Source organism: Pseudomonas sp. Emmai, from assembly GCF_055179735.1.
Map to the genome: position 1 here is coordinate 2727974 of NZ_CM143685.1, position 228683 is coordinate 2956656.

211 protein-coding genes, 2 tRNA genes and 10 pseudogenes (2 of these 223 running past the window's edge) are annotated in these 228683 nt (G+C 59.8%); 121 read left to right on the forward strand and 102 right to left on the reverse strand.

What is annotated here, in order from left to right; genetic code table 11:
• From ACY4LX_RS12460 to ACY4LX_RS12480, 5 genes are all read left to right on the forward strand, one after another.
• Positions 1 to 215, forward strand: the 3' portion of a protein-coding gene (locus ACY4LX_RS12460) for an RraA family protein (protein ID WP_463260070.1). The gene continues 421 nt to the left of window position 1, outside the view; only the last 215 of its 636 coding nucleotides appear in the window; its start codon lies beyond the left edge, outside the window; its stop codon occupies positions 213 to 215.
• Positions 216 to 564: 349 nt separating this feature from the next.
• On the forward strand, positions 565 to 3396 hold the full coding sequence (locus ACY4LX_RS12465; RefSeq protein ID WP_463260071.1) for a xanthine dehydrogenase family protein molybdopterin-binding subunit: 2832 nt from the start codon (positions 565 to 567) through the stop codon (positions 3394 to 3396).
• Positions 3389 to 3928, forward strand: a complete 540-nt coding sequence (locus ACY4LX_RS12470; RefSeq protein ID WP_123403637.1) for a (2Fe-2S)-binding protein — start codon at positions 3389 to 3391, stop codon at positions 3926 to 3928. The genes ACY4LX_RS12465 and ACY4LX_RS12470 overlap by 8 nt, the downstream gene beginning before the upstream one ends.
• A gap of 3 nt (positions 3929 to 3931) precedes the next feature.
• Positions 3932 to 5167: a c-type cytochrome gene (locus ACY4LX_RS12475; protein WP_463260072.1), complete on the forward strand. Its 1236-nt coding sequence runs from the start codon at positions 3932 to 3934 to the stop codon at positions 5165 to 5167.
• A 1-nt stretch (position 5168) separates the two neighbouring features.
• Positions 5169 to 6128 (forward strand): XdhC family protein, encoded by a 960-nt coding sequence (locus ACY4LX_RS12480; protein ID WP_463260073.1) that lies wholly within the window; start codon positions 5169 to 5171, stop codon positions 6126 to 6128.
• Positions 6129 to 6372: 244 nt separating this feature from the next.
• Here the strand turns inward: ACY4LX_RS12480 and ACY4LX_RS12485 are convergent, their stop codons facing one another.
• Positions 6373 to 7656, reverse strand: a complete 1284-nt coding sequence (locus ACY4LX_RS12485) for an NAD(P)/FAD-dependent oxidoreductase (protein WP_463260074.1) — start codon at positions 7654 to 7656, stop codon at positions 6373 to 6375.
• 183 nt (positions 7657 to 7839) lie between these two features.
• Between ACY4LX_RS12485 and ACY4LX_RS12490 the strand changes: the two genes are divergently transcribed.
• Both ACY4LX_RS12490 and ACY4LX_RS12495 read left to right on the forward strand, forming a co-directional pair.
• Positions 7840 to 7916 (forward strand) — tRNA-Val (locus ACY4LX_RS12490).
• A 182-nt stretch (positions 7917 to 8098) separates the two neighbouring features.
• On the forward strand, positions 8099 to 8953 hold the full coding sequence (locus ACY4LX_RS12495) for a DUF3592 domain-containing protein (RefSeq protein ID WP_463260075.1): 855 nt from the start codon (positions 8099 to 8101) through the stop codon (positions 8951 to 8953).
• A gap of 422 nt (positions 8954 to 9375) precedes the next feature.
• Here ACY4LX_RS12495 and aac(6') read toward each other — a convergent pair whose 3' ends face one another.
• Positions 9376 to 9834 carry an aminoglycoside 6'-N-acetyltransferase gene (gene aac(6'), locus ACY4LX_RS12500; RefSeq protein ID WP_463260076.1) on the reverse strand — a complete coding sequence of 153 codons (459 nt, stop codon included), beginning with the start codon at positions 9832 to 9834 and terminating at the stop codon, positions 9376 to 9378.
• A gap of 143 nt (positions 9835 to 9977) precedes the next feature.
• On the opposite strand from aac(6'), the gene ACY4LX_RS12505 reads away from it, so the two are divergent.
• Together ACY4LX_RS12505 and ACY4LX_RS12510 are read left to right on the forward strand one after the other, a co-directional pair.
• Positions 9978 to 10211: a hypothetical protein gene (locus tag ACY4LX_RS12505; protein ID WP_463260077.1), complete on the forward strand. Its 234-nt coding sequence runs from the start codon at positions 9978 to 9980 to the stop codon at positions 10209 to 10211.
• A 126-nt stretch (positions 10212 to 10337) separates the two neighbouring features.
• The gene (locus ACY4LX_RS12510; RefSeq protein WP_463260078.1) at positions 10338 to 10574 is read left to right on the forward strand and encodes a YceK/YidQ family lipoprotein; all 237 of its coding nucleotides are present in this window, start codon (positions 10338 to 10340) and stop codon (positions 10572 to 10574) included.
• Between the two features lie 619 nt (positions 10575 to 11193).
• Here ACY4LX_RS12510 and ACY4LX_RS12515 read toward each other — a convergent pair.
• A complete protein-coding gene (locus ACY4LX_RS12515; RefSeq protein ID WP_208295455.1) occupies positions 11194 to 11799 on the reverse strand; it encodes a lysozyme family protein in 606 nt (201 codons plus the stop codon).
• Positions 11800 to 11839: 40 nt separating this feature from the next.
• Positions 11840 to 12337: a PAAR domain-containing protein gene (locus tag ACY4LX_RS12520; RefSeq protein ID WP_463260079.1), complete on the reverse strand. Its 498-nt coding sequence runs from the start codon at positions 12335 to 12337 to the stop codon at positions 11840 to 11842.
• A gap of 715 nt (positions 12338 to 13052) precedes the next feature.
• Between ACY4LX_RS12520 and ACY4LX_RS12525 the strand changes: the two genes are divergently transcribed.
• Positions 13053 to 13421 (forward strand): DUF6124 family protein, encoded by a 369-nt coding sequence (locus ACY4LX_RS12525; RefSeq protein WP_463260080.1) that lies wholly within the window; start codon positions 13053 to 13055, stop codon positions 13419 to 13421.
• A gap of 54 nt (positions 13422 to 13475) precedes the next feature.
• Here the strand turns inward: ACY4LX_RS12525 and ACY4LX_RS12530 are convergent, their stop codons facing one another.
• The 4 genes from ACY4LX_RS12530 to ACY4LX_RS12545 all read right to left on the reverse strand — a co-directional run bounded on the left by ACY4LX_RS12530 (position 13476) and on the right by ACY4LX_RS12545 (position 16197).
• Positions 13476 to 14879 (reverse strand): heavy metal sensor histidine kinase, encoded by a 1404-nt coding sequence (locus ACY4LX_RS12530; RefSeq protein ID WP_463260081.1) that lies wholly within the window; start codon positions 14877 to 14879, stop codon positions 13476 to 13478.
• The gene (locus tag ACY4LX_RS12535; RefSeq protein WP_149658866.1) at positions 14876 to 15547 is read right to left on the reverse strand and encodes a heavy metal response regulator transcription factor; all 672 of its coding nucleotides are present in this window, start codon (positions 15545 to 15547) and stop codon (positions 14876 to 14878) included. The genes ACY4LX_RS12530 and ACY4LX_RS12535 overlap by 4 nt, the downstream gene beginning before the upstream one ends.
• A gap of 100 nt (positions 15548 to 15647) precedes the next feature.
• Positions 15648 to 15905 carry a DUF2790 domain-containing protein gene (locus tag ACY4LX_RS12540; RefSeq protein ID WP_149658865.1) on the reverse strand — a complete coding sequence of 86 codons (258 nt, stop codon included), beginning with the start codon at positions 15903 to 15905 and terminating at the stop codon, positions 15648 to 15650.
• A 133-nt stretch (positions 15906 to 16038) separates the two neighbouring features.
• On the reverse strand, positions 16039 to 16197 hold the full coding sequence (locus ACY4LX_RS12545; protein ID WP_463260082.1) for a hypothetical protein: 159 nt from the start codon (positions 16195 to 16197) through the stop codon (positions 16039 to 16041).
• A gap of 795 nt (positions 16198 to 16992) precedes the next feature.
• Here ACY4LX_RS12545 and ACY4LX_RS12550 point away from each other — a divergent pair.
• The 12 genes from ACY4LX_RS12550 (at position 16993) to ACY4LX_RS12605 (ending at position 25082) form a co-directional block, all read left to right on the forward strand.
• A complete protein-coding gene (locus tag ACY4LX_RS12550) occupies positions 16993 to 17976 on the forward strand; it encodes a sigma 54-interacting transcriptional regulator (RefSeq protein WP_149658864.1) in 984 nt (327 codons plus the stop codon).
• A 28-nt stretch (positions 17977 to 18004) separates the two neighbouring features.
• A complete protein-coding gene (locus tag ACY4LX_RS12555; RefSeq protein WP_133836963.1) occupies positions 18005 to 18334 on the forward strand; it encodes a type III secretion system major pilin HrpA in 330 nt (109 codons plus the stop codon).
• A 99-nt stretch (positions 18335 to 18433) separates the two neighbouring features.
• A complete protein-coding gene (locus tag ACY4LX_RS12560; RefSeq protein WP_256672280.1) occupies positions 18434 to 19348 on the forward strand; it encodes a harpin HrpZ family protein in 915 nt (304 codons plus the stop codon).
• Between the two features lie 56 nt (positions 19349 to 19404).
• On the forward strand, positions 19405 to 19764 hold the full coding sequence (sctI, locus tag ACY4LX_RS12565) for a type III secretion system inner rod subunit SctI (protein ID WP_463260083.1): 360 nt from the start codon (positions 19405 to 19407) through the stop codon (positions 19762 to 19764).
• A gap of 7 nt (positions 19765 to 19771) precedes the next feature.
• Complete coding sequence (gene sctJ / locus ACY4LX_RS12570; protein WP_463260084.1) at positions 19772 to 20575, forward strand: type III secretion system inner membrane ring lipoprotein SctJ; 804 nt, start codon at positions 19772 to 19774, stop codon at positions 20573 to 20575.
• On the forward strand, positions 20572 to 21102 hold the full coding sequence (locus ACY4LX_RS12575; RefSeq protein WP_463260085.1) for a type III secretion protein: 531 nt from the start codon (positions 20572 to 20574) through the stop codon (positions 21100 to 21102). The genes sctJ and ACY4LX_RS12575 overlap by 4 nt, the downstream gene beginning before the upstream one ends.
• 22 nt (positions 21103 to 21124) lie before the next feature.
• The gene (gene sctL / locus ACY4LX_RS12580; RefSeq protein WP_463260086.1) at positions 21125 to 21700 is read left to right on the forward strand and encodes a type III secretion system stator protein SctL; all 576 of its coding nucleotides are present in this window, start codon (positions 21125 to 21127) and stop codon (positions 21698 to 21700) included.
• 97 nt (positions 21701 to 21797) lie between these two features.
• Positions 21798 to 22022, forward strand: coding sequence for a type III secretion protein (locus tag ACY4LX_RS12585; RefSeq protein ID WP_133836968.1), 225 nt, complete (start codon positions 21798 to 21800; stop codon positions 22020 to 22022).
• The gene (locus ACY4LX_RS12590; protein ID WP_463260087.1) at positions 22009 to 22440 is read left to right on the forward strand and encodes a type III secretion protein; all 432 of its coding nucleotides are present in this window, start codon (positions 22009 to 22011) and stop codon (positions 22438 to 22440) included. The genes ACY4LX_RS12585 and ACY4LX_RS12590 overlap by 14 nt, the downstream gene beginning before the upstream one ends.
• 1 nt (position 22441) lies before the next feature.
• Positions 22442 to 24511 carry a type III secretion system outer membrane ring subunit SctC gene (gene sctC / locus ACY4LX_RS12595; protein ID WP_149658857.1) on the forward strand — a complete coding sequence of 690 codons (2070 nt, stop codon included), beginning with the start codon at positions 22442 to 22444 and terminating at the stop codon, positions 24509 to 24511.
• Entirely contained in the window at positions 24508 to 24717 is a 210-nt protein-coding gene (hrpT, locus tag ACY4LX_RS12600) for an HrpT family type III secretion system protein (RefSeq protein WP_149658856.1), read from the forward strand. The genes sctC and hrpT overlap by 4 nt, the downstream gene beginning before the upstream one ends.
• Before the next feature lie 5 nt (positions 24718 to 24722).
• Positions 24723 to 25082: a type III secretion protein HrpV gene (locus ACY4LX_RS12605; protein ID WP_149658855.1), complete on the forward strand. Its 360-nt coding sequence runs from the start codon at positions 24723 to 24725 to the stop codon at positions 25080 to 25082.
• On the opposite strand, the gene ACY4LX_RS12610 is transcribed toward ACY4LX_RS12605, so the two are convergent.
• The 14 genes from ACY4LX_RS12610 to sctW form a co-directional block, all read right to left on the reverse strand.
• Positions 25076 to 26563 carry a hypothetical protein gene (locus ACY4LX_RS12610; protein ID WP_463260088.1) on the reverse strand — a complete coding sequence of 496 codons (1488 nt, stop codon included), beginning with the start codon at positions 26561 to 26563 and terminating at the stop codon, positions 25076 to 25078. The two genes, ACY4LX_RS12605 and ACY4LX_RS12610, sit on opposite strands and share 7 nt — an antisense overlap.
• On the reverse strand, positions 26554 to 27480 hold the full coding sequence (locus ACY4LX_RS12615; protein WP_463260089.1) for a CesT family type III secretion system chaperone: 927 nt from the start codon (positions 27478 to 27480) through the stop codon (positions 26554 to 26556). Before ACY4LX_RS12615 ends, ACY4LX_RS12610 begins: the two co-directional genes overlap by 10 nt.
• A gap of 75 nt (positions 27481 to 27555) precedes the next feature.
• Entirely contained in the window at positions 27556 to 28632 is a 1077-nt protein-coding gene (gene sctU, locus ACY4LX_RS12620) for a type III secretion system export apparatus subunit SctU (protein ID WP_463260090.1), read from the reverse strand.
• Entirely contained in the window at positions 28629 to 29423 is a 795-nt protein-coding gene (sctT, locus tag ACY4LX_RS12625) for a type III secretion system export apparatus subunit SctT (RefSeq protein WP_149658851.1), read from the reverse strand. Before sctT ends, sctU begins: the two co-directional genes overlap by 4 nt.
• Positions 29423 to 29689: a type III secretion system export apparatus subunit SctS gene (gene sctS, locus ACY4LX_RS12630; RefSeq protein ID WP_123365535.1), complete on the reverse strand. Its 267-nt coding sequence runs from the start codon at positions 29687 to 29689 to the stop codon at positions 29423 to 29425. The genes sctT and sctS overlap by 1 nt, the downstream gene beginning before the upstream one ends.
• A gap of 8 nt (positions 29690 to 29697) precedes the next feature.
• A complete protein-coding gene (gene sctR, locus ACY4LX_RS12635) occupies positions 29698 to 30351 on the reverse strand; it encodes a type III secretion system export apparatus subunit SctR (RefSeq protein ID WP_133836977.1) in 654 nt (217 codons plus the stop codon).
• Positions 30348 to 30713, reverse strand: coding sequence for a FliM/FliN family flagellar motor switch protein (locus tag ACY4LX_RS12640; RefSeq protein ID WP_463260091.1), 366 nt, complete (start codon positions 30711 to 30713; stop codon positions 30348 to 30350). The genes sctR and ACY4LX_RS12640 overlap by 4 nt, the downstream gene beginning before the upstream one ends.
• Positions 30703 to 31419 carry a type III secretion system protein gene (locus ACY4LX_RS12645; protein WP_463260092.1) on the reverse strand — a complete coding sequence of 239 codons (717 nt, stop codon included), beginning with the start codon at positions 31417 to 31419 and terminating at the stop codon, positions 30703 to 30705. The genes ACY4LX_RS12640 and ACY4LX_RS12645 overlap by 11 nt, the downstream gene beginning before the upstream one ends.
• Positions 31416 to 31967 carry a type III secretion system HrpP C-terminal domain-containing protein gene (locus ACY4LX_RS12650; RefSeq protein WP_463260093.1) on the reverse strand — a complete coding sequence of 184 codons (552 nt, stop codon included), beginning with the start codon at positions 31965 to 31967 and terminating at the stop codon, positions 31416 to 31418. Before ACY4LX_RS12650 ends, ACY4LX_RS12645 begins: the two co-directional genes overlap by 4 nt.
• A gap of 4 nt (positions 31968 to 31971) precedes the next feature.
• The gene (locus ACY4LX_RS12655; RefSeq protein ID WP_149658848.1) at positions 31972 to 32415 is read right to left on the reverse strand and encodes a type III secretion protein; all 444 of its coding nucleotides are present in this window, start codon (positions 32413 to 32415) and stop codon (positions 31972 to 31974) included.
• A 2-nt stretch (positions 32416 to 32417) separates the two neighbouring features.
• Positions 32418 to 33767 (reverse strand): FliI/YscN family ATPase, encoded by a 1350-nt coding sequence (locus ACY4LX_RS12660; protein WP_463260094.1) that lies wholly within the window; start codon positions 33765 to 33767, stop codon positions 32418 to 32420.
• Positions 33764 to 34711 (reverse strand): FHA domain-containing protein, encoded by a 948-nt coding sequence (locus ACY4LX_RS12665; protein WP_463260588.1) that lies wholly within the window; start codon positions 34709 to 34711, stop codon positions 33764 to 33766. The genes ACY4LX_RS12660 and ACY4LX_RS12665 overlap by 4 nt, the downstream gene beginning before the upstream one ends.
• A gap of 18 nt (positions 34712 to 34729) precedes the next feature.
• Positions 34730 to 36829: a type III secretion system export apparatus subunit SctV gene (sctV, locus tag ACY4LX_RS12670; protein WP_149658846.1), complete on the reverse strand. Its 2100-nt coding sequence runs from the start codon at positions 36827 to 36829 to the stop codon at positions 34730 to 34732.
• Entirely contained in the window at positions 36829 to 37929 is a 1101-nt protein-coding gene (sctW, locus tag ACY4LX_RS12675; protein ID WP_463260095.1) for a type III secretion system gatekeeper subunit SctW, read from the reverse strand. Before sctW ends, sctV begins: the two co-directional genes overlap by 1 nt.
• A 244-nt stretch (positions 37930 to 38173) precedes the next feature.
• On the opposite strand from sctW, the gene ACY4LX_RS12680 reads away from it, so the two are divergent.
• The 3 genes from ACY4LX_RS12680 (at position 38174) to ACY4LX_RS12690 (ending at position 42545) form a co-directional block, all read left to right on the forward strand.
• Entirely contained in the window at positions 38174 to 38710 is a 537-nt protein-coding gene (locus ACY4LX_RS12680; protein ID WP_149658845.1) for an RNA polymerase sigma factor, read from the forward strand.
• 91 nt (positions 38711 to 38801) lie between these two features.
• Positions 38802 to 41027, forward strand: a complete 2226-nt coding sequence (locus tag ACY4LX_RS12685) for a type III effector HrpK domain-containing protein (RefSeq protein ID WP_463260096.1) — start codon at positions 38802 to 38804, stop codon at positions 41025 to 41027.
• A gap of 51 nt (positions 41028 to 41078) precedes the next feature.
• Positions 41079 to 42545 carry a hypothetical protein gene (locus ACY4LX_RS12690; RefSeq protein ID WP_463260097.1) on the forward strand — a complete coding sequence of 489 codons (1467 nt, stop codon included), beginning with the start codon at positions 41079 to 41081 and terminating at the stop codon, positions 42543 to 42545.
• Positions 42546 to 42577: 32 nt separating this feature from the next.
• On the opposite strand, the gene ACY4LX_RS12695 is transcribed toward ACY4LX_RS12690, so the two are convergent.
• Complete coding sequence (locus ACY4LX_RS12695) at positions 42578 to 43288, reverse strand: alpha/beta fold hydrolase (protein WP_463260098.1); 711 nt, start codon at positions 43286 to 43288, stop codon at positions 42578 to 42580.
• A gap of 157 nt (positions 43289 to 43445) precedes the next feature.
• Between ACY4LX_RS12695 and ACY4LX_RS12700 the strand changes: the two genes are divergently transcribed.
• The gene (locus ACY4LX_RS12700; protein WP_149658841.1) at positions 43446 to 43901 is read left to right on the forward strand and encodes a DUF2214 family protein; all 456 of its coding nucleotides are present in this window, start codon (positions 43446 to 43448) and stop codon (positions 43899 to 43901) included.
• Positions 43902 to 44086: 185 nt separating this feature from the next.
• On the opposite strand, the gene csrA is transcribed toward ACY4LX_RS12700, so the two are convergent.
• The gene (csrA, locus tag ACY4LX_RS12705) at positions 44087 to 44281 is read right to left on the reverse strand and encodes a carbon storage regulator CsrA (protein ID WP_007938114.1); all 195 of its coding nucleotides are present in this window, start codon (positions 44279 to 44281) and stop codon (positions 44087 to 44089) included.
• Between the two features lie 249 nt (positions 44282 to 44530).
• On the opposite strand from csrA, the gene ACY4LX_RS12710 reads away from it, so the two are divergent.
• Together ACY4LX_RS12710 and ACY4LX_RS12715 are read left to right on the forward strand one after the other, a co-directional pair.
• Positions 44531 to 44908: an SPOR domain-containing protein gene (locus ACY4LX_RS12710; RefSeq protein ID WP_133836989.1), complete on the forward strand. Its 378-nt coding sequence runs from the start codon at positions 44531 to 44533 to the stop codon at positions 44906 to 44908.
• Between the two features lie 104 nt (positions 44909 to 45012).
• On the forward strand, positions 45013 to 45915 hold the full coding sequence (locus ACY4LX_RS12715; protein ID WP_149658839.1) for a siderophore-interacting protein: 903 nt from the start codon (positions 45013 to 45015) through the stop codon (positions 45913 to 45915).
• Positions 45916 to 45971: 56 nt separating this feature from the next.
• Here ACY4LX_RS12715 and ACY4LX_RS12720 read toward each other — a convergent pair whose 3' ends face one another.
• From ACY4LX_RS12720 to ACY4LX_RS12730, 3 genes are all read right to left on the reverse strand, one after another.
• A complete protein-coding gene (locus ACY4LX_RS12720; protein ID WP_149658838.1) occupies positions 45972 to 46661 on the reverse strand; it encodes an endonuclease in 690 nt (229 codons plus the stop codon).
• Positions 46662 to 46665: 4 nt separating this feature from the next.
• Positions 46666 to 46956, reverse strand: coding sequence for a DUF1654 domain-containing protein (locus ACY4LX_RS12725; protein WP_149658837.1), 291 nt, complete (start codon positions 46954 to 46956; stop codon positions 46666 to 46668).
• Between the two features lie 156 nt (positions 46957 to 47112).
• Positions 47113 to 48201 (reverse strand): asparaginase, encoded by a 1089-nt coding sequence (locus ACY4LX_RS12730; protein WP_149658836.1) that lies wholly within the window; start codon positions 48199 to 48201, stop codon positions 47113 to 47115.
• Between the two features lie 348 nt (positions 48202 to 48549).
• Between ACY4LX_RS12730 and ACY4LX_RS12735 the strand changes: the two genes are divergently transcribed.
• The 8 genes from ACY4LX_RS12735 (at position 48550) to ACY4LX_RS12770 (ending at position 56197) form a co-directional block, all read left to right on the forward strand.
• A complete protein-coding gene (locus tag ACY4LX_RS12735; protein WP_133836994.1) occupies positions 48550 to 49014 on the forward strand; it encodes a hypothetical protein in 465 nt (154 codons plus the stop codon).
• Positions 49015 to 49208: 194 nt separating this feature from the next.
• Positions 49209 to 50162 (forward strand): substrate-binding domain-containing protein, encoded by a 954-nt coding sequence (locus ACY4LX_RS12740; RefSeq protein ID WP_463260099.1) that lies wholly within the window; start codon positions 49209 to 49211, stop codon positions 50160 to 50162.
• Positions 50163 to 50218: 56 nt separating this feature from the next.
• Positions 50219 to 51772 (forward strand): sugar ABC transporter ATP-binding protein, encoded by a 1554-nt coding sequence (locus ACY4LX_RS12745; RefSeq protein ID WP_149658834.1) that lies wholly within the window; start codon positions 50219 to 50221, stop codon positions 51770 to 51772.
• Positions 51769 to 52746, forward strand: coding sequence for an ABC transporter permease (locus ACY4LX_RS12750; RefSeq protein WP_123599265.1), 978 nt, complete (start codon positions 51769 to 51771; stop codon positions 52744 to 52746). Before ACY4LX_RS12745 ends, ACY4LX_RS12750 begins: the two co-directional genes overlap by 4 nt.
• A 3-nt stretch (positions 52747 to 52749) precedes the next feature.
• On the forward strand, positions 52750 to 53769 hold the full coding sequence (locus ACY4LX_RS12755; RefSeq protein WP_463260100.1) for a LacI family DNA-binding transcriptional regulator: 1020 nt from the start codon (positions 52750 to 52752) through the stop codon (positions 53767 to 53769).
• A 36-nt stretch (positions 53770 to 53805) separates the two neighbouring features.
• On the forward strand, positions 53806 to 54723 hold the full coding sequence (gene rbsK / locus ACY4LX_RS12760; RefSeq protein ID WP_463260101.1) for a ribokinase: 918 nt from the start codon (positions 53806 to 53808) through the stop codon (positions 54721 to 54723).
• Positions 54720 to 55124: a D-ribose pyranase gene (gene rbsD, locus ACY4LX_RS12765; RefSeq protein ID WP_463260102.1), complete on the forward strand. Its 405-nt coding sequence runs from the start codon at positions 54720 to 54722 to the stop codon at positions 55122 to 55124. The genes rbsK (ACY4LX_RS12760) and rbsD overlap by 4 nt, the downstream gene beginning before the upstream one ends.
• A 44-nt stretch (positions 55125 to 55168) precedes the next feature.
• Entirely contained in the window at positions 55169 to 56197 is a 1029-nt protein-coding gene (locus ACY4LX_RS12770; protein ID WP_149658830.1) for a nucleoside hydrolase, read from the forward strand.
• A gap of 32 nt (positions 56198 to 56229) precedes the next feature.
• Here the strand turns inward: ACY4LX_RS12770 and ACY4LX_RS12775 are convergent, their stop codons facing one another.
• Entirely contained in the window at positions 56230 to 56442 is a 213-nt protein-coding gene (locus ACY4LX_RS12775; RefSeq protein ID WP_149658829.1) for a hypothetical protein, read from the reverse strand.
• Between the two features lie 131 nt (positions 56443 to 56573).
• Here ACY4LX_RS12775 and ACY4LX_RS12780 point away from each other — a divergent pair, with 131 nt between their 5' ends.
• Both ACY4LX_RS12780 and ACY4LX_RS12785 read left to right on the forward strand, forming a co-directional pair.
• The gene (locus tag ACY4LX_RS12780; protein ID WP_133837002.1) at positions 56574 to 56879 is read left to right on the forward strand and encodes a hypothetical protein; all 306 of its coding nucleotides are present in this window, start codon (positions 56574 to 56576) and stop codon (positions 56877 to 56879) included.
• Between the two features lie 166 nt (positions 56880 to 57045).
• Positions 57046 to 57363, forward strand: a complete 318-nt coding sequence (locus tag ACY4LX_RS12785) for an I78 family peptidase inhibitor (protein WP_348133888.1) — start codon at positions 57046 to 57048, stop codon at positions 57361 to 57363.
• A gap of 73 nt (positions 57364 to 57436) precedes the next feature.
• On the opposite strand, the gene ACY4LX_RS12790 is transcribed toward ACY4LX_RS12785, so the two are convergent.
• Together ACY4LX_RS12790 and ACY4LX_RS12795 are read right to left on the reverse strand one after the other, a co-directional pair.
• Positions 57437 to 57649, reverse strand: a complete 213-nt coding sequence (locus ACY4LX_RS12790) for a cold-shock protein (protein ID WP_003179963.1) — start codon at positions 57647 to 57649, stop codon at positions 57437 to 57439.
• 292 nt (positions 57650 to 57941) lie between these two features.
• On the reverse strand, positions 57942 to 58244 hold the full coding sequence (locus ACY4LX_RS12795; protein ID WP_463260103.1) for a hypothetical protein: 303 nt from the start codon (positions 58242 to 58244) through the stop codon (positions 57942 to 57944).
• Between the two features lie 375 nt (positions 58245 to 58619).
• On the opposite strand from ACY4LX_RS12795, the gene thrS reads away from it, so the two are divergent.
• The 10 genes and pseudogenes from thrS to ACY4LX_RS12845 form a co-directional block, all read left to right on the forward strand.
• Entirely contained in the window at positions 58620 to 60542 is a 1923-nt protein-coding gene (thrS, locus tag ACY4LX_RS12800) for a threonine--tRNA ligase (protein WP_010455934.1), read from the forward strand.
• A complete protein-coding gene (gene infC, locus ACY4LX_RS12805) occupies positions 60542 to 61093 on the forward strand; it encodes a translation initiation factor IF-3 (RefSeq protein WP_169857083.1) in 552 nt (183 codons plus the stop codon). Before thrS ends, infC begins: the two co-directional genes overlap by 1 nt.
• A 60-nt stretch (positions 61094 to 61153) precedes the next feature.
• On the forward strand, positions 61154 to 61348 hold the full coding sequence (rpmI, locus tag ACY4LX_RS12810) for a 50S ribosomal protein L35 (protein WP_008145659.1): 195 nt from the start codon (positions 61154 to 61156) through the stop codon (positions 61346 to 61348).
• Between the two features lie 27 nt (positions 61349 to 61375).
• Complete coding sequence (gene rplT, locus ACY4LX_RS12815) at positions 61376 to 61732, forward strand: 50S ribosomal protein L20 (protein ID WP_007905879.1); 357 nt, start codon at positions 61376 to 61378, stop codon at positions 61730 to 61732.
• 109 nt (positions 61733 to 61841) lie between these two features.
• On the forward strand, positions 61842 to 62858 hold the full coding sequence (gene pheS, locus ACY4LX_RS12820; RefSeq protein WP_123403705.1) for a phenylalanine--tRNA ligase subunit alpha: 1017 nt from the start codon (positions 61842 to 61844) through the stop codon (positions 62856 to 62858).
• A 26-nt stretch (positions 62859 to 62884) separates the two neighbouring features.
• The gene (pheT, locus tag ACY4LX_RS12825) at positions 62885 to 65266 is read left to right on the forward strand and encodes a phenylalanine--tRNA ligase subunit beta (RefSeq protein ID WP_463260104.1); all 2382 of its coding nucleotides are present in this window, start codon (positions 62885 to 62887) and stop codon (positions 65264 to 65266) included.
• A 3-nt stretch (positions 65267 to 65269) separates the two neighbouring features.
• The gene (ihfA, locus tag ACY4LX_RS12830; RefSeq protein WP_002553164.1) at positions 65270 to 65572 is read left to right on the forward strand and encodes an integration host factor subunit alpha; all 303 of its coding nucleotides are present in this window, start codon (positions 65270 to 65272) and stop codon (positions 65570 to 65572) included.
• A complete protein-coding gene (locus tag ACY4LX_RS12835; protein ID WP_093218077.1) occupies positions 65553 to 65909 on the forward strand; it encodes a MerR family transcriptional regulator in 357 nt (118 codons plus the stop codon). The genes ihfA and ACY4LX_RS12835 overlap by 20 nt, the downstream gene beginning before the upstream one ends.
• A gap of 89 nt (positions 65910 to 65998) precedes the next feature.
• A tRNA-Pro gene (locus ACY4LX_RS12840) sits at positions 65999 to 66075 on the forward strand.
• A gap of 141 nt (positions 66076 to 66216) precedes the next feature.
• A pseudogene (locus tag ACY4LX_RS12845) lies at positions 66217 to 66713 on the forward strand (IS21 family transposase); the annotation flags it as partial.
• A gap of 155 nt (positions 66714 to 66868) precedes the next feature.
• Here ACY4LX_RS12845 and tssA read toward each other — a convergent pair.
• From tssA to ACY4LX_RS12960, 23 genes and pseudogenes are all read right to left on the reverse strand, one after another.
• The gene (gene tssA / locus ACY4LX_RS12850) at positions 66869 to 67966 is read right to left on the reverse strand and encodes a type VI secretion system protein TssA (protein WP_463260105.1); all 1098 of its coding nucleotides are present in this window, start codon (positions 67964 to 67966) and stop codon (positions 66869 to 66871) included.
• A 94-nt stretch (positions 67967 to 68060) separates the two neighbouring features.
• Entirely contained in the window at positions 68061 to 68579 is a 519-nt protein-coding gene (locus tag ACY4LX_RS12855; protein ID WP_059404755.1) for an Hcp family type VI secretion system effector, read from the reverse strand.
• A 165-nt stretch (positions 68580 to 68744) separates the two neighbouring features.
• Positions 68745 to 71240: a type VI secretion system membrane subunit TssM gene (gene tssM, locus ACY4LX_RS12860; RefSeq protein WP_463260106.1), complete on the reverse strand. Its 2496-nt coding sequence runs from the start codon at positions 71238 to 71240 to the stop codon at positions 68745 to 68747.
• Positions 71237 to 72163 (reverse strand): type VI secretion system-associated protein TagF, encoded by a 927-nt coding sequence (gene tagF / locus ACY4LX_RS12865; protein WP_463260107.1) that lies wholly within the window; start codon positions 72161 to 72163, stop codon positions 71237 to 71239. Before tagF ends, tssM begins: the two co-directional genes overlap by 4 nt.
• Before the next feature lie 31 nt (positions 72164 to 72194).
• Positions 72195 to 76079 (reverse strand): type VI secretion protein IcmF/TssM N-terminal domain-containing protein, encoded by a 3885-nt coding sequence (locus tag ACY4LX_RS12870; RefSeq protein WP_463260108.1) that lies wholly within the window; start codon positions 76077 to 76079, stop codon positions 72195 to 72197.
• A gap of 30 nt (positions 76080 to 76109) precedes the next feature.
• A complete protein-coding gene (gene icmH, locus ACY4LX_RS12875; RefSeq protein ID WP_149658799.1) occupies positions 76110 to 76823 on the reverse strand; it encodes a type IVB secretion system protein IcmH/DotU in 714 nt (237 codons plus the stop codon).
• The gene (gene tssK, locus ACY4LX_RS12880; RefSeq protein WP_149658798.1) at positions 76820 to 78163 is read right to left on the reverse strand and encodes a type VI secretion system baseplate subunit TssK; all 1344 of its coding nucleotides are present in this window, start codon (positions 78161 to 78163) and stop codon (positions 76820 to 76822) included. The genes icmH and tssK overlap by 4 nt, the downstream gene beginning before the upstream one ends.
• Positions 78156 to 78914 (reverse strand): type VI secretion system lipoprotein TssJ, encoded by a 759-nt coding sequence (tssJ, locus tag ACY4LX_RS12885; protein WP_463260109.1) that lies wholly within the window; start codon positions 78912 to 78914, stop codon positions 78156 to 78158. The genes tssK and tssJ overlap by 8 nt, the downstream gene beginning before the upstream one ends.
• Before the next feature lie 23 nt (positions 78915 to 78937).
• On the reverse strand, positions 78938 to 81541 hold the full coding sequence (gene tssH / locus ACY4LX_RS12890; protein WP_149658796.1) for a type VI secretion system ATPase TssH: 2604 nt from the start codon (positions 81539 to 81541) through the stop codon (positions 78938 to 78940).
• On the reverse strand, positions 81538 to 82608 hold the full coding sequence (tssG, locus tag ACY4LX_RS12895) for a type VI secretion system baseplate subunit TssG (protein WP_149658795.1): 1071 nt from the start codon (positions 82606 to 82608) through the stop codon (positions 81538 to 81540). The genes tssH and tssG overlap by 4 nt, the downstream gene beginning before the upstream one ends.
• Positions 82572 to 84404: a type VI secretion system baseplate subunit TssF gene (gene tssF, locus ACY4LX_RS12900; RefSeq protein WP_149658794.1), complete on the reverse strand. Its 1833-nt coding sequence runs from the start codon at positions 84402 to 84404 to the stop codon at positions 82572 to 82574. Before tssF ends, tssG begins: the two co-directional genes overlap by 37 nt.
• Positions 84404 to 84886: a type VI secretion system baseplate subunit TssE gene (tssE, locus tag ACY4LX_RS12905; protein ID WP_149658793.1), complete on the reverse strand. Its 483-nt coding sequence runs from the start codon at positions 84884 to 84886 to the stop codon at positions 84404 to 84406. The genes tssF and tssE overlap by 1 nt, the downstream gene beginning before the upstream one ends.
• Positions 84887 to 84911: 25 nt before the next feature.
• On the reverse strand, positions 84912 to 86414 hold the full coding sequence (gene tssC, locus ACY4LX_RS12910; RefSeq protein WP_059404744.1) for a type VI secretion system contractile sheath large subunit: 1503 nt from the start codon (positions 86412 to 86414) through the stop codon (positions 84912 to 84914).
• Positions 86415 to 86424: 10 nt separating this feature from the next.
• On the reverse strand, positions 86425 to 86958 hold the full coding sequence (gene tssB, locus ACY4LX_RS12915) for a type VI secretion system contractile sheath small subunit (RefSeq protein WP_149658792.1): 534 nt from the start codon (positions 86956 to 86958) through the stop codon (positions 86425 to 86427).
• A 68-nt stretch (positions 86959 to 87026) separates the two neighbouring features.
• Complete coding sequence (locus ACY4LX_RS12920) at positions 87027 to 87776, reverse strand: hypothetical protein (protein WP_463260110.1); 750 nt, start codon at positions 87774 to 87776, stop codon at positions 87027 to 87029.
• A gap of 893 nt (positions 87777 to 88669) precedes the next feature.
• A complete protein-coding gene (locus tag ACY4LX_RS12925) occupies positions 88670 to 89032 on the reverse strand; it encodes a hypothetical protein (protein WP_256672267.1) in 363 nt (120 codons plus the stop codon).
• Positions 89022 to 90135: pseudogene (gene tri1, locus ACY4LX_RS12930) on the reverse strand (ADP-ribosylarginine hydrolase Tri1). Before tri1 ends, ACY4LX_RS12925 begins: the two are co-directional and overlap by 11 nt.
• Positions 90136 to 90207: 72 nt before the next feature.
• Positions 90208 to 90504 (reverse strand): hypothetical protein, encoded by a 297-nt coding sequence (locus tag ACY4LX_RS12935; protein WP_463260111.1) that lies wholly within the window; start codon positions 90502 to 90504, stop codon positions 90208 to 90210.
• Positions 90505 to 90541: 37 nt separating this feature from the next.
• A complete protein-coding gene (locus ACY4LX_RS12940; protein WP_463260112.1) occupies positions 90542 to 90856 on the reverse strand; it encodes a hypothetical protein in 315 nt (104 codons plus the stop codon).
• Between the two features lie 70 nt (positions 90857 to 90926).
• The gene (locus ACY4LX_RS12945; protein WP_149658787.1) at positions 90927 to 91223 is read right to left on the reverse strand and encodes an immunity protein Tsi6 family protein; all 297 of its coding nucleotides are present in this window, start codon (positions 91221 to 91223) and stop codon (positions 90927 to 90929) included.
• A 37-nt stretch (positions 91224 to 91260) separates the two neighbouring features.
• Positions 91261 to 91445 (reverse strand): annotated as a pseudogene (locus ACY4LX_RS12950) (DUF6861 domain-containing protein); the annotation flags it as partial.
• A gap of 5 nt (positions 91446 to 91450) precedes the next feature.
• Positions 91451 to 91714, reverse strand: coding sequence for a hypothetical protein (locus ACY4LX_RS12955; RefSeq protein ID WP_149658786.1), 264 nt, complete (start codon positions 91712 to 91714; stop codon positions 91451 to 91453).
• A gap of 8 nt (positions 91715 to 91722) precedes the next feature.
• Positions 91723 to 93132: a DUF6861 domain-containing protein gene (locus tag ACY4LX_RS12960; protein WP_463260113.1), complete on the reverse strand. Its 1410-nt coding sequence runs from the start codon at positions 93130 to 93132 to the stop codon at positions 91723 to 91725.
• A gap of 702 nt (positions 93133 to 93834) precedes the next feature.
• On the opposite strand from ACY4LX_RS12960, the gene ACY4LX_RS12965 reads away from it, so the two are divergent.
• The 15 genes and pseudogenes from ACY4LX_RS12965 to ACY4LX_RS13035 form a co-directional block, all read left to right on the forward strand.
• A complete protein-coding gene (locus ACY4LX_RS12965) occupies positions 93835 to 95688 on the forward strand; it encodes a type VI secretion system Vgr family protein (RefSeq protein ID WP_463260114.1) in 1854 nt (617 codons plus the stop codon).
• A 12-nt stretch (positions 95689 to 95700) separates the two neighbouring features.
• On the forward strand, positions 95701 to 96282 hold the full coding sequence (locus ACY4LX_RS12970) for a hypothetical protein (RefSeq protein WP_463260115.1): 582 nt from the start codon (positions 95701 to 95703) through the stop codon (positions 96280 to 96282).
• Between the two features lie 37 nt (positions 96283 to 96319).
• On the forward strand, positions 96320 to 96787 hold the full coding sequence (locus ACY4LX_RS12975) for a DcrB-related protein (protein WP_463260116.1): 468 nt from the start codon (positions 96320 to 96322) through the stop codon (positions 96785 to 96787).
• Positions 96788 to 96792: 5 nt separating this feature from the next.
• Positions 96793 to 101049, forward strand: coding sequence for an RHS repeat-associated core domain-containing protein (locus ACY4LX_RS12980; RefSeq protein WP_463260117.1), 4257 nt, complete (start codon positions 96793 to 96795; stop codon positions 101047 to 101049).
• A gap of 10 nt (positions 101050 to 101059) precedes the next feature.
• Positions 101060 to 101644, forward strand: coding sequence for an imm11 family protein (locus ACY4LX_RS12985; RefSeq protein WP_463260118.1), 585 nt, complete (start codon positions 101060 to 101062; stop codon positions 101642 to 101644).
• A 177-nt stretch (positions 101645 to 101821) separates the two neighbouring features.
• Positions 101822 to 102266: pseudogene (locus tag ACY4LX_RS12990) on the forward strand (RHS repeat domain-containing protein); the annotation flags it as partial.
• Positions 102267 to 102419: 153 nt separating this feature from the next.
• Positions 102420 to 102644, forward strand: a pseudogene (locus ACY4LX_RS12995) (hypothetical protein); the annotation flags it as partial.
• 11 nt (positions 102645 to 102655) lie between these two features.
• Positions 102656 to 103249, forward strand: a complete 594-nt coding sequence (locus ACY4LX_RS13000; RefSeq protein WP_463260119.1) for an SMI1/KNR4 family protein — start codon at positions 102656 to 102658, stop codon at positions 103247 to 103249.
• A gap of 185 nt (positions 103250 to 103434) precedes the next feature.
• Positions 103435 to 103635: pseudogene (locus tag ACY4LX_RS13005) on the forward strand (hypothetical protein); the annotation flags it as partial.
• A gap of 24 nt (positions 103636 to 103659) precedes the next feature.
• Positions 103660 to 103923: pseudogene (locus ACY4LX_RS13010) on the forward strand (DcrB-related protein); the annotation flags it as partial.
• Positions 103920 to 105071 carry a PAAR domain-containing protein gene (locus ACY4LX_RS13015; RefSeq protein ID WP_463260120.1) on the forward strand — a complete coding sequence of 384 codons (1152 nt, stop codon included), beginning with the start codon at positions 103920 to 103922 and terminating at the stop codon, positions 105069 to 105071. The pseudogene ACY4LX_RS13010 and the gene ACY4LX_RS13015, both read left to right, overlap by 4 nt.
• A gap of 1 nt (position 105072) precedes the next feature.
• Complete coding sequence (locus ACY4LX_RS13020) at positions 105073 to 105492, forward strand: hypothetical protein (RefSeq protein ID WP_463260121.1); 420 nt, start codon at positions 105073 to 105075, stop codon at positions 105490 to 105492.
• 208 nt (positions 105493 to 105700) lie between these two features.
• Positions 105701 to 108288: pseudogene (locus ACY4LX_RS13025) on the forward strand (RHS repeat-associated core domain-containing protein); the annotation flags it as partial.
• Positions 108273 to 108812 carry a hypothetical protein gene (locus tag ACY4LX_RS13030; RefSeq protein WP_463260122.1) on the forward strand — a complete coding sequence of 180 codons (540 nt, stop codon included), beginning with the start codon at positions 108273 to 108275 and terminating at the stop codon, positions 108810 to 108812. The pseudogene ACY4LX_RS13025 and the gene ACY4LX_RS13030, both read left to right, overlap by 16 nt.
• Positions 108813 to 108841: 29 nt before the next feature.
• A pseudogene (locus ACY4LX_RS13035) lies at positions 108842 to 110391 on the forward strand (RHS domain-containing protein); the annotation flags it as partial.
• Here ACY4LX_RS13035 and ACY4LX_RS13040 read toward each other — a convergent pair.
• Positions 110363 to 111581 (reverse strand): annotated as a pseudogene (locus ACY4LX_RS13040) (IS3 family transposase). The pseudogenes ACY4LX_RS13035 and ACY4LX_RS13040 overlap by 29 nt on opposite strands.
• Positions 111582 to 111662: 81 nt before the next feature.
• Positions 111663 to 111929 carry a hypothetical protein gene (locus tag ACY4LX_RS13045; protein ID WP_149658773.1) on the reverse strand — a complete coding sequence of 89 codons (267 nt, stop codon included), beginning with the start codon at positions 111927 to 111929 and terminating at the stop codon, positions 111663 to 111665.
• 522 nt (positions 111930 to 112451) lie between these two features.
• Here ACY4LX_RS13045 and ACY4LX_RS13050 point away from each other — a divergent pair.
• Positions 112452 to 112682 (forward strand): hypothetical protein, encoded by a 231-nt coding sequence (locus ACY4LX_RS13050; protein WP_045060682.1) that lies wholly within the window; start codon positions 112452 to 112454, stop codon positions 112680 to 112682.
• A 539-nt stretch (positions 112683 to 113221) separates the two neighbouring features.
• Here ACY4LX_RS13050 and ACY4LX_RS13055 read toward each other — a convergent pair.
• The 4 genes from ACY4LX_RS13055 to ACY4LX_RS13070 form a co-directional block, all read right to left on the reverse strand.
• Positions 113222 to 114235, reverse strand: a complete 1014-nt coding sequence (locus ACY4LX_RS13055) for an isocitrate dehydrogenase (RefSeq protein WP_149658771.1) — start codon at positions 114233 to 114235, stop codon at positions 113222 to 113224.
• A 343-nt stretch (positions 114236 to 114578) separates the two neighbouring features.
• A complete protein-coding gene (locus tag ACY4LX_RS13060; protein ID WP_463260123.1) occupies positions 114579 to 115340 on the reverse strand; it encodes a YoaK family protein in 762 nt (253 codons plus the stop codon).
• A gap of 169 nt (positions 115341 to 115509) precedes the next feature.
• Positions 115510 to 116754 carry a malic enzyme-like NAD(P)-binding protein gene (locus tag ACY4LX_RS13065; RefSeq protein WP_463260124.1) on the reverse strand — a complete coding sequence of 415 codons (1245 nt, stop codon included), beginning with the start codon at positions 116752 to 116754 and terminating at the stop codon, positions 115510 to 115512.
• Between the two features lie 399 nt (positions 116755 to 117153).
• Positions 117154 to 117384 (reverse strand): hypothetical protein, encoded by a 231-nt coding sequence (locus ACY4LX_RS13070; protein WP_463260125.1) that lies wholly within the window; start codon positions 117382 to 117384, stop codon positions 117154 to 117156.
• Positions 117385 to 117524: 140 nt separating this feature from the next.
• Between ACY4LX_RS13070 and ACY4LX_RS13075 the strand changes: the two genes are divergently transcribed.
• Positions 117525 to 119180, forward strand: coding sequence for a SulP family inorganic anion transporter (locus ACY4LX_RS13075; protein WP_149658768.1), 1656 nt, complete (start codon positions 117525 to 117527; stop codon positions 119178 to 119180).
• A gap of 68 nt (positions 119181 to 119248) precedes the next feature.
• Here the strand turns inward: ACY4LX_RS13075 and ACY4LX_RS13080 are convergent, their stop codons facing one another.
• The gene (locus ACY4LX_RS13080) at positions 119249 to 119434 is read right to left on the reverse strand and encodes a ribbon-helix-helix protein, CopG family (RefSeq protein WP_045060687.1); all 186 of its coding nucleotides are present in this window, start codon (positions 119432 to 119434) and stop codon (positions 119249 to 119251) included.
• A gap of 633 nt (positions 119435 to 120067) precedes the next feature.
• On the opposite strand from ACY4LX_RS13080, the gene ACY4LX_RS13085 reads away from it, so the two are divergent.
• A complete protein-coding gene (locus tag ACY4LX_RS13085) occupies positions 120068 to 120700 on the forward strand; it encodes a trimeric intracellular cation channel family protein (RefSeq protein WP_149658767.1) in 633 nt (210 codons plus the stop codon).
• Between the two features lie 502 nt (positions 120701 to 121202).
• On the forward strand, positions 121203 to 121604 hold the full coding sequence (locus ACY4LX_RS13090; protein ID WP_463260126.1) for a YfeK family protein: 402 nt from the start codon (positions 121203 to 121205) through the stop codon (positions 121602 to 121604).
• A gap of 97 nt (positions 121605 to 121701) precedes the next feature.
• Here ACY4LX_RS13090 and ACY4LX_RS13095 read toward each other — a convergent pair whose 3' ends face one another.
• The 3 genes from ACY4LX_RS13095 to ACY4LX_RS13105 all read right to left on the reverse strand — a co-directional run bounded on the left by ACY4LX_RS13095 (position 121702) and on the right by ACY4LX_RS13105 (position 123602).
• Positions 121702 to 122280, reverse strand: coding sequence for a hypothetical protein (locus ACY4LX_RS13095; RefSeq protein WP_463260127.1), 579 nt, complete (start codon positions 122278 to 122280; stop codon positions 121702 to 121704).
• A 3-nt stretch (positions 122281 to 122283) separates the two neighbouring features.
• Positions 122284 to 122463: a hypothetical protein gene (locus ACY4LX_RS13100; protein ID WP_463260128.1), complete on the reverse strand. Its 180-nt coding sequence runs from the start codon at positions 122461 to 122463 to the stop codon at positions 122284 to 122286.
• Between the two features lie 236 nt (positions 122464 to 122699).
• A complete protein-coding gene (locus ACY4LX_RS13105; RefSeq protein WP_463260129.1) occupies positions 122700 to 123602 on the reverse strand; it encodes a LysR family transcriptional regulator in 903 nt (300 codons plus the stop codon).
• Positions 123603 to 123706: 104 nt separating this feature from the next.
• Here ACY4LX_RS13105 and ACY4LX_RS13110 point away from each other — a divergent pair, with 104 nt between their 5' ends.
• Together ACY4LX_RS13110 and ACY4LX_RS13115 are read left to right on the forward strand one after the other, a co-directional pair.
• The gene (locus ACY4LX_RS13110) at positions 123707 to 125053 is read left to right on the forward strand and encodes an MFS transporter (protein WP_463260130.1); all 1347 of its coding nucleotides are present in this window, start codon (positions 123707 to 123709) and stop codon (positions 125051 to 125053) included.
• A 32-nt stretch (positions 125054 to 125085) separates the two neighbouring features.
• Entirely contained in the window at positions 125086 to 126360 is a 1275-nt protein-coding gene (locus ACY4LX_RS13115) for a glucarate dehydratase family protein (RefSeq protein ID WP_149658761.1), read from the forward strand.
• A 210-nt stretch (positions 126361 to 126570) separates the two neighbouring features.
• On the opposite strand, the gene folD is transcribed toward ACY4LX_RS13115, so the two are convergent.
• Both folD and rtcR read right to left on the reverse strand, forming a co-directional pair.
• On the reverse strand, positions 126571 to 127515 hold the full coding sequence (gene folD, locus ACY4LX_RS13120; RefSeq protein ID WP_463260131.1) for a bifunctional methylenetetrahydrofolate dehydrogenase/methenyltetrahydrofolate cyclohydrolase FolD: 945 nt from the start codon (positions 127513 to 127515) through the stop codon (positions 126571 to 126573).
• A 146-nt stretch (positions 127516 to 127661) separates the two neighbouring features.
• Positions 127662 to 129284, reverse strand: a complete 1623-nt coding sequence (gene rtcR / locus ACY4LX_RS13125) for an RNA repair transcriptional activator RtcR (protein ID WP_463260132.1) — start codon at positions 129282 to 129284, stop codon at positions 127662 to 127664.
• A gap of 203 nt (positions 129285 to 129487) precedes the next feature.
• On the opposite strand from rtcR, the gene ACY4LX_RS13130 reads away from it, so the two are divergent.
• The 4 genes from ACY4LX_RS13130 to rtcA all read left to right on the forward strand — a co-directional run bounded on the left by ACY4LX_RS13130 (position 129488) and on the right by rtcA (position 134476).
• The gene (locus tag ACY4LX_RS13130; protein WP_463260133.1) at positions 129488 to 131035 is read left to right on the forward strand and encodes an RNA-binding protein; all 1548 of its coding nucleotides are present in this window, start codon (positions 129488 to 129490) and stop codon (positions 131033 to 131035) included.
• Positions 131036 to 131415: 380 nt separating this feature from the next.
• Positions 131416 to 132642, forward strand: a complete 1227-nt coding sequence (locus ACY4LX_RS13135; protein WP_463260134.1) for an RtcB family protein — start codon at positions 131416 to 131418, stop codon at positions 132640 to 132642.
• A 5-nt stretch (positions 132643 to 132647) separates the two neighbouring features.
• Positions 132648 to 133436: a nucleotidyltransferase domain-containing protein gene (locus ACY4LX_RS13140; protein ID WP_463260135.1), complete on the forward strand. Its 789-nt coding sequence runs from the start codon at positions 132648 to 132650 to the stop codon at positions 133434 to 133436.
• 8 nt (positions 133437 to 133444) lie between these two features.
• Positions 133445 to 134476 (forward strand): RNA 3'-terminal phosphate cyclase, encoded by a 1032-nt coding sequence (gene rtcA, locus ACY4LX_RS13145; RefSeq protein WP_149658755.1) that lies wholly within the window; start codon positions 133445 to 133447, stop codon positions 134474 to 134476.
• 16 nt (positions 134477 to 134492) lie between these two features.
• Here rtcA and ACY4LX_RS13150 read toward each other — a convergent pair whose 3' ends face one another.
• The 5 genes from ACY4LX_RS13150 to ACY4LX_RS13170 form a co-directional block, all read right to left on the reverse strand.
• Entirely contained in the window at positions 134493 to 135254 is a 762-nt protein-coding gene (locus ACY4LX_RS13150; RefSeq protein WP_149658754.1) for a bestrophin-like domain, read from the reverse strand.
• Between the two features lie 119 nt (positions 135255 to 135373).
• The gene (locus tag ACY4LX_RS13155; protein ID WP_463260136.1) at positions 135374 to 135787 is read right to left on the reverse strand and encodes a VOC family protein; all 414 of its coding nucleotides are present in this window, start codon (positions 135785 to 135787) and stop codon (positions 135374 to 135376) included.
• Between the two features lie 151 nt (positions 135788 to 135938).
• Complete coding sequence (locus tag ACY4LX_RS13160) at positions 135939 to 136535, reverse strand: hypothetical protein (protein WP_463260137.1); 597 nt, start codon at positions 136533 to 136535, stop codon at positions 135939 to 135941.
• A gap of 65 nt (positions 136536 to 136600) precedes the next feature.
• Positions 136601 to 137197, reverse strand: coding sequence for a TetR/AcrR family transcriptional regulator (locus tag ACY4LX_RS13165; RefSeq protein WP_463260138.1), 597 nt, complete (start codon positions 137195 to 137197; stop codon positions 136601 to 136603).
• Positions 137184 to 138035, reverse strand: a complete 852-nt coding sequence (locus ACY4LX_RS13170; RefSeq protein ID WP_463260139.1) for a 3-hydroxybutyryl-CoA dehydrogenase — start codon at positions 138033 to 138035, stop codon at positions 137184 to 137186. The genes ACY4LX_RS13165 and ACY4LX_RS13170 overlap by 14 nt, the downstream gene beginning before the upstream one ends.
• A gap of 166 nt (positions 138036 to 138201) precedes the next feature.
• On the opposite strand from ACY4LX_RS13170, the gene ACY4LX_RS13175 reads away from it, so the two are divergent.
• Positions 138202 to 139242 (forward strand): AraC family transcriptional regulator, encoded by a 1041-nt coding sequence (locus ACY4LX_RS13175; protein ID WP_463260140.1) that lies wholly within the window; start codon positions 138202 to 138204, stop codon positions 139240 to 139242.
• 105 nt (positions 139243 to 139347) lie between these two features.
• On the opposite strand, the gene ACY4LX_RS13180 is transcribed toward ACY4LX_RS13175, so the two are convergent.
• Both ACY4LX_RS13180 and ACY4LX_RS13185 read right to left on the reverse strand, forming a co-directional pair.
• Positions 139348 to 140253 (reverse strand): hypothetical protein, encoded by a 906-nt coding sequence (locus ACY4LX_RS13180; RefSeq protein ID WP_463260141.1) that lies wholly within the window; start codon positions 140251 to 140253, stop codon positions 139348 to 139350.
• Positions 140246 to 140824, reverse strand: a complete 579-nt coding sequence (locus ACY4LX_RS13185) for a DUF6932 family protein (protein ID WP_463260142.1) — start codon at positions 140822 to 140824, stop codon at positions 140246 to 140248. The genes ACY4LX_RS13180 and ACY4LX_RS13185 overlap by 8 nt, the downstream gene beginning before the upstream one ends.
• Before the next feature lie 159 nt (positions 140825 to 140983).
• Here ACY4LX_RS13185 and ACY4LX_RS13190 point away from each other — a divergent pair, with 159 nt between their 5' ends.
• Positions 140984 to 142795: an ABC transporter ATP-binding protein gene (locus tag ACY4LX_RS13190; RefSeq protein ID WP_463260143.1), complete on the forward strand. Its 1812-nt coding sequence runs from the start codon at positions 140984 to 140986 to the stop codon at positions 142793 to 142795.
• Here ACY4LX_RS13190 and ACY4LX_RS13195 read toward each other — a convergent pair.
• Positions 142792 to 143748: an alpha/beta hydrolase gene (locus ACY4LX_RS13195; RefSeq protein ID WP_463260144.1), complete on the reverse strand. Its 957-nt coding sequence runs from the start codon at positions 143746 to 143748 to the stop codon at positions 142792 to 142794. The genes ACY4LX_RS13190 and ACY4LX_RS13195 overlap by 4 nt on opposite strands.
• Positions 143749 to 144091: 343 nt before the next feature.
• Between ACY4LX_RS13195 and rbsK (ACY4LX_RS13200) the strand changes: the two genes are divergently transcribed.
• The 3 genes from rbsK (ACY4LX_RS13200) to ACY4LX_RS13210 are packed head-to-tail and all read left to right on the forward strand — an operon-like array spanning position 144092 to position 147429.
• Complete coding sequence (gene rbsK / locus ACY4LX_RS13200; protein ID WP_463260145.1) at positions 144092 to 145021, forward strand: ribokinase; 930 nt, start codon at positions 144092 to 144094, stop codon at positions 145019 to 145021.
• Between the two features lie 21 nt (positions 145022 to 145042).
• Positions 145043 to 146374, forward strand: a complete 1332-nt coding sequence (gene fucP / locus ACY4LX_RS13205; protein WP_463260146.1) for an L-fucose:H+ symporter permease — start codon at positions 145043 to 145045, stop codon at positions 146372 to 146374.
• Positions 146371 to 147429 (forward strand): aldose 1-epimerase family protein, encoded by a 1059-nt coding sequence (locus ACY4LX_RS13210; RefSeq protein WP_463260147.1) that lies wholly within the window; start codon positions 146371 to 146373, stop codon positions 147427 to 147429. Before fucP ends, ACY4LX_RS13210 begins: the two co-directional genes overlap by 4 nt.
• On the opposite strand, the gene deoR is transcribed toward ACY4LX_RS13210, so the two are convergent.
• On the reverse strand, positions 147422 to 148186 hold the full coding sequence (gene deoR, locus ACY4LX_RS13215) for a DNA-binding transcriptional repressor DeoR (RefSeq protein ID WP_149658743.1): 765 nt from the start codon (positions 148184 to 148186) through the stop codon (positions 147422 to 147424). The two genes, ACY4LX_RS13210 and deoR, sit on opposite strands and share 8 nt — an antisense overlap.
• A 128-nt stretch (positions 148187 to 148314) precedes the next feature.
• Between deoR and deoC the strand changes: the two genes are divergently transcribed.
• Positions 148315 to 148998: a deoxyribose-phosphate aldolase gene (gene deoC, locus ACY4LX_RS13220; RefSeq protein ID WP_463260148.1), complete on the forward strand. Its 684-nt coding sequence runs from the start codon at positions 148315 to 148317 to the stop codon at positions 148996 to 148998.
• Here deoC and ACY4LX_RS13225 read toward each other — a convergent pair.
• Together ACY4LX_RS13225 and ACY4LX_RS13230 are read right to left on the reverse strand one after the other, a co-directional pair.
• A complete protein-coding gene (locus ACY4LX_RS13225) occupies positions 148992 to 149993 on the reverse strand; it encodes an NAD(P)H-quinone oxidoreductase (protein WP_463260149.1) in 1002 nt (333 codons plus the stop codon). The two genes, deoC and ACY4LX_RS13225, sit on opposite strands and share 7 nt — an antisense overlap.
• Before the next feature lie 59 nt (positions 149994 to 150052).
• Positions 150053 to 151297, reverse strand: coding sequence for a YbfB/YjiJ family MFS transporter (locus ACY4LX_RS13230; protein ID WP_463260150.1), 1245 nt, complete (start codon positions 151295 to 151297; stop codon positions 150053 to 150055).
• A 113-nt stretch (positions 151298 to 151410) separates the two neighbouring features.
• Here ACY4LX_RS13230 and ACY4LX_RS13235 point away from each other — a divergent pair, with 113 nt between their 5' ends.
• Positions 151411 to 152286 carry a LysR family transcriptional regulator gene (locus tag ACY4LX_RS13235; RefSeq protein ID WP_149658739.1) on the forward strand — a complete coding sequence of 292 codons (876 nt, stop codon included), beginning with the start codon at positions 151411 to 151413 and terminating at the stop codon, positions 152284 to 152286.
• Positions 152287 to 152365: 79 nt separating this feature from the next.
• On the opposite strand, the gene ACY4LX_RS13240 is transcribed toward ACY4LX_RS13235, so the two are convergent.
• The gene (locus ACY4LX_RS13240) at positions 152366 to 153088 is read right to left on the reverse strand and encodes a pirin family protein (protein ID WP_463260589.1); all 723 of its coding nucleotides are present in this window, start codon (positions 153086 to 153088) and stop codon (positions 152366 to 152368) included.
• A gap of 343 nt (positions 153089 to 153431) precedes the next feature.
• Here ACY4LX_RS13240 and ACY4LX_RS13245 point away from each other — a divergent pair, with 343 nt between their 5' ends.
• Both ACY4LX_RS13245 and ACY4LX_RS13250 read left to right on the forward strand, forming a co-directional pair.
• Positions 153432 to 154382, forward strand: a complete 951-nt coding sequence (locus tag ACY4LX_RS13245) for a GlxA family transcriptional regulator (RefSeq protein ID WP_463260151.1) — start codon at positions 153432 to 153434, stop codon at positions 154380 to 154382.
• Between the two features lie 186 nt (positions 154383 to 154568).
• Positions 154569 to 156038, forward strand: a complete 1470-nt coding sequence (locus tag ACY4LX_RS13250) for an ATP-binding protein (protein ID WP_463260152.1) — start codon at positions 154569 to 154571, stop codon at positions 156036 to 156038.
• Here the strand turns inward: ACY4LX_RS13250 and ACY4LX_RS13255 are convergent.
• Entirely contained in the window at positions 156003 to 158792 is a 2790-nt protein-coding gene (locus ACY4LX_RS13255; protein WP_463260153.1) for an ATP-binding protein, read from the reverse strand. The two genes, ACY4LX_RS13250 and ACY4LX_RS13255, sit on opposite strands and share 36 nt — an antisense overlap.
• Before the next feature lie 320 nt (positions 158793 to 159112).
• Between ACY4LX_RS13255 and ACY4LX_RS13260 the strand changes: the two genes are divergently transcribed.
• Positions 159113 to 159688 (forward strand): flavodoxin family protein, encoded by a 576-nt coding sequence (locus ACY4LX_RS13260; protein WP_463260154.1) that lies wholly within the window; start codon positions 159113 to 159115, stop codon positions 159686 to 159688.
• 29 nt (positions 159689 to 159717) lie between these two features.
• Entirely contained in the window at positions 159718 to 160542 is an 825-nt protein-coding gene (locus ACY4LX_RS13265) for an alpha/beta fold hydrolase (protein WP_463260155.1), read from the forward strand.
• 74 nt (positions 160543 to 160616) lie between these two features.
• On the opposite strand, the gene ACY4LX_RS13270 is transcribed toward ACY4LX_RS13265, so the two are convergent.
• Positions 160617 to 161036: a helix-turn-helix domain-containing protein gene (locus ACY4LX_RS13270; RefSeq protein WP_463260156.1), complete on the reverse strand. Its 420-nt coding sequence runs from the start codon at positions 161034 to 161036 to the stop codon at positions 160617 to 160619.
• Positions 161037 to 161313: 277 nt separating this feature from the next.
• Here ACY4LX_RS13270 and ACY4LX_RS13275 point away from each other — a divergent pair, with 277 nt between their 5' ends.
• From ACY4LX_RS13275 to ycaC, 6 genes are all read left to right on the forward strand, one after another.
• Positions 161314 to 162297 (forward strand): MBL fold metallo-hydrolase, encoded by a 984-nt coding sequence (locus ACY4LX_RS13275; RefSeq protein ID WP_463260157.1) that lies wholly within the window; start codon positions 161314 to 161316, stop codon positions 162295 to 162297.
• 243 nt (positions 162298 to 162540) lie between these two features.
• Positions 162541 to 163464, forward strand: a complete 924-nt coding sequence (locus ACY4LX_RS13280; RefSeq protein ID WP_123406592.1) for a LysR family transcriptional regulator — start codon at positions 162541 to 162543, stop codon at positions 163462 to 163464.
• A gap of 1595 nt (positions 163465 to 165059) precedes the next feature.
• Positions 165060 to 165476 carry a DoxX family protein gene (locus ACY4LX_RS13285; protein ID WP_463260158.1) on the forward strand — a complete coding sequence of 139 codons (417 nt, stop codon included), beginning with the start codon at positions 165060 to 165062 and terminating at the stop codon, positions 165474 to 165476.
• Entirely contained in the window at positions 165469 to 166077 is a 609-nt protein-coding gene (locus ACY4LX_RS13290) for an antibiotic biosynthesis monooxygenase (protein WP_463260159.1), read from the forward strand. The genes ACY4LX_RS13285 and ACY4LX_RS13290 overlap by 8 nt, the downstream gene beginning before the upstream one ends.
• Positions 166077 to 167915 carry an amidohydrolase gene (locus tag ACY4LX_RS13295; RefSeq protein WP_463260160.1) on the forward strand — a complete coding sequence of 613 codons (1839 nt, stop codon included), beginning with the start codon at positions 166077 to 166079 and terminating at the stop codon, positions 167913 to 167915. The genes ACY4LX_RS13290 and ACY4LX_RS13295 overlap by 1 nt, the downstream gene beginning before the upstream one ends.
• 70 nt (positions 167916 to 167985) lie before the next feature.
• Entirely contained in the window at positions 167986 to 168612 is a 627-nt protein-coding gene (gene ycaC / locus ACY4LX_RS13300; RefSeq protein WP_123406586.1) for an isochorismate family cysteine hydrolase YcaC, read from the forward strand.
• Between the two features lie 195 nt (positions 168613 to 168807).
• On the opposite strand, the gene ACY4LX_RS13305 is transcribed toward ycaC, so the two are convergent.
• Together ACY4LX_RS13305 and ACY4LX_RS13310 are read right to left on the reverse strand one after the other, a co-directional pair.
• Complete coding sequence (locus tag ACY4LX_RS13305) at positions 168808 to 170235, reverse strand: mechanosensitive ion channel domain-containing protein (RefSeq protein WP_463260161.1); 1428 nt, start codon at positions 170233 to 170235, stop codon at positions 168808 to 168810.
• Positions 170236 to 170461: 226 nt separating this feature from the next.
• Positions 170462 to 171481, reverse strand: a complete 1020-nt coding sequence (locus ACY4LX_RS13310) for an alpha/beta hydrolase (RefSeq protein WP_463260162.1) — start codon at positions 171479 to 171481, stop codon at positions 170462 to 170464.
• 147 nt (positions 171482 to 171628) lie between these two features.
• Here ACY4LX_RS13310 and ACY4LX_RS13315 point away from each other — a divergent pair, with 147 nt between their 5' ends.
• Positions 171629 to 172525 (forward strand): LysR family transcriptional regulator, encoded by an 897-nt coding sequence (locus ACY4LX_RS13315; RefSeq protein ID WP_123406581.1) that lies wholly within the window; start codon positions 171629 to 171631, stop codon positions 172523 to 172525.
• Positions 172526 to 172734: 209 nt separating this feature from the next.
• Here ACY4LX_RS13315 and ACY4LX_RS13320 read toward each other — a convergent pair whose 3' ends face one another.
• From ACY4LX_RS13320 to gspG, 6 genes are all read right to left on the reverse strand, one after another.
• Positions 172735 to 173001, reverse strand: a complete 267-nt coding sequence (locus ACY4LX_RS13320; RefSeq protein WP_149661451.1) for a short-chain dehydrogenase — start codon at positions 172999 to 173001, stop codon at positions 172735 to 172737.
• Positions 172998 to 173282 (reverse strand): DUF3077 domain-containing protein, encoded by a 285-nt coding sequence (locus ACY4LX_RS13325; RefSeq protein WP_463260163.1) that lies wholly within the window; start codon positions 173280 to 173282, stop codon positions 172998 to 173000. The genes ACY4LX_RS13320 and ACY4LX_RS13325 overlap by 4 nt, the downstream gene beginning before the upstream one ends.
• Positions 173279 to 173656, reverse strand: coding sequence for a hypothetical protein (locus tag ACY4LX_RS13330; protein ID WP_463260164.1), 378 nt, complete (start codon positions 173654 to 173656; stop codon positions 173279 to 173281). The genes ACY4LX_RS13325 and ACY4LX_RS13330 overlap by 4 nt, the downstream gene beginning before the upstream one ends.
• A 521-nt stretch (positions 173657 to 174177) precedes the next feature.
• Entirely contained in the window at positions 174178 to 174882 is a 705-nt protein-coding gene (locus tag ACY4LX_RS13335) for a hypothetical protein (protein ID WP_463260165.1), read from the reverse strand.
• Positions 174883 to 174987: 105 nt separating this feature from the next.
• Complete coding sequence (locus ACY4LX_RS13340; RefSeq protein ID WP_463260166.1) at positions 174988 to 176175, reverse strand: type II secretion system F family protein; 1188 nt, start codon at positions 176173 to 176175, stop codon at positions 174988 to 174990.
• Between the two features lie 14 nt (positions 176176 to 176189).
• On the reverse strand, positions 176190 to 176624 hold the full coding sequence (gspG, locus tag ACY4LX_RS13345) for a type II secretion system major pseudopilin GspG (protein ID WP_149658718.1): 435 nt from the start codon (positions 176622 to 176624) through the stop codon (positions 176190 to 176192).
• Positions 176625 to 176821: 197 nt separating this feature from the next.
• On the opposite strand from gspG, the gene ACY4LX_RS13350 reads away from it, so the two are divergent.
• The 20 genes from ACY4LX_RS13350 (at position 176822) to ACY4LX_RS13445 (ending at position 199892) form a co-directional block, all read left to right on the forward strand.
• Positions 176822 to 177430 (forward strand): lytic transglycosylase domain-containing protein, encoded by a 609-nt coding sequence (locus ACY4LX_RS13350; protein WP_149658717.1) that lies wholly within the window; start codon positions 176822 to 176824, stop codon positions 177428 to 177430.
• A 205-nt stretch (positions 177431 to 177635) separates the two neighbouring features.
• Entirely contained in the window at positions 177636 to 183437 is a 5802-nt protein-coding gene (gene mnxG / locus ACY4LX_RS13355; RefSeq protein WP_463260167.1) for a manganese-oxidizing multicopper oxidase MnxG, read from the forward strand.
• A 623-nt stretch (positions 183438 to 184060) separates the two neighbouring features.
• A complete protein-coding gene (locus ACY4LX_RS13360) occupies positions 184061 to 186025 on the forward strand; it encodes a YncE family protein (protein ID WP_463260168.1) in 1965 nt (654 codons plus the stop codon).
• Position 186026: 1 nt separating this feature from the next.
• Positions 186027 to 186680 (forward strand): SCO family protein, encoded by a 654-nt coding sequence (locus ACY4LX_RS13365; RefSeq protein ID WP_427629040.1) that lies wholly within the window; start codon positions 186027 to 186029, stop codon positions 186678 to 186680.
• Positions 186677 to 187297, forward strand: a complete 621-nt coding sequence (locus ACY4LX_RS13370) for an SCO family protein (protein ID WP_463260169.1) — start codon at positions 186677 to 186679, stop codon at positions 187295 to 187297. The genes ACY4LX_RS13365 and ACY4LX_RS13370 overlap by 4 nt, the downstream gene beginning before the upstream one ends.
• A 9-nt stretch (positions 187298 to 187306) precedes the next feature.
• A complete protein-coding gene (locus tag ACY4LX_RS13375; protein WP_463260170.1) occupies positions 187307 to 188848 on the forward strand; it encodes a cytochrome c/ABC transporter substrate-binding protein in 1542 nt (513 codons plus the stop codon).
• 15 nt (positions 188849 to 188863) lie between these two features.
• Positions 188864 to 189811 carry a peptidylprolyl isomerase gene (locus ACY4LX_RS13380; RefSeq protein WP_463260171.1) on the forward strand — a complete coding sequence of 316 codons (948 nt, stop codon included), beginning with the start codon at positions 188864 to 188866 and terminating at the stop codon, positions 189809 to 189811.
• Between the two features lie 221 nt (positions 189812 to 190032).
• On the forward strand, positions 190033 to 190563 hold the full coding sequence (locus ACY4LX_RS13385) for a response regulator (RefSeq protein ID WP_149658710.1): 531 nt from the start codon (positions 190033 to 190035) through the stop codon (positions 190561 to 190563).
• Positions 190564 to 190647: 84 nt separating this feature from the next.
• Complete coding sequence (locus tag ACY4LX_RS13390) at positions 190648 to 192354, forward strand: GspE/PulE family protein (RefSeq protein WP_149658709.1); 1707 nt, start codon at positions 190648 to 190650, stop codon at positions 192352 to 192354.
• Entirely contained in the window at positions 192335 to 193138 is an 804-nt protein-coding gene (locus ACY4LX_RS13395) for a hypothetical protein (RefSeq protein WP_463260172.1), read from the forward strand. Before ACY4LX_RS13390 ends, ACY4LX_RS13395 begins: the two co-directional genes overlap by 20 nt.
• Before the next feature lies 1 nt (position 193139).
• Positions 193140 to 193685: a PilN domain-containing protein gene (locus ACY4LX_RS13400; RefSeq protein WP_463260173.1), complete on the forward strand. Its 546-nt coding sequence runs from the start codon at positions 193140 to 193142 to the stop codon at positions 193683 to 193685.
• Positions 193672 to 194220, forward strand: a complete 549-nt coding sequence (locus tag ACY4LX_RS13405; protein WP_149658706.1) for a type IV pilus inner membrane component PilO — start codon at positions 193672 to 193674, stop codon at positions 194218 to 194220. The genes ACY4LX_RS13400 and ACY4LX_RS13405 overlap by 14 nt, the downstream gene beginning before the upstream one ends.
• Positions 194220 to 194726, forward strand: a complete 507-nt coding sequence (locus tag ACY4LX_RS13410; RefSeq protein ID WP_463260174.1) for a hypothetical protein — start codon at positions 194220 to 194222, stop codon at positions 194724 to 194726. Before ACY4LX_RS13405 ends, ACY4LX_RS13410 begins: the two co-directional genes overlap by 1 nt.
• Positions 194723 to 196555 (forward strand): secretin N-terminal domain-containing protein, encoded by a 1833-nt coding sequence (locus tag ACY4LX_RS13415; RefSeq protein WP_149658704.1) that lies wholly within the window; start codon positions 194723 to 194725, stop codon positions 196553 to 196555. Before ACY4LX_RS13410 ends, ACY4LX_RS13415 begins: the two co-directional genes overlap by 4 nt.
• A gap of 2 nt (positions 196556 to 196557) precedes the next feature.
• Entirely contained in the window at positions 196558 to 197031 is a 474-nt protein-coding gene (locus ACY4LX_RS13420) for a type II secretion system protein (RefSeq protein WP_463260175.1), read from the forward strand.
• 4 nt (positions 197032 to 197035) lie between these two features.
• Positions 197036 to 197410, forward strand: coding sequence for a type II secretion system protein (locus tag ACY4LX_RS13425; protein WP_123406545.1), 375 nt, complete (start codon positions 197036 to 197038; stop codon positions 197408 to 197410).
• A 334-nt stretch (positions 197411 to 197744) separates the two neighbouring features.
• The gene (locus ACY4LX_RS13430; protein WP_463260590.1) at positions 197745 to 198200 is read left to right on the forward strand and encodes a type II secretion system protein; all 456 of its coding nucleotides are present in this window, start codon (positions 197745 to 197747) and stop codon (positions 198198 to 198200) included.
• The gene (gene csgE, locus ACY4LX_RS13435) at positions 198197 to 198586 is read left to right on the forward strand and encodes a curli production assembly/transport protein CsgE (protein ID WP_149658701.1); all 390 of its coding nucleotides are present in this window, start codon (positions 198197 to 198199) and stop codon (positions 198584 to 198586) included. Before ACY4LX_RS13430 ends, csgE begins: the two co-directional genes overlap by 4 nt.
• The gene (locus tag ACY4LX_RS13440; protein WP_463260176.1) at positions 198583 to 199002 is read left to right on the forward strand and encodes a curli assembly protein CsgF; all 420 of its coding nucleotides are present in this window, start codon (positions 198583 to 198585) and stop codon (positions 199000 to 199002) included. Before csgE ends, ACY4LX_RS13440 begins: the two co-directional genes overlap by 4 nt.
• Before the next feature lie 29 nt (positions 199003 to 199031).
• A complete protein-coding gene (locus ACY4LX_RS13445; RefSeq protein ID WP_123513776.1) occupies positions 199032 to 199892 on the forward strand; it encodes a CsgG/HfaB family protein in 861 nt (286 codons plus the stop codon).
• 344 nt (positions 199893 to 200236) lie between these two features.
• Here the strand turns inward: ACY4LX_RS13445 and ACY4LX_RS13450 are convergent, their stop codons facing one another.
• The 5 genes from ACY4LX_RS13450 to ACY4LX_RS13470 form a co-directional block, all read right to left on the reverse strand.
• Positions 200237 to 200449 carry a hypothetical protein gene (locus ACY4LX_RS13450; RefSeq protein WP_149658699.1) on the reverse strand — a complete coding sequence of 71 codons (213 nt, stop codon included), beginning with the start codon at positions 200447 to 200449 and terminating at the stop codon, positions 200237 to 200239.
• Between the two features lie 463 nt (positions 200450 to 200912).
• A complete protein-coding gene (locus tag ACY4LX_RS13455) occupies positions 200913 to 202361 on the reverse strand; it encodes a curlin (protein ID WP_463260177.1) in 1449 nt (482 codons plus the stop codon).
• Between the two features lie 28 nt (positions 202362 to 202389).
• Complete coding sequence (locus ACY4LX_RS13460; protein ID WP_149658697.1) at positions 202390 to 202851, reverse strand: curlin; 462 nt, start codon at positions 202849 to 202851, stop codon at positions 202390 to 202392.
• A gap of 60 nt (positions 202852 to 202911) precedes the next feature.
• The gene (locus ACY4LX_RS13465; RefSeq protein WP_463260178.1) at positions 202912 to 205158 is read right to left on the reverse strand and encodes an Ig-like domain-containing protein; all 2247 of its coding nucleotides are present in this window, start codon (positions 205156 to 205158) and stop codon (positions 202912 to 202914) included.
• A gap of 35 nt (positions 205159 to 205193) precedes the next feature.
• Positions 205194 to 206540 carry a hypothetical protein gene (locus ACY4LX_RS13470; RefSeq protein WP_463260179.1) on the reverse strand — a complete coding sequence of 449 codons (1347 nt, stop codon included), beginning with the start codon at positions 206538 to 206540 and terminating at the stop codon, positions 205194 to 205196.
• 268 nt (positions 206541 to 206808) lie between these two features.
• Here ACY4LX_RS13470 and ACY4LX_RS13475 point away from each other — a divergent pair.
• A protein-coding gene (locus ACY4LX_RS13475) for an IS3 family transposase (protein WP_463257837.1) occupies positions 206809 to 207992 on the forward strand; the annotation gives its coding sequence in 2 pieces (ribosomal slippage) (positions 206809 to 207073 and positions 207073 to 207992; 1185 coding nt in all).
• Between the two features lie 125 nt (positions 207993 to 208117).
• Here ACY4LX_RS13475 and ACY4LX_RS13480 read toward each other — a convergent pair.
• Both ACY4LX_RS13480 and ACY4LX_RS13485 read right to left on the reverse strand, forming a co-directional pair.
• Positions 208118 to 208954 carry an IS3 family transposase gene (locus ACY4LX_RS13480; RefSeq protein ID WP_463257045.1) on the reverse strand — a complete coding sequence of 279 codons (837 nt, stop codon included), beginning with the start codon at positions 208952 to 208954 and terminating at the stop codon, positions 208118 to 208120.
• Entirely contained in the window at positions 208951 to 209256 is a 306-nt protein-coding gene (locus ACY4LX_RS13485; protein WP_463257046.1) for a transposase, read from the reverse strand. The genes ACY4LX_RS13480 and ACY4LX_RS13485 overlap by 4 nt, the downstream gene beginning before the upstream one ends.
• Positions 209257 to 209519: 263 nt before the next feature.
• On the opposite strand from ACY4LX_RS13485, the gene ACY4LX_RS13490 reads away from it, so the two are divergent.
• Positions 209520 to 209735, forward strand: a complete 216-nt coding sequence (locus ACY4LX_RS13490; protein WP_463260180.1) for a hypothetical protein — start codon at positions 209520 to 209522, stop codon at positions 209733 to 209735.
• 443 nt (positions 209736 to 210178) lie between these two features.
• Here ACY4LX_RS13490 and ACY4LX_RS13495 read toward each other — a convergent pair whose 3' ends face one another.
• Positions 210179 to 210397 carry a hypothetical protein gene (locus tag ACY4LX_RS13495; RefSeq protein ID WP_463260181.1) on the reverse strand — a complete coding sequence of 73 codons (219 nt, stop codon included), beginning with the start codon at positions 210395 to 210397 and terminating at the stop codon, positions 210179 to 210181.
• A gap of 2 nt (positions 210398 to 210399) precedes the next feature.
• Between ACY4LX_RS13495 and ACY4LX_RS13500 the strand changes: the two genes are divergently transcribed.
• The 7 genes from ACY4LX_RS13500 to ACY4LX_RS13530 all read left to right on the forward strand — a co-directional run bounded on the left by ACY4LX_RS13500 (position 210400) and on the right by ACY4LX_RS13530 (position 220188).
• On the forward strand, positions 210400 to 210768 hold the full coding sequence (locus ACY4LX_RS13500) for a DUF6124 family protein (RefSeq protein ID WP_463260182.1): 369 nt from the start codon (positions 210400 to 210402) through the stop codon (positions 210766 to 210768).
• 288 nt (positions 210769 to 211056) lie between these two features.
• A complete protein-coding gene (locus ACY4LX_RS13505) occupies positions 211057 to 212505 on the forward strand; it encodes a sensor histidine kinase (protein WP_463260183.1) in 1449 nt (482 codons plus the stop codon).
• 185 nt (positions 212506 to 212690) lie between these two features.
• Complete coding sequence (locus ACY4LX_RS13510) at positions 212691 to 215498, forward strand: multicopper oxidase domain-containing protein (RefSeq protein WP_463260184.1); 2808 nt, start codon at positions 212691 to 212693, stop codon at positions 215496 to 215498.
• A complete protein-coding gene (locus ACY4LX_RS13515) occupies positions 215495 to 216535 on the forward strand; it encodes an SCO family protein (RefSeq protein WP_463260185.1) in 1041 nt (346 codons plus the stop codon). The genes ACY4LX_RS13510 and ACY4LX_RS13515 overlap by 4 nt, the downstream gene beginning before the upstream one ends.
• A 102-nt stretch (positions 216536 to 216637) precedes the next feature.
• Positions 216638 to 218131, forward strand: coding sequence for a sensor histidine kinase (locus ACY4LX_RS13520; protein ID WP_463260186.1), 1494 nt, complete (start codon positions 216638 to 216640; stop codon positions 218129 to 218131).
• Entirely contained in the window at positions 218100 to 219524 is a 1425-nt protein-coding gene (locus ACY4LX_RS13525; protein WP_463260187.1) for a sigma-54-dependent transcriptional regulator, read from the forward strand. The genes ACY4LX_RS13520 and ACY4LX_RS13525 overlap by 32 nt, the downstream gene beginning before the upstream one ends.
• 121 nt (positions 219525 to 219645) lie before the next feature.
• Positions 219646 to 220188, forward strand: coding sequence for a hypothetical protein (locus ACY4LX_RS13530; RefSeq protein ID WP_463260188.1), 543 nt, complete (start codon positions 219646 to 219648; stop codon positions 220186 to 220188).
• 3 nt (positions 220189 to 220191) lie between these two features.
• Here the strand turns inward: ACY4LX_RS13530 and ACY4LX_RS13535 are convergent, their stop codons facing one another.
• Entirely contained in the window at positions 220192 to 220569 is a 378-nt protein-coding gene (locus ACY4LX_RS13535; protein WP_463260189.1) for a hypothetical protein, read from the reverse strand.
• Between the two features lie 177 nt (positions 220570 to 220746).
• Between ACY4LX_RS13535 and ACY4LX_RS13540 the strand changes: the two genes are divergently transcribed.
• On the forward strand, positions 220747 to 221553 hold the full coding sequence (locus ACY4LX_RS13540) for a class I SAM-dependent methyltransferase (RefSeq protein WP_463260190.1): 807 nt from the start codon (positions 220747 to 220749) through the stop codon (positions 221551 to 221553).
• A 190-nt stretch (positions 221554 to 221743) separates the two neighbouring features.
• Here the strand turns inward: ACY4LX_RS13540 and ACY4LX_RS13545 are convergent, their stop codons facing one another.
• The 6 genes from ACY4LX_RS13545 to ACY4LX_RS13570 all read right to left on the reverse strand — a co-directional run.
• A complete protein-coding gene (locus ACY4LX_RS13545) occupies positions 221744 to 222913 on the reverse strand; it encodes an IS4 family transposase (protein ID WP_463257643.1) in 1170 nt (389 codons plus the stop codon).
• Between the two features lie 465 nt (positions 222914 to 223378).
• On the reverse strand, positions 223379 to 224077 hold the full coding sequence (locus ACY4LX_RS13550; protein WP_463260191.1) for an N-acetyltransferase: 699 nt from the start codon (positions 224075 to 224077) through the stop codon (positions 223379 to 223381).
• A gap of 115 nt (positions 224078 to 224192) precedes the next feature.
• Complete coding sequence (locus ACY4LX_RS13555) at positions 224193 to 224984, reverse strand: ChbG/HpnK family deacetylase (RefSeq protein WP_463260192.1); 792 nt, start codon at positions 224982 to 224984, stop codon at positions 224193 to 224195.
• Complete coding sequence (locus ACY4LX_RS13560; protein WP_463260193.1) at positions 224956 to 226161, reverse strand: GNAT family N-acetyltransferase; 1206 nt, start codon at positions 226159 to 226161, stop codon at positions 224956 to 224958. The genes ACY4LX_RS13555 and ACY4LX_RS13560 overlap by 29 nt, the downstream gene beginning before the upstream one ends.
• 4 nt (positions 226162 to 226165) lie before the next feature.
• The gene (locus ACY4LX_RS13565) at positions 226166 to 226855 is read right to left on the reverse strand and encodes an N-acetyltransferase (RefSeq protein ID WP_463260194.1); all 690 of its coding nucleotides are present in this window, start codon (positions 226853 to 226855) and stop codon (positions 226166 to 226168) included.
• An 86-nt stretch (positions 226856 to 226941) separates the two neighbouring features.
• On the reverse strand, positions 226942 to 228683 hold the 3' portion of the coding sequence (locus ACY4LX_RS13570) for a hypothetical protein (protein ID WP_463260195.1). 178 nt of this gene lie beyond the right edge of the window; the window shows 1742 of its 1920 coding nt (coding positions 179–1920); its start codon lies beyond the right edge, outside the window; its stop codon occupies positions 226942 to 226944.

Here is a 228683-nt window from a genome sequence, read left to right on the forward strand (position 1 = left end):
GTGCCCAAGGGGAGGTGAATCAGCCGATTCAGATTGGCGAAATTCAAGTTCATCCGGGCGATCTGGCCATCGGTGACGATGACGGCGTCTTCATCCTCGATGCCGGCCGAGCCGCCGAGCTACTGCCCGAATTATTAGCCAAAGAAGAAACCGACCAACGCCGCCGCGCAGAATTCCTCCAGAGACTCAAAGCACGAGGTACTCAAAACCTGTAGGAGCGAGGCTTGCCCGCGAAGGCGTCCTCACTGGCGCTAAAAGCTTCGCGGGCAAGCCTCGCTCCTACAGGGTTCTGCGTTTTCATCGATGGTGATCTGCGTTTTTCATCGATAGAGCGCAGCATTTCCCCGATCTATTGCCGCGCAACGCCGCAATACTTTGATTCCTTGGTCAGTTTTTTTGTAACAGGTTGTTTGCCGCAAGCGCAGAAACCTTTAAAGTTAACCTTTCGGTCAGCTTTGCACTGTCTATTCAGCCTTTTGCTTCGTCCAAAAGCGCTCCTGCAAGACGCGAGATCCCCAGAACATAACCAGAAGGGCGGACCCATAACCGCCCAGAGGATGATCCATGTCCAACCGTGAAATATCCCGGCGCTCGTTCCTTCAGGGCGGGCTGGTGGCGGGTGTGAGCGTGACGCTTACACCGCTCAGTTCCCAGGCGCTGGCGGCCTTGATGGAAAACAGCGTGACCGTGCCGTCCGAGCAATGGCTCGGCAACAACGGCAAGGCGCGCCAACGTAACGATGCCTTGTCCAAGGTTTGCGGCAGCAAGGTCTTTGCCCGCGACATCCGCGCCAAGGACATGCCGGGCTGGCCCCAGCAGCAGGGCCACGCCATGTTGCTGAAAATCACCAAGGCCGACCGCATCTACGCCGGCTATGACCTGGCGTGGCTCGGCGCCGATTTGCAGCCCGACCGCATCGTCACCGCCGCCGACCTGGACAAGGACGGCATCGTCTTCCCGGAAGAGCACGCCCCCGATCCGCTGCTGCCGGAAGGCAAAGTGCCGATGTTCATCGGTCACCCGGTGGCGATTCTGATCTGGAACGATTTCGAGCGGTTCCGCCAGGCCAAGGCGAAGCTCAAATTCAATGACAAAGCCATCCGCTACGGTGCCCAAGTGCCGTTCTACGAAGGCGATCCCTACGGCAGCTTCCGCTATGTGCGTGTCGGCGGCGCGACCTCGGCGGACGAAGACGAATTCGCCAGCCTCAAGGATTCGATCCTGTTCCCGATGCTGAAAAACCGTCGCCCGGTGTGGAATTCCCAGCCGGACCTGCACGGCAACCTGACCGAGCGCGGATTGTTTTACGCCGACCGCATGAAGCAGCAAATCGACAGCCCGCCGGACAACTGGCTGGTGTTCGACGAACGCTACAAAACCCCGTCGATCGAGCCGGCCGCGATGGAGCCGGACAACGGCAACGGCTGGTACGACCCGGCGACCAAGACCCTGCACTTTGTGGTCGCCACCCAGTGTCCGCTGGAAGCTGCCACGGAAACCGCGAAGATGATCGCGCCGTCGCGTTTCGGCCTGGCCAACCTGAACATGCACCCGGGTTACACCGTCGGCTACGGTTCCAAAGACCACAACATCTTCGTCTACTACGCCGCCCTGGCCGCGTTGTACGGCGCCGGTGTGCCGGTGCGTCTGGCCAACGACCGCTACGAGCAGTTCCAGAGCGGCATCAAGCGTCACCCGTTCGACATCCGCTACCAACTGGCCGTGGACAAGACCGATCACAGCTTCAAGATTTTCCGCGCCGAGATGAGCGTCGACGGCGGCGGACGGATCAACTACAGCCCTTCGGTGGCGGCGGTTGGCGCCACGGCGGCGCAGTCGATCTACTACATGCCGCAGAACGATTTGCAGGTCACGGCTTACCATTCCCGCGCCGTTGAAGCGGGTTCGATGCGCGGCTACGGCACCCTGCAAAGCATGGCCTCCACCGAGATGATGGTCGATGAAATCGCCGGTCGCCTCGGCATCGACGCCATCGACCTGCGCAAGAAAAACGCCATGCTCTCAGGCATGAAAAACACCCAGGGCGCGGTCCCGGCCGGTGCCTTGCGTCTGCACGAAATCCTCGACAAAGCCGCGGTCCACGAAGTCTGGAAAAACCGCGACCTGATCAAGCTGCAGCGTGAAGCCGCCGACCCGGATCACTGGTATGGCGTGGGTTTCGCCATCTGCCAGAAAGACTTCGGCACCGGTTCCGAAGCGCCGATGGCCAGCATCGAATTCACCGCCGAAGGCCACGTGACCCTGCGCCATATCGGCATCGAAATTGGCACCGGCATGTCCACCTCCCAAGCCTTGGTGGTGGCGGATTTCATTGGCATCCCGGCCACGGAAGTGAAGACCGGCGAAACCGAATGGAAAGAGTTGCAGCTGATCACCGGCGGCAACCCGTACATCATGAGCCAGGCCGAGCAGGACGGTTTCCTGCGCAACCCGCGCTGGGTCGGCAAACTCGCCTCGGCCTCGTCGGCGACCAACTCCGCTTACTACTTCAGCCACGCCACCCGCGAAGCGTCCCGCGTGCTGTTCAACCACGGCTTGTGGCCGGCGGCGTTGCAGATCTGGGGCCAGGGCCCTTACGGCGGCCAGGCCAACCCGTACGTGGTGCGCCGCGAAGACGCGCATTGGGTCGACGGCAAACTCACCGCCAACGGCATGCAGCCGCTGAGCTTTGAACAGTTGGCGAAACACGCCCACGAAAAAGGCCTGGTGACCGGCGCGACCGTGCACGGTTTCAACCGCTGGAGCTGGGCCGAGGCCGAGTTCAGCATCGACGGCGTGCGCGAACGCCTACCGCTGGATGGCTTGGCCGTGAAGTACGGCGACGGCGCGCCAAACGCGAAGAAAGCACAGATGACCAGCAACGGTTTCCACCTGCTGGATCGCCAGAACGTGCATTACCCGGACACCCAGTTGAACAACGCCGCCGTGACTTACTACAGCCCGGTCGCAACGCTGGTGGAATTGAAAGTGAACAAGGGCTCGGCCGAAGTGCAAGTGCTCAACCATCACTCGTGGGTCGAGTGCGGTCGGGTGCTGGTGGAAGAACTGGTCAGGGGCCAGCTCGAAGGCGGCATTGCCATGGGCATCGGCCATGCGCTGCTCGAAGAGATGCCGCTGTACGAAGGCGGGCCGGGGGAGGGTGACTGGAACTTCAACCGTTACCGCTTGCCAATGGCGCGCCACGTCGCGGTGTGGAACCAGACCGCCGAGATCCTGCCGCCGCTGTCGCCGAGCGATCCATCGAAGGGCATTGCCGAAGTGGTGATGATCCCGGTGGTCGGCGCCATCGGTAATGCCGTGGCCCACGCCATCGGCAAACGGGTCCGCGACCTGCCCATCACTTCCGCACGCATCAAGGAGGCCCTCAATGGCTAACCGTCCGTTTCAACTGACCCTCAACGGTCAATCCGTCGGCCCGGTGGACATCCCTGATGACCTGCCGATGATCGATTACCTGCACGAATACAAAAACCTCACCGGCTCGCGCCTCGGCTGCGGCCAGGGCATCTGCCATGCCTGTGTGGTGATCGTCGATAACCCGGACGGCACCAGCGAAGAAGTGCGCACCTGCATCACCGGCGCGCACTATTTCGAAGGCAAGAAAGTGCGGACCATCGAAGGCCACGCCACCCGCGATGAGCAGGGCAAGGTCACCGAACTGAACCCGATCCAGCAGCGTTTCGTCGATGAGTTTGCCTTCCAGTGCAGCTACTGCGCGCCGGGTTTCGTCAACGCGGCGACGGTGTTGGTGGAAAAACTGCAGCGTCAGCCGATCGTCAAAAGTCAGCTGGAAAAAGTCATCGAGGACAGCCTCGGCCACCACATCTGCCGCTGCACCGGCTACGTGCGCTATTACAGCGCCACGCGCAACGTGCTGACCGATCTCGGCCTGGTCAAGGAGGGTTAAGCCATGAACCGTTTACTTTCCCGCCTGGCATTGGCGGTTGGCTTGGCTGCGCCGGTGTTGCTGGCCCACGCGGATGATCAGGTGAAGCGCGGCGAATACCTCGCCCGCGCCGCCGATTGCATGGCCTGCCACACCGCACCGGGCGGCGCGCCGTTTGCCGGTGGGCTGCCGATCGTTTCGCCGTTTGGCACGATCTACGGCACCAACATCACCCCGAGCAAAGAGCACGGCATCGGTTTGTACAACGATGACGAATTCTTCGCCGCGCTCACCGAAGGCAAGCGCCGGGATGGCGCGAACCTGTACCCGGCGATGCCCTACACCTCATATCACTTGATGCCGCGCGCAGATTCCGACGCGATCCACGCCTACCTGAAAACCGTCGAGCCCATCGAACGCGCCGCCCCGGTCACCAGCCTGAGCTTCCCGTTCAACGTGCGCCTGGGCCTGATGGGCTGGAACATGCTCTACGGCAAGGACGTGAAACTGGCGCCCACCGACGGCAAAAGCGAGGCGTTCAAGCGCGGTGAGTACATGGTCGAAGTGCTCGGCCACTGCGGCGAATGCCACACCCCTCGCGGCTTGCCCGGCGCGATGCAGCAGGACAAACGCCTGACCGGCGGCCTGCTCAACGGCTACCTGGCGCCAAGCCTGTTGGCCACGGACCTGGCCGCTCGTGGCTGGAATCAGCAGGACCTGAGCACCTTCCTCAAGCACGGCATGAGCGCCCAGGGCACGATGTTCAACGAGATGTTCCCGGTGTTCCACAACAGCACCCAAGGCCTCAACGACCCGGACCTCGCGGCCATGGCCACGTACCTGCTGGGCGATCCTGCCCCGGCGGCGAAGGTGCTGACTGAAGTGCCGCTGGAACAGATGAGCCCCAGCGCCCAACGCGGTCGCCAGGACTACCTGAACGTCTGCGCCGGTTGCCACGCACCGAACGGCGAGGGCAAGCCGCACATCGCCGTGGCCATGCGCGGCAACACCACGCTGCGCCTGGAAGATCCGCGCAACCTGCTGCGGGTGATCGAGGACGGCATCGGCGAGCAGAAATTCGCCGGGTTCGAACGCATGCAACCGATGCCGGGGTTTGCCGACAAACTCAGCCATGAGCAACTGACCGATCTGCTGAATTACCTGCGTCAGGGTTGGGGCGGTCAGTCTGCTGAATTGGCGGTGAGCGATGTGCAGAAGCTGCAAGCGGACGCACCACCGACCGAGCACAAGGCGCACTGACATGCAGCATCTCGATCTGCAAGTGGTGCGCCGGGCGCTGGAGTGGTCTTGCGCCGGTCAGCGGGTTTGGCTGTGCACGGTGTTGGCCACTTACGGCTCGGCGCCGCGCGCGCCGGGGTCGTTGTTGGCGGTGAACGTTGAGGGGCAGTGGATCGGTTCGCTGTCCGGCGGGTGTGTTGAGGAGGATTTCCTTGAGCGCGTTGCCGAGGGTTTGTTCGATCAGTCCGTCAGCGTGGTGCGTTACGGGGCAGGCGACGGGGTGAGTCTGCCCTGTGGCGGCGTGCTCGATGTGATGGTGGAGAAGCTGGAACCGGATTGCGCGGTTCAGGCGCATCTGCGCGAGCTGGAGTCGGCGCTGTTGGGGCAGCGTCGGTTGATCCGCGAGGTCGATCTGGCCAGCGGTGCGCGCAGTGTGTTTGCGGACAGCGAGCAGGGGGTGCGTATCGAACGCGAAATCGACCGAGTGCGCGTGCGGATCGGTGCGGCGCAGCGGTTGTTGCTGGCCGGGTATTCCAGCGTCGCCCAGGCGTGTGCGGAGTTTGCCGTGGGCCTGGGGTTCGAGGTGATTCTTTGCGATCCCCGGGATGAAGTGCTGAACGGCGTGGTGCTGGACGGCGTCGAAATTCGTCGCCAATTGCCATCGGTGTTTATCGCCGATGGTGGCTGCCACAGCGACACGGCGGTGGTGGCGCTGACCCACGATCCACGCATCGATGACCTGGCGATGATGGAAGCGGTGCGTACGGATGCGTTTTACATCGGTGTGATGGGGTCGATGCAGACGTCGCAAAAGCGCTTCGAGCGGTTGCGCCGGATTGGTGGGTTGGGCGATGCCGAGTTGGCGCGGATTCATGCGCCGATTGGCTTGAACCTCGGCAGCAAGACCCCGGCGGAAATCGCCCTGGCAGTCTTGGCCGACATCCTGCGAATCCGCAGCGGTATTCCACGGAATCAGCTGTGACCCCTTGTAGGAGCAAAGCTTGCTCGCGATGAGGCCATCACAATCAACATCTTTGTTGGCTAATGGTCCGCCATCGCGAGCAAGCTTTGCTCCTACAGAGTCGTAGCGCCATCCCGCAGGATCGCCTCTAATCCCTGTAGGAGCGAGGCTTGCCCGCGAAGAGGCCGTCACATTCAATATCCATGTTGGCTGATGGTCCGCCTTCGCGAGCAAGCCTCGCTCCGACACGGAACCGTGGTGTTGGTCAGTACCCGAACTTGTCCCGCAACCCGTAATACCAAGCCCCCAACGCCGCAAACGGCGTGCGCAGCAATTGCCCACCCGGAAACGGGTAATGCGGCAAATCCGCAAACGCATCAAACCGCTCAGCCTGACCCCGCAACGCCTCAGCCAACACTTTGCCCGCCAAATGCGTGTACGTCACACCATGGCCGCTGCAACCCTGGGAGTAATAAATGTTGTCCCCCAGCCGCCCAACCTGCGGAAGACGCGACAACGTCAGCAGGAAATTTCCGGTCCAGGCGTAATCAATCTTCACATCCTTCAACTGCGGAAACGCCTTGAGCATCTTCGGCCGAATAATCGCCTCGATATTCGCCGGATCCCGGGCGCCATACACCACGCCACCGCCGAAGACCAAACGCTTGTCCCCGGTCAGACGGTAGTAATCGAGCAAGTAATTGCAGTCCTCGACGCAATAATCCTGCGGCAACAGACTCTTGGCCAACGCATCGCCCAACGGTTCGGTGGTAATCACCTGAGTCCCGCACGGCATCGACTTCGCCGCCAACTCCGGCACCAGATTACCGAGGTAAGCATTGCCCGCCACGATAATGAACTTGGCCCGGACCTTACCCTGCGGCGTATGCACCACCGGATTCGCCCCGCGCTCAATGCGCACCGCCGGCGACTGCTCATAAATAGTGCCGCCCAGCGACTCCACGGCCGCCGCTTCACCCAGCGCCAGGTTCAACGGATGAATATGCCCGCCGCTCATATCAAGCATGCCGCCGACATACTGATCACACGCCACCACATCACGGATGCGCGTCTGATCCAGCAACTCAAGCTGCGTATGCCCGAAGCGCTCCCACAGCCGCTTCTGCGATTCCAGATGCCCCATCTGCTTGGCGGTGATGGCCGCGAACACACCACCGTCCTTCAAATCGCACTGGATATTATATTTGGCGACCCGCTCACGAATAATCCGCCCGCCCTCAAACGCCATCTGCCCCAGCAACTGCGCCTGCTTGGGCCCGACACTGCGCTCGATCACATCAATGTCACGGCTATAACTGTTAACGATCTGCCCACCGTTGCGCCCCGACGCCCCAAACCCGACCTTGGCCGCCTCAAGCACCGTGACCTTAAAACCGTTCTCCAGCAAAAACAGGGCAGAGGACAAACCGGTGTAACCGGCGCCAATCACACAGACATCAGTCTCTACGTCATCCTGCAACGCCGGGCGCGGCGGCACCGCATTGGCCGATGCAGCGTAATAGGACTCGGGGTAGGGGGTGTTCGCCATCCTGCAGCCTCTGTTTAATATATTTTACGAGTCCGCCGATCCTACCCGAGTTAAAAAACCGCCGCCAGCCACCGGAAAATCTCCGTCGCAACCGCGAAATTAAATATTTTGCATATTCATAGGGTTAGCTCGAAAAAAGGTGTTGACACCCCTTCGGAATTCCGTAGAATGCCGCCTCACAGCAGGCACGTAGCTCAGTTGGTTAGAGCACCACCTTGACATGGTGGGGGTCGTTGGTTCGAGTCCAATCGCGCCTACCAAACAAAATCCGCTCTGCTGGGCGGTCTAGAAGGGCTCACCGAAAGGTGGGCCCTTTTTTGTTGTCTGCGATTTGCCAAGCATTCGCACAGACCCATCAGTTCCTTCGAAAGGCATGCATTGAAGCGCGCCGTCTCCATAACGTTTATGGAGCCAACCACCCGCCAGCGTAAGGACACACACCATGGCAGCTACCTCTCACCCGCGACGTCAATATTCTCTGTCGAGGCGTTTGCTCGCGGTTTTGGGTCTACTGCTGATCCTCGGGGGCATCGCTCAGCCTCTCCATCGCTCCATTGAAATAAAGAGCATGCAACAAGCCACCGGCACCTTGGTGTCGTTCGTTGAAGTGGGAAAAAACAAGTGCCCGCGGGTCAGTTTCGAAGCGGTCGGGCAGGGCCAGGTGGTAGTCGAGGGTAAGAGCTGCACCAAAAGCTCTCAAAATGAGATCGGTGATTCAATCACGGTGTTCTATGACGCACGCCATCCCGATCAGGCCCTGCTTGATGTAATACCTGATCGTTGGTCCCATGCCGTGGAGCTCTTTGGGGCCGGTCTGTTGTGCTGGATTTTCGCCGGTTGCATGTCGACTCCCGTCGGCGTCAGGTCGCCGTTTGTCGAATACATCACGGGCGCTTGGGCCATACCTGTCGCATTTGCTCTGACGGCGTCTTTGCTGCTGACGGTTGGCTTTCTGATGCAGCAACACCGCCAGGGCGAAAAGGATCGAATGACGGGAATAGCCGTGGGAACCATCACAGCAACCGGACACGGGGGATCGAAGTCGAGCCGTTGCGCGATGGTGGCGTTCCACACACCCGATCAAGTTCTCTTTGAATTCAGTGCTTCAGTCTGTAGCGGTTCGAACTCCTCGGGCGATGAAGTGGCTGTCCGATACGATCCACGCAATCCGCGCCATGCGATGCTCGATAGCTTTTTGGAGAACTGGTTCCTTCCCTTGCTGTTCTGGGGATTGGGCTTTCCGTTTGCACTGGGTGTCATCATGCTCTGGCCGTCGGCTGGCGAGAGGCGGCGGTGACGGGTTCTTCTCCATAAGGGTGACGGATCTATTTTTCGTAGGTCCATCCTTCAATAACTCCGTCACCTTTTTGCGGTTGGTGTGATTCGTTGAGATGGGAAATCTGGACAGGCGGAGTGTGAGCACATGTTCGCGATAGCCTACTCTTGAGGGGTAGTTCCTTACTCCGGAGATCATCATGCCCAAAAGTGGAGGTGGTAAAAGTTCAAGTAACTCCAGTGGACCGAGCAAAGGATCCAGCGGCTCTCGCGGACCTTCGAGTCATCCTGGGCCAGGTGGTAATTGGCCAAGTACAACGCCCAACCCCTCAGGCGGCGACCGGGGCAATGCGATACCAGGTAAGAAAGGGTGATGTACGGTGGAGAGCTGCTGCCGGATATAAATATGCAAAAAGATGACGGATCTATTTTTTCATAGGTTTCCTAAATAAATCCGTCACCTTTTTTTAGTCGCTTCAAAAAGTAAACCACCCGTTCAGTCTCTGCAAAGCCCAAAGCCTTATGCATGGCGTGGCTTCCCTGGTTATCCAGCAGTGCATCCGAAGCCAGTTCAGTGCAGCCCATTTCTTCGGCCCACTGTTGGACGCCCATCACGAGTCGTCGCGCGATGCCTTGGCCTCGACTGGCAGGCTGGACGTACAAACCTTCGAGAAAGGCCACGGGCGAGGAGTGGGTGCCGTTGACGTAGTCCGTTCGGATCGACGCTTCGGCAAACCCTAGCGCGTCGCCTTCCTCATTAACAAAGATCAGTACCAGATAGCGCTCTGGTGCGTTCAGCATGGTTTGTTTGTCATGGTCATTGTCCGCGGCGGAATCAGGCCACAGGGCAATACGCAGGGGCAACCAATCCTGATGGTCGAGCAACGTGCAGCGTTTGATCATTGAGGGAGCGCTCGAAAGAATAATTGCCGAGGATCATAGGTCATCCGCGGCCAAGATGCGTGGCGTCGTGCGGAGCCTCAGGGAGGGGTGCAGTTTTCTTTTCTGGAGTAAGCTTCCCACCTTTCAGCAAAAGGAGTTGGGTGATGTTTGCACGAATCATTGTGGGCGTTTTGATTGGTCTGGCGGCAGGTCTGTTTCTGCATGGGAAGTTTTCTCTGGAAGAAAAGACGCTGAAAATCATCCAGATTTTTGTTGGCATCGTGGCGATTGGTTTTATCGCTTCATCGTTCATGTTTGGCGCGATGTATGGGGTGTTGGCGGTTGCTGAGATTGCGGGCGGTTATTTCGCCTATACCAAGCTGTTCCAGAAGCCATAAGCCGATCCCGCGCTCCGAGCTGTGCAGTGCGTGGGGCATTCAGTCGCTGATGAACTCGGCATCGGTGACGAACGGCTTGCGATAGCGTCTGCGCAGTTGAGCACATGGAAGTAATAAGGACATTACGTGTTTTGGAAAGTGATCTTACTGGCCATGCTCACCGGTTTAAGTGGCTGCGCGGCGGTCGCTACGCGGATGGATTACAACCATCGTTGTCCCTACCTGGGTGTTCGTTTTGACTGGTGGTTGGTCGGCGAATCCCACGGAAAACTCATTCCCTTTTTGCTGCTCGACGCGCCATTTTCGTTGGTGGTCGATACGGTATTTTTCCCTTTTGAATATCAATACACCTGCAATCTCTGAGGCGTCTATGCCACAGACATGGAACAGTAATAAGGACATTACGTGCTACGGAAGCTTATTTTGATGTTGGCTGTTTCGCAGTTGAGCGGTTGCGCCTGGGGGTACGTCCGTTGCGTTTGCAAAAACGCTAACGCCACAAAGAATGATGGAAGCAATATTTTTTAGTTTCATTTCGTGGTTCCACCAAATTTCTCGCTCATGATCGTCGGTCGCTATTCCATGCCGCCCCTGCTTGGTCTTGGAGGCGCGTCAGGACACTCATTGGCCCATCGCGTAACTATCATGTTATTGAACTGCTCCCCAATGGTGTCGACGCGCAAGCAGGCGCCGCTCTTTGAGTAGAACAAGATGCAGCGCGAGCTATCAAAAGAACAGACATCTACCTCAAAGAACTTGCGTGCAGCGAGCTCCCGCTCCGTGCCGCTATATTCATAGCCATTGGCATGCATCCGTGTAGGCTTCCACCCTTGTTTGACGAGCTTGGTCCTAGCCTCGACCAATGGCTCGTCGACGGCTATGCCGGCCGGCCCGCGTATGTCGTTCACGGCTTGCGAGCCATCCGCAAAAACGGCGCTGGTTCCAACGCAATAAAGTGCTACGAGTGCGAGTATCGAAGCTTTCATTTGACAGTCCCTCCAGCCGATTTGTAACTCGCCAAAAACGTTGAATACTTGACATACGGTTGCGGTGGATAGTGATTAGCCTTACCGGGACCTTCGGGAAGTGCCGCCCATCTCGTTGCCACCTTCGGCATTGCACCCGGGATGTCGCCGGCCTTGATCTCATCGATTACACCGAGGGTGCGCAGAATGTCTACCGCCATAAGGTCTTGCGTATGTGGCGAAAAGTCTGTGAGCCCCATCTTTTCGGCATACTCGCGCCAAGTAGCAATGTTAATTTGATACCTGCCCGATGCGGTAATTGAGTCGCCGTAACCTGCACCCGGATGGGTGGACTCATCAGTGAAAGTCCATATTCCAGTTTGAAAACCCTTCGCCCAGCCATAACCATATTTCGCGTGATAGTTACCGCCTTCGGATTCGGCAATAGCATCCAAAAACGCCTTCACGTTCTTGTTCTTCAAATGCTCTTCATTTTCTTCGCGTCTTTTCTTTTGTTTGGATGGCAGCGCCGCAGTTTTTGGCGAGGTGTCTTTAACCGGTGTCACCGTTTTTGTGTGACGGGCCGACATCTTTTTGCCGTTTACGCTTACTAGGTCATTCATGGTGTTCGTCCAAATGGATATTCATGTTTTCGGACATGCCTTAGTCCTCAAAAAACAATGTGACGCTTTCCGGTAAGTGCGAATTCACCGCATGGGTATAGCCCATCGCATCGCTGACGCCATGTTCGACGCTGCCGTCGGCGCGCTGGATGGCGTAGACGTGATCGGGCATGGGTTCGCCGGAGTCTTCGTCGACCAGTTGAAACTTGTCGCTGAAGTAGACAGGCATTGGCATCAGTCCACTAAAGGGGGCCGCGACGACGGTGTCGCCAATGATGACCGTGCCGGATCCGCCGATGACCACATTTCCGTGGGCGCCGGTGCTGTCCAGAGTGGCCGCGTTCAACCCGTTGATGAAAACTGTTGCGCTGACGGCGCCGGTGATAGGACTGCCGCAGGCGGATTTGTCGGTCATTCGGGCCGCGGCGAGGCCGTCGAAGTTCACGTTGGGGGACCCGCTGGCGATGGGGTTGGTGCCGTGTCCCGGCAGCGGACAACTGGTGGGGTCCGTGACTCGGGCAGCAGGTTTGCCACTCATGGGAAAGTCCTTTTCAAGGTTTCAAATGTGGGTCTAGCGGGCGTGTCACTGGGGCCAATGACGCGAATCGGTCTATTAAATTTAATGAGGTCATCAGGCCGCTTGGATGGGGCTCGGTATCGAGCGTTCTTTCGCAAGGGGGAAGGCCCGTCCATGGGGAGAAACGCATTAAATTTACAGTCCTTGTAAGTTTGCGTGCGCATAGTCCTACTAAGCAGAAGTTTTGGTCAAGAAATGTTACATGTTGACGATTGATTGGTGGCCAGACTTTGGCCTCTTGCGGGTTGTAGGGTTACCGCCACGTCTACAGTGATTAGTAGCCAAAAAAACGTCAGACATTTTCCGGATTGTTGAGGTGTGTTTAGCCGTTGAAAACGGATTGTTTAATGACACTCTGTGTTACGCCCTAAAGGCTACAAAACCTTGCGCCTTTACCTACGCGTGCGCCAGAATCCGCCGGCTTGTGTGCTTTGCCCCCGGCCTCTATCGTTTACCTGCCACTGCTCATCAGTGGTCGGGTTTAGTAGCTCGGTTTCCTAGCAGGTGCATAAGCACCTATCAATCAGGCGTTCAATGCCTGTACTTGATGGTGGCTGTGCGCAGGGCGCTCTCGGGCGCGCCGGATTGCTAGGTCCCCGGTCTACTAACCTGCAAACAGCCGCCACCCTTCTGTTTAGTAGCTAAAGAGTTGCGGCCTCATTTGAGGACCTGGTTTATGTTCAAGGTAACGCCGAATCCCCCGCACACCAATCCAGTACCCTACGACGCCTCTTTCGATCTTGATCCCAAGAAAATGAAACTGGCGGCCGACCGCGCACTCAACTTCTACCTCAACCCCGGGGCGATGAAAGAGCCGATACCGCCCCGCAAGCGCAGCACCATCTTCACCATCGACGCAGCGGTGGATGACGAAACGTTGCTCATCGAGGCCAGCGAATCGTTCGCACAAGCCCGCGAGATGGTCAACGATCTCGCCGACCTGGCGGACAACCCGCGACGTCATACGATGCTGGTGCTGGCCCGTGTGATTCTGATGGGTGAGTTGGCGGTCAACCGCGTACTGGATAACCACAAGCCTGGATAGTCATCAGGCCCGGTAACGAGGGGATTCCCCCTCGTTACTTCAAGAACCTAAACATCATCCCTCCAACACCCGCCCCGGAAAAAACAACTCAAAACACGTCACCCCACCCTCACTGGTGACGCCATACCGCCCGTTATGCAACTGCATGATCGTCGCCACAATCGACAACCCCAACCCATTCGATTGCGCCGACCGTTCCCGCGACTCATCCACCCGATAAAACCGATCAAACAGTTTCGGCAGATGCTCGGCCGCAATGGTCGTGCCGTGGTTGCTCACCCGCAGGCTGATCCCATCAGCAGAAGGCGTCGCACTCACCACCAATTCCGAATCCGGCGCGCCATATTTGATGGCGTTCGAACACAGGTTGGCCAGCGCCCGGCGCAGCAACATCGGCTCGGCCCAGATCACGCCGCTGCCGTGGGCGTTGATACTGATCCCGGCGTCCGCCGCCAATCCTTCAAAGTAATCCGCCATCCGCTCCATCTCATCCGCCGCGTCCAGTTCCTGGCGTTGGCGCAAGGCGCTGGCCGGGTCGGTGCGGGCCAGGAACAGCATGTTGTCGAGCATGCGCGCCAGGCGTTCGAGTTCTTCGACGTTGGAGGCGAGCAGTTGTTGGTAGGCTTCGACGCTGCGGTTTTGCTGGAGGGCGACCTGGGTTTCGCCGAGCAGGTTGTTGATCGGGGTGCGCAGTTCGTGGGCCATGTCGGTGGAGACCTGGCCGAGCTGGATAAAGCCTTTGGCGAGGCGGTCGAGCACGCCGTTGAAGGCGTCGATCATCGGCAACACTTCCAGCGGCGCGCCGTGGCTGTCGAGGCGTTCGGTGAGGTTGCCGACGCCGATGCCATGGGCGTGTCTGGCCAGGCGGCGCAGGGGCAGCAGCCCGCGATACAGCAGCAAATAGCCGCAGAGCGCGAGCAACAGGGCCGCGACGCCGGCCAGGAAGTACACGCGCAACCGGTAGTTGGCCAGCACGCTGGTGCGCTCGGTCATCAGTCGACCGGCCACGACTTGCAGGCTGCCCAAATCGCCCGAGCCGATGGTCGCCGCCAGCGCCGCGAAGGGCACGCCGTCCACGCCGGAAAAATGCTGCACGTCGGCCAGCACCAGCGGATGGTCCATGGTCACGGGCGACAGGTTCGGCAAGTCGAGGTTGCCGGGATTGACCACCAGCAACGGTTTTTGTCCGGCCGCACCGATCACCAGCACTGACTCGCGGTTGCCGAGCATGTTCTGGAACAACGCGGGTTTGCTCTTGATCAGGTCCAGGGTGTTGCTGTCATTCAGAAACGTGCGCAGTTGATCCACCCGAGTGATCAGCGCCGCATCGTCGCGCCGGATCAACTCGCGCTCCAGTTCGCGATACAAACACACGCCTAACGTGATGACCGAGGCAAACGCCAGCAAGGCAAACAGCAGGGCCAGGCGCAGGGTCAGGGAATGCGCTCGGCGGTTCATGGCTGCGTATCAAAGCGGTAGCCGATGCCGCGCACGCTGTGGATCAGCTTGAGCTGGAACGGGTCGTCGACTTTCAAGCGCAGCCGGCGCACGGCGACGTCCACCACATTGGTGTCGCTGTCGAAATTCATGTCCCACACCCGCGAGGCAATCAGCGAGCGCGACAGCACTTGGCCCTGATGCGTGGCGAACAGGTGCAGCAAGGCGAATTCTTTATTGGTCAGGGTGATCCGCACGCCGTCGCGGGTGATTCGGCGCTTGAGCACGTCGATGTGCAGGTCGGCGACTTGCAGTTGTTCTTCTTCCCGGGATGGGCCACGACGGGTCAGGGTGCGCAGGCGCGCCACCAGTTCGGCGAAGGAGAACGGTTTGATCAGGTAGTCGTCGGCACCCAGTTCCAGTCCCTTGATGCGGTCGGCGATGTCGTCGCGGGCGCTGAGGAACAGCACCGGCGTATCGGCTTCCTTGCGCAAGCGCCGCAGCACTTCCCAGCCGTCCATTTTCGGCATCATCACGTCCAGCACGATGACGTCGAACGAGGTTTCCAGGGCCAGGTGCAGGCCATCCACGCCATTGCGCGCCAGGCTGACCGAGTAACCGAGTTCCTGTAGACCGTTGAGCAGGTAGTTGCCGGCCTTGGGCTCGTCTTCAACGACAAGGATATTCATGGTCGATTTCCATCAAGAGTCAGTGCGCCGTGGAGGGCGTGAGCCAGTGTAGCCCGATCATCTGCACGTGACGCGGGCCACACATCGTCGGCGCGCACACTCAATTGTCATTGGTGCAACCGGACCCTTCCACCTGGTAATCCAGCACATGCTCCTGGCCTTTGTGGTCCAGGTAGTCCAGCCGTGCAGGAATAATGCCGCACTGTTGTGAGATGTCGGTGGTGGACAGGACTTTAGCGACGTCCATATGCACGAAGAAACCGGTCTTGTCATGAATCACCGCGGCCTGTGGCTGGGTGTCGGCAAACGCCGAACCGGTGGCGAGGAGGGCGGCGAAACCGAGGATTAACATTTTCATGATGAGACTCTCTCTGAATCCGGGTGAAGGTGGCTGCCGTCAGTTGGCTGGGCAGTGAGCTCAGGTTAACGAGGCGATCCGGACAGCCGACCAACAGTTGAATGACAAAGTTGTAATGCAAATCGGCCCGGGATTACGGCTGGCGGCCGGAGGCTTCGAGGATCAAGTCGGCGATTTCTTTCGAGTGGGACATCCGCGACAAATGGCTCGAGGGCAACTCGATGGTGGTCGCACCCGAAATCTTCGCCGGCACTCGGGGTGCGGGCGGCGCTGAGTGGTCAATCGAGGCCATTCGGTTCCATCGAAAATTTGCGTAAGACTCAAAAAGTTTTCCCTGTGCCTCGCGATCACTCGGCAACGTAAGCAGGCCGGGGGCTGGTCAGCGTGCGTTGCGTCACACAATCGCGCAGTGGCAATTCGATACTTTGATTGAATCAACATTCACCGGGAACTTTCCGGGAAATGCTTGTCTCTCTTCCGAGGGATTTAAATCGGCCTCGAGCCGGAAATTCCTCAAGGAAGAAAACAACTCGTACAGAGGAGCAAGACTTTGAGAATACAGTTGACATGTATAACTTCGAATGTATGCTCATGTTCACTTCCGAAAATTAGACCGGCGGTTTTGTTCATTGGCAAACAGCGCTGATGATCCGTCAGATCATTGAAATCAAGTTTAAGTAAGCTCGTTTGGTATTGCTGCGTCGGTGATATTTGGCTGTGCTTCATTAGGGTGCTTTAACACCACAATAGTGCAGCTGTAACCGGTTTCACCCGCATTACTCTACGCGTCAGTACTGTATTAACGGTTGTTGGATAATCGCGCCTTATTCAATGGTGTCGTCAACTTCTGACGACGGCCCTGCAGTAACTTGCTGAATTGTTTGCACTCTTCCAATAATTAGAATAATTGCTTTATTTATTTGCTCGGCAAGTTGTGCCGGGGATGAAGTGTCGCCCGTGGAAGCAATTGGCTGCGTGGTCGATAGCAGGGGTCATAAACCCTTAAAGTCACCAAGCGGTACAAAGGCAACGATCAGAGCCTATGGACGGGGGCATAACTTGAGGGAAACCGATCTGGAGATCGTAGATGAGTGTGTACGATTACTTTGATTGTGAGCTTGACTGCGATAACGACCTCCCCGACATAAAAATCATTGCGCAAAGCACCTCGCCGCTGGGCATCGATCTGCTGCTGTCGGGGGAAACCGGCACTGGCAAGGACACCCTGGCGCAACGCATTCACGTGTTGTCGGAGCGCAAGGGCGGGTTTGTGGCGATGAATTGCGCGGCGATTCCGGAGTCGCTGGCCGAAAGCGAGTTGTTCGGGGTGGTCAGCGGCGCGTTCACCGGGGCCAGTCGTTCGCGGATGGGCTACATCGAAGCGGCGCAAGGCGGCACGCTGTACCTCGACGAGATCGACAGCATGCCGCTCAATCTCCAGGCCAAACTGCTGCGGGTGCTGGAGGTCCGGGCCATCGAGCGACTCGGCTCGACCACGGTCATTCCCCTGGAGTTATGCGTGATCGCCTCGGCCCAACGGCCGCTGGACGAAATGGTCGAGCAAGGCCTGTTTCGCCGCGACCTGTATTTTCGCCTCAACGTGCTGACCATCCAGTTGCCGGCATTGCGCGAACGTCGCGACCAGATCATTCCGCTGTTTTCCCAATTTTCCAACGCCGCCGCCCGCGACCTGGGGCGAGGTCACAAGGCGCTGGGCGCGGCGCTGACCCAAGTGCTGCTCAGCCACTCCTGGCCCGGCAACATTCGTGAATTGAAGTCGGCGGCCAAGCGTTTCGTGCTGGGTTTTCCATTGCTCGGCGGCGGTCCCGGTGAAGACCCGGAGAGCCAGACCCTCAAGGCCCAGATGCGGGTCATCGAACGCATCCTGATCCAGGAGGCGCTCAAGCGCCACGGTCAGTCCGTCGACGCGGTGAGCATGGAATTGGGCGTGCCCCGGCGCACGCTTTATCACCGCATCAAGTCGCTGGATATCTTCCTCAAACACGATGCCCTGGAAAAAAAAGTGGAACCCAAATCCGTCACGGCTCCACTCATGGATATCTCGCACTGATGCGGGTGTTCATTGTGGAGTTAAGACTATGGCTGGTATGGGTGGAGTAGGTGGCGTTGCGAATACTGCAGTAAATGGTTTCAACTCAGTTAAAGAGACCGCGAACTCGGTTAAAGGCAACGCACAAAACCAATCGGCAGCCGCCGACATGTCCGGCGGCGGTAAAGCAGCCGACGCACAAATGAAAATGATGCAGATGCAGGACGAGCAATCGGCCCGCAATATCACCATGCAAGGCCAGGCGGCCATGCAAACCGAACAGCGCAACACACTTCAGGCCATCAGTTCCGCGCAGACGGACGCGTCCAACAAGCAAATTTCCAACGTCGCACAAAGTGCGAAAGGCATCAGCTATTAATCATCCCTATGCCCTCTGTTTGCGCAGAGGGCTTTTGATCGTTAGCGAGAATCTTCCATGTTAAATCCTCTAGCAGCAGGTGCCAGTTCGCTTCTGAAAATGGGCGGCGCTCTTCCGGCGACCCTAACTTCCGTGGCCTCCGAATCACTTAATTCCATGAAAGGGGTGGTCGACAAGTTAAGCAGTTCGCTGATGTCTGGCGGCCACCTCAATACCGATTCGCCCTTGGGCAAGATGGTTGAACAACAACTTAAAAAAGAGAACCCGTTCATGGCCTTGGCCGGGGGGAAGGGCGGTGAAGAGAACGCCGTCAAGAAAGCGTTGGGCGATCTGATCAAGGACAAACTGGGCAGCAATTTCGGCGCCTCGGCGGATGCCGGCATTGGTGGCAAGGGCCAGGGCCAGGGTGGGCAGGATTTGATGTCCAAGACCCTGCAAGGTCTGGGCAAGTCATCGCTGGACAATGCGCTGACCGACAAGGGTGAAGGCTCGACTTTTTCCCAGGCCGACAAGCCGATTCTGCAACAGGTCGCCAATTTCATGGACCAGAACAAGGCCGAGTTCGGTGCGCCGGATTCCGGGTCCTGGAGCAAGGAACTCGACGAGGGCGGCGGCAAGGACAACTTCCTCGACAAGGGTGAAACCTCGAAATTCCGCGCGGCGCTGGAGCAGATTTCCCAGCAGATGGGTGCCGGTGGCGCCCAGGGCTCGCAAGCGTCCCAGGGCAATGGCGGCTTGGGCAGCCCGCAACAGGAACCGTCGGCCAACGATGCGTCCTCGGGCGGCCAATCCAACGATCTGTCGCAACTGTTGGGCAGCAGCAACCCGATGGACATCTTCAAGCAAGGCCTGGAAATGGGCCTGGGGATGGCCGGTGGCAAAGGCGCGGAGGGCGGCGCTGATAGCCTCGCGCAGAACGGCTTGAGCCCGCAGTTGCAACAACACAGCCTGAAAAGTTCGGCCGCTGAAGCGGCGCAAAACATCCTCGACGTGATGAGCGCGGGCGTTTCCTGATCCCAGGATTGCCGTGATCCATCGCACCCCTCGACACCGTCTGCCGGAGAACGCCCATGAGTCTTTCCCCCATCAATGCACCCAAGGGCGTCCCGGTCGAGCATGACCCAGGCCTGGTTTCCGGACCTGCGCAGGCGGATGTCGACTTATTCAATGGCGCCATGCGCAACGAGGCCGCCCCGGCGGGGCATATGGCCGACGGTGTGATGGGCGCGTTGTCCGAGCGCCTCCAGTCCCAGGAACAGCTGTCGCAGCAGGCGTTGCGCTCGATGAAAACCGCCGCCGGCTCGGCCGATCCGATGGACATGGTCAAGATGAGCCGCTCGCTGTCCCAGTACTCGCTGCAAATGGCGATCACCACCAAAGTGGTGAGCAAGAGCGCCCAGGCGCTCGATAAATTGACCAACATGCAGTAGGCCCCGCGTGAAATTCTTTGCCCCGATTGTGTTGCTGTGCCTGCTGTTGCTCAGCGGTTGCAGCGATGACACGGAACTGTTCGGCGGCCTCTCGGAGCCGGACTCCAACGACGTCATCGCCAAGCTTGCCGACCAGCACATCGACGCCCGCAAGCAGATGCAGAAAACCGGCGTGACCATCATCGTCGCCGCCCGCGACATCAATCGCGCCGTGCGCGTGCTTGAAGCCGCCGGCCTGCCTCGACGGTCGCGCACCAGCCTCGGTGAAATCTTCAAGAAGGAAGGGGTGATTTCCACACCGCTGGAGGAACGGGCGCGCTACATCTACGCCTTGTCCCAGGAGCTGGAATCGACCCTGTCGCAGATCGACGGCGTGATTGTCGCGCGGGTCCACGTGGTGTTGCCGGAACGCATTGCGCCGGGCGAACCGGTGCAACCGGCGTCGGCGGCGGTGTTTATCAAGCACACGGCGGCGCTGGATCCGGACAGCGTGCGTGGGCGCATCCAGCAAATGGTCGCGAGCAGCATTCCGGGGATGTCCCAGGAAGCGGCCAACTCGAAAAAATTCGCGATTGTCTTCGTGCCCTCCGTGGAGTTTCAGGACAAGGAAAACCTGGTGCGTTTCGGCCCGTTCCTGATCGACAGCCCGGACGTCGGTTTCTGGCACGTCATGGCCATGGCGATCCCGATCAGCTTGTTGTTACTACTGGCCGCGCTGACCCTGGCGTTGCGTCGTGACTGGCGCGTGGCCTTGTTCGCCCGGGTGTGGCCCGGCCGGCGCAGCGATTCGACGTTACCGGCAAACCTATGACCGCGAGCGACTGGGTGAACTGGTGGTGTTGCACCTGGCGTTGGGCGCATCCGGGCTGGCACGCGCAGATGCTCGCGGGGCAGGGCCTGGAACCCGAGGCGTGCGCCGCCGTGACGCGCAGTCGGCAGGCGGATTTACTCGCCAGCCTCGGCGTGCGCCCCAGCCAACCGCCCGAACCGGACGTCGATGTGCTGTCGTGGCTGGCGCTGAGCCCGGAGCAACGTCAACAAGCGCTGGCCCTCGCCCGATCGATCTGTTGCGCGCCGCTGCCCGCCGAAATCACCGTAGCCGCGCGCCACGATGCCTGGTGTCGCAGCCTGGCCAAGGCCCTGCGCCCGGGGCTTTGGGCCGACCCGCAACAAACCGACATGCGCCCGCTGCTCGGCGCCTGGCTGGGCCCGGCGATCTGGCCGCGCTTGCGCCTGGGATGGGCCCCGGGGGAGGTCGGGGAACTCGCCACGGACCTGCCGCCGAACAAACTCGATACCTTGTGGCGCGCCGTGTTGTGGCGCGTCTCGACGCCATGAACCTCCACCGAGTACCGCGCTGATGCTGGTTCGACGACGCTTGTCCCTGGGCACCGAGGCCTTGCTGCGCGAACCGATCCTGCGTCGCGAAGACCTCGCGGATGCGCAACGGGCCAGTGACTTGCTGCTCGGCGCACAGGCCGAGGCCGAGGCGTTGATCGCCGAGGCTCAAGGCCAGTGCCAGCGTTCTCTCGATCAGGCGACGGGGCAGTTCTGGGAACAGGCCAATGCCTTTCTGCAAACCGTGGAAGACCAACGCCAGGCCTTGCAACGTTCGGCGGTGGAATCGGCCGAGGCCCTGCTCACGCTGACGCTGACCCGGTTGTTCGATGACGCCAGTGTCATCGAGCGCGGACACGCGCTGCTCAAGCATCTGGCGACCAGCCAGAGCGAGGCCTGCACCGCGACCCTCAGTTGTCCCCCTGCGTTATTCGCCGACGTACAGACCTGGCTCGCGGGAGGTCGTTTCGCCGCGCTGTGGCAGTTGCGCGAAGACGCCTCGATGCCGCCCCAGACCCTGCGCCTGAGCAGCGACGTCGGGGAATTCGACCTCGATTGGGCCGGGTTGGTCCGCTGCCTGTTGGGGCTGGGCGACTGACCCGGCGCCAGCCTCATTTCTCCCTCTGCTGCAAAAAGTGGAACCGGCTGACGGTTTTGCTCCACTCACTGGCGACCCTTTCCGTGGAGCACTCTTCATGATCAGTTTCAAAGCCTTGCAGCATCGCCTCGACCATTCGTTCAGCAACAGCCAGACCAACACAGACGAAGCGGCCCTCGACGCCGCGGACAGTGGCTCACCCGAAGACATGATGGCGTTCAGCGACGCGTCGCAGAAAATGGCCACCGCGACCTCGGTGTTGAGCGAAGGCCTGCGCGCCCAGCATGGTTTGACGAAAGCGATCATCGATGGAATTCAATGACTTCGTTGCGGTGATCAGCCAGTGGTGCGAGCAAGGTTCTGGCGCACCGCTGGACTGTTGGATCGACGAGGCCAACGCCCGACTCGCCCGCTGCGAAGACGGCGTGCGTTGCAGCATCGACGTGCTGGACCCGTACGACGCCGCCGACCCCGATCGCCTGACCGCGCTGCTGATCCAGAGCAGCGCCGGTGTGGCTTGCCACTGCGAAGGCGCGCTGGCGATGGACCCCGACAGTCACTGCCTGGTGCTGGTCTGTTGGCAGGCGCCGCCCTGTGCCGCCCCGGTGTTGCTGCAACGCCTGGAACACCTGGCCAATCAGCGCGCCGCGATGCTCAGCCTGTTACAGCATTCTTTGGGCAGCCTGGCGAACGCCGCGCTGCCCCGTTCGACCCTCAACACCTGGCAACCCGGAGCGTGAAATGAAGGCCTTTAAGTGGTTGCCTTGGCTATTGATCTGGATGAGTGCCTCGGCCTTCGCCGCCGTGCCGCCGGCCTGGAAACACACGGCGTACGCCTATGATGCGAGTCAGGCAGACCTGGCGACGGCGCTGGCCGACTTCGCCAAGGAGTTTGGCCTGGGCTTTGAAATGGAGCCGGTGGACGGCATCGTCGACGGCCGCATCAAGGCGCCAAACCCCCAGGCGTTTCTGGAACGATTGAGCCAGGAACATCACTTCCAGTGGTTCGTCTACAACGAGACGCTCTACATCAGCCCGACCAGTGAGCAGACCTCGGCGCGCATTGAAGTGTCGCCGGATGCCGTGGATGACCTCAAGAGCGCCCTGACCGACGTCGGTCTGCTGGATTCGCGATTCGGCTGGGGCGCCTTGCCCGACGAAGGCGTGGTGCTGGTGCGCGGGCCGGCGAAGTACGTCAATTTTGTCCGCGACTACAGCAAGAAAGTCGACACCCCGGACGAGAAGCAAGACATCGTCGTGCTGCCGTTGAAGTACGCCAACGCCGCCGACCGCACCATTCGCTATCGCGACCAGCAACTGACGGTGGCCGGGGTGGCGAGCATTCTGCAGGACTTGCTCGAAACCCGCTCCCGGGGGGACTCGATCAACGGCGTCAACCTGCTTCAGGGCGCCGGGCTGGGCGCCGGTGGCAGTCCCTACGGCGGCGGTTCGACGCTGCTCGGCGGGCTCGACACCGACAACCTGCAAAAAGGCCTGGACCAGGTGCTGGCCAACACCGGTTCGAAGAAAGGCAAAGGCGCCGGGGGCAGCAAGTCGCGGATCCGCGTCAGCGCCGATGTGCGCAACAACGCGGTGCTGATCTATGACTTGCCCAAGCGCAAGGCGTTGTATCAGAAGCTGGTCAAACAGCTCGATCAACCGCGCAACCTGATCGAGATCGATGCGGTAATTCTCGACATCAACCGCGAAGACCTGGCTGAACTGTCCAGCAGCTGGAACATCTGGGCCGGCGGCACCAACGTCAGTGCCTCGCTGCTCGATTCCGGTTCCAGTTCGACCCTGTCGGTGGAGAACTCCGGTCGATTTGCCCTGGCCATTCATGCGCTGGAAGGCAAGGGCTCGGCGACGGTGGTGGGCAACCCGTCGATCCTGACCCTGGAAAACCAACCGGCGGTGATCGACTTCAGTCGCACCGAATACCTGACCGCCACCGGCGAACGGGTCGCTGATATCCAGCCGATCACCGCCGGCACCAGTTTGCAGGTGATTCCGCGCTCGCTGACCCACGAAGGCAAATCCCAGGTGCAACTGATCCTCGACATCGAAGACGGGCAGATCGACGCCTCGGAACTCAACCCCTCGCAACCGAGCGTGCGCAAAGGCAATGTCAGCACCCAAGCGGTGATCGCCGAGCATGGTTCGCTGGTGGTCGGCGGTTTCCATGTGCTGGAGTCCGACGACAAGGTGCGCAAGATTCCTTACCTCAGCGCCATTCCGCTGATCGGCAAATTGCTGTTCACCTCCAGCAGCCACCGCACCAGCAAACGTGAGCGGCTGTTTATCCTCACACCACGCCTGATTGGCGATCAGGTCGACCCGTCGCGCTACGTTGAAAACGGCAACCCGGACGACGTGGATGCGGCGTCCAAACGCATCAATAGTCGACGTGACGGCGCGCAACCGACACGCATCGATGTGCAGAAAGCCTTCACCCAATTGCTCGATGGCATCGCCCCGGCCGGGTTCACCAGCAGCGATCAATTGCCGTTCATTCCCAACACTTTGTGCGACTCGAATTCGGGCGTGGCCATCGATGGCGAACGCGCCCAGTGGTACACGCAAAAACAATGGGGCGTGGCGGTGGTGGTGGCGCGCAACACCAGCGACAAACCCCAGCGCATCGACGAAAGCACCTGCGGCGGGCGCTGGGTATTGGGCGTCAGTGCTTGGCCCAAGGCCTGGTTGCAACCGGGGGAGGAAAGCGAGGTGTTCATTGCCGTGCGCCAACCCAAATCACTCACGGCCAACGCCCAGGCGCGCGCCTCGCTACTCAAGGGAACGACACCATGAACCAGGTTTTATGTGGGGCGTTGCTGGTGTTGTGCGCGCTGTTGGCCGGCTGCGCGGGCTCGGGTTCCGGGTGTATGGCCGAGGCGTGCGACCGGCCCGACTCCAACGATCGTGAACTGGTGATCTGGTGGCCGGCGGACATGCGCCAGGGCCTCGAAGCGCGTGAGCGCACGCTCGACTTCACCGTCGTGCCATTAAGGGATTGAAGGCTATGATCCGAGTTTCAGAGAAGTCGGCGTTCTACGCCCAAGTCGCCGCCGAAAGGGCCGCAGTCTGGCCGGTCGCGGCGGGCATTTCGTTCGTCAGTCGCCGCGAACACCAGGACTGGGGCATCGCCTTGCACATCGAAAGCCGTTCGTTGAAACCCCAGCAACTGCGCACCGCGCTGGAGCGGCGCTTCACCCAGTCGCACCTGTTTCCCGACTACTTTCTGTTCCTCGATTCCCAGCGCGACTTCGTGGTGTGGCACGCCACGCCGATGGGGCCGGGCAGCCACGTGTCCCTGGACGATATCCGCCAGCATCAATTACTGCTGGCGGGGCTCGATCACTTGGGCGATGGCCCTCACTGAGCGTCCTGCGCGTTCTCTATGCGCGCGCGCACGGCATTGGCCCGGCGATTGATCACGGCACTGCCCTGAGGTTCGAGGCCCGGTTGGGCGACGACGGCCGGTGTCTGCGCCGGCGGGTTGTCGATAGCCTTGCGCACGCTGCCGTGGGCCTGGAACGTCTGGTTCATGGTGCGATAAGCCAGGCCCATGGCTGCGGCGGTGCCGGCGTTGCCGAGGAAACTGCCGAGGGCCGTCGAGGTATTGCCGCGGGTGACTTCGCCCATGGCCATGTTGATCGCGCTGGCCAGGCTGGTCCAGGCCACGCGCGCCGGGGACTGATCGAGTATCCGCCCGTAATCCTTGAGCGGCAGGCTCGCTTCGAATTGTTGCGTGGTGCCGGCCTGGCGCGTGTCGAAATGCTTTTGCAGGTGGTTGTCCATGATCGCGATCACGGTGTTGAACGCCGCGCGGGTGCCGGCCAGGGTCTGGATCGATTGGGCCAGCGCTTCACCCCGCAGCGGCAACTGATCGGCGCCGTTCAATGCCGGGCTCGACAGGGTTTGCCCCGGCGGCAAGGTCTGCGGGCTGACCGAATCCTGGACGAAGCCCATGGTCAGGGTCATCGCGCCATAGGCCCAGCCGAGCAGGGCCATGTTGTCCTGATTGACCCCGTGGGTCTTGGTGTCGTCGTGCTTGCCGGTCATGCTCAGGCTGGCCTGCATGGCTTCGCGCGACACGGCGTAGATCACGTTGCGCAGCTGGGTCGAGAGAATCCGTGCGCTCAAGGCGCCGTCACCGCGCGCGGCACCGAGTGCGCCGAGGCCCAGGTAGATCGCTTCGGCGGCCACCTGATTGCGGGTGACGTTGCGCGAATCGCGCTGCATCTGCGTGCGCAGGGCGCCTTGTTTGTCGGGTGTCAGGCCATTCCATCTCGTTTCGCTCAGGGCGAAGTGGCCGCGCACGGCGACGTTCGATTCGGCGCCCAGACGCTCCAGGCGCGGTTGGCGCACGTAGACCTGAGTGGCAATCGAGGCCAGGGAAATCGCCGCTTGCAGCACCAGGGCACCGCCAGGGCTTTTTTCCGCCAGGCCATCGGCCAACGCACTGTAGGCGTGCATGAACGCGACTTCGCGCACGTAAGTCGGCAAGCCGCACGTGGCCATCTGTTGCAGGGTCTGGCCGGCCGCCGCCAGCGTGGTGCGACCGGACGGCAAATTCGCCGCGCTGTCACTCCAGGCCTGGATCGCGCCGCTCTTGAGTTGATCGCGCGCCGCGCCCCCGGCGCTGCTGACGCTGGCATAGGCCGGCGACAGGTAACTGCGGTGGAACGTCTGGCCCAGGCTCATCGCCGCTTGTGCCGCCCGGGCGGTGAAGCCGGGCGGGGGCGGCGGTGTCTGCCCGCGCTCAAGATCCGCCGGGGTACGGTCGCGGCCCAGGGGTTGCAGTTCGAGGCGCGTGGGCGGGGCCGGGGCGATGCCGGGTGCTGCGGGTCTCATGTCCATGCCGGATTCCTCTTGGGTAGCGCGGCGGGCGAAGGCGCGACGAAACTGTCGGCCAGTCGGGCAACATCCAGCAGCCAGTCGGCGAAGGCCTCGCCGTCCAGCCCTTGGCAATCCCAGCGGGCTTGCAGGCAACTGCCCTGGGGCGCGAGGGCCACGGCGCAACCGCTTAGCAGCAATAATTGCAGGTTGGCGCGTAAGGCTAGTTCACGTTGAGCGGCATTGCGCAGTGGGGCGTCGATGAGCGTGCTGACCAGCAGGTGGCGCTGGTCGCCATCGGCGATCACTTCGAACGACCGGGCGCCGAGCTGGATCACCCCGACGGTCTGAATCTGGGCCTCGGGCGGGGCGGCGATGCCCAGTTGCTGCATTACCTGAATCAGCAGGGGCCGATGCCAATGCTGGTCCATCGCCGCTTTGGCCGCTGGGGCCGTGGTCGGGTTCGACGCGGGGGCCGGACCTGGCGTTGTTTCGGCGCGGGCCGGCCCTGAAGTCAGCGCGGTGGCCCCCGCGACCAGGCTTTCCGCCACGGCGATCATCTGGTCGAGTTCGACGGCCAGGCCCGCGTGATCCGCGTACGCCTGATACCCCAGGCGCTTGACCAGCAAGCCATGCCCGCGTTCGTCCAGCGCGGCGGTGCAAGCGCTCATGGCGCTGATCGCGCAGTTGGCCCGCAGCAGCAATTCGTTCCACTGCAACGGGGTCAGGGTTTCGGGGCGCGGCAGTTGTGCCAACACGATCCACTGCGCGAAAGGTTCGGTTTGCCAAAGGATCAGTTGCAGCGTCAGTCCCGGCAGTTGCAACTCGCCGCTGCGGGCGAAATCCCGGGACAGTGGCGGCGCCACGCCAAGGTGTTTGGCGGCGTTCAATAACCAGGGTGTGGCGGCATCGGGAATGGGCGTAAGCGGCGACGAATTCATGAGCTGCACTGCCGAAAGTTTTGAAGGCCATTGAAGCCTTTTAACGTTGCAGTTTCGTGAACGCGCCGCTCTGTATCAGTGGTCTTCGAGCTGAATGATTTCGTCGGTGATCTCGTCGAGCTGGCGGATCACCTGGTAGATGTGCGCCACGTCCAGCAGGGTCGGGCGGGGGATATGGCGGCCGGTCCGGACCTTGTACAAGGTGCGCGCCAGCCACACGCTCTGCACGATCGGAATCTTCGCCCGTTTCGCCCGTTCGATCAGCGCCAGGGCGTCTTCGTCTTCGCCCTTGCAGTGGATCAGCGGCAACGGCGTCTGGCCCGGCCGGTAGTACAACGCCACCGCGAAGTGCGTCGGGTTGACCAGCAGCAGGTCGGCGTCTTCCAGCGGTTTGGCCGGCGTGGTCGGTTCTTCGTTGAGCAGTTCGTGGGCCAGTTGCCGACGATGACCCTTGACGTGGGGATCGCCCTCGGACTCCTTGTATTCCTTCTTGATGTCCTCGTGGCTCATGCGCATTTTCTTGGCGTGGAAGTACTTTTGCAGCGCGTAGTCGACCAGGGCCAGGACCAGCAGCAGACCGAGGGTGGTGCGCAGGATGCTGCGAAACAGCGTCAGCAGTGCATGCCAGTAAGTGGTCAGGTCTGAGTCCGCCAGCAGGATCAATTTGCCCAGCACCGGTTTGATCGACACGTACAGCGTCGCGCCGATGGCGATGGCCTTGAGGATGCTCAGCAGCAGGGTCGTCAGGTTCTGCCCGGAAAACATCTGCTTGAGGTGGCCGATGGGGTTGAGTTTGCCCAGGTCGATTTTCAACGCCTTGGGCGCGAACAGGAAACCGATCTGCAGCCAACTGCCGGCCATGCGCATCAGCATGGCCATACCGACACTCAGCAGAATGAAGGTGATCAACACCCAGGTGGCCTCGCCGATCAGCTCGGTCAGGGTGCTGAGGAACGGTTCGTTCATGCGCTTCAACGACAGGGTCAGCAGGTATTCCAGCTTCTCCACGCTTTGATCGGCCATGCCCAGGCAGACCTCGCTGACCACCATCAGCACCAGCAATTTGCTCAGGTCCTGGCTTTGCCCGACCTGGCCTTTCTCCCGGGCATCGCGCAGTTTTTTGGGCGTGGCCTTTTCGGTTTTTTCGCTCATGGCACCAGCACCAGATGCCCGAGCAGAAACTTGATATCCAGCAGCTTTTGCAATTGGCCGTTGCCCAGTTCCAGCAGGGTTGGCATGTACACCAGCAGGAACGCCAGCCCGGCCATGCTTTTAGCCGGCATCGCCAGCACCGAGACATTCAGCTGCTGGGCGTACAAGCCGACGATGGCGAACGCGGCCTCGATCAACAGCAGCAAGCCAATGAACGGCGCGGCGTAGAGCAGCGCGTGTTGCAGGGTCAGGTTCAATTGGCCGAGGAAAATATCCAGGCCCTGGGCATTCATCCCCGGCAACCATACGGTGGGCGGCCACACTTCATAGCTGTCCCAAATCACCTGGGTAATCAGCGACAGACCGCCGGACAGAATCACCAGCATGATCAACGTTTCCTGGAACAATTCGCCCAACGGCGTGGCGTCCGGCCCAAGCGAGGGGTTCATCTGCCCACCGCTCAGGGCGCCGCGCTGGCTGTCGAGCAGCGCGCCGACCGTGGCGAACATCCAGAATGGCGCGTACAGCAGTAATCCCAGCAACACCCCCAGGACCGACTCCTTGAGCAGCAGGCCGACGATGGTGTACCAGTTGTCGTTTTCCAGGGCCAGGACCCGGCCGATGCTCGGCGCCGGCACCAGGGAAATTGCGCAGGTCACGCCATAGCGCAGTGGCCCTTTGATGTGCTTGAAACAGAACGCCGGGACCAGGATCAGGCACGGCAGAATTCGTGCGATGGCCAGGCCCATGCCGAGCATCAGCTCGAACAGGTGTTCGGCGTTGAACGGCATCAATGGGCGCCGCCGGAGCGGGCAATCAGGTCGAACGAGAGGTTGATGAACTGGATCAGCTCCACGCCAATCCAGCGCCCGGTCGCGGCGAGTGTCAGGCCCACGGCGGCCAGTTTGATCCCGAAGGGCAGGGTCTGGTCCTGGATCTGCATCAGCGCCTGCAACAGCGACGTCAGTACGCCGACCAGCACCGCGACGCCGAGGGTCGGTGCGGTGAGGATCACCACCAGGAACATGCCTTGCTTGAACAGTGCCAATGCTTCCACGGTGGGCCTCACATATAGGAATAAAACAGACTGTCGAGCAGCCGCGACCAACCCTGCACCAATACGAACAGCAACAGCTTGAGCGGCAGCGAAATGGTCATGGGCGAGACCATTTGCATACCCAGCGCCAGCAGCAGGTTGGAGACGATCAGGTCGATGACGATGAACGGGATGTAGATCAGAAAGCCGATCTGGAACCCGGCCTGCAACTCCGAGAGCACGAACGCCGGGATCGCCAGCAGCAGGTCGTTGCTGCTGGCTTTTTCCGCCATTTCGGCCGGCCACATGCGGTGGGTGTTTTCCAGCAAATGCGCCTGCACATCCGGGTCGGTGTTGCGGCTCATGAAGCGCTGGATCGGCTCCATCACCGTGTTGGCGCTGACCTGGAGTTTTGCCGTGGTGCCCATTTCCAGCGGGTTGTCCTGCACCCGCTGCTGGATTTCGTGCGCCACCGGGGCCATGACGAACAGCGTCGCGGCCAGGGCGATGCCGTACATCGCCATGTTCGGCGGCACTTGTTGCACACCGATGGCGTTGCGGGTGATCAGCAGCACCATGGAGATTTTCAGGAACGCCGTGCAGACGATCAAAAACAGCGGGACCAATGACAACGCGCCCAGCAGCAGCGCGAGCATGATCGGGTTCATCCCCTCCATGATCATCGGTCGAATACCACGCGAGTAATTTGCAGGCCGAGGCGACCGTCGATGTCCACCAGTTCGCCGTGGGCGACCACGCGCTCGCCATGGCACAGGGTGGCTTCGCCGGGCGCCACGCCGGCCACGTCCAGCACCGAACCCGGCGCCAGGCGTTGCAGGGCTTCCAGGCTCAGGTTGACGCCGCCACTGCGCACTGTCAGCTCGAGGCTGAGCCCGGCCAGGGGCGAGGAGGTCAGGACCGGGTCCGGGGCCATCGATTCGTCCAGCGCTGGTTCGTCGACGGGCTCGGCCACGTCGATCTCGGCTTCGGCGACGTCACCGTCAATCAGCGGCAACGCGTCTTCGTACAGCGGGTCATTGTCCATCGTGGAGGTCCTTTTCGCGGATCAGCCGCAGTTGCAAATTGCTGTCGAGCGCCTGGGCATCGACCACCCAATCACGGGCGCCGAGGCGCAGGTGGCCGTGTCCTTCGCTGTCGAAACCCGGCGCGTTGGGTAGCACCACATCGCCCACCCGCAGCGAGCTCAATTGCTGAATCGTCAGGCTGAGGCGGCCGAGCACCACCGGGTAGTGCAGCGGCCAATCCACCGGCAGCGGGTGTTCGATGGCCTGCCACGGGGCGGCGTCTAACAGCCGCAGCAGGGTGTCGGCGCCGCAGCTCAACACGCCGTGGACGGTTTCGCCGGCCCGTTGCACGGTGAGGCGGCAATCGAAGCGTTCGGGCAGCGGTTCATCCACGCCGTCGAGGGGTTCAAGCGGCGCGAACAGTCCGGCCAAAGTCGGGCTCAGTTGTTGATTCACGTATTGCCAATACCAGGGCTGCATCGGCCCGGCGCACACCACCGGCGCGGTGCCGAACAGGCTCAGCAGCGCATCGGCATTGCCCAGGCGCAACAGGCCACGGGCGCTGCCGAACGGCACGCTGGCCGCGTTATCGAAGGACGGCAGCGGGCTCAGGGTCAGACGCCCGTCATCCTCCGCGCTGGAAAAATCCAGCCAGCAACCACGGCCCAACAAGCGACTCGCCGCAGCGACGTTCGACGTCACCTGGCGCAGGGTCAGCGACTTCATGCGGCCCCCATCGACAGGTCGACGTCCTGCCCCAGCGCGTCGGCAAACGCGTCTTCGCAGGCTTGATGGCGGGCGCTCAAACGCGTCAGCACGTCGCTGCGCTCAAAGCCCAGTTCGATCGCCCAACGGCTGTCACGCTTGTTCGCCCGCACCTGAACTTTGCCCAGGTTGGGCATCAGTAACGTGGCGCTGAACGGGCGGCTGCCGTAGGCCGGCAGTTGCAGCGCCAGTTCATCGATCAACTGCGTCGGCACTCCGTCGGCCGGGGCGAACATGTTGAAATGGCTACCGCCACCGGCGCCGGACTGATCGCCCTTGCCGCTGCCCGACGGCAGCAACAGTTGCTCGAAGAACAACCCGTCGGCATCCAGGTGACGGGTGCTGTCGCGGCCCGGAATCAGTCGACTGTCCACCAAACGGCTGCGCTCCGGTTCATTGCGCCGAGGCTGCGAATTGGCCGCCGCTGGAGTGTCGGTACGGGGCTGGATCGCCGCCGGTGCCGGTTTCTGTGGCGGACGCGGTGCCGGGTGCTGGATCGGTGCGTTCAACGGCTCATTCCTCATTCAGGGCCTCGCTCATGCAAGCGAGTTTTTCCACGGCGCGCTGGCGGGCCTTGGCTTCCAGTCGCGCTTGTTCGATGCGCAGGTGTTGCTGCTCGATGCCATAGCGCAATTGGTTGGCGTTCTGGCGGATGTAGGCGAGGCGATCGAGCATGCGGCGTTCCTTGTCATGCCAGCGGTCGACGGCATCCAGCGCCATGGTTTTTTCCAGGTGCGCGGCGGACAACTGCTGACGCCGGACCTTCTGGTTGTCCCGTTCCTGCACCCACGATTGTTCGGTGAGCCGCAGCTGTTCGTGCATCGCCTGCAACTCGTCCTGCAACAGACGCTGGGCGCGCTCGGCACGGGCCTGGCGGTGTTGGCGCAAGGGCGTCAGCACACCGATCACGTGCTCCAGGGCGGCGCGGTCCGGGTCCACTTCGAGTTCGTCGTCCATGCTCAACCCGGCAACTGCGAGGTGATGTGCATGAGCAGTTCCAAGGTGGTTTCCAGCGGCACCGGTTCACGCAGGTCCTGGCGCAGAAAGTCGTTGATGGCGTCGTTGAGTTGCACCGCGCAATCGGTCACCGGGTCGGACCCGGGCTGGTATTCCCCCAGGCGCAGCAGCATCTCCACTTGCCGATAGGACGCCATCAACCGGCGCAGGCGATTGTTGGCTTGCTGGTGTTCGCGGCCGGTGACGTTGCTGAGAATCCGGCTGATGCTGGCCGGCACATCGATGGCCGGGTAATGCCCGCGCTCGGCGAGTTTGCGCGAGAGCACGATATGGCCGTCGAGCAACGAGCGCACTTCGTCGGCCACCGGATCGTTCATCGAATCCTGTTCGATCAGCACCGTGTAGATCGCCGTGATCGAGCCGTTTTCGCTCATGCCGGCGCGCTCCACCAGTTGCGGCAGCAAGGTGTACACCGATGGTGGCAAACCCCCACGGCCCAACGGTTCGCCGGCGGCGAGGCCGATTTCGCGCTGGGCCCTGGCAAACCGCGTCAAGGAGTCGATCAGCAGCAAAACCTTCATCCCGCGTTTGCGGAAGGCCTCGGCGATGGCGGTGGCGGTGAACGCCGCGCGGGCGCGTTCCATGCTGGAGCGGTCGGACGTGGCGCAGATCAGCACTGATCGCTGGCGCAGGGTGTCGTCCAGTTCATGGTCGAGGAATTCGCGCAGCTCGCGCCCGCGCTCACCGATCAAACCGAACACGATCACATCGCAATCCATGTTGCGCGCCATCTCCGCCAGCAACGTGGTCTTGCCGCAACCGGCCCCGGCGAACAGCCCCACCCGTTGCCCTTCGCCGAGCAGGATGGCGCTGTCGATGGCACGTATGCCGGTGGGCAGCGCCGTGCTGATCCGCGGTTTTTGCATCGGCGGCAAGGCGTCGGCGATCACCGGGGTGGTGGTGCGCCGGTCATACGGCCCGGCAAACGCGCCGTCGCCATCCCCCAGCAGTGGCCGGCCGAAACCGTCGAGCACGCGGCCGAGCAAACGGTCATCGACGCCAATGCGGTGGGCCATGCCCAGCGGCCGGATGCGCGCGCCGACCTGGATCCCGTCCGGCGTGCCGAGGGCGCTGAGCAAGGTGCATTGCGGGGTGAAACCGACAATCTCGGCGAGCATGCTGTTGCCATCGGCCTTGCCCACTTCGCACAAATCACCAATCTTCGCGGCGGGCACCTGGCATTCGAGCAGGATGCCGTTGACCGCCGACACCCGGCCACTGATGCGCACCGCCGAACAGTTCGACAGCCGCGTGGTTTGCTCGCGGGTCCATTGCGCCAGGGCGGTGCTCACCAGCGCACCTCGACGTGCCGCTCGCCATCGAATTCGATGCGTTGCTCGTCGATCCGGCTCAGGCGCAGGCCGTTCAGCACATCGCCGATGTACAGGCGCTGGCCCTCGCTGGTGACCAGGTGGGCGTTGGTGCCGCTGATGATCTGCACGATCACGAACGGCAGGCCGACACCCGCCGTGGCGACCTCGTCGAGCAACGGCACCGGCAGTTCGTAGCGTTCGTTGAAGCGTTGCAGCATGCGTTGATAAACCAGCAGCGCATCGTCTTTGAGGCCACCCTTGAGGGCCAGGCCTTCACCGCTGTCTTCGACGCTGACGTCGGTCAACAGGCGGTCGCTGAGCAGTGCGTTGAGCTGGCGCCGGACCACGTCGCGGCTGGCCAATTTCACTTTCGACGGTGACGCCACTGCGGTGGTTTTTGTCGGGGCGGGCGCGGCAATGGCGGCGACGGGCGCGGCGATGGCCTCGCTCGGTGGGCTGGTGCTGCGGCTCAAGCCCCAGGCGCTGCCCATGATGCCCACCAGCACGCCGACGATCACCGCGCCGATGCGGTCGAAGCGTGTCGAGCGTCCCGAAACGTTCACCAGTGGCGGCGATTGTTCGGCGCTGTCCTGAGGGGTTTCGCTCGGTGCGACCACGGGCACCAGCGGCCAATCCTGCTCGGCCGCCGACAGGCTCAACCAGACATTGCCCAGGGCGAAGGTCTGGTTCGGAGCCAGTTCGGTCACTGTGCGCGCATGGCCTTCTTCGTCGTTGATCAGGCTGTCTTCGGCCTTCAACTGCCAGCCGTCCTCGGTGCGTGTCAGCCGACAATGCAGGGCGGCGACGCCCGGGTCGTACAGCGCCAGATCATGCTCGGCATCGGCACCGATCAGCCACTGTTCGCCAATCAACGGCAACGCGGCGCCCTGGTGCAGGCCACTCAATACCCGCAGCTCAAACATCACGACAGTCTCCAGGCATCAGGCCGCATAGTCGTCCTCCAAAGCTTGCTGGTCATCGTCGAGATCGAAACGGCCCATCACTTTCACTTCGGCGACGTTGCTGATCTCGGCGAAGGACAGCACCGGCACGTGGTGGAATTCATCCTGCAACAAGGTGCGCAACGGGCTGCGCAAGTCCTGGGCGACCAGCAGCACGGCGCGTTCGGCGGTGCGCAGGGGGAAGGCGATGCGCAATTGCTGCACCAGTTGCAGGCTCGAGCCGTTGCTCAAGGCAAAGAAGGTTTCGGTCTGGGTCTGGCGCAGGCTGTCGCGCAGGATGCCTTCGCTTTCCGGGGTCAGCAGCCACACCAGCAAACCGTTGGCGCCGCAGTACTGGTTGTAGATCAACGATTTGAGGGCGATGCGCACGTAGTCGGTGAGGGCGGTGATGTCGCGTTCGTGCTGACCGTGTTCGATCAGGGTTTCGGCAATCACCCGGATCGCCCGCAACGGCACGCATTCGGACGCCAGGCGTTGCAGCACCGAGGAGAAGCGCGCCAGCGGCAGCACCCGTTGCATTTCCTGGGCGAGTTCCGGTTGCTCGGATTCGAGCCAGCCGAGGATCGCCTTGGTTTCCTGCAACCCGATGAACTGCGGCCCGCAGGCCTGCAAGGCGCGCTCCATACGCTCGACAATCAGGGTGCCGGCGCTGATGGTTTCCACCGGGTTGTCCTGCAACTGCGCGGCGTCGGCTGGCAACCATAGCCATTGGCTTTCCTGGCGGTCGAGACTGCCGGCCACCGCTTGCTCGTACTGCCCGGCGTCCAGGGTATCGACGTCGATGGCGACGTGGGTCTGATTGAACGTGGCCTTGAGCATCGGCACTTCATAGACCGAAAAACGGAATTCGTCCGGCGCCAGGTGCTCGGCGGTTTCGATGATGAACGAGGGCAGGGTCAGGCCGTAATGCACCACCAGGCGATTGCGCCGCTGGCGGATTTCGCTGACCAGCGCTTCAATCTGCGCCCGGTTCTGCTGGGGGTGGAATTGCAACAAGAACTGCCGGCTCGGGGTAAAGGTGCGCAGGTCTTCGTTGCCGTTGTCCTCCGGCGCCACGGCGACCGGTTGGTCCTGGCTCGACTTGGGCTTGGCCCGTTGCATTTGCAACACACCGCCCAGGCTGCAAATGATCGCGATGACGATAAACACCGCCGTCGGCATCCCCGGCATCGCGGCGAAACCGAGCATCGCCACCGAGGCAATGATCCAGGCCTTGGGCTGGCTGGTGATCTGCTCGGCGATCTCGCGGCCGATGTTGGCTTCCACTCCTGGGTTGTCGTTGGACACCCGGGTGATGATCATCCCCGAGGTCACGGAAATCAGCAGCGCCGGAATCTGCGCGATCAAACCGTCGCCAATGGTCAGCACGGTGTACAGCTGCACCGCGTCGCCTGCGGTCATGCCGTGCTGGATCACGCCGATGGCGATCCCGCCGATCATGTTGATCGCGACGATGATCAGGCTGGCGATGGCATCGCCGTTGACGAATTTCATCGCCCCGTCCATGGCCCCGAACAACTGGCTTTCCTTGCCCAGTTCCGAGCGCCGGCGCCGGGCTTCGTGAACGCTGATCAGGTTGGCGCGCAAGTCGCTGTCGATGGACATCTGCTTGCCGGGCATGGCGTCGAGGGTGAACCGCGCGCCGACTTCCGCCACCCGTTCCGAGCCCTTGGTGATCACCAGGAAGTTGACCACGGTGAGGATCATGAAAATCACCATGCCCACCGCCAGGTTGCCGCCGACCACGAACTGCCCGAACGCCTCGACGATGTGCCCGGCGTCCTGGTCCAGCAGGATCAGGCGCGTGGTGGAAATCGACAGCGCCAGGCGAAACATCGTGGTGATCAGCAACACCGAGGGGAAGGTCGAGAATGCCAGCGGGCGCGGCAAGTGCATGGCCAGCATGATCAGCAGGCAGGAAATGCAGATGTTGATGGCGATCAGGATGTCCACCAGCCAGGTGGGCAGCGGGGTAATCATCATGAATACGATGGCGAGCACGACAAACGCGCCCACGATCTCCGAGCGCCGCATGGCCGCCAGGGCGATCTGATTGAGCGCGTTGATAATCCATTGCATCAGGCAGTGTTCCCCTGGGTCGGGTTTTGCTCTTGACGGGTGAGCTCCGCCATCAGCGTCAGCAAGTTGCCCAGGGCGGTCTGGCGGGCCTTGAGGTCGCGCCATAACAGAATGGGCAACTGCTGCAGCATCGGGCGCAGACCGTTGAGAAAGGCCAGTTGGTGCTTGAGGTGTTTGCCGCCGACAAATTGCGTCAGTTGCAGGGTTTCGTGCAGGTTCATGCCTTTGCCCGAGAGCGTCAGCAGGTGCTTGAGGAACGTCGGCGCATTCAATTGCAGCGCGGGGTTCTTGCCGCGCATGCGGCCCAGCAAGTGTTCGCTGGTTTGCAACAGGGTCGCGACATGCCGGGCCGTGTTCAGGCCGTGCATAAGATTGCGCAACTGCTGCTGGGTGCTCGACGGGCTGAGGGCCGCCAGGTCATCGGCGATGGCGCCGCGCAGGTCGCGCAGGGTCGGGGCGAATTGGCGTTCGCCTTCGTCCTGGCCGAGCAAGGTGTCGATCAGCCCGGAGATGCTTTGCTGGCCGACCACCCCTGAATAGTACAAATCGCGCAGGGTTTGCCGGCGTCGCGGGTTGAGGCTGGACTTGGCAAACGCCCGGGCGGTGTTGATCCCGGCCTGGGCCTTATTGCCGTGTTCGCGCCGCAGCAATTTGAGTTGCTGATTGAGGCTGACATGTTCACCGCTGGCCCCTTCGTTATAGGCCTGGCGCGAGGCCGCCTGGAGCATCACATGGGCCTTGGCCGCGTCGTCGCCACTCAATGCCAAAACTTGCGCAAGGCTCGGGGTCTGGTTTTTGAGCTGCTTGCGCAGTTCCCGCGCGGCGCTGTCGAGGCCCTTGTCCTGGCTGCCCATCAACAACTGATACAGCTCGCCCAGCTTCACGGCCTTGGATTGCAGTGCGTTGGTACTGGCCATCAGGTCGCGTTGGCTCAGCGTGCGGCTTTGCTGAATCAGCGCCGAGGCGAATCGCGTGACCTGCTGCGTGGCGGTGCCTTGATTGGTCGGCGGCGTGCTCTGGGCAAGCAGCGCCGCCGACCGGACAGGCGTCGCCGGGGTCGGTTGCTGGACATGTGGAATGTTCGGAGCCGCGATCTTCATGGCGCATGTCTGTCAGGGATATGCGCAGTGAGTGGCCGGTCCTGGCCATCCGGTTCCATTGCGATGGCAAACAGGGCCGGTGTGCCAGTTGCGGTATTGGATCCAATCGGCTTGTGCAAGAACTTGCACAGACATCATCCGCAACAGTTTTTAAAATCGTTAAAAATCATGTGGTTATGAAGATGTATCAATTGGCATACATATCGCTATAGCTCTGGGACATATCCTGAAATGGTTTATAGCGATGCTTTCCAGCAATTCGATGACCTGTCCAGCACCTGTTTCCGGCCTCCGCCAGCTCAGTACCGAGCAGGTGCACAAGCTAAGAATCTTCATCAAGAAACGGGTGATGAACCTCGACGATGTGGAGGACATCCTCCAGGGCACGTTCCTCGAAGCGCTGCGCAACGAGCATAAATTTCGTTACGACTCCCAGCCGCAAACCTGGTTGTGCGGCATCGCCTTGAACCTGATCCGCAGCCACTTTCGCAAACTGTACAAACAGCCGTTCCAGGAAAGCTGGGAGGACCGCGAGGAGCAGGAAGTCAGCGATGGCAGCGACATCGGCGCCCAGGTGCATGATCACCGGCAACTGGCGCGGGTGGTCCGCGCGATTGGCACCTTGCCGATGACCATGCAACAAGTGCTGCGGGTCAGCCTGGAAATGGACGGCAACTATCAAGACACCGCGTCGAGCCTGGGCGTGCCCATCGGCACCGTGCGCTCGCGGCTGTCCCGGGCGCGGGAGCAACTCAAGCGCAGTGTGCCCTGTGTTTTTTGAGCGTCGGGGGATTTCATTGCGCGCAGATTGGAACCGTTTGCGCCGGTCATGCCACACATCGGCACTGTCCGACTGAAAATGGCGACCCCTCATGCGCATTTCCAACACACCGTTACCTGGCACTGGCTCTCCCTCGTTGGGCGGCGACAGGCCGTTGCGGCCCATGGCGGAGAATGCCAGGCCCAGTGCCTTTTCCGCGCCGGGTGGCGGTGTGCAGTTCGGTCAACAGGCCGGGTCCCAGACCCTGGCCAGCCCGGCCCAAGACGCCCAATCGCCGAACCTGTTGGGGCTGGTGATGAAGCGTTTGCTCGGCGGCGATGAACGCACCACGCCCGCACGGCCGCTCACTGATGTCACGCCCGCGACCCGCACGGCCAGCGCCACGGCAACGAGCGATGCCACAGCTTCCGACCCGGCGGCGACGACCAGTCCCGAAGCGCAGTTGCTCGACGACTCGAAATACTCCTCGCCCAAGGAACTCGAGCGCTGGGCACCACTGGTGGCGGACCTGCCGCCGGAGCAACGGGAACAGGCGGCCAAGGAACTCAATCGACCCATCGCCGCGGCCCTGATGGCCACGGAAAAAGGCCCGGACGCGGCCAAGGCGATGAAGTTCATCAATGACAATCCGGCGCTGAAAACCGCCGTGGATACCGGCAAGCACGGTGGCAAGGCCGACGGCAAAATCACCGACGGCGACCTCAAGGCGTTTGCCAAGAAGATGCAAGGCGCGGCGGATAACGCCGACAAAGGCCTGGCGAATTATCAGAAAGACCACCCCAATGCGGATCCCCAGTCGTTGCAGATGGTGCGCTCGGCCTCATTGCTGCAAGCCAACGGCCCGCTGGCCAACGCCGCCAGCCCCAAGCATGCGGCGGGCGCGGAGGGCGAGACCAAAGTCGATCAGTACATGGACGCCGAGGGTTTGAAAGCCTTGCAGGACAACAACCCCGGGCTCGCCGGGCCGCTCAAGCAAGCGTCGAAAACCTGGTCGCAACCGGGCCTGCTGAACATGCTCGATCAGGGCGGCCTCAAAGGTCGGGACCTGGCCACCCATGGCCCGGACCAGAAATTCGACGCGGCGAACATCAGCAACTGGATCAAGAACCAGGCCCCGACCAATGGCGGCGAGTTCGCCGGAATGCTCAGCGACGCGGCGACCCTGAACGCCGTCGCGGGCACGGACATCAGCAAACTGGGGAAAGAGGTGTTCGAGCAACCGGAGAACTACACCGGCGCCCAGAAAGCCGCGGTGATGGTCAAGTTGCAACAGACCCAGCAGAGCGTGGTGGCCGGTTCTGATCTGCGCAAGACCGGCAAGACTGAAGAGGCCCTGGCGCAAAAGATCGGCCAGTTGCAGGACGATCCCGACGTGCAGGCCTACATGAACCAGGCCATTCCCAGTCAGGAACGCGCGCTGGTGGCCAGCGACCCGTCCCTGGAAAAAGCGGTGAAAAGCCAATTGCAAAACGTGGTCAGTGGCCAGGCCCTGCGCAACGACATGAACAGTGCCGACAAGCGCGCAAAGAAAGACGCCAATCCCGATTACAGCACCGCCCTTGGCGGGCTATCGGCGCAACTGCAAATGCAGCAGGACCTGCTCGGCCCCGAGGCCAACCTGCCGACGGCCGCGCAAGTGGTCGGCAACCAGCCGGACGTCCAGGGCAAGTTGCAACAGTCCTACGTCAACAACTTCAGTGAAGGCGGCTCGCTCAAGCAATTGCTGGGGCAGAAAAAGGCCGACGCCGGCCAGTCCCTGCAAACCAGTGATGCACAGAAAGCCGCGTATGACGCGGTGCTGCCGCAGAGCTTCGTCCAGGGGCAGCAGGCCAGTTATGTCGACGCCACCGTCGGCCAGTTGCAGCAATCGAAAAAAGGTCGCGAGCTGCTGGAAAACGCCGGTGACGGCGCAGGGCGGTCCGGTTCGGTGTCCGATGCCGTGGCCCCGAAAAACAAGGCCCAACAAGTCAAGGACGCCTACGACAACACCAAACAAGGCCTCTCGTCGGCCAAGGATGGCGTCGATGCGGTGCGCAAGCTGGCCGGCCGTGAAGCGTCGGCCGGACTCGGCCGCATGGCTGGCTCCATCGGTGGACGGATCGCCGGGGCCGTGGCGGGCGAGGCGGCGGGGCTGGCGGCGGCGTCGGCCATCGGCGCGGCGGCCGGGCCCGTCGGTTGGGTGATCGACGCGGCCATGAGTATTGGTTTCGGCATCGCTGCGATCATCGAGGCGGTGAAGAAACACACCGCGCAAAAGCATTTCGACCACAACGTCGATCCCACCCTGGAGCAGTTTGGTATTCCCAAGGCGCACTGATCGACTTCTTTTCTGATGCCCGATTATTGAAAACACACACGAGGATTGACCATGGACTCGATATCTCCCAGCCGCACGCAGCCTTTGCTTCAACACGAAATGCAGCCGCTCGGCGCCTCCACTTCCGCCAGCGCTGCCACGGCGATAACCAACGGCGAGCCACAGGCCCTGACAGACCTGAAAGCAAAAATGACCGAGTTGTTCAGGGGGGACCGCACCGAAGAAAACGGTGCTCAGATGGATGCGTTGGTGCAGGGGCGGGCCAACAAGCTGCATGAAATGGGGATTGACTCGAACGCGGTCGATCTGTTGCTGGACAAGGCCGAACGCATGGACCGGGTGACGGTTCCGACCCAGGGCGCCGTGGGCGGCTTGCCGTTCGGCGTGGTGACCGTGGTGCTCGACAAAGTGCCCGGGGTGACGGCCGATGCTGTCGGGAATCCGGGCTATACCGGTTTCATTGCCGGGGCCATGTCGGGGGCGGCCGATGTGGTGGGCGCGGGGCTGCTGACCAAGGCGACCGAAGATTCGATGTGGCTCAAGGCGCCGGCCGACAAGCTTGAGGACATCATGGCCGCCTCGCAGAAGACCAAGACCGAGGCCAATCCGCTCAAGCAGGCCGGGCAAAGCGCCACGGCACTGCAGACCTTTACCGTGCGTAACGTCGCGCGCCTGGCTGTCGCGGCATCGCTCAATGCCACGGTCGGGCCCAAGGCTGCTGCGGCGGCAGATACGGCCATTGGTTCGTTGGGCGGCATGGCTGCCGGCTCTGGCTATGCCATGCTCATGCATAAACATCAAAAAGCCGCAGGTCTGGTCGGTGGGGCGCAGTTGTTCGGGCGTAAAGACTGGGAAAAGCAAATCATTGAACTGAGAGATTGCAGTCCCTCCCGGCAATACATCAACGGCGCCAAACGCGCCGCCAAATTTCCCCTGGACGTTGCGACCGATACCTTGAGTTCTGTGCGCAAGGTTTTTGAAGGCGGCAACCTCCTGACTAATGGCGGTGCGTTGGCAGGCGGTTTCGCGTTGACGAGCATGGCGCGAAACGCGGCCAAGACCGCGGCGCTCAGTCACGGGTTGCCGGCGGGGGCCGTTGCCGCAGCGGACCATGCGGTCAACGTCGCGGGTTCGGCATTGACCTTCGCCGCCTACGGTGCCGCGGGTGTGCTGGCCGGAAAAGCGACGGACAAAGGCGTCAAGGTGATTCAGGAAGACATTCCACCCAAGGCGCAGAAACTGGCGGACGGTGCCCAGAAAGGCATTGAGACCGGGGCGAAGGCCACCGGCAAGTTTGCCGGCGACACCTATGACTCGGCCAAGGCAGGCTTGGCCGAGGCCGGCACAGCGATTGGTGATGCCTACACCTCTGGCACGACGGCCATCGGGGAAGCCTACGACTCCGGCACGACAGCGCTTGGCAATGTGGCGCGTTCCGGGGCCGACAGGGTGGGCGAGCTGGCCGAGCGTTCGGGGTTGCGCCGACGCCAGGATCCTCCCAATGGTAACCCGGCCTGACGCAACGCCCGGATGTGCAAGCACCGGGGACTTCAACCGGTTTGCCGCGCTTGCAGAAACCCGATGACGAGGCTCGCCGCTTCATCGGGTGCTGCCTGAAGCAGGCAGTGCGGCGCGTTGACGTCGAGCACTTGCACGTGCGGCTTCTGTTCCACGATCCGCCGCGCGGCAGCCTCGGGCACCACGCGGTCCCGGGTGGCACGTAGATACACCGTGGGCACCTCGATGTGGGCAAGCTGCGCCGACACATCGACGCCGAGCACCGACCGCAGTCGTGCGCGCATTACCGAGGGGCTGACCTGATTGATCGCTCGGCTCAGGGCCATGCGCAAGGCAGGGGTGGAGAATCGACCGAGCAGCAGTGGGCTGAACCACCCGGCAGGCACGGCGCCAATCGGCAGGAGGTTGACCAGCCAGCTCAAACGATTGAACAGCGGTCGCGGGTTTCGGGCAAACGTGCAGCAGAGCACCAGCCCGACTTGCTGCGGCAGGCGTAAAGCCGTGAGGGCGAGGGCGATCGGTCCCGAGAAGGACTCACCGAGCAGCACGAACGGGCGGTCGGTGGGCAGCGACTTCCTGGCAAGGGCTTGCAGTTCCTCGTAACTCAGCGGGATGTCGCTGGGGTAGGTCACGACAATGACGTCGCAGGCGTGCCCGAGGGCTGACACGAACGGTTCGAACAGTTCACCTGTGCCATCCATTCCCGGCAGCAGGACAAGCGTCGGCAGGTTTGATCGGTCCATGTGTTCCTTCCTTGGCGAGTCGCCATTCTGGCCCATTTGACTCAGCGCATGCTGGTCAGAATGGGCCTCTTTTTCTGTGGGACGCTGGCAGGCAGATCTCCAGGTTTTGGGCTACTACTGACAAGCCCTTTTCCATTTCCCTGTCAGGAGCTTCCTTATGTTGTTTCACTGGTTTCTTGCGGCGATCCACCTCTTGGCATTTGCCATGGGCCTCTGGGGCGTGCTGACCCGAGGCACGGCTTTAAGCCGCCTGGCCGCAGGCACGGCGCCGGTCCGCAACGTGCTGGTGGCCGATAACGTGTGGGGGATTTCGGCGGGGATATTGCTGGTCACCGGTTTGATGCGGGCGTTTGGCGGGTATGAAAAAGGCACCGACTATTACCTGCATCAGCCGCTGTTTCACCTCAAGATGACGCTGTTCGTGATCATCCTGCTGCTCGAGCTGGCGCCGATGATCACCTTGATCAAGTGGCGGATCGCCTTGGGGCGGGGCACGGCAATTGATTTGGGGCGGGCGAAACTGTTCGCCCGCATCAGCCATGTCGAAGCGTTGTTGTTGATGCTGATGGTGATTGCGGCCACCGGCATGGCTCGGGCGGTGACCTTCGGGTAGCAGTGCCGGATTCGTCGGGGTTAAAGCGAAAAGTCTGACAGCCATGGCGTAGCCGAAGCCGTTAGTATCGGCCTCACGAAATGCGGGAAGAATTGAGGGACGAGCGTTCAACAAAATACCGAGCATGAATCTTTAGCCAGCCATTGCGCTGAAGCGAACGGGCTGGCTGCTGACTGCAACAGGATTCAGGGTGTTTGCGGCTTGTCTGGAGCGGTCAGGCCAGCCTGAATGCGTTGATAGATCTCTTCGCGATGCACGGCAACGTCTTTCGGAGCGTTGATGCCGATCCTGACTTGCTGGCCGCTAACGCCCAGAATGGTGATAGTGATGTCATCACCGATGTTTATGCTTTCACCGACTTTGCGGGTGAGTATCAGCATGGTCTTCTCCTTGATTGCTTTGTAGGGCACCTGATTCAGACAGTGCAGAGGTCGGTGTAGTTATAGATTAGTGCGAAGTCTCACGGTTTGGGTGCCTCTTTCTGACGCGCAGATGCTGCATTAATTCCCAAGGCGTAACTATACAGAGGCCGCAACCATGATTCTCGTTGTTTTATGCCCATTTTGCGGCACTCGGGAAGTATTCATGAATGCTAAAATCCGCGCTTTTGGCATTCAGAGGGAAGCGTTGTGCGCAAAATGGCCTTGGTAATCGCAGTATTGGCGTTGGCAGGATGTGGTGAAGGCAAGGATGCGAGCGCTCAAAAGACGCCATCCGCGACTGTTTCCGCACCGGTAACGGCACCGGCCGTTGCAGCGGGTCCGCAATGGGATCTCGAAGTGCGCGGTGAAACAACCCAGGCGGTCAGCGACCTGAGCGGCTGGCTGATCGAGCACAGCTTCGTGTCCAATGTGGTCCGGGAAAACGGCAAGGACCGGATCCTGCTCGGTCCGTTCGCTACCAAAGCCGAGGCCGAGGCCCGCCAGGCCGACTTGAACGCGGCCCTGACCCGGGCGAAAAAGATGAACATCGAATCGCTGATCATCGAGCGTCCGGCGGCGCAATAACCGCGCATTTGTTCAGGCGCCGTTCAGCGGGGAATCCTAAAGGGTGTCCACGGTGACTCGTATCTATACGTAGTCATTGTCGATTCCCAGAAGGAGCTCCCCCTATGGCCTCCACCCATCCTTACAAAATGTTCGACGCGGTCTTGCGGCGCAAACAGACCCTGAGCCCGCACATGATGCGCGTCACCTTGGCCGGGCCGATGGTCACCGAAATGGCCACCTGGGCACCGGATCAACGGGTGAAGCTGTTCTTTCCGGCAGAAGACGGATCGCCCGCCAGTCTGGCGCATGACGATGGTTGGTACGCCCGCTACCGCTTAATGCCGGTGGCCCAGCGTCCGGCGATGCGCACCTACACCATCCGTCATTTACGTGCCGAGCAGGGCGAAGTCGATATCGATTTCGTGTTGCACGGTGAAACCGGCCCGGCGTCCCGTTGGGCCATCCGTGCGCTGCCGGGCGCCTCGATCCAGATCACCGCGCCGGATCGGCATTTTTCGGCGCAGGATGCGGGCGGTTTCGAATGGAAGCCGCCTCAGGCACTCAAGCAAGTGTTGCTGATCGCTGATGGAACTGCGTTGCCGGCAGCACTCGGGATACTCGATGAGCTGGCGGCCATGGCCGAGCCGCCGGTGACCCAGGCTTTCTTTGAAGTCGACAGCCGGGAAGATGCCTTGCCGGTGCCGGACTGGCCCGGGCTGTCTGTTGAATGGCTGATTCGGGGGCACGCGGGCGCGGGGTCGCTGATGGTCGAGGCCGTCCAGCGGGCAAACCTGCCGACATTGACCTCCAAAGCATCCGAAACAGTGGAATTGGCGCCAGTCGATGTCGACGGGGACATCCTCTGGGAAACCTCCGACTCGGCCAGTGAGGGTTTCTACGGCTGGATCGCCGGGGAGACGGTCGCGGTGATGAGCCTGCGCAAGTACTTGATCAAGGAACGCGGCATTCCCCGTGAGTCGCTCAACCTGATGGGCTACTGGCGCTACAACAAAGTCGGCGGTTAGAACGAACAAAGGCCTCGGGTTTTAAAACCCGAGGCCTTTGCGTTTCCAGCATGTATTCAACTGCAGGCTTTCATGTCCACCGGGCCGACAAACTCGTTGCCGCGTCCCATCACGCACGCCACGCTTTGATTGCGCTGACGCTCCCAGGTTTGCACCGGGTAGGTCTTGTTCCAGGCTTCATACAATTGGCGATCCTGTTTGGACAAGCGCAAACCGTACTGCTTGCTCATGTAGAAATACGTCCGGGCGATCATCCCGCGAATCGAAGGGCGGGGCATGACCTTCTTCGCCTTGAAGTCGACCTGGGTCAGGCACGAACCGTATTGACCCGATTGCACCGGCAGCCAGCCAAAACTGAAGTTGCTGCGGTCGCCATTCACCTCACCGATGCTCGGCACCAGGTTGTGCAAATCGGCCTCGGCCTTTTGATAAACCGGATCGTAACGCGTGCAGTTCTTGCGTCCGCCCGACTGCCAGCACTGACGCTGATGGCCGATCTGCCACGCCGGAACAATGTGTTCCCACTCAATGCGAGCGGCCCGCTTGGCACTTTTGCGCGGCACATAACCGCAGGCGGCGAGGTCCACCTTGTTGCCGGTGTATTTGCAGCCGCAATAAAACTCGGTGGATTGCGGTGCGTAAAGTTTCCAGGCGACCTTCTTGGCTTCGTTGAAGGTACGGGGCGCGGCAGCCTGGGCGCCCGTGGCGATGAACAGAAGCAGCAAAGCTAAACAACGGACACTCATTGACTCAATCTTCCTTCGGCACAACCCAGAAAATCTGCACGCCGCCATCGTCGCGATAGGCGAGGGTGACGTTATCGTTTTCGTCGATTTCCTCGAGCAGGCGTTCCCATTCGTCCACCGGTTCGTCGGGCAGGCGAAAGATCAAGGCCGCTTTGGCCTTCTGGGCACTTTGGGAATTGATGATTTTTTGAACGCGCAGACCCATGCGTTCAAAGGAGTCAGGAGAGGCAGAGGGAGAGGCCACGGAATTATCCTTATTAAGCTGTACGTGCATACAGTATTTAACTGTAGGCATTTTCGCAACTGCTTAAATTTCAAGAAAATCCTCTGACAGTGGTTTTTTCCGTTTGATGTAGGACGCTGGAGATTATTTTGTTGGACGCTAGCCACTCACCCATTTGGGCGAGTGGCGCAAGCGGTGCCCGACCGGAACCGGTCGGGCGAGGGTGGATCAGTATTCCCAGAACATCCGTTGCAGCTCTTTGCTGTCGTTGGTCTTGGTCAGCGCGACCATGGCCAGGATCCGTGCTTTCTGTGGGTTCAAGTCATGCGCCACCACCCAGTCGTACTTGTCGTCAGGCTGTTCAGCGTTACGCAGCACGAAGCCGCCGGCGTTGACGTGGGACGAACGGATGATTTGCACGCCATCCTTGCGCAGGGCTTGCAAGGTGGGAACGACGCGCGAAGACACCGAACCGTTGCCGGTGCCGGCATGGATGATCGCTTTGGCGCCCGATTGGGCCAGGGCTTTGTAGGCGGTATCGCTGACGTTGCCGTAGGAATAGGCGATTTCTACGTCAGGCAGGCTCTTGATGTTCTTGATGTCGAATTCCGAGTCCATGGTGTGGCGCTTGGCCGGCAGGCGGAACCAGTAGGATTTGCCTTCGACCACCATGCCCAGCGGGCCCCAGGCACTTTTGAAGGCCTCGGTCTTGATGTTGATCATTTTGCTGACATCGCGTCCGGACTGGATTTCATCGTTCATGGTCACCAGTACGCCTTTGCCGCGTGCTTCTTTGCTGCTGGCCACGGCCACGGCGTTGTACAGGTTCAGCATGCCGTCGGCCGACATCGCGGTGCCTGGACGCATGGAGCCGACCACGATGATCGGCTTGTCGGTTTTTTCCACCAGGTTCAGGAAGTAGGCGGTTTCTTCCAGGGTGTCGGTGCCATGGGTGATGACGATGCCATCGACGTCTTTGCTGTCGGCCAGTTCCGCCACGCGGCGGCCCAGTTGCAGCAGGTTGTCGTTGGTGATGCTTTCGGAGGCGATCTGCATGACTTGTTCGCCACGCACGTTAGCCAGTTGGCTGAGTTCCGGTACGCCGGCGATCAGTTGCTCGATACCGACCTTGGCCGCCTGGTAGGTGGCGCTGTTGGCCGCGCTGGCACCAGCGCCGGCAATGGTACCACCGGTGGCCAGGACGACGACGTTAGCCAGTTTCTGTTGGGTTTCGGCTTCTTTTGCCTGAAGGGCGGTGGGCAGGAGCAGCAGGAGGGCCAAAGCGCCCGGAATAAAGGTGTTGAAAGCAGATTTCATTATTTTCTCTCTAGTAGTGAGACGGTGCTGATGCAGGTTCATCTAGATACGCCCCCGGCGGATCTGAACGCCTGGGGTGCACGAGAAGGAGCAGGATCTGTACCAGCGCTACTGTGAATGAGAGAAAACTTTAAGTTGATGATTTATATCAGTATTTACGCGGACGGCAGTGAAGTCCAACAAGCTGCTGTCCGGGTTTCCGAATACGTTGAGTATTTACGTTCGGTTCTCCGAAAGGGCCTACATTCTTTGCTGATTTGATTACCTTGCCGAATGTCGAATCCGTGCTAAAGAAAATGCCGCGCTGGTCGATGGTTCTCTAAAGGGATCTTTCTTTCAGGAGTGGACATGTCGTTATCAGTTGGTCTTCCCAACCCCGCAGGCGTCACCATTGGTGGCAAATCCGCTGCGACGATCCGTGCGCTGAACGAGGCCGCGCAGGCCGAGGCAGACAAAGCGCTCGGCACTAAAAAAGAAGAAGACAGCAAGGTCGTCAAGACCGGCCCGGTGGGGTTGGATAAAAGCTCCGGCACCGAGGCGGCGGCCGAAGAAAAAAGCAACCAGAGTCTGGCGGTGAAAATGCTGCTCAAGCGCATGCAAGAGCTGCAACAGCAACTGCGCGAGCAACAGCAGCAATTGGCTGCGGCCCAGGCGGCGTCCTATCCGACACCGGAAGCCAAGGCCACCGTGCTCATGTCGATTCAAGGGCAGATTGCCGACACCAACGGCGCCTTGCTGGAAGTGGCCGCCAGTCTGGTCAAGGAACTGGCCAAGGGTGCCAGCACCGGATCGGTGGTCAATACCACCGCTTAAGCTATAGTTCGTTTTTGCCGGCCAGGGCACAAAATGGTCGTTTCTGATCGTTGACAAATCCTGGCAGGGTTCGCATAGTTCGGTCTACGCAAACGTTTGCGCGGCAGTCATGATGGCTCGATCCACTCTGACTGCCCTGTCGCCTGCGCCAGCGCAAGCGTTGCTCACAATAATCATAAGATCGGAGTGAACCCATGAAGCTGCCATTCGCTGGACGTCTTCTCGCTGTCGCTATGCTGGCTGCCGCATCCGCCGCGTTGCCCCTCTCTTCGGCTTTCGCCGACACTGAAAAACCTAAAGTCGCGCTGGTCATGAAATCCCTGGCCAACGAATTCTTCCTGACCATGGAAGACGGCGCCAAGGCCTATCAGAAAGACCATACCGCTGATTTCGACCTGATCTCCAACGGGATCAAGGACGAAACCGATACCGCCGGCCAAACGCGCATCGTCGAGCAAATGATCCTGGCCAAGGTCAATGCGCTGGTCATCGCGCCGGCTGACTCCAAGGCCATGGTGCCGGTGATCAAGAAAGCCGTCGACGCCGGTATCACCGTGATCAACATCGACAACCAACTTGACCCGGACGTGGTCAAGAGCAAGAACATCACCGTTCCCTTCGTAGGCCCGGATAACCGCAAAGGCGCGCGTCTGGTGGGCGAATACCTGGCCAAGCAACTGAAGGCCGGTGACGAAGTCGGCATCATCGAAGGCGTGTCCACCACTACCAACGCTCAGGCTCGTACCGCAGGCTTCAAGGATGCGATGGAAGCGGCCAATATCAAGGTTGTTTCGTTGCAGTCCGGCCAGTGGGAAATGGACGGTGGCAACAAAGTCGCCGCCGCAATGCTCAGCGAATACCCGGAATTGAAAGCCCTGCTGGCCGGTAACGACAACATGGCCCTCGGTGCCGTTTCCGCCGTTCGCGCAGCGGGCAAGGCGGGCAAAGTGCAAGTGGTCGGCTACGACAACATCAATGCCATCAAGCCGATGCTCAAGGATGGCCGCGTCCTGGCTACCGCTGACCAGTTTGCCGCCAAGCAAGCCGTGTTCGGTATCGAGACTGCGCTGAAAATCATCAAGGGCGAGAAAGTCGACAGCGGCACCAACGGCGTGATCGAAACTCCGGTAGAGCTGGTCACCAAGTAGTCCTTCTGGCGACACAACGGCGCTCGCCCGTCCGGGCGAGCGCATGGAGAGTTTTTATGTCAGTTTCCGCCCCGAACGCTGTCCTCTCGGTCAGCGGTATCGGTAAGACCTATGCCCAGCCAGTCCTGACCGGCATCGACCTGACGCTGATGCGCGGCGAAGTGCTGGCGCTGACCGGTGAGAACGGCGCCGGTAAAAGCACCCTGTCGAAGATCATTGGCGGGCTGGTCACGCCGACCACCGGCCAGATGCAATTCCAGGGTCAGGAATACCGCCCCGGCAGCCGCACCCAGGCCGAAGACCTGGGCATCCGCATGGTCATGCAAGAACTCAATCTGTTGCCGACCCTGTCGGTGGCGGAAAACCTGTTTCTCGATAACCTGCCGAGCAACGGTGGCTGGATCAGCCGCAAGCAATTGCGTAAAGCCGCGATCGAAGCGATGGCCCAGGTCGGCCTCGACGCGATTGACCCGGACACCCTGGTCGGCGAACTGGGCATCGGGCACCAGCAAATGGTCGAGATCGCCCGCAACCTGATCGGCGACTGCCATGTGCTGATCCTCGACGAACCGACCGCGATGCTGACGGCCCGTGAGGTCGAGATGCTGTTCGAACAGATCACGCGCCTGCAAGCCCGTGGCGTGTCGATCATCTACATTTCCCACCGCCTCGAAGAGCTGGCGCGCGTCGCCCAGCGCATTGCGGTGCTGCGTGACGGCAACCTGGTCTGCGTCGAACCGATGGCCAACTACAACAGCGAGCAACTGGTCACGCTGATGGTCGGTCGCGAACTGGGCGAACACATGGACATGGGCGTGCGCAAGATCGGCGCGCCAGCCTTGACGGTCAAGGGGCTGACCCGTTCCGACAAGGTGCGTGACGTGTCTTTCGAAGTCCGTGCCGGCGAGATCTACGGCATTTCCGGGTTGATCGGGGCAGGGCGTACCGAGTTGCTGCGCCTGATCTTCGGCGCCGACACGGCGGACAGCGGCACGGTTGCGCTGGGGTCGCCGGCCAAGGTCGTGAGCATTCGTTCCCCGGCTGACGCGGTCGCTCATGGCATCGCGCTGATCACGGAAGACCGCAAAGGCGAAGGCCTGCTGCTGACCCAATCGATCAGCGCCAACATCGCCCTGGGCAACATGCCGGTGATTTCCAGTGCGGGCGTCGTCAACAACGGTGATGAAATGGCGCTGGCCCAGCGGCAGATCGACGCCATGCGCATCCGCAGTTCCAGCCCGACGCAACTGGTGTCCGAGCTGTCCGGCGGCAACCAGCAGAAAGTCGTGATCGGCCGTTGGCTGGAGCGCGATTGTTCGGTGATGTTGTTCGACGAGCCGACCCGCGGTATCGACGTCGGCGCCAAGTTCGACATCTATGCCTTGCTCGGCGAATTGACGCGCCAGGGCAAAGCGCTGGTGGTGGTGTCCAGTGACCTGCGGGAACTGATGCTGATTTGCGACCGGATCGGCGTGTTGTCGGCGGGGCGTCTGATCGACACGTTCGAGCGCGACAGCTGGACCCAGGATGATTTGCTTGCCGCCGCTTTTGCCGGCTACCAAAAACGTGATGCGTTGCTCAACGAAGCAGCGCCTAGGGATCTTCCATGAAAACTGCAACGTCTGCCGGTAAACGTAGTGGCAATTTTTACGGCCTCGGCACCTACCTGGGCCTGGCCGGTGCCTTGCTGGCGATGGTCGCGCTGTTCTCGGTGCTGAGCAGCCATTTTCTGTCGTACGACACCTTCAGTACCCTGGCCAATCAGATCCCGGACTTGATGGTCCTGGCGGTCGGCATGACCTTCGTACTGATCATCGGTGGCATCGACCTGTCGGTCGGTTCGGTGCTGGCACTTGCTGCGTCGGCGGTCAGCGTGGCGATTCTCGGCTGGGGCTGGAGCGTGTTGCCGGCGGCTTTGCTCGGCATGGCGGTGGCGGCATTGGCCGGGACCATTACCGGTTCGATCACCGTGGCCTGGCGGATCCCCTCGTTCATCGTGTCTCTCGGCGTGCTGGAAATGGCCCGCGGCCTGGCGTACCAGATGACCGGCTCGCGCACGGCTTACATCGGTGATGCTTTCGCCTGGCTGTCCAACCCGATTGCCTTCGGTATTTCGCCATCGTTCATCATTGCCTTTGTGATCATCATCGTCGCCCAGGCCGTGTTGACCCGGACCGTGTTCGGTCGTTACCTGATCGGCATCGGCACTAACGAAGAAGCGGTGCGCCTGGCCGGGATCAATCCAAAGCCTTACAAGATTCTGGTATTCAGCCTGATGGGCCTGCTGGCCGGTATCGCCGCGCTGTTCCAGATTTCCCGTCTGGAAGCCGCAGACCCGAATGCCGGTTCCGGCCTGGAGCTGCAAGTGATCGCCGCCGTGGTGATCGGCGGCACCAGCCTGATGGGCGGCCGTGGCTCGGTGATCAGCACGTTCTTCGGCGTATTGATCATTTCCGTACTGGCAGCCGGCCTGGCGCAGATCGGCGCGACCGAGCCGACCAAACGCATCATCACCGGTGCGGTTATCGTGGTGGCGGTGGTCCTGGATACTTATCGCAGTCAGCGCGCAAGCCGGCGGACCTGATTCATGGCAACGATCAAGGATGTGGCGGCACTTGCCGGGATTTCCTACACCACGGTGTCCCATGTGGTGAACAAGACGCGGCCAGTCAGCGAAGAAGTGCGGGTGAAAGTTGAGGCGGCGATCAAGAGCCTCGACTACGTGCCTAGCGCCGTCGCGCGGTCGTTGAAAGCCAAAACCACGGCGACCATCGGTTTGCTGGTGCCCAACAGCCTTAACCCGTACTTCGCCGAACTGGCCCGGGGCATCGAGGATTACTGCGAGCGTAATGGCTACTGCGTGATCCTCTGCAACTCCGACGACAACCCGGACAAGCAGCGCAGCTATTTAAGGGTGCTGCTGGAAAAACGCATCGACGGCTTGATCGTGGCCTCGGCCGGTGGCGATGCCGGGCTCGCTGAAGGCCTGGCCGGCGTGCGCACGCCAATGGTGATTGTCGACCGTGGGCTGGAAGGGGTGAACGCCGACCTGGTGCGCATCGACCACGAATACGGCGCCTACCTGGCCACCCGGCACCTGCTGGAACTGGGCCACCGGGACATCGCCACCATCGGCGGGCCGGCGGATACCAGCGTGGCGCAGATGCGTCTGGCCGGTTACTGCCGGGCGTTGAAAGAGGCGGGCGTCGAAGTACCTCGCGAGCGCATGCTGGAAAGCGACTTCACCAGTACCGGCGGCTACAGTGCGGCGGCGATCCTGCTGGAAAAGAATCCGCCCAGTGCAATTTTTGCCGGTAACGACATGATCGGTATCGGTGTGCTGCGAGCGGCCGCCGAGCGCAATATTCGAGTGCCCAGCGAGTTGTCGGTGATCGGCTTCGATGACATTCAAATGAGTCGTTATGTTTACCCGGCGCTGACCACTGTCGGCCAGTCGATCCTGCAACTGGGTGAGATGGCCGCCGAAGTGTTGTTGCGCCGGATTGCCACGCCGGACCTGGCCACCGATCAACGGATCGTGACCCCGAGCATTGTCTTGCGGGAATCGACTGCGCCGCTGGCCGGTGTGTTCTCCGAATTCCGCTGAAAGCACCGCAGAAACCGAATTAATGAGTAGTGACGTATGCCAGCAAAAGTAGTGGTAATAGGCAGCCTGAACATGGACCTGGTGACCCGGGCGCCACGGCTGCCCCGTGGCGGTGAAACGCTGATCGGCCAGTCGTTCTCTACCGTCTCCGGCGGCAAGGGCGCGAACCAGGCCGTGGCCGCCGCGCGACTGGGTGCCCAAGTGGCAATGGTCGGCTGTGTCGGGACTGATGCCTATGGCCAGGAACTGCGCGGGGCGCTGTTGGCCGAGCAGATCGATTGTCAGGCCGTCAGCCTCGTCGACGGCGCCAGCGGCGTGGCCCTGATCGTGGTCGATGACAACAGCCAGAACGCGATCGTGATTGTCGCCGGCGCCAACGGCGCGCTGACGCCTGAAGTGATCGATCGTTTCGACGCGGTATTGCAAGCGGCGGACGTGATCATCTGTCAGCTGGAAGTGCCGGATGCCACGGTCGGGCATGCGCTCAAGCGCGGTCGTGAACTGGGCAAGACCGTGATTCTCAACCCGGCGCCGGCCAGTCGTCCGCTGCCGGCGGATTGGTATGCGTCCATCGACTACCTGATCCCCAACGAAAGCGAAGCGTCGGCCCTGAGCGGGTTGCCGGTGGATTCCCTCGAAACCGCCGAAACCGCCGCCACCCGGCTGATCGGCATGGGCGCAGGCAAGGTGATCATCACCCTCGGCGCCCAAGGCTCGTTGTTTGCCGACGGCACAGGCTTCACGCATTTCCCTGCGCCAAAGGTGCAAGCGGTGGATACGACGGCGGCGGGTGACACCTTTGTCGGCGGTTTCGCCGCGGCGCTGGCGTCGGGCAAAACCGAGGCCGAGGCGATCCGTTTCGGCCAGGTCGCGGCGGCGCTGTCCGTGACCCGTGCCGGTGCCCAGCCCTCTATTCCAACCTTGTCCGACGTACAGGCCTTCAAGACACCATGAAAAAGACACCTTTGCTAAATGTCGCGCTGTCGCGGCTGATCGCCTCCCTGGGCCATGGCGACATGGTGGTGATTGGCGATGCCGGCCTGCCGGTACCGCCGGGCGTCGAACTGATCGACCTGGCCCTGACCCACGGGATTCCGGATTTCGTCAGCACCTTGAAAGTGGTGCTCAGCGAAATGCAGGTCGAGAGCCATGTGCTCGCCCAGGAGATCCTCGACAAGCAACCGGTGGCCCTGGCGACTCTGGATCAACTGAATACCGAAGGCGCATTGGGCATGCGCGAACTGCTCAGTCATGACCAATTCAAAGTCCTCAGCCGACAGGCGCGGGCGATTGTTCGTACCGGCGAATGCTCGCCGTACTGCAACATCGTGCTGGTGTCCGGGGTGACGTTCTAACCCGCTGTATCCTTTTCTGCTGTCCCACGCACAAGGAGTGCGCTATGCACCGCTATGCTCAGAAACTGCATCATCTGCTCCGGAGTCTGCTGCTTTTGTCCCTGATTACCGCAACAAGCGCCCAGGCGGCGGAAAAAATCGACTTGATCATCGACACCGACCCGGGTGCCGACGACGTGGTCGCCTTGCTGTTTGCCCTGGCGTCGCCGGAAGAACTGAACATTCGCGCGCTGACCACCGTGGCCGGCAACGTGCGTCTGGACAAGACCTCGCGTAACGCGCGACTGGCTCGCGAGTGGGCAGGGCGCGAAGAAGTGCCGGTCTACGCGGGTGCGCCGAAACCGCTGATGCGCACGCCGATCTACGCCGAGAACATCCATGGCAAGGAAGGCCTGTCGGGTGTCACCGTGCACGAACCGAAGAAAGGCCTGGCCGAGGGCAATGCGGTCAACTACCTGATCGATACCCTGAAAGCCGCCAAGCCCCACAGCATCACCATCGCCATGCTTGGTCCACAGACCAACCTGGCCCTGGCGCTGATCCAGGAACCTGAAATTGTTCAGGGCATCAAGGAAGTGGTGATCATGGGCGGTGCGCACTTCAATGGCGGCAACATCACCCCGGTGGCCGAGTTCAACCTGTTCGCCGACCCTCAGGCTGCGGAAGTGGTGCTCAAGAGTGGCGTGAAGCTGACCTACCTGCCGCTGGACGTGACCCACAAGATCCTCACCAGCGACGCGCGCCTGAAGCAGATCGCTGCGCTCAACAACAATGCCGGCAAGATCGTGGGCGATATTCTCAATGAATATGTCAAAGGCGATATGGAGCACTACGGCATCCCGGGTGGCCCGGTGCATGACGCCACCGTCATTGCCTACTTGCTGAAGCCGGAGCTGTTCACCGGTCGCTCGGTCAACGTAGCGATCGACAGCCGCGAAGGCATCACCTTTGGCCAGACCGTCGTGGACTGGTATGACGGCCTGAAAGCACCGAAGAATGCCTTCTGGGTCGAGAATGGCGATGCTCAGGGCTTCTTCGACCTGCTGACCCAGCGTCTGGCTCGTCTGAAGTAAGCGTTACACCCGCAGGTGCCAGCCTGCGGGTTTTATTCCCTGCCTGACTCCACAACGCCGAGGTAGTCCGCCGGGTATTTTTCGAATACCTGGGTGATGAACAACTGGGCGGCTTGTGTCCCCAATTCCTTGACCAAAAGATCGATCCCAATGATTGCCAGCTCCTCCGGGCTGCCGGGGCTGTAAGAGCTGTGGCCCTGTGCCCACTTGGCTTTGATGTCGGCGTCGATACTTACGGTGGTCATGATGGCGCTCGTGAAGTCGGAAAAGTCTGAGCGTCGAGTTAACCATTTTGCGCGGCATTTGGCACTCCGACTTAGGCATGAGGGGAGGGCTATGCGACACTTGGTCTTTGATGGATTTCAAGGACCGCGCTGTGCAGATCGATTTGAACACCCCTGACGGCTTGACCCTTGAAGCCGTGCGCCAACTGCTGGCCTCTGCCAGTGATGATGAACACACCCAGCTGCGGGTAACGAAGGGTGGTATCGCCTACATTTCGTCAGGCGTCGTCGGCGGCACCGACATCGGTGGGCTGCTGTTTCGTCTGGAGACGTGGGCCAAGGGTTCGGGGTATGTGGGGAATGTCGCGGCCAGTGACGAGGTCTGGGTCATGCAGATCTTCAACGCGTTGAAAGAGAACTGGCCGCATCCGCTTTACGACTACATCGATGTTTATTGAGCATTGTTCATATTCAGTCACGATTCAGTGGTGAACGACACGGCGATGCTCAGGCAAACTCGGCGATTGTCCAGGTCGAGGGCAGGGCGATAGCGCTGCCTGTGAAACCAAACGCCGGAATGGCGGTCGCACGAACTCAGCTTAACTATTGAATAAAGGAGGCTTCATGCCTTGGAAGCTCGCGTCATTGGGTACTTTGCTGGCCGTTGCCATGCTGGCCGGTTGCAGCACTCCCTCCACCGAGTCGGCAAAGGACCCTGTGGTGACCGACACCGGCCATAGCCGTTGTGATTCAGAAGCGGCGCAATTCATCATCGGTAAAAAGGCCTCGCCGGAACTGCTGGAACAGGCGCGTACTCGCGCAGGTGCGCAGAATGCCCGGATCCTCAAGCCCGACGATATGGTGACCATGGAATACCGTTCCGATCGCCTGAACCTGAATACCGATGACAACCTGGTGATCACGCGCGTCAACTGCGGCTGATCGCTGTACCGCTTTTGTTTCGCCCATAAAAAACCCCGTCACATGGACGGGGTTTTTTTAGTGCGCCAGAAACTTACTCTGGGCGAACTTGTGCAGCTTGCATACCCTTTTGGCCTTTCTCAGCCACGAAGGAAACGGTCTGGCCTTCTTTCAGGCTTTTGAAACCGTCGCTTTCGATAGCTTTGAAGTGTACGAACAGGTCGTCACCGCCACCTTGAGGAGTGATGAAGCCGAAGCCTTTTTCATCGTTGAACCATTTAACGGTGCCGGTTTGGCGATTAGACATGGTGTATCTCCAAGAAACATATATTTTCAGTAGTACTGTGCTGCTCAGGCCAACTGGGCACACGGGACTATCATAGTCGAAATGTACGGTTTGGGAGCCCCCCGGAGGGATTGTTTGCCCTCAAACCGTGCCTTGTTTGCTGCTTGATCAGGCTGAAAGCCCCGTTTTAAAAGGCTTTCAGCCAAAAGTAAAGACGATAAAAAAAGCTGTAAAACCTGCATAAATTGTACGAAAAGGCGCTTTTTGGAGGCTTTTCAATGGCTGATAGGCCCTTCAAAGCGTTCTTTTCGTCTTATTTTTTTACCTTGTTATCGGCTTTGCAGGACGAAATCTGGGTAAGGGCCTTTTGCTTCAGGGCATCACTGGCCGTGTTGTCCATCAGGGCCTGGATGTCGCCCGCCGGGTACGATTTGATCGCATCGGCACCACAAGCACAGTGAGCCTTAGCCGCGGCCGCACCAATCTGAGGAGTGGCGGCCTGAGTGCACTGATCCATGTATTTCTCGCGTTCACCCTTCGGCCAATCGGCATGGGCGGCCAGCGGCAACAACAGGACGATGGGGGCGACTACAGCGAACAAACGATTCAGACGCATGCTGGGATGCTCCTTGTGGGTCAATGTCTTGATATCAGAGGGGTGACACGGCGTTCAAGTTCAGCACTCTGGCATAAAAGCGCCTGATTTGCCGCAGCAGAAAACCGCGCTACCGCGACGACCGTTCATCTGTGCTAGCATGCCTCGCTCGGGCTTTTGCGGGCTGCGGATGACGTTCAGTCCCGGCAGCGGCAAAGGCACGAATAACCCCTGATTTGAATCCCAGTCACTCTGGTTCGGTTTTCCGGTTGGCCGCAAGGCTCCTGCCGCTGTAAGGCAGGCGTTCGTCATTGAATGGCCTGGATCGGATCTTGTACTGGCTCATCCCAACCCACGTGACCTTTGGTAGGGGTCACCACTAGGAGAGGAGGCGCCATGCCAACTATTACTCTTCCCGACGGCAGTCAACGTTCATTCGACCACCCGGTTTCCGTAGCCGAGGTCGCCGCATCCATTGGTGCTGGTCTGGCCAAAGCCACCGTGGCCGGCAAGGTCAATGGCAAGCTGGTCGACGCCAGCGACATCATCGACAGCGATTCCACGCTGCAAATCATTACGCCAAAGGATGAAGAGGGGCTGGAGATCATTCGCCACTCTTGCGCCCACCTGGTTGGCCATGCGGTCAAGCAGTTGTACCCGACGGCCAAGATGGTCATCGGCCCGGTCATCGACGAAGGCTTCTATTACGACATCGCCTTCGAGCGTCCTTTTACGCCGGACGACCTGGCCGCGATCGAACAGCGCATGCAGCAGCTGATCGAAAAAGATTACGACGTGATCAAGAAAGTCACTCCGCGCGCCGAAGTGATCGAAGTGTTCAAGGCCCGTGGCGAAGACTACAAGTTGCGCCTGGTCGAGGACATGCCGAACGAGCAGGCCATGGGCCTGTACTATCACGAAGAATACGTCGACATGTGCCGCGGTCCGCACGTGCCGAACACGCGCTTCCTGAAATCATTCAAGCTGACCAAGTTGTCCGGCGCCTACTGGCGTGGCGATGCCAAGAACGAGCAATTGCAGCGCGTCTACGGCACAGCTTGGGCGGACAAGAAGCAGCTGGCAGCTTACATCCAGCGCATCGAAGAAGCTGAAAAGCGCGATCACCGCAAGATCGGCAAACGCCTGGGCCTGTTCCACACCCAGGAAGAGTCGCCGGGCATGGTGTTCTGGCACCCGAACGGCTGGACCCTGTACCAGGTGCTTGAGCAGTACATGCGCAAGGTGCAGCGCGATAACGGCTACCTGGAGATCAAGACTCCGCAGGTCGTTGACCGCAGCCTGTGGGAGAAATCCGGGCACTGGGCCAACTACGCCGACAACATGTTCACCACCCAGTCGGAAAACCGCGACTACGCCATCAAGCCGATGAACTGCCCGTGCCACGTGCAGGTGTTCAATCAGGGCCTGAAAAGCTACCGCGAGCTGCCGATGCGCCTGGCCGAATTCGGTGCTTGCCACCGTAACGAGCCATCGGGTGCATTGCACGGCATCATGCGTGTACGTGCGTTCACCCAGGATGACGCCCACATCTTCTGCACCGAAGAGCAGATGCAGGCCGAATCCGCTGCGTTCATCAAGCTGACCATGGACGTTTATGCTGACTTCGGCTTTAAAGACGTCGAGATGAAGCTGTCCACTCGTCCGGAAAAACGCGTCGGCTCCGACGAACTGTGGGATCGCGCCGAAGCTGCATTGGCTGCAGCCCTTGATAGCGCTGGCTTGCCGTACGATTTGCAGCCGGGCGAAGGTGCTTTTTATGGTCCGAAGATCGAATTCTCGCTGAAAGATTGCCTTGGCCGAGTCTGGCAGTGTGGTACCCTTCAGCTCGATTTTAATCTGCCTGTCCGTTTGGGAGCCGAATACGTCTCCGAAGACAACAGTCGCAAGCACCCGGTTATGTTGCACCGGGCGATCCTCGGATCCTTCGAGCGTTTTGTCGGAATCCTGATCGAGCACTACGAGGGCGCGTTCCCTGCGTGGCTGGCTCCGACCCAGGCAGTGATCATGAACATCACTGATAAACAGGCTGATTTCGCCGCCGAGGTTGAAAAAACTCTCAACGAAAGCGGATTTCGTGCCAAGTCTGACTTGAGAAATGAAAAGATCGGCTTTAAAATCCGCGAGCATACTTTGCTCAAGGTTCCTTATCTCTTGGTTATCGGAGATCGGGAAGTCGAGATGCAGACTGTCGCTGTGCGTACTCGTGAAGGTGCTGACCTGGGCTCGATGCCCGTCGCCCAATTCGCTGAGTTCCTCGCTCAAGCGGTTTCCCGGCGTGGTCGCCCAGATTCGGAGTAATTACTATTAAGCGTGAAATGAGACAAGATAAACGAGCTGCACCGAAAGCCCCGATCAACGAGAATATCTCGGCACGCGAGGTTCGGTTAATTGGGGCTGAGGGTGAGCAGCTTGGGATTGTGTCAATTGAAGACGCGCTTCTTAAGGCTGAAGAGGCCAAACTGGATTTGGTGGAAATTTCCGCCGATGCAGTGCCCCCTGTTTGCAAACTGATGGACTACGGCAAATCGATCTTCGAAAAGAAGAAGCAGATTGCCGCTGCCAAGAAAAACCAGAAGCAGATCCAGGTTAAAGAAATCAAGTTTCGTCCAGGGACGGAGGAAGGGGATTACCAGGTAAAACTGCGCAACCTGGTACGTTTCCTGAGTGATGGGGACAGGGCCAAGGTATCCTTGCGATTCCGCGGCCGTGAGATGGCCCACCAGGAGCTGGGGATGGAACTCCTCAAGCGAGTTGAAGGTGACTTGCTCGAGTACGGTTCGGTCGAACAGCATCCTAAGATGGAAGGACGCCAGCTGATCATGGTCATCGCCCCGAAAAAGAAGAAGTAATCAATAGGGCACGGCAGGCCTTCTGATTATGTTTATCAACTGAATGCGGAGTATCCGAACATGCCAAAAATGAAAACTAAAAGTGGTGCTGCTAAGCGGTTTCTGAAAACTGCTAACGGTATCAAGCACAAGCACGCTTTCAAGAGCCACATCCTGACTAAAATGTCGACCAAGCGTAAGCGTCAACTGCGCGGTAGCAGCTTGCTGGCACCGTGTGACGTGGCAAAAGTCGAGCGCATGCTGCGCCTTCGTTAATTTAGTCAAGAATAGAGGAAGTAACTCATGGCTCGTGTAAAGCGTGGCGTCATTGCCCGTAAACGTCACAAAAAAATTCTGAAACTTGCTAAAGGCTACTACGGCGCTCGCTCGCGCGTATTCCGTGTTGCCAAGCAAGCGGTAATCAAGGCAGGCCAATACGCCTACCGTGACCGTCGTCAGAAAAAACGTCAGTTCCGCGCTCTGTGGATCGCTCGTATCAACGCTGGTGCACGTATCAACGGTCTGTCCTACAGCCGTTTCATCGCCGGCCTGAAAAAAGCGTCCATCGAGATCGACCGTAAGGTTCTGGCTGATCTGGCAGTGAACGAAAAAGCGGCGTTTGCTGCGATTGTCGAGAAAGCTAAAGCCACCTTGGCTTAAGTACCCCCGACAGTCACCCGGCCTCACCTCTGTGGGGTCAGGTGTTAAACGTCATAAATAGGGGAAGAGCCTTCAAGCTCTTCCCCTATTTTGTATCTGGAGTCTGTACATGGAAAACCTGGACGCGCTGGTCGCTCAAGCTCTAGAGGCTGTGCAAAGCGCTGAAGATATCAATGCCCTGGAGCAAATCCGGGTTCACTACCTTGGCAAAAAGGGCGAATTGACTCAGGTGATGAAGACCCTGGGGAATTTGCCGGCAGAAGAGCGTCCGCAAGTCGGCGCCCTGATCAACGTTGCCAAGGAGCGTGTCACAGAGGTTCTCAATGCGCGAAAGGCACTGTTTGACGAGGCTGATCTAGCCGCCAAATTGTCCGCCGAGTCGATTGATGTGACCCTGCCTGGCCGTGGCCAGACCTCCGGTGGTCTGCACCCGGTTACTCGCACTCTGGAACGTATCGAGCAGTTCTTCACCCACATCGGCTACGGCATCGCCGAAGGCCCTGAGGTCGAAGACGACTACCACAACTTCGAAGCGCTCAACATCCCAGGCCATCACCCGGCCCGGTCGATGCATGACACCTTCTATTTCAATGCCAACATGTTGCTGCGCACCCATACCTCGCCGGTACAGGTCCGCACCATGGAATCGAAACAACCGCCGATCCGCATCGTCTGCCCAGGCCGTGTGTATCGCAGCGATTCGGATATCACCCACTCGCCGATGTTCCACCAGGTCGAAGGCCTGCTGGTTGACCGCGACATCAATTTCGCCGACCTGAAAGGCACCATCGAGGAATTCCTGCGGGTGTTCTTCGAGAAAGAACTGGCCGTGCGTTTCCGTCCTTCGTACTTCCCGTTCACCGAGCCATCCGCTGAAGTCGACATGGAATGCGTGATGTGCAGCGGTAAAGGCTGCCGCGTCTGCAAACAGACGGGCTGGCTGGAAGTCATGGGCTGCGGCATGGTTCATCCGAACGTGCTGCGCATGTCCGGGATCGACCCGGAAGAGTTCTCGGGCTTTGCCTTCGGCATGGGCGTTGAGCGTCTGGCCATGCTGCGTTACGGCGTGAACGACTTGCGTCTGTTCTTCGACAACGACTTGCGGTTCCTCGCGCAATTTCGCTAGTCGTAACGAATTCTTAGGAGAGCAGGATGAAATTCAGTGAACAATGGCTGCGTGGCTGGGTAAGCCCGCAGGTAAGTCGCGACGAGCTGGTTTCTCGTCTGTCGATGGCCGGTCTTGAGGTCGATAGCGTTACGCCGGCCGCCGGTGAATTCACCGGTGTGGTGGTGGGCGAGGTGCTGAGCACCGAGCAGCACCCAGACGCCGACAAGTTGCGAGTTTGCCAGGTCAGCAATGGCTCGGAGACTTTTCAGGTCGTTTGCGGAGCGCCTAACGTGCGCCCGGGCCTGAAGATCCCGTTCGCCATGATCGGTGCCGAACTGCCTGGCGATTTCAAAATCAAGAAAGCCAAGCTGCGTGGCGTTGAATCCAACGGCATGCTGTGCTCGCAAGCCGAGCTGCAAGTCGGTGAAGGCAACGATGGCTTGATGGAATTGCCGGCCGATGCGCCGGTCGGTCAGGACATTCGTGAATACCTGGGCCTGGACGACGCCAGCATCGAGGTCGACCTGACCCCGAACCGTGGCGATTGCCTGTCCCTGGCCGGTCTGGCTCGTGAAGTCGGCGCGCTGTATAACGCTGAAGTCACCCGTCCAGTGGTGCCTGTAGTGCCAGCCGTACACGATGAAGTGCGTTCGATTGAAGTGCTGGCGCCAGCCGCTTGTCCGCGTTACCTGGGTCGTGTGATCCGTAACGTCGACCTGTCCAAGCCGACACCGCTGTGGATGGTCGAGCGCTTGCGTCGTGGCGACGTGCGCAGCATCGACGCTGCCGTCGACATCACTAACTACGTGATGCTGGAACTGGGTCAACCGCTGCACGCGTTCGACCTCGCCGAAATCAATGGCGGCATCCGCGTGCGCATGGCCGAAGAAGGCGAGAAGCTGGTGCTGCTCGACGGTCAGGAAGTCAGCCTGCGTAGCGATACGCTGGTGATCGCCGACCACACCCGCGCGTTGGCCATTGCCGGCGTCATGGGTGGCGAGCACAGCGGCGTCAACACCGCGACCACTCGCGACGTGTTCCTCGAAAGCGCGTTCTTCGATCAGATTGCTGTCGCTGGTAAGGCCCGTTCTTACGGCCTGCACACCGACGCCTCGCATCGCTACGAGCGTGGCGTGGATTGGCAGTTAGCCCGTGAAGCCATGGAGCGCGCCACTGGCCTGCTGCTGGAAATCACTGGCGGCGAAGCCGGCCCGATCACCGAAACCGTGAGCGAGCAGCACCTGCCGAAAATCGCGCCGGTGACCCTGCGCGCGCAACGCATCACCCAGATGCTGGGCATGGAAATGGATCCGGTCGAAGTCGAGCGTCTGCTCAATGGCTTGGGCCTGGCCGTTTCTGCTGATGGGGCAGGGCAGTGGCGCGTAGAAGTGCCAAGCCATCGCTTCGATATCAGCCTGGAAGTCGATCTGATCGAAGAGCTGGCCCGTTTGTACGGTTACAACCGTCTGCCGGTTCGTTACCCGCAAGCCCGCCTGGCACCGCAAGCCAAGGCTGAAGCCCGTAGCGACCTGCCTGAACTGCGCCGCCTGCTGGTGGCTCGTGGTTATCAGGAAGCGATCACCTACAGCTTCATCGATCCGAAACAGTTCGAACTGTTTAATCCGGGTGTTGAACCGCTGTTGCTGGCCAACCCGATCTCCAACGACATGGCGGCCATGCGTTCGTCCCTGTGGCCGGGTCTGGTCAAGGCGCTTCAGCACAACCTGAACCGTCAACAGGATCGCGTCCGCCTGTTCGAAAGCGGCCTGCGTTTCGTGGGTCAGCTGGAAGGCTTGAAGCAAGAGTCGATGCTGGCCGGTGTGGTTTGCGGTAGTCGTCTGCCGGAAGGCTGGGCGCAAGGTCGCGATGTCGTGGACTTCTTCGACGTCAAGGCTGATGTGGAAGCGGTGTTGGGCTTCGCTGGTGCGCTGGATTCGTTCACGTTCGTGCCAGGCAAGCACCCGGCGCTGCATCCGGGTCAGACCGCACGCATCGAGCGTGAAGGTCGTCTGGTGGGTTACGTCGGTGCGATCCACCCTGAATTGTCGAAAACCCTCGGTCTCGACCGTCCGGTCTTCGTCTTCGAGCTGGTTCTGGCCGAAGTGGCGTTGGGTAAAATGCCTAAATTCCAGGAGTTGTCGCGCTTTCCTGAAGTGCGTCGTGACCTTGCACTGATCGCCGAAAAAGACGTCGCCGCCAGCGCCGTACTGGACGTAATTCGTGAAAATGCAGGGGAATGGCTGACGGACCTCAGGCTATTTGACGTGTATCAGGGTAAAGGCATTGATCCTGATAGAAAAAGCCTTGCAGTTGGCTTGACCTGGCAGCATCCATCGCGCACTCTTAATGACGATGAGGTGAATAACACGACGCAAAATATCCTCACCTCGCTCGAACAAAGGTTGAACGCCACGTTAAGGAAGTGACGTATGGGGGCTCTGACGAAAGCTGAGATGGCGGAACGTCTGTATGAGGAGTTGGGCCTGAATAAACGGGAGGCCAAGGAATTGGTCGAACTGTTCTTTGAAGAAATCAGGCACGCTCTAGAAGACAACGAACAAGTCAAATTGTCCGGTTTCGGCAATTTCGACCTTCGGGACAAACGCCAGCGGCCTGGCCGCAATCCGAAAACGGGTGAAGAAATCCCGATCACGGCTCGCCGTGTGGTCACCTTTCGTCCAGGGCAGAAGTTGAAGGCCCGAGTTGAGGCTTATGCTGGAACCAAGTCATAACGACGAGCTACCCGTCATCCCAGGCAAACGCTACTTCACCATTGGTGAAGTCAGCGAGCTGTGTGCGGTAAAACCACACGTGCTGCGCTACTGGGAGCAGGAGTTTCCTCAACTCAACCCCGTCAAACGCCGCGGAAACCGCCGGTATTATCAGCGACAAGACGTGCTGATGATCCGGCAGATCCGCGCGCTCCTTTACGATCAGGGTTTCACCATCGGCGGCGCGCGCCTGCGTTTGTCCGGCGATGAAGCCAAAGACGACACCACTCAGTACAAGCAGATGATTCGGCAGATGATTGCTGAATTGGAAGACGTGCTGATTGTCCTCAAGAAATAATTTCCTGCGTTTGAATACTTCCAGTTTTCAAATGCTTGCGATATATTCTTGAGCGTTCCTCGAGATGAGGAACAGGTTCCACGCCTAGTCGGGGCGTAGCGCAGTCCGGTAGCGCACTAGCATGGGGTGCTAGGGGTCGAGTGTTCGAATCACTCCGTCCCGACCATATAATTCAAGGGGTTGCGAGATTTTATCTCGCGGCCCCTTTTTGTTTTTTATCGTTTTTACCCCTACAAAACTCCTGGCTCTCGGTGGAATCCTGCTCACTTTCCGAGCAGGAGAACACAGGGTGATCAGCATGGAAATGTTGGGGGAAATCCGGCGGATGTACATCCGCGACAAGCTCTCGCTGCACCAGATAGCCGAGCGTACCGGGCTGTCGAGAAACACCATCCGAAACTGGGTCAGAGCCCCGGAAGCCACTCAGCCGGCGTACCAGCGGTGCGCGGCCTTCAACAAACTCAGCCCTTTCCACGACACGCTTGAACAGGCGCTGAAAGCCGATGCGTTCCAGGCAAAGCACAATCGCAGAAGCACCACAGCACTTTGTGAGCAGATCAAGGCCGAGGGTTATGACGGCGGCTATAGCTAGCTCACGGCGTTTGTACGCTCGTGGCGAGGTGAGCAAGGCAAGTCTTACGGGCTTTTGTGCCGCTGACGTTGGCGCTCGGTGAAGCTTTTCAATTTGACTGGAGCGAAGGAGGGCTGCTGATCGGAGGCCTGTTTCGACGCATCCAGGTCTCCCACATGAAGCTTTGCGCCAGTCGCGCATTCTGGTTGGTTGCGTACCCTAGCCAAGGTCACGTGCCTTGTGAGCGAGTCGGCCAGTGGGTCAGCAGCCGTCTTTACCATCCCGGATCGTGGTCTTCGCTGGTAGCGGTAGAACTGGTGCTTGAGTCGGGAAGCTTGAGCGCCTTCCATTGTGTTGACGAAAGGCCTCAGGGCTTGAAGGCGGTATGTCAGGACTTCGCTTCCTTGGTCCCCAGCACATCGCGGATGCTGTCCACCACATTGCTGTCTTTGATCACATCGTTCAGCCAACCCTCGAGCGGCATGTTGCCCCATTTGATCGCTCGTTCGATCAGATAAGGGACGGGGCTTTGGGGCTCGGTCTGTTTGAAGAACTGGGCGATGCCCGCCAGCAGGGTGAACGCTTCATCGCGGGTCTGCGGGGTGGTTCGAAGCGGTGTGCTTGAAAGTCTTTGTTCAGGTTGGGTCATTGCGGAACCTGCGGGTTGTTCGCCAGTGCTTTCAGGGATGGCCGGAGCCGGCGCGACAGGGGCCGGGGTCAGTTCGATGCCCCGGTCCTTGAGCAGTTTTTCCGCCAGTTGTCCTGCGCGGAACAGAATGTCATTGAGCCCAGCAAAGCTCGGTGCTTCAGGGCCAAAGTGCCTGTCTGCGGTGCTCTGAAGCTGCTGGCAGGCTTTCAGGCAGGCGGCTATCTCGCCGGCCTTGAGGCGCAGATGATCCGAGTCGGTCAGCACCACCGAACGCTGGAAGACTTCCGCGTTGATCTTGCCTTCGTCGAGGGCGGCCCGCATCGCCTGAGGGTTTTGCAGCGCCAGGTTTTCGATGTGCCTGGATTCGTCATAGCGAAGCAGACCGTAATATTGCCCCTGGGTGATCGGCAATGAGCCGACGATGTCCGCCAGCGAGGTTTTCATCCACGCCAGGCGTGCGGCGCGTTCATCGACGCCGTCCTCCAAGGAGGGAAAGAGATCCGCCCAGAAGGTTTGCAGAATGCGCTCGGCCAGCGTCAGGCCGAACGTAATACCAACAAAATGGTACTTGTGCGCCAGGCCTTCACTGAGCCAGGCGACCAGCATCAAGTCTTTGCTCTGTCGAGCCAGGCCTTGTGCCGCCAAGGCAATGGTCAGATCCCAATCGGAAGCCTTGAGATCGGTTTGCCAGTCACCTTGGGTGAGGTAATCGGGGTCTGCTCGACGAGCTTCCTTCACCTGATCGAACAAGGTGGAAAAGCTCAAGTCTTCACCGCTCCCCTCATTGATGGGCGCTGTCAGTTCGGCCAGCGAAAGGTCGTTGAGAAATTCAGACATAGGCAACTCTGATCAAAATAAAAGAACACCGCGCCTGTTTGGCAGGCACGGTGCTGAATGCGGACTGCGTGCGCGGTCCGCTATCGCTACGGGCTTAAGCGAAAACTTTGTTCGCCGTGCGATCCCAACCACCGGTGACGTTACCGCCACCCTGGCCATCGGCACGGCTTTGTTGGGTGTAGGTAGTCTTGATGCGCGCGAAGTTGAAGCTGATTTCTTCAATCGGCAGATCGCTGACCGCTTTGTCTTCACCGCCCTGACTGCCGCCAGCGACAGCCTTGACGGAGGAGACTACGACTTCTTCCAGGTTGATGGTCAGGTAAGTAACCTTGTCACCGCCCGCGCGGTTGACGTTCAGCTGGATCTTGGCGATGTGAGTGCCTTTGCAGCAGGCTTCGAACAGCTTGGCAGAAGCCTTGTCAACGGCTTTGCGGATGCTGAAATCGCTCAACGACACACGCTCCGACGAAGCACCGCCCGAAGAGCTTGCTGTTGCGGAAGTCGCCTGAGTTGCACCGTACTCGTAGCCCAGCACTTCGATCCAGTCCTTGTGCTTGTCGTCGAGCACTTCACCTGGAATGCCTTCGATCTGAATGTATGCGTCAAATGCCATTTCTAATTTCTCCTTACCTTCATTTAAAGGGCTGTAACAACCTGCGGACAGATCACGAACCCTTCGTTTTTAACCCCTTTGAACGATCAAGAGAGGTGTCTTACCGGCCTGGGCCGAACTTCAAGCGGGCCCAGGCAGCGGTTTCCTTTCAGAAGCGCGGCCGTCTCAGTTGAGCGCCCGTACTTCGATTTCCACGCGCCGGTTAGGTTCCAGGCACTGAATAAGTTGGGCTCTTGGTTGCTGCATGTTGCATTTGACCAAGGGCTTGGTGCTGCCTTCGCCGACGGCTTCTACCAGTTCACCCGGCACGCCTTTGCCCACCAGGTAGGTCTTGATGGTTTGTGCGCGCTGCCGGGAAACCTGCAGGTTGCCCTGTGGCTCGCCCAGTTGATCGGCGTGCCCGGAGATGATGATTTTGCCGATGTCAGGCGTGCTCAACAGCTTGCCGGCGATGGCGCTCAACTGGCCCTGACCTTCGGTTTTCAGGCTCTGGAAGTCGGCACGGCCAAAGGCGAACAAGGTGTCCGATTCCAGGGTGATGGTCTCGATCGAGCGCAACGATTGCGTGAGCAAACTGTTGATGTAGTTACGCGAACTGGAGGTCAGGAACGCGTTATCGAGGATCCGAGGCACGTCTTCCTCGTGGATCTGGTCGCTGTAGAAATTGATCTGCCGGCTGGCAAACTCGTAATCCTGATTCGAGGCCGAACCGTCATTCGAAGCACCGATGGTTTTACCGGTCTGGCGGGCAATCGCCGGGTACCAGTAATCTGGCATTTTCGCTTTCAGGAGCGCCGGATCAGCCTTTTCGCGTTGGGCACGCGAGAGCATGACGTAGGTGTCCAGCGTGGTCTTGCCGAACGCCGCGATGGACTGTGCCCGGTTGTCGTCAGGCAGCGCCTTGGGTTCGACACTGTCCACGCCGGTCACGGGCAGCAGTTCCTTGCTGTTGCGCTGATACACCTTGAGGGTGGTCAACAGGTACAGCGAGCGGGTCAGGTTGTCGGCGGTCGGCTTGAGCATCACGCTTTCCAGCCGACTGAAATACTGACTGCGCACCAGCGGCTCGACTTTGTAGCCCTGGTAAAGCCCCAGGCGCATTCGCATCGGCACACCTTCATCGTGGTGCTGCGCGTAGTAATGGGCGGTCCAGAAGCGCATGCGATCCAGCGTTTGCCAGTCGGTGTATTGCCCCGTCGCCGAAGCATCGGCTTTGGCTGCCTGGGCCAGTTCCGTGGACATAGTCTGCACGGTGTTTTTGTTGTTCACATAGGACCAGCCCAGCAAGCTGCACAGCAGCACAGCGACCAGCCCGGCACCACCAATCCACGCCGCCTTGCGCCGGCGTTCGCGATGGTTGGTGGTGTACAGCGCCACCAGATGCTGGTCGGGAATGATGACTTTGCGGAACAGGCTGTTGATGAATAGCGGACGCGGTTGCGCATCGCCGCCGGCGATCTCTTGATCACTGTCCAGTGAGAAACGCTCGGTGACCTGGCGCGTGTGCCCACCCATTTCCGGCTGGTCGGCGTCGAGTGCACTGGTGAAATAGAAGCCGCGCAGCAGTTCAGCCTTTTGGTACGGGTTGGCGCGCAACAGCGCATCGACGAACAACTGCAGTCTCGGCTTCAGCGCCGCCAGTTCCAGTGGAAAGCGATACACCGCTGAATCCTGGCGGGTGATCTGAATGTCCTGCATGACCAGTTGTTGACTCGCCACCTGCTGCCAATAGCTGACCAACTCGTCCATCGCCACGCCGAATTGACGGCCCCAGTCGGCCTGTTCGTACCCTTTATGGGAAAACGTCTTGCCCATGACTTCGCCGCGGGCAACGTCATCCAGTTGGCGATAGAACGGGGTAAAACCCGGCACCAAGTCACACTTGGTGAACACCAGGTAGACCGGCAGGCGCACTTCCAGCAGCGCATGGGTTTCCTGGATGCGTTCGCGCAGGCGCTTGGCAATACGCTCCTGGTCTTCGAGCGACGTTTGCAGAATGTCGTGAATGCTGACGGTAACGATCAAGCCGTTGAGCGGCCGACGCTGGCGGTGCTGACGCAACAGTTGCAAAAAGGCCCGCCATTTGCCGGCCTCTTCCTGGTTGTTCATGTAGCGACCGGCGGTATCCAGCAGGACGGCTTCGGAACTGAAAAACCAGTCGCAGTTGCGGGTGCCGCCCAGGCCGGCGACACGCGCACCTTCACGCTCCGCATACGGGAAGTTGAGGCCCGATTGATAGAGCATCGTACTTTTGCCGGCTGCCGGCTGGCCGATCACCAGGTACCAGGGCAGGGCATACAGCGCATCCTTGGGATTGCTGCCCCGCGGCTTGTTGCTGTGCAGCCGCTCGATGCTCTGCAACAGGCGCTCGCGCAACAGGCTGACTTCTTCGCGGTCCGCCGGGCTGGCGTTGAGCACCGCTTGATCGGCGTCGTCGCGCAGCAGCCCTTCAAGGTTGTGGTGACGCGACACGCCCCGATAAAGCAGCAGCACGTAACCAGCCGAGAGCAGCAGGAACACGCCGATGCCGGTCAGCAGGCTGTTCAGCGAGCTGAAGTCAAACGCACGACCAATGCTCCACACCACGAAAATGGTGAGGAAAAAACAAACCCCCAGAATGTAGGGTTGGAAGCGCAAGAAGTAATACTTGATCTTGTTCATACGGACTTCAAATCCAGCGCGTCGACAAAACGGTCGATAACGTCATCAAGAGGGCGGTCGATTTCCGGAAAGGCGTGTTTTGGGTGGTGCTCATCAAATGCATCGAATGACGCCAGCACGTCATGGCTCTGCAAGCGGTTTGCGCTACTGGTCAGCACACGATAGGCATCGCTGTTGTTTCGTGACGGGAAGCAGATCAGCCGGGGGCGCATAAAGTCGTCTGCCAACAGACTGACCTGCGGCACGCCATTGCCTGCGGTCATTCGCGCCAACCAGGTGATCCACAAATCGGCGGTCGGATTTTTCAAACCTCTTTCCGCCGGCAAGGGCAGGGAAATCCCCATCGGCGTTGGCTGATGCAGATGGCTTTTGAACGCCAGCAGCCGGGTCAGTACGGCATTGGTGACGAATTCCGGGTAAGCGCCTTCCAGCGCGGTGGCGATGTCGCGCAGGTTGAAGTTCACCAGGAACTTGTCATGCACGCGCCGGAACAACTCGAAATCCTGACCTTGCAACGGGCGCAAGGCCTTGATGCGGTCGAACAGCACGGACGTACTTTCGCCCTGGGTGGCCATGTGCAGCAACGGCCTGATCTGCCCGCTGAACAGTTCGCTCAGGGTGAAAGGATTGACCAACGTCCCGGAGTCGCTGGCTTTGACCGTTTGAAAAATGAAAAACGGATAACGCCGCTGGCTGGAATCCCTCGAGCTGATCAAGCCGCCGACCAACCAGTTGCCACTGCGTGCGCGGTAGCTGAAAAAGCACACCGGTAACGCGTCGAACAACGCTCGCCAGTCCTCAAGAGGCTGCAGGGCGGCCAATGCGCCTTGCAGCCAGGCATCGAACTCGCAGACGTCGTCGGCTGCACCGTGCAGGCTGACGAAGTCCGGGCTCGCGGGCACTTTTCCGAAACAGCCAATCATTGGCCGTGTCCCTGATTCAAGGCGAGCGTGCTCACTGGACCCGTCCGCCGCTGGCGTTGAGTGCACTCAGTGCCTTGACGTTCGCCAGGTCGGTCAGCTTGACGCCACCGTAGTTGCGCACGGCGAGGCTGACCTGGCCACTGGCGGTGTTCCAGCTGAAACGTTGCTGGATACCATCCAGATCGCTGACGCGGGCGCTGTCATTCATGCGCAACAGGCCCCAGCGACCGGGGTAATCGAACACAGTGATGCGTTCGCCGCTCAGCGTGATCACGTCCATGCGCGCACCCGGTGCGGTGGTGGTGCCCGGCCAGGAGAAGCGGCTCCAGCTGGTCTTACCGTTGCGATAGTGCTGCACCTGCCCGTCCAGGGTGAAGATGATGTCGGTGAACCAGGCCGCTGGCTCCAGCATGATCTCAAAACCGTTTTCCCGGTCCGACAGGCTGGCAATGACCTGGCCCAGTGAGCTGGCCTTGTCGATGCTGTTGACCATGTTCGGATTGACCAACGGCGTTGCTTTGCTGGCGCTGCTCATGCCGAGGCCTTCGCCCCCGGACAGATTGCCGATTTCGTTGCGCTTGAAGTTCGGCAGCAAGCCGGATTCCGGGTCGACGAAACGCTGCAGGTCCTTGACCGAGGCTTCATTGCGACTTCCTGCCGCGATCGGGTAACGGTGCGCCATGACTTGTTCCCAAGGCTTGGCGATCTGTTGTGCCCAGGCCTTGGCGATCTGCTCGCCGGCCGGATCGCGCAGGGTTTCCCAGGCGAACTGAATCGGCAAACTGAACAGGCCTTGTAGCGAAGTCGACAGGCCGCCCTGACTGGTGTCGACGGTGGTCTCCACGTAGTTGCGCACGCTGGTGACTTCGCTCGGCTGACCTTCCAGCGTTTCGCTGATCAGTTGCTTGCTGCTTTTGCCGACGTCTTGGGAGCGCTGGATGTTGTTCATCCGCACTTTGAGTTTGCGCAACGCCGCCAGGTAGCGATCCATGATCGTGCTGTCGGCGCCCTCGGCGTTTTGCACGGCGAAGACCCGCGACACCGGCTCGAAGCGCTTGGCCAGGCTGCCGTCGTCTACCGCAGGCAACGGCGAAATCAGTGCATTGGGCGAGGTGTCCTGCCCATCGAAAATCCCCGTGACTTTGCCCCAGAAACCGTCATCGTGCTTGATCCCCGGTTGCTGCGTTTCACGCAGTGCAGGCACATCCCATTGGGTGTTGTCGTTGACCGCTGCCAGCAGGTTTTTCACCGGCGAGTTCTGCACGTCGCTTAGCAGCGACAGTTGTTGGGTCGCGTTGGCCATGTCAGTGAAATGGCGAACACCGACGCTGTCGATCAGGGTGTACCAGGCTTGGGTGTAGTCGCGTTTGTAACGCGTCATGAACTCACGGATGAAGTTGGCTTTCTGCACAAGGCTGTCGCCGCCTTCGCCATCGAGCACCCAGTCCGATTCGTTTTGCAGGTTGCCCGACAGCAGTTTGATCAGCTCAGGCTTCACAAACTGCTCCCAACCTTGACGGGTGAAAATCGCCGGCACCGCTTCGCTGCCGTACAACAGCTTTCGCCCTGGCAGCGGCACCAGATCGCTCAGGCCTACGGCCGGGAACTGGCGGCTGGACTCCAGTTGCAGGCGCAGATATTCACGGTCCACCAGCGAGCTGGAAATCATGAACGACTTCAAGCTATTGCGGGTTTCGCTGATCAATTGCTCGTTACGTGGCAGGGACGGCGCCTGGCCATTTTTCAGCAGTTGCACGTAGACCGGCGAGTTGTCCTGAATAACTGCTGTGCTGACCGGGTTGTCGGTATTGGCGGTGTTGGCCCAGGCAACCGGCAACGCCGCGCCGACGAACTCTGGCTCAGGATGGGTTTCAGGTTGCGTCAGCATCAAGTAGAGCTTCAGCGCGTTATAGGACTCGATGATGGAGGCGACCTGGCGCTCATCCAGTCGACCGAGCATTTCCTCGGACAACGAGAGCCCACCGGTGGTCGCCGACAGTTCTGCGGCGTCGCTCGCCGTGGCCGGATTACGCAGTGCGGTCAACGCATCCCCGCGCACCTTGTTCGCGGAACCCTTGGCCGCAGCGCTCAAACGACTGGTGACATCCCCGGCGCTGCGCGGAACGCTGCTCAAGCGGGTTGGCAGTTTCAGTCCTTGCGCGCGCGCCTTGGCTGACGGACTGCCGGCCTTGGCGGGCGCCGCCGCGAAGCTGTTCTGCGGGTCCATGGTTTTTGCGAACTCATTGAAGGCGCGCATCTGCAATTGAAGTTGCAGGGTGATCGGTTCGAGCGCCTGAGTACGCAACTGCTGCAAATAAGCAGTCTGTGCGACGCGGTAGATGTCGTCACCCCGATAGAGGCCAGCGCTGAGTTGCAGCGGTACACCTTTGGCACGGTACTTCTCGATGGCGGCGAGTTGATCGCGGAGCAGTTCCAGGCCTTGGCCCGAGGCCAGCAACTCGGCGCGCTCCGGTGATTGCTGCAGCTCGTTGAGTTGCTCGCGCAATGCGGCCAGCCACTGACGGTTGTTCTGGAAGGACAGGGTTTGCCAGCCAATGAACACCAGTGCGGCGAGCACGGCCACGCCCAACAAGGCCGGGCTGAAGGATTTATTGTGTCCGGAACGCGACTGGTAAAGCGTCAGGTCGCGGTCCGGGAAAATCACACGGCGGAACGTATCGGTAATGAAATAGCTGCGGTCACTGATTTTTTTGCCGCTGCTTGGCGTGTGCTTTTCGTGCTCGACTTCCGGCAGCAGCGAAAACGACTCGGCGAGATCATCTTCATACACTTGGCTCAGTTGCTGATCGGTCTGCAGGGCACTGGTGAAATACAGGCCACGCAGCAACAGTTGCGTACCCGAATGACCGGTCTGGGCGAAGTGCTGGAGAAACTGTTCGAGCACCACCGACAGTTCGGAAAAATAGTTCGGGAAGTTCAGCAGCGCGCTGTTGGCATCGGCGCCCAACGCAATCATCTGCGCGTCGACGTGACGGCGAATATGACTGTGCAGGTTGGCCAGCTTGGCATCCAGCACCGGGCGCAAACCCTGGTTGCGGATTTCCGACAAACCGAAGGTCATGCCCAGCGGTTGCTGACGTTCGTTCAGGTCCAGGCCTTCAAAAGCCTGGCTGAAACCCGGCAGTTGATCGGTCTTGCTCAACATCAGGTAGATCGGCGGGTTGGCGTCCAGGCAGTCGGTGTATTCCTCGATGCGTGACACCAGTTGCGCGGCGAGCTCGTTGCGCTCGGTGGCGCTGGCGGCCAGCAGTTCAGGCAGGCTCACCACCAGCACCAGGCCGTTGACGGCGGCTTTGTTGCGTTGTTTTTTCAGCATCCGCAGGAACGCGGCGAATTCGCTGGCCGACTGGTCGTCCCGCAGGTAGCGACCGGCCGTGTCGATCATCACCGCCTCAGGGCTGAAGTACCAGTCGCAATGTTGCGTACCGCTTTGTGTGTCATTGGCGCTGTTGGCGATGCTCGCGGACAGGCCGGAACGTGTCAGCAAAGAGGTTTTACCGGCACCGGACATGCCGATGACCAGGTACCACGGCAAGTCATACAGCGCCGACGAGCCGCCGCCACCGGCCGAGCGGTCGGTGCGCAGCATCGCGATGGCGTGCTTGAGCCGTTCGCGCAGCACTTGCTGGTCGCGGAATTCACCGGTGGATTTAAGCGATCGATCGACCTCGATCTGCACCAGGTTCTCAAGGTTGTGCTCAGCGCGGATCCGCTTGTACTGACGCAGCACAATGATCAGCAAATAGAAGGCGCTGATGATCGCCATCGCCTCCAGCGTGTAACCACGCAACCAGCTCACGTGCGGTGCCGCGAACCAGCCAACCGCCAGGCTCGCCAGCCACAGCACGGGGATGACAAACCAAAAGCTTTTCAACAAACGCAATAATGTCTTCATGTCTTCCTGACTCGATTACCTGAGGTGTGCTCAGGCACTGAACAGCTGGCTGATTTGTTCGGACAATGCGGCTACGTCCTTGGCCAACAGCCAGTCCAGCGTCAGGTAAACACCCACGCAGACCAGCGCAATGAGCGCCAGATAGAGCCAAACGGGAACTTCATGGCGCAGCATCTGCGAGACCTGGTCGGGCAATGCCCAATCCGGCGAGAGCGCCTTGGGCGTCTTGCGGTATCGCGCGATGTCCTGGCCCAGGGTGTTGGCCAGATAACGCAATTGGTCTTTTTGGCCGAGGCTGAATTTGCCTTCGAAACCCAGCGCCAGACACAGGTGATAGACCTCAAGCACATCCAGGTTTTGCTTGACGTCACTGCGCAACGAATCGATTTTCTCGAAAAAGCCTTCGCCCGCCAGGTGCACGCCGAAGTAGCGGAACTGCAACGGCTGCAGTTCGAAGTGACGACGCAGGTCGTTTTCCCCGGAGCGCAACACGCTTTCGTCGAGGAATGCACACAGGGCGTATTGCGTGTCCTTCACCTGTTCAACGCTGTAGTTGGCGTTACGGGCTTCGCGTTCCAGTGTCGAGAAGAAGGCATCGATGCTCGCCTCAAAAGCGATGACCGAGGTCACTTGACGGCCTTTTCGCACGATCAGCGCCATGCTGATGAAGTCTTGCACCAGGTCTTTCAACACCGGTTTTTCAGTTGCGGCCGCCACGGCGCCTTGCATTACGGCTTCGTTCATTTGAGTACCGCCATCAGTTCAAGCTTGAGATTGGTAAAGGCACTGGGTGCGTAAAAAGAGATGGCCTGGGCACTCATCATGCGTTCATACACCCGGCCATGGGGCTCGATGGAGAAGTAGTGATTGTCCAGTCTCACTGGAATCGCGTTGGGTAAGCGGGTCGAGTGATTGAGCGTGACGCCGGGCATGGCGCTGTTGACCACGACTTCAATGTCTTCCGGCGAGCCGACCTTGAACGCGCGCGGCACCAGTTCCAGCAGGCTGGAACCGGGCATGTCGGCGTGCACCGAAATATAGAAATCCGCCTCGGCCAGGCGTGGATCGAGCAGCTGTCCCTGCCAGTACGAAGGCTTGGTCTGGGTCAGGTTGATCATCACGCACTGGTTAGGCACGACGTTGTCGAGCAGTACACGAATCATTTCATCGAGCTTGACCAGCGAGGCCGCCGGGTCGTGATGGTCATACTCGGGGATGTCGTTGAGTTGCGTGTCCAGCGAAAACGTCAGCAAGCCGCCCGCGAGTTCCGCCAGAAACAGATACAAGCGCTCGGGGTGCAGGCGCGGGTGGGCGAGCAAGTGCGCCAGGCCCGGGTGCGCACGGTTCACCGTGTTCAACAGCCAGAACAAGGTCACGTCGCTGGAGCCGAACTCGGCAATCTGGTCCGCGCGTTCGCGACGACGACCCGACAGCGCCTTGCTTTTGGATTGCAGCGCGCCGAGCAATCGTTTGCCCAGACCGGTCAGGGTTTCGTGAGTGCCGACATGCAAGGTCGGGTGCACGAAGTGTGCATCGAGGTTGAAGCCGCCGATGTTGTTGCGCGACAGCCGGGCGATCGGGCAGTGGCTGTAGCCATCCAGGTTATCGCCGTCGATCAGCATCACCACGTTCAGGCGCAGGCTGGTGATTTCGTTCTCGAGGTCGCCTTCGTTGAGGTCCGGCAAGGTGTCGAACTGCTTGCGAAACCGCCGTGCGCTTTTTTGTTCCTGGCCGTCTTCGACGTAATTCATGCCGAACGGCTCAGGCAGTTTCAGCGCGGCGTAGACCTTCAGGTCGTTGCCCTTGAGCAAGTCCTTCAAGTCACGCGCTGCCGGCAGCGGGTCATGCTGCGGCGCGTCGTACAGGCTGCCGTCGGGAAACACCAGTTTCAACCGTTTCAGCTGCAAAGAGCCGGTTGCGAGCGCCTCTTCATCGACCTGCAGCATTTGCACACCCCAATGGAAAGGCGTGTTGCGCAGTGTCGACTCTGCCAACTGATGCTGGTGGAACTCATCCTGATATTGGAAGTGTTGTGGCAAAAGGAACATGCCTTCCGACCACATCACCCGGCTTTGCTTACTCATGAACGCCTTCCAATAGAGAGGTTAATTTTGACTCGGTGGCTTTTTGCGCGGAGCTGGTCGCCGTGTCTTCAGCCTGTTGCACGGCCGCGTCCTGCACACGCTGGGTGAGGGTTGGCTTCGCTGACGGGTCGGGCAGGGCAGAGGCTTGGGCGAGCTGCTCCTGAGTCTTGGGTTTGTTCAAGACATCGACACCGTTCACGGCGGAAACGGTGTTGTTGTTCACCAACACCCGCAGGCCATCGGCGGAAAACCAGATGCCATCCTTGCGCAGCGAGTTGGCGTCAAACGCAACCTTCCAGCGGCTGTTTTCATCCGAGCGGAAAAACGCGGCAACGCCGACGTAGCCTGCGGCCTTGTTCAACGGCCACTTGTCGACCTGGCCCATGCCCGGCAGCAAGGTGATTTCACGGTTTTCGAGCAGCGTATTGCCGAGGGCTTTTTGCGGGTCGTCCCACAGCGTGTCAGCGTCGATCGACGAAAAGCGCTCCAGCGATGTCAGCTGATACACGCGAATCACTACGGACAGCGGTTTGCCGGACTCGTCGGGATTGAGCTGATTACCGCCATCCGACGTCAGGATGACCTTCTCGTTATCGTCGAACAGCATGTCGCCGGCCCATGTATCGTCGACCCGCTTGCTGACACGGTCGGTGACGCCACAGGCCGTCAACGCCATCATCAATGCCACTGCGGTCAGGCATTTTGCCAATGCCGGCTGCGCAGGGCGCTTCCTTGAATGTCTGTTATCCATGATGGCTACCTTTAAATACTCATTCAGCACAGGCTGTAGGCGAAATCGCCGTCGCTGCCCAACGCGATGTTCAAACTCTGGATCGGCTTGTCCTGCGCCATCCGCTCCAGGACCCGTTGCGCCAGTTCCGGCATCAGGGTTTTCGACAGGATGTTGTCGATGTTGCGGGCGCCGCTGTCGACTTCGGTGCAGCGCGAGGCAATGGCTTTGACCAGTGCTTCGTCGTAGTTCAGGACGGCTTGATGGTTGCGCTCGAAACGCTTGCGGATGCGTTCGAGTTTGAGCGCGACAATGCGCTCCAGAATGGCGTCCTTGACCGGGTAGTACGGGACGATGGTCAGGCGGCCGAGGAACGCCGGTTTGAACACCTGGTTCAACTCCTCGCGCAGGCCTTCGACGATGTCTTCCGGCGTCGGTTGCTGCTCGGCATTCAGGCACCACTGCATGATGCGATCGGTGCCGGTGTTGGAGGTGAGGATGATCACGGTGTTGCGGAAGTTGATCTCCCGGCCTTCACCGTCATCCAGCACACCTTTATCGAACACCTGGAAAAACAGTTCGAGCACGTCCGGATGGGCTTTTTCCACTTCATCCAGCAGCACCACGCTGTAAGGCTTGCGCCGCACGGCTTCGGTCAGCACGCCGCCTTCGCCATAACCGACGTAACCCGGTGGCGAACCCTTAAGGCTCGATACCGTGTGGGCTTCCTGGTACTCGGACATGTTGATGGTGATCAGGTTACGTTCGCCACCGTACAGGGTGTCGGCCAGGGCCAGCGCGGTTTCGGTCTTGCCGACACCGCTCGGGCCGAGCAGCAGGAACACCCCGATCGGCTTGTTCGGGTCTTCCATGCGTGCGCGGGATACCTTGATGCGCTTGCCGATTTCCTGCAGGGCGTGATCTTGTCCCAGTACCCGTTCGCCCAGCAGCGCGGGCAGGCGCTGGACGGTGTCGATTTCATCACGGAGCATTTTGCCCAACGGGATGCCGGTCCAACCGGAGATCACTTCGCCTATGGTCCCGCCGTCGACCAACGCATGCACCAGCGGTTGTTCACCCTGGACGCTGGTCAGCTCGGCGCGTACCGCTGCAATCTCGCGGGCATCGGGTGTCTGGTTGTCCGGATGGCTGAGCGCGCCGAGTTTTTCCACCAGTTCCAGTTCGCGTTGCCACTGTTGCTCCAATGCATCGCGGGTTTGCTGTTGCGCCAGTAACTCGGTGTCGAGAATTGCCAGGCGCCGGGCATGGTCGCTGCCTTTGGCGGCTTCTTGCTGCAGCACCGAGATTTCAGCCTGAAGGTTGTCGATGGTTCTTTTGCAGTCTTCCAGCGGCCCCGGCTGCGACGATTGGCCGAGGGCGACCCGCGCGCAGGCGGTGTCCAATACGCTGACGGCCTTGTCCGGCAACTGGCGCCCGGTGATGTAGCGATTGGACAAACGCACGGCTTGCACCAGCGCTTCGTCCATCACCGTAACCTTGTGGTGATCCTGCATTTTGGCCAGCAGGCCGCGAAGCATGTGGATCGCCTTGTCTTCGTCCGGCTCCTCGACCTTCACCACCTGGAAGCGACGTGCCAGGGCGGCATCTTTCTCGAAGTACTTCTTGTACTCGGCCCACGTGGTCGCCGCGATGGTGCGCAATTCGCCTCGGGCCAAGGCTGGCTTGAGCAGGTTGGCTGCGTCGTTTTGCCCGGCCTGGCCACCGGAGCCGATCAGGGTGTGGGCTTCGTCGATGAACAGGATGATCGGGTGCAGGCTACGCTTGGTTTCTTCGATGACCGACTTGAGGCGGCTTTCGAACTCGCCTTTCACCCCGGCACCGGCCTGGAGCAAGCCCAGGTCCAGGGTGTGGATGGCCACGTCTTTAAGCACCGACGGCACATCTCCGTGGATGATGCGCAGCGCCAGGCCTTCAACCACGGCGGTTTTACCGACGCCGGCTTCACCGGTCAGGATCGGGTTGTTCTGGCGCCGACGGGTGAGGATGTCGACCATTTGCCGAACCTCGAACTCACGTCCCAGCACTGGATCAATCCGGCCTTCGCGCGCACTTTGCGTCAGGTTGATGGTGTATTGATCGAGAGCCGGGGTCTTGCCGTTGCCTTTAACCGTACTGCGCGCAGCGACGTCCGCACCCGCCAACGGCTTGGCTTGCTGCGATTCGGCGCTGCCTTCGACCAGCGCGCCGAGGTTGACCCGCAGGTCGTCGGCATTGATTTTTTCCAGCTCGGGGGCGGACGCGATCACTACCCGGCGCAGCTCGTTGTCATCCAGCAATGCTTGCAACAGATAACCGGTGCGAATCTGCCCTTGCCCGAACTCGATAGAGGCCAGCACCCAGGCTTGCTCGATCATTCGCGTAATGTGCGGCGACAGTGCAGGCGTGCGAGTGTTGCCTTTTTTGAAGGTCCCCAGCGCGGTCACCAACTGAGCCTGCAGGCGATCCGGCACCACATCGTAGTGACGCAGAATGGCCGGCAGGTCGTTGTCGTTGCTGTCGAGCAACTGCAATAACAGGTGCTCGATCTCGACGTCGTAATGCTGTTCCGACAAGCACAAGGCCGCGGCACTTTCGGTGGCGGTGCGGCTGGTGTCGTTCAGTTTGGCAAACAGGGACTTCAGGTTCACAGGGAGACCCCATCAAAAGGAATGTGGAAGAGGGCACAACGGGAAGGTTCCACGTCGACACCAGGACGTTTGAGCCAGCCTTGCCAGCCCAGTGCAACGTTGCCCTGGCGACCGAGGCGGGCCACGGGGACTGCTTCGGGTTTGAGCCGGGGCGACAACTGGAAGTCCAGTTCGGCGCCGACGTAGAACCGCACCAGCTCCACCAGTTTCTGGTAGTCGACGGTGCCTGGCTGGAAGCGCTGATAGTCGACCAGGTCCAGCGGACCCAGCTCGATGCGCACGCACGATTGGTAATCCCAGACCCGGTTACCGGCGACTGCGCTTTGCCCGAGCGCGGCGTTTTTGCGGCCCAATTGCGTGCATTGGCTGGCGTCGAGTTTCAGCCAGCGTCCGGCAAATGGCTTGACCTTGAATGGCAGCGAAAAATAGAAGGACAGCATCACTTCAAGGTTCAGCGAGTTGCGCGGCTTCTGGGCAAACAGGCCGGAGAAATAGCTGAACAATTCGCGCCGCAGCGGTGAGCCTTGCTTGTCGAATTTCTGCTTCTGCGCCTCAGGCCCGAAGCCCACCAGGTTGAGCAGGTAGCGATCGAAATCCGAGGTGCCGTTGCGTTCGTATTCGATGTAGAACTTGTATTTCTGCCAGGCCTCGTAGAACAGCGTGGTCATTCGATGCGAGAACATATCGAGGAAGGCGTGGGCCGCATCATCGCGGTGCTGGATATGCCGCTCGATCAACAACTCGGTGTAGGGACGCGGCAACACGCCGGACGGCCCGACCAGTCCCATGAACGTGACTTGCACTTCAGACAGGGGCAAACCTGCCGCGGACACCTTGCCTTCACGCTCAAACTGCAAGTCGCTGACTTCACTCGCAGGGAAGTTCAAAGACAGCTGCGAGCGAAAACGCAAAGGGTCTTCGTGCGGTCGAGTGTCCAGGTCCATGCGCCCGGTTCTGCTGTAATGCAGACGGAGCAAACGCACCAATTGGAAAAACTCGAATCGGTGCGGCTCAGCCCGTGCCTGATCGATCAGACCAGGGGTTGATCGCCGGTTCGCGGTGGCCATTGGACGACTCTCTTTTCGCGCTGCAAGGTGCGAAGGGTTAATTGGGTAAAACTGTTCATGGTGCAGTACTGGCCAAAGAAGTGGTCGAGCACCATGCCGAACAAAAACACACCGCTGCCGGTGTATTGGCTTTCATCGAAATTGAGGGTGATACCGACGCCTCGGACAAAGTTCGGACGTGGATGGCCGATGCGTGCCACCACCGGCTCGCTGCTGACCGAGACAATGCCGTTGATCTGTTTGCGCAGCGCCGACACATTGCGGTAGTTGTAGAGCGACAGCAGCTCCAGCAGCACTTCGCGCCCCTGGGACACCAGCGACATGTGGTTGAGCGAGAGGTGCGAAATCAGCCGCCAGATCACCCCGTTACCCAGCGGCACGCGCGCGGTTGCGGTGGGTTTGCGCAAGCAGCGGATGTCCTGGATCACCGAGTTGCCGGGGATGTTGAAGTCTCCGCGCTCACCGCCGAACGGCAGCATCAACGGCAGGTCACGATTGCTGCAGGTCAGGCGCAAGCTCAAGGTGTCGTTGCTGGAGTTGATCAACTCCAGTTCGCGATCCACCACCCGGATAAACACATCCGACCCATCACGCTGGCGCGACTGCACCGGCCGACGTCGTGCGATCCAGAAGCTCTGGCCGGGACCTTGATCGCCACGCGGTTCGAAGAACGGATGACAGGTGCTGACCTGATCGACACCGCCGACTTTGCGCACCCGACGCACACGATCGATCGACACCACTTCCGCCGAGCCTTGCAGGCGCACATCCGGCGTTACGGCATACTCGTGCTGGGCGTGGGTCAACTTGATCGGCTCTGCCTGTTGGCGGAACAGATTGATGATCGGCGTGCAGTTGAGCTTGAAGTTATTGCGCCCGATGTTCTGCGTCAGGCGCGCCAGGCGATCGCTCAGGTCGTAGTCCGAAAAGTAGAAGTTGATCTCGATTTTCTCGAGGTTCTGGCCCGCTAACAGCCGCGCAAAACCCGACAGGTCGAAGAACATGAACTTGTCCGGGAAGGTGAAGTACTCGTGCAGCAAGCGATAACCCAGGAACGAGCGCTCCGAATAATCCACCAGGCCTTCATCGCGACCATAACCGACGGCTTTCAGCGCGTTCGCTGGCAGCGAGATCTCGCGGGTTCGCCCCTCATCCTCGAACGACAACGTAGCCTTGGCCAGGTTGTTGAACAGCAGCTCATAGAGCTGCAGCATCAGGGTGCTTTCGCCATCGAGGAAAAAACGCAAGCTGTCCAGTTCCATCTTGCCGAACAACACATCAGAGGTCGCCGTCAGGCCGATGCGCAGGCGTGCGACCAAGTCAGCGCGATGACCGTTGAACGCTGAGCGTTCCATTTCAATGAACGACGCTTGATGCACTGCCACCGGCCACAGTTCAACCGGGTAGCAAGTGCGGAATTTGCACACCACGCCATCAATCGGGTTGGCGCTGAGTTCGGTGTGGCGGGCGACGCGGAAGGCTTCGGTGACCTTTTCCTGCTTGCCCATGTTGAACTCGACGATCGACATCGATGGGGTAGGGCGCAGGTAATGCGGGTACAACACTTCGAGAAACGACTCGACGATTTCGGGCAGCTCATCGTCGAGTTTTTTGTGCACGCGGGCCGACAGGAACGAGAACGCTTCGATCAAGCGCTCGGTATGCGGGTCTTCGCAGTTATCGCCCTCGATGAGCAACCGCGAAGCAATCTTCGGGTACTGGCTCGCGAACTCCTGCCCTAAAAAGCGCAGGTGCGACAGTTCCTTTTCGTAATAGGGCAGCAGATCGTCGAGCATCAGTTGAGGTTCTGCACTTTGTATTCCTGGGTGTTGACCTGCAGCACCGCGTCGAAGGAAACCTGACGGGTGATGTCCTGCAGGCGCAGTACTGCGTCCACGCGGAAGGTCAGCATGCGTTGGCCGGTTTGTTGGGCGAGCAGTTGGACTTTTACGCTGCGAAACCGTCGATCGCCGACGGTGATCGCTTTCTCCAGTTGTCGTTGAATCAACAGGCGGTCTTGTGGATCAAGCACGCTGCGACTGGTGAAATCCGGCATGCCGTAGTCGAGGATGGTTCCGCCCAGATTGACGAAACCCTCCAGCTCGTTGGCGACCAGGGACTGGCGCGTGTTGACCAGCACCTCCAGGTCGCGAACGATGCTGGCCTTGTAATCGGCCAGCGAACACAAGCGTTGCGATGAAGCTTCCATGGATTGATGCGGATGATCGTCCAGCAATCGATCCAGCAACGATGGCAACAGCTTGTGTTGACTACTCATATAGCCTCCCTGGCAATGGTGTGGATCAGCCGCGAGTCGATTGCGGCAATTCGGCGACCAGGCGCAACGAAGCGGTCAGCTCGTCCAGTTGGTAATGTGGACGCAGGTACGTCACGGCCTTGTACACACCTGGTTTGCCGGGAACCTCGAACACTTCAGCCCGCGCTTCGCGCAACGGGAATTTGGCCTTGGCTTCCTGGCTGGCGGTGTCATCCAGCAGCACATAGCTCGACAGCCATTTGTTGAGGAACATCTCGACGTCCTTGCGGGACGCGAAGCTGCCGATCTTGTCGCGCATGATCGCCTTCATGTAGTGCGCGATGCGCGACGTGGCGAAGATGTATTGCAGCTGCGCGGAAAGCCGGGCGTTGGCGTTGGCGATGTCGGTGTTGTAGTGCTTCTGTTTCTGCGCCGACTGAGTACCGAAGAACGCGGCGTAGTCGGTGCCTTTGCAGTGCACCAGCGGAATGAAGCCAAGGTCCGACAGTTCTTTTTCACGACGGTCGGTGATGGCGATTTCGGTCGGGCACTTGAGGGCGATTTCGCCGTCATCGGTTTTGAACGTGTGCGTCGGCAGGCCTTCCACCAGACCGCCACCCTCGACACCGCGAATCGCCACGCACCAGCCGTAACGCGAGAACGCGTCGGTGACCCGAGTGCCCAGCGCGTAGGCGGCGTTCATCCACAGGTACTTGTTGTGGTCGCGGCCATCGACGCTTTCCACGAAGTTGAATTCTTCAACTGGCGTGGTATCCGGGCCATAAGGCAGGCGACCCAGCACGTGCGGCAACGTCAGACCGACATAACGCGAGTCTTCGGAGGCGCGGAACGACTTCCACTTGGCGTATTCGACGGTGTCGAAAATCTTCGCCAGGTCCCGTGGGCCGGACATGTCGGTAAACGAATCCCAGCCGAACAGCTCTGGCGAAGCCGCCGAGATAAACGGTGCATGGGCCGCGGCGGCGACATGGGAAATCTCTTCGAGCAGGTACATGTCTTCGGGGCTGCGATTGAACTCGTAATCACCCAGCAACATGCCGAACGGTGCACCACCGAAGGTGCCGTACTCTTCTTCGTAGATCTTTTTGAACAGCGCGCTCTGGTCGAATTCGGAGGCGGACTTGAGGTCGCGCACCAGGTCTTTCTTCGACGCATTGAGCAGGTGAATCTTCAGCGTGGTGCTGGTTTCGGTCTGGTCCACCTGATACTTCAGGCCACGCCACGACGCTTCCAGTTGCTGGAATTCGCGAGCATGCATGATTTCGTTCATCTGCTCGGAGAGCATCGCGTCGATTTCGGCGATGCGCGCATCGAGCACGGCAATCAGGTCCTTGCTCGGCGTCATTTCGCCTTCGAGCACCTGGCTGACCAGTTCGCCGATCAAATCACGTGTGCGGGTGCGCTCAGTCTCGGAGCGCGCCACACGGCTTTGCGAAATGATGCTGTCGAGCAGCGAGGATTGCGGGGCGAAGTTTTCCACTTCAACCAGATCGCCGTCCTGTTGAGTCACGGTTTGCTTATCGTTCATCTTCAGGCTCCTACTCTTTGCCATCGGTGGCTGGAACAGCGGCTTCACGGCCGAATTCCTTGCCCAGCGTTTTCAACTTTTCGGTGTTCTGCAACACGTCCATGAGCAGCTCTTCGAGCTTGTCGTTGCCGCCCATCTTGTTGCGCAGATCAGCCAGCTTGTTGCGCACTTCCAGCAGCTTGCGCAGCGGCTCGACCTGCTTCACCACGTTCTGCGGCTCGAAGTCTTCGAGGGCGTTGAAGTTGAGCTCGACGCCCAACTGCGTGCCGTTCCTGACCAGCGTGTTGTCGACCCGATAACTCAGGCGCGGCTTGATGCCCTTGAGCACGCCGTTGAAGTTGTCGCGGTCGATGAAAATGAACTTGCGCTCTTTGAGCTTCGGCAGCGGCTCCAGCGGGTTGCCGGAGAAATCGCCCAGCACACCGACGACAAAGGGCAGCTCTTTCTTTTCCTGAGCGTCACCGATATCCACGTCATAGGTGATATGGACCCGAGGCGCGCGAACGCGGTCGAGTTTGTGCTGGGTACTTTCCTTCTTCGCCATCGTGATCTCCTGTGCGAACCAATTCGCTGCAAGTCGTTTGCGTTCCGGCCAGCGGGTGGCCGGGCGCGTTACATTCCTTCGATCGTCAGCAGAAGGCGCTGACGGATTTCATCGTTCATTTCAATAATGTTTTCGTGCCCCACCAACTCTTCGAAGCTGGTATTGCCGGCGATCTGCGTGCTGCTGCGGATAACCGATTCGTCCGGCAATTGGGAGCGCACCGGTGAGCCGATGACGCAGAAGGGCAGGTCACCAAAGTCTTTGAGGCGCTCGAAACTGAGGGGGAAGCGCAGGCCGCCAAACAAACGGCCCAGGCCAGGTGACTGGCTCAGGCAGTAGAACAACACCAGGTAGTGCACGACGAAGCGGTACAACTCGGCGCTGCTGCGATTGGGGTCTTTGATGACGGTGCGAAAGCGCGCCAGGTCGAACGAGTTGAAGCCCACGACCCAGCGCACAGGGCTGGTGATGCGGATGGTCTGGCCGCTTTGCGAGAGCACCTTGTCGTACTCCAGCGGAAACAGTTCCGGCGTCGTGCCGATCAGGTTGAGAGGCACTTCCAGTTCATTGACCAACTGAAAGGGCGTCGCCGACCCGATGCGGTCGTAGAGTTCCTTGAACTCCTTGAAGTGGTGCTGGGTTTCGCGGCCGCTGCTGCGCTGCGCGCCTTGCAGGTATTCACCGAAAAACGTCTGCGGACGGATCAGCAATGCGAGGGTCGACAGATAATCCGAAGCCTGCGCCTTGAGCGCATCGGAAATGGCCCGGGTCTGGCTTCGCAATTTGATCAGTGCTTCAACGTCAAACGTCTGAGTCATCGGTGTATCTTCCTTGAACTCTTTACGACCGCTTCCCGATTCTTCAGGGAAAACGTGAAGAGCTACGAATTTCTCAATTGAGCACCTGTTCACAAAGTGCGATGGCCGACGTTTCTACATCGGAAATGCACATTGGCAGGAATTTGTAGGAACACGGTGCTGGCATATGGATGTCGAGTGGCCAGCAACGTCGTATATGGCAACATCTCGAATAGAAAAGTTCATACAGAAAAGGATTTTTTCTCGTTTTTGATACATGCCGCAATGATGTCCGCTTGCCATTAGTTGACGGATCTGTCTGACAGAAGACTCTGAAACCTAGCAAGTTCAATGGTTTGAGAAGGATTATGGATCCAATTTCCAAGTGAAATTAATTTGAAAAAAGGTGAACCGGTTCACCAAATTCAGGTTCGGTCAGTGACAGCTAAAACGTGAACGGAGAAAAAGGGAGGATTTATTGCGCCTGGAAGTGATGGCAATACAGAGTATTTGGAATAAGGAAAAGTTTATTTCGTTGCTCTGTTTGTCGGACGGCATTGCGGGGTTGCATAGGGTTGGCATCGCTGTATAGCGCGTTCAGTGCCATTACGTCCCAGGGAGCTTTAGCGACGGGCTGTGCAAATGCGCAAGGGACGCGCCCATGCCAGAACTGGCCTTGCGCTCGTTCTATGCGCCTGATGTGAAGCTCGAAAAGAAAAAACGCTGGGTCCAGTTCAGCTGATGCAGTTTTGTCGTGACGACAAGAAACTCAAGGAGAAGGAGTTGGCGGAACTGATTGGTACGTACCTGAACGCAGGAACGGCGCGGCATTTGTTGCAGCAGCGCTATGAGCAGGCGTAACGGAGGGGGCGCTGGCAGCCGCTGAGGTTGTCAGCCATTGAGTGAGCGGTGTCCTATTTTTCAAAAGCAGCAACGCTGACGGCGCCATTGTGCAAGTCGACCAAGTAGCTGAGGCCATTCCAGTTACCGGCAATCACCGCCGCATCTTTGTCGCAGTAGAGGTTCATGTAGGGCTTGTCGACTTCCGTGCCATGGGGGCTTTCTTCGATTTGCCAGAGCAGTTCACCGTGCATCGACAGTGCGAAGACGTTTCTATTGAAAATCACATCGGGCGCGGGCTCGACCAGAATCAACAGCCTGTTGTTGTGTTGAAAGGCCTCTTTGACGGGGTAAGGCAGGTAAATGGGTTGACCTGCTATCCATAGGGTTCCGTTTTCAACACGATGCCACGTTTCGGTCATTTCTTTAATTCCCATAAATCACTTCGTCCATGTCGTCATGGGGTGGGGCGCTTTCGAATAACTGTTGCGCCAGGTGTTGTATATGTTCTGACCAAGCAATCGTTTTGACCCATTCTTCGGGCATTCCCGTCACCCCGTACAGCGCCCCGGCTATCTGGCCGGCCGTAGCTGCCACGCTGTCGGCATCATCCGCCAGCTTGGCAGCCAGCAGGATCGCATCCTTGAAGTTGTCCGTGTTCCAGACTGCCCACAGAGCTGCTTCCAGCGTATCGATGACGTAACCAGAGGAACGTATTTGATCGCGGCTTTTTTGTTTGTATTCGCCAGCGTTGATGATCAAGGGGCGGGGATACAAAGCACGAACCATTGGCGACAAGGTTTCTTCTTTGTCCCCCCCCATTGAGGGCCAGGTGCAGTTGAGCGCCAAGCAGTTCGCAGCAATTTTCCGCCTCTACAGCCCGGTGAGTGCAACGGCTTTGCGCCGAGCTTTCTCGCCAAGTGCCGGACAAAGAGTGGCGGCGGAAGATGGCGGTGGGTGCCAGTCTGATGATTGTTCCATTGCCAGCTGTGGAAGGGTGATCGTTGCCGTACCAGTCAACACCATGGACCAGTAGTCCTTCCAGTGCGGTGCGAGTGGCATTGCCAATGTCAAAACATTTTCCGTTATGGCTGTTTTCGCCATTTTTATACCAGCGACAAAGCCGTTGTGTGTAATCGAGGAAATCGAAATTATTGTTTGCTACGTAAGTGTCTGCGAGGGCCAGCGCCATGCTCGTATCGTCAGTCCACTCTCCCGGTTTTAGCTTGAAGGGACCACCTCCGACCATGTCATTAACATGCTCTCGATCACGAGGCAGAAACTCCAGCGTTGTACCCACTGCGTCGCCGATCGCCAACCCAAGCAGGCAACCCTTTGCTCGGTCCAGCGCCTGTTCTTCAGTGAGGGTGCAAGGTCTGGAAGACAGCCAGCCAGGCTTCTCGTTTGCCAACTTGGGGGCGTCCGGCTGCAACATGAAATCCATGCGTTGACGCAGTTGAGGGGATGGAGGTGGAAGGAGATGGTCGTAACGCTCAGTGTATTTGGAGAGCACTTCGTTTGAGCTTCTTAAATCGATCATGGGCTCTCTTCCGTTTGGTGTGCTCTCGAAGATACTTTCATTCTGGGCAACTTGGGCGTGGTCATGAGGAATTTAGCTTCGATCAAACGTATCCCATAACACCTTTCGAATTGCGTCCAGCCGTGCGTTATCTACGACTCGTTGCTCAACGGTATCCCTATCAATATAGACGTCAGAGAATCCTGATTTGGTTCCTGCCATTGTTCTATACATGGATGTTGCTTCGCGCCACTCGTTACTGTCCGACAAAGGATCTTCAGAAAGAATTCGCATTATTGCATTTATACCAGCATCAAAATTTCTACAGCGTTCTTTGTGAAAAATTTCTTTGAGCTCAATCAGCAGTGTTATGCAATGTGAGTTTGTCATGGTTTTTCTTTTCGCCCAAAGAGTACTCGACTTCGCTTCATGTTTTACTGATTTTTTCTTTGATGAGTTTATAGGCGCCCCAATCTCGGCCACCTATTAATTCAATATAGAAGTTGGTGTAAGCGCTTTTGAGGTCGCTATAGTCCCTGAGATTGGTTTCATCGAACAGTCGGTGGCCAGGGATTTCTCTGGGTTCAATATTCTCCGATAAGGCGCCTCGTTCAGCTGCTGATAGTAGTGAATCTAGTTGACTGTATAGCATTGCCACTGTTTGATCTTTGTCTTTAAAGGATTCGAGCTTTTCACGTAATAGGCGTGCGGCTATTTTCAGTTCATTAATATTAGTTTTCATTTTATCTGCTTGCTGAACCAATCGCCCAACTGTGCCTTGAGCCAGCACAGGGTTGGCGATTCGCCTCCAGTCATTTCGGTAATACTATTTTTAGCCCATTTGCCGATTGCTCAGCTATGTAGTAGACATCCATCAGCGCCCTTGCCAGTTCGGCATCGGTGTCTTCGAACTCTTTTGCACCGATAAATCCCAGTGTCAGATCGTGCAGTCTGGACTTGTCCTGTTCGGTTCCATCAAATACCGACCTAACGTACATAAGCTGGTTTATCAGCGACGTATATACAGGAAGCTGTGGGCAGCCATCACGTCGATCGATGGTGATCGCAAGGGCTTTGTCGACGTATTCGAGTGGGGTCGAAGGTTTCATCATTCACCTGAACTGATTAGCTTAAAGCCTTCCTTTTACCCTGGCCCTTCAGGCCAGAAAGTTTGATTCCTTCCTCCGAGTGCCAGGCTGTGGCCATGTCTTCCTGAAATGTAGACAGGCAGGCGAGTAGCCCTTGGTAATTGGCAATGGCGGACAAGCCCAGGTCCATGAGAATCAGATTTCCGACTTGCAGCCGATACCGGCCCCGGGGACAACTCCGGGTTGTCTTAGATAGCCGAGCCTCTGTTAGTTCCAGGCTTCTCAATTAGCAACTCGTCCAGTTCTCTACGACGGCATTTCATAACGAATTCCACTGCGGCATCAATGTCTTTTTGAAAAAGTTCGAAGCTTGCGCGATCTATTTCGTAATATTCCTCATAGTCAACCATGCCGTTGCTAACTGGAAATGAAACGTAGAACCTCCCGGAGGTTTCCTCGATTCCTATCGAAAAAAGTTCCTCGCGATTTACATAAATGTCTTGAAATTTCATCGTGTTCTCTACTTTAAAGGAGTTGTCTTAAATAGCTCCGAGGAGATCTTCCCGGCGTCAATTACTGCTTCAAGGTTACCATCTGGCAATTTTCCGCCCGGAAGCCAAAACTGGTTGGCGCCCGCTTCATTGCCAGATGGGATGCGCAGCCCTAGTTTGTCAGGAGAAGGAATATCAATACGCACAAGTGTCTCTCTCTCCAAAAAGCCTTCTGGAAGACCGAGTGCCTTTTCCATGGCTCCTTTGTCGCCAGCGGCCTTAGCCAAAATTTCGTCTACTTCATGGTTGGCCATGATGAATGAAGTACCATCTTTTTGAGCTATTCCATATTTTTCAAAGTTAGATTTTGGCATCAGACGTGAAGCGCCTTTCTGAAATTGTGCAAGGTGCTGAGCGATATAATCGGGATTTAGATATGTCGTCGGATCCGGCCTCGAGCCTTTTGGTATTGCGAGAATATCACCCGCAGTGAAGCCAGGTTTGAACATAGGAGGATTAATGTCTACCGGCCGCCTGTCAGAACGTTCGCGCGCCGGAGGGGGCTCCTGTCTCGTCAACCGCACCGGCTCATTCACCCTTAACGCCGGCTCCGCCAGCAACTTCTGCTCATTCCTGGCGAGCCACCCAGCCAATTGCTTGTTCGATATCTCGGCCTGAAGCTTCGCGCTGCGCGTCGCGATGCTTTCCATGCTGCCCACGACACCGGCTTTCACCTGGCCGCGTGTCAGGTAGGTGACGATGGCAGTGAGCAGCAGCAATACCAATTGCTCTTTCCCGCGAGCCAGTTGTCGCGCCGCTCGTTCGATACGTTCCTGCACCAATGCGGCAGAACCACCAGTAGGGTCCAGGCCAGCAGGTTTGACGCCTTCTTCCGAATGCCAGGCTGTGGCGATGCCTTCTTGCAATGTTGATAGGCAGGCGGGTAGGCCTTGGTAAAAATATTCGGCGATGGCAGACAAACCCAGGCCCATAAGAATCAGGTTACCGACTTGTAAACCAATTCCCCCGCCCACTATGGCTCCAGGGCCAGCCCCGACGCCAAATGCGAAGGCACCCGCTGCGCCCCCGGCGATGGTGCCGACCGCAACGCTACCGCCCAGAATCATTGAGACTTCTTTGACCAGCTGCAGCAGCACAGGGAGGATCTGCTCGATTTCGATCGAGGCCCACTTGCGCTTGAGGTCCATCTGGATGATCGGGTAGGAGAGCGTCATGGCACGACCCACCGCATCGATCCGGTGCCCGCCCATGTAGCCATAGACTTGACTCGGACCGTTACTGACGCGCCGGGTAAAGCCGTTCCAGTTGTCGTGAGCGCTCTGCAAGCCCTCATTGACGCCCTGGTTCAGCTCGCTGAATTTCTGATCGAGATTTCGTTCGACGTCGGCCCAGCTGGGCACATTCGCTAAAAGATCCATTTACACATCACTGCCCTTGGGTGGAAGAAGCTTCCCTGTCGCTACGTTTTAAGTGTCGGATATTCGACTCTTATGCGTGAGCCGCAATACTGGCCATTAGCCGCAGTCTAGACCGCACTACGGGTAATAAAATTCAATGTGGATCCCATTTTTATTATTCACGTTACACCCGGCAATGATGTCAATGAGGCACTAGTCGCTTTTTAATAGCACCTAATTCTCGTTCCTCGTTGATATATCGGCGTTTCTACGGTGCTGAATGGGCTCATAAATATTTTTCAAACTTTCCTGATGGACGAGTTCGCGTCTGGAGATCGCTGTGCAAGGCCGGTTCCGGGTTGACACGGTGCAGGGCGAAGGTGTTTCCTTTGCTGCTTTCGAAGCGCCGTTATGCTGCTCAGACTGTGACCGTTCTCTCAATTTTGCGTGGTTAGTGGCACTTTCGCACTGCGCCACGGTCGCAGTACCAGACTTTGAATCCCGTTTTCAGAAATCTTCTACGGTCTCAAAAGTATGACGGGTAAAAGCTTGTAGGCAGTTTCATACAAAGTTTCGGGTATTTAGGTCTGCCATCTCACAAGGCGGCGGGTTGTTTCCCTGATCCATGATGTTGCAATCGGGTTTTGACCCTCTTGTCAGATTCGTTATGCGCAGTGGCTGGCGAGGACGGTAGCGTTCTCCACTGCTTTCAAGGAGATACACATGTTGATGGACCTTGCCGCGATGCTTTCGCCGCAGAATCGGCGCCTGTTCAAATTCACGAACCTTGCCAATCCCGACCAGCAATTATTGCTTGAGTCCTTCAAGGGAACTGAAGGTCTGTCACGTGCCTATAACTTCGAATTGCTGCTGGTGTGCCAGGATTCGGAGGTTGAGCTCAAGTCGATGATGGGCCAGCACGTGGTGCTGGAGATCGAGCTGGCCGAGGCGGGCCCACGGTATCTGTCGGGTTACCTGACACGCTTCGCCAGTATCGGCAGTGACGGCGGCATGGCCCGCTACACCGCGACGCTGAACCCCTGGTTCTCGATGCTGAAAAACCGTTTCGACACCCGCATCTTCCAGGGCTGCACCGTCGAAGACGTAGTGACTCAGGTGTTCGCCTTATGCACCGCGTTTTCCCGGCATGAATTCCGCCTGAGCAAGCCGCTCAAAAAGTACACCTACATCACCCAATACCGCGAAACCGATTTCAACTTCGTCCAGCGCCTGCTGGAAGAAGAGGGGATGTTCTACTACTTCGAGCACACTGCCGAAGGCCACGTCATGATCATCTGCGACGACTCCACCACGCTGGTGCCGTTGCCTGAGCAGCCACAGATTCGCTATCACACCGCTTCGGTCACCGAGACTGCCGACTCCATTACCCAATGGAGCGGCAATCGCCAATTGCAGTCCGGAAAGATCGCGGTCCAGACCTTCGATTACCGCCAGCCAACCAATCGCCTGCCGGTCACCATGAAGAGCCTGAACAAGCAGGGCGATGTCGAAGATTTCGAGATCTACGATTTCCCCGGCCAGTACACCCACGGCACGTACGACGAAGGTGAGGCGCTGGTCCGGTTGCGCGTTGAAGCGCTGGAGCTGAAAGGCAAAAGCTTTCAAGGCGCGAGTAACTGCCGCGCGATGAAACCCGGCTACACCTTCGAACTGCTGCAGCATTACGACCACGATCAAGGCTCGGCCGACGATCGCCAGTTTCTGCTGATGAGCGTCGAAAGCGAAGGCCACAACAACTACCTCAACGGGTACCCGGCGAGTTACTACAACACCTTCTCCTGCGTGCGCAAAAAGATCGTGTTCCGCCCCCAACTGACCACACCGCGCCCGACCATTTCCGGTCCGCAAACCGCCATCGTTGTCGGCCCGCCGGGCGAGGAAATCTTCACCGACGAACTCGGCCGCGTGAAAGTGCAATTCCACTGGGACCGCAAAGGCGAGCACAACGACAAGAGTTCGTGCTGGGTCCGCGTAGCCCAATCCGGAGCCAGCGGCGGCTTCGGCAGCATCCTCATTCCCCGGGTCGGCGATGAAGTCGTCGTGGTCTTTCTGGACGGCAACCCTGATCGTCCGTTGATCATGGGCAGCCTCTATAACAGCCAGAACACACCGCCGTGGTCACTGCCGGCGAACAAGACGCAGAGTGGGTTTTTGACGCGGTCGATGAAGGGCGATGGCGGTACGGCGAACTTTTTCCGCTTTGAAGACAAGGCGGGGGCCGAGCAGGTCATCGTGCATGCCGAGCGCAACATGGACACCGAGATCGAGGTCGACGAGATCCACAGCGTCGGCAGCAATCGCACGATCACGGTCGGCGGCACGCACACCGAAACGATCAAGAAAGACACGGTGATGAATGTTCAGGAAGGCTCGTTGACGATTCAGGTCGACAACCAGTTCATTCAGGTCAATGCCAAGCAGCACATCATTCTTCAGGTGGGGGACAGCAGCATCACCCTCACGCCGGATGGCATCGAGATCAAAGGCAAGACGATTGTCACGACCAGCACTGGCACCACCCAAATCACGGGCTCCGAGGTTCGGGTCAATGACTAGAGAATCGTGTCTATGACCAGAACCAGCATTTACGATCGCATTTCCGCCAAGCGTATTGCCCTGGAGGAAGCCGCGCGCCTTGAGCAGCAAAATGCGCCGGTCGTTGAGCGAGAGCCCGAGCCGGAACCCATGCCTGTCGTTGCCCTGAAAAGCACGCCCAGCAGCTTCAATTTCGGCGGTTTCAATCTGGAATTCCCAGCGGGTTTCAACTTCCGCGATATCCAGACGACCATCGAACACGAAGGCGAGCCGATCATCCTGACGATCAAGCGTCGTGATGTGGCGCAAGGTCAGAACCTGGAAAAGCTGTTCGACGCCTCCGTGCAGATGTTTCGCACGATTTATCCGGAGTTACGCGTCATCCGACAGCGCGAGTACAGCGTGGCGGGCAGTGCCGCGAAGTCTCTGGATTTCCATTTCAAGATCGGTCACGCCGAACGCCACGGACGCCTCGTAGGCGCCATTGTTCCTGTCGCCGGCAGTGACGAAGTGCAGTGGCTGAATATTTCTTGCGTGATTGATCCGACCAAGCCTGTCCTCAGTCTTTGGCTTGTTGATTTTGACAGCATGCTCGAAGGCCTCGCAGCGCGCTGAACGCATACTTTTTTCGATTTTCAGGAATTTACATCACATGGATTACGAGTTGCAGGAAGGCAGCATCGCGTTGCCGCAAGGTTTTCAGGACCGCACGGTGAATATGTTTGTACTGGGGGCGAGCGTTCCTGCGCCGTTGAGCATCACCATCTCCCGGGACATGCTGCTGCCCGCCGAGGTGCTCAAAGCCTACGTTGATCGTCAGGTGAAAATGCTTGCCTCCAAGCTGCGCGGCTACACCCTGCTAGGCAAAAAGGCGGTTGCGCTGTCGACCTCTGCGCCGATCGACGGCATCCAGATCGATGCGTATTACATGACCGATGGTCGACCGTTCTATCAGCGCCAAGCGGCATTTCTGATTGAGCCCGGCCGCGCAATTATTTTCTCCACCACAGCCCAGGCCGATTTCAGTAGCGAGCAAAACCAGAACTGGATGGACCTGCTGGCCAGCTTCCAGCCTCGCCTGCCCGGCGCAACCAAGACCGACTCCAGCGAACAGGAGTAACGGCCATGTTTGAAGCCGCAAGGTTTGGCGATGAAATCGCTCACACCAGTGCCCTGGGCGGGTTTCTGATCGGTGCCGCGCTCGGTATTGCGCTGATCGCCACGGTTGCTATCGCGACGTTCACCTGTGGGTTTGGTGTGGCTTTGTTGGCGGGTCTTGCGGCAGGCGTCGGAGGTAGCTTGCTGACTGCCGCAGGGGAGGCGATCGGCAGTATGTTTTCATCGCCCTCCGGGACCATCGTCACCGCATCGGACAACGTATTCATCAATAGCCGCAAGGCCGCGCATGTCGAAAAAAGCATTGGCGCCTGCGACAAGCATCCCGGTCCGGTGCAAGTCGCGGAGGGCTCGACCAACGTCTTCATCAATGGCACAGCGGCGGCTCGCAAGGGCGACAAGATCACCTGCGGTGCAAAGATTTCCAGCGGCTCGGGCGATGTTTACATTGGCGGTGGCACACACCGCTATCTGCCGGTAGACGACGAAATTCCCGGCTGGCTACGAACCACAGTCGATATCCTCATGGCAGTCGCCGGTGCGGCGGGCGGTATCGCTCAATTGATCAAGGCAGGGACGCAGGCCGGCATGAAAGCCATCATGCCCTGCGTGTTGAAATTCACCGCCGGCTTCGTCGCCGGTGAGGTGGCCAGCCGTTACGTGATCGGGCCGGCCATCGAGCGTGCGGTCGGTGGTCTGATGGGCAACCCTGTTGACGCCACCACTGGGCGCAAGGTCATTCCTGACGAAACCGACTTCAGCCTCCCGGGCCTGATGCCCATCGAATGGTCACGCTTCTATGCCAGCGACCTGACCGTCGACAGCGTGCTCGGCCGGGGCTGGGTATTGCCCTGGGAACAAAGCCTGCGTCGCAGTGGCAACTTCGTTTACCTGACCGACAACCAGGGGCGCAGTGTGCCGTTTGTGGACGTGCCGCCGGGGGGCCGCATCTACAATCCTCACGAGCAGGTCTATCTGGTTTGCACCGAAGGCGGTCACTACCTGCTGCAAACCCTCGACAACATCTTCTTCTACTTCGGCGAAGTACCGGACGACAACGCCCCCGTACCGCTGCAACGCATCGAAAACGCCCTCGGCCATTTCCTGCATTTCACCCATACGGTCGAAGGCACGCTCACCGACATCAGCGCCACCGGCGGCGTACGTGTTCACCTGCACTACGACAACCCGCTGGGTCGCCTGACCGACGTCAAACGCATCGTCGACAACCAGGCCGTCGAAACCCTGGTGCAATATCGCTATGACGACAATGGCCAGCTCATCGAGGTGATCAATCGCAACAGCGATTCGGTCCGACGCTTCAGCTACGCCGACGGCGTCATGGCCAGCCACAGCAACGCTCTGGGTCTGACGTGTAATTACCGCTGGGAAACCATCGGTGAGCAGCCCCGTGTGGTGGAACACTGGACCAGCGACGGCGAGCATTACCATTTCCGCTACGACGTGACGGCCCGCACCACATGGGTTGCCGATGTGCTCGGGCGCGAAGCTGAAATTCACTACAACGGCGATCATCGCGTCATCGCCAGTCGCGATTTCGGTGGCGAGCACTACGTCATCGACATCGACGACAGCGGCAACATGACCGGTCTGACGCTGCCCGATGGCAATACCATCAAGCTCAAGTACGACGACTACGCGCGATTGGTCGAAGAAACCGATCCGCTCGGGCGCAAGATCAAGTACCAGTATCACCACCTGACCACGCTGGTCACGCAGGTCGATTATCCCGACGGCAGCACCTGGAAAGCCCGCTACGACGCCAAGGGCAACCTCATCGCTGAAGTCGACGCGCTGGGCAACAAAACCGAATACCTCAACAGCGACGACGGTCTGCCGCACACCATCATCGACGCCACGCACAAGTCAAAATACCTGTGGTGGAACACCCTGGCCCAGGTCGAACGTTTCCAGGATTGCTCGGGTAAAAACACCCACTACCGTTTCGACGAACGCCATCACCTGATCGCCGTCACCGATGCCCTGAACCAGACCACCACCCTGGAACGCAAACCCGATGGCGAAGTGCTGCGCATCCAGCACCCGGACGGCAGCGCCGAATCCTTCACCTACAACGCCCTCGGCCAAGTGCTGACGCACACCGACGGCAAAGGCCAGACCACGCGCCTGCTGCGCACCGCTCGAGGCCTGCCGAGCAGCCGCCAGGACGCCAAAGGCCAACGCATCCGTTACGAGTACGACCAGGCCATTCGCCTGACCGCGCTAGTCAACGAAAACAACGCGGCGTACCAGTTCGCCTACGACGCGTCCGATCGTCTGGTCGAAGAAAAACGCATCGATAACCTGACCCGCCAGTTCAGCTACAACCTCGGCGGGCATCTGACACGAGTCAACGAAATCGGCTACGGCGAACGCGCCGAACGACCACAACGACAGACCGAATTCGAACGCGATTCCATCGGCCGCCTACTGGCCAAACTCAACGCCGATGCCCGCCAGGACTACACCTACGACGACGCAGACCGCTTGCTCAGCATCGAGCGCCTGCCTACCGCCAACGGCAAGAAACTCGGCGTCAGCGAAGAAACACTCGAATTCTCCTACGACTTGCTGGGCCGTCTGATCAAAGAGACCACGCCGCAAGGCGCTCTGTCCTACGACTACGATCCGCTGAGCAACCTGACCACGCTGACCCTGCCCACTGGCCAACACCTGAACCACCTGTATTACGGCAGCGGCCACCTGCACCAACTCAACCTCGACGGCCAACTGATCAGCGACATGGAGCGCGATGACCTGCACCGCGAGGTGTTGCGTACCCAGGGCAAACTCACCAGTTGTTTCGGCTACGACGCGATGGGCCGTAAAGCCTGGCAATTCGCTTCAACCCTGTCGGCGGAGAAACTGTCGCAACTGCACAACCCGGGTATCCAACCCGAGCTGCTGGTGGAACACGCCTACAACCCGATTCACCGCCGTCACCAATACGATCCTGCCGGCGAACTCATCCGCACCCTCGACAAACTGCGCGGCGAGATCAAGTACGAGTACGAAGCCAACGGCCAGTTGCACAGCCGTGATACCGGCAAGTTGGTGGACAGCGAGGAGTTCCGCTACGACGCGGCGGCGAACCGATTGAACTTCAACACCAGTCAGTTTGATCACGTCAAAGACAACCGGATCAAGCAGTGGCGGGATCAGGAGTACACCTACGATGCGTGGGGTAACCTGGTTGAAAAGCGTAGCGGCATGAACCGGCTGCAGACGTTCAGTTATGACGGTGAAAATCGGTTGGTTAAAGCTGAGACCTTGGTGGGCGGCAAGCTGGAAAGTACCGGGGCTTATCGCTACGACAGTCTCGGACGACGTGTGGCCAAGGTGTCGGAGGTCAACGGGGTCACCGAGCAGAAGCATTTTCTGTGGCAAGGCTTGCGCATGTTGCGCGAGGAAACGCCGGGGCAGAGTAGCCTCTACGTTTACGAGCCGGGTAGCTATGCGCCGTTGGCCCGCGTTGATCAAAGCGAAGGGGAAGAGCAGAAGCTTTACTACTTCCACACCGACCAGATCGGTACGCCGTTGGAGATGACCGACGTTGATGGCGAAATCGTCTGGCAGGCGACGTACAAGGCGTGGGGCTCGGTAGAAAAGCTGGAAGTGAACGACGTCGAACAGAATCTGCGGTTTCAGGGGCAGTATTTCGACGACGAGACGGGGCTGCACTACAATACGTTTCGGTATTACGATCCGGAGGTTGGACGATTTATTACGCAGGATCCGATTGGGTTGTTGGGTGGGTACAACCTTTACGCTTACGTGTCTAATTCAACTGGTTGGATTGACCCATATGGCTTGTCGCCTAGCCAGCAACTTGCAAGTGCTATGGCTAGAGCGGGGAACACGGTTCCTAGTGGATACGCAGCGCACCATTTGATTCCTACTAATGTGATCAATAAATCCAATTTGATTCAAGAAGCGATTAAGAGGGGGATATATAATCCGAATGGCGCTAGTAACGGATCGGCACTGCCAACTACCTCAGCGGAATCTCTTTCGAGTGGTAAACCTCTTCACAGTGGTGGGCATTTAGGATCTTACTATGACGCGGCGCGTAACCGGATTTTAATGGCTGAACAAAAAATCGGTAGTCTGGCACAAGCATCTGATAGCCAAATTCTTAAGAAAATTGGTGCCGTAGAACGCAGTATGAAAATGAGCTTAGGCGCTGATAATTTGCGCTTACAAAATACGGACCCGAGACCTAAAGGTACTCGCTCGACTTGTTAGGGGATGTGACATGCAATACTATATTCTTCGACATGAGGAATTATCTGGTGGATTTATTGACGGTGACGTGCAGTTCTTTCCCGCGCTTCCAGATTACTATCAGGTAGGTAAAAAAATATTTGTGCCTGAGACTAAGGTTAGCCTTGTTTTGGATAAACGTGTAAAAAAAATCAAATCCGATTTTTTTATTACAACTTGTGGCGCATTTTTTGTTTCAGAGCAAATGAAAAGCGTGATAGCGGAGAGTAAATTTGACTCGGAGTTTTTCCCCGTGGATGCTAAGTATTTCAGCGGAAAAACTACGGAGAAAAGATATTTTTTAATTCATGCTAATAGCAAGGTGGCATGCTTTGATTATCTCAATTCTGAATACTCCGGAAAGTCTATGGTTTTAGGGAGGCTTGCCAATGGCGAGCTCTCAGATGATTATAAGGTTAGGGGTATAAAAAAACTTTGCGTGGAAGAACAGCAAGTTGCGGAGTTGGATTTTTTCTTTGTTGATAAAGTTATATGGATTGATCCTTTGGTTTCTGAGGCGCTTTTGAGTGTTGCGAAGATAAAAGGTCTTCGATTAAATATCCAAAAAATTTGCTAAAAGACTTTTGAGTTACAGTGTTTTCTGATCTTTTAAGTTATTTCACAATTGATTATATCAAGTGCCTGCCAAGTAGTTTGCTGACTTCCGATGGTGTGAGCCAGAGTGCCAACGGCCGGCTCATCTATTTCGCCTGCGATGCTATGGATTGTCTGATCGGAAACCCTCCCATAAGAATTCCTGTGGCAAGGCCTGCGCATGCTGCGTGAAGAGGCGCCTGGGCAGAGCATTCTGTATGTCTATGAGCTGGCGGTTACGCGCCGCTGGCCGTGTTGATCAAAGCGAAAGGGAAGAGCTGAAGCTTTACTGCTTCCACACCGAGCAGATCGGCACGCCGCTGGAAATGACTGACGCTGACGGAAGCATTGTCTGGCAAGCGACGTACAAGGCGTGGGTTCCATCGAAACGCTGGCGGTGAACGAGGTTGAGCAGAATCTGAGGTTTCAGGGGCAGTACTTCGACGACAAAACGGGGCTGCGCTACAATACTTTTTCGGCATTACGATCCGGAGCTGGGGCGGTTTATTACGCAGGATCCGATTGGACTGGTGGGTGGGGATAACCTATACCAATATGCTCCAAACTCTATCGGCTGGACTGACCCTTGGGGCTGGAGTTGCAACCGTCCGGGCGGCGATAAGGCTGGTGATGTTGATACTCACGGTAACTTGTCACCCGGCGTTAACAGAGCGTCGGGTCAAAAAAATATTTCGGAAGATAAACTCGTGCAGTCGCAGCACTTTATCCAAGATGAGTGGGCAAAAAGAAACGTTACTGGATACAAGAGAAATAATGCACCTGCTGTTCTTCTGATAAATTCCTCGGGTAAGTCTCATGCTGTTGTCTCATCCCTTCAGCGAACTACGCGTAGGCTTTCTGGATTTGATGGGACTATCAAGGAGGAGTTTGGAACAGCATGCAAAGAACTACTTGATGCAGGTGTTAATTCTGATGCAGCTAAAAAGTCGCAAGCAAGTCATACAAATATTTTGATTTGCTAGGGGGCGTTTGAATGACTATAAAATATACAGAAACAAAACACGCCGCATCAGCGAAATCCTTAGCTTACATTATACAAGCGCTCGGAGTAGATAGAGACGCCTGGATTGTAAAATTTTGGTCACGCTACGACGGTGCATTGCTTAATGATCAAGTTTTGTTGTACCCAACAAATGACATATTTGAACGCAATCAAACGTATGAAATAGGCGTCAATTTTCCAGAGCAGGTTTTGATAGGCGATGACTCTGGAGGCAGACTTATTTTAATTGATAAAGCTATTTCAGATGTTTTCTATCTGATCGATTCTGGTGATCCACTCTTAGAGGATGCCGTGATATTTCATTCGATTGACGAGCTGATTGATAATATTTCTGACGAGGAAACTGATCTGTCGGCTACGTTTAATATAGTGGTTAGTGCGAGCGGCAAACCAACTCCACAAGAAATGCTGGCTATCAAAAAAGGGCTGGGATTAAGTTTTTCAATAACAGATCTGAAGGAGAAGCTTGAGAAGAGAAATGAGATAATTCTATCGGATGTTAAGATTGTTAAATATGAAGCGATAGTGATGGCGTACAACCATCTAATTCGGTTTGACTCATAGTGAGTGCGAATTGATGATTTTATAAGGTGATTGCAGTATGAGGAGTGTGAATTTGTAGCCTAAAGTATTGTGTACTGGACTGTTTTTTCCATAAGTGCGTGCTACGCCATTTTGTTCTTTAATAATTCGAGTTCGGGAGTGGCGGTGAGTATTTTTCTGCCACTCTCAACATCCTTGCCGATTAGCCCCACGGCCGCACCTGGAATGCCCGCTACGACGCCAAGGGCAACCTCATCGCCGAAGTCGATGCGTTGGGCAACAAAACCGAATACCTCAACAGCGATGACGGCCTGCCGCACACCCTCATCGACGCCACCCAAAAGTCCAAATACCTGTGGTGGAACACCCAGGCGCAGGTCGAACGCTTCCAGGATTGCTCGGGCAAAAGGATCGAACCGGTCACACTTGTAAAGGTCGCGGGCGTAGATGCGCGGCGTGTCGAATTTCGCTGGAGGCAACAGGGGCAACCAGCTCATCAGCTGCAATTGATTTTTCTGCATCAAGATGAGCATCAACAGCCATTGCTCATGCAAATAACGGGGACCAGCAACAACCCGAAAGGCATGACTTCCGAAGAGCGCCGTCAGTTTGAAGCATTGGTTGAGACGCTTGAGTTGCGCTCCCCACCTGAAGTCGACATGGAGGAGATCGTCGACGAGGTTCTGCCTTCATGAGCGAAGCCGCGGCGCGCCTGGACGACCCGATTGAGCATTCGAGCGCGTTAGGTGGGCTGTTAGCCGGGCTTGCGATTGGCGCTGGTGCAGTGTTGGTAGGTATTGCCATTGTCGGCACAGGCGGCTTGGGTGCAGTCGCACTGTGTGCGATGGTCGGCGCCGGGGCCGCGACCGGTGCGGGAATAGGGCAATTGTTCGGTAGCCTCTCATTTGCCAGGCATGGTGCAGGACAAATCAAGACGGGCTCTGGAAATGTCTTTATCAATAGTAAAGCCGCCGCTAGAGCTCACGTAGATACCACCGTGTGTGACCAGCATGGCCCCGCTCCTCAAATTCTGGCGCAGGGTAGCGACTCTGTTTATATCAATGGCCAGCCTGCTGCGCGTGTTGGAGATAGAACCGTATGTGACGGCAAGATCAGCGCTGGTTCTGGGAACGTTTTTATTGGCGGCGGGACTGAGACTACGGATGCAATTGATCCAGAAGTTCCTGAGTGGTTAGAACGAGCAGTTCTTATCGTCGGTTTGGCCAGTGCTTTTGTGTTGGCAAGCCCGGTAATCGTAATCGCAGGCCTTGTCGGTGGGATCGCGGGTGGGTTGGCGGGGAACTGGGCTGGTGGTGAACTTTTTGGTCAAGGTTCAAATGGCCAGAAGCTCATGGCGTTTGGTGGCGCGTTGCTTGGGGGTGGGCTGGGGGCGAAAGGCGGGAAGTGGTTTGATGCGCGGTATGAGGTTAAGGTTCAGGGGTTGGGGTCGAATCTTGCGAATGTATCGATCAGTAAACGAAACGATCTCGCTAAAGCCGGTGAAGATCTGTACGTGGGAACATATAATCAAGTAAGAGGAGGAAATATAAAAGGCGGATTGAACGCGACCCATACTCCTCACCATGTCATTCAGAATGCTGTAAGCCCAACTACGCATGGAAAGGGAATTACAATCAACCTTCGAAAAGATTTGCACGAGCTGACTTGGACATATAAAAAACCTTTAGTGAAAGGGCTCACGGAAAGGCAGTATTTGGCACGAGATGCAGCTGACGTTAGAGGCATCCTAAAAAACGCTGGCTATAGCAGGCAAGTAGTTAATAGGCAGGTTGGCGAATTAATAAAGCAAAACAAAGAACTTTGGAAGACTTTAGGGCAATAATATGAACACTAACGAAGCTATAAATTTTTTGTCTAAGCATCAGCCAATGCCAGCAGACTCTGCGTTGACTCAAGAAATAATCGATCAATATGACAATGTTAGAAAGTATTTCATTCAATACCCTGATATTAAAGCGATCCCGTTTTTCTTAAGGTCGTTCGGTGATGGTAATGGCTGGGGGGTTTATCAAGTTGTCGAAGATTTTTTTTATAGATGTCCGCACGATGAGGTTGTATTGGCTATCAAAACAGTTTTGGAAGATGAAACTATTCCAGATAGTGTTCGCTACTGGACCACTCAAACTGCTGCAGCGTTTTCGGATAATATTTTACGCAGAGGGATTTCATTGTCGCTGGCTTCAGCGAATGAAGACATTAAGGAGGCAGCTTTATTGGCCCTTGAAGTGTTAGATGGAAGTTGATTTTTTTTGGTTCGGATTGTTAAAGACAAAACCTTCCATGTTTTCACCCCTGAATGACATCGGACCAAGCCCGTTTTCACTGGTGGTGGGGCGCTCCCGAGTCGAGCCGGAGCCGATCTCGAAAGCATGGCTTAACAAATACTGGGTGAGCTGAAAAAGCCCTTGTCGCATATCGAGTGGATCGAACCGGTCACACCGGCCGATGTGGCTCACATTGCCCGATGGCAATACCGTCAAGCTCAAGTACGACGAGTACGCTCGGCTGGTCGAAGAAACTGATCCGCTCGGGCGCAAGATCAAATACCAGCACCACCACCTGACCACCCTGGTCACGCAGGTGATTACCCTGACGGCAGCACCTGGAAAGCCCGCTACGACGCCAAGGGCAACCTCATCGCCGAAGTCGATGCGTTGGGCAATAAGACCGAATACCTCAACAGCGATGACGGCCTGCCGCACACCATCATCGACGCCACACACAAGTCCAAATACCTGTGGTGGAACACCCTGGCCTAGGTCGAACTCTTCCAGGATTGCTCGGGCAAAAACACCCGGTACCGCTTCGACGAACGTCATCACCTCGTCGCCGTCACCGATGCCCTGAACCAGACCACCACCCTGGAACGCAAACCCGACGGCGAAGTGCTGCGCATCCAGCACCCCGACGGCAGCGCCGAGTCCTTCACCTACAACGCCCTCGGCCAGGTGCTGACGCACACCGACGGCAAAGGCCAGGCCACGCGCCTGCTGCGCACCGCTCGTGGCCTGCCGAGCAGCCGCCAGGACGCCAAAGGCCAGCGCATCCGCTACGAATACGACCAGGCCATCCGCCTGACCGCGCTGGTCAACGAAAACAACGCGGCTTACCAGTTTGCCTATGACGCGTCCGACCGGTTGGTTGAAGAAAAACGCATCGACAACTTGACCCGACGTTTCGCCTACAACGTGGGTGGGCATCTGACTCAGGTTGAGGAAACCGGCTACGGCGAACGGGCCGAACGCCCACAGCGCACCACGGAATTTGAGCGCGACCCCATCGGCCGACTGGTGGCCAAGCTCAACGCCGATGCCCGTCATGCTTACACCTACGACGACGCAGACCGCTTGCTCACCATCGAGCGCCTGCCCACCGCCCACGGCAAAAAACTCGGCGTCAGTGAAGAGACACTCGATTTCTCCTACGACCTGCTGGGACGCCTGATCAAAGAGACCACGCCGCAAGGCGCTCTGTCCTACGACTACGATCCGCTGAGCAACCTGACCACACTGACCCTGCCCACCGGCCAGCACCTGAACCACCTGTATTACGGCAGCGGCCACCTGCACCAACTCAACCTCGATGGCCAACTGATCAGCGACATGGAACGCGATGACCTGCACCGCGAGGTGTTACGCACCCAGGGCACGCTCACCAGTTGTTTTGGCTATGACGCGATGGGCCGCAAAGCCTGGCAATTCGCCTCAACCCTGCCGGCGGAAAAACTCTCACAACTGCACAACCCCGGCATCCAGCCCGAACTGCTGGTGGAGCACGCCTACAACCCGATCCACCGCCGCCACCAGTACGACCCGGCCGGCGAACTGACCCGCACCCTCGACAAGTTGCGCGGCGAGATCAAGTACGACTACGAGGCCAACGGCCAATTGCATAGCCGTGACACCGGCAAGTTGGTGGACAGTGAAGAGTTCAGGTACAACGCGGCGGCGAACCGGCTGAACTTCAACACCAGTCAGTTTGATCATGTGAAGGACAACCGGATCAAGCAATGGCGGGATCAGGAATATACCTACGATGCGTGGGGCAACCTGATTGAAAAGCGTAGTGGGATGAGCCGGCTGCAGACGTTCAGTTATGACTGTGAGAATCGGCTGGTTAAGGCTGAGACCTTGGTGGGCGGGAAGCTGGAAAGTACCGGGGCTTATCGCTACGACAGTCTCGGACGACGTGTGGCCAAGGTGTCGGAGGTCAACGGGGTCACCGAGCAGAAGCATTTTCTGTGGCAAGGCTTGCGCATGTTGCGCGAGGAAACGCCGGGGCAGAGTAGCCTCTACGTTTACGAGCCAGGAAGTTATGCGCCGTTGGCGCGAGTGGACCAGGAGGAGGGTGGGGAGCAGACGCTTTATTACTTCCATACCGACCAGATTGGTACGCCGTTGGAGATGACTGACCGGGAAGGGCAGATTGTCTGGCAGGCGACGTATAAGGCGTGGGGGTCCATCGAAACGCTGGTGGTGAATGAGGTCGAGCAGAACCTGAGGTTCCAAGGGCAGTATTTTGATGATGAGACGGGGCTGCACTACAACACGTTTCGGTATTACGATCCGGAGGTGGGTCGGTTTTTAACGCAGGATCCGATAGGGTTGTTAGGTGGCAGCAATCTCTATGGATATGTCTCGAACCCGATCGGTCGGGTTGACCCTTGGGGACTATCAGAACTATTAGCATTAGTAAACGAAGCACACGGACTGTTGGATAAAACTGCTCAAAAGTTTAAAACTACGGCGATCGGAATAGCCAAAGATGGGGGATTGTTTGTGGCATCTAGTGATAAAACTGTGCCTAAGATACAGAGGGAGTGGGCTCAGTCCAAGGGGATCGGCGTAGTAAACGGTGTCGGCCATGCTGAGGAAACGATCATCAAGGCCGGGAAAGGTGCTACTAATATTGATGCTTCAAGAGGTGTGTGCTTGGATTGTGAGGCTTTAATGAAAGAACATAACGTTAAGACTGACACTCATGCTACTGGTAAAAAAAGTAGAAAACGCATCGGGGGATCCACGTGCAATATGATTTGATATTTGAATCTGCGGTTGTGGCTAATAAAATAGCTTCGTTAAATGGTAAAGATAAGGTTCTTTTGGGGGCCGCTTATCTGTATCGGCAACAAAGACTTATAGAGGATTTTGATAAAGTCTACGGTGAGCACCTGTCGTCACTATTTGAGGCTGGTATTGGGGCCTGCTTGGAAGGTAGGGTCAAAGCATTAGCGCACTTGAAAGAAGTGGAAGATAATATTCCTGATACCGAAGAGTTTGGTGAGCAAGAAGGTGCCTATGCCCAAAATTTGTTGATAGCTTTGCTTTATTTGCTAAAATTTTCTGCTAGTGAACAGTTTGAGGATTTTGAGAAATCTGCTTCCTTGGCGATAGATAACATAGATCTTGTTAATTATGAAAAAGACGAATCATATGACGAAGAGGCAGTCACGCAAGAAGAGGTCGCTGTTTTAATTAATATGATTGATGAGCTTGCCAAGAGAGTTGAGGGCGCAAGAGATACTAGTGTTGTCGCAATCATTTGTAATGGGTATATGTTGTAGGCAAGTAAATTTTAAAGTTTTTAAGCAACGATCCGGCCTTCCGCCTGACCGCGCTGGTCAACGAAAACAACGCGGCCTACCAGTTTGCCTATGACGCGTCCGACCGCTTGGTTGAAGAAAAACGCATCGACAACCTGACCCGACGGTTCAGCTACAACCTGGGTGGGCATCTGACTCAGGTTGAGGAAACCGGCTACGGCGAACGGGCCGAACGCTCACAGCGCACCACGGAATTTGAGCGCGACCCCATCGGCCGACTGTTGCCAAACTCAACGCCGATGCCCGTCAGGATTACACCTACGACGACGCGGGCCGTTTGCTGGCCATCGAGCGCCTGCCCACCGCTAACGGCAAGAAGCTCGGCATTTCTGAAGAAAAACTCGAATTTGCCTACGACCTGCTGGGTCGCCTGATCAAAGAGACCACACCCCAAGGCGCTCTGTCCTACGACTACGATCCGCTGAGCAACCTGACCACGCTGACCCTGCCCACCGGCCAACACCTGAACCACCTGTATTACGGCAGCGGCCACCTGCATCAACTCAATCTCGACGGCCAGCTCATCAGCGACCTGGAGCGCGATGACCTGCACCGCGAAGTCCTGCGCACCCAGGGCCAGCTCACCAGCTGCTTCGGCTACGACGCCATGGGCCGCAAGGCCTGGCAATTCGCCTCGACCTTGCCGGCGGAAAAACTCTCGCAACTGCACAACCCCGGCATCCAGCCCGAACTGCTGGTGGAGCACGCCTACAACCCGATCCACCGCCGTCATCAATACGACCCCGCCGGTGAACTGACCCGCACCCTCGACAAACTGTGCGGCGAGATCAAGTACGAGTACGAAGCCAACGGCCAGTTGCACAGCCGTGACACCGGCAAGTTGGTGGACAGTGAAGAGTTCCGCTACGACGCGGCGGCGAACCGGCTGAACTTCAACACCAGTCAGTTTGATCACGTGAAGGACAACCGGATCAAGCAGTGGCGGGATCAGGAATATACCTACGATGCGTGGGGCAATCTGATTGAAAAACGCAGTGGGATGAGCAGGCTGCAGACGTTCAGTTATGACTGTGAGAATCGGCTGGTTAAGGCTGAGACGTTGGTGGGCGGGAAGCTGGGAAGCAGCGGCGCCTATCGCTATGACAGCCTGGGACGGCGTGTGGCCAAGGTGTCAGCGGTCAACGGGGTTACCGAACAGAAGCATTTTCTGTGGCAAGGCTTGCGGATGTTGCGCGAGGAAACGCCGGGGCAGAGTAGCCTCTACATTTACGAGCCGGGGAGTTATGCGCCGTTAGCGCGGGTGGATCAGGAAGAGGGTGGGGAGCAGACGCTTTATTACTTCCATACCGACCAGATTGGTACGCCGCTGGAGATGACGGACCGGGAAGGGCAGATCGTCTGGCAAGCGACGTACAAGGCGTGGGGCTCGGTAGAAAAGCTTGAAGTGAACGAGGTCGAACAGAATTTGCGGTTTCAGGGGCAGTATTTCGACGATGAGACGGGGCTGCACTACTGGACTTGCCCCTACAAAACCGGACACCAACTCCCCGTTAAATTGATGCTGCCGCTAAGCGCCTGAACTCCCTCGGAGAGCGATAGTTCAAGGCGCTGTGTGGATGCTGCTCGTTGTAGTGCTCGAAGGCAATTGCCAAGTTACGCAGCGCCGTTTCTCGATCCGGCTTGGGCATGTGCGCCACGTAATCACGCTTGATCGTCTTCACGAAACTCTCGGCCATGCCATTACTCTGTGGGCTACGCACCGGGGTGGTCACCGGCTGCAAGCCGATCTGTCGAGCAAACAGGCGCGTCTGTTCGGCGGTGTAGGCCGAACCGTTATCGCTGAGCCACTGCACCGGCGTTGCAGGCCGTTGATCACCGAAGCACTTCTCCACACTTTCCAGCATCAAGTCGCGGATGTCATCGCCGCTGTACCCGGTCGGGCTCGCGACCCAGCCGATCGCTTCGCGATCACAGCAGTCTAGGGCGAAGGTCACGCTCAGTTTGGCGCCGTCCTCGCAACGGAACTCAAAGCCGTCCGAGCACCAACGCGTATCGCTGGTTTCCACGGCAATACGGCCTTCGTGCCGACGCGGCACGCCGGGCTGTTTGATCCGGCGTTCAAGCAGCAAATTGTGATCACGCATGACCCGGTAAACCCGCTTCACGTTGATCGCGGGCAGCGACCGCTTTTCACGTGCACGACGCAGCAATCCCCAGACCCGACGGTAGCCATAGCTGGGCAGCTCGCTGACCTGTTGCTGGATTTCGACCACCAGCGCAGTATCGTCCACAGGCCTGCTTCGCCGTACTTTGGGCGATACCGATTGCTTGATTTGAACCGTTAATTGCGAGCGCGCCACACCGAGACATTCGCTGACCAGCTTCACTGGTCGTCCCCCGGCAACAAGGGTGAGTGCGCAATCCATTTTCGCGATCGGGCGATCTCCACGGCCTCTTTGAGAATTTCTGCTTCCATCGTTTTCTTGCCCAGCATCCGTTGCAGTTCACGGATCTGCTTGAGCGCATCGCTCAGCTCGGAGGCCGGCACCACGGCTTCGCCTGCACTGACCGCCGACAGGCGCCGTCCTGATACAGCTTGCGCCACAGGAATAACTGGTTGGCATTGATGTCGTTGCGTCGAGCGACCACCGACACACTTTGTCCTGGCTCAAGGCTCTCGCGAACCATGGCCAGCTTTTGCTCTGGGCTCCAGCGGCGCCGCCGCTCCTGGCCCAAAAGCTCCCCACTCTTATCGTTGCTGTTAGTCATAAACATAACCGTTTGCCTATCCCTTATCGTAAGGGGGAAACGGTGTCCTGTCTTTCATGGGGCTCGTTCACAGGAAACCCTCTATTCAGTTTTTAGTGTTGATACAAAGGTAGCCAGCAAAGGATCTTTTTCAGCATTTTGCTTGTGCCTGCCGATGAAAATCCACTCGTCCTCTGTCCAAAGAATTCGTGTTGTTTTAGGTGCTTTGCAGTCAAAAACAACCTGATAGATTTTTGTTTCTCGCTGCTGGACGACGACGCATTGCTCAAGGCAAACCAACAATCGCTGCCCAGGCTCGAGTGTCGGCACATTGAGCGGTACACACATCTTAATTTCTGTTTTTCGCATGATGACTTTCGTCCTTAAAATTCAGAAACCGTACGCGGTAAATCAAAAGCAAAGGCGATCCGTTGCGGCGTGGGATTCATCTCATGTCTTTGAACATGACGTCCTATGTGCACTTCGAGGTGCAATCATCACGGTGAAGTAAGTCACTTTGAACCCGTACAGGCAATTACTTCCAGGGTGTGGAGCTGATAGCTCATTGCTGATCGTGAGTGCTTTTTGGGTTCGGTTTTGTTCTCGATCTGGCCGTCAGAGCGTTATCACTTGACGCTTCCCCGCAAGGTTGTGGGCTTTCAAAGACAAAGCATTGAGTGGGAGCGCTCAGACCGGGGCACCTCGTAGAGTACGGTGGTTCTGTTCACGGCTAGCCTTCGAGGGGGTATATGTGCATACTATTATCATTCAGTGATAATAGAAAGGCAATCTGCTCGATCTTGTCTCAGGCAGGACCGACGTTTTTTGCTCAACTGCAGGGAGGCAAAATCACGCATGAGAACAGAAAGATGTGAGCGCTTGGAGAGCTGCATGAAACGTGAGGACGTAAAAATCAAACACGCTGAAGGCATTCAGTTTGACACCCATTTAATTGCCAATCCGGCCAACACCCAGGAGTGGATCGCCTTCTTTAAAAAGGAAGCAGGAAGAAGCTTTTTCCTGGTCAATGACAATGAAGAAATTGAACCCTTCCGACACCTTGATGATTTGATTCATGAGCTGCGTGAAATCGGTATCAAGGTGGCTGAAATTCATTTTTGAATTCTTTTTTCTTGGAGTGTCGTCATGTCTGTCAGGGTCGAACATCTGTCTAGTCAGAGTGAAGATCTATGGTCCGTGTGTGTAGGTGCCCGGCGAATTCAGTTCCGCAATGAGCAGGGAGCGAAGGACTATGCGGCAAAGCTGAAAGAGCGTATAGAAGCTCCACATATATACCCGTATGCAGTGCCGGCAACCGGCAACAGAAACTGCAGTAAGTAATTAAATATGTTGCCCTTGTTTTATTATAAAAATTGAAACATAACAAAAATAACAAGATTCCCTGCTTGAGGGTGATGCAAGACTCGATGAGTTATAAGTCCCAATCAGAGGAGCACCAGGAAATTTTTTAATCGGGTGGCCTGTCTTCCTGTTGCGAAGGGGCACCAGTGATTCCTGGGCGATTTTGCCTGTAGTCGGTGCTGATGAGTAACCATCTACCCACCTTAGGCATTTTGATTTCTCTTAAATCAAGGAGGGGTGGTAGGCATGGCGCAGGATATAAAAACGCCAGCTCTGAATGAGCTGGCGATTACATCTATCTAGTCACGCAAGTAGGCCACCAAGGCGTCAGCGAAGGACTCAGTCGTTCCGGTTCCCCCCATATCCGGTGTCACCTGATCGCAGGCGGTTTTCAAAACAACGCGGATAGCGGTACGAATGCGTGTCCCCTTGTCCACCATGCCCAGATAATCAAGCATGTCCGCAGCAGCCAACAATAATGCACAAGGGTTCGCGATGTTCTTGCCCGCGATGTCCGGTGCCGAACCGTGGACCGCTTCGAAGATGGCCGCATCGGCGCCGATGTTAGACCCGGGCGCCAAGCCCAATCCACCCACCAGGCCTGCGCACAAGTCTGAAAGGATGTCACCAAACAGGTTGGTGGTGACAATGACATCGAATTGATGGGGGTTCATTACCAACTGCATGCAGGCGTTATCGACGATCATTTCGTGGAATTCGATTTCCGGATAATCCGCAGCGACCTCGCGCGCAACCTCAAGAAACAAACCGGAGCAAGACTTTATTATGTTGGCCTTGTGCACCGCGGTCACTTTCTTGCGGCCTTTGCTACGAGCCAGCTCGAACGCGTATCGCACGATGCGTTCGGAGGCGGTGCGTGTTACGCGGATGCTCGCCAAAGCGACTTCGCCGTCTTCTGAAATACTCTGTCCTTCGGGTAAGTAAGCCCCCTCGGTATTTTCGCGCACTGTGATGATGTCGATATCTTCGAAGCGTGAACGGGTTCCCGGGAAACTGATCGCTGGTCGGACATTGGCGTAGAGGTCGAAATGGCGGCGAAGGTGAACGTTGATCGATGAGAATCCACGGCCAATCGGTGTCGTCAGAGGGCCCTTAAGTGCGATGCCATGTTTGGCGATCGTATCGATAGAGACGGGTGGCATCAGCTGTCCATGTTGCTGCAACGCCTCCAGGCCGGCCTCAACGAAGTCGTAGCGAAGATTGCAGTCAAGGGCGTCGAGTACGCGTAGCGTCGCTTGCATGATCTCGGGGCCGATGCCGTCGCCCTTGATGATTGCGATTGTTCTGCTCATGGTCTCTTCCTTAACAGAGCTTTGTCAGCCTGCTGTATTGATTGGGTCATTGAGACTGGTGTCACGAGTCTGCTGATAGGCATTGACTGTCTGACGGCTTTCGCCGCGCCAGTGTGCTGTGTTTCATCCTCCGCGCCGTGACTGCGCAGGTCATCGCGGATCAAATGACGGGTGTCCTGAGACGGATGTCAGCTCTCGCGCCGCACAGAACTACTCGAGGACGCTGCTGTTACGGGGCGAGCAACCGGATCAAGCGTGCTGTCACTGCTCCACCGAATATGTGCATAACATTAACATACAATGGTAATGTTTGCGGTAGGCACGCTCAGCAAAAGTCATTGGCTCACTTTCGCATGGCGCGGCGCACAAAAAGCCTGGCGTCATCAAAGGCAGGCACGATCGCCAGTGTCACCAGAACCATCGCGAGCGGTACCGTTGAGATGTAACCAATGTGCTTGAACCCAAATGCCCCCATCACGCCGCCAAAGAAAAAATTCAGCGCCAGCAGTATCAGTATTTTGAGCCGGGTCCGATTGGCGAGAACTTTTGGGTGTGTCGATGTGCTGGTGGCATTCCAGTAAAAGAGTTTTCCCAGCTCAATTCCGATGTCCGTGATGATGCCGGTGATGTGTGTCGTTCGGATTTCGGCTTTTGAAATTTTGGTGATCACCGCGTTTTGTAGCCCCATGATGAAGCACAGGAGCATCACGGTGACTGACACGAACAAGCCATCCACGGTGGATAGTTGGGCGCCCAGAAAGCCAAAGCAGATAAGCAGAAAGGCCTCGACCAAAAGTGGCACTGCAAACTCACTGTGCATCCGTCTGCGTCGGGAGTAATTGACCATGACCGCAGAGCACGCAGCCCCAATCAGAAAAGACAACAATGCGCCGGCGCCACTAAGTACCAGGTCGTAGGCTCCCAGCACACTGTTGTCTGCCATCGAAGAGACGATGCCCGTCATGTGTGAGGTGTACTGATGCACAGCCAGGAAACCGCCAGCATTGATTGCTCCCGCGACGAAAGCCAGGGCAAACCCAAGATGTCGGTTTGCGGCGGTGGTGCGCCTTCGCCCGGTGAGGCTCCTGACATATTTGATCGGCATTTATTCACCCTTGTTTCAAGGGTATGAAGAGCAAAGAAGCCAGCCGATTATGCATATCAGATATCACCAGGTACCCGCGGTTTAGACGGGGCTGCTCGTTGAGTGTTGAAGCCGATGGCTGCCGTTTCTTCTGATCTGTGAACAGAGGATCGCCTGCTGGCGCAGCAGCTTAAAGCGGGTAGTGCGCCGGGTAATGCAGCTTCGCAGCGCCGGTGTCGATAGCGGCCTTGGCCACTGCACCGGCTATTGCTCCGAGCAGGCGAGCATCGAGCGCTTTTGGGAGGATGTAATCGCGGCCAAACTCAAGTTTATCGACGTTGAATGCGTGCAGTACTTGCACCGGTGTCGGCTCTTTGGCCAATTGGCGCAGTGCTTCCACCGCCGCAATTTTCATCGCTTCGTTGATCCGGGTTGCGCGAACATCCAGCGTCCCGCGGAAAATGAACGGAAAGCCCAGAACGTTATTGACCTGGTTAGGGTAATCAGAGCGACCGGTCGCCATGATCAGGTCATCACGTGTGGCCATGGCCAGCTCGTAGCTGATTTCAGGGTCCGGGTTCGAGCAGGCAAACACGATCGGGTTAGGTGCCATCGCTGCCAATGCTTCTGCGGGGAGCAGATTGGCTCCAGACAGGCCGACAAACACGTCAGCACCGGTCATGGCTTCCATCAGCGTACGAGGGCCACCGTCGTTAACGAACTGTGCTTTGTATTGATTGAGGCCTCCCCGAGCGGAGTGGATAACACCGACACGATCGACCATGTATAGGTTGCTTTTTTGAGCGCCGAGACTAAGCAGCAGGCGCATGCAAGCAGTGGCAGCTGCACCGGCGCCGAGGCAGACAATTCTCGCATTACCCAGGGTTTTGCCCTGAATCTCAAGTGCATTGAGCATGCCGGCGGCAGTGACGATGGCCGTACCGTGTTGGTCGTCATGAAAGACTGGGATGCTGCACTGTTCGATCAGTGCTTCTTCGATTTCAAAACACTCAGGCGCTTTGATGTCTTCCAGGTTGATGCCACCAAAGGTGTCGGCAATACGCACGACGGTCTCGATAAAGGCCTGGGAGCTCTCGGCATTGACTTCGATATCGATCGAATCGATTCCGGCGAACCGCTTGAACAGCAATGCTTTGCCTTCCATAACCGGTTTGCTGGCCAAGGGGCCTAGATTGCCGAGCCCCAGAATGGCCGTGCCGTTGGTGATCACGGCCACCAGATTGCCTTTACCGGTAAAGCGGTAAGCATTCTCTGGATTCTTCGCAATTTCGCGTACGGGCTCCGCTACGCCTGGGCTGTAGGCCAGTGCGAGCTGGGCGGCTGTGTCGGCAGGCTTGGTCAGCGCGATGCAGATTTTTCCTGGGGTTGGGAATTCGTGGTAATCCAGTGCAGCCTTCTTGAAGTCGGTAGTCATGCGATCACCTTATTAGATGTTGATTACAATCACATGCTAACACTATTATAATGATAGGCAACGAGGTCCTGACCCACAGACCAGGATCAAATTGCCAGTTGCGCGCTGCTGATGAAGGGGTTTATCAGCCAGCGGACCTACTCTATTGGCCCTAAGACTTCAGGGTGCGCCTGTATCTGTTGGCCTGTAGAGATCCTCCTATGCTTGAACCCGTCTTAGGCCACCTTGTGTGGCCATTTTTTTGCGCGCTCGAATGTCCTGCGCGTCAGACACTCAAGTCATGGGGTGAACGAGTGGCGCGGATGAGCGCGGTGTAGCGGATCAAAATAGCGGGGAGCGAAAGGGGAGGAGGCCATGATCAACCTTTACTGACATGATCGAACGCCTTGGGTGGAACAATCAGAAATGTACTTCGGCGGACTTGATACCCAGATCTCGAAGCTCGCGGATCAGTTCATCAAGGTGTCCAAATGACTCAATTTCCTCATTGTCATTGACCAGAAAATAGCTTCTCCCGGCTTCCTTTTTAAAAAGAATGATCCACTCGTGTGTATTGGCCGGGTTGGCGATCACATGCGTGTCGAAGTGCATGCCTTCACCGTGTTTGGTTTTGACGTCTTCGCGTTTCATTCGGGGGCTCCGGGCATATGTTTCTGCGCTCTCGACACTGTAACTACAGGGTCGGTGGTGTCGTACGAGGCTAGGCCAATTGCTTTACTATTATCACTACGTGTGAATAGTATGCACATGCCACCAGCGCGAGGCTAGTCATGATTGCCATACGAGAAGCTTGGAAAGCGGGCTTGTTAGGGCGCAAGCACTGGCTTCGAAATATCGTCTCGGGGGTCATCGTCGGCGTCGTGGCGTTACCCTTGGCCATGGCGTTTGCCATCGCCTCGGGTGTCAAGCCGGAGCAAGGAATCTACACGGCAATTGTGGGTGGCTTATTGGTTTCGCTTTTCGGCGGGAGTCGACTACAGATCGCCGGCCCGACCGGGGCGTTCATCGTCATTTTGGCCAGCGTAACGGCCAAGTACGGCGTTGATGGCTTGCAGATCGCGACAATGATGGCGGGCGCAATATTATTACTGCTCGGCATCACCAAGCTTGGCGCACTCATCAAGTTCATTCCCGATCCCGTGATCGTTGGGTTCACCGCCGGTATTGGTGTGATCATTTGGGTCGGGCAGTGGAAAGACTTTTTGGGCTTGCCGAACATCAGTGGCGAGCATTTTCATGAGCGGCTTTGGCACCTCATTCAGGCGCTGCCTGGCCTCCATGTGCCCACGACCCTGTTAGCCATCTTGAGCCTGCTGCTGGTGATTCTCGCGCCTAAAATTCCAGGCGTCAGGCGTGTTCCTGGTCCTCTGATTGCCATGGTCGTTGTGACGGCGTTGCATTCCTGTTTTAAATTCGATGGCGTGGCAACGATAGGGAGTGCATTCGGGGGGATTCCTCAAGGACTGCCCAAAATTGGCCTTCCTGAAATAACGCTGCCGCAGATCATTGAATTGATTGGTCCTGCGTTCGCGATCGCGATGCTGGGGGCGATCGAGTCGCTGTTGTCTGCTGTTGTCGCCGACGGGATGGCCGGCACAAAACATGACTCCAATCAGGAGTTAATCGGACAAGGCATTGCCAACCTGGTCACACCTCTGTTTGGTGGTTTTGCTGCGACAGGCGCGATCGCTCGAACTGCGACCAACATCCGCAACGGCGGCAACAGCCCCATTGCGGGTTTTACGCACGCCGTCACGTTGATTTTATTGATCTTCTTCCTGGCACCTCTGGCTTCGGATATCCCGCTGTGTGCGTTGGCTGCGATCTTATTCGTGGTCGCTTACAACATGAGCGAACTGAAGCACTTCAAACGCATGGTCAAACGCGCCCCAAAAGCGGACGTTGCGATCCTTTTAATCACTTTCAGCCTGACCGTTTTCAGCGATCTAGCGATTGCAGTGAATATCGGGGTCATTCTCGCCATGCTGCAGTTTATGCGTCGGATGGCTGCATCTGTAGAGGTGCAGTTAATGGTCGAAAAAGAGCTGGAGGCAGAGTTGCGCTTGAATGGGCATGTACATCTTCCACCTGGTGTTTTGGTTTACACCATTGAGGGGCCTCTCTTCTTTGGCGCAGTAGAAACCTTTGAGCGCGTTTTGGCTCAGACGCACACCGATCCCCGGAAGTTGATAATTCGTCTGAAGCGGGTGCCGTTCATGGATATCACGGGCTTACAAACGCTACTCGAAGTTATTGAGCAGTTGCGTAAACGCAGCATTGTCGTGAAGTTGTGTGAAGCCAACGAAAAAGTCCTTGGCAAGCTCGACAAGGCAGGGGTTCTTCAAGCACTCGGCTCACAGCATTATCATGCTGACTTCAGTGGTGCACTGGGCAGCTACGCCGAGATCGACAAGCCACAGGGCTAGAGACAGGTGCAAGAGAGTAGAAGGAGCGATGAGCAGGCATTCGTCGTGCCCGCTCATGCGCAGATGAATCACTTGCCATTGGCCGCAGTTTTGCTTTTTGTGGCGTAGGACACGCCATGCGTCTCCAGATAGTCCCGAATAAGCTGACGAACGACCTGAGAGGGCGTCAGATCCTGAGACGCGCACAGCTCTTCAAGCGCTTTTTTCTTGACGGGATCAATGAGCACAGTTAGTCGTGCAGTCTTGTTTTCCATGGAGTTGCCAATACCCTAAAACGGTCGATGTTAATCAAATTGTAATGGTCGGGGATTTTTTTGTCACCGATTAGGTTTGTTACAGTTAACGAGATTGACCGTGATCAGAAAATGGCGACGGCCTCGCCCGAATCAATTGCCGCTCTAGCCACTGCTCCAGCTCCCCCCCGAATGCAGGCGCCCATCCAACGGCTTGGGAATAATGTAATCCCTCCTCAGCACCGCTGCAGGCGAGTACTGCGTGGGTCCATACGAGATGAGTGTGCACCCACGTTCAGCAGCAGCCTCATACACTCGGTCGCCGTACGCTCGTTGCGGCTGATTACCTGTAAAGCGGTAAACGTCGTCCGGATTTTTGGCCATTGCCAAGCAGGGCCGCGCGCCCCCCCTGGGCTGTACGCCATTGTCAGGTCACCTATCGTTTCGACCCGCACACTTGATTCAACAATGGTTTTTCCGAGTGGATAACCCTCATGACGATACGCGGCTGTGTTTTTTGCCCCGTATTCATCGCTCGCCTCAGCTGTGATTTTATTATCATACTATGATAATGTGATTAGACCTCAATGTGAGTCTTTGAGGGTGCTTCATTTCAAGAACTTCTCCCATTTGCAGTACAGGCTGGTTCCGTAAATGAAGGCTTACCACGCTGGCTGGGTGATTTATTACTGTGAGTTGTCAGGCGTTGCAGCCTTCGCAGTAACTGGCACCCTGATGGCAGGGCGAAAATCGTTGGACTGGTTCGGTGTGATCACCATCAGTTTAGTCACCGCTTTAGGCGGCGGTGCCTTGCGTGACGTACTGATGGCTCATTATCCGATCGAGTGGGTTTCCAATGAGAATGGCTTTTTGGTAGGGGTTAGTGCTTCGCTAGGAACCATGATTTGGGCGAGGACCTTGAAAACCTTCAACGAGAGGGTGTTGTTGGTAGCCGATGCATTTGGATTGGCTGTATTTACGGTCAGAGGAACAGATATGGCTCTTCAGCAAAACCTCCCTCCCAGCATCGCAGTGATCATGGGTGTAGCTACCGCAGTCGCCGGGGGTGTGATGCGTGATGTGTTGTGTAACGAAATACCGTTGGTGTTTAAACGTGAGGTTTATGCATCCATCAGTATTTTGGGTGCCGTCGCCTATATCACGCTGTTGGATTTGCAGATTTCTCTTGAAGTGGCGTCTGCAATCGCCATTGCGTTCGTTTTTGTCAGCCGTATTGCCGCCATTCGTTGGAAATGGATGCTACCCAGGTTCCATGTAGACGATTGATCTTGTTGCCAGGCCGACAAAGCTACGCTCTATAAGAAAACATGAGTGATGCTTAGTCATCTCTGCCCCCCCATCCTTGAGGCTGCTCCTGCAGCCTTTTTTTTCCTTCGCCATTAGATAGAGTTCATCCGAGAAGTCAGGCCCTCGGGGTTGTAACCTGATTTGTCGTGATGTGCGATAACGAGGCCCGGCGCCAAATTGGACTGTTAGCGGTATCCAGGCACGGACTGTTGTCCCGGACGTAGTCTGGAAATTTGCATCCTTCGCTTTGGGTCAGTCTGTCTGCGTGATCCGAGATGATGATTTGAGGGGTTACGCCTGTCTTCTTGCCGGTCTCATCACAGAACTAGTATGGAAAGGAGATGGGGGGCTAGGGGCGAGTGTTCGAATCACTCCGTCCCGACCCTATTTCGTAAGGGGGTCAAGTTTGGCGGCTTGATCCCCTTTTTCGTTTCTGACGCCCTGGTGCTAAAGTCGCCCACTTTCAGAACAAGGAAGTACCATGCGGATTATCAAAGCAGAGGCCACCCGAACCATTGTTCGCCAATGGTTGATCACGGTTTCTATCGGTCTATTGGCAGTGGCGGGCGGTGCGCAGGCCCAAACCACGCCGAAGGCTTATCAGGAGATAAAGGGCTTGCTGGATTTTGTGGAGCGCAGTGAATGCAAGTTTGTGCGCAATGGCACTGAATACCCGGGACCCCAGGCTCGAGCGCATCTCGAAAAGAAGCTGGATTATCTTGAAGGCAAAAACAGGGTGAGCAGCGCCGAAGACTTTATTGATCTGGCCGCCACCAAAAGCAGCATGAATGGCAAAGCCTATGAAGTGAATTGTTCAGCAGGCGTCCAGCCGACGAGCACGTGGCTGAAGACCGAGTTACAGAGACAGCGCCAGCCCCATTGAATCTGTTCCTGAAACGATAAGGCCCGGCCCACCCGCTGGGCTTTTTTGTTTCTGTCAGCCTGGCTGCTAGGCGGCCAAGGAAACTGGAGGGGGTCGTTCAAATACCCCTGTTTTCGTAATACCAACCCCCGGTCATATCCCTGACGTCTGTCGGTTTTCTCTCTTGAGTGACATAGGTTTTTTGCGGCGAATAGACATAAGCCGCGTAGCCGAAGAGGCAGGAAAGGTCGATTCTCGCGAACGTTACGCGGCCGTGCTCTGATTGAATGTCGATTCTGGTAGGCGCTATGTGCGCCTTTGTAGCCGCGTAACTGACCAGCGCGAACAGTTGCGCTCCGTGCGCATCGAAAGGTTTGTTCTCATCATCGCTACCACAGGTGGAGCTTGGCTTGTCGGCGTAGTTGCCAGTCTCGGATTCAATACTTTTGCACCAATCCTGATTGTGGTAACGGGATATTCGATGTTCATTTACCGTGTTAACCAGTTCGGTTAGCAAGGGGCTCAATTTGGGGCTGGTAGAGTCAGCGGTTACCCACATACAGAAAACAATCAAAACCAATACGGCTGCCACGAAAAGCACCAATTTAAGCGCAGCTCTAATGATTTCAAGCAGGATCAAGCCCAGCACTTTTATAGTTTTGGTGACTACGGATTTAATACTTGAATAGATCGACATCACTTACGTTCCATGTTGTTTGATCGCTGTCCTTGCATCGAAAAAGCGGCGGGCTCTGGTGAATGTTAACCTTTCCGGCACGCCTTCCCGCCGTTGTTTTTCAACGGCGCAGCCAGCGTAGAGGAGGCTGGGCTTTTTCATGCCAAAAAATTCATCTCCCCAATGTCCGGTACGTTGAACCATCTCATTTCCAGGCCGTTCAAATGTTTACAGCGTCAGGCATCGCCTGTCGGGAGATGATCAGATGAAACGTACAACCCCGTTACTGTTGGTAATTGCAGCCACCCTGCTACTCGGTGGCTGCTGGCCGTATTGGCATGATGGACATGGGCATGGACGTGATCATGGTCGTTACTACGGAGGTCAGGAATACCACCGCTACTAGTGCTTTGGCCCAACCCCGAAAAGGTTGGGCTTTTTCATACCCCCCAGCCCTCGCGGACTGCCCGTCGAATGCCCTCCAACAGCATCGCAAACGCCGGGTTGTCGTTGTTTTCGCGCCAGATCAGATGCAGTTCGCTTTGCACCCCATCGCCCAGATCGATATCGCGGAATACCACATTCTTGAACACCACACTCGTCGCGCAGCGCGGCACCAGGGCCAGGCCCATGCCGGCGTTGACCAGCGCCAGGATGGTCAGGGATGAGCCGAGCCATTGCACGTATTCCGGGGCCACGCGAGCCGAGCGCAGCATGCCGGTCAGCAGTTCATTGAACGGCGGGTAGGCGGCGTGGGAGTACATTAGAAAGGGTTGGGCATCGAGGTCCTGCACCGACACGCTTTCGGCTCTGGCCAGTCGATGATTACTCGGCACGGCCAGGACAAACGGCTCACGCACCAGGCATTCGGTGGCGTAGCCCGGTTCCAGCAATGGCGCACGGACGATGCCGAGGTCGATCCGCCGGGCGCGCAGGGCTTCGTGCTGCTGGTAGGTGTTCATCTCCGACAGATCGATTTTCACGTGAGGCTGTTTCAACCGTGCTTCGGCAATCACCTTGGGCAGGAATTCATACACGGCACTGCCGACGAAGCTGATATTGACTGAGCCAATGTCGCCTTCGGCAAAACGCCGGGCAGTGACCGCCGCTTGCTGGGCGCGCTCCAGCAGGTTCTGCGCTTCGATGAAAAAGGCGCGACCGGCGGCCGTCAGGGCAACGCTGCGGGTAGTGCGGGTGAACAGCTCGACGCCCAAGTGGTGCTCCAGCAACTGAATCTGGCGACTGAGTGGAGGTTGCGTCATGTTCAGGCGTTCGGCCGCTCGACGGAAGTTGAGCTCGGTGGCGACCGTGGTAAAGCAGCGCAGTTGGGTGAGTTCGAACATTGATCTAATCCAGGTATCAATCGAATGCCAGGTTAGATTAGACGGGATCAATTACCGCGTCCATGATCGGCTCGTCCCCAAAAAAACAAGATCGGGAGTCGCCCTTGAAAACCCTCCAGAGTTCGACGGAGCCCACGGTGCTGGCCCGCGCCGCCGCCAAAGTGAAACGCCATGTGCTGCCGCTGTTCGTGGTCATGTTCATCGTCAACTACATCGACCGGGTCAATATCGGCTTCGTGCGCAGCCACATGGAAACCGACCTTGGCATTGGCGCCGCGGCTTATGGACTGGGCGCCGGCTTGTTTTTCGTTGGTTATGCGCTGTTTGAAGTACCGTCCAACATGCTGCTGCAGCGTTACGGCGCCCGGGTCTGGCTGACCCGCATCATGTTCACCTGGGGCGCGGCCGCCATGGCGATGGCCTTCGTCAAAGGCGAAACCAGTTTCTACGTGCTGCGCTTTATCCTCGGCGCGGCAGAGGCCGGTTTTTTTCCGGGCATCATTTATTACTTCACCCAATGGCTGCCGGCGTCTGAGCGCGGCAAGACCATGGCGGTGTTCCTCAGCGGTTCAGCGATTGCCTCGGTGATTTCCGGCCCGGTGTCCGGGGCACTGCTGAACGTCAACGGCTTGAACCTGCATGGCTGGCAGTGGATGTTCCTGATCGAAGGCTTTGCCTCCATTGTGCTCTGCGGATTCGTCTGGTTCTGGCTGCAATCCCATCCGAGCGAGGCGAAATGGCTGACTGAAGAGGAGCGGGGCGCATTGATCATGGCCATCGCCGAAGAACAGCAGGCTCGCGAAGCGGCGAAAGGGCCCAAACCGTCGATGTTTAAACTGCTGGCCGACCGGCAGATCGCGTTGTTCTGCTTCATCTACTTCTCCATCGCCCTGACCATTTATGGCGCCACGTTCTGGCTGCCGAGCATGATCAAGAAGATGGGCAACCTCGGCGACTTCCAGGTCGGCCTGTTCAACTCGATTCCCTGGATCATTTCCATCGTCGCGATGTACGGCTTCGCGGCCCTGGCCAGCAAGTGGAAGTTCCAGCAGGCCTGGGTCGCGTTGACCCTGGTGATCGCCGCGTTCGGCATGTTCATGTCCACCACGGGCGGCCCGATCTTTGCCTTTGTCGCGATCTGTTTTGCCGCAATCGGCTTCAAGGCAGCTTCTGCGCTGTTCTGGCCGATTCCGCAAAGTTATCTGGATGCGCGCATCGCGGCGGCAGTCATCGCGCTGATCAATTCCATCGGCAATCTAGGCGGCTTCGTTGCGCCGACTGCGTTCGGTTTCCTCGAGCAATCCACCGGTTCCATCGAGGGCGGCCTGTATGGCCTGGCGGCGACGTCGCTGGTGGCCGCCGTGGTGATCTTCTTTGCTCGCACTACCCCGAAATCAAGCACGCAAACCGCGACCAAAGCGGTGGTGCCGAACCACGCCGCTACACGTTAAGACCTGGATAGAGATCAATCGGAGCCTGACCTTTGAAAATCAAACGCGTAACCGTGACCCCCATCGCCTTTCGCGATCCGCCTTTGCTCAATGCCAGCGGCATTCACGAACCCTTTGCGCTGCGCTCGATCATCGAAATCGAGAGCGACAACGGCTACATCGGCCTCGGCGAGAGCTACGGCGATGCCCCGGCGCTGGCGATCCAGATGCAACTCAAGGATCAATTGATCGGTCTCGACCCGTTCAACCTCAACCAGTTGCGCGCCATCGTCCAGGCCACCGTGGCGGCCAACAAGACCACCAGCGTCGCCGGTGCGGAACTGGCGCCGGGCTCCCATGCGAGCAAAGCCGTCAGCAACGCCTATTCGGCGTTCGAAGTGGCGTTTCTCGACCTGCAGGCGCACTCGCTGAACGTGCCGCTGGTGGATCTGCTGGGTGGGGCGATTCGTGATGAAATCCCGTTCAGCGCCTACCTGTTTTTCAAGTACGCGCAGCATGTTGATTCGCCCTATAAACCGGACAGTTGGGGCGAGGCGCTGAACGAAGAACAGATCGTCGCCCAGGCCCGGCGCATGATCGAAACCTACGGTTTCAAGAGCATCAAGCTCAAGGCCGGCGCGTTGGAGCCGGAGCATGAAGTGGCGTGCATCAAGGCCTTGAAGAAGGCGTTTCCCGGCGTCCCGCTGCGCATCGATCCGAACGCCAACTGGTCGCTGGACACCTCGATTCGCATGGCCGAACTGTTGGGCGATGACCTGCAATATTACGAAGACCCGACGCCGGGCCTGGAAGGCATGTCCGAACTGCACAAGCGCACCGGCCTGCCGCTGGCGACCAACATGGTGGTCACCGATTTCGATGAATTCCGCCGCAGCGTGGCGCTGAACAGCGTGCAGATCGTGCTCGCCGATCACCACTACTGGGGCGGCCTGCGCGACACCCAGGCGCTGGCGAAGATGTGCCAGACCTTTGGCCTGGGCGTGTCCATGCATTCCAACTCGCACTTGGGCATTAGCTTGATGGCCATGGCGCATGTGGCGGCGTCGGTGCCGAATCTGGATTACGCCTGCGACACCCATTACCCGTGGCAGGAGCCGGATGAAGAGGTGATCAAGGGCGGCAAGCTGCCGATCGTGGATGGCTGCGTGAAGATCACCCGCGCGCCGGGTCTGGGGTTGGAGCTCGATCATGATCAGCTGGGCAAGCTGCATGATCAGTACCTGACGTGCGGTATTCGTCAGCGCGATGATGTGAGACAGATGCAGAAGTATCAGCCAGAGTGGAAGACGGTTAAGCCACGTTTCTAGTTTTTCAGCGAAACGCTGTGGCTAACACTGAACCTTGTGGCGAGGGGGCTTGTTGTGGCCAGGGGGCTTGCTGTGGCGAGGGGGCTTGCCCCCGTTGGGTCGCGCAGCGGCCCCTGCACCCAGTGCACACAGCTTGGCGACTGCTTCGCAGCCGAACGGGGGCAAGCCCCCTCGCCACAGGTTCACCGCCCGCCACAGGTTTGGCGTCGATCAGTTGATATCCGAATCACACCCATCCGGATCCGGCTCCCGCGCCTTGACCGCACGCTGCAACCGCGCCGCGATCAGGGTGTTCTTCAGCAGATAAGCAATCGTCATCGGCCCGACACCACCCGGCACCGGCGTAATCGCACTGGCCACGGTACGCGCACTGGCGTAATCGACGTCGCCCACCAAACGGCTGCCGGATGCGTCGGTAATACGATTGATCCCGACATCAATCACCACGGCCCCAGGCTTGAGCCAACTGGCATCGATCAATCCAGGACGGCCCACCGCCGCCACAACAATATCCGCCAACCGGCACAGCGCCGGCGCATCGACGCTGCGCGAGTGCACCACGCTGACCGAACAGTGAGCCTGCAACAACAAGGTCGCCATCGGCTTGCCGACAATGTTCGACCGGCCGATGACCACCGCGTGCAGCCCGCTGATATCCCCGCACGTCTCCTGCAACAGGCGCATGCAACCGCTGGGCGTACACGGGGTCAAGACGTCCATGCCTTGCACCAGACCGCCGACGTTTTCGCGATGAAACCCATCCACGTCCTTGATCGGGTCGATGGCATGAATCACGGCGGCTTCATCGATATGCCCCGGCAACGGCAACTGCACCAGAATGCCGTTCACCGTGACGTCGGCGTTGAGTTGCGCGATCAGCTCCAGCACTTGAGCCTGGCTGGCGTCGTCCGGCAAGCGATGTTCGAGGGAGCGAATCCCGACTTCCTTGGCTCGCAGCAGTTTATTGCGCACGTAGACGTGGCTGGCCGGGTCGTCGCCGACCAGCACGACCGCGAGGGCGGGATGAATCTGCTGCGCGGCCAGGGCCAGAACTTCTTCGCGGACCTCGTCGAGCACCTGGGCGGAAATGGCTTTGCCGTCGATATCCCGGGCCAGTGTGGGGGTACTGCTGATCAAATGCGTCACCGTCGTCATTGAAAGAGCAGGGCGCAGGTTACCAGTCGAGGGTCGCCGTCTACCACAGGCAGCAGATGGACAGGATGTCGCGGGGGAGGATAGAGGCTGTCGTGTTGAAAGCGGGGCGAATCTTTTTTGCGATGCGCCCCTGAGCCAGTTGCACATCATTCAATTGAAGCCCTGCGCTGCAAATCAGCCATTTGCTTCCACTCAATCCCGAAGCGCGCCAGGTATTTACGCAAGCGATCCGCATCGTTCGGCTGCGCCTTGGCCTGGCGCGACACGCCAAACAAACGTCGTCCCGCATCAGACAAGCTGTCCGCCTGCCGGCAAACGTCGAGCACAGCTTTCAGTTGCAGGCGATCAAACAGGTCGATGTCGACGTTCTCACCGAGCAATCCATCCAAATCATCACTGGGTTGCGTCAGGCCCCAGGCATAACGCAGGCGATCAATTTCTTCCTCGACCTGAGCCTCGTCGATGCGCCCGCTGTCGGCCAGCGTTGCCATGCGCGTGATGGACGCCGACAACTCGCGGAAGTTACCCAGCCAAGCGGCTTCGCTGGAGCTGGCGAAAGCCAGGTAGCGGCGTCGAGCCTCCAGGTTGAACCGCACCAAATGGCCTTGGTCGCGGGCATGGCGTTCCAGTTCGAAATCGATGTTGGGTTCGATGTCTTCGCGCCGACCCGCCAGGCCGGGCAGGTCGAACGTCCACAGGTTGATCCGTGCATACAGGTCTTCGCGAAACAGGCCTTCGGCGACGCGACTGCGCAGGTCGCGGTGGGTGCCGGCGATGATCAGGAAGTCGCTTTCCACTTCCTTGTCCGAGCCCATGGGAAAGAAGCGTTTCTCTTCCACGGCTTTGAGCAGCATGGCCTGTTCGTCGGCGCCCAGCTCGCCGATCTCATCGAGAAACAGCATGCCGCCATCGGCTGCGCGCAGCAGGCCGTCGCGGGCATTCTGTGCGCCGGTGAATGCGCCTTTGATGTGGCCGAACAACGTCGACATGGCGCCGTCGCCGCGCAAGGTCGCGCAGTTCACTTCCACAAAGCGCCCCTGCATCTGGTGCCGGCTGCGCTTGAGTTCATAGATGCGTCGGGCCAGGAAGGACTTGCCCGCACCGGTCGGCCCGATCAGCAGCATCGGTGCCTGGGAGCGCACCGCTACGCGTTCGATCTGCTCGATGGAGCGGTTGAACGCGACGTTACGGGTGGCGATCCCGGACTTCAGAAACGCCAGGCCTTCGAGGCGTTTATGGGCGAAGCGCGAGGCGATGCGGTCGTAGCGCGACAGGTCGAGGTCGATCAGGGCGTGGGTGCCGATGGCTTTATCTGCTTCGCTCTGGCGCCGGGCCGGGGAGGTCTGGATCAGCCGCGCCGGTAAAAATCGCGCCTCGGTCAGCAGGAACCAGCAGATCTGCGCCACGTGGGTCCCGGTGGTGATGTGCACGAGGTAATCCTCGTGCTCGGTGTCGAAGGTGTAGTCGGTGGTGAAGTCGTGCAGCGCGCCGTACACCTCTTCGAAATCCCAGGGGTTGCGCAGTGACATGGGATGCAGGCGCACCTCGGTGTCCGGCGAGACTTGGCGGATGTCCTCGCGAACCCGCTGGGCCAGGCTGACGTCCCGGGCGTCGACACCGTGAATCAGTTCCAGCCGATGGATCAGCACGTCCGGTTGCTGGCACAGGCCTACGCTCGGTCGCCAGTGACTCCAGCGATTGGCGCCCTTGCCGACGCGATCGAGGGTGGCGCCGATAAAACCGATGGCGACGCTGCGCTTGGCTGACATGTTTATACCTGAAGATAAAAAGCGATATCAAAGGATAGATAAATAGCGAGCCGTTTGTCGCCTTCAGAATTCTCAAAAATCACAAAAATTAAAAATAACGATATAAATCAATAAGATAAAAAATAATTAGAACAAAAAAACAAACCTGGCACGTCGGCTGCACTATCTCTGGCAACGAACGAGACAACAAGCGAGACGCCACGATGGCCAACTTCAAACTGTTCAACACCCAACAGGCAAACCTGCCGGCATGCGACACGCTGAACGCCGCTCAAGCTCCGGCTTATGCCTACAGCGCCAAACACAAGTTGGCCCAACTGGCCGTGACCGGGTGCCTGAACTCGACGTTCTACGCTTCGGCCGAAAGCCAACTGGATCAGGTGTTGCAATTGGTCGCCGAGCTGGACAGCCGCTACGTGGCGAAGGCCGCTTTGTATGCTCGTAAAAAGGGTCACATGAAAGACATGCCGGCCTTGATGCTCGCCGCCCTCACGGCACAGCGTTCGGCGCTGGTGCCAGAGGTGTTCGAGCAGGTGGTGGACAGCGGCAAGATGTTGCGCAACTTCGTACAGATCCTGCGCAGCGGTGCCACGGGGCGCAAGTCCCTCGGTTCGCAGCCAAAGCGCCTGGTGCAGAACTGGTTGAACAACGCCAGCGAACGCCAATTGCTCCAGGCCTCGATCGGCAACCAGCCGTCGCTGGCGGATGTGGTGAAGATGGTTCACCCCAAGCCCAACGAGGCCTGGCGTGCAGCGTTCTTCGCCTGGCTGATCGGTAAACCGGTGGATGTGCAGGCCTTGCCTGAACTGACCCGCTCGTTGCTGGCCTTCCGTAGCGGCGCGAGCCAGGAGGTGCCGCCGGTACCGTTCCAACTGCTGGGTAACGAGGCCCTGAGCAAGGAGCAATGGGCGGCTCAGGCGCAGAACATGGGCTGGCAAGCCCTGCGCATGAACCTCAACACCCTTGCGCGCCACGGTGCGTTTCAAGTGCCGGGTTGCGCTGAGTATGTGGCCGCACGTTTGGCGGACGCCGAGGCGGTGGCGAAGGCGCGGGTGTATCCGTACCAGTTATTGGCGGCGTATCGCATGACCGGGGAGGACGTGCCGCTCATAGTGCGCGAGGCATTGCAGGACGCATTGGAACTGTCCTTGGCCAACGTGCCGGCGCTGCAAGGGCATGTCGTGGTGTGCCCGGACGTGTCGGGCTCGATGCACAGCCCGGTCACCGGTTATCGCCAGGGCGCGACCAGCGCAGTACGCTGCATTGATGTGGCTGCACTGATCGCCGCAGCGGTTTTGCGCAAACAACCGCAAGCCCGGGTGATGCCGTTTGAAATGAAGGTGGTGGATATCCAGCTCAACCCGCGTGACAGCGTGATGAGCAACGCCGAGAAGCTCGCCGGCATCGGCGGTGGCGGGACTAGCTGCTCGGCGCCACTGGCGAAACTGGCTGACGAGAAGGCCAAGGTCGATACGCTGATCATGGTCTCGGACAATGAATCCTGGCTCGACGCGCGTCGCCGGGGCAGCAGTGAAACGATGCAGCAATGGGATCGGATCAAGCAGATCAACCCGCACGCGCGGCTGGTGTGCATCGACATGCAACCGGGCTGGGCGACCCAGGCGCCGGACCGTGAGGACATCTTGAATGTCGGCGGTTTCAGCGACGCGGTGTTCGACGTGATCGAGCAGTTCGCCACTGGCAACTACGGTACGCAGCACTGGGTGAAGGTGATCGAGGCCATGGAGTAAGCAAACGCGTGCGCCGGTCACACGGCGCACGCCACACGAATTGATTTTTTCACCGGCACTGAATGCCCATGGGACTACATCGAAGGCGTCCCATCAAACTCTTGTCAGAGGCGGTGAAAGGCACGAATGCCGAATGGCTGTACATCTAACGACCGGTTCAGTCCGGTGCGCGGCAACGCGCAACAGTCATTCACTTTTGTCGTGCCACCTATTTGAAATTTTGGCAGCGAATGCCACAGGTACTACATCGTGTCGCGGGTTCGACTCCCGCCCCGGTAACGGGTAGCTCAGTTGGTAGAGCATATGTGCCTGTATCCCCTGGTCGCTGCCGGGTATTGGAACAACGCCGGATAATCGGCCAAAAGAAAAGAATAGAGATCATGCAAGAACATACCTACCAACTGCTGGAAGTCGCCAACGGCAAACCGATCAAGCTCTGGACCGAAGGCGTCCCGGTGGAACGCGAAGCCCGCGAGCAGTTGATGAACACGGCGAAGATGCCGTTCATTTTCAAACACCTGGCCGTGATGCCGGACGTGCACCTGGGCAAGGGCTCAACCATCGGCAGTGTGATTCCGACGGTGGGTGCGATCATTCCGGCAGCGGTCGGCGTCGACATCGGTTGCGGCATGATCGCCGCGCGTACCTCGCTGATGGCCGCCGATTTGCCGGACAACCTGCACGGCCTGCGTAGCGCCATTGAGCAAGCGGTGCCCCACGGCCGCAGCTCGACCCGTTCGCGCCGGGACAAAGGCGCCTGGGACGAGATCCCCCGACAGGCCGATCACGCCTGGGCGGCGCTCGACCCACGGTTCAAGTTGATCACCGACAAGTACCCGGCACTGGCCAAAACCAACAACCGTGGGCATTTGGGCACGTTGGGCAGCGGTAACCATTTCATCGAGGTCTGCCTGGATGAAGCCAACCGTGTCTGGTTCATGTTGCACAGCGGTTCCCGTGGGGTCGGCAACGCCATTGGCAACCTGTTCATTCAACTGGCCCAGGCGGATATGCGCCAGCACATCGCCGACTTGCCGGACCGCGACCTGGCGTACTTCGAAGAGGGCAGCCAGCACTTCGATGACTACGTCGAAGCGGTGGGTTGGGCCCAGGATTTCGCCAAGCAGAACCGTGCGTTGATGATGCAAGCGGTGATTCAGGCGACACGGCAAGTGATCAGCAAGCCGTTCGAGGTGGCGTTGGAGGCGGTGAACTGCCATCACAACTACGTGCAGAAAGAGCGCCATTTTGGTGAAGAGATTCTGGTGACCCGCAAAGGCGCGGTGTCGGCGAAGAAGGGCGAGTTGGGAATCATTCCGGGGTCGATGGGGGCGAAAAGCTTCATCGTTCGCGGCCTGGGTAACGAGCAATCGTTCTGCTCCTGCAGCCACGGCGCCGGTCGCACCATGAGCCGGACCAAGGCCAAGAACACCTTCACCCTTGAAGATCAGATTCGCGCCACCGCGCACGTGGAGTGCCGCAAGGACGCTGCCGTCATCGATGAAATACCGATGGCCTACAAGGACATCGACAAAGTCATGCACGCCCAGCGCGAGCTGGTTGAAGTACTGCACACCCTGCGTCAGGTGGTGTGCGTAAAAGGATAGGGAACATGGACAACTATGAAACTCACCCGCTGGCGCCCGAGATGCGCGCCCGGGTGTTACAGGCGCTTGAAAGGATAGAGCGCGAGCGTAACGTCAGCGTGCTTTACGCCTGTGAGTCCGGCAGTCGCGCCTGGGGCTTTGCCTCGACCGACAGCGACTATGACGTGCGCTTCGTCTACGTGGAAAAACCGGAGTGGTTCGTCCAGGTCGATACGCCGCGGGATGTGATTGAGCGGCCGCTGGACGATGAACTGGATGTCAGTGGTTGGGAGCTGCGCAAGACCCTCGGGCTGTTGCGCAAGTCCAATCCGACGCTGCTGGAATGGCTCGATTCGCCCCTGGTGTATCGCAGCGAAACGGCCGCGACCCTGCAACTGCGTGAGCTGGCCGAGGCGTTCTACAGCCCGCCGGCCGCGCGCAATCATTACCTGTCGATGGCCCGGAAAAACTTTCGCGGCTACCTGCAAGGCGAGAGCGTGCGGTTCAAGAAGTATTTCTACGTGCTGCGTCCGTTGCTGGCGGTGCGCTGGATCGACCAGGGCCGGGGTCGCCCGCCGATGACCTTCGCCGACTTGCTCAGCACCGTCGACGACCCGGCTCTGCTGGATGAAGTCGCCGAATTGCTGGTGCTCAAGCGCAACGCCGATGAAAGTGCCTACGGCCCACGTCGACACGCGTTGCACCAGTTCATCGCTACGGAACTGGAGCGCGCAGTGCCTAAACTGCCGCGCACCCAGGAAGACTCCCGGCTGTTGGATCAGTATTTGAGAGACACGGTAAAGCGTTACGCCTAAGGATGAACATGAAACAGGAAGTGATTGAACTGGACGGCGCGATGGGCGGCGGTCAGGTACTGCGCAGTGGCTTGAGCCTGTCGATGGTGACCGGTCGGGCGCTGCAGATTAAGAACATTCGGGCCCGGCGCAGCCGTCCCGGTTTGCTGCGCCAGCACCTGACGGCGGTACTGGCGGCGGCCGAGGTCTGTGGCGCCACCGTGCAGGGCGCGGAGTTGGGTTCGCAGGTGTTGTCCTTTGAACCGGGGCCGATTCGTGGCGGCGAATTCAGCTTCGCCATTGGCACGGCGGGCAGTTGCACCCTGGTGTTGCAGACACTGTTGCCGGCCTTGTTGCTGGCGCCGCAAGCCAGTCGTGTACGGATCTCGGGCGGTACGCATAATCCATTGGCGCCGCCCAGCGATTTCCTGGAGCGCGCCTGGCTGCCGCTGCTGCGGCGCATGGGGGCCAAGGTTGAGTTGCAACTGATTCGCCACGGGTTTGTGCCGGCCGGTGGTGGCGAGATCGAAGTCTTCATCCAGCCTTCGCAACTGCGACCGCTGCATCTGTTGGAGCGCGGCGCGTTACTGGCGCAGAGCGCTTCGGCCCTGGTGGCGGGCCTTGCGCCACAAGTGGCTGAGCGTGAACTGGAGCGGGTCGGCAAACGACTGGGAATGGCGCCGAAGGTGTTGCATTGCGTCGCGCTCGATCAGGATCGGGGGCCGGGCAATGTCCTGCTGGTGGAATGCGTGTTTGAGCACGTCACCGAAGTGTTCAGTGGTTTTGGCCAAGCGGCCCTGCGTGCCGAGAAGGTCGCCGATGGCGCCATCGACCAGGCTGCGGATTGGCTGAACAGCGCCACCGCCGTGGCCGAGCACCTTGCCGATCAGTTGCTGCTGCCCATGGCCATGGCGGGCGGTGGCAGCTTCACCACGCCGCGCATGACCGAGCATCTGCAAAGCAATATCGCGGTGATCGAGCGTTTTCTGCCGGTCACTATCGATTGCACCGTGGAAGGGGACAGCCGGCTGTTGGTTGAATGCAAAAGCGTGAATCAGTGACACCGCTCGCCACAGGCTACTGCCCCAGCCGCTCCATCGTATGCAGCATCGGCTCCAGCGACACACTGATCAACCCGTCCAGCGGCCGGTTCAGCTCTTCAACCAGCAGGATCGTCGCCGCCGCGGATGCGGAGCACATCATCAGCACCACCACAATCGTGCCATTGCGCGGGGCGAACAAACCGAACGAGCCAAAGATGATCGACAGCCAGGTGATGAGAATCACCAGCATGACCGGCGGGATCGACTGGTTGGCTTGTAGCATCGTCAGCCAGCGGGCGGCGAACACGGCGTCCATCATCTGCAAGGCCGAAGCCTTGAGGGTGCGTTGACTGTCGGTGTCGGGGGCGAGCGCGGCGACTTGCTGTTGCAGGGCTTCGGAACGGCTGATCGCTTCGGGGCTGTCGAGCATGGCCAGTCGGGAGGAATCCCGGGATTGCAGGACTTGCACGATTTGCGCGTAGTTGTGCTTGAGCTGGGTGCGGATGGGTTGGGTTTGCGGGCCATAACGTGCCAGCAAACGGTCGAACTCGACCACTTTGGCCGCCGCGCCTTCCAGCTGTGCATTGGTGGTTTCGAACGTGCCTTTGGCCGAAGACACGAGCAGGCCCAGCACCAGCGCCGACATGGTGGCGATCAGGCCGGTGGCGAGTTTCAGGACGGCGACCGAATCGTCGCTCAGATGATGCGAAGGCAATCGCTGCCGCACGTACGAGCCCACCAAGGCACTGCCGAACAGGCAGGTGAACACGATCAGTGCGATCAGCAAATGATTCATTCGACCTCCGTTGACGCAACGCGGGACGGCGAGTTGACGGTAGCAGATGGTCTTGGACTTGCCACAGAGCCTGGTTCAACGAGCCCAACCTTTTCAGGTTGGGCTTTTCTATAAGCGATTTACTGATCCTTCTCGCAATTGACCATCCACGCCACGCCAAACCGGTCCACCAGCATCCCGAAACGCGCTGCCCAGAAGGTCGCCTCCAGCGGCATTTGCACCGTGCCATCTTCCGCCAGTGCGGCGAAGACGCGCTCGGCTTCGGCGATGCTGTCGACGTTCAGCGAGATCGAGAAACCGGCCATGTCGTCAGTGGGGCGGTCGGGGGTGGTGTCCGAGCCCATGATCGCCTGGTCACCCACTGACAGGCGGGTATGAATGATCAGGTTGTGGTAGTCCGCCTGGACGTGTTCCTTCGCCGGGGTTTCGCCGAAAGTCATCATGGCGTCGAGGGTGCCGGGCAGGGCTTTGGCGTAGAAAGTGAAGGCGGCTTTGCAGTCGCCGTTGAAGATCAGGTAGGGATTGATTTTCATTGTGTGCTCCCGGTAACCGAGTGGCGCTGGAGGCCAGGACGGCCTCCAGCTTCAATAGGGTTCGACCTCAAACAGCAAAGCGTTAGAGGCCGGGTTCTGCCGGGTTTGTTCAGACGTTTTTTCTATAGATCGGGCGCCGCTTATTGCTCGATCAATCGACGATGACGCGTTCTTTGCCAATGCAGATGGACAATTGCTGGCCGGCCTTGTTGAACGCGCAATAGGGGAGCGGCTTCTCTGTGTACTTGGCGAGAGGCACGCCGATAAAAAAGGCGCCCAGCAGGACAGCGGCGATGAATTGCACTGGCATTTGCGCTGGATCCGGTACGCGGTTTTTGAGTATTTCACGCGCGTAGAAACCGGTGCTGAGCACAATCACGCCGATGATCATAAAGGAGCCAATCTCATGTTCGCTGATGCTGTAGATCGCATTTCCTGTGTCGTTGTCCGGGTAGTTCAGTTGCCACCAGGCGCCGATGCCTATCATCACCAGGCCGGAGCCGATCCAGCCGTAGATCGCGCCGGGCAGGCGTAACAAAATCGCGACGATCAGTCCCAGCGTGGCCACGCCCCAGCCCATTAAATACAGCTCGGTGGCCATGCCTCCGCCCATGAAGGTGCCGCCGACATTGAGAGGCTTCATCAACTGCCAGTTGAAGAAAGCCACATGCAGAATCAAAACGAGTACAACGAGCCAGCAAACGGCGTGAAAGAGCCCTGAGACGAGGGTATTGCGGCGCGAGAACACACGAAATCCTTTTTGTGTTTTGAGGGGGCGCCAGTATGCCGTGGGTACTGGCACGTTGTATCGCCTCAAGCCACTGCGCGTGGCACCGAAGGCCGCAGCAAACGCTCGACAGCGCCACTCACCAGGTTTTCCAGCAGCTCATCTCGCTCCGCGTCACCCAGCGCATGCTGCGTCAGCCAACCGGGCGCGCTGTTGAGCAAATTCGCAATCGCGTGCCCGGCCGCCAATTGGCCCTGTTCGCTGAGCCGCAACTTGGGGCCCAGCATCTGCAACAACCGACGTTCATATTGCTCGCGCAGTTGCCGAACCCGTTGCTGCTGATCTTCATTCAGACAACCGCTGTCCCGCTCCGCCAGCCGGAAATGCCAGGGCATTTCCCGATGCAGATTCAGGTGCGCCTGAATCAGGTTGGGCAGCATGCCGCGTTTGGCTTTTTTATCCAGGCGCCCAAGCGTGGCCAACAACTCTTCGTAGAACTCTTCGATCAAGTCCGCCAGCAAGTGCTGCTTGCTCGGGTAATGGTGATACAGCGAGCCCGGGGCGAGCCCCAGGCAGGTGGCGAGTTCACGCATGCCGACCTGGCCGAAACCCTTGCTGGCGAACAGCTCCAGCACCTTGTCCCGGTATTCGGCAAAGCGTTCACAACGCTCAGGCATAGGCATGGAAGCCGCGCCCCGTTTTGCGTCCCAGGTAACCGGCGGCGACCATCTCCTTGAGCAGCGGCGCCGGGCGGTATTTGCTGTCATTGAAGCCGTCGTAGAACGCTTCGAGAATCGCCAGCACCGTGTCCAGGCCAATCAAATCCGCCAGGGCCAACGGGCCGATTGGCTGGTTGCAACCCAGGCGCATGCCGGCGTCGATGTCGTCGACGCTGGCCAGGCCTTCCTGAAACACCAGGATCGCTTCGTTGATCATTGGCACCAGGATCCGGTTCACCACGAAGCCCGGACGGTTGCCGGCGGTGATCGCGGTCTTGCCCAGCGTCGTGGCCATGTCCAGCGCCAGGGCGTGGGTCGCGTCGCTGGTTTGCAGGCCGCGAATCACTTCGATCAACCCCATCACCGGCACTGGGTTGAAGAAGTGCAGGCCGATGAAGCGTTCGGGCTGGCTGACGCTGGCGGCGAGTTGGGTAATCGATAACGAGGACGTGTTGGACGCGATCACGCACTCGGCGCTGACCTGCGCAGCAATCTGTTGCAGGACGCGCAGTTTCAGGTCGAGGTTTTCAGTGGCGGCTTCGATCACCAGTTGCACGTCTTCCAGGCTGGCGTAATCGGTGCTGGTGCGGATCTTGTCGAGGGCGGCGCGTTTCTGTTCTTCGCTCAACGTCGCCTTGGCGATCTGTCGATCAAGGTTCTTGCCGACGGTCGCCACTGCCTTTTGCAGGGCGCTCTCGCTGATATCGATCAGGGTCACACTGAAGCCCGCCACCGCGCAGACCTGCGCAATCCCGTTGCCCATGGTGCCCGCGCCAATCACGCCGATGTGTTGCAGATTCATGCTGGAAGTCCTTGCAATCAAACCCGTCGATACCTTGGCCGCCACAACAGCCGAAGGCGTACTATGGCCGCGAGTCTAGAGCGGGCAGGGCGCTTGTCCTATGCCACAACTGTTCAACGGCACTGGTGTTTTTTGCCAGTCAGGCAATGGGGAGCAAAGCGTTCACATGCGGGAAACGGATTCAGTGGCGGCCTACTTCGTGCGGGCGATGATCCATCGGCTGGCGGACAACCCCCAGCGCCTGACGGCGGTGCTGCAACAGGCCAATATCGACCCGGCGCTGCTCGACCAGCCCAGCGCCCGGGTGCCGGCCAGCGCCTTTGCCGCGTTGTGGCTGATCCAGATTCGCGAACTCGACGACGAATTCTTCGGCCTCGACCGCCACGGCATGCCGCCGGGCAGTTTCGCCCTGATCTGTCGAGCGTTGATTCAGGAACCCGACCTGCACAAAGCCCTGCGCCAATGCCTGGCCAACTTCGCCCTGTTCCTCAGCGACTTTCGCGGCACGCTGACCGTGCGCGGCAAACGTGCGGTGATCAGCCTGCAAACCGGCTCGACCGACAGCGATGTCAGCCGCCTGGGCGAAGAAACCTTCCTGGTCTTGATGATCAGCCTGCTGTGCTGGCTCGGCGGACGGCGCATCCCCATCGACCGCGCCGACTTTCGCCATGCCCGCGTCTCCCTCAGTGACGACCGTTTGCTCTGGGGCCCCAACCTGAGCTTCGGCGCCGAACGCACCGAAATCGAATTCGCCAGCCACTACCTGCGTCTGCCTGTGGTTCAAGACCTGGCCTCCTTGAAAGTGTTTCTACGCACCGCGCCGCAGTGGCTGGTGATCCGCTTCCGCAACCAGCACGGCCTCGCGTCCCAAGTTCATCAGCGCCTGCGCAACAGCCATTACAGCCTATGGCCGACCCTGCAAGCCTTCGCCCAGGAACAACACCTGAGCCCCAGCACCTTCCGCCGCAAACTGGAGCGCGAGGGCTGTTCGTATCAGGAGATCAAGGACGAAGTACGGCGCGGCGTGGCGTTTGAGCGGTTGCGTGAAAGCAGGGCGAGCATTGGGGATATTGCCGAGCAGCTGGGGTTTCAGGAGGCGAGTGCGTTTCACAGAGCGTTCAAGAAGTGGACGGGGGAGAGTCCGGGGCGGTATCGGGCGCGGTTTCAGGAAAGGACGCAGGAGGGGAATGGGTCTGATTCGGCGTGAATCCTATATTTGCCTCGATTGAGAGTTTTTCTGCAATTTCTGGAAACAGCCCATCCCCTCTAATAGCAGAGAGGGCTGTCTGTACTCCTTGGTCGAACCTCTGAATCAGTCAGTCCACGGAAACTGCTGCAGAATATAGCGAGGTTTACTTGAGCCAATTCGCTTGGCACTCAATGTCACATCGTAAGTTTTATAGAGATGTAGATTCATAGCATTGGGGTTTGGGAGATCTCTTGCAATCCCTCCGTAAATGACCAGTCCATCGGCAGTCTTAAATTCAAATGACCGCTTGTCTGGAAGCGCTCCAATAAACTCACCCGTGAACGTCTCTACCGTTTCCTGAATGTTATCCAGGTTCAGCCGAGCCTTGCTGCGTCGAACCTGCTCGCTATCAGTGAATTGAAACTGTTTGGTGCGGGTGGTCAGCGAGCAAGAAGCGTCGTAGCTGGAAAGCTTTCCCAAAAAGTCCGAAACGCTGGATATCGCTCTATCGGCAAGCCGTGAAACAGGCTCGGAGAGTTCTTCATCACTTTTGGTTGTGGCCTCCAACAATTCAGCCATCAGATCAATAGCGAGTGACACTGATGTCGTGCCCTCAATCTCAAGCTGCGCTTGCGCGGGTACTTCCTCCAGCTCGAACCCAAATGAACCCAAAGCGGTTCCCGTTATAAGTAATTGATTATTCGATCGGTTTGGAATGGGGCCTTTGTCGGCAAGCGTGCCGGAGATCGAAGCGGCAATGGTGGCAATAGCCTCGCTGAATGCCTGAGTCGCCGCAGCACCAAACTCGGCTAAAACGCCATGCGTCCCCCAAACAGGCGCTCCACGATAGGTAAGGATGACTTTTGCTGGTTGATAGGTGTCTTGGCTATTCGCCTCCAGATACGATTTTGCTTCATCTATCCGAGAGCGCATGGACATGGCAGAAAGCTTGCTCAGTCCAGGCTTTTCCAGCTGCTTCTCGAGGAAAAGAAGTTCTGCCGATTTATGCAGGTATTCATTCCTATTCATGAGCGAGCTCCTGTTTGCGAGCCTTCAACATGGCGAGTGCTTCTTGATCCTGCCGAGGAGCCAGGTCGACCCGTAGAAATCCCTTCCATTGCTTTGATCTTCGGTGGGACCACATGCTGTACCAGTACGATGCCATTTCTACCAAGCGCTCTGGCGCATCAGTGAGGGATTGAACATAAAAATCAACCTTGAACTGACTTTTTATGAAGGACTGATCCTCCCGTGTTGCTCCCAACAATCTTAGTTGATCCGGCTGCAGGCCATCGTAGAACTCGTCCCCCTCAAAAGTGAACGTAACGACATCGATGTCTCTGGGGGCACGTTGATCAGACAGCTCGATGTTCTCCGTGAAACTTCCATCCAGCCATTGGAAGCCTTCAGCCATGCCCATTCTGTGCAGCTCAGAACGGTGTAAGAGATAGCCTTCCAAAATAGCACATCGGTCCAGATTGCTCGCGAAGCGGTCTACGAACGCCAATAGATCAACCTCGTAGGGAGATCTGTCCATCCCGGCAGGATTATGCTCATTGATTGGGGGAATAAGTCCCTCTGGATTCCACTCAGGTATCAATCCCGGCCTCCTTGCATAGCGGTGTGATTGGCGACCGATCCTCATCCGGCTGCGTGTATGCGTCAAGCGAACAAACGTTACAGTTCTTTCGCTCTTTCCCCATCACCGAGCTGAAGTACCATGGCGCATCGCCGTCCGTCCCTGCCGAGCCTCTCCCCCATGCCAACCCTCACCCGTTTCGCCGCTCTGCTCGACCAGGCAAAACGCGCCTTGCAATTGGTCTGGGGCACCTCCCGCGGATTATTCCTCGGCCTGGTCCTGGCTACCCTGATTGCCGGCGTGCTCCCCGCACTGGCCGCCTGGCTCGGCCAACGCATCGTCGACGCGGTGGTGTTCGCCATGCAGTTGCATGCGCAGCAGGGCAGTGCGCCGTTGTGGCCGGTGGTGCGTTATGTGTTGTTTGAGGCGGGTGTGCTGGCGTTGTTGTCCGGGACGCAACGGGCGTTGTCGGTGCAGCAGTCGCTGTTGCGGGTGCAGTTGGGGCAGAAGGTCAACACGCTGATTCTGGAGAAGGCCCAGACGTTATCGCTGGTGCAGTTCGAGAACTCCGAGTTCTACGACAAGTTGGTGCGGGTGCGGCGCGAAGCTTCGACCCGGCCGTTGGCGTTGGTGATGAAGTCGTTGGGGCTGATCCAGAACCTGATTGTGCTGATCAGTTTCGGCGTGCTGCTGGTGCATTTTTCGCCGTGGGCGCTGGTGTTGCTGGTGGTCGGTGCGTTGCCGGTGTTTTTTGCCGAGGCGCATTTTTCCGGGGATGCGTTTCGGCTGTTCACCCGGCGCGCGCCGGAGAGTCGGCAACAGAGCTACATCGAAACGCTGCTGTCCCATGAGAGTTACATCAAAGAGGTCAAGCTGTTCGGCTTTGCGCCCTTGCTGTTGCAGCGTTATCGCGACACGTTCAAGCGGCTTTACGCCGAAGACAGACGCCTGACCTTGCGCCGCGATGGCTGGGGTTTTGTCCTTGGGCTGCTGGGCACCGGGGCGTTTTACCTGGCGTATGCCTGGGTCGTGGTCGACACCGTGCATGGCCAGATCACTCTCGGGCAGATGACCATGTACCTGGTGCTGTTCAAACAGGGGCAAACCGCCGTCAGCAGTAGCCTCAGTGCGATCAGTGGTCTGTACGAGGATGGCCTTTACCTGTCGGCCCTCTACGAATACCTGGCCGAACCGGTGGTCAGCGATACCGGCCATTTGACCGTGGGCGCGGTGCCCGGCGATGGGCTGCGTTTCGAGAACGTGGGTTTTCGTTATCCAGAGGCCAGTCGTGCGGCGCTGGAGGGCATCGACTTGCACCTGGTGCCGGGCCGAAGCGTGGCACTGGTGGGTGAGAATGGTTCGGGCAAGACCACGCTGATCAAACTGCTGACCCGGCTGTATCGCCCGGATCAGGGCCGTATCCTGCTGGACGGCAGCGACCTGCAAGACTGGGAAGAGGACGCGTTGCGGCGGCGTATCGGGGTGATTTTCCAGGACTACATTCGCTATCAGTTCTCCGTGGGGGAGAACATCGGCGTTGGCGACACCCTGGCCTTCGACGATGAACAACGCTGGAAAGAAGCGGCGGCCGAAGGCATGGCCGCGCCGTTTATCGAAGGGTTGGATCGCGGTTATGCCACGCAACTGGGACGCTGGTTTGCCGGGGGCCAGGAGCTGTCTGGCGGGCAGTGGCAGAAGATTGCCTTGTCCCGTGCCTACATGCGCCGTGATGCCGACATCCTGATCCTCGACGAACCGACCTCAGCCCTCGACCCGGCGGCGGAAGCGGCGGTGTTCGCGCATTTCAGCGAGCACACCCAGGGCCGCATGACGCTGCTGATCTCCCACCGTTTTTCCAGTGTGCGCAACGCCGACCACATCATCGTGCTGGATCAGGGCGCGATCCTGGAGCGTGGCGATCACGACAGCCTGGTGGCGGCGGGCGGGCGTTATGCGCAGCTGTTCGATTTGCAGGCGCGGGGTTATCGCTAGGCCTTGCGGGCACCTTGAGTAACTGTTGGCCCGGCGACCTGTGCCGGCTTGGCTTTCATCAGGTTGTCGATGGCCTGGCGATACTGACTGCCACCCAGGCTCATGCTGTTGTTGTGCGTGCCGCCGGGTATCAACAACAGGCGCTTCGGCTCGTTGGCGGCGTTGAACAACTGCTGGCTGAAGCGCGACGGCATGAATGCATCGGCCAGACCGTGGACCACCAGCAAGGGCATATCGATGTCGGTGATCTTGTCGATGGAATCGAATTTCTGCGACAGCAGCCAGCGCACCGGCAGGGATTTCACTGGCAGGTTTTCGTCGGCCACTTGCGCGACGGCATCCCCCAGCGTGGTGAAGGTGGATTCGATCACCAGCCCGCGCACCGGCACCGCGACGTGATCCTTTTTCGCCTGCGTGGCCAGGTCTGCCGCGAGGTCAATGGCCACCGCACCACCTAACGAGTGACCGTAGATCAGGCGTTTGTTCGGGTCCGGTTGCATCGCCTTGAAGCGCTCCCAGGCGACCCGGGCGTCTTCGTAGACGCTGGCTTCCGACGGCAGATCGCCCTTGCTCTGGCCAAACCCGCGGTAGTCGATGGCCAGCACCGAATAGCCCATGGCCCGCAATTGCTCGATGCGAAACGCCTGGCCGGTGAGGTTCCAGCGCACACCGTGCAAATAGAGGATCGACGGCGCATCAGGGCGCGCGGCCGGCCACCACCAGGCATGCAGGTTTTGATTGCCCTTGAAGCTGGCAGGCTTGATGTCGAACTCCTGAACGTCCTGCGGCAAGCCGCGATACCACCCGGCCGTGCCCGGCTCGATCCGAAACAGCAACTCGCGCTCTTTGTACTTGAGCACGCCGCAACTCGCCGGCAAACCGACAATTAGCAGCGCCATGCACAACGATGAAAACCAGCGCCGACGCAAGTGGCTCATGAGGGGAGTAAGCATCCAGCAGTCCAGTCGATCAGGGGAAAGCACGGGTTTTAACAGATGCGCGTGGGGGAGGGGAATTATTTCGATGGTCGTGTGTGTTGCAGGATCATTCGCCGCAAGTCCCCTGTAGGAGCGAGGCTTGCCCGCGAAGGCGTCGGGACAGTCAGCATCGATGTCGCCTGACACACCGCCTTCGCGGGCAAGCCTCGCTCCTACAAGTGAATTGGCGCAAAGCCATTCGTCTTTGCTTGTCTACTCGCTCAATAAAAAAGATTGAATAATCACACCAAATGTTATTTAAATAACAAAACAACAGCGCCGACGTCAGTCAGGCAAGCCGTATCAAGGTGGGATAGCAATGAGCAAGATCGCAGTCATCGGCAGCAATATGGTGGATCTGATCACCTACATCGACCGCATGCCGGCCCAGGGTGAGACGCTGGAAGCGCCGGGTTTTGCCCTCGGTTGCGGTGGCAAGGGCGCCAATCAGGCGGTGGCGGCGGCCAAGCTGGGGGCGGATGTGTTGATGCTGACCAAGGTCGGCGACGACATGTTTGCCGACAACACCCTGGCCAATTTCCAGCGCTTTGGCATCGACACCCGTTACGTGCAGCGTGTGCCCGGTGTGTCCAGCGGCGTGGCGCCGATTTTCGTTCAGGCCGATTCCCACAACAGCATCCTTATCGTCAAAGGCGCCAACGCCCATCTCGCCCCGGCGGATATCGACGCCGCCGCGCCAGCCCTGCGCGAGTGTTCGCTGATCGTGCTGCAGCTCGAAATCAATGTGGAAACCGTCTACCACGCCATCGAATTCGGTCGCGAACACAACATCCCGGTGCTGCTCAACCCGGCACCGGCCTTGGCGGGCCTGAGCCGTGAACACCTGGCGCAACTGGATTTCCTGGTGCCCAACGAGTCCGAACTGGCGCTGATCAGCGGCCAAACCGTCGACTCGCCTGAGTCCGCCTTGAAAGCCGCCAAGACCCTGGTCGCCAGCGGCATTCGCCACGTGATCGTGACCCTCGGCCAACAAGGCGCGCTGTACGTCGGCGAGGAGGGCGAGTTCCAGATTCCCGGCCTGCGCGTCAACGCCCGCGATACTACTGGCGCCGGCGATGCCTTCATCGGTTGCTTCATCCAGCACTGGAGCCGCGACCGCGATATCCGCGCCGCCATGACCCAGGCCGTGGCCTATTCCGCGTGCTCGGTCACCGGTCTCGGCACCCAGACTTCCTACCCGGACGCCAGCGCGTTCGCAGCATTCCAGCGCCCATTCGGCACCCTTTAAAACCCCACCCGGAGAACAACAATGACAAAGCCTCCGCTCCAACAGACGCCCGATGGTTTCTACCTGAACCGCACGCCGTGGTTCGCCTTCATCCTGCTGTGCAGCATCTTCGCGCTGTGGGCGGCGGCCGCGAGCATGAACGACGTGCTGATCGCGCATTTCAAGAAAGCTTTCCTGCTCAGCGATTTCCAGACTGCCTTCGTACAGTCGGCGTTTTACCTGGGCTACTTCTTCGTGGCGATCCCGGCGGCGCTAGTGGTTCGGCGTTTCAGCTACAAGACCACCATCCTCATCGGCCTGATGCTGTACATGTTGGGTTGCCTGTTGTTCTTCCCGGCAGCATCGACGGCCAAGTACGGCATGTTCCTGCTGGCGCTGTTCGTGATCGCGGCGGGGCTGTCGTTCCTAGAAACCGCGTGCAACACCTATTCAACGCTGATGGGCCCACGGGAAACCGGCACCCGGCGCCTGAACATCTCCCAGACCTTCCACCCGTTCGGCGCCATGGCCGGGGTGTATGTCGGCAGTTTCGTGATGTTCAAGGACACCGACGCCACCCGCGAGCAGCTCACGCAAATGAGCGCCTCGGACGCGGCGGTGCAGCAGCTGCAAATGATCCAGTCCACCTTGCTGCCGTACAAATGGATGATCGCGGTGCTGGTGCTGATGTTCATCCTGATCGCCATCACCCGGTTTCCGGCGTGTAAAGGCGTGCAGACCGCCAGCAAGAAAACCGTAAGCCTCGGCCAGAGCCTGTCGCGGCTGTGGGGCAACAAGCGTTTTACCTTCGGCGTACTGGCGCAGTTTCTCTACGTCGGCGCGCAAGTCGGGGTGTGGAGCTTCACCATTCGTCTGGCCATGCAATTGGGCGGGATGAACGAGCGCAGCGCCTCGTGGTTTTTGCTGACGACCTTCGCCGCGTACTTCATCGGCAAACTGATCGCCAACGTGCTGATGCGCAAACTGCACCCGGCCAAGGTGCTGGCGGTGTATGGCGTGCTGTGCATTGTGTTGCTGGCCTACACCATCCTGGTGCCGAACATCACCGCGGTGTATGCAGCGGTCGGCGTGAGCGTGTTCCTCGGCCCGTGCTGGCCGACCATTTATGGCCTGACCATCGATGGCCTCGGTGAAGACACCGGCGTCGGCGGTTCGCTGCTGGTGATGAGCATTGTCGGTGGCGGGGTGATTCCGATCTTCCAGGGCCTGCTCTCCGATTACAGCGGCGGCAATATGCAACTGGCCTACAGCGTGCCGTTGCTGTGCTTCATCGTGATCGTCGCCTACGCGGTGCGCTGCCTGCGTCATTCCGCCAGCGAACGGGCACCGGTGGGTGCGGCGGTGACCTCATGAACACGCGGATCAATCTCTATCCGGCGCTGTTTGGCGAGGCGCCGAAGGTACTGGTGAAATCAGAGCGTTTCACCGTCAGCGCCAGCATCTATCCCAGCGGCGTATTGGCGCTGGAACTGACCAACAGCCGTGGAAAACTGGTGGTGCTGCCGTATCAGGGCCAGATGATCTGGGATGCGGTGTTCGACGGCTGCGACCTGACCATGAGCAACCTGTTCAGCCAGCCCAAACCGAGCCCGACGGTAATTGGCACCTACGGCTGTTTCATGTTCCACAGCGGCCTGCTGCGCAACGGTTGTCCGACGCATGAGGACGACCATCCGCTGCACGGCGAAATGCCCTGTGCGGCAATGGATCGCGCCTGGTTGGAAGTCGGTGAAGACAGCGCCGGCCCCTTCCTGCGATTGGGCGGTGAATACGAATATGCGCAGGGGTTTGGCGACCGCTACCTCGCCAGCCCGAGCGTCACTTTGCGTGCCGATTCGGGGCTGTTCGATATCGCGATGACCGTGACCAACCTGGCCGGCAAACCCATGGACCTGATGTACATGGCCCACATGAATTACGCCTACGTCGAAGGCGCACGGTTTATCGAGCCGTTGGGATTCGAGAAGGTGCGCCTGCGCAGCAGCGTGCCGGCCCACGTCAAGCCGACACCGGCCTGGAGCCGCTACATGGAGCAGTTGGCCTTGGAGCCGGAGCAGTTCCGCTGCCTGGATCAGCCGGAGCTTTACGACCCGGAGATCGTATTTTTCTTCGACGGCGTAAAGGCCGATGCCAACGGCGATGCACATTTCCTGCTGAGCCACCCGGACGGTGCTGCGTTCTACACCCGTTATCGCCCCGACCAGTTCGACCACGCTGCACGCTGGATCCTGCACAACGCCGATCAGCAAGTGGCGGCGTTTATCTTGCCCGCCACTTGCGAACCGGAAGGCTATCGCGCCGAATCCGCCAAGGGCCATGTGCGCGCCTTGGCGGCGGGGGAGACGGCGGCGTTCAAGGTCACCACCGGTTATCTGAATCAGGCCGAGCAACAAGCCTTGATCAGATAATCAACTGTGCGCCGCTGGCCTCGATGGCATCGCGGTAAGCCTTGGGGATTTTCTTGTCGCTGACCACGTACTGGAAATCCTCAAGGGCGGCGAAATGCGCGGTGCGCACGGTGTCGAACTTGCTGTGGTCGGCCAGCAACAAGCGCTGTTGCGCCTGGCGCAGGACCTTCTGCTTGACCTCCACTTCATTGAAATTGAAGCAGGTCACGCCGAAGTCCTGGCTGACCCCGGCGGCGGAGACGAAGGCCCAGGTCAGGCGCACGCTGTCGAGGATGCCGAATTCGGTCTGGTTCTCGAACACCTGATTCTTGCGGTGGAAGGTGCCGCCGCAGACCACGATGTGGCAGTTGGGCTTTTGCGAGAGTTTGAGCAGCACGTTCAGGGAGTTGCACACGGCGGTGAATTCGAGCTCGTCGGGGATGAAATCCACCACGAATGGCGTGGTGGTGCCGCAATCGAAAAACACCGTGTCGCCGGGCTGGATAAAGCGTGCGGCGAGTTTGCCGATGCGGCGTTTTTCCTCGACGTGGCGGGTGTCCTGCTCGGCCACGCGGTAATCGCCCGGTTCGTTGCCGTCGTGGATCTTGGTGATGTAGCCGCCGAGCAGGCGCAGGTGGTCGGTGTACTTGGTCAGGTCGCGGCGCAGGGTCATCTCCGACACGTCCAGCAACGCGGCCATTTCGCGCAGGTGAATGGCGCTCTGGTCTTGCAGGGCTTGTTGAATCAGCTTGAGACGCTCGGCTTTTTTACTGTCCACAGGCATTCCGGGGTTGATTGTTGATGTTATTTAAGTAACATTAATTGTGAGTTTTGTAACGTTTTTGCGCAAATGATCCTCGATTGTGGCGCAGGGGCATTTGAATATACAAACAGGAGTTTTTTGCGATGGCCCATCTCCCACCCCAGGCACTGGCGCAGTACATCGATCACACCTTGTTGGCGCCGGACGCCAGCCGCGAACAAATCACTACTCTGTGCCGAGAGGCCGCAGAGCATGGTTTCTATTCGGTGTGTGTGAATTCCGGGCAAGTGCCTCTTGCCGCGCAGAGCCTGGCAGGCCACAACGTCAAAGTCTGCGCGGTGATCGGCTTCCCGCTGGGCGCCGGTTTGAGTGACACCAAGGCCTTCGAAGCCGAGCGGGCGATTGCCGCCGGCGCTGGCGAGATCGACATGGTGTTGAACATCGGCTGGCTGAAGGACGGCTTGTTCGCCGAGGTGCAGGACGACATTGCCCAGGTCAAACAAGCTTGCGGCAGCGTGCCGTTGAAAGTGATCCTGGAAACTTGCCTGCTCACCGACGCCGAGAAAGTGAAGGCCTGCGAAATCTGTCGCGAGCTGAACGTCGCGTTCGTCAAGACCTCCACCGGTTTTAGCCGCAGCGGCGCCACCGTCGAAGATGTCGCGCTGATGCGCCGCACCGTGGGCGCGGACATCGGCGTCAAGGCTTCGGGCGGCGTGCGGGATTACCCGACCGCACTGGCGATGATCGAGGCCGGCGCCACCCGTCTGGGCAGCAGCTCCGGCATCGCGATCATCGGTGGCGCGCAGTCGGCGGGCGAGGGTTACTGATCCATTTTCAAAACGATCTTGCCGATGTGATCGCCGGCTTCCATCCGCGCATGGGCTTGCGAGGCGTCGGTGAACGGGTAGACCTTGTCGATCATCGGCAAGCAACGCCCGGCCGACAGCACCGGCCACACGTATTCGTACAGGCCCTGGGCGATGGCGGCTTTTTCTTCCTTTGTACGTGAGCGCAGCAGGGAGCCGGTGATGATCGCGCGCTTGGCCATGATCGCCAGCAGGTCGACACCGTCGGCATGGGCGCCGCCGAGGAAGCCGAGCATCACCAGCCGACCTTCCATGGCCAGGGCGGCCACGTTGCTGTTGAAGTACGAGCCGCCCATGATGTCGAGGATTACATTCACCCCTTTGCCGGCGGTTTTTTCGGCGATGACCTGGGCGAAATCCTGATCGCGGTAGTTGATCGCCTTGGCCCCCAGCTTACGGATCACGTCGCACTTTTCCTCGCTGCCGGCGGTGGCGAATGCCTCGACACCGAACTCGCGGCAGAGCATCAACGCCGTGGTGCCGATGCCGCTGGTACCGCCGTGGATCAACGCGCGTTGGCCTTTGCTGGCGCCGCCCATTTCAAACAGGTTGGCCCAGACCGTGAAGAAGGTTTCCGGGATGGCGGCGGCTTGAATCCAGTCCATGTCATCGGGAATCGGCAGGGTCTGGCTGGCCGGGGCCACGCAATACTGCGCGTAGCCGCCGCCGTTGGTCAGGGCGCAGACCTTGTCGCCCAACACAAACTCACTGACCCCTTTGCCGATGGCGACCACTTCACCCGCCACTTCCAGGCCGGGGATCGGGCTCATGCCGGGTTTCATCGGGTACTTGCCGGCGCGCTGGATCACGTCGGGGCGATTGACCCCGGCGGCGTGGACGCGGATCAGCACTTCACCGGCGGCGACCGTGGGCATCGGCACGTCTTTCGGTTGCAGGACCTCAGGGCCACCGGGTTGGGTGATTTCGATGAGGGTCATGGTTTGGGGCAGGGTCATTTTTGGGTTCCTGTTGGGGAAGGTGGTTATCAGGTGGGACCGTGAGTTGTGGTCGAAGATCAAAAGATCGCAGCCTCGTTGCTCTCGACAGCGCCTACAGGGGGAGGGTTGCGATCTTTGATCCTGGCGATTAACCGCATCGCCAATTCCAAAACCAATGCCACCACAATGGCCCCGCAGGCAATGACAAACAACAACGCATGATGCCCGCCACTGGCGTTGAAAATCGCCGAATAGGCAAACCCGGTCAGGGCCTGGAGCGTGGCAAACGACACCGTGGCGCGGCTCCAGGCGATTTGTTGTTGATGATGGTTGGGCACCAGTTCATGCACCCGAGCCAGCGCCAGCGGCACGATGCCCGGCGGGAATGAACCGAGGATCACCGCCAGAAGCGCCAAGCCCAGGAATGAGCTGCAAGCTGCCAGCAAAGCAAGGGCAATCGCCTGCACCACCAGCACAATCCGAATGCTCAACCGTGCGCCGAGTTTGTCGGCGAGAAAACCATAGCTCACCGGCCCGACAATCGCCCCCAGGCCATACATGACCCAGATCAGCGCACCTACATGCGCCCCGGCGCCGAGGCCGCGAGCGACGAAGTCCACCAGGAACACCATCGCCGGCACCAGCCCGGCCGCCATGAAAGCGTACTGGGCGAACAACAGGTAAAGGGCTGGCGGGGTTGGTGACTTCACGCTGTCGCTGTTCACCGGTGCCGCGTGTTGCGGCGCGGTGGTCGGCCAGCCAAACCAGCTCGCGGCGGTCAGCACCAGGGCCAGCAAACCCAGGCCGAACCAGGTGTTCTGCAAACCCAGGCTCAACAGCGGCGGCACAATCGTCCCCGAACCGGCAATGCCCAGACCGATGCCGAGAAAAATCGCACCGCTGGCCAAGCCCCGACGGGACACCGGCACATGAGGCAACACGGTCGCCGCCACCAACACCATGATCGCGCCACCGGCCACCCCAGACAGCAAGCGCCAACCGAAGAACCAGCTCACCGACAACGCAAAGCCACACACAAAAAACGACAGCGTCACCGCGAGCATCATCAGGCGCAGGGCGCTGCTGTTGCCCATGCGGCGCGCCAGTGGATGACCGATCAGCGCGCCGATCAGGTAACCGACGAGGTTGGCGGCACCGAGGTACACCACGTCATTGGCGGAAAACCATTGCGCCTGGATCAACGCTGGAATCAGCGGCGTGTAGGCAAAACGCGCCAGGCCAATGCTGACCAGGCTGGCGCAGAGGCCGGCGAAGATCGGCAGCCAGATCGCGCTGGGGCGGGTGGTTGATGTGCTGTGCATGAGAGTGGTCCTGTGAGGTTATCTCTGGCCTCCAGCCTATCGAGGTTTATTGATGCAGTAATGCAGCGATTTCGCGCTACAGTGATGCGTATATGCAGCGGCAGGGGAACGTTATGAATTGGGATGATGCGCGAGTGTTTCTGGCGGTGTGCCGTGAATCGACATTGCGCGGCGCGGCGCGGGTGCTGGGGGTCGATCAGGCCACGGTCGGGCGGCGGGTCACGGCGCTGGAGAAGTCCCTGAGCGCGACGTTGTTCCTGCGGACCTCCGAAGGTTATGCGCTGACGGCGGTGGGCGAAGCGGCGTTGCAGGCCGTGGAAAAAATGGAGGTGTCGGCGTTGGAGTTGCAGCGGCAAATCCAGGGTTTGGATGACCGGCTGACCGGGACCGTGCGCGTCAGTACCACCGATTCATTGGCGATCGATTTCCTGATCCCGGCGATTGCCCGGTTGCACGACAAACACCCGGATGTACGGGTGCAACTGGACGCGTCCACGCAAATGATCAGCCTGGCCAAGCGCGAAGCCGACATCGCGGTGCGCAACGCCCGGCCGGACAACCCGGACCTGATCGCCCGACGCATCGCCCGTTGGCCGGTGGGGCTGTTTGCTTCCCAAGGCTATGTGGACGCCCATGGCGTGCCCGAGCCGGGTTCGGCGTTTGAAGGGCATGATCTGGTGGTGTACCAGCCGTATCTGGCGGGCAACAAAGAAATGACCCTGGTTTCGGAACCGCTGACCCGTGGGCGGATTGTTTCAAGTTTGGGGTCTGGGTTGCTGGTGCGTCGATCCATCGCCGCGGGGATCGGGGTGGGCGAGATTCCGGTGTACATGGGCGAGCGGGATGGGCTGGTGCGGTTATGGCCGGAGCGTACGCGGCCGGTGCCCTATGACGTGTGGCTGGTGACCCATGCGGATCTGCGGCATACGGCGCGGGTGAGGGCGGTGATTGATGAAATCGTCGCCGGGTTTTCCGGCACGGGTGATTAATCGTTGGCAGACACAAAACCTGTGGCAAGCCCCCTCGCCACAGGTGTTGTAGTCGCCGCGACTTTACCTCAGCTGAGGATCATGGCATTTGCGGCAGTTCCTGCGGCCGCAAGTCAAACACCAACACTTCGGCATCCACGCCATTGCTCAAGCTCAACAGCTGCTCATCCCGAACCCGCAAGCCATCGCCTTCCTGCAGTTGCATGCCATTGAGTTCAACGCTGCCGCGCGCCACATGCACATAAGCGTAACGATTGGCCGCCAGTTCCAGCGTCGCGCTTTCCTTGCCGTCGAACAGCCCGGCATACACCCGGGCATCCTGACGCACCGTCAGAGAACCCTTGGCCCCGTCCGGGGAGATGATCAGTTGCAGGCGCCCACGTTTTTTCTGGGTGCTGAAGTGCTCTTGCTGATAACGCGGTTTGGCGCCGCTGACCTCAGGCACGATCCAGATTTGCAGGAAGTGCACGCCACGGGTGGCCGAGTGGTTGTACTCGCTGTGCGCCACGCCGCTGCCGGCGCTCATCAATTGCACATCGCCAGGGCGGATCACCGAACCGGTGCCCAGGGTGTCCTTGTGTTCCAGCGCGCCTTCGAGCACATAGGAGAAGATCTCCATGTCCCGGTGCGGGTGCTGGCCAAAGCCTTTGCCCGCCGCCACGCGGTCATCGTTGATCACCAACAGGTCGGAAAAACCCTGCTCTTTCGGGTTGCGATAGTTGGCGAAGGAAAAGGTGTGGAACGACTTCAACCAACCGTGATTGGCCGCGCCGCGATCCGAGGCTTTGCGAAGGGTCAGCATCATGAAATCTCCTGTCAGGACGTGAATTCGTCCGAGTGAGGAGAAGGTTAATAGTTACTGGCGGATGCAATAAGTAGATGAAAATTGAAATACTGTCCCTCTCAGGTTGACAGTTTTGTGGGGCCGTTCACGTAATCTCCCCCGACACAACCGCCACACTTGGCCATAATGCCAACCACACAACCGCGTAGCAGCAAAGCTTGCTCGCGAAGGCGGCCTGACATTCACCAATGATGTTGGCTATCAGACCGCGTTCGCGAGCAAGCTTCGCTCCTACAGGGGATGGCGGTGTTAACAGGTAGCGGGAATATTCTCTTTTTATGACTTCGATGATGTTGAACCCATGAAAACCGTGGCAATGGTGCTGTTCCCCAACTTTCTGCTGCTCGACATGGCCGGGCCGATGGAGGTGTTTTCCATCGCCAACCGTTATCTGCCACCGGACGATCACTACGTGTTGTCGATGATCGGTACCGAGCACGGTCCGTTGCGCGCATCCAACGGCGTCAACGTCCAGGCCGACGTGCACATCGATCAGGCCAGCGAACGCTATGACCTGTTGCTGATCCCCGGCGGCCCCGGCGCCTACAACGAAAAACCCCAACCCTTGCTGGCCTGGTTGCCGGGGGCCGTGGCCCGCGCCGGACGTTATGGCTCGATCTGCACCGGGGCCTTCATGCTCGGGCATGCCGGGTTGCTCGACGGTTTCCGTGTGACCACCCACTGGCACTACACCGAACGCCTGATCAAGGGCTTTCCGAAGGCGAAGGTCGAGACCGATCAGATCTACGTCGAGGACCGCAACCTGATCACCTCCGGCGGCGTCACCGCCGGCATCGACCTGGCATTAGCGGTCGTCGCCCAGGACCATGGCAAAAAAGTTGCCCAGGACGTGGCCAAGGTGTTGCTGGTGGTGATGAAACGCCAGGGCGGGCAGGCGCAGTTCAGTCCGTTGATGGCCACCGTCGCACCTCACGAAACGCCGATCACCCGCGTGCAGAACTACGTGCTTGAACACCTCGATGAAGCCTTCAGCATCGAACGCATGGCGAGCCTGGCGAACATGAGTTCACGCCACTTCGCCCGGCTGTTTGCCCGGGAAGTGAACATGACACCCATGGAATTCCTGCAAAGCGCGCGCATCGACCACGCCCGGCAACTGCTGGAAACCAGCGACGCGCCGCTCAAGACCGTGGCCTATAAAAGCGGCTTCGGCAGCGTGCGTCATATGCGCTTTCTATTCAGCGAGAAACTCGGATTGACCCCCGCGCAGTACCGCGAACAGTTCAGCTAGAGCTGTTGTGTCCGTTCTGCGCACCGTGATGTCCGTAACGCTCCCTGTGCAGTCGTTGTACGTTCATCGAGGCCTGCCAAGATACCGGTGAACTCTTTGCGATGGAGATGCAGGAGCCTGGTTGGACGTGTGCGATGGACCTTTCAGTACCTTGAGCCCAACCCGGTCTTCAGCACGTAAACGTGCATGAACAGCCTTACAGATCTAAACAGCGATGCGGTGCTGCGATTCGGCCCCTACGCGTTTCACTTGAGCCAACGGCTGATCCTGGAAGGGGATCGGCCGCTGCGCATGGGCGGGCGGGCGCTGGACATTTTGCAGGTGCTGGTCGAGCGTGCCGGGCAGGTGGTCAGCAAGGACGAATTGATCGCCCGGGTCTGGCCGACGTCGGTGGTCGAAGAGATCAACCTGCGGGTGCACATTGCGGCTTTGCGTCGGGCGCTGGGCGATGGCCAGAACGGCCAGCGCTACATCGTCAACATTCCCCAGCGCGGCTACAGTTTCATCGCCCCGGTGCTGCGGGCGCAGGAAGGTACGCTGGTGTTCAGCGACAGCGTGCACCCACCCCTGCACAACCTGCCGGCGCGGCTGACGCCGGTTACCGGTCGAGACTCGATCGTCGGCAGCGTCGTGCGCCAGTTGCCGGTGCGCCGCTTCATGACGCTGGTCGGCCCGGCCGGTGTCGGCAAGACCACCGTGGCGTTGCGCGTCGGCGAGTTGCTGTTGCAGCACTATCGCGATGGAGTCTGGTTGATTGACCTGACGCGCATTGACGATCCGGCGCAGGTGGTCGATCACCTGACGCATACCCTGGCCTTCGACACAGGTTTGAGCTCCCGGCATGCCTTGCTGGTGCTCGATAACTGCGAGCACCTGCTCGAATGTTGTCGCACGCTGGTCGAGGACTTGCTGGCCACGGCGCCACGTCTGTCGATCCTCGTCACCAGCCGCGAACCCCTGCAAGCCCTGGACGAAACCGTGTTGCGCCTGCCACCCCTGACCGTGCCGCCGGCGTCGGCGTTGTACAGCGTGGCTGAGGCAATGGGCTATTCGGCGGTGCAACTGTTTGTCAGCCGCGCCCGCGCCCGGCAGCAGGGTTTCACCTTACGCGAACAAGACCTCAAAGCCGTGCGCGACATCTGCCGCCGACTCGACGGGTTGCCGCTGGCCATCGAACTGGCCGCTGCACACATCGACGCCTTGGCGCTGGTGGGCCTGCAAGCGCAACTGGACAACTGCTTCCAGTTGCTGACCCAGGGCCGGCGCACCGCCGTGCCGCGCCACCAGACTCTCAAGGCTGCGCTGGACTGGAGCTACGAGCGCCTGAGCCCGCTGGAGCAAAGGGTGTTGCAGCATCTGGCGGTGTTCAAAATGGCCTTCACCCTCGACGCGGCGATTGGCGTGATCAGTAGTGCGGTGTTGCCGCCCATGCACCTGTTGGCCATGGTCGAACAACTGGCGCGCAAATCGCTGCTGGCGGTCGAAGAGGTCAACGGCACACCGCGTTATCGCTTCCTCAACACCACACGCACCTATGCCCTGGAGAAACTCGAAAACAGTGGCCACCTGCACGCGCTGGAACTCAGTCATGCGCACTACAACAGCCGGGCGCGCTGGATCTCAGGGGCGCAATTGCCCGTCGAGCTCATCGAGTAGGCGCCTGACTTTCGTCAGGTCTGGCGTGGCAAAACCCTCAGTGAACCGCCCATAGATCGGCGCCAGCAGCTCATAGGCTCGCCGGCAATGCCCCTGACGCTGCCAAAGCTGCGCCAGCGACGTCGCGCTGCGCAGCTCCCAGGCCAGTGCGCCTTGATCCTTCGCCACCGCCAAGGCTTTGAGCAGCACGGCTTCGGCCTCGTCCGGGCGCTTTTCGCTGAGCAGCGCATCGCCTCGGGCCCGAAAAATCTCTGCCGTGCTCCAACCCGCCGCGCCACTTTCCGCCCGCGCCAGCAGGGCCTCATCCGCAACGCCTGCGTTGAGCGTCAGCATGATCTCTTTGACCAACCCGGCATTCGGCTGCGCGGGCAGCGGCCCCTCGACACCTTCGATCACCTGCGCGTATTGCCGCGCCCAGTTGTAAAACAGCAGCACCGAATGCTTCTGCGCCTGCTCCAGCAACAGACGCAGGAGGTCGCGGGCGGTAACGCTGTCGCCGTTGTACTGGGCGATCACGCACCCGGCCAGCGCCAGGGTGTAGCAGATCGACGTGCCGTGGTTGATCTGCAGCGCAATGTCCAGCGCCTGGCGCGCGGTACGCCAGGCTTGTTCCGGGTGGCCTTGCAGCCAGAGGATGCGCGCCAGAATGGTCAGGGCGGCGACGCTCTGGTCGTACTGCACGCCAAAACCGTGGGTGAAGCGGTTGAGGTGGCCGCTCTGGGTCATGCGCTGGATGACCTGCTCGGCGTTGTCCCGCGCCCGTGGCTGATCCCCGGAAAAGTGCTGGGCCAGCACCTGCAAACGGTGGGTGCTGAGCGACAACAGTGGGTCGCCCTGTACACCCAATTGATCGAACTGGCGGCTTTGCTCCAGGGCCATCTGGTAGTTGCCGCAACACAGATTGACCGCCATGTGCCCGGACACCGCCCGCAACTGACCGGCGACATCGTTGCAGCGTTCGGCCAGGGTCCGGGCGCTGACGAAGGCGTCGACGGTTTCGGCGGTGCCGCCCTGGGCGTGGTAGCAGGAACTGCCCAGGGCAAGCTTGAGGGCGATGGTCAGGTGAGGGCAGGGCTCGGCGGCGGCTTCGAGCAAGGCCAGGGCCCGGCGCACGTACACGCCGTGTTCCTTGAGCAGCGACAGTTCCTGCCACAGCGGCATCGACGTGGCGGTCAGACGGATCGCCAGCGCCTGCGGCCCGTTAGCGTGCAAGCCCCATTCGAGGGTGACGCGAATGTCTTCCAGGCTTCGGGCGTAACGCTCGATCCACAGGTGCGTTGGGGTTTTCTCCCAGTCGTCCTGGGCCTGGTCCATCAAAGCCAGGCAGCGCTTGGCATGCCGTTGCCGAGTGTCCGGCAGTTCGCCGGCCAGATGCAGTTTTTCCAGGGCGTAGCTGCGGGTGGTGTCGAGCAGGCGATAGAACACCTCTTCGTCGCCGACCTCCACGTTCAGCAAGGACTTGGCCACCAGTTGGGTGATCGAGGCAAACACTACGTCAGGCTCGATGTGCTCACCGATGATCACCGCCGCCGCAGACTCCAGGGTGAAACTGTCCCTGAAAATCCCCAGGCGGCGCAGGCAGGTTTGCTCGCAGGCACTGAGCAGTTCGAAGCTCCAGTCCAGCGTTGCGCGCAAGGTCTGGTGACGGCCCAACGTGGCCTGACTGCCTTGGGTCAGCAGGCGAAAACTGCCTTGCAGTTGCGTGTGCAAACCACTGATGCCGAGGTGGGCGACTTGCGCCGCCGCCAGTTCGATGGCCAGCGGAATGCCGTCCAGACGCTGGCAAATCTCAATCGCCAGGGGCAGTTCCGCATCGCTCAATTCGAAACTGTCGTGGCTGGCCATCGCGCGCTCGACGAACAATTGCAGCGCAGAAAAACTCAGGGCCTGGGCGCGATCCAGCACCGCGATCGGCGGCGGGCAGTCGAGGGATTCCAGGCGCTGCACGTACTCACCTTCGGCCCGCAGGCTCTCGCGACTGGTGGCCAGGATATGCACCTGCGGCGCACTGCGCAGAATGCTTTCACAGAGCAGCGCAATCGCATCGATCAGGTGTTCACAGTTATCGATCACCAGCAGCATCTGCCGCTCGCGCAGGCAGGTCGCCAGATCGCGCATCGGCTCGCCGTCGTGCAGGACCAGGTTCAGCAGCGTGGCCAGGTGCGCGGTGATCATCGCCGGGTCAGTCAGCGGGGCGAGGTCCAGCAGGCGAATGCCGTCGCGGTAGTGTCCGATCAGTTGCTCGGCCACCCGCAGGGCCACGGTGGTCTTGCCGATACCGCCGGGGCCGACCAGGGTAATGAAACGCTGGCGGGCCAGGTGCGTGACCACACTGTCCACCAGCGGCTGCCGGCCGATCAGGCGGGTGCGGCGCACCGGCAGGTTATGCCGTTGTGGCTCGAGCGCATTGGGATGTCGTGCGATGGACTCCAGGGAAAACGGCGCGACAAAACTGTACCCACGCTGGGCCACGGTGACGATATAGCGCTGCCCCGCCTGACCGTCCCCCAATGCCTTGCGCAACGCCGCCATGTGCACGCGCAAATTGATGTCTTCGACCACGCTTTTGGGCCAGACCCGGGCGATCAATTGCTGCTTGCTGACCACGTTCCCGGCGTGTTCCAGCAGGATCAACAGAATGTCCATGGCGCGCCGACCCAGGCGCAGGGGCTGGTCGCCTTCCAGGATCAGACGCTGTCCGGGATAGATCCGGTAAGGGCCGAACTGCACGGCCTGTTCGGGGGAAAGGGTCAACGGGTCACTCCTGCTTGCATCCGTCTAGTACGCGGTTTTCCGAGCATATTCCTCAGGATTGTCCGGCAGTGCAATGAGGGTTCTACTGACTGTCAGGTGTTCGCTGTGACTGACGCGTTGCCGCTGTCGGTGCGCGCTGCGTATTTATTGGGCGCGAGTGTGACAAACAGGGCGGCGCCGCGCCGGGTACGGCGGTGAAAATTAACAACGTTTAACTCGTCGCAAGTCACGTCTACGCCCAAAACTCTAGCGCTTCAAGTCCAACGAAGACCTTCGTCTTCGCGTTGTAAAAGGAATGGACACTTCTGGAGGATGCCGGCATGAGCGATGTGGTGGTGGTCTATCACAGTGGCTACGGGCACACCCGGGTCATGGCCGAAGCCGTGGCCCTGGGCGTGGAACGGCACGTGGGCAGCACCTGCCGGCTGATTTCGGTGGAGGACGTGGACACCCAGTGGGAGCGTCTGCACCGGGCCGACGCGATCATCTTCGGCGCCCCGACCTACATGGGCAGCGCCTCGGCGTCCTTCAAGCACTTCATGGAAGCCACCTCGGCGTTTTACCTGGCCCAGCCGTGGCGCGACAAGCTCGCCGCCGGGTTCACCAATTCCGGGTGCCTGTGTGGCGACAAGCTCAACACCTTGCTGCAGATGGCGGTGTTCGCCGCCCAGCATTCGATGATCTGGGTCGGCCTCGACTTGTTGCCCGCACGCAGCAGCACCGGCCTGTTCGACGGGCAACTCAATCGCCTCGGCAGCTCCCTCGGTGCCATGGCCCAGTCGAATGTCGAGCAATCCCCCGACGACGCGCCACCGCCCGAAGATCGCCGCACCGCCGCGCACCTGGGCGAGCGAGTCGCACGCCTGGCTGAGCGCCTGCATCATTCACCGCTTTGATCCATCTACCCAAAAAAGGAGCACGCCACATGAGCACATTCACCACCCGCGACGGCACCGAGATCTACTACAAGGACTGGGGCACCGGTCAGCCCGTCGTCTTCAGCCACGGCTGGCCGCTGAACGCCGACAGCTGGGAAGCGCAGATGATCTTCCTGGCGTCCAAGGGTTATCGGGTCATCGCCCATGATCGCCGGGGTCATGGCCGTTCGAGCCAGCCGTGGGACGGCAATGACATGGACCACTACGCGGACGACCTGGCGCAACTGATCGAGTTGCTGGACCTGAAGGATGCGGTGCTGTTCGGCTTCTCCACCGGCGGCGGCGAAGTGGCGCGTTACATCGGCCGCCACGGCACGGGCCGGGTGGCGAAAGCCGGGCTGATTTCCTCGGTGCCACCGCTGATGCTCAAGACCGAAGCCAACCCTGGCGGCCTGCCGCTCGAGGTGTTTGACGGGATTCGTCAGGCGTCATTGGTCGACCGTTCGCAGGTGTACAAAGACCTCGCCGCCGGCCCGTTCTTCGGCTTCAACAAACCGGACGCCAAGCCTTCCCAGGGCATGATCGACTGGTTCTGGCTGCAGGGCATGAGTTCCGGCCACAAGAACGCCTACGACTGCATCAAGGCGTTCTCGGAAACCGACTTCACCGAGGATTTGAAGAAGTTCGACGTGCCGACCCTGGTGGTGCATGGGGATGCGGATCAGGTGGTGCCGATTGAAGCAGCGGGGATTGCTTCGGCGCGGCTGGTGAAGGGCTCGACGCTGAAGGTGTACCCGGGCGCGCCCCATGGTCTGACCGATACCCATAAGGATCAGCTCAACGAAGATCTGCTGGCGTTCCTCAAAGCCTGATTTCGGGCTCTTGCAGGAGCATGGCTTGCCCGCGATGGCGTTCCTGAGGTCGCCATCGCGAGCAAGCTTTGCTCCTACAAAAAAGCGTTGAAGGCCGGGGCGCGCACCACCTTGCACCGCCACGCAAACGGGTTGATCCCTTCGCTGCGGGTGAAGATGTGGCAAAAATGCGCTTGATCGCAAAATCCGCATTCCAGACTAATCTGCGTCAGGGTCAGGTCGGTGTCGCGAATCAATTGCTTGGCTTTGGCGATGCGCTGGCAACGAATCCAGTCCTGTGGTGACAACCCCGTGCTGCACTTGAACGCGCGGGAAAAATGACTGCGCGACAACGCGCAGGCATTCGCCAGTTCGGTCACTTCCAGGCTGTCGCTCAGGCGTTCGAGGATCAGTTGCTTGACCAGGTTTTCGCGCCAGGGAGCGAGGCCGCCGGTGCTGGTTTTTTGCGGCGACGTGGCGGACGCCCTGACGGCGTAATGCTGAACATGGGCCATGACAAAGTTCCGTGTCGGTGGGAATGCGCGGGCGCACTGCACGGTGGATCAGCACCTTCCCTTTTGCAGAAAGCAGGTGTGTGCAGTGGGCTTCATTCTTGGCCGCGGGGCGTTGGCAGGCGAGTTAAACGTTGTTAATTCCTTGCCCGGTTTTTTGCGAGAACCGCGCTAACTCAGCACATCGCTGCAAGTGCGCGGGGGGTGGGGCGGTGCAAGATGGGTGACGTATGGCGGGCCTCGGCGGGCCGCTTTCTTTGGCGACATCAAAGGTGAAGGCATGAAGCATTCTGTGGTTGGCACACTGGGCCTGGCGGTTGCGCTGGCGTCCGGGATTTCGATGGCGGCGGCTCCGGCGCAGGTCGGCACCCAGGCGCCCGGCTACTTTCGCCTGGCGGTGGGGGATTACGAAGTGACGGCGTTGTTCGACGGCTACAACGACCTGTCGCCGAAACTGCTCAAGGGCCTGACCCAGAGTCAGATCCGCGCACTGTTGGCCCGTCGCTCGATTGAAACGCCGGGGGTGCAAACCGCGTTCAATGCGTTTCTGGTCAACACCGGCAAGCAACTGTTCCTGGTGGACACCGGGGCAGGGCAGTGCATCGGCGCCACCGCCGGCATGCTCTCGGACAACATGAAAGCCGCCGGTTATCAGCCGGATCAGGTCGACGCCATCCTGCTGACCCACCTGCACCTGGACCATGTGTGCGGTCTGGTCGACGCCCAGCAAAAACCGGTCTTCGCCAACGCCACCGTTTATGCCGCCAAGGCCGAAGCCGCGTACTGGCTCGACCCGCAAGCCCTCGCCAAGGCCCCTGAAGGCGCCAAGCCGTACTTCAAAATCGCCCAGGATTCGACCGCTCCATACGTCGCGGCGGGCCGCTTCAAGACCTTCGACGCCAGCCAGTCACCGGTGCCGGGTGTCGAAGCCACGCTGGAAGCCGGGCACACACCGGGCAGCACCACGTATCGCTTCACCTCCCAGGGCCAGAGCATTCTGTTCATGGGCGATCTGGTGCATAACCTGGCGGTGCAATTCCTGCATCCTGAAGTGTCGATCGGTTTTGACGTCAACAGCCAGCAGGCGATCAAGAGCCGCAACCAGGTCTTTACCGACGCCGCCACCAGCAAGACCTGGGTCACGGCCGCACACTTGCCGTTCCCGGGCATCGGTCATATCGCCGCCGAGGGCAAGCATTTTGAATGGGTACCGGTGGAATACGGTCCGTATAAACGAGCGGCGAAAGTGCCGTTGATCGAGTAGAGTTTCAGCGCTGCGCTTAATGTCAGGGGTAATACAAAACCGGTGGCGAGGGAGCTTGCTCCCGCTGGGCTGCGAAGCGGCCCCCAAATCTTTATCGCGATGCGGATTTTGTGAGTGCTGTGTATTCAAGCGGGAGCAAGCTCCCTCGCCACAGGCAAGCTCCCTCGCCACAGGCAAGCCCCCTCGCCACAGGGGTTTGCATTGGCCACTTAGCTTCGGTGTAACCACAAGGAAAACATGCTGATGAACCGTAACGATCTGCGCCGCGTCGACATGAACCTGCTGGTGATTTTCGAAGCCCTGATGTTCGAAAAGAACCTGACCCGGGTCGCTGAAAAACTGTTCATGGGCCAACCGGCGGTGAGTGCGGCGCTGGGGCGTTTGCGCGATCTGTTCGACGACCCGTTGCTGCTGCGCAACGGCCGCGGCATGGAGCCCACGGCGCGGGCGCTGGCGATTCTCAAGGAGCTGCAACCGGCGATGGACGTCATCTCCGGCGCGGTCAGCCGGGCCAAGGAATTCGAACCGGCCAGCAGCTGCGACGTGTTTCGCATCGGGCTGTCGGACGACGCCGAATTCGGTCTGTTTCCACCGTTGTTGAGCCAGTTGCGAGAAGAGGCGCCGGGCATCATCGTCGTCGTGCGCCGAGCCAATTACCTGCTGATGCCGGCGTTGCTGGCGTCGGGGGAAATCTCCGTGGGCGTGAGCTACACCACCGATCTGCCGGCCAATGCCAAGCGCAAGAAACTGCGGGACATTCCCTGCAAAGTCCTGCGCGGCGACAAACGCCCCGGCCCGCTGACGCTGGACGAATACTGCGAACGCCCCCATGCGATGGTGTCGTTCTCTGGTGACCTGAGCGGCAACATCGATCTCGATCTGGCCAAAATCGGCCGCAGTCGCCGCGTGGTGCTGGGGGTGCCGCAATTCAGCGGCTTGCGCGCACTGCTCGCCGGCACCGAAATGATCGCCACCGTCCCGGACTACGCCGCGTGTGCCCTGGTCGAAGGCTGCGCACTGCGCGCCGAAGACCCACCGTTTGAAATCGAGGCGGCACAGTTATCGATGGCCTGGAGCGGCGTGCACGACAACGACCCGGCCGAGAAATGGCTGCGCTCACGCATCAGCCAGTTCATGTCCGAACCCCTCAACATCCCGACCCCGTAACCGTACCCCCGCAGACCTGATCATTCCCACGCTCCCGCGTGGGAATGCCTCCACGGACGCTCTGCGTTCGGCGCTGGATGGGACGCGGAGCGTCCCGGGCTGCATTCCCACGCGGAGCGTGGGAACGATCTTCAAACCGCTCAACATCCCGGCCCCGGCACCCTGCAGACTCGATCATTCCCACGCTCCCGCGTGGGAATGCCTCCACGGACGCTCCGCGTTCGGCGCTGGATGGAACGCGGAGCGTCCCGGGCTGCATTCCCACGCGGAGCGTGGGAACGATCTTCAAACCGCTCAACATCTCGGCCCTGGCACCCCGCAGACCTGATCGTTCCCACGCTCCCGCGTGGGAATGCCTCCACGGACGCTCTGCGTTCGGCGCTGGATGGAACGCGGAGCGTCCCGGGCTGCTTTCCCACGCGGACGTGGGAACGATCTTCAAACCGCTCAACATCCCGACCCCGGCACCCCGCAGACCTGATCGTTCCCACGCTCCCGCGTGGGAATGCCTCCACGGACGCTCTGCGTTCGGCGCTGGATGGAACGCGGAGCGTCCCGGGCTGCTTTCCCACGCGGAGCGTGGGAACGATCTTCAAACCGCTCAACATCCCGGCCCCGGCACCCCGCAGACCTGATCATTCCCACGCTCCCGCGTGGGAATGCCTCCACGGACGCTCTGCGTTCGGCGCTGGATGGAACGCGGAGCGTCCCGGGCTGCATTCCCACGCGGAGCGTGGGAACGATCTTCAAACCGCTCAACATCCCGGCCCCGGCACCCCGCAGACCTGATCGTTCCCACGCTCCCGCGTGGGAATGCCTCCACGGACGCTCTGCGTTCGGCGCTGGATGGGACGCGGAGCGTCCCGGGCTGCATTCCCACGCGGAGCGTGGGAACGATCTTCAAACCGCTCAACATCCCGGCTCCGTAACCCCCGCAGATCTGATCGTTCCCACGCTCCCGCGTGGGAATGCCTCCACGGACGCTCTGCGTTCGGCGCTGGATGGAACGCGGAGCGTCCCGGGCTGCATTCCCACGCGGAGCGTGGGAACGATCTTCAAACCGCTCAACATCCCGACCCCGGCACCCCGCAGACCTGATCGTTCCCACGCTCCCGCGTGGGAATGCCTCCACGGACGCTCTGCGTTCGGCGCTGGATGGAACGCGGAGCGTCCCGGGCTGCATTCCCACGCGGAGCGTGGGAACGATCTTCAAACCGCTCAACATCCCGGCCCCGGCACCCTGCAGACTCGATCATTCCCACGCTCCTGCGTGGGAATGCCTCCACGGACGCTCTGCGTTCGGCGCTGGATGGAACGCGGAGCGTCCCGGGCTGCATTCCCACGCGGAGCGTGGGAACGATCAAACGAGATCCCCTGTAGGAGCGAAGCTTGCTCGCGAAGACGGAGTGTCAGTCGCCATCAATATTGACTGACACACCCCTTTCGCGAGCAAGCTTTGCTCCTACAAGGATCGGTGTTTGAGCCTGCGCGCAAAAAGAGCACGTACATCCAATTTTCCAAAACCTGACCCCGGCACTATCAGACCAAGTGCCGGCGAAGCCATGCCGGTGATTTCTCAAGGGGGTGCACAGGCCATGAACGCATCGGCATGGGACGAACGGGCTCGGGACTTGGGGTTGCTGTTTCTGCGGGTCAGCGGCGGCTTGTTTCTGTTGTGGGTGCATGGTCTGCCCAAGTTGCTGGACTACAGCGCGCAACTCCAACAGATCGAAGACCCGTTTCACCTCGGCGCCAATCTCACCCTGATCCTGGCGATTTTCGCCGAAGTGCTGTGCCCGCTGCTGATCGTCGCCGGGGTGCTGGTGCGGTTGGCGTGTTTGCCTATTCTGTTTCTGCTGCTGGTGGCGTTGGTGGTCGTGCATCCGCAATGGAGCCTGTTTGAAGGGCAGTTCGGCTGGCTGCTGATGATTGTGTTCACCAGCATCCTTATCGCCGGGCCGGGACGGCTGGCGCTCAATGATCGATTCGCCGGAGTTCTACGTTATGCCTGACGCCATCCACGCCGCTGCAAAACCGGGTTTCGATGAGATCGTGACCCTGATCATCAAACACCGGGTCAAGGCCGGTTTCGAGGTGCCCTACGAAGCCTGGTTGCGCAATATCGTGACGATTGCCGGGCAGCAGGAAGGGCACCTCGGCGTGGACGTGATGCGCGGCAAAAACGCGGGCCTCGACATGTACACCTGCGTGCTGCGTTTTTGCTCCACCGAGGCGATGCAACACTGGCTCGATTCGCCGCAACGTCTTGAGCTGGTCAACCAGGCCACGCCAATGCTGGCCGACGGCGACCAGACCGAAGTCAACCCGGTCAACGAATTCTGGTTCGCACCCACGGTCGATGCCGCGTCGCCACCGCCGCCGCGCTGGAAGCAGGCGGTGGTCACGTTGCTGGTGATTCTGCCGCACACCTTGCTGGTGCCAATGCTCTGGGGGCCGCTGCTCAAGCTGCACCCGATGCTGTCCAATTACGTGGTCGCCACGTTCCTGATCACCGTGACCATCGTGGTGTCGGTGGTGTACCTGTTCATGCCCAGGGCGACCCGATTGTTCGCGCCTTGGTTGTCCCATTCCACACAGCCTAAGGAAACGTGATGAACGCCGATCTGATTCTATTCAATGGCCAATTCCATACCGTTGACCGCGAAAACCCGCTGGCCAGCGCCGTGGCGATCAAGGACGGGCGCTTTGTCGCGGTCGGCACCGACGCCGAGGCCATGGCCTTGCGCGGCTCGGGCACCCAAGTCATCGACCTCAAGGGCCGCTGCGTCATCCCCGGCCTCAACGACTCGCACTTGCACCTGATCCGTGGCGGTCTGAACTACAACCTCGAACTGCGTTGGGAAGGCGTGCCGTCGCTGGTCGATGCCCTGCGCATGCTCAAGGACCAGGCCGACCGCACACCCACCCCGCAATGGGTGCGCGTCGTCGGTGGCTGGAACGAATTCCAGTTCGCCGAAAAACGCATGCCGACCCTGGAAGAACTCAACCAGGCCGCGCCGGACACCCCGGTGTTCGTGCTGCACCTGTACGACCGCGCCTTGCTCAACCGCGCCGCCCTGCGTGTTGCCGGTTACACCCGCGATACCCCGAACCCACCGGGTGGTGAAATCGTCCGCGATGCCAATGGCAATCCGACCGGCATGCTGGTGGCGCGTCCCAACGCGATGATTCTCTACTCGACCCTGGCCAAAGGACCGAAGCTGCCACTGGAATATCAGGTCAATTCGACCCGTCAGTTCATGCGCGAACTCAATCGCCTGGGCCTGACCAGCGCCATCGATGCCGGCGGCGGTTTCCAGAATTACCCGGACGATTACCAAGTGATCGAGCAGTTGGCCAAGGACCAGCAACTGACCATCCGCATTGCCTACAACCTGTTTACGCAGAAGCCGAAAGAAGAACTCAGCGACTTCAAGAACTGGACGTCGAGCGTGACCCTGCACCAGGGCGACGACTACCTGCGGCACAACGGCGCCGGCGAGATGCTGGTGTTCTCGGCGGCGGATTTCGAGGACTTCCTCGAACCACGCCCGGACTTGCCACAAACCATGGAAGCCGAGTTGGAGCCGGTGGTGCGCCACTTGGTGGAACAGCGCTGGCCGTTCCGTCTGCACGCCACGTACAACGAATCCATCAGCCGCATGCTCGACGTGTTCGAGAAGGTCAATTGCGACATCCCGTTCAACGGTTTGCCGTGGTTTTTCGATCACGCCGAAACCATCACCCCGCAGAACATCGAGCGGGTGAGGGCGCTGGGCGGTGGCATTGCGATTCAGGACCGCATGGCGTTCCAGGGCGAGTATTTCGTCGAACGCTACGGCGCCAAAGCCGCCGAAGCCACACCGCCAATCAAGCGCATGTTGGCCGAAGGCGTACCGGTCGGCGCCGGCACCGATGCCACGCGGGTGTCCAGCTACAATCCTTGGACCTCGCTGTACTGGATGGTCAGCGGCCGCACCGTGGGCGGTCTGGAGTTGCACGCCGAAGGCCTGTCGCGGCTGACCGCGCTGGAACTGTTCACCCATGGCAGCGCCTGGTTCTCCTCCGAACAGGGCAAGAAAGGCCAGATCAAGGTCGGGCAACTGGCGGATGTCGCGGCCCTGAGCGCTGACTTCTTCAGCGTGGACGAGGAAGCGATCAAGTGGATCGAGTCCGTGTTGACCGTGGTCGGCGGCAAAGTGGTGTACGCCGCCGGTGACTTCGAAAAACTCGGGCCGGCCAGCGTACCGGTGTTGCCGGACTGGTCGCCGGTGGTGAAAGTCCCGGGCCACTGGCGGCCGACCTCGCCGATGCAGGCCCAGGTTCACCATTGCAGCGGGCCGTGTGGCGTGCACGCCCACAGCCACGAAAAGGCGCGTCTGTCGAATGCGCCAGTCAGCGATTTCGCCGGCTTCTGGGGCGCCTTTGGCTGCTCGTGTTTTGCTTTCTAAATGCACATAAAAAAGCGCCGGCCCAACGTGCCGGCGCCCACAGCACCATCCCACTACCGAGGAGTTTCACATGAGCAACGTTCCGTACAAACGCCTGAACAAAGACGACGCCGTTGTACTGTTGGTTGACCACCAGACCGGCCTGATCTCGCTGGTGCAGGATTTCTCGCCCAACGAATTCAAGAACAACGTGCTGGCCCTCGCGGACCTGGCCAAGTTCTTCAAACTGCCGACCATCCTCACCACCAGCTTCGAAAGCGGCCCGAACGGCCCGATGGTGCCGGAGTTGAAAGAACTGTTCCCGGACGCGCCGTACATTCCGCGTCCAGGCCAGATCAACGCCTGGGACAACGAAGACTTCGTCAAAGCCGTCAAAGCGACTGGCCGCAAGCAGTTGATCATTGCCGGTGTGGTGACGGACGTCTGCGTGACGTTCCCAACCTTGTCGGCCCTGGCTGAAGGCTTTGAAGTGTTCGTGGTCACCGATGCGTCCGGCACCTTCAACGAAACCGTGCAACAAGCCGCCTGGGCGCGCATGACGGCGGCCGGTGCACAACTGGTCAACTGGTTCTCCGTGGCTTGCGAGCTGCAAGGCGACTGGCGCAACGACATGGAAGGCCTGGCCAACCTGCTGTCGCCGCGTATCCCGAACTATCGCAACTTGATGAACAGCTATTCGGCGTTGACTGCCAAATAAGCCACACCGTAAAAAATGCCCGCCATTGCGCGGGCATTTTCTTGCTTACGGTTTAAGGCGAGCGCGGTCTCTGTGGCGAGGGGGCTTGCCCCCGTTAGCGTGCGCAGCACTCTCCATTGCGGGTACCGCTTCGCGCTCCAACGGGGGCAAGCCCCCTCGCCACAAAAGCCACTCCCCCCACAAAAGCGGGGTGGATCAGCGGTTTTGCAGCCACCCCAGAAACCCTCCCTTCTTGACCGGCACCGGCACGGCCATCAACGCCAACCGACTGTTCTGCTGGCGCACCGTCTGCAATTTATTCAACGCCCGTCCAACCTCGCCCCGTTGCGCCATGCAATCGCGAGTCAGGGATTTGTCGATCCGGTAAATGATGCACGACGTCAACGCCGTGAAGCTGGCCTGGGACGGTGTGTCCGTGAGGATGCTCTGTTCACCCATGACTTCGCTCGGCCCCATGCGCCCGGCTTCGGTGTGCCCGGTTCCATCGGGTACGGTGGCGCTGACCACACCCGTGGCAATGACGAACAGGCTGTCCGGCACTTCATTGAGTTCAAGCACCACCTGACCCGCCGCGTACTGCTGGGGCACCATCGCCTGGGCCAGTCGATCGCGTTCATCCTCGCTCAGTGAGCGAAAGATTTTCACTTCATCCAGCAACGCCCTGGCCCGGGTTGAAGGTTCGATCACGCCATCGAGCTGCCGGGAAATACCCGCCGCTTCCAGGTGCCGATGGGCCAGGTCGAACAGTTGATTGCGCACCTCAGCCTTCTTGCCCAACTCGGCGATAAAACCGCTGGCCACGTACTCGGACATGGTTTCGCCAGCCTCTTTCAACACCGCTTTCGGCGCCGGATTCAGCAACAGCGTGCTGCTGCCCTGAAGCGTGCGATCCAGCGCATCCAGCACCCGACGCGGGCGAATATGGTTGGGCACCTGGATGCTGATCGACACCCCGTGCATGTTGCTCGGCCGGCTCAGGTTGACGATCTTCGCCTTGGCCGCCACCGAGTTCGGCACCACCGCCGTGGTTCCGGCGCTGGTGAGCAGATGCGTGGCGCGCCAGTCGATGTCCAGCACCTTGCCTTCCACCCCGTCGATCACCACAAAATCGTCCACCTGATACGGCTTGGTGGTGTTCAACACGATCCCGGAAAACACATCGCTCAAGGTGCTTTGCAGCGCCAGGCCGACCACGATCGCCACCACCCCGGAGGTCGCCAGCAGGCCTTTGACCGGCAGCTCCAGCACATAACCCGCCGCCGCGACGATGGCCACCAGAAACACCAGTGCGCCAATGACATCCTGCAACAACCGCCCGCTGTGACCGATGCGGCGCATCAGCACCAGGCCGATCACCTCGGTCAGCACCCGCGCGGCGTACAGCCACCAGACGATCCCCAACGCCGTGGCCCCGAGTTGCGCCACGCGGTCATCGGCAAAGATCGGCGCCTGCAACGGGCTGACGCCGGCGTTGATGATCACCGCGCTGAAGATCAGGAACAGCCCAAGGCGCAGGCCGATGCGGGTGACACGGTGCTGCAGTGGCGAGAGGTGCCAGAGCAGGGCGTCGATCACCAGCAACAGGGCACTCCAGGACAGGGGGTGGTCGTAGATGAGGGACATGGGAGAACTCCGGACGACGGGTTGGGGCGGTTTTGTGCTGAGTGATAACTGTGGCGAGGGGGCTTGCTTGTGGCGAGGGAGCTTGCTCCCGCTGGGCTGCGCAGCAGACCCCAAATCTTCTCGGTCAGCACCCATTTTTGGGAGTGCTTCGCCCTCCAGCGGGAGCAAGCTCCCTCGCCACAAAAGCAGACTCGCCACACATTGCAGTGTGGCGAGTCAGGACAACTCAGTTCAGATGCGTCTTCAATTCCAACGCCGCCTGCCGCACCGCTGCTTTCACCTCAGGAATCTGGCTCAGCGGATTCAACAGCCCGAAGTCATGAATCATCCCGTTGTAACGCACCGCCGTCACTGGCACACCGGCCGCATCCAGGTGACGGGCATAGGCCTCGCCTTCATCACGCAACACGTCGAACTCGGCGGTTTGCACCAGCGCAGCAGGCAAGCCTTTGAGCTGTTCGGCGCTGGCCTGCAACGGCGAGGCGTGGATCTGTGCGCGCTGGCCGGCGTCCTGGGTGTAGTTGTCCCAGAACCAATTCATCATGCCCTTGGTCAGGAAGTGCCCTTCGGCAAATTGCTGGTACGAACCGCTATCGAACTGCGCGTTCGTTACCGGCCACATCAACAGCTGGAAGCGCAGCGCCGGGGTTTTCTGTTCCTTGGCCATCATCGCCACGACCGCCGCCATGTTGCCGCCGACGCTGTTGCCGGCCACCGCCAGGCGCTTGCCATCGACGCCGATCTCCTTGCCATGCTCAGCCACCCAACGGGTCGCGGCGTAAGCCTGGTTGATCGCAGTCGGGTACTGCGCTTCCGGGGATGGCGTGTAATCGACATACACCGCCACCGCGCCGGAGCCCACCACCAGGTCATGGATCAAGCGTTGGTGCGTCGGGTAGTCGCCCAACACCCAGCCGCCACCGTGGAAGAACATGAACACCGGCAACTCACCCTTGACCTTGGCCGGGCGGACGATCTTCAGGTTGATGCTTTGCTCGCCGACCTTGATCGCGCGCTCGCTGACGTCCACACCCGACAAGTCCACTTTTACCGAGTTCTGCGCACCGGTCAGCACCGCCCGGGCGTCTTTGGGGCTCAGTTGTTCGAGGGGTTTGCCACCGCCAGCGGCGAGGGCTTCGAGGAAGGCCTGGGTGGTGTGTTCAACGCCAGGGCTGCCAGCGGCGAAAGCGTTGCCAACGGCGAGGGCGAGGAGGGAAGCGGTCAGGGTCTTTTTGACGAGGTTCATGGCGTAAATCCTTTTTAATTTGTGTATTCGAATGCGGGTTCGGGTTCCGGAGCAGCGGCTGTCGCTGCACCGTGGACACAGATTAATGGGGTGCCAGAATCGGAAAAAGCGGCTATAAAGTGTTTGACTGTCAACCAGGGCGTGACAATGAACCCGTTCGAAGATATGCGTATTTTTTGCCAGGTGATGGACTCCGGCAGCTTCACCGCCGCCGCCGATCAACTGGGCCTGTCCAAGCAATTCGTCAGCCGCCGCTTGATGCAATTGGAGGAACGCCTCGGCGTGCGCCTGCTCAATCGCTCGACCCGACGCCTGGACGTCACGCCCCTGGGCCAGAGCTACTACGAATCCGCCCTGCGCCTGCTCAGCGAAGTCGAGCAAGTGGAGCAGGGCATCGCCGGCCAGACCACCGAACCCCGCGGCACCATTCGCCTGAGCGCGCCGCTGTCGTTTGCATTGGCGCACCTGGGTTGTTTGCTGCCGGTATTTTTGCAGCGCTACCGCGACGTCACCGTGGAAGTCGACCTCAGCGACCGCCCGGTGGACCTGCTCGGCGAAGGCTACGACCTGGCGCTGCGCATCGGCGTGCTGGAAGACTCGACCCTCATCGCCCGCCGCATCGCCTCGATCCAGCGGGTGTACTGCGCCAGCCCGGCCTACCTCGCCGAACGCGGCACCCCGGTTAAACCGGAAGACCTGCTGAGCCATGACTGCCTGCCGTATGGCCACGGGCGCCAGGTGCAATGGCGGTTCGAAGGGCAAGGCAAACCGCTGACCGTCAATGTCACCGGGCGGATGCGGGTCAACAACGGGGAATTGCTCAAGGACGCGGCGATTGCGGGGATGGGGATTACCTACCTGCCGACGTTTATTGTCGGCGCGGCGCTGAAGGACGGGCGGTTGGTGCCGGTGCTGGAGGATTTCCGGCCGGAGCCGCTGACGTTGTCGGCGGTGTACCCGCAGCATCGCCAAGGCTCGCGGCCGGTGCAGGCGTTTATCGAGTTTTTGCGCGAAAGGCTGGACCAGCGAGAGGGCACGTTATAACGCCGGGCCCATGCCCCTGTAGGAGCGAAGCTTGCTCGCGAAAGCGGTTTCACATTCAACAAGGATGTTGGCTGACACGCCGCCTTCGCGGGCAAGCCTCGCTCCTACAGGGATCGGCGGTGAACACAGATGTTGTGTACGACGATCCCCCGTGTAGGAGCGAGGCTTGCCCGCGAAGAGGCCCTAACGGCTGGCCTCAAACCCGGCAATTACACCCGAGCCCGAATCCGCCGCCCCAACACATCCATCACATCACACCCATCGCGCAACAACAGCGCCGCCGCCAGCGCCAATTGCTGCACATCGGCGCCCTTGGCCTGGCTGATATCGAGGCTGGCCAGGCTCTCCATCATCTGCGTCCCCGCCAGAAACCGCGCGGCGGCCTGGCAGTGCAAAACGTCCAACGGCGCCTGCGTGGCCACCAGCAACACCGGGGTGTCGGATTCATTGCTGGTCATCGGCATATGCGGATTCATGCCTCACCTCCCGCTTGCGCGGCGAGCAAACCATCGATCGAGGCTTGTACCAGCGAACGGGCAGTATCGAGCAGGTGCTTGCTGGCCCAGCGCAGGGTCGCGATATGTTCCGGGCGGGTGGCGTTGGGGGCTTGGTGGGCGAGGGCTTCGGCGCCGCTGAGGAAGATTGAGGCGTGTTCCAGGGCATCGAGCAGGGGGATGTCGGGTTGTACGGCGAAGAGGTGGTGGTCGGTGTGATCGCAGGGGGCGAAGGGGGTGGATTTTGTGGTTGCGTGGGTCATGTGCATCTCCTGAAAAATGGAGTTGCCACGTCATCGCCGTCAAACGAATAGGTGGCAACTGTACGCAGGTTGACGGACCGGTCCAGGAACCCGGCGCACTCGAAAGTGCCCCACGCACAGCTGCCATAAAGCCGCGCAAGGTCCTGGATAAAAGCCGAGCCGTCAAACCCGATCACGAATGAGTCGTGACGGGCGCGAGGATAGGGAGAGAGGTCAGGGCAGTCAACCGCCAAAAAGCCCGAAACATCTGCGATGTCTGTAGGCCTCTTCCTGACGTGCCACCACTCATTTTTGTGGTGAGGGGGCTTGTCGGAATGCCGCACCACCCCGTAGGGCGGCGCAGCGGCCCAAAAAACCAAATAGATCTGTCTCATTACCCCACCTTGTAGGAGCGAGGCTTGCCCGCGAAAGCGGTGTGTCAGCCAACATCCCTGTTGAATGTGAAATCGCCTTCGCGAGCAAGCTTCGCTCCTACACGGGGGATCGTCGTACACAACATCTGTGTTCACCGCCGATCCCTGTAGGAGCGAGGCTTGCCCGCGAAAGCGGTGTGTCAGCCAACATCCCTGTTGAATGTGAAATCGCCTTCGCGAGCAAGCTTCGCTCCTACACGGGGGATCGTCGTACACAACATCTGTGTTCACCGCCGATCCCTGTAGGAGCGAGGCTTGCCCGCGAAAGCGGTGTGTCAGCCAACATCCCTGTTGAATGTGAAATCGCCTTCGCGAGCAAGCTTCGCTCCTACACGGGGGATCGTCGTACACAACATCTGTGTTCACCGCCGATCCCTGTAGGAGCGAGGCTTGCCCGCGAAAGCGGTGTGTCAGCCAACATCCCTGTTGAATGTGAAATCGCCTTCGCGAGCAAGCTTCGCTCCTACAGGGATTCGGGGGGATCAGTTGACCCGTTTGTCGTCCCCCGGCTCGCCGCCGACGTGGACGCCACGGTCATCGGCTACTTGACCGGCACGATGGACACCGTTGTCGTCACCCACTTGACCGGCGCGATGGACACCGTGGTCATCGCCGACTTCACCCGCGCGATGGACACCATGGTCGTCGCCGACTTCACCCGCGCGATGGACGCCATGGTCATCGCCGACTTCACCGGCGCGATGCACGCCGTGGTCATCGCCCACTTCGCCCGCCCGGTGTACCCCATGATCATCCCCCGGCTCGGCATGTGTGCCATTGCGCCCGGAGGACGCCGCGTCCCCGGTGTGTCCTGACCCGTGGTCGCTGCCGCTGTGACCGCTGCCGCTGCTGCCACCACTGCCGCCACCACCGTTGCCGCCACTGCCACTGCCGCCGTGACCGCCACCATTGCCGCTGCCACCACCGCCGCCATTCCCACCGCCGCCGCCACCACCATTACCGCCACCACCACTTCCTCCGTGGCCGCCGCCATTACCGCCGCCGCCCCCACTTCCGCCCCCACTTCCGCCACCACCACCGCCACTGCCTCCATGACCACCACCACCGCTACCGCCTTCCTTGGCTTGTGCACTCGATACACCGGACAGGCTGTCCGGAATCAAAATGGTCGACGCCGACAAAACCGCGCCTATCGCTACTGCCAATAAAAGCTTGTTGATGTGCATGTCGTTCTCCGTCTTCTTATTTCAGATTGGAACGTGGATGAACAATGCAACGTGCTGCTTCATTCAATCGGTGAACACTGCAACGCGCGGATTTATTCAGTGGGGTTAGTGAATGCTTGAAGCCAGTTCGAAGATCGGCATGTACATCAGGATCACGATGACGCCGATCAGCAGGCCGATGAAGGTCATCAGCAGCGGTTCGAACAAGCGTACGAACCACTCAAGCCAGCGGCTGATTTCTTCGTCGTAGAAGTCGGCGCTGCGTTCCATCATTTGCCCGAGGTTGCCGGACTGCTCGCCCGCGCGCAGCAGGCGCAGGGACACCGGGGTCACCAGGTGGTTGAGTTCCAGCGCGGTGGACAACGATTGGCCTTCGCGCACCCGCTCGCAGGCCTGGTCCAGGCGCGAGCGCGAGGCCACGGTGAGCAGGCCGCGGACCATGCCCATTGCCGTGACGAGCGGGATGCCGCCTTGCAGCAGAATCCCCAGGGAACGGTAGAAGCGCGCCAGTTCGTACATGAAGATTCGCTGATGAACGGCCGGAAGTTTTTCGATCAAACGGTCCACGCCCCGACGAAAGGCCGGTTGCCGTTGCAGGAAGGCGAGGGCGACGATGATCGCCGTGAGCGTGCCGAAAAATTCCAGCTGATGGGCGTGGAGGAACATGCCGCTGCTCATCAGGATCTGCGACATCCACGGCAGGTTCGAGCCCAGGCCTTCGAACACCAGGCTGAAGCGCGGCACCACGTAGCCCATCAGAAACAGCACCACGCCACCACCAACGATCAACAACAGCAGCGGGTAGATCGAGGCGCTGACGATCTTCTGCCGCACCTCGTCCATGCGCTGGCGGTAGCTGACGTAACGGCCCAGCGCCTCGCCCACCGCGCCGGTCTTCTCGCTGGATTGCACCAGCGCCACGTACAGCGGCGGGAACACCGCCGACAACTGGCCCAGGGCCTGGGAAAACGATTTGCCTTCGTACAGCAGGCGCACCAGTTCGCTCAGGGTTTTGCGGGCCTGGGGCGCGGTTTCTTTTTCCGCCAGGCTTTCCAGGGCATCGATCAGCGGCAGGCCGGCGTTGAGCAGCGTGGTCAATTCCTGGCTGAACAGCACCAGGTTGAACGTCTCGCGCTGGCTCAGGCGCAGGGCCCGCCAGTGTCGTTCGGCTTGCAGACTGACCACGCGCAAGCCCTGGTCTTCGACGATGCGTCGGGCCTCGCTGTGGCCGGGGGCTTCGACGGTCATCGACACCACGCCCGCCTTGCCGACGGCCTTGAGATAAAAGCGCATGGGCGTTGCTCCGCTTATTGCCAGTTAGTGACTTCAGCGTTTTCGCCTTCGCCGCCGGGTTGCCCGTCCTTGCCCATCGACAGCAAGTCGTACTCGCTGTTTTCACCGGGGTAGCGGTAGGTGTAGGCGCGACCCCATGGGTCCATCGGCAGTTTTTTCTGCAAGTAAGGGCCGGTCCAGCGGGTTTCATCGCTCGGCGCGGTCACCAGCGCCTGCAAACCCTGCTCGGTGGACGGGTAGTGACCGACCTCCAACCGGTACAGATCCAGTGCCTTGCTCAGGCCTTCGATCTGCGCCTTGGCGACCTTCACTTCCGAGCGCCCGAGTTGGGCGAAATACTTCGGCGCGACGATGCCGGCCAACAACCCCAGCACCACCAACACCACCAACAATTCGAGCAAGGTGAACCCGCGTTGAAGGCGCGGGGCGGAACACGGACGCTGATTCATGATGACCTCAATCCAGTGGGCAGCAGGGTCGCTATCAAGGCGTATGCAATTGCCATGCTCACGCTTGGAGATACCGCTCAACCCCTTGTGATCCGGGCCTTGGCGCCGACGGCACAGTGCTTGCGTATGGCTGGTTGACTACCGGCCATTGGGGCATAAGCCCCGTTTTTCGGGGCCGGCCAGGGGAGGTATGAAACATGAAAACTCTCACCGCAGGACTGCTCGGCGCGCTGCTGCTGAGCGGCGTCGCCCAGGCCGATGTCTTCGTTTCCATGGATGCCAAGGGCAGCTACGTGCTGTCCAATGTCCACCGCCCCGGACGGCACTATGAACGGGTGATTCACGAGCCCGAATCCGCCCAGCTGAGCATGGATCAGCAACCGCAGATGATCGCCAATCAGCCCTACGCCGCGCTGGTGTCGGCGGCGGCCACGGCCAATCAATTACCGGCGGCGCTGCTGCACGCAGTGATCCGGGAAGAGTCGCGCTATAACGCCGACGCGACATCGGCCAAAGGCGCCGGCGGGCTGATGCAATTGATGCCCGACACCGCCCGCGAGCTGGGGGTGACCGACGTCTACGACCCCAAGGCCAACATCCAGGGCGGCGCCCGTTACCTCAAGCGCTTGATGACCCTGTTCGACAACGACATCAGCCTCGCCGTCGCGGCCTACAACGCAGGACCTCAAGCGGTGCTCAGCCGAGGCGGGGTGATCCCGCCGTTCGCCGAAACCCAGCGTTATGTGCCCAGCGTGTTGCGCCAGTACCGGCGTTTGCAGGGCCTGGCCGTGGATGCGCCGTTGTGATCGACGGTGATGGGGCAGGTTGCCCCAAATGTGGGGCAAACCGGGTACGCCCGGAATGTGGGGAATGGGTGGGGAATATCCCCCTACTTATCAACTCGTTTCTCTAACAGATTGATATGCAAGCAAATAATTTATGGCATGCAGATTGCTCAACCGGACTTGTCGAGAATTATTCCTGTGAGCACCCACAGCGAGGCCCGTGATCATGACCGGCATACACCACATTCCGTCCTTGTTAAGTTGGCTGCTGCTGGCAGCGTCGGTGCTGGGCATCGAGATGGCCGAAGCGGCCGTCCGTTGCGAGCGCAATCTGGTGGCCAACGTCGTGGCGCTCGACCAGCCGCTGATGTTCAACCGCCTCGGCGCACAGAACGCCAACGGCATGATGTTCGCCTTGCGCCGCGATGTGGTCGATGACCATGACCGCTCCCTGGCGCTGGGTGGTTCGGCGGTGCCGGGCAAAGTCTCGCTGCGCCCCGACAAGCGTCCACGGCCGCTGGTGTTGCGGGTTGCTGCCGGTGACTGCCTGACCGTCAACCTGCAAAACCTGCTGGCCTATCAGGCCAACCCTGGCAGTCACGAAAGCGGGGAGGTGGGTGAAATCGAGGGTGAAGTAGCCATTGGCAACGAAGGCAACTTCAAAGTCGATGAGCAAGTCACTGACCGCCACGTCGGCTTCCAGGTCAACGGCCTGCAAGCGGTCAACAGCATCGACGACATCGCGTCCTACACCGGGCGCAACGCCAACACCTTGATCGCCCCTGGCGCCAGCCGTTCCTATACCTTGTACGCCGAGCGCGAAGGCGCGTTTGCCGCCAGCAGTCGCGGTGCGACTTTCGGCGGCGAAGGCGATGCGGGTAACGTCGCCAACGGATTGTTCGGCGAAGTAGTGGTGGTGCCCAAGGGCGGCCGCACTTATCGCAATACCGTCACCGAAGAAGAAATGCGCCTGGCCAGCACCGGCCGCACGCCCGCCGGTCAGCCGATTGTCGATTACCAGGCGCGCTACCCGCAGCGCGAACCGTGGATCCGTGAAGGCAAGGCCGGCACGCCGATCATCAGCATGGTCGATGGCAATGAAATCATTTCCAGCGAGAGCGACGCGATCGTGATGGGCAGCAACGCCGACGGCAGCTTCCCGCCCTCGACCTATCCGCTGGAAGCCATCGGCAAACGCAACCCGGCGATTCCGAATCGGCTGGAGCCGTTCCGCGATTTCGCCTCGCAGTTCCAGGACGAAACCGCCGCCACCCAAGCGTTCCCGGCGTATTGGGCGGACCCGGTGATGGCCCACGTGCTGGAACCGACCCGCGACTCGTTCATGATCAACTACGGCTCTGGCGGCATGGGCGCCGAGGTGGTGGCCAACCGCCTGGGCGTCGGGCCGATGCACGATTGCCTGTCCTGCGCCTATGAAGAATTCTTCCTCAGTTCCCACACCGTGGGCGATGTAGCGATGCTGGTGGATGTGCCGGCCAACGCCGGCCTGGAAAACATTCGCCCTGGCGAAACACCCCGCGCCGATCAGGTCGGGGTCAAGGCGACCATGGCGCTGTACCCGTCCGAACCGGCCAACGTCAACCACAGCTACATCGGTGACTTCGTCAAATTCCGCAACACCCACAACGGTCACGAGCAGCACATCTTCCACTTGCACGGGCACCAGTGGCTGTTCAACCCCAACGACGACAACTCCGATTATGTCGACGCCCAGGGCATCGGCCCGGGCGCCGGCTACACCTACGAAATCGCCAACGGCGGCTCGGGCAACCGCAACCGCGTGGCTGGCGATGCGATCTATCACTGCCACTTCTACCCGCACTTTGCCCAAGGCATGTGGAGCATGTGGCGGGTGCATGATGTGTTCGAAGAAGGCACCAAACTCGAAGTGTCGCAGCAGGGTGCCGACGGTTATCACAGCGAGCCGTATGCCTTGCGCAGCGGTAAACCGGCGGCGGGCGCGCGGGCCTTGCCCGATGGCGAGATTGTCGCCGGCACGCCGATCCCTGCGGTTGTGCCGTTGCCAGGCAAGGCCATGGCGCCGATGCCGGGCAAGGTCGCCGTGGTGCCGAAAATCGGCGAAACCCTGGTGGCTGATGATGACGATGATGACGGTGAACATCAGGGCGGTGGCACGCAAGCCATCGGCTCCCTGGCCCTGGTGGATCGCAGCGAAGCCAATCGCAATGCCGACGGCAGCCTGAAAAACCCTGGCTATCCGTTCTGGATCGGCGGCATGGAAAGTTCGGTCGGCCAACGTCCGCCAACGCCACCGCTGGACATGCTTGACGCCGCCAAGGCGCAAACCTTGAAAACCAGTGGCAAAGCCCTGTGGGCCAACCTCGACCCGGCGCAGTCTGGCGGTTGGGACGGTGGTCTGGGCCGGCATTCCCTGGATGGCTTTTCCTCTGGCGGCACTGCGCACACCGTGACCACGTCCCTGGATTTTTCCAAGGAAGTGACCCGGGCCAAACCGATCTACATGCCGGAGGAGGGCACCGAAGTCGAACAGGCGGCCATGGCCTTCCACGCGAAAAAGGATCACCCAAGCTTCGCGCTGCTGCCCGGTAATCAAATCGTGGCCAAGGCGTTCCGCACCAACGGCGCGTTGCCGATCGCCGGTGCGCCGTACTACGAACCGTGCATGGACGACCGGCAAAAACGCCTGACCGCCAGCGCCGGTACCGGCGAATTCAACAGCGGCGAGCGGGTCGACGGCCTGTCCTTCACCGGTTCCTCGACCTTCACCGCTGACCGTCCGCGCATCTACAAAGCCGCGAATATCCAGTTCGACGCGGTGTACAACAAGGTCGGCTACCACTTCCCGCAAGCGCGCATCCTCGCCCTGTGGGAAGACGCCTGGCCGGTAATCACCAAGCAGCGTCCGCCAGAGCCTTTGGTGATGCGCATGAACACCTTCGACTGCGTGCAATACCAGCAAACCAACCTGGTGCCGGCCACCTATGAGATGGACGACTATCAGGTGCGCACGCCGACCGACGTGATCGGCCAGCACATCCACCTGCCCAAATGGGACCTGACCGCCGCCGACGGTTCGGCCAACGGCTGGAACTACGAAGACGGCGTGCTTTCCCCCGGCGCCGTGCAAGAACGCATCCACGCCATTCGCGAGTTCAACCAGTGCGAAGGCACCGACCCACGGGACGGCACGCCTGCGTGTCCGAAAGCCAAGGCGCACCCGTTCTTCGGCCAATATGGACGCTCGGACTGGATGGGCGCGCGCACGGCGATGCAGCGCTGGTTTGTCGACCCGGTGGTGAATGCCAAAGGTGTCGACCGTGGCCTGGGCACGATTTTCACCCACGACCACCTCGGCCCATCGACGCACCAGCAGATTGGCTTGTACGCCACCGTGCTGGCGGAACCGGCCGGTTCCACCTGGTTCCACGCCGAAACCGGCGAGCCGTTGTACAGCGGCGCGCGCCAGGATGGCGGGCCGACTTCATGGCAAGCGGTGGTGTCCACGGGCGATCTGGACGGCGACGGCAAGAACGACAGCTTCCGTGAGTTCTTCCTCGAATACAGCGACTTCCAGCACGCCTATGAAGCTGGCGTGTACGTGGGCGCCGGGCCCAATGGTGTGCCGAATCCACAAGCGTTCCCGGCCACTGCGGACAGCTTCCGCTACGCGATCAACCCTCCGGTGCGCAAGGAAGCCGAGACCCTGCTTGAGCAGGTGGTCGAAGCCCGCGGTGGACTGACGCCCGGTTGCCCAAGCCGACCTTGCCCGCAAGCCATCTCGGTGGATGATCCTGGGATGTTCGTGGTCAATTACCGCAACGAACCGCTGGCCCTGCGGGTGTACGACCCGAACAAGGTCGGCCCGGATGGCAAGCGCGGCATGCAGGCCGACGGCCTCGGCGGCGACCTTGCGTACGCCATGCAAAGCCGCACTGATCGGGCGATCCCGGCAATGAACCTGGCGCCGAACCTGGTGACGGCGGCCACCGGACCTACCGGCGGCACCACGCTGTTCCCGCCGCACATCAACAAGGGCGGCGCCGAACCAGGCGACCCGTTCACCCCGATGCTGCGCACCTACACCGGTGACAACGTGCGGCTGCGGGTGCATGCCGGCGGTCACGAAGAAGAGCACAACGTGACCCTGCATGGCGTGAAATGGCTGCAAAGCGGCTCGGGTTTCGGCAACAGCTCCAACTCCGGCTGGCGCTCGTCGCAGATGATCGGGATTTCCGAGCAGATGGGCTTTATTGCACCGGTGTCGATGCTCTCCAGTTCGGCGGCCACCACCGGGGATTATCTGTACTCGATGGACGCGTCCCTGGAAGGTTACTGGAGCGGAATCTGGGGCGTGATGCGCAACTACACGGCCCAGCGCAACGACCTGTTCGCGCTGCCGAACAACCCGAAACCGGCGGGCATGCGCAACACCGTGGCCTTCGATGGGACTTGCCCACGGATTGGCGCCAACCCCAATGGCATCGGCACCCGGCCCACCGTGCAGCGCAACTATGAAGTGGTCGCGGCGCTGGCCAACGACATCCTCGGCAACCCGCTGAACCTGTCCATGGCCGACCCGGCGGGGCTCGGACAACACGTCGGCGGGCCGTTGAATCCGGCGGGTGGCACCTTGGTGTACAACTCGCGGGCCGTGAGCATTCCGCAAGTCACGGTGAACGACCCTGAGGACGGGACGACCTTCACCATCGGCGGGCAAAGCGGTCCGTTGCATGATCCGACGGCGATCCTCTACGTGCGCAAGGCTGACCTCGATCCGGTCACCGGTAAGTTGAAACCCGGTGTGCCTGTCGAACCGCTGGTGCTGCGCGCGGCGGCCGGAGACTGCATCAACATCACCCTGGAAAACCGTCTGCCCAGCGTGATGCCGGACCTGACCCAGACGGCCTCGGTGATGGGGATGGTCAAGCGTGATCGCAATGGTGGCGAAGGCTCGACGACCTTCAGCAACAACCTGATGCGGCCATCCAGCACGGTGGGTCTGCATGCGCAATTACTCGCGTATGACATCACCAAATCCGACGGCACCAACGTGGGCGCCAACCCGATCCAGACCGTGCCGCCACGTGTGGGCAATACCGGTCCGTACCCGACCCGTACCTATCAGTACTACGCCGGGCACCTGGAGCGCGAAGGCAAGCCGATCTCGCAACTGGGGCGCAGCGTCGACAACATCAACGCCACGGCGGTGGAGTTCGGCGGCTTGAATTTCACCCCGGCGGACGTGATCAAGCAGCCACAAAAAGGCCTCGGTGGCGCGATGAGCATCCTGCCGATCGGTGCGACCTGGGTCGAGGACGCGCGCAAGGTGAATGCGACGGTCACTGCGCCAGGGCAAACCACCTACCGCGACTTTGCGATGGTCTGGCAGAAGGCACTCAACATGCGTTGGGCCAATGGCCGGCCGGTGGAAGGCATTGCCTCGGAAGCGGGTGTGCCGACCGATCCCCAGGACAACTCGAGCATGGCGATCAACTACAAGACCGAGCCGATGTGGTACCGCTTCGGCCTGGCGCCGGACGCGCCGTTCGGTCACGCCGATGGCAACGGTTACGGCGACGTGCCCAACGCGCACATGGCCTATAGCAATGCGCTGGTGGGGGGCGATCCACAGACACCGGTGCTGTATGCCAAACCGGGGCAACCGTTCCGCACGCACATCCTGATGCCGACCGGTGGCAGCCGTGGCTCGACCTTCCAGCTCGATGGGCATGTGTGGTCGGTCAACCCGTTCCAGTCGGAGAAGAGCGACACCGGAGGCTATCCGATGAGCACACCCGGGGTGGGTTCGGTGCGGTTCGGTTACAACCCGATGTCGATGTACATCGGCGCCCACGAAAGCATCCTGCCGGCGGCGCACTTCAGCTTCATGCACCCGAGCGCCGGGGGCAGCAATGCGATACCGGGCGACTACCTGTTCCGCGACTACGCCGCCTATGGCAACACCGCCGGGTTGTGGGGATTGTTGCGGGTGACCAATGAGCCTGAACCGGCGCCGGCTCCGTAGGTGTGGCGGATGAAGCCATCGCTGTAGGAGCAAGGCTTGCCCGCGATGGGGACGACTCGGTTTTGGCGGTGTGGCGGATGACGCCTTCGCGGGCAAGCCTCGCTCCTACAGGTAAGGGATGGACGTGGGTTTGGTGGTGTGGCGGATGACGCCTTCGCGGGCAAGCCTCGCTCCTACAGGTAAGGGATGGACGTGGGTTTGGCGGTGTGGCGGATGACGCCTTCGCGGGCAAGCCTCGCTCCTACAGGTAAGGGATCGACGTGGTTTTGGCGGTGTGGCGGATGACGCTTTCGCGGGCAAGCCTCGCTCCTACAGGTAAGGGATCGACGTGGTTTTGGCGGTGTGGCGGATGACGCTTTCGCGGGCAAGCCTCGCTCCTACAGGTAAGGGATGGACGTGGGTTTGGTGGTGTGGCGGATGGCGCCTTCGCGGGCAAGCCTCGCTCCTACAGGTAAGGGATGGACGTGGTTTTGGCGGTGTGGCGGATGACGCCTTCGCGGGCAAGCCTCGCTCCTACAGGTAAGGGATCGACGTGGTTTTGGCGGTGTGGCGGATGACGCTTTCGCGGGCAAGCCTCGCTCCTACAGGGGTGTGGTGTGGTGGATGGGTAAGGGAGAGGCGGTATGAACAGAACAATAAGAGTCGCCGGGTGTGCGCTGGTTGTCGCGGCGGTGCTGCTGTGGCTGGGTATCTGGCGCACGGCGCCGCCGACGCTGCTCAGCGAGGTCGCGTTACCCGACACCTGGAGCGGCCAGACACTGGCCCGTGACGGGGTGGCGGTGGACTTCAAGGTACGACCACTGGCCGAGGACGGCGTCTTGCGCGAAGGCGGTTTTGCCGACGTGCAGTTCCGGGTCAGCGACAGCAGCTCGGGGCAGCCGCTGTCGGGGGTGAACCCCGGCGCCTGGCTCGACCCGGAAACCGTTGCTGCCGACCAGGCCCAGGGCCGTGAACAGAGCTGCAAATCCCGGGTCGGGGTGTTCCTTAAATCCAGTATCAACGCGCGGCCCCTGCTGGACCTGAACAGCTACTTCCTGCTGGTGATGAGCCGCGATGCCAGCGTTTCAGTGGTCGATCCTTCCGTGTCGGTCGGCGGCATCACCAGCACCATGGCCCGGATCGATCTCAAGCAACCGCCGATGGACTGGGTCACCACCAAAGACAACAAACGCGTGTTCATCTCGATGCCGACGGCCGGGGAAGTGGCCGTGCTCGACAGTGAGCAATTCAAACAGATCGACTCGGTCGCCGCTGGCAGCAACCCGGTGCGCGTCGCGCTGCAACCGGACGAACGTTTGCTGTGGGTCGGCAACAATGCGCAACAGGCCGAACAGTCCGGGGTCACGGTGATCGACAGCCGCAGCCTCAAAACCCTCAAACACCTCGCCACCGGCCGTGGCCACCACGAAATCGCTTTCAGCAAGGACAGCCGCCATGCCTTCGTCACCAACCGCGACGACGGCACCCTGAGCCTCATCGACATCGCCAGCCTGACCATCGTCCAACAGCTCAAGACCGGTGCGCACCCGTTGTCGGTGGCGTACTCGCCGCTGTCTCAAGCGGTGTACGTCGCCGATGGCCAGGACGGCACCGTGACCGTGGTCGATACCAGCAGCCTGGCGGTGCGGCGGGTGATCAAGTTGAGCCAGGGCCTGGGCCCGATGGGTTTCAGCGCCGACGGCCGCTTTGGCGTGGTGCTCAATACCCTGGAAAACCGCGTCGAGGTGATCGACGCCGCCACCAATGCGCGCATTCATTCCATCGACGTCTCCGCCGAACCCTACCAAGTAGTGTTCACCAAGGCCTATGCCTACGTGCGCGGACTGGCCTCGGCCAAGGTGACGATGATCAACCTCGCGTCTCTGGGCGAAGGTCGCACGCCGATCAGCCAGGGATTCGAAGCCGGGCCCCAGGCGCCACGCCTGGCCGGTGATTTACCCCTGGCGTCGAGCCTGGCGGTGTCTCGGGACGACAACGCGGTGTTCGTGGTCAACCCGGTGGACAACACCACCTACTTCTACGCCGAAGGCATGAACGCACCGATGTCCGGCTACCCCAATCGCGGGCAAGTGGCGCGGGCGGCGATGGTCATCGACCGCAGTTTGCGCGAGGTCGAACCGGGGCTGTACAGCGCACGGATCAAGCTGCCAGCGGCGGGGCGTTTCGATGTGGCGTTCCTGCTCAACCAACCGAACATCATTCATTGCTTCACCGCATTGGTAGAACCGGACAAAAACCTGGCCCAACACCCGGGCGTGCCGAAGGTGGAATTCCTGCTCGATAAGTACACCGCGAAAGTGGGCGACCCGTATGTCGTGCGGTTTCGCATCGTTGAAGGCCCCGGGAAAACCCAACGCAGCGGGGTCAAGGACGTGCAGGTGCGCTACTTCCGCGCCCCGACATCCCGGGCCCAGGAAGTCGCGGCGCTGGATGTCGGCGACGGCGTGTATGAAGCGCCGGTGACCCTCGACCAGAGCGGCGCCTGGTACCTGCATGTCCGCGCGGCGTCCCTGGGCGCGAGTTTCGATGACAAGACCTTTGCCAGCGTCCGGGTCCTGCCCGGCGATGCTCACCGAAGAGGAAACTGACATGAACCGATTCGCACACCGTGGCTTGTTAACGTTCTGCCTGTTGGCCACCGGCATCGGCCAGGCCCTGGCGCACTCGGCGGATGAACACGCCGGGCACAATGCGCCGCCGGCCAAGACCCAGGAAAGCGCCCAGGTGAAATTCGCCGACGTCGCGCTGGTGGACCAGAACGGCAAGCCGGTACGCCTGGAAAAAGACCTGGTGACCAACAAGATCGTGGTGATGGGCTTCATCTACACCAGTTGCACCACGGTGTGCCCGGTGGTGTCGTCGATCATGGGCAAGGTGCAAAAGCAACTGGGTGCCCGGGTCGGCAAAGAGGTGCAGTTGGTGTCGATCAGCATCGATCCCCAGCGCGATGACCCCAAACGCTTGAACGAATACGCCCGCAGTTTCCAGAACGGCCCGGGCTGGAGCTGGCTCACCGGCACCCCGCAATCGGTGACCGAAACCCTCAAGGGCCTCGGCACCTTCAGCGGTGACTTCAAGAATCACGCGCCGCTGATCATGGTCGGCGACGGCAACAGCCGCCACTGGACCCGCTATTACGGCTTCACCGACCCGACGGTGTTGACCCGTGAAGTGGAAAAACTCAGCGGCCAACGCAATGCCCACGCCAAACACACCGCGATCGCCATGGAGACTCAGCCATGAAAGCCCTGATCCTGATCTTCCTGACCATGTGCTTTTGCGTGATCAGCTTTCTGGCGTTTTCCCACGAACAGCACGAAGCACCGACGCCGACCGTGGCCGCCGCCGCACCGGCCACCGGCACCCGCGATGCCAAAACCTGGTTCACCGACACGCCATTGCAGGACCAGAACGGCAACACCCTGCGCTTCTACAGCGATGCCCTGCAAAACCGCGTGGTGCTGCTCAACGTGATTTTCACCCGTTGCACCGATGCCTGCCCGCTGATCACCCGCAAGCTCAAGGAAGTGCGCGAAGTGCTGGGCGACAAGGCCGACGGCATCACCTTCATTTCCCTTACCAGTGATCCGCTGCGGGACACCCCCGCGGTCCTCAAGGCTTACACCTTGAAGCAGGGCGTCGATGGCCCCCACTGGCTTTTTTTAACCGGCGACAAGGCGCAAATGGATCTGGTATTGGGGCGCATCGGCCAGATCGTGCCGACCCCCGAGCAGCATTCCACGCAACTGATCGTCGGTGACGTGGCCAACAAACGCTGGAGCAAGATCCGTCCCGATGCCCCGGCCGCCGCCATTGCCCAGCGCTTGCAGTTGCTGACAATGCCCGTGGTCGGTCGCTGAGTCCGGGCCATGAACATTGCCCTCCTGATCGTTCTCGCCAGCCTCAGCCTGAGTTCCAGCGCCTTGCCGCTGAACCCCAGTGAAAGTGCGGGCAAGCGCCTGTACCGCGAGGGGTTATCGGGCAGTGGTGAACCGGTGATGGCGCGGGTCGGCGCGGCGGACATTGTGCTGCCGGCCAGCAGCCTGCCGTGCGCCAATTGCCACGGCGCCGACGGCCAGGGGCGAGCGGAGGGCGGAGTGCGGCCGCCGGACCTGAACTGGTCGCGGCTCAGCAGCCGCTATGGTCAGCAGCAGATTAACGGCCGCGATTATCCGGCCTACACCGAAGGCACGCTGGCCCGGGCGATTCAGGAAGGGCGCGACCCCGGCAACAATCAGCTCGACCCGGCCATGCCGCGGTTCGTGCTGTCGATGAAGGATCAACGGGATCTCAGCGCTTACCTCAAGCGCCTGGGCGAAGACCGCGATCCGGGCCTGAGCCCCGACAGCCTGCACCTGGGCACCTTGTTGCCGAGCCAGGGCCCCTTGAGTGAGGAGGGCGCGACGGTGGCGGCGGTGCTCCAGGGCAGCGTGGCGCGGATCAACGAGGCGGGGGGGATTCATGGCCGGACGTTGCGCCTGACCATCCTTGATCCCGGTCCGGACCGCGCCAGCGCCGAGCAGGCCCTGGATCGGTTGATCGAGCAAGAGCAGGTGTTCGCCCTGATTGCGCCGTTGGTCCCGGCGCTGGACGCGGAACTGGCCGCTCGTCTGGAACGCGCCGGTGTGCCGCTGATCGGCCCGCAGTCGCTGCTGGGCACGGCCCAGGCCAGTCGGCAGATTTTCGAACCGCTGCCAGGCTTGCGCGAGCAACTGATCGCCCTGGCCGACTACGCCACCGACAGCCTGCGAGTGCTGCCGGGGCCGACGCTGATTGTCTACCCGCAGGACCCGGGCCAACGCCTGGCGGCGCAAAGCCTCGGCCAGTATTTGCAGGCTCACAACTGGCAGGAGGTGCGGCTGCAAGCCTACGACTCGGCCCAGGACGAATTGCCGCTGGGCTCGCGCTCGGTGTTTTACCTGGGCAGCAGCGGCGGCTTCACGCACCTGGCCGAGCGCTTGCAGACGGCGGGGCAGGTGCCTTACCTGTTCGCCGCCTCGAATCAGGTGGCGGGGGATTTGCTGCAGGTGCCCGGCGGATTTTCCCGGCGGGTGTTCCTCGCCTATCCCTTCGTGCCCAGCGACTGGACTCAGTCCGGGCGCACGGCCCTGACGATGTTGCGCGAGCATCAGGGCCTTGGCGCTGAACATGCGGTGCTGCAAGTGGGCGCGTTCAGTTCGATGCTGCTGTTCAGCGAAGGCATGAAGCAGGCCGGGCGCGATGCCAGCCGCGAAAAACTCATCAGCGCCCTCGAAGGCCTGCACGACTTCGACACCGGGCTGACCCCGCGGATCAGCTTCGGCCCCGGCCGCCGCCTGGGCCTGAGCGGCGCGCATATCGTCACCGTGGACCTGACCGACCAACGCTTTTATCTGGTCGCGCCCTATAAACCCATTGCCGTCACACCCTGATGGGAGGCTTCGATCATGAAGACGCTACTGTTGCTGCTGATGCTTTGGGTGCCCGTGGCCTTGAGCAATAACGAGCCGGCCGCCGCGCGGGTCAATGGCGCGGAGATTTCCGAGTTTCGCCTGGAGCGCTATTTCGCCGAATTCCTGGAGGACCAGGGCCGGGCCGTGGCCAGCATTCGCAATCCCAAGGCCTACAAACAATTGCGTCAGGCCGCCCTCGATGCGCTGATCGACAAGGAATTGCTGTGGCAGGAAGCGGTCAAGCGCGGGGTGGTGATCAGCGATGTCACGGTGCAAAGCCAAGTGGCGCTGACCCGTCAGGCCATCGGTGGCGCCGAGGTGTTCGCCCGCAAACTGCAAGACGCCGGTTTCGACGAGGCCGGTTTTGCCGAATACACCCGCCGCGAACTGGCCGCCCAAGAGGTATTCGCCGACCTCACCCGCGTGGCGGAGCCGGACGAACAGCAAGTCAGGGCCTTTTTTGAACAGCACCGCGCCGAGATGAGCAGCCCCGAGCAGATCCAGGCCCGGCACATCCTGATCAAGGTGCCCCAGGACGCGGATGCCGCCACAGTCGAAGCCGCGCGACTACGCTTAGAGGAGATGCGTGTGCAAATCGCCCAAGGCGCAGACTTCGCCAGCGTCGCCCGCAGCGGTTCCGAAGACGCTTCGGCCAGCGCTGGCGGGGACTTGGGCTATTTCGCACGTGGGCGCATGATGCCGGCATTCGAAGCGGCGGCGTTCGCCCTGAAGCCGGGGCAGGTCAGTGAACCGGTGCGAACACCGGTCGGCTGGCATTTGATCTATTTACAGAACCACCAGGAGGCGACCGATGTCACAGAGGAGCAGGGGCTTGCAACAGTCCGGGTGTACCTTGCCCGACAGCAAAAGGCCCAGGCTCGTCGAGACGTTCTGGCGCAACTGCGATCCAGCAATCGAATCGAGCGGATTGACGATGATTGAACCTTCCCCCCAATACTGGGGAAAAGCTTCAATGCCAATCCATGCGCTTCCCCGGCTTTGGGGGGAGGGGATTCTGGACGATATGGCATTGTCTTCAAATTCAAGGACATGAAGAGATACTAATCCCGGCGCTTGGCCTGGCATGAAGTGTGCGTTAGCCCTTGTAAGGCACACACTCCACCAGGCTCGGTACTCGGACCTGCGGTTTCAAGGAGTCGACCTTGTTAAACAAAGTACTGGTTGTCGAAGACGAACAACTGCTTGCCGAAAACCTCAAGAATTACCTTCAGGCGCAAGCGTTGGAAGTCCGGATAGCTCACGACGGTGCCATGGCAATCGGCGAAGCCGAACGTTTTGCACCCGATGTGATGGTGTTCGATTACCGCTTGCCGGATATGGAAGGCTTTGAGGTGCTCGATGCCGTCCGCCAGAACAGGAAGTGTCATTTTGTGCTGATCACCGGGCACCCCACCGCTGAAGTCTGTGAGCGGGCCCGACAGTTAGGTGTCAGCCATATCCTGTTCAAACCCTTTCCATTGGCGGAATTGGCCCGTGCAGTCTGCGACCTTCTGGGGATGGAACGCGAAAGCAAAGCGGGCGCGAGCACTTCCGAAGGTTTCGTCGAACGACGCCAGAGCAGGACCGAGAGTTTCCCGCTGCAGTTGTACGACGGCAGTTGGGTGCTGGCGGACCGCCGACGAACATCGGCCTCGCTGGCACCGGACGACGAACAATTGCTCACCGGGGAGTAGTGGCGCGACACGACGTTCCGGCTCCCGCCGCAATGGCCTGCCGCGCCGACAGGGCTCTAAGCCCCCGGCGTTGGAGAGCAAGCCATGGAACGTCTATCACTGGCCGTAGAACCGGCACCGTTGGACCCTGCACCTTCACGCTTTTCCAGTGAGCAATTGACCCAGGCGCGGCTGCGGGCCGCGAGTTCCGGCGAACGGGTGCTGGACGCCCTCGGGGTGTTGTGCGAACTGGCCCCCATGCCCTTCATTCAGTGCCTCGGCGCCACCCTGCATTACCCGGTGCTCGACACCGACACGCTGTTCCGCGCCACCCCGGTGTTCGACCGGGTCACCCTGGCCCAATGCCTCAAGCGCGAATTCATCCTGCTGCGCCACGACGACGCGGTCATCGGCGTGTTTGCCGACCCGTTCGACACCGCGCGCCTGGCCTGGATCGACGACTGCCTGCACGGCGCGCCGCTGTATCTGGTGCACGCCGACGACCTGAAAGCCTACCTGGCCCGTCACGAAGAAAGCTTCCACGCGGTGGAGTCGCTCAACGCCCAGGCCGAGGCCGGCGTCGAGATCGACAACCTGCAAAGTCTGTCCCTGACCAGCATCAGCGAAGACGCCAGCGTGGTGGTCAAACTGGTCAACTCGACCCTCTACGACGCGCTGAAAATGCACGCCAGCGACATCCATTTGGGCACCACCGGCAGCGGCCTGGTGATCAAGTACCGCATCGATGGCGTGTTGAACAACATCAGCAAGATCCAGGGCAGCGAGTTCGCCGAACAGGTGATTTCCCGGGTCAAGGTCATGGCTGAACTGGACATCGGCGAAAAACGCGTGCCCCAGGACGGCCGCTTCAAAATCGGCATCAGCGGCCGGCAGATCGACTTCCGGGTGTCGATCATGCCGAGCATTTTTGGCGAAGACGCGGTGCTGCGGGTGCTGGACAAACAGGACCTGGCGGACAAGGTCAGCGGCGTGCAATTGCAGGCCCTGGGCTTTGAAGAAGAAACCCTCAAGCAACTGCGCCGCCTGGCCGCCGAACCCTACGGCATGGTGCTGGTCACCGGCCCCACCGGCAGCGGCAAGACCACCACCCTCTACGCGATGATCACCGAGATCAACCACGGCGTGGACAAGATCATCACCATCGAAGACCCGGTGGAATATCAACTGCCTGGTGTGCTGCAAATCCCCGTCAACGAGAAAAAAGGCCTGACCTTCGCCCGAGGCCTGCGCTCGATCCTGCGTCATGACCCGGACAAGATCATGGTCGGTGAAATCCGTGACCCCGACACCGCGCAAATCGCCGTGCAATCGGCCCTCACCGGGCACCTGGTGTTCACCACCATCCACGCCAACAACGTGTTCGACGTGATCGGCCGTTTCACCCAGATGGAAATCGACCCCTACAGCCTGGTCTCGGCGCTCAACGCCGTGCTCGCCCAGCGCCTGATTCGCCTGGTGTGCGCCAGTTGCAGCGCGCCGCACCAGCCAACCGAAGAAGAACTGCAACTGTCCGGACTCGACCCGCAACACGTTGCGCATTACCACTTCGTCCACGGCAAGGGCTGCGGCCATTGCCGGGGCACCGGGTATCGCGGGCGTACGGCGATTGCCGAACTGCTGCACCTCGACGATGAACTGCGGCAAATGATCGTCGAGCGCCAACCCATATCGAAAATCAAGGCCCACGCCTGCAAACGTGGCTTGCGCTTGTTGCGCGAGTCGGCGCTGGAACTGGTGCAAGCGGGGCGGACCACGCTCGAGGAGATCAATCGTGTCACTTTTGTCTCGTGATCGTTATGTGGCCGTGCTCGGCGCCAGTGGCGTCGGCCTCGGTCAGCGTCAGGGCAGCGACACCCGCTGGCTGGGCAGCGTCGGGTTTATCGACGAAGGCTTCCACGCCTGGACCGTCGCCCTGGAAACCCTCGACCGTTTGCTCGGCGAACATGCTCGCGCCGGTGCCGAATTGAGCGTGGTGATTTCCGGGCACTTCAGCCGCTTTTGCCTGGTGCCCTGGAGCGACCAGATCAGCAGCCCCGACGAATTGCTCGGCTTCGCCCAACTGTGTTTCGAAGACCTTTATGGCGCGCCGAGCCAACCCTGGAACCTGGTGCTGTCGGCGGAACCGGCGGGCTACGACCGCATCGCGGCGGCCTTGCCCCAGGACTTGCTGGAACGCCTGCGTACACTGGTCAGCGGTCGCGGTTTGCGCCTGCGTTCGGTGCAACCGTACCTGATGGCGGCGTTCAACCACTTCGATAAAAGCTTCGGCGCCGGGGACTTCCTGTTCGTGGTCGCCGAGCCAGTGCGCAGCGTGTTGCTGCTGGCCAGGGAAGGGCGCTGGACCTCGGTGCGTTCGGTGGGCAGCAGTGACAGTGATGTCGCGCTCACCGCGCTGATTGGCCGGGAAAACCAGTTGCAGGCCTCCACCAGCGAACGGCCATTAAACGTGTATCTGCACGCCCCGGCACGTATCGAGTCGCCGCCCGATGTACCGGGTGTGCACCTCAGAACCCTCGAAGAGGACCGGACATCGGTACGGGATTGCCTGTACGTGATGTCCCGGGCGGTGGCCTGACATGCGCGCCTTGACCCTCGACTTCCAGCCACGCCGCCGCTCCGGTCCCTTGGGCTGGAGCCTGTTGACCGCTGGCGTGGCGCTGACCCTGGCCTGCTTCTTTGCCCAGCAGCACCTCGACCAACAGTCCTCGCAACAACAAGGTCACTTGCAACACGCGCAACGGGAACTCACCGGCGACACGGGCGGCAAAGCGGGCCTGACCCCGGCCGAGACCCGCGAGCAAGCGCAAAACCTCGCCGAAATGCGCAAGGTCTCCCAGCAACTGCGTCGGCCCTGGGAACGCCTGTTCGCCATGCTTGAAGCCATGCCCCGCGATGACATTGCCTTGCTGACCCTGACCCCGGACGCACGCAAGGGCCAGGTGCGGATCAGCGCCGAGGCGCGGGACCTGGAAGCGATGCTCGAATTTCACCAACGTCTGGAAGCCAGCGACGAGCTGTCGGACGTGTCCCTGCTCAGCCACGAAATCGTCGCCAACGTGCCGGAACACCCGGTGCAATTCAACCTGTCGGCGACCTGGGAGATTGGCGATGCAAATCCCTAGACTGATCGTTCATGAATACCTGCAAGGCCTGGGCATTCCTGGCCTGGCCGGGATAGCGCTGGTGGCGCTGGCGCTGGTGTTTGCCCTCGGCGGGTTGCTGCCGGACTGGCAGTCACTGCAAAGCCTCAGCCAGCAAACCCGCGAAGCCGGCGAGTACCTGGCCAGGGTCGAGGACGGCAGCGTTGCGCCACCGGTGGTGCCGCAACGCCAGCTCGATGACTTCCGCAGCAAACTGCCGTCCCAGCCCCAGGCCACGGTGGCCATCGACAAGATCTACGCCCTGGCCGCTTTGGAACACATCACGTTGGCCCGGGGTGAATACTCGCTGGGCATCGACCCCAAGACCCATCTGGCCCGCTATCAGATTCTGCTGCCGGTGCGGGGCAGCTATCCGCAACTGCGGCGTTTCCTGCATGCCTTGCTCGGGCAGTTGCCGGCGGTGGTGGTGGAGGACGTGGAGTTCCAGCGTAAGAAGATCGCCGACACCGACCTCACCGGACGGATCCGCATGACCCTTTACCTGTCGAGGTCGTGATGAATACCAAGCGCGTAGCAGGGTGGGTGGGGTTCTTCGGCGTGGCGGCGGCGCTGGCCTGGTTGCCTGATTACTTGAAAGCACCGGAGGACGGCGAGCTCAGCGTCGCCACCGTGGCTACACCCGCCAAAAGCAAAACAGCGGCCGCCGTGGACAGCGGCAAAGCCGCGCCGATCAAGGACTTGAGCCCATCCGGCGACCTGTTCGCCGCCCGCAGCTGGAAGGCTGCGCCGCAACTGGCCAGCGTCACCGAACAACCCGTCAACCTGACCCCGGTGGTGCAAATCCCCAGCGCACCGCCGATGCCGTTCCAGTTCGTTGGCAAGCTCCATGACCGTTCCGATCTGCAAGTGTTTTTGCAGAACGGCGAAAAAATATACGTCGTGCGCAAAGGGGATGTGATCGACGACACCTGGCGGATCGAGGGCATTTCCGATGTGGAATTGAGCCTGGTCTACCTGCCTCTGCATTTGGCCCAGACTTTGTCTGTGGGGAGCACGCAATGAACAGATCCCGTTTGCTGATGAGCCTGTGTCTGACCACAGCGCTGGCCGCGTGCAGTTCCGCGCAGGTGGCTAACAAAGAAGCGTCCGACCTGATCGAACAAGGTCAGTACGAAGCCGGATTGGCACGCATCCAGGAAGGCCTGCGGGAAGACCCTCGGGATACCGAATTGCACCTGCTGCTGAACACCGGTCGGGCCAAGGCGATTACCGCGCTGCTGACCGCGGGCGATACCGACCGCGCGCGCCGGGACTTTCCAGCGGCACGCCTGGCCTACGGTCGGGTGCTGACCATCGAACCGAGCAACCGCCGGGCCCAGGATTCCCTGAAGCAACTCGACTACCTGCGCAGCCAGGACGACAAACTCGAACTGGCCCGGGGCGACCTGCGCCGGGGCGATATCTACGGCGCCGACCGCCAGGTCAAACAGATCCTCGAACTCGACCCGAAAAATGAAGGCGCCCTGGAGCTGCAAGGCAATATCCGCCTGGTCCAGAGCCGCAACGTAATTCCCTATCCACAACTGCGCACGCGGCTGGATCGGCCGGTGACCCTGGAGTTTCGCGACGCCAACCTGAAGACCATTTTCGAAGTGCTGTCCCAGGTCGCCGGGCTGAACTTCATCTTCGACAAGGACCTGCGCCCGGACATGAAAGCCACGATCTTCGTGCGTGACGTGCGCATCGAAGACGCCGTGGAACTGCTGCTGCAACAGAACCAGTTGCACCAGAAGGTGGTGAACGAAAACACCTTGCTGATCTACCCGGACTCGCCGCAGAAGGTCAAGGATTACCAGGAGCTGGTGATGCGCACCTTCTACCTGACCAGCGTCGATGCCAACACCGCGCTGAACATGATCAAAACCATGCTCAAGACCCGCGACGTGTTCGTCGATGAGCGCCTCAACACCTTGACCATGCGCGACACCGAAGACGCGGTGCGCATGGCCGAGAAACTCCTGCAATCCCAGGATCAGTCCGACCCGGAAGTGATCCTCGAAGTGGAAGTGATGGAAGTCGCCACCCAGCGGATTCTTGACCTGGGCCTGCAATGGCCGAACACCTTCGGCGTGGTCAACAGCGACGGTTCGGGGGTGACAATTCTTGATCAACTGCGGGGCATCAACTCCAGCCGGATCTCAATCTCGCCGTCGCCGCAAGCCAAGATCAACGCCCAGGACAACGACATCAACACCCTGGCCAGCCCGGTGATTCGCGTCAGCAACCGCGAACAGGCGCGGATCCATATCGGGCAGCGTGTGCCGATCATCAGCGCCACGTCGGTGCCGTCCACTCAGGGGCCGGTGATCACTGAAAGCGTCACATACCTGGATGTCGGTCTGAAGCTGGAAGTGCAGCCGATCGTGCATTTGAACAACGAAGTGGCGATCAAGATTGCCCTGGAAGTGAGTAACGCCACGCCGCTGGAACCGACCCGCCAGGGCACGATTCCGGTGCAGGTCGACACCCGCAACGCCCAGACCACGTTGCGCCTGCACGATGGCGAAACCCAGATCCTGGCCGGGTTGGTGCGCAACGACCATGGTGCCACTGGCAACAAGATTCCGGGCCTGGGCGACATCCCCGGACTGGGCCGCTTGTTCGGCAGCAACAAGGACACGGTCGGCAAGTCGGAACTGGTGCTGTCGATCACCCCGCGCATCGTGCGCAACCTGCCGTACCAGAGCCCGTCGGACATGGAATTCCCTACCGGCACCGAAACCAGCATGCACATCCAGGCACCCGATCGTGGCATGGACACGGCGATTCACACCGACGTCATGACCACCCCTGTGGCCTCATCCGCCCACGTTGTCGTCGAGAAGCCTTGATCATGAACGCCTCCCAACGCGGTTTTACCTTGATTGAAGTCGTGGTGACGCTGGCCCTGATCGGCCTGTTGGCCGGCATGGCCGCGCCCCTGACCGAAACCGTGGTGCGCCGGGGCAAGGAGCAGGACATGCGCGCGGCGCTGTACCAGATTCGCGACGCCATCGACGCCTACAAGCGCGCCTTCGAAGCCGGCTATATCGAGAAGTCGCTGAACAGCAGCGGCTACCCGCCGAACCTGCAAGTGCTGGTGGACGGCGTGCGCGATGTGCGCAGCGCCAAGGGTGCCAAGTTCTACTTCCTGCGCCGGGTGCCCCATGACCCGTTGCTGCCGGTCAAGCGTAACGACGAAGGTGGTTGGGGCCTGCGCTCCTACGACAGCACGGCTCAAAACCCCCGGGAAGGCGAAGACGTGTTTGACGTCTACTCCAAGGCCCGGGGCAAAGGCCTCAACGGCATTGCCTACCGCGAGTGGTGAACCTATGCGCCGGGAAAAAGGTTTTACCCTGCTGGAATTGATGGTGGTCATGGCAATCATCGCGACCCTGATGACCATTGCCTTGCCCCGCTATTTCACCAGCCTGGAAGTCTCGAAGGAGACCACGTTGCGCCAGAGCCTGTCGGCGATGCGCGAAGCGCTGGATCACTACTACGGCGACACCGGGCGCTACCCCGATTCCATCGAACAATTGGTGGAACAGCGTTACTTGCGCAACCCGCCGATGGACCCGATTGCCGAGCGCAAAGACCTGTGGGTCCTGGTCGCGCCGCCGGACGGCGTGCCGGGCGCGGTGGCCGATATCAAAAGCGGTGCGACCGGGAGGGCGCGTGATGGCAGCCTTTATTCCGAGTGGTAGGCCTGCGGGTGAAAACCTGTGGCGAGGGAGCTTTTTGTGGCGAGGGAGCTTGCTGTGGCGAGGGAGCTTGCTCCCGCTGGACTGCGCAGCAGTCCCAGGCTTTTCAGGCCAAGAACGGGGGCCGCTTCGCAGCCCAGCGGGAGCAAGCTCCCTCGCCACAAAAAGCTCCCTCTCCACAGCAAGCCCCCTTGCCACAGCAAGCTCCCTCTCCACAGCAAGCCCCCTTGCCACAGCAAGCTCCCTCTCCACTGCAAGCCCCCTCGCCACAGGTGAACGGCGTTGCGGCAAAGAGGGTGGTTTCACCTACCTGGGCGTGCTGTTTCTGATTGTGCTGATGGGCATGGGCCTGGCCAGCGCCGGGGAGTTGTGGTCCACCGCCTCGCGGCGTGATCGCGAACGCCAGTTGCTGTGGGTCGGCACCCAATACGCCCAGGCGCTGCGCAGCTATTACCGCAGTTCGCCGGGGCTGGCGCAGTACCCCAAAGACCTCGCCGACCTGCTGCAGGACGAGCGCTTTCCTTCGCCCAAACATCATCTGCGCCAGCTCTACCCGGACCCGATCGGCGGCGGTGAATGGACGCTGATGCGCGGCTTCGACGGGCGCATCACCGGTCTCTACAGCCCTTCGACCGACACACCGCTGAAACAGACCGATTTCCCCAGCCAATGGTCGGATTTCGTCGGGATGGCCAGCTACAAGGATTGGCAGTTCGTCGCCGAGAAAGCCTTCCTCGATGGCGCGTCCGGGCCCAAACCCCAGTCGTCGACCCCCCAGGCGTTGGCGCCATGAACCGATATTGCCTGGCGCTACTGCTGATCTTGATGACCCCTTTGGCCTCGGCCGGCGAAGAGGACGAAATGATGGGTTTCATCGTCGACGACACGATCTCGCACATCGGCCACGACTTTTATTACTCGTTCAGTGAACGCCTGCGCGCCACCAGCCCGATGGATTTCAACCTGGTGGTGCGCGAACGACCCTCGGCCCGCTGGGGCAGCCTGGTGACCGTGGAATATCAGCAACGCCTGGTTTACCGGCGCTTCCTGCCGCCGAACACCGTGGAGCTCAAGGACGAGGCGTACGACGCCGCCGACTGGGTTCGCCGGCAAATCGTCCAGCGCAAGCTGGAAACGTTATTGCAGGACACCACCGACCTGGAGAAGGACGAATTATGAACAAGAAAACGTTCTCACAGCGCACCGGCATTTGGCTCCTCGGGTTGGGCAGTTGCGGCCTGGTCCACGCCACCGAGCTGGTCTACACGCCAATCAATCCCTCGTTCGGCGGCAACCCGTTGAACGGCACCTGGCTGCTCAACAATGCCCAGGCGCAAAACGACTTCGACGACCCCGACCTGAAAAACCGCACGGCGGTGGCCGGCACATCGGCCCTTGAACGCTTCACCAGTCAATTGCAATCGCGGTTGCTGGGCCAGTTGCTGGACAACATCTCCACGGGCAACACCGGGAGCCTGTCCACCGACAGTTTTATCGTCAACGTCATCGACGACTCCGGCGCACTGAGCATTGAAGTGACCGACCGAGCGACCGGTGAAGTTTCGGAAATCCAGGTGAACGGCCTCAACCCTTGAAGGGATTCGGCTGCCGGGGAGAGAAGGACATGAAAAATATAATTGTGCTAGGGCTGATGTTGGCGGCATTACAAGGTTGCAGCTTGCGCGACACCATGCCGGCCGAGCAGGACACCGAATCACCGACCCTCACACCACGGGCGTCGACCTACTACGACTTGCTGAAAATGCCACGACCCAAAGGCCGGTTGATGGCGGTGGTGTACGGCTTCCGCGACCAGACCGGGCAATACAAACCGACCCCGGCCAGCTCGTTTTCCACCAGCGTGACCCAGGGCGCCGCGAGCATGCTAATGGACGCGCTGCAGGCCAGTGGCTGGTTTGTGGTACTGGAGCGTGAAGGGCTGCAAAACCTGCTGACTGAACGCAAAATCATTCGCGCCTCGCAGAAAAAGCCGAATACGCCGGTGAACATCCAGGGCGAATTGCCGCCGTTGCAGGCGGCGAACTTGATGCTGGAGGGCGGGATCATTGCTTACGACACCAACGTGCGTAGCGGCGGGGAAGGGGCGCGGTATTTGGGGATCGACCTCTCCCGGGAATATCGGGTGGACCAGGTCTCGGTCAACCTGCGGGCGGTGGACGTGCGCAGCGGGCAGGTGCTGGCCAACGTCATGACCAGCAAGACCATCTACTCGGTGGGCCGCAGTGCCGGGGTGTTCAAGTTTATTGAATTCAAGAAATTGCTTGAGGCGGAAGTGGGTTACACCACCAACGAGCCGGCGCAGTTGTGTGTGTTGTCGGCGATTGAATCGGCGGTGGGGCACCTCCTGGCCCAAGGGATCGAGCGGCATTTGTGGCAAGTGGCGGGAGACAACTCCACGCCCGTGCAGGATGAGACGCTGGGGCGGTATTTGAGTCAGAACAAGGTAGATCCGGAGAGCGAATAAACCGGCTCTTATTCGATCATTCCCACGCTCTGCGTGGGAATGCATCCCGTGACGCTCCGCGTCACCTCTGGAGGCGGAACGCGGAGCGTCCCTGGCGGCGTTCCCACGCAGAGCGTGGGAACGATCAGAATGCGGTGGTGCGCAGGCCAATGGGAGCAAGCTCCCTCGCCACAATAAGCGTGCAGTCAGAGGGCCGCGTCATCGTTCTTCGCGGGCAAGCCTCGCTCCTACGGGGTGGGGCGTTGTACGCAAAATCTGCGTACATCACCAATCCCTGTAGGAGCAAGGCTTGCCCGCGATGGCGGCCTGACAGCCGATCAGTCTCTTGCGGATGTACGCCAGCACTAACCGAAGACACAAACTCGCTCAATAATCTTGATCGCTGAATGTCCATCCGCTTCATACAACCCCTTCAACGGCTGCTGATCAGCCAGTCGGTGCAGTTTGAAATGGTTGTAGAACGCCTGCCCCAATCGCTGCCCGCTGAAATGTCCTGCGCTGTACAGGGCCTGGAAATCTTCGTAGGCGCTTTTTTCGAGCTCCAGATGGTGAGCCATCGTGTTGACCGGTTCTAAAAGTGGTGGGGCGTGAGAGTAGGTGATCGATCGTTCCCACGCTCTGCGTGGGAATGCATCCCGTGACGCTCCGCGTCACCTCTGGAGGCGGAACGCGGAGCGTCCCTGGCGGCGTTCCCACGCAGAGCGTGGGAACGATCAGAATGCGGTGGTGCGCAGGCCAATGGGAGCAAGCTCCCTCGCCACAATAAGCGTGCAGTCAGAGGGACCGCGTCATCGTTCTTCGCGGGCAAGCCTCGCTCCTACGGGGTGGGGCGTTGTACGTAAAACCTGTGTTCACCGCCGATCCGTTGTAGGAGCAAGGCTTGCCCGCGAAGGGCGCGACGCGGTGTTGATGGTGTGGCAGATGACGCCTTCGCGGGCAAGCCTCGTTCCTACAGGATCGTGTTCATGCCAAAAAAAACCGCGACCCGATAAAGGGTCGCGGTTTTTTTATGCCTTGGGATTATTGCTGGAGCACAGTCGCCTGGTTGGCCGAACCAAACTGCTGCACCGTCGCCATCTGAGTCATCCCGCTCTGATCGACATTGGCAATGTTCCCGGTCCCGCCCTGGGTGACATACGCCACGTTCATGCTGTCGGCCTGTTTGACGGTGATCTGGTTGTCACTGCCGTACAACTGCGCGGTGTACGCCTGGTTGCCGGTGCCGGACTGGTCGAACTCGGTGCTGTTGCCCGAGCCGTTGGACGAGCCCTGGGCCAGGTTGGTGGTGCCGCGCTGGTCGGCGATGAGGATGTTGTCGCTGCCGTTCTGGTCGAAGTACAGCTCGTTGTAGGAATCGGCCTGGCTGACCGTGGTTTTGTTGCCGGTGCCGGTCTGGTTCGTGGTCATGATGTGGCCGACGCCGTCCTGGGTGAAGTTGGCCACGTTGTTGGTGCCGTTCTGGGTGATGGTCGCGCGTTGGTTGCTGCCGAACTGGCCGCCCGGTTGCGGGCCTTTCCAGTTGCTGGCATAGACCTTGTTGCCGTTACCCAGTGAGGTGGCGTTGAGCACGTGGCTGTCGCCGCTCTGGTAGGTGAAGTGCACGTTGCCGCTGCCTTGCTGATACAGCGCGAGCGTCGAGCCCATGGACTCGAACTGGTCGGCGTAGATCGCGTTGAGGTCGCCGACTTGCAGCACCTGCGCCACGTTGTTTTCGCCGAAGCTCTGGTCGACCACGGTTTCGTTGGTCTGCCCGTATTGGTTGACCGTGGTCTGGCTGGCGGTTTGAGTGTCTTGCCAGACTTCCGTGGCGTTGAAGTCGCCGAACTGGTTGATGTTCAGGTTGCCGCCGATGCCGTTGCGCTGGTCGCCGTAGGCGTAGTTGTCGCCACCGGCCTGGTTGATGCCGATCTGGCCGCCCATGTGGCTGACTTGTTCGGCGGTCGCGTAGTTGGTGGTGCCGTACTGGATGATCACCGCGTTGTTGGCGACGCCCGGTTGGATCTGTTCGATATTGGCTTCGTTGTTGTCGCCGAACTGGAAGGTTTGGCCCGAGGTGGCTTCCTGGGAATCCTGGTAGACGAACGAGAAGTTGCCGCTGCCTTGCTGTTGTTGCAGCACCTGGTTTTCGCCGCTGCCGATCGACTGGCTGGCGTGGCTGGTGTTGAAACTGCCGACCTGTTGCTGCTGGATGGTGCTGGTGTCTTCGAACAACTGCTCGGCGTAACCGGCGTTGTAATCACCGACCTGGTTCTGGTCGATGGTGCTGGTGGCGGTGTCTTGTACGGCGGCCGCGTCGTTGCCCTGGCCGAGTTGCTGTTGGGTGGCGGTGCTGAACGGCGCCGCAGTCTGTTTCACGTCGGCAATGTTCGCAGTGCCGACCTGATTCTGCGTGGACACGCTGTCGTCCGCCAAAGCCTGGGCACTGACAATGACCAGGATGGCAGCGGTGAGGGGCGTCAATTTAAACATGATGAAACCTCCAGGGTTATTGCAGTGCTTAGCGATATTGTTTGACCGAAACGCTCATGCCGTTCCCTGACTGGGTCACGGCGCTGGAAAGCCCCGTGCCGGCCTGGTCGATGCTGGCGTCGTTGTTATTGCCGTTCTGGGAAATCTGCGCGCGGTTGTGGCTGCCGGTCTGCGTGATCGAGGCGTCGTTGCCATAACCTTGCTGGGTGATCTGGGCCATCAGGTCGCTGCCCTGTTGCAGGATCCAGGCTTCCTGATTGCTGCCCGACTGGACGATCCGTCCGAGCAACCCCTGACCGTTCTGTTGCAACAACGCGACGTTGGCCTGGCCGAGCTGATTGATCAGCGCTTGCTGGCCAATCGGCGCTGGCAACTCGCCCAGATCAGCGCTGGGGGCCAGGTCGTCGTTGTCCATCAAATCGTCGGCGCGCACGCCTGCGCTGCTGCAGAGCAGAAGCAGGCAGAGCAGGGTGGCGGTCGGCGTTTGCATGGCGTTGTCCTTGGTCAAGAGGCTGGCCCCGCCGACGTTAAAGGTCGGCGGGGCGAAGGCTCAGAGCGTGGTCACCGACACCGAACGCACGGTGCCTTGGGACGAGCGGATGGTGGCTGTCGGGTTCGCCGACGGAATTACCGTGGTGCTGTTGTTGATCGTTAACCGCCAGCGTCCGGTCACCGGCACCGTGGTGGTGCCCAGGGTTACCAGCCCGGTCGGGGTGGACACCTGGATGGTGATGGTGTTGCCGGTGGTCACCGATGAAGTCCCGGCGAAGTCCCAGTTGAAGCGGTTGTTGGAGCGGGCCTGGACCGTGGCGGTAGTCACGGTGAAGGTTTCCGCGGCAGGTTTTGGCGAGACTTGCACGGTGACCGTCGCCGGTGCCGTCGACACTGCGCCGAAGCTGTCCTTGGCAAAGTAGGTGAAGGTCGTGGTGAACGCCGTAGTGACCGTGGCCGGTGGCGTGTAAGTGATCACAGTGCCGTCAGTACTGACGGTGCCGCGACCGGCTGCCGGTTGAGTCAGGCTGGCGACGCCGAGCGGCACGTTGCCTTCCGGATCGGTGTCGTTGGCCAGCACGCTGATCGGGATTGCCACGCCCAGGGTCGCGACACTGTCGTTAACCGCTACCGGTGGCCGGTTCGGCGCCACGGTAATGGTCACGGTCGCGGCGGTGGCCGAAGCCAGGCCTTTGACGTCCTGCGCCTTGTAGGTGAAGGTCGTGGTCAACGGCGTGGTGACGACGGCGGGCGGGGTGTAGACCACCGCCGTGGTGCCGCTCAACGCGACGGTGCCTTGGCCGGCGGCGGGTTGGGTCAGGGCGGTGATGCTCAGCGGCACGTTGCCGTCCGGGTCACTGTCGTTGGCCAACAGGTTAAGGGTGATCGGCACGCCGAAGCTGGTGCTGCCGGTGTCGGCCACCGAGAGCGGCGCCTGGTTTTCGCCGGTGTCCGGTGCGGTGCCGACCACCTCCACGGCCTCGGTGTCGCTGCCGCCCGCGGCGGATTTGACCGTGACGCTGGCCGGTGGCTGGGTCAGGTCGGCCACGGTCAGGCGTTGCAAGGTCCCGGATTTGGACAGGCGTCCGTAGCCTTGGGCAACCATGTCAGGCACGGCCACTTCGTCAGTGGAGGTGGCTTCGATCAGCAGGCTGTGGTTGCTCCAGCTGTAGCGCGCGGTCTGGATTTTCACCAGGTCCGTGAGTTTGCTTGAGACTGCCGTCGGCCGTGTGGTGCCGGCCGGGTTGGTCGCGGTGACCACCACGGTTTTCGGCAAGGTGCCGGTGGCCAGATGTTGACCGAAGAACAAGCCGTTGTTGTCGCCGATCAGGCTGGTCTGGCAGGGCGAAGCCGGAGGGCCGACCACCAGAGCGAGGGTATCCCGGAAGCACAAAGTAGAGCCGTTGTTCGACTTGGCGAAGACTTCCACCCGGGCGCTGTTACCGGTGCCGGAGGTGGTGCGGCGGTAGGTCGCGCGATCAATCTCCACGGGGGTTTGCGCACGGTTATCGAGAACCTTGCCGGCGACGGTGAACAGGTTGGTCTGGATGGTCCCGGCCGGGCCCTGGATGCGCACGAAGTTGGTGTTGAACGGGCTGCCGGTCACCGCTTCGGTGAGGTTCGGGTCGCCGACAAAGGTTTCGACGGCGCCGGTGTCCGGGTTCACTTCGGTGTAGGGACCGTTGAGGCTGCGCAGGAATGGCCCGATAGCACCATTCAATGCGCCGCTGAAATCACCGGGGGCGCCAATGCCGACATCCTTGGTGATGTTGATCGCCCGCCGGCCAGGGGCCGTGACGTTGACCGTTTCCACGCCATACGGGTGGGTGATGGTGTAAGTCCCCGCGACGGGAATGTTCACCCGCAGGCGAATCCGCGCGAAACTTTGCTGGTCACCATCTGCTGGGGTGCCCGAGGCAAAGGCTGCTTCGATCCCGGCCACGTAGGCGTCCATTCCGTAACCGGCGGCATTGTTGGGGATGGTGGTCTCGGCTAGAAACCAGAAGGATTCGTCCGGCCAGTTATCCGGGAACACCATCGGCAGGGTGTCGTCGAAAATGCCCGGCGTCGGCAGCAGGGTGCACATGTAGGCCGGTGGCACACTGGCCGGTACCCGTGAGCTAGCGGCCCGGGACTGGCACAGTTCCATCGACAGCAGATTGTTGTCCTGATACCACATCGGGAATTTCCCGGTGGCGAAGGTGTAGGGGCCGGGATCGACCGCCGCCAGTTGCGCGAAAGCACTTCCCGACAGCGATAGAGTCAGTCCCAGGGCGTTGAGCGCCAGGCGTGGCCAATTGTTCATGATGCCTCCTGATACGGATCTGGGCATGAGAGCGTTCATTGCACGATGACCACTTCTTCGGTATCGCTGCCGCCATTGGATGACGTCACCCGCACCTTGGCCGGCGGAATCGGCGAGATGCCGGTGGCCAGGGTTTTCACCGCACCGTCACCGCTTAGCGCGCCGATGGCGGCACCACTGCCGGATGTAGCGGTGAGCACCGGCGGCGAAGTTTCATCGCTGGTCGAGGCCACGAGGGTCAGTTGCCCGGTGCTCAGGCTGTATTCGGCGCGGGAAATCACCACCAGATCTGTCAACGGCATCGACAGCGTGGTCGGTGTGCTAGTGGGAATGGCCAGGTGATTGTCGGCGGTCACTTGCAAAGTGCTGGGCAAGCTCGGATTGGTCGACGATTGCGCGTACCAGTTGCCGGTGGTGTCGGCTTCGGTCAGGTGCAGCGCCGGGTTGTTGCTGTCCAGCGTCACGGTGGCCGGTGGTGGCGGGGCCATGACAAACACATCTTGCTGGGCCACCGGCGCACTGGCGCCGGATTTGCGCGAGTAAGTGCCGCGCTGGGTGATCATCGGGGTCGGCCGGACCACGGTCGATAACTTGCCGGAGATGGCAAACACCGTGGTGCGCAGGTCGATACCGTTAGGGCCTTCGATGCGGATGAAGTTGGTATTGAACGGGCTGCCGGTCACGGCTTCGGAGAGGTTCGGGTCGCCGATGAATTTCTCAGCCTGGCCGGTCACCGGGTTGGTTTCGGTGTAGGGGCCGTTGACGCTGCGCAGGAACGGTCCGATGTCACCCTTGAGCGCACCGTCGTATGTTTTCGGGGTGCCGATACCGATGTCCCGGGTCATGTTGATTGCTTTGCGGCCGGGGGTATCGACGGTGAACGCCTCGACGCCATAGGGGTGGGTGATGATGTAGGTGCCGGCAGTGGGCACATCCACGCGAATGCGGATGCGGGCGAAACTGATCTGATCGCCCTCTACCGGGTCGCCGCCGCTGAAGGCGGCTTCGACGGCGCTGACATAGGTCAGGTCGATGCCCCTGGCCGCATCGACGATTGCACCGTCGGCTGTGAACCAGAAGGCTTCGTCAGGGAAGTTGGTCGGGAAGACCACCGGTTGCGCGTCGTCGAAGATCCCCGGTGCCGGCAGCAAGTTGCACATGTAAGTGGGCGCGCCCGGTGCACTGGGCACCCGAGAGCTGACGGCTTTGGACAGGCACAGGTCGAGGGTTCGGCCGTGGGTGTCTTGATACCAGCCGGCGAACGAGCCGTTGGCGGGCAGGTAAGGACCTGGATCGACCGCATACAACGCCGCCTGCGCAACGCCTTGGGCCAGAGCGGAAACGACCAGCGCGGCCGCAGTTTTGGACAGTAAAGGGTGCATGAGTTAATCCCTCTATCGGAGTGCCTGTCCCTTGGAGACGGGCCAGTTGCGAGGGCTAGCGCAAATTGCATACCAATCGGCGGGAATGGGCGGGAGAGGGCCGGGGTTAGGGGCTGCGGGGTGTTGGAGGGGGATTGAGGAAGGGAGGTTGGGGCGGGCGAGTGTCCCCAGAGTTGGGGGTGAGTGGGGCAGGTGGGGGATGATTGTAGTGGTCTAATTTCCCCGGACACCCCGATAGGTGGAAAATGCATCTATCGAGGAGTTTTTCATGACCGACAAACGCAGAACATTCGACGACAGCTTCAAGCTGCAAGTCGTGAAGATGATCAAGGATCAGGGGTTGACCGTTCCACAGGTCTGCCGGGATTTAAATCTTGGTGAGACGGCCGTTCGACGCTGGGTGCAACAGTACGAGGCTGAGCAACTGGGACAAACCGGAATCGGTAAACCGTTGACCGCTGAACAGCAGCGCATCCGGCAGTTGGAGCAAGAGAACCGGCAGCTCAAGATGGATAACGACATCTTAAAAAAGGCTACCGCCTTCTTTGCCCGCGAGCTGAAGTAACGTATCGACTGGTTCGGCAGCTGCAACAGAAGGCGTATTCGGTGGCGTATGTCTGCCGTTTATTGAGCATCAGTCGATCCGGCTTCTACGAAGCCCAAAAACGCGCTGAAGCGCCTATTCGGCAGAGCTGTCCTGTCGTTGTGCAACTCAAGGCATCGTTTGCTGCAAGTGGTGGCTGCTACGGTAGCCGCCCGTTGCGTGATGCTTTGCGCGACAAAGGTATGGCTGTCGGTCTTTATAAAATCCGTCGTTTAATGCGTGCTAACGGTCTGCGTTCGGCCTGGAAGCGCAAGTTTGTGCACACGACCGATAGCAACCATGACTTGCCGATTGCAGAGAATATATTGAACCGTCAGTTTGACCCTACGGCGCCAAACAAGGCTTGGGTGGCTGACATAACCTACATCCGCACCCGCAGTGGCTGGTTGTACCTGGCGGTGGTATTGGACTTGTTTTCCCGCAAGATAGTGGGCTGGGCCATGGCCCCGAACATGCCGGCAGAGCTGGTGTGTAGCGCGATGCAGTTGGCCATCGCTCAGCGCCAGCCGCCACCAGGGCTGATAGCTCACTCAGACCGTGGCAGCCAATACGCGAGCGCCAGTTACAGAGCGTTGCTGGCGCGAAACAACATGCAGCAGAGCATGAGCCGTAAAGGTAACTGCTGGGACAACGCGGTGATGGAACGCTTCTTCCTGAGCTTGAAAATGGAGCGGGTATGGCGACGTGATTATGCCAACCATGGTGAAGCTATCCGCGACATAACTGAGTACATCGTTGGGTTTTACAACAACGAACGGTTGCACTCAAAACTGGGGTATCTGCCGCCGACTGCCTACGAGCGGGCGATGGCGTCGAAACCACCTATCGAGGTGTCCGGAATTAGTTGACCACCACAGATGAAGTGTGAGGTCACTTTTAGTCATGCAGGGGGGGTATCGTTCATGAACTTACTCAGGGTAGTTTTTCGTCATACTGATCTGGTCAAGTAATCCCGGACACCCATTACGGTGTTTTAGGCCGCCTTTTGCTCCATAGCTACTGGCGATAGGTAGTCGTTGTAGCTGTGGAGCCTTGTGCGGTTGTAGTACAAGAAGAAGCGCCGCATGTCGGTTTTTGCTTCTTCAACTTCACGATAGCCGTCGCGGGGGACCCATTCTGATTTCAGGGTGCTGAAAAACCGCTCGGTTGGAGCATTGTCCCAGCACTGCCCACGATGACTCATGCTTTGCACGATACCGTGGCGCATCAGTTCTTCTTGAAACTTGCGACTGGTGTACTGACAGCCCTGATCGGAATGAAACATCAGTCCAGGTGCACACTTTCTTATCTCTGTCGCCATGCGCAGCGCCTTGCTGACCAGGTTGGCGTCATTGATCAAAGAAAATGCCCACCCAATCGCTCGGCGCGCAAACAAGTCGATCACGATGGCCAGATGAACCCAACGTTTGCCCACCTTCAGGCTGGTAACGTCACCACACCAGACCTGATTGACCGCAGCCGGCTTGAAATTGCGTTTGAGCAGATTGGGCGCGACAAATGCTTCGACTCCTTTGGATCTGAAGGGATGAGGCTGACGTTGTTTGCTGACAATGTTGGCCTCTACCATCAACGCTCTGACGAGGCTTCGTCCTGCCGTTATGTTTTGGATCTTCAGATTCTTGCTGATCATTCTGGACCCCATGGCTTCCCGACTTTCACGGTGCAATTCAACCACTTTCCCTTTGAGTTCTTCGCGTCTGATCCTTGGCTTGGTGCGTCGCTGCATCCACTCATAAAAGCTGCTGCGCTTCACATCGAAAACGCGGCACAGGACTGCGGTCGGAAATGACTCTCTTAGCTCCGCGATCATCGAAAACGATCGGGGTCCGACATCAAGAGAGCGGTAGCCTTTTTTAAGATATCGGCTTCCATTTCCATGCGTTTGATCTTGGCTTTCAGTTCCTGAATCTGGCGCTGCTCTTCCGTAATGGCCTTGGTGCCTTGAACCGGTTGCCCCTTTTGCTCTTTGCGAACCTGATCCACCCAGCGCCGTAACGCCGTGGCACTAATGTCCAGCGAGGCACAGACCTCCTGCACTGAACAGTTGTCATCAATCACCATGCTGGCCGCACGCTGTTTGAACTCGCGGGAAAAGACTCTTCTTTCTTTCATGGAACCTCCAAATTGGGCGAAATCATATCGCCCTTAAGAGGTGTCCGGAATTATTAGACCAGTTCATACCCCCTCTACAGGTTTTCCCTTGAAGCTGCCTGATCCGAAAAAATGACAAACGGTAGGTTTTTTACCTGATTTGGTCGTTACACCTGTCAAATCTGACAGTAGTCATACCCCAAGCCTTGCTGTTTCATAATAACGTCGACGCTCACAACTTTGAGTGTGACATTCCTGAATTTATTGAATGCAAGGAGAACTATATGTCTGAAGAAGGATTCACTGGGACTGTAAAAAACGTCAGTGCGCTAGCAATTATTCGGGGTGGACCTCTATCGGTCGTCATCACCGTTACACCTGATGATGGGTCCCCGAATGTGGAGGTGGATGGCCAGCAGGGAGACGAAAAAAAATATTCTGTCGGTGACAAAGTAAGAATTAAGGACACCGATTCAGGACTCCGGATTAGTAAAATTTAACAAGCGAGAGTTTTGTATAACCAACACTAAATACGGTTTGCAACACTATCGCTCAATGCTATCGAAGGCACGGGTCGATCCGAAAAGCTTTAGATCCGGTTAACAGTCCTGGGCCAGACATTGGCCCAGGCTGCATTGCTATCGGGCTGCACTGCATAAATGGCACGGGTCCGGCACGCGAGCCTGGGTCAGGTAATTGGGGGTTGCAATCCAGTGCATCGGAGCCCTTGTGCACTGCCACCTCAAGGATGGCAATCGAAGCATCCAGTCACTTACTCAATACACGACTCGACTCTAAATGCGGTTAAACGCGTTCTTTGCTGTGTGTTTAAAGACACCCGGTGTTACGTCATAAACGGCTACAGCGCCTTGCGCCGTTGCCTACGCGTACGCCAGAATCCGCCGGCTTGTGCGGCTGAGGGGTGGGCTATATCGTTTCCGGGTCACTGCAAAACAGTGATCGGGTTTGGTAGCCCGGTATTCCAGACGCATAGCGCCACCTCTGCAAAGGCCGGTTTTCTCTCGGTTTTTATGGTGGCCATGCGCAGGGCGCCTTCGGGCGCGCCGGGTTCCTGGACCGGTCTACCAACCCGCGTATGGCCGCCACCCAACGTTTGGTAGCGAAGGGTGATGGCTCCTAATATCTTGTCCAGGAGTTCCATCTATGTTCAAAGTTACACCCAACCCCCCAAATACCAATCCAGTACCCTACGACGCCTCTTTCGATCTTGATCCCGAGAAACTGAAAGCGTCGGCCGACCGCGCGCTCAACCACTACCTCAACCCCGGGGCGACGAAAACGCAGATACCGCCCCGCAGTTCCGGCACCTTCTTCACCATCGACGCAGCGGTGGATGACGAAACGTTGCTGGTGGAGGTCTACGAATCGTTATCAACGGCCCGCAAGATGGTCAACGATCTCGTCGAGCTGACGGACGGCCCACGACGCCATACGATGCTGGTGTTGCATCGGTCGCTCCTGATGGGTGAGATGGCGGCCAATCGGATGCTGGATAACCACAAGCCCGGCTAATCGCTGGACCCTGTAGGAGCGAAGCTTGCTCGCGAAAGCGGTGTGTCAGTCAATACACGTGTCGGCTGACACGGCCCCTTCGCGGGCAAGCCTCGCTCCTACAGGGAATGGCGTCGGGTCTGGTGCACCGCGTTATCGTTCTTCGCGGGCAAGCCTCGCTCCTACAGGGAATGGCGTCGGGCTGGTGCTCCGCGAGCACCGAGCATTTGCTTAGCTTGCTTGCATTGGGTCAAACCCCAAACACTGGGCTATACCCCCTCTATAGGGGAATCGCCTGGATCATCGCCCATGAACATGCACGCACCAACGCACCGGCCTGAGGAAGGCGACATTCGCTTGAGCTCACGCAAGCAGCCGTTCAATCTGCTGCGCTGGTTTTCGCTGATCAGCATGGCGGTGATCGGCACCGTGGCGGTGGCGTTGGGGGCGGTGTCCACGCAGTTTGTGATTACCGAAAGCGTGCAGCGCGACGCCTTGTTGACCGCGCAATTCATTCAGGCGATTGCCTCGGCCGAGGTGCGCCATGTCTCGATCCCGAATGTGCGGACCATGGGCGAGCTGGTCGACCCGCGCCAGGACAAGGACTTTCCCGACGTCGATCCGGCGGCCCGTGCCAATGCCCGGGACGAATTCCTCGACCATATCGCCAACCTGCCGGATGTGATTCTGGCCAACGTCTATGCCCCTGACCGCACGGTGATCTGGTCCACCAACCCGGCACTCATGGGCACCAGGATTCACGCCGACGAAGACCTGGATCACGCCTTCGAGTTTCAGATCCCGGTGTCGGCCAGTTATCACGACGTTGACGAGGCGCGGATGGAGCAGAAGTTCGTCGTACCGCCGGACTTCATCTTTATTGAAAACTACATTCCGCTGTTCGACGCCGACGGCAAGAACGTCACGGCGATGGTCGAGATCTACAAGGAACCCAAGGACCTGATCAGCCGCATCGAGCGCGGCCTGGCGCTGATCTGGCTGGCCACGGCGCTGGGCGGCGGTCTGATTTACCTGGGCTTGTACTGGATCGTGCGGCGCGCCGCGATCCTGCTGGCGCAACAGCAAAAACAACTGATCACCAACGAAACCTTTGTCGCCCTCGGCGAGATGTCCTCGGCGGTCGCCCACAGTCTGCGCAACCCCTTGGCGACCATCCGTTCCAGCGCCGAGCTGGCCCTGGAGTTCGACAGCGGCCCGGCGCACAAGAACATCAACGACATCATTGGCCAGGTCGATCGCATGTCGAAGTGGGTCCGCGAATTGCTGCAATCCTTGCGCCCGCTCAACGACGACCCCGAACCGGTGAACCTGGTGGCGGCGATTCACGACAGCCTCGCGGCGTTCGAGCAGCAGATTGCCCGGGCGAAAGTCAGCGTAGTGTTCAATCCACGACAGACACCCATGGTGCTGAGCCAGCCAGTACAACTGACGCAGATCCTCAATAGTCTGATGGCCAATGCGCTGGAAGCCATGGACAAGGGCGGTACGCTGACCGTCACCCTGGAACCGACCGATGCCCAGGGCGTGTGCGTGGTGCTGAGCGATACCGGCAAAGGCATGAACGAAGAACAGCGCACCATGGCCTTCCGCCCGTTCTTCACCACCAAGGCCGGCGGGCTTGGCGTCGGGCTGGTGCTGGTCAAGCGCATCATGGAGCGTTTCGGTGGCGGGGTGACACTCGGCAGCCGGGAAGGCGAGGGTACTTGCGTCCGTCTGTCGTTCAAGTTAATCCCCTGAAATCGGGGATGAACTTTCCCCGTTAGCGGGTGTCATGGCCCAGTCATTGCACCGATAGTGGCCGGGTGATGTTCATAAGCCATTGTTCACTCAGGTATTAATGCTTTTGTGTAAATTGTTTCAAAGTGTGGCGAGGTAATTGCAAAACACCTATCACCCCCTTCACGACTTCGAGGCGGCTGGTGATGGACACAAAAGCGCGGCACCCCTGCAAGTGGTTTGGCCTGTTGACCCCACTGAGTATCCTCCTGACGATGACGCTGGGCGCCAGCCCGTTGCGCGCCAGCCCGATCGACGATGAGCGCCAGCCCGAGCCTTCCGATCCCTCGGCTTACTACGACGAACCGGCTGATGAACCCGCCGCCCTGAACGCCATCCTGACCATGCCCGAGGCCAACGAAGATTCCTTCGACCTGCCCGATGGGGTCAAAGGCAGCCGCGACGACACGCGTAAGGAAAACGTCCTGCCGCCGACGGTACAGACCAGTTTCAACTACCCCACTAATGGCAAGCCGAGCCCGTTGTTCGGCGCCCAGCCGTTCACCCAGCAACTGACATTGTTCGAAGAGTTCGGCCCGGAAAAACTCGACCCCACCACCCCGGCGGCTCCATTGGGCTTCCCGCCGGCCGCCGTTGGCCCGTTGCCCCAACAAGACCCGACCAATGCCGCCCGCAGTGCGCCACCGAGTGCCGCGCTGGATGCTTTCTTGCGCCAACCGGGGCTGACGCCATTCCCCAGCCAGTTCTCCAACGTGGTGGACCGCAACCCGTGGCAGGCGCAGATCGAGGTGTTCCTCAATCGGCATATCGGTTCTTCCGCTGAAGGTCGTCCGCCTGGAAAGGGTTGGTCGCATCAGCGCTGGAACGAGTTCTACCCGCAAGTGGCCTACAAAACCGTGCAAACCGGGGCGCGACTCAACAGCGGCTGGCGTGACAGCCATCAGATGCACGGCTATGCCCTGGGCGAATTCGGCCCCGGCGGCCTGTATCACAACGTGGCGGGCGTGCCGGCCACCGATGGCACCTCCAAAGGCGTCGATACGCGTTTCCACCCGAACATGCCGGTGCAGAACCACAACTCAGTGTGGACCTTCGACGGTACCTTGCCGCCCAAGCTGTTGATGGTGCGTTATGGCCAACCGGTGATGATGCGTCATTACAACGGCTTGCCGATCGACCCGTCGGCCAACATGGGTTTTGGCCTGCACACCATCAGCACTCACGAACACAACGGCCACGCGCCAGCGGAAAGCGACGGCTATGCCAACGCGTTTTTCTTTCCGGGGCAGTATTACGACTATCGCTGGCCGATCCAGTTGGCCGGCTACGACAGCATTAACACCGACGCCCATGACCCCCGCGCGGCATTCCCGTGCTCGCCCGGCGAGACCCTGTGGACCAACGACCTCAGCCCCAGCCGCAAAACCTGCGACCACGGCACGATCAAGATCCGCGGCGACTGGCGCGAAACCATGAGCACCCACTGGTTCCACGACCACATGCTCGATTTCACCGCGCAGAACGTCTACAAGGGCAACGCGGCGATGATGAACTACTACAGCGCCCTGGACCGTGGCAACGAGTCGGTCAACGATGGCGTCAACCTGCGTTTCCCCAGCGGCAGCGCCTTGCCATGGGGTAACCGCGACTACGACGTGAACCTGGTGTTCGCCGACAAGGCCTGGGACGCAAACGGTCAGTTGTGGTTCAACCCGTTCAACACCGACGGCTTCCTCGGCGACCAGGTGCTGGTCAACTGGCAGTGGAAACCGACCCTGGACGTGCGCGCCCGCAGCTATCGGTTCCGCATCCTCAATGGTTCGGTGTCGCGCTACTTCAAATTCGCGGTGGTACGTGAAATCAAAGGCACCGGCGGCGAGTTCCAGGGCCCGAAAAACTCGGGTGTTTCCTATGCCCGCGTACCGTTCCACATGATTGCCAACGACGGCAATATCATGGAACACAGCGTGCCGTTCGACGGCACCATGGACCTGGACGCCGACGGCGATAAACAGAACCACAACGCGATCCTGCCGACCCAAGGCATCGCCGAGCGCTTCGACATCATCGTCAACTTCGCGAAAAACGGCATCAAGCCTGGCGACAAACTGTTCGTGGTCAACCTGATGGCCCACGACGATGGCAAAGGCCCGAAAGAGCCGATCGCCCTGGGGGATGTGCTGTCGGAGAAATACCTGGCGGTGCTCAAGCAAACGAGCAAAGGCCCGCAATGGGACAAGGGTGATCCGGGCGTGGGCAAGGTCTTGCAGCTCAACGTCAAGGCCTACACCGGTCAAGACCTGGCCATGGACCCCGCAGCCTACGAACCGGCCAAACCGGGCAAAGCCGAAGGCATGGTGATGATCCCGCTGAAAATCCATCGTGACAACGCTGCCGACAAAGTGCTGCTGTCACAGGCCCGTCACCGCACCTTCACCTTCGGCCGCTCCGACGGCACCGATGAAGCCCCGTGGACGGTCAAGACCGATGGCGGCTTCGGCTTCCACATGGACCCTCGGCGCTTGAACTCAGCCACCCAGTTGAAAACCGGTCCGACCGATGCCGGCACCACGGGCTTCGGCACCCTGGAAGTGTGGAACATCAAGGCCGGCGGCAAGGGCTGGAGTCACCCGGTGCACGTGCACTTCGAGGAGGGGATCATCCTCAGTCGCGGCGGCAAGGCGCCACCGGAATGGGAAAAATGGGCGCGCAAAGACGTGTACCGCATCGGCTCGGAAGCTGATGGCCTGGACAGCGTCGAGATGGCGATCAACTTCCGCGAATTCGCCGGGACCTACATGGAGCACTGCCACAACACCCAGCACGAAGACAACTCGATGCTGCTGCGTTGGGACATTGAGAAACCCGGGCAATTCCAGTTGATGCCGACCCCGCTGCCGAGCTGGGACGGGGTGCGCTACGTCAACTCCGCCGCGCTGCCAACCTTCCGCAATGGCGATGGCTTTGGCCCACAAGTGGCGGTGAAAAAATGAACCGCCGGGGAGCCGAAAAACCGTTATACACGCCGCGCTCCCGCGCTCTGGGCATGCACCTGATACTGGTTCTGGTCACTTGTTTGCTGGCCAGTCAGGTGCTGCTCGCCCATGAACTGGCACCGCAGGAATCCGCCACCCCGTGGGGTGGCGACTACTTCCCCAACACGCTGCTGACCGACCAGGACGGCCAGCAAGTGCATTTTTTCGATGACCTGATCAAAGGCAAAGTGGTGGTGATCAATTTCATCTTCACGTCGTGCAGCGACTCCTGTCCGCTGGAAACCGCACGCCTGCGCCAAGTACAGAAATTGCTCGGCGACCGGGTCGGTCAGGACATTTTCTTCTACTCCATCAGCATCGACCCGCTCAGCGACACGCCCGAGGTGCTGAAGGCGTATGCGCAACGTTTCAAGGTCGGGCCGGGCTGGAAGTTCCTCACCGGCGAATTTGCCGACGTCACCGACCTGCGCAAAAAGCTCGGGCTGTTTATCGAAGGCGTCGACAACGGTCGCAGCAAGGACCACAACCTGAGCCTGATCGTTGGCAATCAGCAAACGGGCCGCTGGATGAAGGCCTCACCCTTCGAGAACCCGTGGATCCTCGCCGATCAACTGGCCAACACTTTGCAGAACTGGAAACAGCCCAGCATTGAAGAAAGCTACGCCAGCGCGCCCGAGATTCGCCCGCCGAGCAACGGCGAAGAGCTGTTTCGCACCCGTTGCGCCTCGTGCCACAGCCTGGGGCCGCAAGACGGGCAGGGCATCGGCATGCGCAGCATCGGCCCGGACCTGATCGGCGTGACCCGCCTGCGCGAACCGGCCTGGCTCAACCGCTGGATTCGTGAGCCGGACCGCATGCTCGCGGAGAAAGACCCGGTTGCATTGGAGCTGTACCAGCGTTTCGACAAGATTTCGATGCCCAACCTGCGCCTGGATGAACACTCCGCGCAGTCGATCATCGACTTTTTGCAAGAAGAAACCGACCGCCAGCAACCCTTGGCAGAGCAGGCGCCAGAGGTGTCGCAGATGAACTAGCGGCTAAATAACATCATTGGCCCGTCGACCACGATCAATGCCACCTACACTGTTCGTGACACGGCTAAAAAAGGCTTGAGGCAAGCATCCAGGGACATTCCCATGCAGCTATCAGAACAACAAAAAGTACCTGCGCCGCCTATGGCGGCAGCAGAGCGCAAGGGCTGGGGCGGTCAGTTCAATCTGCTGCGCTGGTTTTCCCTGGCCAGTTTTTTCATCATCGCCGCCGTGGCGCTGGGCCTGGGCTATGTCTCCACGCGCTTTGTGGTCACCGAAAGTATTGAGCGTGACGCCTTGCTGACGGCGCAGTTTATTCAGGCCATCGGCGATGCCGAAATTCGCCATGCCTCGATTAATCCGAACAGAACCATGGGCGAAATGCTCGATCCGCGCCATGACAACGCTTATCCCGATGTGGATCCCGGCGCCCGCGCCGCCGCCCGTATCGAATTCCTCGATCATGTGGAGCACCTGCCGGATATTTTGCTGGCCACGGTTTTTGCCCTCGACCGCTCGGTGATCTGGTCGACCAACCCGGCGATGATTGGCATGCGTTTCGAAGACGACGAGGAGTTGGACGAGTCCTTCGAAATGAAGGTGCCGGTGTCTTCCAGCTACCACAAGATCGACGACGAACGCCCCGAGCAGATGCTGTTGCGCGAGCCGCAGCTATTGTTTATCGAGAACTACATTCCGATGTTCAACGCCGACAAAAGCAAAGTGATCGCCATGGTGGAGATCTACAAAGAGCCCGCTGACCTGGTGGAGCGCATTGAGCGCGGCTTCAAGTCGATCTGGATCGCGACCCTGCTTGGCGGCGCGGCGATTTACCTGGCGCTGTTCTGGATCGTGCGCCGCGCCGCGACACTGCTGCAGAGCCAGCAGAAACAACTGATCAGCAACGAAACCTTCGTGGCCCTCGGGGAGATGTCCTCGGCGGTCGCGCACAGCTTGCGCAACCCGCTGGCCACCATCCGCTCCAGCGCCGAACTGGCTCAGGAAGTCGCGAGCCAGGGCGCCCAGAAGAACATCGGCGACATCATCAATCAGGTCGATCGCATGTCCCGCTGGGTCCGGGAGTTGCTGGTGTCGTTGCGGCCGATGAGCGACGACAGTGAATCGGTGGACCTGGTGCTGGCCATCGACGACGCTCTGAGCGCCTTCGACCCGCTGATCAGGCGTTCGAACGTCGAGGTGCGTTTTACCCCGCAAAGTTTTCCGCCGGTGGTCAGCCAGCCAGTGCTGCTCACACAGATTCTCAACAGCCTGTTCGCCAATGCCCTGGAAGCCATGCCCAAGGGCGGTGTGCTGAGCGTTGATATCGAGTCGACGCAGCCAGGGCAGTTGTGCATGACCCTGACCGATACCGGCAAGGGCATGACCAAACAGCAGCAACAGATGGTGTTCAAGCCGTTTTTCACCACCAAGCAGGGCGGTTTGGGCGTCGGCCTGGCCTTGGTCAAACGAATAATGGAACGCTTCCAGGGCTCGGTCGAACTGACCAGTCAGGAGCAGGAAGGAACCCGTGTTTGTCTCAACTTTAAAGTGGCAACGGGAGGGGAATATGGAGCACAGCATACTGCTGGTCGAGGATGATGAACTCCTCGCCGAGAACATCCAGACCTACCTGGAGCGCAAAGACTTCGAGGTGACGGTTTGCCACTCGGCCGAGGACGCACTGGAACAGCTGGGCACGTTTGTCCCGGACGTGGTGCTGACCGACAATTCGCTGCCGGGCATGAGTGGTCACGATCTGATCCAGAAGCTGCGCATCAGCGCGCCGGATCTGAAAGTGATCATGATGACCGGTTACGGCAACGTCGAAGACGCCGTGGTGGCGATGAAGGAGGGCGCGTTCCACTACGTGACCAAACCGGTGGCGCTGCCGGAGCTCAAGTTGCTGCTGGACAAGGCCCTGGCCACCGACCGCATGGAACGCACGCTGTCGTTCTATCAGGAACGCGAGGCGCAGAAGTCCGGGGTGCAGGCGTTGATTGGCGAATCGGCACCCATGCACTACCTCAAAGACACCATCGGCCAGTTGCTCGACGCCGAGCGGCGCATGGCCAACACCGACCTGCCGCCGGTGCTGGTGGAAGGCGAAACCGGTACCGGCAAAGAATTGGTGGCCCGGGCGCTGCACTTCGACGGCCTGCGGGCCAAGGGACCGTTTATTGAATTCAACTGCGCGTCGATCCCGTCCAACCTGGTGGAATCGGAGCTGTTCGGCCACGAGAAGGGCGCCTTCACCGACGCCAAGGACCGCCGGGTCGGGCTGGTGGAAGCCGCCGACGGCGGGACGCTGTTTCTCGATGAAGTCGGCGAGATGGACCTGTTGCTCCAGGCCAAACTGCTGAAGCTGCTGGAAGACCGGACCATTCGCCGGGTGGGTTCGGTGAAGGAGCGCAAAGTCGATTTGCGGGTGATCAGCGCCACCAATTGCAACCTCGAACAAATGGTCCAGCAGGGCAAGTTCCGCCGCGACCTGTTCTTCCGCCTGCGCATCATCTCGATCAAGGTCCCACGCCTGCATGCCCGGGGTGCCGACGTGCTGCTGTTGGCCCGGCACTTCCTGGCGATCCACGGCAAACGCTATGGCAAGCCGCACTTGTATTTCAGTGACCAGGCCGAAGAGTTGCTGCTCAGCTACACCTGGCCGGGCAACGTGCGCGAGTTGCGCAACATGCTGGAGCAAACCGTGTTGCTGGCCCAGAGCGACGCCATTGGCGCCCATCAATTGAATGTGTGCCAGAGCCTGGTGGATGAACCGTTTGTCTTGCCGGAAACGCACTTCATCGAACCCCGGCCACACCACCCCGTCGAATCGATGAACCTGCCGGAGGTCGAGCGCGACATGGTGCGCAAGATGCTCGACAAGACTGACTGGAACGTCACCAAGTCGGCGCGCTTGCTGGGTTTGAGCCGCGACATGCTGCGTTACCGCATTGAAAAACTGGGCCTGGCACGCCCGGACAAGCGCCAATGGTAAGCGCGCAAATGGACTGATGGTCGGTTGTTTGTCAGAGGACGACGAGAGGTGGGGACGCTCGGTGGAAAATCCACGGAGGCTGTGCCTAACTGATTTTTTCCCTTTGATGGAGAGGCGGGCTATGCGGCGTAGAGGGACGCAATACTGGCTCTGGAGCAACAGGCAATTACACGGCCGCATTCACGAAGAGGTCTTGCCGGACGGTACGCAGATTGACGTACAGGCCCGGTTCAATCGTGAGCAGGTGACCCAGGTGTTCGTCGGGGTGTATGCCGCCGATGGCGCGCCGATTGCTGAGGAGTTTTACGACCGCGAGGGCCATCCAACGCTGGTGAAAGCGCTGGAATGGGGCTGCGCCTGCGCCCAGACGATTCTCAACACGGTGACGGCATTCCGTGCGCCCCATCGCATTCAACTGACGCTGGGGGTGGTGCTGGACGATCCTTGCGCCCTGGCCCTGCGCCACATGGAGATGTCTGACGATGAAGCCCTGCGGCTCAAGCGTCAGGATGCCTGGGACGAGTACCTCAAAGCCAAGCAAGCGGTGCTGGACATGATGCGCGCCGACAAGGTTGACAGCGAAGTCTGGGAAAGCCAGAAACGCCGCCTGCGCGAGGCCATCGATCGCCGAGCGGCGCTGCGCCACACCTGGCCCTGTGACTGACGCTCACGGCATCGCCTGGACCTGGCGGGTGAGGCAGGCCAGCAGGCACGACGGGTCGAGCACTTCGTCATTCACGTAGATGCCGCGCTCCGGGTCGTAGGAACGGATAAACACCCGCACATTGGCATCCGCCACAGTGGGCAATCGGGAATCGTAGAACACATGCTCGCTGGCGATGGGGATGAAGTCCTGGGGCGCGGTCGGGATGTACGCGCGTGGCGGCACCGTGTTCAACGTCGGCGGCGCTGGATGCGCGAAGGGCTGATTGGGTCCGTAGTAGATCATTTCACTGCTGGAGCTGTCGGTTTGCAGGGGGCTGTCGTCGGCGAATGCAGCGCTGGCAACAGTCAGGACAGCTAAGAAGAACAGCGTGTGTTTCATGGCGGCACCTGTGCAATCGGTTATCCCGCATTTCCCCAAGGCCTTTAACTATAGCTGCCGTAGGGCCACGCGTTCGCGACGGTCCGATTACAACATCGCAACAAAGCCCCGATGTGGTTTTTCCAGACGCTGATCTAGACTCGTGCCGGTCAATAAAAACGAGCTCTGGAGTGCGCAATGGACATGCCGACCAAACAACAAGCCGTCGCCAGTAACCGCGAGGCCTGGAATGATTCCGCCAGTCATCACAAGGACGGCCCCGAATGGCAGGGCGTGCTCAATGCCGTGAGCCAGGCTGATTTTTGCTGCATCGATGACACCCTGCGCGGTGTGCTGGAACAGGTGGGCGTCGAGGGCCAGGACGTGGTGCAACTGGGCTGCAATAACGGTCGCGAAAGTCTTTCACTGTTTGCCCTGGGCGCGCGGCGGGTAGTGGGGGTGGATCAGTCCGCCGCGTTTCTTGAGCAGGCCCGGGAACTGGGGGCCCGGTCGCCCCATGAGGCCGAGTTCATCGAAGCCGACATCCATCATCTACCGACAGCGCTTGAGGGGCGTTTCGATGTGGCGCTGATCACCATCGGTGTCTTGAACTGGATGCCGGACATCGCCGAGTTCTTCCGCCACGCCGCGCAAGTCCTCAAACCGGGTGGGGCACTGGTGATCTACGAAACCCACCCGTTCCTGGAAATGCTCGACCCCGAAGCCGCCGACCCGTATCGCCTGGACAGCTCGTACTTTCGCAGCGAGCCGTTCGTGCAGCACCAGCCGATCGTCTATGAAGGCAAAGTCGAACAACCGGCGGCCGCGTCCTACTGGTTCGTCCACACCCTGAGCGCCATCTTCACCGCCGCTCTCGACGCCGGGTTGCAGATCAGCCACTTCAAGGAATACCCGCATTCCAACCGCGAAGAGGCGTATGACCGGTATGAACTGCAGGTGGCGCAGTTGCCGTTGTGTTTTACGTGGGTGGCGGTGAAGCGCTGATTGCCTAAACCGAGTTTGCAGCGTACCCAATCCCCCGTAGGAGCAAGGCTTGCCCGCGAAGGCAATCCCGAGGACGCCATCGCGGGCAAGCCTTGCTCCTACATTGCTCACGATCGTTCCCACGCTCTGCGTGGGAGCGTCCCGGGCTGCATTCCCACGCGGAGCGTCACTAGTGTCCGGTAAACACGTTTCATAGCTGAAGGCTGCCTTGGGCAGCCTTCAGCTTTTCTCGCTCCTGCCTTCGTCTATCTCTTAACTCTGGGACAGCGGGCCGCTCATGCAGGACATGGGCTATGCGAACTGTGAACTCGAACAGTGAACCGGTAAATCCCGAGCGCCGATGGAAAATTTGCAGTAGCAAGTAACTGATCAAGGCGCTGTAAATTTGCAGGCGCACTGCGTTTTCAGAAAAGGCATAGAAACGTTTGAGTTTCAGATGTTGTTTGATCCACTTGAAAAACAGCTCGATCTTCCAGCGATCTTTGTACAGGGCGGCGATTTCCTCCGCTGTTCTGGTGAAGTCGTTGGTCACCAGCGTTAACGGTGTGGCATGGCTCTTGCGCTCAACCACGACGCGTCTTAGCGGTGTATCGCGGTAGTCATTCAGACGTTTTCCGGCCAAGCGTTTTTTGCCAAATTGGACGACTTCGTCGGTCATGACCGAGCTTTGCTCGGTTGCGGGCGAGTGCTCGCGCAGCACTTTGGTATTGGCGTTTTTCTTCAAACGAGTGACGAAAAAAGCCCCCTTGGTTTGCAACTGGTGCCACCAGTTGTAATCGCAGTAACCCTTGTCGAACACATACGTCATACCGGCCTCGATCGGCATTTTTAATGCGTCGCTCACGTCGTTGACGTTGGCCGGCGTGATGTTGACGTACACCGGGGCCAGTTGCGCCAAATCCAACCCCACATGCACTTTGAGGCCCTGGGTAATTTGGGTTTTCGTCGCCGCCGTCCAATCATCGAAGTGAGGACCGCGCAGGGTGATTGAAGTCGAATCAATCAGACTGACCATGGCACCGACTTCTTTACGCTGCTGGCGGCTGATGCCGCGCAACAACAACTCGCAAAGATCCTGGAATGGCCGGTAGTCGCGCTTGTTCAAAGCGTCTGACAGGGTCGAACGAGCGATGGGGCCGGCTTTGAGATGGTAGCTGTGCGGGCCTAGAGTTTCGGAGAAGGTCGCCAAGGACCGCAGGCTCAAGGCTTGGGTTACATGGCCGCTGATTAGCGTTACCAGCAATTGCCAGGACGTGCAGCGTTTGACGTAGCGATCAGCCTGGTGCCTTTCGGCAGATTGCCGGAAGAACTGACGCGGAATTGCACTGAGTAACTGGGCTAAACGGGTACTGGTGAACATGAGTGGTCAAAATCGAGTCTGAAAACTCCGATTATGACTGACAGCCGCCAACAGCAGGGGGAGCACGCTCCCCCTTCGTTTTTTACCGGACACTAGTGACGCGGAGCGTGGGAACGATCAGCCAATACGCGCCGCTAACCCCTGTAGGAGCAAAGCTTGCCCGCGAAGGCAATCCCGAGGACGCCATCGCGGGCAAGCCTTGCTCCTACATTGGTCACGATCGTTCCCATGCTCTGCGTGGGAACGCCTCAAGGGACGCTCCGCGTTCCAGCTCTGGAAAGGGACGCGGAGCGTCCCGGGCTGCATTCCCACGCGGAGCGTGGGAACGATCAGCCAATACGCGCCGCCAACCCCTGTAGGAGCAAAGCTTGCTCGCGAAGGCAATCCCGAGGACGCCATCGCGGGCAAGCCTTGCTCCTGCAAGGGGCCAGGCACAGGTTGAGTGTTAAAACTGGCTGATGGTGTTCAGGCCCCAGCCGGCGCCCCTGCCACCACTGGCCGGCCCGGTTTGCGCAGTGGGTCGAGGCGCGAGCCGGTATAGCGGGTTTCGCGGTAGAGGCGCCAGCGGCCGCCGAACAGGCCATACACGTGGGTCACGCGGCCCTGTTCGTGGTAGCCCATGCGGATGTGCAGTTTCAGCGCCGGGATGTTGTGGGTTTCGCAGACGTCCACCACTTTGTTGCAACCCTGGGCGGCCATGGTTTCCCAGAGGGCGACTTGAACATCCACCGACAGGCTGGTGCCGAAATAGGCCCGGGTCATTTCACCGCCGAATTCGAAGAACTCACCCGGCTTGACCGGGAACCAGCAACCGTAATAGTGCCGGTCGTGGTAGTCGCGGGTGCTGCCCCAGATGAACGCGACCGCGTGGCCTTCCTCGTCCAGGTACATGTGCCCGGTGTGACCTTCGGCGGCGAGTTCGGCCATGGTCCCGACGCGGTCACCAAAGTGCTTGGTGAACGCGATGGCGTTGTCCGGGGTGATGGTCACTTGGCGCAAGCCGACATAGGGCCGCAACTTGTGCGGCGGCACCGGACTGACCAGGTCACGCTCCATCCACAACAGCTCCCAGTGAAAGTACACGTAGCGCTTCCAGAAGGCTTTGAACAGGTTGCCCAGACCTTTTTGCCTGATGCGTTCGCGCAGCTTGTCGATGACGTTCATAAAGCCCTCCATGGCCAAGGCCAAGGTGATGTGGGGGATGCTTTCGATGGGTATAGATCAACGCTGTAACTTCATGTCAAAGCGCCAGCTTTGAATATGTTGCAACTTGTGTAACTCATTCGAGTGCAGCTGTGCCGCCCGGCAAATCCCTGCTCACAACGGCGTAGGACACCCGCTCGACACCCGTAAGGCGCCGCTCTAGCACTTGGGTTAGTGACTCGCCGGGGTTCAGGTATGCATCGCCAAAATCCGCCCCGAGCTGGTTGGGATGAGCGACGATTTCCAGCAAGCCGTCGGTCGGCACGGGGGCGTTTCGAAGGTCCACGGGCGTGCAGACATAGTCCGCCGTCGCGCCGGCCAGGTTCTGCAAGCGCCGATTGAGCAACCCCTTGAACACGCGCTTGGGCAGGCTCAGGTTTTGCCCCAGATTCCGTGCCAGGCGCACAGCCACCCCTTGTCGTGCGGCAAAGCGCGCGACGATCTCGCCGATGGGCCAGATGTTGTGCACGTGCTGGTGAGAGTCGATATGACTGGGCCGTACGTCGTGATCCACGCAGTGTTGCCATTGCGCCTGGAGCTCGTCCATCACCGCTTCCCGGTCCAGGCGATGGAGCCAAAGGGTGTGGCGGGGCAGGTTGAGGTCAAACTCGCCCTGGCTGTCGCAGAACGTCGAGCGTTCGAGAATGCCCTGGCTCAGCGGCCGGCCATAGGTGAGGTTGAAGTGCAGGCCGATGCGTCCCTTGAGCAGCGGATGCTGGGCCATCAGGCACGCGGCTTCAAATGCCGGCATGTTGGCCATGGCCGTGGCGGAGCTGATGACCCCGGCCTGGAAGGCGCCGAGGATCACTGCGTTTTCGCACGGGCTGAGACCGAAATCGTCAGCGTTGACTATGACTTGGTGCGGCATGTTCGCCCTCCGTGGTTTTTTTAATGGGCGCCGGGCTTTTGGGCTCCGGTGCGGGCGCCGATATAACTGCCGCCGCCCGTTTCGCCCGCCAAGTTTGCAACGCCGGTTTGAGCCGTTGCCAAACACGCAACGCCAGCCCCAACACGAGGCCGCTGGGACGCCAGGAATAGAAGCTCCAGCGCCAGTGCTCCAGTTGCCCGGTCATGCGTTCGTGGAGTTGATGACTGGAGTTTTCCAGGCTGACCCGCGAGGCATCGATCCAGCGCCAGTTGTCGTCCAGGCCCCAGCGAATCCACTCTTCGAGCAGGACCCGGCCGCTGCCCAGGTCGGCGTATTGCGGCAGGAACGCCAGGTTGTAATCGTACAGCCGGCCCTGTTCCAGCAAGCCCAGGCGATAGCTGATGCAGCGCCCGTCCAGTTCCAGCACCACCACTCGCACCAGGCCACGAGCGGCGAGGGCGGTGAAGGCGCGATCCATCCATTGTCGATGGCGTTCGTCGGCGAAAATGCCGACGCCTTCATCGCCTTTCCAGCTCACCGCTTCGACTTCGCTGATGGCTTGCAGCAGCGGGCCCATGGTCGCGGCGTCCGGGGTGATGCGTCGCACCTGGGCACCACACGCGGCGATGCGTTTGCGCGCGCGGCGCAGTTTGTAGCGCGGATCGCCCGAGACTTCCTGGCGATCCGCTTCGCTGATCAGGTGCACCGGCACCTTGCAACTGAGGCGCCGTTCACCGGTAGAACAGTGAGCCATCCACACCGTCAGGGCACTTTCTTCGCCCGTGGGTTCGGACAGCTCGTTGAGTTGCAGTAACGCGTGGGGCAAACGACGGCGAATCACGATCAATGCCTTGCGGATGCTCTCGGCATCCAGGCAAGCGAGGAGCGCCAGACGATCGGTCAGCGGGTAGCCGAGGTGATGCAACACCCGGAACGGTAATCTGCCAAACCGTTCGCGAGTCGCCACCAACGGCAGGCACAGCGCCAGTTCATCACCCCGCCAGCCGAGCAGCACGTGCAGGCGCTCGCCGTCCTTGAGCGCCTGTTCCGCGGCGCCCAGCCAGGCCAGGGTGTTGAACGGTGTGTGGTCCGTCACTCGCAGGCGCAAGGCTTCATAAGCCACTGCCGGAAAGTCCGGGGCGCACAGCGAAGTGCGCCATTCGAATCGCGTCGCCATCGGGTCAGGTCGCCTCTGCTGTAACAGGGGCCGGCGTCGGTTTGCGCAAGGCATCCAGACGCGAGCCGCTGTATCGGGTTTCACGGTAGAAACGCCAGCGACCAAACAGCTCGTAGACGTTCATGATTCGTCCTTGCTCCTTGTACCCCATGCGAATGTGCAGCTTGAGCGCCGGAATATTGTGGAATTCACAGACATCCACCACTTTGTTGCAGCCTTGCGCGGCCATGGCTTTCCACAGGTTCAGTTGAAAATCGACTGACAGCGTGGTGCCCCAGTAGGCGCGAATCTGCTCGCCGCCGAATTCAAAGAACTCGCCGGGCTTGACCGGAAACCAGCAGCCGTAATAGTGACGGTCGTGGTAATTGCCCTTGCTGCCCCAGATGAAAGCCACGGCATCGCCGTCGTCATTGAGGTACATGTGCCCGGTATGCCCTTCGTTCGCCAGTTCGGCCATGGTGCCGACGCGATCGCCGAAGTGTTTGCCGAAAGCCACGGCGTTCTGCGCGGTGATGGTTTCCAGGCGCAGCGGCTTGTAGGGCCGCAGCTTGTGCGGTGGGATCGGGGTGACCAGGTCGCGCTCCATCCATAGCAGTTCCTGGTGCGAAAAAAAGTAGTGCTTCCATATTTTGCCGAGCGTGGCCCGCAGGCCTTTTTGCTTAATGTGCTCGCTGACTTTATTGAAAATACTCATGACATGAACTCCTGACGGGATGGGCCGTAGTTGGAGAACTGCTACGCGCGGCGACATGCCTGCGCGGTCATGCATTCGTGGGGCGGTCATGGGGCGATCCAGCTTAGAGCGAACAGGGTTTCCCCTGGCAGATCGAAGCTGACGTGACCGTCCTGGCAGTGGAAGGGCGCGTCGCGGGCGCGGTTGTCAGCGCCGAAGTAGCGCAAAGCGCCGTTACCCAAGGGGCAAGTCGCCCCGGTCAAATCCATCCGTTGCAGGCGCGTGCCTTTGTTGACCCCCAGCAGGCCGCGTTGCTCGTCGCTGGCCATGGCCAGCACGTCGACCTCGAACGCATCGTTCTCCAGGAGCATCACATCGCGAAGCCAATGCTGCTGGATGAACTGCTGGGCCATGCCCACCGGTTTCAGCTCGAAATGATCGTCATCCAGGACTTTGAACATGCCCTTGGGGTAGTTCGGTTCATCGTTGGCCTGGAACCAGTTGAGCATTTCCAGCAAACCGTCCTGGGACGAGTTGATCACCACCGAGGCCCACCACAGCGAGGCGAAGTGGGTTTCCTGATCGTAAGGGCTCAGGCTCGAACCGCTGGACATGTTGGTCTGGTCGAGCAGCAGCGCTTTACGCGGCCGACCCTGGGCGTCCAGCCCGACAAGGTCGGCGGCGCGCCGTACGCTGTCGCGGTAGACCCGAGTCGCCAGCAGATCGCGAATCATCCATTCGTGCCACGCCAGTGCATCGATCTGATCGCCGGATTCGGCCAGTAGACGCCGTGCCCAATCGATGCCGCGCTTGTCCGCCGCGTTGTCGGCGAAGGGGCCGTTGACCAGCCGTGAACTGGCAGGCATGGCGATGCGGATGCCGGCCTTGGCGTTGTCCGGGTTGCTGCGCACTTGCCGGGCCATGCTGTTGAAGATGCTTTGGTAGTTGGCGTAATCGGGGTAGTTGAGGTTCGGCTCGTCGGCGAACCCGATGTAGTGCGTGCCTTTGCTGCCCAGGGCGCGAGTGCTGGCGAGCCAGGCGTCGAGGCCGCCATTGCTCGTGGTGTCGGCGCGCAGATCGGCCTGACGTTGGCTGCCGGCCAGCAAGGTGATGTCCTGGGTGATGCCGAAACGGTCCTGATACAGCTGACGGAACGCGTCTTCGTAGTGCGGCTTTTTTGCCAGGATGTCGACCAAACTGTAGTAACTGGCCGCCTGCGGTTTGAGCGCATCGAGCACCGCAAAACTCGAAGGCGGCGGCAGCACGTAGGGCAGGGCGATGCCCAGGTTCGGGGTCGGGCCGAGCACTTCTTTGTGCAGCGTCAGGCGCGTCTGGCCATCGTCTTCACGCAGCGGTTTGAGTTGCTGCGGCGTCTGCGCGAACAGGTTGGCAGTGCCGTCGAGCCAGAACGCCGCTTTGCCGCCGCCCCGCAAGCGCAGGCGCCAGACTTGTTCGCGGTCGCTGACCGGCAGTGCGACTTGATCGAACTGCCAATAGGCGCGATAGGGTTTGAGGGCCAATACCCGTTGTTGATTGTCGCCCACCCGCGTGGCTTGCAGGGCACTGACGCCGCCCTGGAACTTGCCGGCCAGCACCGCGTGTTCGCCCGCTGCCACCTTGAAAAACAGTTCGTCGTCGTCACGGGTTTCGGCACTGAAATGCACCTTGGCCGGGGAGAACAGTGCCACGGTGCGTTCGTCGTGTTCGATCTTGTAGCGGCGGAAGCTGTAGCCCGGAATTTCCAGTCGATAACTGGCGGCGCCCGGCGCCAATGGCCAGCTCTGGGTGCCCCGGGTTTCACTGGCGGCAATCAGGCGTTCGCCCGACAACTTGCCTTGGCCGTCCACCA

Coding starts and splice junctions, on each gene's coding strand:
- ACY4LX_RS12465 (WP_463260071.1), top strand. CDS start 565: ATGTCCAACCGTGAAATATCCCGGCGCTCGTTCCTTCAGGGCGGGCTG.
- ACY4LX_RS12470 (WP_123403637.1), top strand. CDS start 3,389: ATGGCTAACCGTCCGTTTCAACTGACCCTCAACGGTCAATCCGTCGGC.
- ACY4LX_RS12475 (WP_463260072.1), top strand. CDS start 3,932: ATGAACCGTTTACTTTCCCGCCTGGCATTGGCGGTTGGCTTGGCTGCG.
- ACY4LX_RS12480 (WP_463260073.1), top strand. CDS start 5,169: ATGCAGCATCTCGATCTGCAAGTGGTGCGCCGGGCGCTGGAGTGGTCT.
- ACY4LX_RS12485 (WP_463260074.1), bottom strand. CDS start 7,656: ATGGCGAACACCCCCTACCCCGAGTCCTATTACGCTGCATCGGCCAAT.
- ACY4LX_RS12495 (WP_463260075.1), top strand. CDS start 8,099: ATGGCAGCTACCTCTCACCCGCGACGTCAATATTCTCTGTCGAGGCGT.
- ACY4LX_RS12505 (WP_463260077.1), top strand. CDS start 9,978: ATGTTTGCACGAATCATTGTGGGCGTTTTGATTGGTCTGGCGGCAGGT.
- ACY4LX_RS12515 (WP_208295455.1), bottom strand. CDS start 11,799: ATGAATGACCTAGTAAGCGTAAACGGCAAAAAGATGTCGGCCCGTCAC.
- ACY4LX_RS12520 (WP_463260079.1), bottom strand. CDS start 12,337: ATGAGTGGCAAACCTGCTGCCCGAGTCACGGACCCCACCAGTTGTCCG.
- ACY4LX_RS12525 (WP_463260080.1), top strand. CDS start 13,053: ATGTTCAAGGTAACGCCGAATCCCCCGCACACCAATCCAGTACCCTAC.
- ACY4LX_RS12530 (WP_463260081.1), bottom strand. CDS start 14,879: ATGAACCGCCGAGCGCATTCCCTGACCCTGCGCCTGGCCCTGCTGTTT.
- ACY4LX_RS12535 (WP_149658866.1), bottom strand. CDS start 15,547: ATGAATATCCTTGTCGTTGAAGACGAGCCCAAGGCCGGCAACTACCTG.
- ACY4LX_RS12540 (WP_149658865.1), bottom strand. CDS start 15,905: ATGAAAATGTTAATCCTCGGTTTCGCCGCCCTCCTCGCCACCGGTTCG.
- ACY4LX_RS12545 (WP_463260082.1), bottom strand. CDS start 16,197: ATGGCCTCGATTGACCACTCAGCGCCGCCCGCACCCCGAGTGCCGGCG.
- ACY4LX_RS12550 (WP_149658864.1), top strand. CDS start 16,993: ATGAGTGTGTACGATTACTTTGATTGTGAGCTTGACTGCGATAACGAC.
- ACY4LX_RS12555 (WP_133836963.1), top strand. CDS start 18,005: ATGGCTGGTATGGGTGGAGTAGGTGGCGTTGCGAATACTGCAGTAAAT.
- ACY4LX_RS12560 (WP_256672280.1), top strand. CDS start 18,434: ATGGGCGGCGCTCTTCCGGCGACCCTAACTTCCGTGGCCTCCGAATCA.
- sctI (WP_463260083.1), top strand. CDS start 19,405: ATGAGTCTTTCCCCCATCAATGCACCCAAGGGCGTCCCGGTCGAGCAT.
- ACY4LX_RS12575 (WP_463260085.1), top strand. CDS start 20,572: ATGACCGCGAGCGACTGGGTGAACTGGTGGTGTTGCACCTGGCGTTGG.
- sctL (WP_463260086.1), top strand. CDS start 21,125: ATGCTGGTTCGACGACGCTTGTCCCTGGGCACCGAGGCCTTGCTGCGC.
- ACY4LX_RS12585 (WP_133836968.1), top strand. CDS start 21,798: ATGATCAGTTTCAAAGCCTTGCAGCATCGCCTCGACCATTCGTTCAGC.
- ACY4LX_RS12590 (WP_463260087.1), top strand. CDS start 22,009: ATGGAATTCAATGACTTCGTTGCGGTGATCAGCCAGTGGTGCGAGCAA.
- sctC (WP_149658857.1), top strand. CDS start 22,442: ATGAAGGCCTTTAAGTGGTTGCCTTGGCTATTGATCTGGATGAGTGCC.
- hrpT (WP_149658856.1), top strand. CDS start 24,508: ATGAACCAGGTTTTATGTGGGGCGTTGCTGGTGTTGTGCGCGCTGTTG.
- ACY4LX_RS12605 (WP_149658855.1), top strand. CDS start 24,723: ATGATCCGAGTTTCAGAGAAGTCGGCGTTCTACGCCCAAGTCGCCGCC.
- ACY4LX_RS12610 (WP_463260088.1), bottom strand. CDS start 26,563: ATGGACATGAGACCCGCAGCACCCGGCATCGCCCCGGCCCCGCCCACG.
- ACY4LX_RS12615 (WP_463260089.1), bottom strand. CDS start 27,480: ATGAATTCGTCGCCGCTTACGCCCATTCCCGATGCCGCCACACCCTGG.
- sctU (WP_463260090.1), bottom strand. CDS start 28,632: ATGAGCGAAAAAACCGAAAAGGCCACGCCCAAAAAACTGCGCGATGCC.
- sctT (WP_149658851.1), bottom strand. CDS start 29,423: ATGCCGTTCAACGCCGAACACCTGTTCGAGCTGATGCTCGGCATGGGC.
- sctR (WP_133836977.1), bottom strand. CDS start 30,351: ATGATCATGGAGGGGATGAACCCGATCATGCTCGCGCTGCTGCTGGGC.
- ACY4LX_RS12640 (WP_463260091.1), bottom strand. CDS start 30,713: ATGGACAATGACCCGCTGTACGAAGACGCGTTGCCGCTGATTGACGGT.
- ACY4LX_RS12645 (WP_463260092.1), bottom strand. CDS start 31,419: ATGAAGTCGCTGACCCTGCGCCAGGTGACGTCGAACGTCGCTGCGGCG.
- ACY4LX_RS12655 (WP_149658848.1), bottom strand. CDS start 32,415: ATGGACGACGAACTCGAAGTGGACCCGGACCGCGCCGCCCTGGAGCAC.
- ACY4LX_RS12665 (WP_463260588.1), bottom strand. CDS start 34,711: ATGTTTGAGCTGCGGGTATTGAGTGGCCTGCACCAGGGCGCCGCGTTG.
- sctV (WP_149658846.1), bottom strand. CDS start 36,829: ATGCAATGGATTATCAACGCGCTCAATCAGATCGCCCTGGCGGCCATG.
- sctW (WP_463260095.1), bottom strand. CDS start 37,929: ATGAAGATCGCGGCTCCGAACATTCCACATGTCCAGCAACCGACCCCG.
- ACY4LX_RS12680 (WP_149658845.1), top strand. CDS start 38,174: ATGCTTTCCAGCAATTCGATGACCTGTCCAGCACCTGTTTCCGGCCTC.
- ACY4LX_RS12685 (WP_463260096.1), top strand. CDS start 38,802: ATGCGCATTTCCAACACACCGTTACCTGGCACTGGCTCTCCCTCGTTG.
- ACY4LX_RS12690 (WP_463260097.1), top strand. CDS start 41,079: ATGGACTCGATATCTCCCAGCCGCACGCAGCCTTTGCTTCAACACGAA.
- ACY4LX_RS12695 (WP_463260098.1), bottom strand. CDS start 43,288: ATGGACCGATCAAACCTGCCGACGCTTGTCCTGCTGCCGGGAATGGAT.
- ACY4LX_RS12700 (WP_149658841.1), top strand. CDS start 43,446: ATGTTGTTTCACTGGTTTCTTGCGGCGATCCACCTCTTGGCATTTGCC.
- csrA (WP_007938114.1), bottom strand. CDS start 44,281: ATGCTGATACTCACCCGCAAAGTCGGTGAAAGCATAAACATCGGTGAT.
- ACY4LX_RS12715 (WP_149658839.1), top strand. CDS start 45,013: ATGGCCTCCACCCATCCTTACAAAATGTTCGACGCGGTCTTGCGGCGC.
- ACY4LX_RS12720 (WP_149658838.1), bottom strand. CDS start 46,661: ATGAGTGTCCGTTGTTTAGCTTTGCTGCTTCTGTTCATCGCCACGGGC.
- ACY4LX_RS12725 (WP_149658837.1), bottom strand. CDS start 46,956: ATGCCTACAGTTAAATACTGTATGCACGTACAGCTTAATAAGGATAAT.
- ACY4LX_RS12730 (WP_149658836.1), bottom strand. CDS start 48,201: ATGAAATCTGCTTTCAACACCTTTATTCCGGGCGCTTTGGCCCTCCTG.
- ACY4LX_RS12735 (WP_133836994.1), top strand. CDS start 48,550: ATGTCGTTATCAGTTGGTCTTCCCAACCCCGCAGGCGTCACCATTGGT.
- ACY4LX_RS12740 (WP_463260099.1), top strand. CDS start 49,209: ATGAAGCTGCCATTCGCTGGACGTCTTCTCGCTGTCGCTATGCTGGCT.
- ACY4LX_RS12745 (WP_149658834.1), top strand. CDS start 50,219: ATGTCAGTTTCCGCCCCGAACGCTGTCCTCTCGGTCAGCGGTATCGGT.
- ACY4LX_RS12750 (WP_123599265.1), top strand. CDS start 51,769: ATGAAAACTGCAACGTCTGCCGGTAAACGTAGTGGCAATTTTTACGGC.
- ACY4LX_RS12755 (WP_463260100.1), top strand. CDS start 52,750: ATGGCAACGATCAAGGATGTGGCGGCACTTGCCGGGATTTCCTACACC.
- rbsK (WP_463260101.1), top strand. CDS start 53,806: ATGCCAGCAAAAGTAGTGGTAATAGGCAGCCTGAACATGGACCTGGTG.
- rbsD (WP_463260102.1), top strand. CDS start 54,720: ATGAAAAAGACACCTTTGCTAAATGTCGCGCTGTCGCGGCTGATCGCC.
- ACY4LX_RS12770 (WP_149658830.1), top strand. CDS start 55,169: ATGCACCGCTATGCTCAGAAACTGCATCATCTGCTCCGGAGTCTGCTG.
- ACY4LX_RS12775 (WP_149658829.1), bottom strand. CDS start 56,442: ATGACCACCGTAAGTATCGACGCCGACATCAAAGCCAAGTGGGCACAG.
- ACY4LX_RS12785 (WP_348133888.1), top strand. CDS start 57,046: ATGCCTTGGAAGCTCGCGTCATTGGGTACTTTGCTGGCCGTTGCCATG.
- ACY4LX_RS12790 (WP_003179963.1), bottom strand. CDS start 57,649: ATGTCTAATCGCCAAACCGGCACCGTTAAATGGTTCAACGATGAAAAA.
- ACY4LX_RS12795 (WP_463260103.1), bottom strand. CDS start 58,244: ATGCGTCTGAATCGTTTGTTCGCTGTAGTCGCCCCCATCGTCCTGTTG.
- thrS (WP_010455934.1), top strand. CDS start 58,620: ATGCCAACTATTACTCTTCCCGACGGCAGTCAACGTTCATTCGACCAC.
- rpmI (WP_008145659.1), top strand. CDS start 61,154: ATGCCAAAAATGAAAACTAAAAGTGGTGCTGCTAAGCGGTTTCTGAAA.
- rplT (WP_007905879.1), top strand. CDS start 61,376: ATGGCTCGTGTAAAGCGTGGCGTCATTGCCCGTAAACGTCACAAAAAA.
- pheS (WP_123403705.1), top strand. CDS start 61,842: ATGGAAAACCTGGACGCGCTGGTCGCTCAAGCTCTAGAGGCTGTGCAA.
- pheT (WP_463260104.1), top strand. CDS start 62,885: ATGAAATTCAGTGAACAATGGCTGCGTGGCTGGGTAAGCCCGCAGGTA.
- ihfA (WP_002553164.1), top strand. CDS start 65,270: ATGGGGGCTCTGACGAAAGCTGAGATGGCGGAACGTCTGTATGAGGAG.
- ACY4LX_RS12835 (WP_093218077.1), top strand. CDS start 65,553: ATGCTGGAACCAAGTCATAACGACGAGCTACCCGTCATCCCAGGCAAA.
- tssA (WP_463260105.1), bottom strand. CDS start 67,966: ATGTCTGAATTTCTCAACGACCTTTCGCTGGCCGAACTGACAGCGCCC.
- ACY4LX_RS12855 (WP_059404755.1), bottom strand. CDS start 68,579: ATGGCATTTGACGCATACATTCAGATCGAAGGCATTCCAGGTGAAGTG.
- tssM (WP_463260106.1), bottom strand. CDS start 71,240: ATGAACAAGATCAAGTATTACTTCTTGCGCTTCCAACCCTACATTCTG.
- tagF (WP_463260107.1), bottom strand. CDS start 72,163: ATGATTGGCTGTTTCGGAAAAGTGCCCGCGAGCCCGGACTTCGTCAGC.
- ACY4LX_RS12870 (WP_463260108.1), bottom strand. CDS start 76,079: ATGAAGACATTATTGCGTTTGTTGAAAAGCTTTTGGTTTGTCATCCCC.
- icmH (WP_149658799.1), bottom strand. CDS start 76,823: ATGAACGAAGCCGTAATGCAAGGCGCCGTGGCGGCCGCAACTGAAAAA.
- tssK (WP_149658798.1), bottom strand. CDS start 78,163: ATGAGTAAGCAAAGCCGGGTGATGTGGTCGGAAGGCATGTTCCTTTTG.
- tssJ (WP_463260109.1), bottom strand. CDS start 78,914: ATGGATAACAGACATTCAAGGAAGCGCCCTGCGCAGCCGGCATTGGCA.
- tssG (WP_149658795.1), bottom strand. CDS start 82,608: ATGGCCACCGCGAACCGGCGATCAACCCCTGGTCTGATCGATCAGGCA.
- tssF (WP_149658794.1), bottom strand. CDS start 84,404: ATGCTCGACGATCTGCTGCCCTATTACGAAAAGGAACTGTCGCACCTG.
- tssE (WP_149658793.1), bottom strand. CDS start 84,886: ATGAGTAGTCAACACAAGCTGTTGCCATCGTTGCTGGATCGATTGCTG.
- tssC (WP_059404744.1), bottom strand. CDS start 86,414: ATGAACGATAAGCAAACCGTGACTCAACAGGACGGCGATCTGGTTGAA.
- tssB (WP_149658792.1), bottom strand. CDS start 86,958: ATGGCGAAGAAGGAAAGTACCCAGCACAAACTCGACCGCGTTCGCGCG.
- ACY4LX_RS12920 (WP_463260110.1), bottom strand. CDS start 87,776: ATGACTCAGACGTTTGACGTTGAAGCACTGATCAAATTGCGAAGCCAG.
- ACY4LX_RS12925 (WP_256672267.1), bottom strand. CDS start 89,032: ATGGGAATTAAAGAAATGACCGAAACGTGGCATCGTGTTGAAAACGGA.
- ACY4LX_RS12935 (WP_463260111.1), bottom strand. CDS start 90,504: ATGACAAACTCACATTGCATAACACTGCTGATTGAGCTCAAAGAAATT.
- ACY4LX_RS12940 (WP_463260112.1), bottom strand. CDS start 90,856: ATGAAAACTAATATTAATGAACTGAAAATAGCCGCACGCCTATTACGT.
- ACY4LX_RS12945 (WP_149658787.1), bottom strand. CDS start 91,223: ATGAAACCTTCGACCCCACTCGAATACGTCGACAAAGCCCTTGCGATC.
- ACY4LX_RS12955 (WP_149658786.1), bottom strand. CDS start 91,714: ATGAAATTTCAAGACATTTATGTAAATCGCGAGGAACTTTTTTCGATA.
- ACY4LX_RS12960 (WP_463260113.1), bottom strand. CDS start 93,132: ATGGATCTTTTAGCGAATGTGCCCAGCTGGGCCGACGTCGAACGAAAT.
- ACY4LX_RS12965 (WP_463260114.1), top strand. CDS start 93,835: ATGTTGATGGACCTTGCCGCGATGCTTTCGCCGCAGAATCGGCGCCTG.
- ACY4LX_RS12970 (WP_463260115.1), top strand. CDS start 95,701: ATGACCAGAACCAGCATTTACGATCGCATTTCCGCCAAGCGTATTGCC.
- ACY4LX_RS12975 (WP_463260116.1), top strand. CDS start 96,320: ATGGATTACGAGTTGCAGGAAGGCAGCATCGCGTTGCCGCAAGGTTTT.
- ACY4LX_RS12980 (WP_463260117.1), top strand. CDS start 96,793: ATGTTTGAAGCCGCAAGGTTTGGCGATGAAATCGCTCACACCAGTGCC.
- ACY4LX_RS12985 (WP_463260118.1), top strand. CDS start 101,060: ATGCAATACTATATTCTTCGACATGAGGAATTATCTGGTGGATTTATT.
- ACY4LX_RS13000 (WP_463260119.1), top strand. CDS start 102,656: ATGACTATAAAATATACAGAAACAAAACACGCCGCATCAGCGAAATCC.
- ACY4LX_RS13015 (WP_463260120.1), top strand. CDS start 103,920: ATGAGCGAAGCCGCGGCGCGCCTGGACGACCCGATTGAGCATTCGAGC.
- ACY4LX_RS13020 (WP_463260121.1), top strand. CDS start 105,073: ATGAACACTAACGAAGCTATAAATTTTTTGTCTAAGCATCAGCCAATG.
- ACY4LX_RS13045 (WP_149658773.1), bottom strand. CDS start 111,929: ATGCGAAAAACAGAAATTAAGATGTGTGTACCGCTCAATGTGCCGACA.
- ACY4LX_RS13050 (WP_045060682.1), top strand. CDS start 112,452: ATGAAACGTGAGGACGTAAAAATCAAACACGCTGAAGGCATTCAGTTT.
- ACY4LX_RS13055 (WP_149658771.1), bottom strand. CDS start 114,235: ATGAGCAGAACAATCGCAATCATCAAGGGCGACGGCATCGGCCCCGAG.
- ACY4LX_RS13060 (WP_463260123.1), bottom strand. CDS start 115,340: ATGCCGATCAAATATGTCAGGAGCCTCACCGGGCGAAGGCGCACCACC.
- ACY4LX_RS13065 (WP_463260124.1), bottom strand. CDS start 116,754: ATGACTACCGACTTCAAGAAGGCTGCACTGGATTACCACGAATTCCCA.
- ACY4LX_RS13070 (WP_463260125.1), bottom strand. CDS start 117,384: ATGAAACGCGAAGACGTCAAAACCAAACACGGTGAAGGCATGCACTTC.
- ACY4LX_RS13075 (WP_149658768.1), top strand. CDS start 117,525: ATGATTGCCATACGAGAAGCTTGGAAAGCGGGCTTGTTAGGGCGCAAG.
- ACY4LX_RS13080 (WP_045060687.1), bottom strand. CDS start 119,434: ATGGAAAACAAGACTGCACGACTAACTGTGCTCATTGATCCCGTCAAG.
- ACY4LX_RS13085 (WP_149658767.1), top strand. CDS start 120,068: ATGAAGGCTTACCACGCTGGCTGGGTGATTTATTACTGTGAGTTGTCA.
- ACY4LX_RS13090 (WP_463260126.1), top strand. CDS start 121,203: ATGCGGATTATCAAAGCAGAGGCCACCCGAACCATTGTTCGCCAATGG.
- ACY4LX_RS13095 (WP_463260127.1), bottom strand. CDS start 122,280: ATGTCGATCTATTCAAGTATTAAATCCGTAGTCACCAAAACTATAAAA.
- ACY4LX_RS13100 (WP_463260128.1), bottom strand. CDS start 122,463: ATGGTTCAACGTACCGGACATTGGGGAGATGAATTTTTTGGCATGAAA.
- ACY4LX_RS13105 (WP_463260129.1), bottom strand. CDS start 123,602: ATGTTCGAACTCACCCAACTGCGCTGCTTTACCACGGTCGCCACCGAG.
- folD (WP_463260131.1), bottom strand. CDS start 127,515: ATGACGACGGTGACGCATTTGATCAGCAGTACCCCCACACTGGCCCGG.
- rtcR (WP_463260132.1), bottom strand. CDS start 129,284: ATGTCAGCCAAGCGCAGCGTCGCCATCGGTTTTATCGGCGCCACCCTC.
- ACY4LX_RS13130 (WP_463260133.1), top strand. CDS start 129,488: ATGGCCAACTTCAAACTGTTCAACACCCAACAGGCAAACCTGCCGGCA.
- ACY4LX_RS13135 (WP_463260134.1), top strand. CDS start 131,416: ATGCAAGAACATACCTACCAACTGCTGGAAGTCGCCAACGGCAAACCG.
- ACY4LX_RS13140 (WP_463260135.1), top strand. CDS start 132,648: ATGGACAACTATGAAACTCACCCGCTGGCGCCCGAGATGCGCGCCCGG.
- rtcA (WP_149658755.1), top strand. CDS start 133,445: ATGAAACAGGAAGTGATTGAACTGGACGGCGCGATGGGCGGCGGTCAG.
- ACY4LX_RS13150 (WP_149658754.1), bottom strand. CDS start 135,254: ATGAATCATTTGCTGATCGCACTGATCGTGTTCACCTGCCTGTTCGGC.
- ACY4LX_RS13155 (WP_463260136.1), bottom strand. CDS start 135,787: ATGAAAATCAATCCCTACCTGATCTTCAACGGCGACTGCAAAGCCGCC.
- ACY4LX_RS13165 (WP_463260138.1), bottom strand. CDS start 137,197: ATGCCTATGCCTGAGCGTTGTGAACGCTTTGCCGAATACCGGGACAAG.
- ACY4LX_RS13170 (WP_463260139.1), bottom strand. CDS start 138,035: ATGAATCTGCAACACATCGGCGTGATTGGCGCGGGCACCATGGGCAAC.
- ACY4LX_RS13175 (WP_463260140.1), top strand. CDS start 138,202: ATGCGGGAAACGGATTCAGTGGCGGCCTACTTCGTGCGGGCGATGATC.
- ACY4LX_RS13180 (WP_463260141.1), bottom strand. CDS start 140,253: ATGAATAGGAATGAATACCTGCATAAATCGGCAGAACTTCTTTTCCTC.
- ACY4LX_RS13190 (WP_463260143.1), top strand. CDS start 140,984: ATGCCAACCCTCACCCGTTTCGCCGCTCTGCTCGACCAGGCAAAACGC.
- ACY4LX_RS13195 (WP_463260144.1), bottom strand. CDS start 143,748: ATGCTTACTCCCCTCATGAGCCACTTGCGTCGGCGCTGGTTTTCATCG.
- rbsK (WP_463260145.1), top strand. CDS start 144,092: ATGAGCAAGATCGCAGTCATCGGCAGCAATATGGTGGATCTGATCACC.
- fucP (WP_463260146.1), top strand. CDS start 145,043: ATGACAAAGCCTCCGCTCCAACAGACGCCCGATGGTTTCTACCTGAAC.
- ACY4LX_RS13210 (WP_463260147.1), top strand. CDS start 146,371: ATGAACACGCGGATCAATCTCTATCCGGCGCTGTTTGGCGAGGCGCCG.
- deoC (WP_463260148.1), top strand. CDS start 148,315: ATGGCCCATCTCCCACCCCAGGCACTGGCGCAGTACATCGATCACACC.
- ACY4LX_RS13225 (WP_463260149.1), bottom strand. CDS start 149,993: ATGACCCTGCCCCAAACCATGACCCTCATCGAAATCACCCAACCCGGT.
- ACY4LX_RS13230 (WP_463260150.1), bottom strand. CDS start 151,297: ATGCACAGCACATCAACCACCCGCCCCAGCGCGATCTGGCTGCCGATC.
- ACY4LX_RS13235 (WP_149658739.1), top strand. CDS start 151,411: ATGAATTGGGATGATGCGCGAGTGTTTCTGGCGGTGTGCCGTGAATCG.
- ACY4LX_RS13240 (WP_463260589.1), bottom strand. CDS start 153,088: ATGCTGACCCTTCGCAAAGCCTCGGATCGCGGCGCGGCCAATCACGGT.
- ACY4LX_RS13245 (WP_463260151.1), top strand. CDS start 153,432: ATGAAAACCGTGGCAATGGTGCTGTTCCCCAACTTTCTGCTGCTCGAC.
- ACY4LX_RS13250 (WP_463260152.1), top strand. CDS start 154,569: ATGAACAGCCTTACAGATCTAAACAGCGATGCGGTGCTGCGATTCGGC.
- ACY4LX_RS13260 (WP_463260154.1), top strand. CDS start 159,113: ATGAGCGATGTGGTGGTGGTCTATCACAGTGGCTACGGGCACACCCGG.
- ACY4LX_RS13265 (WP_463260155.1), top strand. CDS start 159,718: ATGAGCACATTCACCACCCGCGACGGCACCGAGATCTACTACAAGGAC.
- ACY4LX_RS13270 (WP_463260156.1), bottom strand. CDS start 161,036: ATGGCCCATGTTCAGCATTACGCCGTCAGGGCGTCCGCCACGTCGCCG.
- ACY4LX_RS13275 (WP_463260157.1), top strand. CDS start 161,314: ATGAAGCATTCTGTGGTTGGCACACTGGGCCTGGCGGTTGCGCTGGCG.
- ACY4LX_RS13280 (WP_123406592.1), top strand. CDS start 162,541: ATGAACCGTAACGATCTGCGCCGCGTCGACATGAACCTGCTGGTGATT.
- ACY4LX_RS13285 (WP_463260158.1), top strand. CDS start 165,060: ATGAACGCATCGGCATGGGACGAACGGGCTCGGGACTTGGGGTTGCTG.
- ACY4LX_RS13290 (WP_463260159.1), top strand. CDS start 165,469: ATGCCTGACGCCATCCACGCCGCTGCAAAACCGGGTTTCGATGAGATC.
- ACY4LX_RS13295 (WP_463260160.1), top strand. CDS start 166,077: ATGAACGCCGATCTGATTCTATTCAATGGCCAATTCCATACCGTTGAC.
- ycaC (WP_123406586.1), top strand. CDS start 167,986: ATGAGCAACGTTCCGTACAAACGCCTGAACAAAGACGACGCCGTTGTA.
- ACY4LX_RS13305 (WP_463260161.1), bottom strand. CDS start 170,235: ATGTCCCTCATCTACGACCACCCCCTGTCCTGGAGTGCCCTGTTGCTG.
- ACY4LX_RS13310 (WP_463260162.1), bottom strand. CDS start 171,481: ATGAACCTCGTCAAAAAGACCCTGACCGCTTCCCTCCTCGCCCTCGCC.
- ACY4LX_RS13315 (WP_123406581.1), top strand. CDS start 171,629: ATGAACCCGTTCGAAGATATGCGTATTTTTTGCCAGGTGATGGACTCC.
- ACY4LX_RS13320 (WP_149661451.1), bottom strand. CDS start 173,001: ATGAATCCGCATATGCCGATGACCAGCAATGAATCCGACACCCCGGTG.
- ACY4LX_RS13325 (WP_463260163.1), bottom strand. CDS start 173,282: ATGACCCACGCAACCACAAAATCCACCCCCTTCGCCCCCTGCGATCAC.
- ACY4LX_RS13330 (WP_463260164.1), bottom strand. CDS start 173,656: ATGAGACAGATCTATTTGGTTTTTTGGGCCGCTGCGCCGCCCTACGGG.
- ACY4LX_RS13335 (WP_463260165.1), bottom strand. CDS start 174,882: ATGCACATCAACAAGCTTTTATTGGCAGTAGCGATAGGCGCGGTTTTG.
- ACY4LX_RS13340 (WP_463260166.1), bottom strand. CDS start 176,175: ATGCGCTTTTATCTCAAGGCCGTCGGCAAGGCGGGCGTGGTGTCGATG.
- gspG (WP_149658718.1), bottom strand. CDS start 176,624: ATGAATCAGCGTCCGTGTTCCGCCCCGCGCCTTCAACGCGGGTTCACC.
- ACY4LX_RS13350 (WP_149658717.1), top strand. CDS start 176,822: ATGAAAACTCTCACCGCAGGACTGCTCGGCGCGCTGCTGCTGAGCGGC.
- mnxG (WP_463260167.1), top strand. CDS start 177,636: ATGACCGGCATACACCACATTCCGTCCTTGTTAAGTTGGCTGCTGCTG.
- ACY4LX_RS13360 (WP_463260168.1), top strand. CDS start 184,061: ATGAACAGAACAATAAGAGTCGCCGGGTGTGCGCTGGTTGTCGCGGCG.
- ACY4LX_RS13365 (WP_427629040.1), top strand. CDS start 186,027: ATGAACCGATTCGCACACCGTGGCTTGTTAACGTTCTGCCTGTTGGCC.
- ACY4LX_RS13370 (WP_463260169.1), top strand. CDS start 186,677: ATGAAAGCCCTGATCCTGATCTTCCTGACCATGTGCTTTTGCGTGATC.
- ACY4LX_RS13375 (WP_463260170.1), top strand. CDS start 187,307: ATGAACATTGCCCTCCTGATCGTTCTCGCCAGCCTCAGCCTGAGTTCC.
- ACY4LX_RS13380 (WP_463260171.1), top strand. CDS start 188,864: ATGAAGACGCTACTGTTGCTGCTGATGCTTTGGGTGCCCGTGGCCTTG.
- ACY4LX_RS13390 (WP_149658709.1), top strand. CDS start 190,648: ATGGAACGTCTATCACTGGCCGTAGAACCGGCACCGTTGGACCCTGCA.
- ACY4LX_RS13400 (WP_463260173.1), top strand. CDS start 193,140: ATGCGCGCCTTGACCCTCGACTTCCAGCCACGCCGCCGCTCCGGTCCC.
- ACY4LX_RS13405 (WP_149658706.1), top strand. CDS start 193,672: ATGCAAATCCCTAGACTGATCGTTCATGAATACCTGCAAGGCCTGGGC.
- ACY4LX_RS13410 (WP_463260174.1), top strand. CDS start 194,220: ATGAATACCAAGCGCGTAGCAGGGTGGGTGGGGTTCTTCGGCGTGGCG.
- ACY4LX_RS13415 (WP_149658704.1), top strand. CDS start 194,723: ATGAACAGATCCCGTTTGCTGATGAGCCTGTGTCTGACCACAGCGCTG.
- ACY4LX_RS13420 (WP_463260175.1), top strand. CDS start 196,558: ATGAACGCCTCCCAACGCGGTTTTACCTTGATTGAAGTCGTGGTGACG.
- ACY4LX_RS13425 (WP_123406545.1), top strand. CDS start 197,036: ATGCGCCGGGAAAAAGGTTTTACCCTGCTGGAATTGATGGTGGTCATG.
- ACY4LX_RS13430 (WP_463260590.1), top strand. CDS start 197,745: ATGGGCATGGGCCTGGCCAGCGCCGGGGAGTTGTGGTCCACCGCCTCG.
- csgE (WP_149658701.1), top strand. CDS start 198,197: ATGAACCGATATTGCCTGGCGCTACTGCTGATCTTGATGACCCCTTTG.
- ACY4LX_RS13440 (WP_463260176.1), top strand. CDS start 198,583: ATGAACAAGAAAACGTTCTCACAGCGCACCGGCATTTGGCTCCTCGGG.
- ACY4LX_RS13445 (WP_123513776.1), top strand. CDS start 199,032: ATGAAAAATATAATTGTGCTAGGGCTGATGTTGGCGGCATTACAAGGT.
- ACY4LX_RS13450 (WP_149658699.1), bottom strand. CDS start 200,449: ATGGCTCACCATCTGGAGCTCGAAAAAAGCGCCTACGAAGATTTCCAG.
- ACY4LX_RS13455 (WP_463260177.1), bottom strand. CDS start 202,361: ATGTTTAAATTGACGCCCCTCACCGCTGCCATCCTGGTCATTGTCAGT.
- ACY4LX_RS13460 (WP_149658697.1), bottom strand. CDS start 202,851: ATGCAAACGCCGACCGCCACCCTGCTCTGCCTGCTTCTGCTCTGCAGC.
- ACY4LX_RS13465 (WP_463260178.1), bottom strand. CDS start 205,158: ATGAACAATTGGCCACGCCTGGCGCTCAACGCCCTGGGACTGACTCTA.
- ACY4LX_RS13470 (WP_463260179.1), bottom strand. CDS start 206,540: ATGCACCCTTTACTGTCCAAAACTGCGGCCGCGCTGGTCGTTTCCGCT.
- ACY4LX_RS13480 (WP_463257045.1), bottom strand. CDS start 208,954: ATGATCGCGGAGCTAAGAGAGTCATTTCCGACCGCAGTCCTGTGCCGC.
- ACY4LX_RS13485 (WP_463257046.1), bottom strand. CDS start 209,256: ATGAAAGAAAGAAGAGTCTTTTCCCGCGAGTTCAAACAGCGTGCGGCC.
- ACY4LX_RS13490 (WP_463260180.1), top strand. CDS start 209,520: ATGTCTGAAGAAGGATTCACTGGGACTGTAAAAAACGTCAGTGCGCTA.
- ACY4LX_RS13495 (WP_463260181.1), bottom strand. CDS start 210,397: ATGGAACTCCTGGACAAGATATTAGGAGCCATCACCCTTCGCTACCAA.
- ACY4LX_RS13500 (WP_463260182.1), top strand. CDS start 210,400: ATGTTCAAAGTTACACCCAACCCCCCAAATACCAATCCAGTACCCTAC.
- ACY4LX_RS13505 (WP_463260183.1), top strand. CDS start 211,057: ATGAACATGCACGCACCAACGCACCGGCCTGAGGAAGGCGACATTCGC.
- ACY4LX_RS13510 (WP_463260184.1), top strand. CDS start 212,691: ATGGACACAAAAGCGCGGCACCCCTGCAAGTGGTTTGGCCTGTTGACC.
- ACY4LX_RS13515 (WP_463260185.1), top strand. CDS start 215,495: ATGAACCGCCGGGGAGCCGAAAAACCGTTATACACGCCGCGCTCCCGC.
- ACY4LX_RS13520 (WP_463260186.1), top strand. CDS start 216,638: ATGCAGCTATCAGAACAACAAAAAGTACCTGCGCCGCCTATGGCGGCA.
- ACY4LX_RS13525 (WP_463260187.1), top strand. CDS start 218,100: ATGGAGCACAGCATACTGCTGGTCGAGGATGATGAACTCCTCGCCGAG.
- ACY4LX_RS13530 (WP_463260188.1), top strand. CDS start 219,646: ATGCGGCGTAGAGGGACGCAATACTGGCTCTGGAGCAACAGGCAATTA.
- ACY4LX_RS13535 (WP_463260189.1), bottom strand. CDS start 220,569: ATGAAACACACGCTGTTCTTCTTAGCTGTCCTGACTGTTGCCAGCGCT.
- ACY4LX_RS13540 (WP_463260190.1), top strand. CDS start 220,747: ATGGACATGCCGACCAAACAACAAGCCGTCGCCAGTAACCGCGAGGCC.
- ACY4LX_RS13545 (WP_463257643.1), bottom strand. CDS start 222,913: ATGTTCACCAGTACCCGTTTAGCCCAGTTACTCAGTGCAATTCCGCGT.
- ACY4LX_RS13550 (WP_463260191.1), bottom strand. CDS start 224,077: ATGAACGTCATCGACAAGCTGCGCGAACGCATCAGGCAAAAAGGTCTG.
- ACY4LX_RS13555 (WP_463260192.1), bottom strand. CDS start 224,984: ATGCCGCACCAAGTCATAGTCAACGCTGACGATTTCGGTCTCAGCCCG.
- ACY4LX_RS13560 (WP_463260193.1), bottom strand. CDS start 226,161: ATGGCGACGCGATTCGAATGGCGCACTTCGCTGTGCGCCCCGGACTTT.
- ACY4LX_RS13565 (WP_463260194.1), bottom strand. CDS start 226,855: ATGAGTATTTTCAATAAAGTCAGCGAGCACATTAAGCAAAAAGGCCTG.